The sequence below is a fragment of the Pseudothauera lacus genome (assembly GCF_003034845.1).
In the GTDB taxonomy this organism is placed as follows: Bacteria; Pseudomonadota; Gammaproteobacteria; order Burkholderiales; family Rhodocyclaceae; genus Pseudothauera; species Pseudothauera lacus.
The window spans coordinates 1-222,736 of sequence record NZ_PZKC01000005.1; the positions used below are offsets into that span (position 1 = coordinate 1).

The 222,736-nt window shown below is 67.9% G+C and carries 217 protein-coding genes, 1 tRNA gene, 2 pseudogenes and 1 riboswitch (1 of these 221 cut by a window edge); of the genes and pseudogenes, 139 read left to right on the forward strand and 81 right to left on the reverse strand.

The window, feature by feature from the left end; genetic code table 11:
* The 6 genes from C8261_RS07115 to C8261_RS07140 form a co-directional block, all read right to left on the reverse strand.
* The coding region (locus C8261_RS07115) for a hypothetical protein (RefSeq protein WP_146161657.1) at positions 1-281 on the reverse strand (281 nt) is incomplete at its 3' end.
* A 359-nt stretch (positions 282-640) separates the two neighbouring features.
* Complete coding sequence (locus tag C8261_RS07120; protein ID WP_107492985.1) at positions 641-895, reverse strand: YfhL family 4Fe-4S dicluster ferredoxin; 255 nt, start codon at positions 893-895, stop codon at positions 641-643.
* 14 nt (positions 896-909) lie between these two features.
* Entirely contained in the window at positions 910-1,401 is a 492-nt protein-coding gene (coaD, locus tag C8261_RS07125; protein ID WP_107492986.1) for a pantetheine-phosphate adenylyltransferase, read from the reverse strand.
* Complete coding sequence (gene rsmD / locus C8261_RS07130) at positions 1,398-1,937, reverse strand: 16S rRNA (guanine(966)-N(2))-methyltransferase RsmD (RefSeq protein WP_107492987.1); 540 nt, start codon at positions 1,935-1,937, stop codon at positions 1,398-1,400. Before rsmD ends, coaD begins: the two co-directional genes overlap by 4 nt.
* Positions 1,934-3,271, reverse strand: coding sequence for a M16 family metallopeptidase (locus C8261_RS07135; RefSeq protein WP_107492988.1), 1,338 nt, complete (start codon positions 3,269-3,271; stop codon positions 1,934-1,936). Before C8261_RS07135 ends, rsmD begins: the two co-directional genes overlap by 4 nt.
* A 15-nt stretch (positions 3,272-3,286) precedes the next feature.
* Entirely contained in the window at positions 3,287-4,648 is a 1,362-nt protein-coding gene (locus C8261_RS07140; RefSeq protein ID WP_107493252.1) for a M16 family metallopeptidase, read from the reverse strand.
* 141 nt (positions 4,649-4,789) lie between these two features.
* On the opposite strand from C8261_RS07140, the gene ftsY reads away from it, so the two are divergent.
* Genes ftsY through ftsX form a run of 3 tightly spaced genes read left to right on the forward strand, consistent with a single transcriptional unit; the run spans position 4,790 to position 7,373 of the window.
* On the forward strand, positions 4,790-5,812 hold the full coding sequence (gene ftsY, locus C8261_RS07145) for a signal recognition particle-docking protein FtsY (RefSeq protein ID WP_107492989.1): 1,023 nt from the start codon (positions 4,790-4,792) through the stop codon (positions 5,810-5,812).
* Positions 5,809-6,471, forward strand: coding sequence for a cell division ATP-binding protein FtsE (locus C8261_RS07150; protein ID WP_107492990.1), 663 nt, complete (start codon positions 5,809-5,811; stop codon positions 6,469-6,471). The genes ftsY and C8261_RS07150 overlap by 4 nt, the downstream gene beginning before the upstream one ends.
* Complete coding sequence (gene ftsX / locus C8261_RS07155) at positions 6,468-7,373, forward strand: permease-like cell division protein FtsX (RefSeq protein ID WP_107492991.1); 906 nt, start codon at positions 6,468-6,470, stop codon at positions 7,371-7,373. The genes C8261_RS07150 and ftsX overlap by 4 nt, the downstream gene beginning before the upstream one ends.
* On the opposite strand, the gene C8261_RS07160 is transcribed toward ftsX, so the two are convergent.
* Positions 7,374-8,180, reverse strand: coding sequence for an ion transporter (locus C8261_RS07160; RefSeq protein ID WP_107492992.1), 807 nt, complete (start codon positions 8,178-8,180; stop codon positions 7,374-7,376).
* Positions 8,181-8,376: 196 nt separating this feature from the next.
* On the opposite strand from C8261_RS07160, the gene ahpC reads away from it, so the two are divergent.
* From ahpC to C8261_RS07180, 4 genes are all read left to right on the forward strand, one after another.
* On the forward strand, positions 8,377-8,943 hold the full coding sequence (gene ahpC / locus C8261_RS07165; protein WP_107492993.1) for an alkyl hydroperoxide reductase subunit C: 567 nt from the start codon (positions 8,377-8,379) through the stop codon (positions 8,941-8,943).
* Between the two features lie 120 nt (positions 8,944-9,063).
* Positions 9,064-10,617 (forward strand): alkyl hydroperoxide reductase subunit F, encoded by a 1,554-nt coding sequence (ahpF, locus tag C8261_RS07170; protein WP_107492994.1) that lies wholly within the window; start codon positions 9,064-9,066, stop codon positions 10,615-10,617.
* A gap of 73 nt (positions 10,618-10,690) precedes the next feature.
* Entirely contained in the window at positions 10,691-11,044 is a 354-nt protein-coding gene (locus tag C8261_RS07175) for a hypothetical protein (RefSeq protein ID WP_107492995.1), read from the forward strand.
* 59 nt (positions 11,045-11,103) lie between these two features.
* The gene (locus C8261_RS07180) at positions 11,104-12,972 is read left to right on the forward strand and encodes an ABC transporter ATP-binding protein (RefSeq protein ID WP_181358877.1); all 1,869 of its coding nucleotides are present in this window, start codon (positions 11,104-11,106) and stop codon (positions 12,970-12,972) included.
* A gap of 13 nt (positions 12,973-12,985) precedes the next feature.
* Here C8261_RS07180 and C8261_RS07185 read toward each other — a convergent pair whose 3' ends face one another.
* The 3 genes from C8261_RS07185 to C8261_RS07195 all read right to left on the reverse strand — a co-directional run bounded on the left by C8261_RS07185 (position 12,986) and on the right by C8261_RS07195 (position 14,287).
* Positions 12,986-13,381, reverse strand: a complete 396-nt coding sequence (locus C8261_RS07185) for a ribbon-helix-helix domain-containing protein (protein ID WP_107492997.1) — start codon at positions 13,379-13,381, stop codon at positions 12,986-12,988.
* 93 nt (positions 13,382-13,474) lie between these two features.
* Entirely contained in the window at positions 13,475-14,053 is a 579-nt protein-coding gene (locus tag C8261_RS07190; RefSeq protein WP_107492998.1) for a DJ-1/PfpI family protein, read from the reverse strand.
* 157 nt (positions 14,054-14,210) lie between these two features.
* Positions 14,211-14,287, reverse strand: a tRNA-Met gene (locus C8261_RS07195).
* A gap of 54 nt (positions 14,288-14,341) precedes the next feature.
* On the opposite strand from C8261_RS07195, the gene miaB reads away from it, so the two are divergent.
* The 9 genes and pseudogenes from miaB to C8261_RS07240 all read left to right on the forward strand — a co-directional run bounded on the left by miaB (position 14,342) and on the right by C8261_RS07240 (position 24,290).
* Positions 14,342-15,694: a tRNA (N6-isopentenyl adenosine(37)-C2)-methylthiotransferase MiaB gene (gene miaB / locus C8261_RS07200; RefSeq protein WP_107492999.1), complete on the forward strand. Its 1,353-nt coding sequence runs from the start codon at positions 14,342-14,344 to the stop codon at positions 15,692-15,694.
* Positions 15,695-16,699, forward strand: coding sequence for a PhoH family protein (locus C8261_RS07205; RefSeq protein ID WP_107493000.1), 1,005 nt, complete (start codon positions 15,695-15,697; stop codon positions 16,697-16,699).
* Positions 16,683-17,417, forward strand: coding sequence for an rRNA maturation RNase YbeY (gene ybeY / locus C8261_RS07210; RefSeq protein WP_235864865.1), 735 nt, complete (start codon positions 16,683-16,685; stop codon positions 17,415-17,417). The genes C8261_RS07205 and ybeY overlap by 17 nt, the downstream gene beginning before the upstream one ends.
* Positions 17,418-17,511: 94 nt before the next feature.
* Complete coding sequence (locus C8261_RS07215) at positions 17,512-18,357, forward strand: HlyC/CorC family transporter (RefSeq protein WP_107493002.1); 846 nt, start codon at positions 17,512-17,514, stop codon at positions 18,355-18,357.
* Positions 18,357-19,664 (forward strand): annotated as a pseudogene (gene lnt / locus C8261_RS07220) (apolipoprotein N-acyltransferase); the annotation flags it as partial. The gene C8261_RS07215 and the pseudogene lnt, both read left to right, overlap by 1 nt.
* 240 nt (positions 19,665-19,904) lie before the next feature.
* The gene (glyQ, locus tag C8261_RS07225) at positions 19,905-20,816 is read left to right on the forward strand and encodes a glycine--tRNA ligase subunit alpha (protein ID WP_107493253.1); all 912 of its coding nucleotides are present in this window, start codon (positions 19,905-19,907) and stop codon (positions 20,814-20,816) included.
* Positions 20,816-22,915: a glycine--tRNA ligase subunit beta gene (glyS, locus tag C8261_RS07230; RefSeq protein WP_107493003.1), complete on the forward strand. Its 2,100-nt coding sequence runs from the start codon at positions 20,816-20,818 to the stop codon at positions 22,913-22,915. The genes glyQ and glyS overlap by 1 nt, the downstream gene beginning before the upstream one ends.
* Before the next feature lie 10 nt (positions 22,916-22,925).
* Positions 22,926-23,459, forward strand: a complete 534-nt coding sequence (gene gmhB, locus C8261_RS07235) for a D-glycero-beta-D-manno-heptose 1,7-bisphosphate 7-phosphatase (protein ID WP_107493004.1) — start codon at positions 22,926-22,928, stop codon at positions 23,457-23,459.
* 51 nt (positions 23,460-23,510) lie between these two features.
* Complete coding sequence (locus C8261_RS07240) at positions 23,511-24,290, forward strand: lysophospholipid acyltransferase family protein (RefSeq protein ID WP_107493005.1); 780 nt, start codon at positions 23,511-23,513, stop codon at positions 24,288-24,290.
* A gap of 101 nt (positions 24,291-24,391) precedes the next feature.
* On the opposite strand, the gene C8261_RS07245 is transcribed toward C8261_RS07240, so the two are convergent.
* From C8261_RS07245 to C8261_RS07255, 3 genes are all read right to left on the reverse strand, one after another.
* The gene (locus C8261_RS07245; protein ID WP_107493254.1) at positions 24,392-24,958 is read right to left on the reverse strand and encodes a phasin family protein; all 567 of its coding nucleotides are present in this window, start codon (positions 24,956-24,958) and stop codon (positions 24,392-24,394) included.
* 327 nt (positions 24,959-25,285) lie between these two features.
* Entirely contained in the window at positions 25,286-26,713 is a 1,428-nt protein-coding gene (locus tag C8261_RS07250) for a DEAD/DEAH box helicase (protein WP_107493006.1), read from the reverse strand.
* A gap of 206 nt (positions 26,714-26,919) precedes the next feature.
* On the reverse strand, positions 26,920-27,951 hold the full coding sequence (locus tag C8261_RS07255; protein ID WP_107493007.1) for an MBL fold metallo-hydrolase: 1,032 nt from the start codon (positions 27,949-27,951) through the stop codon (positions 26,920-26,922).
* Between the two features lie 136 nt (positions 27,952-28,087).
* On the opposite strand from C8261_RS07255, the gene ampD reads away from it, so the two are divergent.
* Together ampD and C8261_RS07265 are read left to right on the forward strand one after the other, a co-directional pair.
* On the forward strand, positions 28,088-28,669 hold the full coding sequence (gene ampD, locus C8261_RS07260) for a 1,6-anhydro-N-acetylmuramyl-L-alanine amidase AmpD (RefSeq protein ID WP_107493008.1): 582 nt from the start codon (positions 28,088-28,090) through the stop codon (positions 28,667-28,669).
* Between the two features lie 281 nt (positions 28,670-28,950).
* Positions 28,951-29,649 carry a transglycosylase SLT domain-containing protein gene (locus C8261_RS07265; protein ID WP_107493009.1) on the forward strand — a complete coding sequence of 233 codons (699 nt, stop codon included), beginning with the start codon at positions 28,951-28,953 and terminating at the stop codon, positions 29,647-29,649.
* 49 nt (positions 29,650-29,698) lie between these two features.
* On the opposite strand, the gene C8261_RS07270 is transcribed toward C8261_RS07265, so the two are convergent.
* Together C8261_RS07270 and C8261_RS07275 are read right to left on the reverse strand one after the other, a co-directional pair.
* The gene (locus tag C8261_RS07270) at positions 29,699-30,877 is read right to left on the reverse strand and encodes a pyridoxal phosphate-dependent aminotransferase (protein WP_268987176.1); all 1,179 of its coding nucleotides are present in this window, start codon (positions 30,875-30,877) and stop codon (positions 29,699-29,701) included.
* 91 nt (positions 30,878-30,968) lie between these two features.
* Complete coding sequence (locus C8261_RS07275) at positions 30,969-32,813, reverse strand: phosphoenolpyruvate carboxykinase (GTP) (RefSeq protein ID WP_107493010.1); 1,845 nt, start codon at positions 32,811-32,813, stop codon at positions 30,969-30,971.
* A gap of 237 nt (positions 32,814-33,050) precedes the next feature.
* On the opposite strand from C8261_RS07275, the gene C8261_RS07280 reads away from it, so the two are divergent.
* From C8261_RS07280 to C8261_RS07290, 3 genes are all read left to right on the forward strand, one after another.
* Positions 33,051-35,324 carry an NADP-dependent malic enzyme gene (locus tag C8261_RS07280; protein ID WP_107493011.1) on the forward strand — a complete coding sequence of 758 codons (2,274 nt, stop codon included), beginning with the start codon at positions 33,051-33,053 and terminating at the stop codon, positions 35,322-35,324.
* Between the two features lie 76 nt (positions 35,325-35,400).
* Positions 35,401-36,537: a patatin-like phospholipase family protein gene (locus C8261_RS07285; protein ID WP_107493012.1), complete on the forward strand. Its 1,137-nt coding sequence runs from the start codon at positions 35,401-35,403 to the stop codon at positions 36,535-36,537.
* A 159-nt stretch (positions 36,538-36,696) separates the two neighbouring features.
* Positions 36,697-37,605, forward strand: coding sequence for a serine hydrolase (locus tag C8261_RS07290; protein WP_107493013.1), 909 nt, complete (start codon positions 36,697-36,699; stop codon positions 37,603-37,605).
* Here C8261_RS07290 and C8261_RS07295 read toward each other — a convergent pair.
* Positions 37,602-38,324: an IclR family transcriptional regulator gene (locus C8261_RS07295; RefSeq protein ID WP_107493256.1), complete on the reverse strand. Its 723-nt coding sequence runs from the start codon at positions 38,322-38,324 to the stop codon at positions 37,602-37,604. The two genes, C8261_RS07290 and C8261_RS07295, sit on opposite strands and share 4 nt — an antisense overlap.
* A 357-nt stretch (positions 38,325-38,681) precedes the next feature.
* On the opposite strand from C8261_RS07295, the gene C8261_RS07300 reads away from it, so the two are divergent.
* The 8 genes and pseudogenes from C8261_RS07300 to C8261_RS17595 all read left to right on the forward strand — a co-directional run.
* A complete protein-coding gene (locus tag C8261_RS07300) occupies positions 38,682-41,546 on the forward strand; it encodes a monovalent cation/H+ antiporter subunit A (RefSeq protein ID WP_107493014.1) in 2,865 nt (954 codons plus the stop codon).
* A complete protein-coding gene (locus C8261_RS07305) occupies positions 41,546-41,962 on the forward strand; it encodes a Na+/H+ antiporter subunit C (protein ID WP_107493015.1) in 417 nt (138 codons plus the stop codon). The genes C8261_RS07300 and C8261_RS07305 overlap by 1 nt, the downstream gene beginning before the upstream one ends.
* Complete coding sequence (locus C8261_RS07310; RefSeq protein WP_107493016.1) at positions 41,959-43,482, forward strand: monovalent cation/H+ antiporter subunit D; 1,524 nt, start codon at positions 41,959-41,961, stop codon at positions 43,480-43,482. The genes C8261_RS07305 and C8261_RS07310 overlap by 4 nt, the downstream gene beginning before the upstream one ends.
* Positions 43,482-44,006 carry a Na+/H+ antiporter subunit E gene (locus tag C8261_RS07315; RefSeq protein WP_107493017.1) on the forward strand — a complete coding sequence of 175 codons (525 nt, stop codon included), beginning with the start codon at positions 43,482-43,484 and terminating at the stop codon, positions 44,004-44,006. The genes C8261_RS07310 and C8261_RS07315 overlap by 1 nt, the downstream gene beginning before the upstream one ends.
* Positions 44,003-44,272, forward strand: coding sequence for a K+/H+ antiporter subunit F (locus tag C8261_RS07320; protein ID WP_107493018.1), 270 nt, complete (start codon positions 44,003-44,005; stop codon positions 44,270-44,272). Before C8261_RS07315 ends, C8261_RS07320 begins: the two co-directional genes overlap by 4 nt.
* 7 nt (positions 44,273-44,279) lie before the next feature.
* Positions 44,280-44,681: a Na+/H+ antiporter subunit G gene (locus C8261_RS07325; RefSeq protein ID WP_107493019.1), complete on the forward strand. Its 402-nt coding sequence runs from the start codon at positions 44,280-44,282 to the stop codon at positions 44,679-44,681.
* An 86-nt stretch (positions 44,682-44,767) separates the two neighbouring features.
* Positions 44,768-45,961: a pseudouridine synthase gene (locus tag C8261_RS07330; protein WP_107493020.1), complete on the forward strand. Its 1,194-nt coding sequence runs from the start codon at positions 44,768-44,770 to the stop codon at positions 45,959-45,961.
* Positions 45,961-47,247 (forward strand): annotated as a pseudogene (locus tag C8261_RS17595) (AmpG family muropeptide MFS transporter); the annotation flags it as partial. The gene C8261_RS07330 and the pseudogene C8261_RS17595, both read left to right, overlap by 1 nt.
* A 147-nt stretch (positions 47,248-47,394) precedes the next feature.
* On the opposite strand, the gene C8261_RS07340 reads toward C8261_RS17595, so the two are convergent.
* The 3 genes from C8261_RS07340 to C8261_RS07350 form a co-directional block, all read right to left on the reverse strand.
* Positions 47,395-48,192: an undecaprenyl-diphosphate phosphatase gene (locus tag C8261_RS07340; protein ID WP_107493021.1), complete on the reverse strand. Its 798-nt coding sequence runs from the start codon at positions 48,190-48,192 to the stop codon at positions 47,395-47,397.
* Between the two features lie 129 nt (positions 48,193-48,321).
* A complete protein-coding gene (locus C8261_RS07345; RefSeq protein ID WP_107493022.1) occupies positions 48,322-48,531 on the reverse strand; it encodes a hypothetical protein in 210 nt (69 codons plus the stop codon).
* Positions 48,532-48,594: 63 nt separating this feature from the next.
* Positions 48,595-49,092 (reverse strand): hypothetical protein, encoded by a 498-nt coding sequence (locus tag C8261_RS07350; protein WP_107493023.1) that lies wholly within the window; start codon positions 49,090-49,092, stop codon positions 48,595-48,597.
* A 211-nt stretch (positions 49,093-49,303) separates the two neighbouring features.
* On the opposite strand from C8261_RS07350, the gene C8261_RS07355 reads away from it, so the two are divergent.
* The 6 genes from C8261_RS07355 to C8261_RS07380 all read left to right on the forward strand — a co-directional run bounded on the left by C8261_RS07355 (position 49,304) and on the right by C8261_RS07380 (position 55,748).
* The gene (locus C8261_RS07355; RefSeq protein ID WP_107493024.1) at positions 49,304-50,359 is read left to right on the forward strand and encodes an efflux RND transporter periplasmic adaptor subunit; all 1,056 of its coding nucleotides are present in this window, start codon (positions 49,304-49,306) and stop codon (positions 50,357-50,359) included.
* The gene (locus C8261_RS07360; protein WP_107493025.1) at positions 50,356-53,622 is read left to right on the forward strand and encodes an efflux RND transporter permease subunit; all 3,267 of its coding nucleotides are present in this window, start codon (positions 50,356-50,358) and stop codon (positions 53,620-53,622) included. Before C8261_RS07355 ends, C8261_RS07360 begins: the two co-directional genes overlap by 4 nt.
* On the forward strand, positions 53,619-53,843 hold the full coding sequence (locus tag C8261_RS07365) for a YgaP family membrane protein (protein WP_107493026.1): 225 nt from the start codon (positions 53,619-53,621) through the stop codon (positions 53,841-53,843). Before C8261_RS07360 ends, C8261_RS07365 begins: the two co-directional genes overlap by 4 nt.
* A gap of 50 nt (positions 53,844-53,893) precedes the next feature.
* Complete coding sequence (locus C8261_RS07370) at positions 53,894-54,424, forward strand: ATP-binding protein (protein ID WP_107493027.1); 531 nt, start codon at positions 53,894-53,896, stop codon at positions 54,422-54,424.
* An 11-nt stretch (positions 54,425-54,435) separates the two neighbouring features.
* On the forward strand, positions 54,436-55,287 hold the full coding sequence (gene queF, locus C8261_RS07375) for an NADPH-dependent 7-cyano-7-deazaguanine reductase QueF (RefSeq protein WP_107493028.1): 852 nt from the start codon (positions 54,436-54,438) through the stop codon (positions 55,285-55,287).
* A 149-nt stretch (positions 55,288-55,436) separates the two neighbouring features.
* Complete coding sequence (locus tag C8261_RS07380) at positions 55,437-55,748, forward strand: c-type cytochrome (RefSeq protein ID WP_107493257.1); 312 nt, start codon at positions 55,437-55,439, stop codon at positions 55,746-55,748.
* Between the two features lie 56 nt (positions 55,749-55,804).
* On the opposite strand, the gene C8261_RS07385 is transcribed toward C8261_RS07380, so the two are convergent.
* From C8261_RS07385 to C8261_RS07400, 4 genes are all read right to left on the reverse strand, one after another.
* Positions 55,805-57,988 (reverse strand): putative bifunctional diguanylate cyclase/phosphodiesterase, encoded by a 2,184-nt coding sequence (locus C8261_RS07385; RefSeq protein WP_107493029.1) that lies wholly within the window; start codon positions 57,986-57,988, stop codon positions 55,805-55,807.
* Positions 57,989-58,121: 133 nt separating this feature from the next.
* Entirely contained in the window at positions 58,122-60,071 is a 1,950-nt protein-coding gene (locus C8261_RS07390) for an ATP-binding protein (protein WP_107493030.1), read from the reverse strand.
* Between the two features lie 165 nt (positions 60,072-60,236).
* Entirely contained in the window at positions 60,237-61,373 is a 1,137-nt protein-coding gene (locus C8261_RS07395) for an EAL and HDOD domain-containing protein (RefSeq protein ID WP_107493031.1), read from the reverse strand.
* A 4-nt stretch (positions 61,374-61,377) separates the two neighbouring features.
* Positions 61,378-62,394: a CDP-6-deoxy-delta-3,4-glucoseen reductase gene (locus tag C8261_RS07400; protein WP_107493032.1), complete on the reverse strand. Its 1,017-nt coding sequence runs from the start codon at positions 62,392-62,394 to the stop codon at positions 61,378-61,380.
* 21 nt (positions 62,395-62,415) lie between these two features.
* Here C8261_RS07400 and C8261_RS07405 point away from each other — a divergent pair, with 21 nt between their 5' ends.
* The gene (locus tag C8261_RS07405; protein WP_107493033.1) at positions 62,416-63,309 is read left to right on the forward strand and encodes an NAD(P)H-binding protein; all 894 of its coding nucleotides are present in this window, start codon (positions 62,416-62,418) and stop codon (positions 63,307-63,309) included.
* Positions 63,300-63,710, forward strand: coding sequence for a CopD family protein (locus C8261_RS07410; RefSeq protein WP_107493034.1), 411 nt, complete (start codon positions 63,300-63,302; stop codon positions 63,708-63,710). The genes C8261_RS07405 and C8261_RS07410 overlap by 10 nt, the downstream gene beginning before the upstream one ends.
* On the opposite strand, the gene mobA is transcribed toward C8261_RS07410, so the two are convergent.
* A complete protein-coding gene (mobA, locus tag C8261_RS07415; RefSeq protein ID WP_107493035.1) occupies positions 63,646-64,284 on the reverse strand; it encodes a molybdenum cofactor guanylyltransferase MobA in 639 nt (212 codons plus the stop codon). The two genes, C8261_RS07410 and mobA, sit on opposite strands and share 65 nt — an antisense overlap.
* A gap of 106 nt (positions 64,285-64,390) precedes the next feature.
* Here mobA and C8261_RS07420 point away from each other — a divergent pair, with 106 nt between their 5' ends.
* Positions 64,391-65,548: a THUMP domain-containing class I SAM-dependent RNA methyltransferase gene (locus tag C8261_RS07420; RefSeq protein ID WP_107493036.1), complete on the forward strand. Its 1,158-nt coding sequence runs from the start codon at positions 64,391-64,393 to the stop codon at positions 65,546-65,548.
* Positions 65,549-65,577: 29 nt separating this feature from the next.
* Here the strand turns inward: C8261_RS07420 and C8261_RS07425 are convergent, their stop codons facing one another.
* Together C8261_RS07425 and C8261_RS07430 are read right to left on the reverse strand one after the other, a co-directional pair.
* Positions 65,578-66,711 carry a PilT/PilU family type 4a pilus ATPase gene (locus tag C8261_RS07425; RefSeq protein ID WP_107493037.1) on the reverse strand — a complete coding sequence of 378 codons (1,134 nt, stop codon included), beginning with the start codon at positions 66,709-66,711 and terminating at the stop codon, positions 65,578-65,580.
* 62 nt (positions 66,712-66,773) lie between these two features.
* Positions 66,774-67,814: a type IV pilus twitching motility protein PilT gene (locus tag C8261_RS07430; RefSeq protein WP_107493038.1), complete on the reverse strand. Its 1,041-nt coding sequence runs from the start codon at positions 67,812-67,814 to the stop codon at positions 66,774-66,776.
* Between the two features lie 100 nt (positions 67,815-67,914).
* Here C8261_RS07430 and C8261_RS07435 point away from each other — a divergent pair, with 100 nt between their 5' ends.
* The 4 genes from C8261_RS07435 to C8261_RS07450 are packed head-to-tail and all read left to right on the forward strand — an operon-like array spanning position 67,915 to position 70,365.
* Positions 67,915-68,604, forward strand: coding sequence for a YggS family pyridoxal phosphate-dependent enzyme (locus C8261_RS07435; protein ID WP_107493039.1), 690 nt, complete (start codon positions 67,915-67,917; stop codon positions 68,602-68,604).
* Positions 68,605-68,659: 55 nt separating this feature from the next.
* A complete protein-coding gene (gene proC / locus C8261_RS07440; RefSeq protein ID WP_107493040.1) occupies positions 68,660-69,487 on the forward strand; it encodes a pyrroline-5-carboxylate reductase in 828 nt (275 codons plus the stop codon).
* Positions 69,488-69,490: 3 nt separating this feature from the next.
* The gene (locus tag C8261_RS07445; RefSeq protein ID WP_107493041.1) at positions 69,491-70,072 is read left to right on the forward strand and encodes a YggT family protein; all 582 of its coding nucleotides are present in this window, start codon (positions 69,491-69,493) and stop codon (positions 70,070-70,072) included.
* A 2-nt stretch (positions 70,073-70,074) separates the two neighbouring features.
* Entirely contained in the window at positions 70,075-70,365 is a 291-nt protein-coding gene (locus C8261_RS07450; protein WP_107493042.1) for a DUF167 domain-containing protein, read from the forward strand.
* Positions 70,366-70,384: 19 nt separating this feature from the next.
* Here the strand turns inward: C8261_RS07450 and C8261_RS07455 are convergent, their stop codons facing one another.
* The 5 genes from C8261_RS07455 to C8261_RS07475 are packed head-to-tail and all read right to left on the reverse strand — an operon-like array spanning position 70,385 to position 74,132.
* A complete protein-coding gene (locus tag C8261_RS07455) occupies positions 70,385-71,662 on the reverse strand; it encodes a dihydroorotase (RefSeq protein ID WP_107493043.1) in 1,278 nt (425 codons plus the stop codon).
* 19 nt (positions 71,663-71,681) lie between these two features.
* Positions 71,682-72,641 (reverse strand): aspartate carbamoyltransferase catalytic subunit, encoded by a 960-nt coding sequence (locus C8261_RS07460; RefSeq protein WP_107493044.1) that lies wholly within the window; start codon positions 72,639-72,641, stop codon positions 71,682-71,684.
* Entirely contained in the window at positions 72,634-73,134 is a 501-nt protein-coding gene (pyrR, locus tag C8261_RS07465) for a bifunctional pyr operon transcriptional regulator/uracil phosphoribosyltransferase PyrR (RefSeq protein ID WP_107493045.1), read from the reverse strand. The genes C8261_RS07460 and pyrR overlap by 8 nt, the downstream gene beginning before the upstream one ends.
* Positions 73,121-73,573, reverse strand: a complete 453-nt coding sequence (ruvX, locus tag C8261_RS07470; RefSeq protein WP_107493046.1) for a Holliday junction resolvase RuvX — start codon at positions 73,571-73,573, stop codon at positions 73,121-73,123. The genes pyrR and ruvX overlap by 14 nt, the downstream gene beginning before the upstream one ends.
* Positions 73,566-74,132: a YqgE/AlgH family protein gene (locus C8261_RS07475; RefSeq protein WP_107493047.1), complete on the reverse strand. Its 567-nt coding sequence runs from the start codon at positions 74,130-74,132 to the stop codon at positions 73,566-73,568. Before C8261_RS07475 ends, ruvX begins: the two co-directional genes overlap by 8 nt.
* Before the next feature lie 60 nt (positions 74,133-74,192).
* Here C8261_RS07475 and C8261_RS07480 point away from each other — a divergent pair, with 60 nt between their 5' ends.
* Positions 74,193-75,653, forward strand: a complete 1,461-nt coding sequence (locus C8261_RS07480; RefSeq protein WP_107493048.1) for a cryptochrome/photolyase family protein — start codon at positions 74,193-74,195, stop codon at positions 75,651-75,653.
* A gap of 50 nt (positions 75,654-75,703) precedes the next feature.
* Here the strand turns inward: C8261_RS07480 and C8261_RS07485 are convergent, their stop codons facing one another.
* The 6 genes from C8261_RS07485 to C8261_RS07510 all read right to left on the reverse strand — a co-directional run bounded on the left by C8261_RS07485 (position 75,704) and on the right by C8261_RS07510 (position 85,388).
* Entirely contained in the window at positions 75,704-81,625 is a 5,922-nt protein-coding gene (locus C8261_RS07485; RefSeq protein ID WP_107493049.1) for an Hpt domain-containing protein, read from the reverse strand.
* A gap of 25 nt (positions 81,626-81,650) precedes the next feature.
* The gene (locus C8261_RS07490) at positions 81,651-83,786 is read right to left on the reverse strand and encodes a methyl-accepting chemotaxis protein (RefSeq protein ID WP_107493050.1); all 2,136 of its coding nucleotides are present in this window, start codon (positions 83,784-83,786) and stop codon (positions 81,651-81,653) included.
* Between the two features lie 57 nt (positions 83,787-83,843).
* Complete coding sequence (locus tag C8261_RS07495; RefSeq protein WP_107493051.1) at positions 83,844-84,356, reverse strand: chemotaxis protein CheW; 513 nt, start codon at positions 84,354-84,356, stop codon at positions 83,844-83,846.
* Positions 84,357-84,360: 4 nt separating this feature from the next.
* The gene (locus tag C8261_RS07500; protein ID WP_107493052.1) at positions 84,361-84,726 is read right to left on the reverse strand and encodes a response regulator; all 366 of its coding nucleotides are present in this window, start codon (positions 84,724-84,726) and stop codon (positions 84,361-84,363) included.
* Between the two features lie 31 nt (positions 84,727-84,757).
* Entirely contained in the window at positions 84,758-85,144 is a 387-nt protein-coding gene (pilG, locus tag C8261_RS07505) for a twitching motility response regulator PilG (protein ID WP_107493053.1), read from the reverse strand.
* Positions 85,145-85,235: 91 nt separating this feature from the next.
* Positions 85,236-85,388, reverse strand: coding sequence for a rubredoxin (locus C8261_RS07510; protein ID WP_219905165.1), 153 nt, complete (start codon positions 85,386-85,388; stop codon positions 85,236-85,238).
* A 125-nt stretch (positions 85,389-85,513) separates the two neighbouring features.
* Between C8261_RS07510 and thiD the strand changes: the two genes are divergently transcribed.
* From thiD to C8261_RS07535, 5 genes are read left to right on the forward strand one after another with little or no spacing between them, the layout of a single operon-like run.
* Complete coding sequence (gene thiD, locus C8261_RS07515; RefSeq protein WP_181358879.1) at positions 85,514-86,377, forward strand: bifunctional hydroxymethylpyrimidine kinase/phosphomethylpyrimidine kinase; 864 nt, start codon at positions 85,514-85,516, stop codon at positions 86,375-86,377.
* Positions 86,361-87,068 carry a thiamine phosphate synthase gene (gene thiE, locus C8261_RS07520; RefSeq protein WP_107493055.1) on the forward strand — a complete coding sequence of 236 codons (708 nt, stop codon included), beginning with the start codon at positions 86,361-86,363 and terminating at the stop codon, positions 87,066-87,068. Before thiD ends, thiE begins: the two co-directional genes overlap by 17 nt.
* On the forward strand, positions 87,065-88,351 hold the full coding sequence (gene hemL / locus C8261_RS07525; RefSeq protein ID WP_107493056.1) for a glutamate-1-semialdehyde 2,1-aminomutase: 1,287 nt from the start codon (positions 87,065-87,067) through the stop codon (positions 88,349-88,351). The genes thiE and hemL overlap by 4 nt, the downstream gene beginning before the upstream one ends.
* Positions 88,348-89,517 carry a UbiH/UbiF family hydroxylase gene (locus C8261_RS07530; RefSeq protein WP_107493057.1) on the forward strand — a complete coding sequence of 390 codons (1,170 nt, stop codon included), beginning with the start codon at positions 88,348-88,350 and terminating at the stop codon, positions 89,515-89,517. The genes hemL and C8261_RS07530 overlap by 4 nt, the downstream gene beginning before the upstream one ends.
* 16 nt (positions 89,518-89,533) lie before the next feature.
* Positions 89,534-90,250: a DsbC family protein gene (locus C8261_RS07535; RefSeq protein ID WP_107493058.1), complete on the forward strand. Its 717-nt coding sequence runs from the start codon at positions 89,534-89,536 to the stop codon at positions 90,248-90,250.
* 12 nt (positions 90,251-90,262) lie between these two features.
* Here C8261_RS07535 and mltA read toward each other — a convergent pair whose 3' ends face one another.
* Positions 90,263-91,537, reverse strand: a complete 1,275-nt coding sequence (gene mltA, locus C8261_RS07540; protein ID WP_235864866.1) for a murein transglycosylase A — start codon at positions 91,535-91,537, stop codon at positions 90,263-90,265.
* A gap of 190 nt (positions 91,538-91,727) precedes the next feature.
* Between mltA and C8261_RS07545 the strand changes: the two genes are divergently transcribed.
* Together C8261_RS07545 and C8261_RS07550 are read left to right on the forward strand one after the other, a co-directional pair.
* A complete protein-coding gene (locus C8261_RS07545) occupies positions 91,728-92,591 on the forward strand; it encodes an ATP-binding protein (RefSeq protein ID WP_181358892.1) in 864 nt (287 codons plus the stop codon).
* A 4-nt stretch (positions 92,592-92,595) separates the two neighbouring features.
* Entirely contained in the window at positions 92,596-93,579 is a 984-nt protein-coding gene (locus C8261_RS07550) for a Nudix family hydrolase (protein ID WP_107493060.1), read from the forward strand.
* On the opposite strand, the gene C8261_RS07555 is transcribed toward C8261_RS07550, so the two are convergent.
* The 18 genes from C8261_RS07555 to cobU form a co-directional block, all read right to left on the reverse strand.
* The gene (locus C8261_RS07555; RefSeq protein ID WP_107493061.1) at positions 93,530-95,749 is read right to left on the reverse strand and encodes a lipopolysaccharide kinase InaA family protein; all 2,220 of its coding nucleotides are present in this window, start codon (positions 95,747-95,749) and stop codon (positions 93,530-93,532) included. The genes C8261_RS07550 and C8261_RS07555 overlap by 50 nt on opposite strands.
* Complete coding sequence (locus C8261_RS07560; RefSeq protein ID WP_107493062.1) at positions 95,743-96,348, reverse strand: BUD32 family EKC/KEOPS complex subunit; 606 nt, start codon at positions 96,346-96,348, stop codon at positions 95,743-95,745. Before C8261_RS07560 ends, C8261_RS07555 begins: the two co-directional genes overlap by 7 nt.
* A 49-nt stretch (positions 96,349-96,397) precedes the next feature.
* Complete coding sequence (gene msbA, locus C8261_RS07565) at positions 96,398-98,209, reverse strand: lipid A export permease/ATP-binding protein MsbA (protein ID WP_107493063.1); 1,812 nt, start codon at positions 98,207-98,209, stop codon at positions 96,398-96,400.
* Positions 98,210-98,259: 50 nt separating this feature from the next.
* The gene (locus C8261_RS07570) at positions 98,260-99,687 is read right to left on the reverse strand and encodes a lipopolysaccharide kinase InaA family protein (RefSeq protein ID WP_107493064.1); all 1,428 of its coding nucleotides are present in this window, start codon (positions 99,685-99,687) and stop codon (positions 98,260-98,262) included.
* Positions 99,684-100,421: a lipopolysaccharide kinase InaA family protein gene (locus tag C8261_RS07575; RefSeq protein ID WP_107493065.1), complete on the reverse strand. Its 738-nt coding sequence runs from the start codon at positions 100,419-100,421 to the stop codon at positions 99,684-99,686. Before C8261_RS07575 ends, C8261_RS07570 begins: the two co-directional genes overlap by 4 nt.
* A complete protein-coding gene (gene rfaP, locus C8261_RS07580; protein WP_107493066.1) occupies positions 100,418-101,233 on the reverse strand; it encodes a lipopolysaccharide core heptose(I) kinase RfaP in 816 nt (271 codons plus the stop codon). The genes C8261_RS07575 and rfaP overlap by 4 nt, the downstream gene beginning before the upstream one ends.
* A complete protein-coding gene (locus tag C8261_RS07585; protein WP_107493067.1) occupies positions 101,230-102,354 on the reverse strand; it encodes a glycosyltransferase family 4 protein in 1,125 nt (374 codons plus the stop codon). Before C8261_RS07585 ends, rfaP begins: the two co-directional genes overlap by 4 nt.
* Positions 102,354-103,433 (reverse strand): lipopolysaccharide heptosyltransferase I, encoded by a 1,080-nt coding sequence (waaC, locus tag C8261_RS07590; protein ID WP_107493068.1) that lies wholly within the window; start codon positions 103,431-103,433, stop codon positions 102,354-102,356. Before waaC ends, C8261_RS07585 begins: the two co-directional genes overlap by 1 nt.
* Entirely contained in the window at positions 103,434-104,489 is a 1,056-nt protein-coding gene (gene waaF, locus C8261_RS07595; RefSeq protein ID WP_107493069.1) for a lipopolysaccharide heptosyltransferase II, read from the reverse strand. It lies immediately after the preceding gene.
* Positions 104,490-104,491: 2 nt separating this feature from the next.
* Complete coding sequence (gene rfaD, locus C8261_RS07600; RefSeq protein WP_107493070.1) at positions 104,492-105,466, reverse strand: ADP-glyceromanno-heptose 6-epimerase; 975 nt, start codon at positions 105,464-105,466, stop codon at positions 104,492-104,494.
* Positions 105,463-106,431 carry a D-glycero-beta-D-manno-heptose-7-phosphate kinase gene (gene rfaE1 / locus C8261_RS07605; RefSeq protein ID WP_107493071.1) on the reverse strand — a complete coding sequence of 323 codons (969 nt, stop codon included), beginning with the start codon at positions 106,429-106,431 and terminating at the stop codon, positions 105,463-105,465. The genes rfaD and rfaE1 overlap by 4 nt, the downstream gene beginning before the upstream one ends.
* Positions 106,432-106,510: 79 nt before the next feature.
* A complete protein-coding gene (locus C8261_RS07610) occupies positions 106,511-106,801 on the reverse strand; it encodes a type II toxin-antitoxin system RelE/ParE family toxin (protein ID WP_107493072.1) in 291 nt (96 codons plus the stop codon).
* Between the two features lie 9 nt (positions 106,802-106,810).
* The gene (locus C8261_RS07615) at positions 106,811-107,071 is read right to left on the reverse strand and encodes a CopG family ribbon-helix-helix protein (protein WP_107493073.1); all 261 of its coding nucleotides are present in this window, start codon (positions 107,069-107,071) and stop codon (positions 106,811-106,813) included.
* A gap of 70 nt (positions 107,072-107,141) precedes the next feature.
* Positions 107,142-107,693, reverse strand: a complete 552-nt coding sequence (gene cobC / locus C8261_RS07620; protein ID WP_107493074.1) for an alpha-ribazole phosphatase family protein — start codon at positions 107,691-107,693, stop codon at positions 107,142-107,144.
* Positions 107,678-108,448 carry an adenosylcobinamide-GDP ribazoletransferase gene (locus C8261_RS07625; protein ID WP_107493075.1) on the reverse strand — a complete coding sequence of 257 codons (771 nt, stop codon included), beginning with the start codon at positions 108,446-108,448 and terminating at the stop codon, positions 107,678-107,680. The genes cobC and C8261_RS07625 overlap by 16 nt, the downstream gene beginning before the upstream one ends.
* A 10-nt stretch (positions 108,449-108,458) precedes the next feature.
* Positions 108,459-109,496, reverse strand: a complete 1,038-nt coding sequence (gene cobT, locus C8261_RS07630) for a nicotinate-nucleotide--dimethylbenzimidazole phosphoribosyltransferase (RefSeq protein WP_107493076.1) — start codon at positions 109,494-109,496, stop codon at positions 108,459-108,461.
* A complete protein-coding gene (locus C8261_RS07635; RefSeq protein WP_107493077.1) occupies positions 109,493-110,077 on the reverse strand; it encodes a Uma2 family endonuclease in 585 nt (194 codons plus the stop codon). The genes cobT and C8261_RS07635 overlap by 4 nt, the downstream gene beginning before the upstream one ends.
* A gap of 31 nt (positions 110,078-110,108) precedes the next feature.
* A complete protein-coding gene (gene cobU / locus C8261_RS07640) occupies positions 110,109-110,657 on the reverse strand; it encodes a bifunctional adenosylcobinamide kinase/adenosylcobinamide-phosphate guanylyltransferase (protein WP_107493078.1) in 549 nt (182 codons plus the stop codon).
* A 75-nt stretch (positions 110,658-110,732) separates the two neighbouring features.
* A riboswitch (cobalamin riboswitch) is annotated at positions 110,733-110,974 on the forward strand.
* Positions 110,975-111,094: 120 nt separating this feature from the next.
* On the opposite strand from cobU, the gene C8261_RS07645 reads away from it, so the two are divergent.
* From C8261_RS07645 to C8261_RS07670, 6 genes are all read left to right on the forward strand, one after another.
* Entirely contained in the window at positions 111,095-112,900 is a 1,806-nt protein-coding gene (locus C8261_RS07645) for a TonB-dependent receptor domain-containing protein (protein WP_181358880.1), read from the forward strand.
* 72 nt (positions 112,901-112,972) lie between these two features.
* The gene (locus tag C8261_RS07650; protein WP_408003211.1) at positions 112,973-113,926 is read left to right on the forward strand and encodes a FecCD family ABC transporter permease; all 954 of its coding nucleotides are present in this window, start codon (positions 112,973-112,975) and stop codon (positions 113,924-113,926) included.
* A complete protein-coding gene (locus tag C8261_RS07655; RefSeq protein WP_107493079.1) occupies positions 113,923-114,696 on the forward strand; it encodes an ABC transporter ATP-binding protein in 774 nt (257 codons plus the stop codon). The genes C8261_RS07650 and C8261_RS07655 overlap by 4 nt, the downstream gene beginning before the upstream one ends.
* Entirely contained in the window at positions 114,693-115,499 is an 807-nt protein-coding gene (locus C8261_RS07660; RefSeq protein WP_181358881.1) for an ABC transporter substrate-binding protein, read from the forward strand. Before C8261_RS07655 ends, C8261_RS07660 begins: the two co-directional genes overlap by 4 nt.
* Before the next feature lie 55 nt (positions 115,500-115,554).
* A complete protein-coding gene (gene cobA, locus C8261_RS07665) occupies positions 115,555-116,403 on the forward strand; it encodes a uroporphyrinogen-III C-methyltransferase (RefSeq protein WP_107493081.1) in 849 nt (282 codons plus the stop codon).
* Entirely contained in the window at positions 116,400-117,692 is a 1,293-nt protein-coding gene (locus C8261_RS07670; protein WP_107493082.1) for a cobyrinate a,c-diamide synthase, read from the forward strand. Before cobA ends, C8261_RS07670 begins: the two co-directional genes overlap by 4 nt.
* A gap of 12 nt (positions 117,693-117,704) precedes the next feature.
* Here C8261_RS07670 and C8261_RS07675 read toward each other — a convergent pair whose 3' ends face one another.
* A complete protein-coding gene (locus tag C8261_RS07675) occupies positions 117,705-119,003 on the reverse strand; it encodes an acetyl-CoA hydrolase/transferase family protein (protein WP_107493262.1) in 1,299 nt (432 codons plus the stop codon).
* Between the two features lie 98 nt (positions 119,004-119,101).
* Between C8261_RS07675 and bluB the strand changes: the two genes are divergently transcribed.
* Positions 119,102-119,791, forward strand: coding sequence for a 5,6-dimethylbenzimidazole synthase (bluB, locus tag C8261_RS07680; protein ID WP_107493083.1), 690 nt, complete (start codon positions 119,102-119,104; stop codon positions 119,789-119,791).
* Between the two features lie 49 nt (positions 119,792-119,840).
* On the opposite strand, the gene C8261_RS07685 is transcribed toward bluB, so the two are convergent.
* Positions 119,841-120,128, reverse strand: coding sequence for a ComEA family DNA-binding protein (locus C8261_RS07685; RefSeq protein WP_219905161.1), 288 nt, complete (start codon positions 120,126-120,128; stop codon positions 119,841-119,843).
* Here C8261_RS07685 and C8261_RS17305 point away from each other — a divergent pair.
* Positions 120,127-120,267, forward strand: coding sequence for a hypothetical protein (locus tag C8261_RS17305; RefSeq protein ID WP_181358895.1), 141 nt, complete (start codon positions 120,127-120,129; stop codon positions 120,265-120,267). The two genes, C8261_RS07685 and C8261_RS17305, sit on opposite strands and share 2 nt — an antisense overlap.
* Positions 120,268-120,277: 10 nt before the next feature.
* Entirely contained in the window at positions 120,278-120,697 is a 420-nt protein-coding gene (locus C8261_RS07690; RefSeq protein ID WP_107493085.1) for a DUF4395 family protein, read from the forward strand.
* Between the two features lie 78 nt (positions 120,698-120,775).
* On the opposite strand, the gene C8261_RS07695 is transcribed toward C8261_RS07690, so the two are convergent.
* The 5 genes from C8261_RS07695 to C8261_RS07715 are packed head-to-tail and all read right to left on the reverse strand — an operon-like array spanning position 120,776 to position 124,236.
* Positions 120,776-121,552, reverse strand: a complete 777-nt coding sequence (locus C8261_RS07695; protein ID WP_107493086.1) for an enoyl-CoA hydratase — start codon at positions 121,550-121,552, stop codon at positions 120,776-120,778.
* Between the two features lie 30 nt (positions 121,553-121,582).
* Positions 121,583-122,131, reverse strand: coding sequence for a lipopolysaccharide transport periplasmic protein LptA (gene lptA, locus C8261_RS07700; RefSeq protein ID WP_107493087.1), 549 nt, complete (start codon positions 122,129-122,131; stop codon positions 121,583-121,585).
* Positions 122,132-122,148: 17 nt separating this feature from the next.
* Positions 122,149-122,712, reverse strand: a complete 564-nt coding sequence (gene lptC, locus C8261_RS07705; RefSeq protein WP_235864867.1) for an LPS export ABC transporter periplasmic protein LptC — start codon at positions 122,710-122,712, stop codon at positions 122,149-122,151.
* 7 nt (positions 122,713-122,719) lie between these two features.
* A complete protein-coding gene (locus tag C8261_RS07710; RefSeq protein ID WP_107493089.1) occupies positions 122,720-123,241 on the reverse strand; it encodes a KdsC family phosphatase in 522 nt (173 codons plus the stop codon).
* The gene (locus C8261_RS07715) at positions 123,241-124,236 is read right to left on the reverse strand and encodes a KpsF/GutQ family sugar-phosphate isomerase (RefSeq protein ID WP_107493090.1); all 996 of its coding nucleotides are present in this window, start codon (positions 124,234-124,236) and stop codon (positions 123,241-123,243) included. The genes C8261_RS07710 and C8261_RS07715 overlap by 1 nt, the downstream gene beginning before the upstream one ends.
* Before the next feature lie 208 nt (positions 124,237-124,444).
* Between C8261_RS07715 and C8261_RS07720 the strand changes: the two genes are divergently transcribed.
* Genes C8261_RS07720 through C8261_RS07770 form a run of 11 tightly spaced genes read left to right on the forward strand, consistent with a single transcriptional unit; the run spans position 124,445 to position 132,749 of the window.
* A complete protein-coding gene (locus tag C8261_RS07720) occupies positions 124,445-125,263 on the forward strand; it encodes an ABC transporter ATP-binding protein (RefSeq protein ID WP_107493091.1) in 819 nt (272 codons plus the stop codon).
* Entirely contained in the window at positions 125,260-126,054 is a 795-nt protein-coding gene (mlaE, locus tag C8261_RS07725) for a lipid asymmetry maintenance ABC transporter permease subunit MlaE (protein ID WP_107493092.1), read from the forward strand. The genes C8261_RS07720 and mlaE overlap by 4 nt, the downstream gene beginning before the upstream one ends.
* Positions 126,051-126,506: an outer membrane lipid asymmetry maintenance protein MlaD gene (gene mlaD / locus C8261_RS07730; RefSeq protein WP_107493093.1), complete on the forward strand. Its 456-nt coding sequence runs from the start codon at positions 126,051-126,053 to the stop codon at positions 126,504-126,506. The genes mlaE and mlaD overlap by 4 nt, the downstream gene beginning before the upstream one ends.
* 50 nt (positions 126,507-126,556) lie before the next feature.
* Complete coding sequence (locus C8261_RS07735; RefSeq protein WP_107493094.1) at positions 126,557-127,402, forward strand: MlaA family lipoprotein; 846 nt, start codon at positions 126,557-126,559, stop codon at positions 127,400-127,402.
* 4 nt (positions 127,403-127,406) lie between these two features.
* The gene (locus C8261_RS07740) at positions 127,407-128,021 is read left to right on the forward strand and encodes an MlaC/ttg2D family ABC transporter substrate-binding protein (protein ID WP_107493095.1); all 615 of its coding nucleotides are present in this window, start codon (positions 127,407-127,409) and stop codon (positions 128,019-128,021) included.
* On the forward strand, positions 128,021-128,296 hold the full coding sequence (locus C8261_RS07745; RefSeq protein ID WP_107493096.1) for an STAS domain-containing protein: 276 nt from the start codon (positions 128,021-128,023) through the stop codon (positions 128,294-128,296). Before C8261_RS07740 ends, C8261_RS07745 begins: the two co-directional genes overlap by 1 nt.
* 13 nt (positions 128,297-128,309) lie before the next feature.
* Complete coding sequence (locus C8261_RS07750) at positions 128,310-129,206, forward strand: ABC transporter ATP-binding protein (RefSeq protein WP_107493097.1); 897 nt, start codon at positions 128,310-128,312, stop codon at positions 129,204-129,206.
* Complete coding sequence (locus tag C8261_RS07755; RefSeq protein WP_107493098.1) at positions 129,199-129,969, forward strand: ABC transporter permease; 771 nt, start codon at positions 129,199-129,201, stop codon at positions 129,967-129,969. Before C8261_RS07750 ends, C8261_RS07755 begins: the two co-directional genes overlap by 8 nt.
* Positions 129,970-129,992: 23 nt before the next feature.
* Entirely contained in the window at positions 129,993-130,250 is a 258-nt protein-coding gene (locus tag C8261_RS07760; protein WP_107493099.1) for a BolA family protein, read from the forward strand.
* A complete protein-coding gene (gene murA, locus C8261_RS07765; protein ID WP_107493100.1) occupies positions 130,250-131,506 on the forward strand; it encodes a UDP-N-acetylglucosamine 1-carboxyvinyltransferase in 1,257 nt (418 codons plus the stop codon). The genes C8261_RS07760 and murA overlap by 1 nt, the downstream gene beginning before the upstream one ends.
* A gap of 1 nt (position 131,507) precedes the next feature.
* On the forward strand, positions 131,508-132,749 hold the full coding sequence (locus tag C8261_RS07770; RefSeq protein WP_268987177.1) for a TIGR03862 family flavoprotein: 1,242 nt from the start codon (positions 131,508-131,510) through the stop codon (positions 132,747-132,749).
* Here the strand turns inward: C8261_RS07770 and rnk are convergent, their stop codons facing one another.
* A complete protein-coding gene (gene rnk / locus C8261_RS07775) occupies positions 132,750-133,136 on the reverse strand; it encodes a nucleoside diphosphate kinase regulator (RefSeq protein ID WP_107493102.1) in 387 nt (128 codons plus the stop codon).
* A 155-nt stretch (positions 133,137-133,291) separates the two neighbouring features.
* Here rnk and hisG point away from each other — a divergent pair, with 155 nt between their 5' ends.
* Together hisG and hisD are read left to right on the forward strand one after the other, a co-directional pair.
* Positions 133,292-133,933 (forward strand): ATP phosphoribosyltransferase, encoded by a 642-nt coding sequence (gene hisG / locus C8261_RS07780; protein ID WP_107493103.1) that lies wholly within the window; start codon positions 133,292-133,294, stop codon positions 133,931-133,933.
* Positions 133,930-135,234: a histidinol dehydrogenase gene (gene hisD, locus C8261_RS07785; protein ID WP_107493104.1), complete on the forward strand. Its 1,305-nt coding sequence runs from the start codon at positions 133,930-133,932 to the stop codon at positions 135,232-135,234. The genes hisG and hisD overlap by 4 nt, the downstream gene beginning before the upstream one ends.
* Before the next feature lie 69 nt (positions 135,235-135,303).
* On the opposite strand, the gene hisC is transcribed toward hisD, so the two are convergent.
* Entirely contained in the window at positions 135,304-136,374 is a 1,071-nt protein-coding gene (hisC, locus tag C8261_RS07790) for a histidinol-phosphate transaminase (RefSeq protein WP_107493105.1), read from the reverse strand.
* Positions 136,375-136,478: 104 nt separating this feature from the next.
* On the opposite strand from hisC, the gene hisB reads away from it, so the two are divergent.
* From hisB to tatC, 10 genes are all read left to right on the forward strand, one after another.
* The gene (gene hisB, locus C8261_RS07795; RefSeq protein WP_107493106.1) at positions 136,479-137,066 is read left to right on the forward strand and encodes an imidazoleglycerol-phosphate dehydratase HisB; all 588 of its coding nucleotides are present in this window, start codon (positions 136,479-136,481) and stop codon (positions 137,064-137,066) included.
* A gap of 37 nt (positions 137,067-137,103) precedes the next feature.
* Positions 137,104-137,742, forward strand: coding sequence for an imidazole glycerol phosphate synthase subunit HisH (hisH, locus tag C8261_RS07800; RefSeq protein ID WP_107493107.1), 639 nt, complete (start codon positions 137,104-137,106; stop codon positions 137,740-137,742).
* 66 nt (positions 137,743-137,808) lie between these two features.
* Positions 137,809-138,558, forward strand: coding sequence for a 1-(5-phosphoribosyl)-5-[(5-phosphoribosylamino)methylideneamino]imidazole-4-carboxamide isomerase (hisA, locus tag C8261_RS07805; RefSeq protein WP_107493108.1), 750 nt, complete (start codon positions 137,809-137,811; stop codon positions 138,556-138,558).
* A complete protein-coding gene (gene hisF / locus C8261_RS07810; protein WP_107493109.1) occupies positions 138,558-139,316 on the forward strand; it encodes an imidazole glycerol phosphate synthase subunit HisF in 759 nt (252 codons plus the stop codon). Before hisA ends, hisF begins: the two co-directional genes overlap by 1 nt.
* The gene (gene hisI, locus C8261_RS07815) at positions 139,313-139,711 is read left to right on the forward strand and encodes a phosphoribosyl-AMP cyclohydrolase (protein WP_107493110.1); all 399 of its coding nucleotides are present in this window, start codon (positions 139,313-139,315) and stop codon (positions 139,709-139,711) included. Before hisF ends, hisI begins: the two co-directional genes overlap by 4 nt.
* A complete protein-coding gene (locus C8261_RS07820) occupies positions 139,708-140,034 on the forward strand; it encodes a phosphoribosyl-ATP diphosphatase (protein ID WP_107493111.1) in 327 nt (108 codons plus the stop codon). Before hisI ends, C8261_RS07820 begins: the two co-directional genes overlap by 4 nt.
* Positions 140,035-140,044: 10 nt before the next feature.
* Entirely contained in the window at positions 140,045-140,392 is a 348-nt protein-coding gene (locus C8261_RS07825; protein ID WP_107493112.1) for a histidine triad nucleotide-binding protein, read from the forward strand.
* Between the two features lie 12 nt (positions 140,393-140,404).
* Complete coding sequence (gene tatA, locus C8261_RS07830; RefSeq protein ID WP_107493113.1) at positions 140,405-140,641, forward strand: Sec-independent protein translocase subunit TatA; 237 nt, start codon at positions 140,405-140,407, stop codon at positions 140,639-140,641.
* A gap of 70 nt (positions 140,642-140,711) precedes the next feature.
* Positions 140,712-141,182, forward strand: a complete 471-nt coding sequence (tatB, locus tag C8261_RS07835) for a Sec-independent protein translocase protein TatB (RefSeq protein ID WP_107493114.1) — start codon at positions 140,712-140,714, stop codon at positions 141,180-141,182.
* Positions 141,179-141,988, forward strand: coding sequence for a twin-arginine translocase subunit TatC (tatC, locus tag C8261_RS07840; RefSeq protein WP_107493115.1), 810 nt, complete (start codon positions 141,179-141,181; stop codon positions 141,986-141,988). The genes tatB and tatC overlap by 4 nt, the downstream gene beginning before the upstream one ends.
* 105 nt (positions 141,989-142,093) lie before the next feature.
* On the opposite strand, the gene C8261_RS07845 is transcribed toward tatC, so the two are convergent.
* On the reverse strand, positions 142,094-143,278 hold the full coding sequence (locus tag C8261_RS07845) for a Do family serine endopeptidase (protein ID WP_107493116.1): 1,185 nt from the start codon (positions 143,276-143,278) through the stop codon (positions 142,094-142,096).
* Positions 143,279-143,441: 163 nt separating this feature from the next.
* Here C8261_RS07845 and C8261_RS07850 point away from each other — a divergent pair, with 163 nt between their 5' ends.
* A complete protein-coding gene (locus tag C8261_RS07850) occupies positions 143,442-144,188 on the forward strand; it encodes a Nif3-like dinuclear metal center hexameric protein (protein WP_107493117.1) in 747 nt (248 codons plus the stop codon).
* 112 nt (positions 144,189-144,300) lie between these two features.
* Here C8261_RS07850 and C8261_RS07855 read toward each other — a convergent pair whose 3' ends face one another.
* Positions 144,301-146,214, reverse strand: a complete 1,914-nt coding sequence (locus C8261_RS07855; RefSeq protein ID WP_107493118.1) for a type IV pilus assembly protein FimV — start codon at positions 146,212-146,214, stop codon at positions 144,301-144,303.
* A gap of 159 nt (positions 146,215-146,373) precedes the next feature.
* On the opposite strand from C8261_RS07855, the gene C8261_RS07860 reads away from it, so the two are divergent.
* The 18 genes from C8261_RS07860 (at position 146,374) to C8261_RS07945 (ending at position 165,951) form a co-directional block, all read left to right on the forward strand.
* Positions 146,374-146,925 carry a DUF2889 domain-containing protein gene (locus tag C8261_RS07860; RefSeq protein ID WP_107493119.1) on the forward strand — a complete coding sequence of 184 codons (552 nt, stop codon included), beginning with the start codon at positions 146,374-146,376 and terminating at the stop codon, positions 146,923-146,925.
* Between the two features lie 231 nt (positions 146,926-147,156).
* Positions 147,157-148,317 (forward strand): ADP-forming succinate--CoA ligase subunit beta, encoded by a 1,161-nt coding sequence (sucC, locus tag C8261_RS07865; RefSeq protein ID WP_107493120.1) that lies wholly within the window; start codon positions 147,157-147,159, stop codon positions 148,315-148,317.
* A 12-nt stretch (positions 148,318-148,329) separates the two neighbouring features.
* The gene (gene sucD, locus C8261_RS07870) at positions 148,330-149,223 is read left to right on the forward strand and encodes a succinate--CoA ligase subunit alpha (protein ID WP_107493121.1); all 894 of its coding nucleotides are present in this window, start codon (positions 148,330-148,332) and stop codon (positions 149,221-149,223) included.
* 198 nt (positions 149,224-149,421) lie between these two features.
* On the forward strand, positions 149,422-150,162 hold the full coding sequence (locus C8261_RS07875; protein WP_235864868.1) for a Stp1/IreP family PP2C-type Ser/Thr phosphatase: 741 nt from the start codon (positions 149,422-149,424) through the stop codon (positions 150,160-150,162).
* A gap of 61 nt (positions 150,163-150,223) precedes the next feature.
* Entirely contained in the window at positions 150,224-150,940 is a 717-nt protein-coding gene (locus C8261_RS07880) for an FHA domain-containing protein (RefSeq protein ID WP_107493123.1), read from the forward strand.
* Between the two features lie 165 nt (positions 150,941-151,105).
* Entirely contained in the window at positions 151,106-151,873 is a 768-nt protein-coding gene (locus C8261_RS07885) for a 3',5'-cyclic-nucleotide phosphodiesterase (RefSeq protein ID WP_107493124.1), read from the forward strand.
* Positions 151,874-151,969: 96 nt separating this feature from the next.
* Positions 151,970-152,665: a ribulose-phosphate 3-epimerase gene (gene rpe / locus C8261_RS07890; protein ID WP_107493125.1), complete on the forward strand. Its 696-nt coding sequence runs from the start codon at positions 151,970-151,972 to the stop codon at positions 152,663-152,665.
* Positions 152,662-153,339 (forward strand): phosphoglycolate phosphatase, encoded by a 678-nt coding sequence (locus C8261_RS07895; protein WP_107493126.1) that lies wholly within the window; start codon positions 152,662-152,664, stop codon positions 153,337-153,339. The genes rpe and C8261_RS07895 overlap by 4 nt, the downstream gene beginning before the upstream one ends.
* 240 nt (positions 153,340-153,579) lie before the next feature.
* Complete coding sequence (trpE, locus tag C8261_RS07900; RefSeq protein ID WP_107493127.1) at positions 153,580-155,055, forward strand: anthranilate synthase component I; 1,476 nt, start codon at positions 153,580-153,582, stop codon at positions 155,053-155,055.
* 47 nt (positions 155,056-155,102) lie between these two features.
* On the forward strand, positions 155,103-156,467 hold the full coding sequence (locus tag C8261_RS07905) for an aspartate aminotransferase family protein (protein WP_107493128.1): 1,365 nt from the start codon (positions 155,103-155,105) through the stop codon (positions 156,465-156,467).
* Positions 156,464-157,294 carry a BKACE family enzyme gene (locus tag C8261_RS07910; RefSeq protein ID WP_107493129.1) on the forward strand — a complete coding sequence of 277 codons (831 nt, stop codon included), beginning with the start codon at positions 156,464-156,466 and terminating at the stop codon, positions 157,292-157,294. Before C8261_RS07905 ends, C8261_RS07910 begins: the two co-directional genes overlap by 4 nt.
* 12 nt (positions 157,295-157,306) lie before the next feature.
* Entirely contained in the window at positions 157,307-158,128 is an 822-nt protein-coding gene (locus tag C8261_RS07915) for a hypothetical protein (protein ID WP_107493130.1), read from the forward strand.
* A gap of 171 nt (positions 158,129-158,299) precedes the next feature.
* Positions 158,300-158,881, forward strand: a complete 582-nt coding sequence (locus tag C8261_RS07920; RefSeq protein WP_107493131.1) for an aminodeoxychorismate/anthranilate synthase component II — start codon at positions 158,300-158,302, stop codon at positions 158,879-158,881.
* Positions 158,878-159,918, forward strand: a complete 1,041-nt coding sequence (gene trpD, locus C8261_RS07925) for an anthranilate phosphoribosyltransferase (RefSeq protein WP_107493132.1) — start codon at positions 158,878-158,880, stop codon at positions 159,916-159,918. The genes C8261_RS07920 and trpD overlap by 4 nt, the downstream gene beginning before the upstream one ends.
* Entirely contained in the window at positions 159,915-160,703 is a 789-nt protein-coding gene (gene trpC / locus C8261_RS07930; protein WP_107493133.1) for an indole-3-glycerol phosphate synthase TrpC, read from the forward strand. Before trpD ends, trpC begins: the two co-directional genes overlap by 4 nt.
* Positions 160,704-160,709: 6 nt before the next feature.
* Positions 160,710-164,615: a translocation/assembly module TamB domain-containing protein gene (locus C8261_RS07935; RefSeq protein WP_107493134.1), complete on the forward strand. Its 3,906-nt coding sequence runs from the start codon at positions 160,710-160,712 to the stop codon at positions 164,613-164,615.
* A gap of 206 nt (positions 164,616-164,821) precedes the next feature.
* On the forward strand, positions 164,822-165,382 hold the full coding sequence (gene msrA, locus C8261_RS07940; protein WP_107493135.1) for a peptide-methionine (S)-S-oxide reductase MsrA: 561 nt from the start codon (positions 164,822-164,824) through the stop codon (positions 165,380-165,382).
* 224 nt (positions 165,383-165,606) lie between these two features.
* Entirely contained in the window at positions 165,607-165,951 is a 345-nt protein-coding gene (locus C8261_RS07945; protein ID WP_107493136.1) for an FKBP-type peptidyl-prolyl cis-trans isomerase, read from the forward strand.
* Between the two features lie 172 nt (positions 165,952-166,123).
* Here the strand turns inward: C8261_RS07945 and recQ are convergent, their stop codons facing one another.
* The 3 genes from recQ to C8261_RS07960 form a co-directional block, all read right to left on the reverse strand.
* Entirely contained in the window at positions 166,124-167,947 is a 1,824-nt protein-coding gene (gene recQ / locus C8261_RS07950; RefSeq protein WP_107493137.1) for a DNA helicase RecQ, read from the reverse strand.
* A 35-nt stretch (positions 167,948-167,982) separates the two neighbouring features.
* The gene (gene rfaE2 / locus C8261_RS07955) at positions 167,983-168,471 is read right to left on the reverse strand and encodes a D-glycero-beta-D-manno-heptose 1-phosphate adenylyltransferase (protein ID WP_107493138.1); all 489 of its coding nucleotides are present in this window, start codon (positions 168,469-168,471) and stop codon (positions 167,983-167,985) included.
* 107 nt (positions 168,472-168,578) lie between these two features.
* The gene (locus C8261_RS07960) at positions 168,579-169,529 is read right to left on the reverse strand and encodes a MerR family transcriptional regulator (RefSeq protein WP_107493139.1); all 951 of its coding nucleotides are present in this window, start codon (positions 169,527-169,529) and stop codon (positions 168,579-168,581) included.
* Positions 169,530-169,871: 342 nt separating this feature from the next.
* On the opposite strand from C8261_RS07960, the gene C8261_RS07965 reads away from it, so the two are divergent.
* From C8261_RS07965 to C8261_RS08005, 9 genes are all read left to right on the forward strand, one after another.
* Positions 169,872-171,203: an NAD(P)/FAD-dependent oxidoreductase gene (locus C8261_RS07965; RefSeq protein WP_408003210.1), complete on the forward strand. Its 1,332-nt coding sequence runs from the start codon at positions 169,872-169,874 to the stop codon at positions 171,201-171,203.
* Complete coding sequence (locus C8261_RS07970; RefSeq protein WP_107493141.1) at positions 171,200-171,988, forward strand: DUF1365 domain-containing protein; 789 nt, start codon at positions 171,200-171,202, stop codon at positions 171,986-171,988. Before C8261_RS07965 ends, C8261_RS07970 begins: the two co-directional genes overlap by 4 nt.
* Complete coding sequence (locus C8261_RS07975) at positions 171,985-173,232, forward strand: SAM-dependent methyltransferase (protein WP_107493142.1); 1,248 nt, start codon at positions 171,985-171,987, stop codon at positions 173,230-173,232. Before C8261_RS07970 ends, C8261_RS07975 begins: the two co-directional genes overlap by 4 nt.
* Positions 173,229-173,774 (forward strand): chalcone isomerase family protein, encoded by a 546-nt coding sequence (locus tag C8261_RS07980; protein WP_107493143.1) that lies wholly within the window; start codon positions 173,229-173,231, stop codon positions 173,772-173,774. Before C8261_RS07975 ends, C8261_RS07980 begins: the two co-directional genes overlap by 4 nt.
* The gene (locus C8261_RS07985) at positions 173,771-175,051 is read left to right on the forward strand and encodes an MFS transporter (RefSeq protein WP_107493144.1); all 1,281 of its coding nucleotides are present in this window, start codon (positions 173,771-173,773) and stop codon (positions 175,049-175,051) included. The genes C8261_RS07980 and C8261_RS07985 overlap by 4 nt, the downstream gene beginning before the upstream one ends.
* On the forward strand, positions 175,048-175,587 hold the full coding sequence (locus C8261_RS07990; protein ID WP_107493145.1) for a DUF3833 domain-containing protein: 540 nt from the start codon (positions 175,048-175,050) through the stop codon (positions 175,585-175,587). Before C8261_RS07985 ends, C8261_RS07990 begins: the two co-directional genes overlap by 4 nt.
* Positions 175,584-176,384 (forward strand): SDR family NAD(P)-dependent oxidoreductase, encoded by an 801-nt coding sequence (locus tag C8261_RS07995; protein WP_107493146.1) that lies wholly within the window; start codon positions 175,584-175,586, stop codon positions 176,382-176,384. Before C8261_RS07990 ends, C8261_RS07995 begins: the two co-directional genes overlap by 4 nt.
* On the forward strand, positions 176,381-176,821 hold the full coding sequence (locus C8261_RS08000; RefSeq protein WP_107493147.1) for a nuclear transport factor 2 family protein: 441 nt from the start codon (positions 176,381-176,383) through the stop codon (positions 176,819-176,821). Before C8261_RS07995 ends, C8261_RS08000 begins: the two co-directional genes overlap by 4 nt.
* Before the next feature lie 74 nt (positions 176,822-176,895).
* Positions 176,896-177,903: an NAD-dependent epimerase gene (locus C8261_RS08005; RefSeq protein WP_107493148.1), complete on the forward strand. Its 1,008-nt coding sequence runs from the start codon at positions 176,896-176,898 to the stop codon at positions 177,901-177,903.
* Between the two features lie 23 nt (positions 177,904-177,926).
* Here the strand turns inward: C8261_RS08005 and C8261_RS08010 are convergent, their stop codons facing one another.
* Positions 177,927-178,697 carry an outer membrane lipoprotein-sorting protein gene (locus tag C8261_RS08010; protein WP_107493149.1) on the reverse strand — a complete coding sequence of 257 codons (771 nt, stop codon included), beginning with the start codon at positions 178,695-178,697 and terminating at the stop codon, positions 177,927-177,929.
* A 45-nt stretch (positions 178,698-178,742) separates the two neighbouring features.
* On the opposite strand from C8261_RS08010, the gene C8261_RS08015 reads away from it, so the two are divergent.
* Entirely contained in the window at positions 178,743-179,489 is a 747-nt protein-coding gene (locus tag C8261_RS08015) for an ABC transporter ATP-binding protein (protein ID WP_107493150.1), read from the forward strand.
* 16 nt (positions 179,490-179,505) lie between these two features.
* Positions 179,506-180,810: a DUF1302 family protein gene (locus C8261_RS08020; protein ID WP_107493151.1), complete on the forward strand. Its 1,305-nt coding sequence runs from the start codon at positions 179,506-179,508 to the stop codon at positions 180,808-180,810.
* 112 nt (positions 180,811-180,922) lie between these two features.
* Here C8261_RS08020 and C8261_RS08025 read toward each other — a convergent pair whose 3' ends face one another.
* Positions 180,923-181,657 (reverse strand): N-acyl amino acid synthase FeeM domain-containing protein, encoded by a 735-nt coding sequence (locus C8261_RS08025; protein ID WP_146161658.1) that lies wholly within the window; start codon positions 181,655-181,657, stop codon positions 180,923-180,925.
* A 187-nt stretch (positions 181,658-181,844) separates the two neighbouring features.
* Here C8261_RS08025 and C8261_RS08030 point away from each other — a divergent pair, with 187 nt between their 5' ends.
* The 20 genes from C8261_RS08030 (at position 181,845) to C8261_RS08125 (ending at position 206,820) form a co-directional block, all read left to right on the forward strand.
* Positions 181,845-182,471 carry an XrtA/PEP-CTERM system exopolysaccharide export protein gene (locus C8261_RS08030; protein WP_235864872.1) on the forward strand — a complete coding sequence of 209 codons (627 nt, stop codon included), beginning with the start codon at positions 181,845-181,847 and terminating at the stop codon, positions 182,469-182,471.
* 56 nt (positions 182,472-182,527) lie between these two features.
* On the forward strand, positions 182,528-184,072 hold the full coding sequence (locus C8261_RS08035; RefSeq protein ID WP_107493154.1) for an XrtA system polysaccharide chain length determinant: 1,545 nt from the start codon (positions 182,528-182,530) through the stop codon (positions 184,070-184,072).
* A gap of 49 nt (positions 184,073-184,121) precedes the next feature.
* Complete coding sequence (locus C8261_RS08040; protein ID WP_107493155.1) at positions 184,122-185,087, forward strand: XrtA-associated tyrosine autokinase; 966 nt, start codon at positions 184,122-184,124, stop codon at positions 185,085-185,087.
* The gene (locus tag C8261_RS08045; protein ID WP_181358882.1) at positions 185,077-186,597 is read left to right on the forward strand and encodes a TIGR03016 family PEP-CTERM system-associated outer membrane protein; all 1,521 of its coding nucleotides are present in this window, start codon (positions 185,077-185,079) and stop codon (positions 186,595-186,597) included. The genes C8261_RS08040 and C8261_RS08045 overlap by 11 nt, the downstream gene beginning before the upstream one ends.
* A 46-nt stretch (positions 186,598-186,643) precedes the next feature.
* Entirely contained in the window at positions 186,644-187,723 is a 1,080-nt protein-coding gene (locus tag C8261_RS08050) for an XrtA/PEP-CTERM system-associated ATPase (protein ID WP_107493157.1), read from the forward strand.
* Positions 187,713-188,870 (forward strand): non-hydrolyzing UDP-N-acetylglucosamine 2-epimerase, encoded by a 1,158-nt coding sequence (gene wecB, locus C8261_RS08055; protein WP_107493158.1) that lies wholly within the window; start codon positions 187,713-187,715, stop codon positions 188,868-188,870. Before C8261_RS08050 ends, wecB begins: the two co-directional genes overlap by 11 nt.
* Positions 188,867-189,712, forward strand: a complete 846-nt coding sequence (locus C8261_RS08060; protein ID WP_107493159.1) for an XrtA system polysaccharide deacetylase — start codon at positions 188,867-188,869, stop codon at positions 189,710-189,712. Before wecB ends, C8261_RS08060 begins: the two co-directional genes overlap by 4 nt.
* Positions 189,712-190,761: a FemAB family XrtA/PEP-CTERM system-associated protein gene (locus tag C8261_RS08065; RefSeq protein WP_107493160.1), complete on the forward strand. Its 1,050-nt coding sequence runs from the start codon at positions 189,712-189,714 to the stop codon at positions 190,759-190,761. Before C8261_RS08060 ends, C8261_RS08065 begins: the two co-directional genes overlap by 1 nt.
* Positions 190,762-190,763: 2 nt before the next feature.
* On the forward strand, positions 190,764-191,975 hold the full coding sequence (locus tag C8261_RS08070) for a TIGR03087 family PEP-CTERM/XrtA system glycosyltransferase (RefSeq protein ID WP_107493161.1): 1,212 nt from the start codon (positions 190,764-190,766) through the stop codon (positions 191,973-191,975).
* The gene (xrtA, locus tag C8261_RS08075) at positions 191,969-193,531 is read left to right on the forward strand and encodes an exosortase A (protein WP_107493162.1); all 1,563 of its coding nucleotides are present in this window, start codon (positions 191,969-191,971) and stop codon (positions 193,529-193,531) included. The genes C8261_RS08070 and xrtA overlap by 7 nt, the downstream gene beginning before the upstream one ends.
* Entirely contained in the window at positions 193,524-194,690 is a 1,167-nt protein-coding gene (locus tag C8261_RS08080) for a TIGR03088 family PEP-CTERM/XrtA system glycosyltransferase (protein ID WP_107493163.1), read from the forward strand. The genes xrtA and C8261_RS08080 overlap by 8 nt, the downstream gene beginning before the upstream one ends.
* 4 nt (positions 194,691-194,694) lie before the next feature.
* Positions 194,695-196,629, forward strand: coding sequence for an XrtA/PEP-CTERM system amidotransferase (locus C8261_RS08085; protein ID WP_107493164.1), 1,935 nt, complete (start codon positions 194,695-194,697; stop codon positions 196,627-196,629).
* A gap of 2 nt (positions 196,630-196,631) precedes the next feature.
* Positions 196,632-197,837 carry a TIGR04063 family PEP-CTERM/XrtA system glycosyltransferase gene (locus C8261_RS08090; RefSeq protein WP_107493165.1) on the forward strand — a complete coding sequence of 402 codons (1,206 nt, stop codon included), beginning with the start codon at positions 196,632-196,634 and terminating at the stop codon, positions 197,835-197,837.
* Complete coding sequence (locus tag C8261_RS08095) at positions 197,834-198,883, forward strand: acyltransferase family protein (protein ID WP_107493166.1); 1,050 nt, start codon at positions 197,834-197,836, stop codon at positions 198,881-198,883. The genes C8261_RS08090 and C8261_RS08095 overlap by 4 nt, the downstream gene beginning before the upstream one ends.
* Positions 198,884-198,989: 106 nt before the next feature.
* On the forward strand, positions 198,990-200,216 hold the full coding sequence (locus C8261_RS08100; RefSeq protein WP_235864869.1) for a glycosyltransferase: 1,227 nt from the start codon (positions 198,990-198,992) through the stop codon (positions 200,214-200,216).
* 5 nt (positions 200,217-200,221) lie between these two features.
* Positions 200,222-201,580, forward strand: a complete 1,359-nt coding sequence (locus tag C8261_RS08105) for a phenylacetate--CoA ligase family protein (RefSeq protein WP_107493263.1) — start codon at positions 200,222-200,224, stop codon at positions 201,578-201,580.
* 12 nt (positions 201,581-201,592) lie between these two features.
* On the forward strand, positions 201,593-202,909 hold the full coding sequence (locus tag C8261_RS08110) for a putative O-glycosylation ligase, exosortase A system-associated (RefSeq protein WP_107493168.1): 1,317 nt from the start codon (positions 201,593-201,595) through the stop codon (positions 202,907-202,909).
* A 2-nt stretch (positions 202,910-202,911) separates the two neighbouring features.
* Positions 202,912-203,877: a polysaccharide deacetylase family protein gene (locus C8261_RS08115; protein ID WP_107493169.1), complete on the forward strand. Its 966-nt coding sequence runs from the start codon at positions 202,912-202,914 to the stop codon at positions 203,875-203,877.
* The gene (locus C8261_RS08120; protein ID WP_107493170.1) at positions 203,874-204,836 is read left to right on the forward strand and encodes a glycosyltransferase family 2 protein; all 963 of its coding nucleotides are present in this window, start codon (positions 203,874-203,876) and stop codon (positions 204,834-204,836) included. Before C8261_RS08115 ends, C8261_RS08120 begins: the two co-directional genes overlap by 4 nt.
* A 73-nt stretch (positions 204,837-204,909) precedes the next feature.
* Entirely contained in the window at positions 204,910-206,820 is a 1,911-nt protein-coding gene (locus tag C8261_RS08125; RefSeq protein ID WP_181358883.1) for a CDP-glycerol glycerophosphotransferase family protein, read from the forward strand.
* Here C8261_RS08125 and C8261_RS08130 read toward each other — a convergent pair.
* The 5 genes from C8261_RS08130 to C8261_RS08150 all read right to left on the reverse strand — a co-directional run bounded on the left by C8261_RS08130 (position 206,751) and on the right by C8261_RS08150 (position 212,669).
* Positions 206,751-207,722: a polysaccharide pyruvyl transferase gene (locus C8261_RS08130; RefSeq protein ID WP_107493172.1), complete on the reverse strand. Its 972-nt coding sequence runs from the start codon at positions 207,720-207,722 to the stop codon at positions 206,751-206,753. The two genes, C8261_RS08125 and C8261_RS08130, sit on opposite strands and share 70 nt — an antisense overlap.
* 141 nt (positions 207,723-207,863) lie before the next feature.
* Positions 207,864-209,042, reverse strand: coding sequence for a glycosyltransferase family 4 protein (locus tag C8261_RS08135; RefSeq protein WP_107493173.1), 1,179 nt, complete (start codon positions 209,040-209,042; stop codon positions 207,864-207,866).
* Between the two features lie 7 nt (positions 209,043-209,049).
* Positions 209,050-210,567, reverse strand: coding sequence for a lipopolysaccharide biosynthesis protein (locus C8261_RS08140; protein ID WP_107493174.1), 1,518 nt, complete (start codon positions 210,565-210,567; stop codon positions 209,050-209,052).
* A gap of 105 nt (positions 210,568-210,672) precedes the next feature.
* The gene (locus tag C8261_RS08145; RefSeq protein WP_219905162.1) at positions 210,673-211,920 is read right to left on the reverse strand and encodes a pyridoxal-dependent decarboxylase, exosortase A system-associated; all 1,248 of its coding nucleotides are present in this window, start codon (positions 211,918-211,920) and stop codon (positions 210,673-210,675) included.
* Between the two features lie 2 nt (positions 211,921-211,922).
* Entirely contained in the window at positions 211,923-212,669 is a 747-nt protein-coding gene (locus tag C8261_RS08150; RefSeq protein WP_107493175.1) for a GNAT family N-acetyltransferase, read from the reverse strand.
* A gap of 155 nt (positions 212,670-212,824) precedes the next feature.
* On the opposite strand from C8261_RS08150, the gene C8261_RS08155 reads away from it, so the two are divergent.
* The 7 genes from C8261_RS08155 to C8261_RS08185 all read left to right on the forward strand — a co-directional run bounded on the left by C8261_RS08155 (position 212,825) and on the right by C8261_RS08185 (position 218,334).
* The gene (locus tag C8261_RS08155; protein ID WP_181358884.1) at positions 212,825-213,073 is read left to right on the forward strand and encodes an acyl carrier protein; all 249 of its coding nucleotides are present in this window, start codon (positions 212,825-212,827) and stop codon (positions 213,071-213,073) included.
* A 1-nt stretch (position 213,074) separates the two neighbouring features.
* A complete protein-coding gene (locus C8261_RS08160; RefSeq protein ID WP_107493176.1) occupies positions 213,075-213,890 on the forward strand; it encodes a hydrolase 2, exosortase A system-associated in 816 nt (271 codons plus the stop codon).
* A 3-nt stretch (positions 213,891-213,893) separates the two neighbouring features.
* Positions 213,894-214,748 carry a hydrolase 1, exosortase A system-associated gene (locus C8261_RS08165; RefSeq protein WP_107493177.1) on the forward strand — a complete coding sequence of 285 codons (855 nt, stop codon included), beginning with the start codon at positions 213,894-213,896 and terminating at the stop codon, positions 214,746-214,748.
* Complete coding sequence (locus tag C8261_RS08170; protein WP_107493178.1) at positions 214,745-215,413, forward strand: tetratricopeptide repeat protein; 669 nt, start codon at positions 214,745-214,747, stop codon at positions 215,411-215,413. The genes C8261_RS08165 and C8261_RS08170 overlap by 4 nt, the downstream gene beginning before the upstream one ends.
* Positions 215,413-216,009 (forward strand): GNAT family N-acetyltransferase, encoded by a 597-nt coding sequence (locus C8261_RS08175; RefSeq protein WP_107493179.1) that lies wholly within the window; start codon positions 215,413-215,415, stop codon positions 216,007-216,009. Before C8261_RS08170 ends, C8261_RS08175 begins: the two co-directional genes overlap by 1 nt.
* A gap of 113 nt (positions 216,010-216,122) precedes the next feature.
* The gene (locus C8261_RS08180; RefSeq protein ID WP_107493180.1) at positions 216,123-217,292 is read left to right on the forward strand and encodes a DegT/DnrJ/EryC1/StrS family aminotransferase; all 1,170 of its coding nucleotides are present in this window, start codon (positions 216,123-216,125) and stop codon (positions 217,290-217,292) included.
* 118 nt (positions 217,293-217,410) lie between these two features.
* Entirely contained in the window at positions 217,411-218,334 is a 924-nt protein-coding gene (locus C8261_RS08185; protein ID WP_181358885.1) for a GNAT family N-acetyltransferase, read from the forward strand.
* A 98-nt stretch (positions 218,335-218,432) separates the two neighbouring features.
* Here C8261_RS08185 and C8261_RS08190 read toward each other — a convergent pair whose 3' ends face one another.
* The 4 genes in view from C8261_RS08190 to C8261_RS08205 are tightly spaced (at most 52 nt apart) and all read right to left on the reverse strand, a layout consistent with a single transcriptional unit that may run on beyond the window.
* A complete protein-coding gene (locus C8261_RS08190) occupies positions 218,433-219,368 on the reverse strand; it encodes a GNAT family N-acetyltransferase (RefSeq protein WP_107493182.1) in 936 nt (311 codons plus the stop codon).
* Positions 219,365-220,327: a polysaccharide deacetylase family protein gene (locus C8261_RS08195; protein WP_107493183.1), complete on the reverse strand. Its 963-nt coding sequence runs from the start codon at positions 220,325-220,327 to the stop codon at positions 219,365-219,367. The genes C8261_RS08190 and C8261_RS08195 overlap by 4 nt, the downstream gene beginning before the upstream one ends.
* Complete coding sequence (locus C8261_RS08200) at positions 220,299-221,696, reverse strand: UDP-glucose dehydrogenase family protein (RefSeq protein WP_107493184.1); 1,398 nt, start codon at positions 221,694-221,696, stop codon at positions 220,299-220,301. The genes C8261_RS08195 and C8261_RS08200 overlap by 29 nt, the downstream gene beginning before the upstream one ends.
* Before the next feature lie 52 nt (positions 221,697-221,748).
* Positions 221,749-222,736: the 3' portion of an asparagine synthetase B family protein gene (locus C8261_RS08205; protein ID WP_328588064.1), read on the reverse strand. 821 nt of this gene lie beyond the right edge of the window; 988 of the gene's 1,809 nt are visible here — the last part of the coding sequence; its start codon lies beyond the right edge, outside the window; the stop codon is at positions 221,749-221,751.

The following is a 222,736-nucleotide window of genomic DNA, read 5'->3' on the forward strand; positions in this document are numbered from 1 at the left end:
TAGCGCGCGAAGCCGCCGTCGGCGTCCAGGCGCCAGGCTTCGCGCACCAGGGCGCTGCGCCGGCTGCGCTGGCCGTCGGCCTGCGCGGTCCACAGCACGGCGCGGGCGCCGAGAAAGGACTTGAGGGGAATGAAGGCGTCCGGCGAGAGGACGTCGACGACCAGCTCCATGCCCTCGTCGAGGGCTTCCACCCCCCACCACGCTTCGACCAGCACGGTGGCCTGCGGCGCCGACAGTTCCAGTTCGTAGAGGCGGCTGGAAGCGGTAAACAGGGAATGCATGGGCGGCGGGAGGGGCAGGATAATGTCAAGTGAGTGAAATCATAATGCAGGATATGAAGATGTCAAAGTGCGCGGGCAATAACGGCACTGCCTCCTGTTGCGAACACGTCGCGGCGCAAAGCCTGAGGGCACCTTGCTGAGCTGAGCGTTTCCCTCGGGCGCTCTCAAGAAGCAGCGTTCGATTGTCATGGCCCGGAAGGTCCCACTTCCGTTCAAGCCTGTCGAAGGGCGATTTGGCAGTGCTGACAATCGGGCTTCGACTGGGCTCAGCCCGAACGGTGGGGAGTGAATCAGTGCTTCCCCAGGAATGCAGAAGGGCGAGCCCACGGGCTCGCCCTTCTGCATCTGGCGGGACTGGATCAGCCTTCGCCGCCGGTGAGGCGGACGAACTTCTCCATCAGCTGTTCGCGGGTTTCCTGGTGATCGGGATTCAGCGGGATACAGTCAACCGGGCAGACCTGCTGGCACTGGGGTTCGTCGAAGTGACCGACGCACTCGGTGCACTTGTCGGGGTCGATCTCGTAGATTTCGTCCCCCTGATAGATTGCGCCGTTGGGGCACTCAGGTTCGCAGACATCACAGTTGATGCACTCGTCGGTGATCATCAAGGCCATTTCGTACTACCTCTCTATTGCAGTGGGTTTACCTTCTGGCGCAGCCGTGCGTTGACCGCGGGCTGCACAAACTTGCTGACATCGCCCCCCAACCTGGCGATCTCGCGCACCATGGTGGCGGAGATGAACATGTACTCGTCCGCAGGCGTGAGGAAGACCGTCTCCACGTCCGGGAAGAGCTTGCGGTTCATGCCCGCCATCTGGAACTCATACTCGAAGTCCGACACCGCGCGCAGACCGCGCAGGATCAGCCGGGCCTTCTGCGCACGCAGGAAGTCCATCAGCAGACCGTCGAACCCCACGACCGTGACGTTGGGAAACTGCGCCAGTACCTCGCTGGCCAGTTCCACCCGTTCTTCAAGGGTGAAGATCGGCGCCTTGCCGGCGCTCTGAGCCACCGCCACGATCACCTGGTCGAACAGCAAGGCCGCTCGCCGGACCAGGTCTTCGTGTCCGCGCGTGAGCGGATCGAAGGTGCCCGGATAGACCACCTTGCCGTCCCTCATTCCTGCCTCCCTTGCAAGAGATGAAAATGCACCTGTCCGGCCTTGCCGTGCTTGACCACGGACCAGCCGCCGAGCTTGGTCACCGGTGCTTCGGACTCGGCGTAGAGCCATCCGCCCGGCTTCAGCACCCCGGCCAGCAGGGGTGCAATGCGCTCCAGCCAGCCCTGGTTGTAGGGCGGGTCGAGGAACACGATGTCGAACTTGCGTGAAGCAGACTGGAGGAATTTTACCGCATCGCCGCGAACCAACTCCACCTGTGTGGCAGCAAGGTCTTTCGCCGCCTGCTGGAGGGTGGCGAAGGCGCGCGGGTCGCGCTCGACCAGGGTGACGTGGCGGGCGCCGCGCGAGGCCGCCTCGAAGCCGAGGATGCCGCTGCCGGCAAAGAGATCGAGGCAGTCGAGACCGTCGAGTTCCTGGCCCAGCCAGTTGAACAGGGTTTCGCGCACGCGGTCGGGGGTCGGACGGAGGCCGCTTGCTGCGGTGACCGTCAGCAGGCGCGAGCGCCACTGCCCGCCGACGATGCGCACACGGCTCAAGGGCGTGCCTCGTCGCCGTCGCCGCCGGCCACCACGGTGATCAGGTGTTCGCTGCGCACGCGGCGGGCGAAGGCGTCGCGCACCGCCTCGGCGCTGACCGCGGCGACATGGCCGGGGTAGGTGTCGAGCCAGTCGAGGGGCAGGCCGTAGAAGCCGATCATCGCCACGTGGTCGAGGATCTTGCGGTTGGAGTCGAGGCGCAGGCCGAAGCCGTTGATGATGTTGGCGCGGGCGGCCTCCATCTCCTCCTCGCTGGGGCCGTCTGCAATGAAGGCGGCGAGGGTGTCGTTGACCACCGCCAGGGCGTCTTCCACCTGGCCGCCGCGCGTCTGCAGGCCGATCTGGAAGGGGCCGGCGACCGCGCGCGGGGCAAAGTAGCTGAACACGCTGTAGGCAAAGCCGCGTTTCTCGCGCACCTCGCGGGTCAGGCGGGAGACGAAGCCGCCGCCGCCGAGGACGTAGTTGCCCACCAGCAGCGGGTAGTAGTCGGGGTCTTCGCGGCTCATCCCAGGCAGGCCGATGGCGACGTGGGCCTGCGCCGAGGGGTGGGCGATGCGCAGCGTCTGCCGCGCCGGCTGGACGGGCTGGGGCAGGGCGCTGGCAGGTTCGCCGGCGGGCAGCGCGGCAAGCAGGCGGGTGGCGATGTCCGCGGCCTGCGCACGGTCGACGTCGCCGACGATGGTTACTGTGGCGCGTGCGGCGGTGTAGTGGCGGCGGTGAAAGTCCGCCAGCTCGTCGCGGGTGATCGCCGCGAGGCTCTCCGGCGTGCCCTGCAGGCCATAGGGGTGGTCGCCGAACACCGCCGCGGTGAAGGCGCGTGCGGCGAGCACGTCGGGGCGGGTGAGGGCTTCGCGCAGGCCGGCGATGGCGCGTTCGCGCTCGCGTTCGAGCACTGCCGCGGGGAAGGCCGGACGGGCCAGCAGGGTGGCGGCCAGACCGACCGCGGCGTCGAGCTCCGCTGCCGATGACAGGCTGCGCAGCGCCAGGCTGGCGCGGTCGTCGTCGGTGCCGCCGCCGAACTGCGCGCCGAGGTCGGCGATGCGGTCGGCCACGGCCTGCTCGTCGAGCTCGGCGGTACCGGCGTCGAGCAGGCTGCGGGTGAAGCCGGCGAGGCCGGCGCGCGCGGGTGGGTCATAGGCGCCGCCGGCAGCGAAGTCGATCTGGATGTCGACCATCGGCAGGGCGCGGCTTTCGACGAAGAACACGCGCGCGCCACTGCCGTTCTGCCAGTGCTGGATGTCGATGCCGGCGTGCGCGGGGGCGCTGGCGACGGCCATGGCGGCCGCGGCGCACAGCAGCGGGCGGGTGAGGGTGTGGATCAGGTTCGTGGTCATGGCGGGGCGGCAGCTTCAGTGGCGAAGGCCCGGCAGCGCGCGCTGCGGGCGTTGTTCCATGGGCAGGGGGCGCAGGCGCGCGGTGCTCTGCGTGCGTGCGCTGAAGACGCGCCGGGCAACCTCCTGCACTTCCTCGGCGGTGACGCTGCGCAGGCCTTCGAGCAGGGTCTCGTCGTCGCGCCAGGACAGTCCTGCGGCTTCGAGGAAACCGATTTCCATGGCCTGGCCCATCAGCGAATCGCGCTTGTATACCTGCGCGGCCACCGCCTGCGCCTTGACGCGGCGCAATTCGTCGGCGCTGACCCCGTGTTCGGCGATGCGGGCGATCTCCTCGAGCAGGGCCGCTTCCAGTTCGGCCTTCTGGTGGCCGGGGGCGGGCGCGCCGTCGAGGTAGAACAGCGCCGGGCCGCGTCCGCTGCCGCCGTAACCGGCCGAGGCGCTCACCGCCAGGCGGCGTTCGCGCACCAGCGTGCGCGGCAGGCGGGCGCCGTCGTAGCCGGCGAGGATGGCGGCGAGGACATCGAGGGCGTAGGCCTCGCGGTCGGCGGCGGGGTCGCGCAGCGCCGGGGCGTGCCAGGCCATCGCCACATAGGGCAGTTCCGCCGGCGCTTCCACCATGGTGTGGCGGGGGCCGCGTTGCGCCGGTTCGCTGGCGATGCGCCGCGCCGGCAGTTCGCGCGCGGGGATGGGGCCGTAGTGCTGGCGCGCGAGCTCGAACACCGCCTGGTGGTCGACGTCGCCCACCACCACCAGCCAGGCATTGTTGGGGGCGTACCAGTCACGGTACCAGGCGCGCGCATCGTCTGCCTGCATGGTCTTGAGGTCGGGCATCCAGCCGATTACCGGGCGGCGGTAAGGGTGGGACTGGAAGGCGGTGGCCATCAGCTGTTCGAATACCAGTGCGCGCGGGCGGTCGTCGGTGCGCAGGCGACGCTCCTCCTTGACCACCTCGATCTCGCGGGCGAACTCGTCGTCGGTGATCACCAGGTTCACCATGCGGTCGGCCTCCAGCGCCATCATGGTGCCCAGCTGGCTTGGCGGCACCTGCTGGAAGTAGGCGGTGTAGTCGCGGCTGGTGAAGGCGTTGTCGCGCCCGCCGACGGCGGCGACGCGTTTGTTGAACTCTCCGGGGCCGACCTCGCGGGTGCCCTTGAACATCATGTGCTCGAGGACGTGGGCAACGCCGGAGACGCCGTCGGGTTCGTCCATCGAGCCGGCGCGGTACCACAGCATGTGCACCACCGAGGGCGCGCGCCGGTCCTCCTTGACGATCACCTTGAGGCCGTTGTCGAGCACGGTTTCAAACGGGTTGGCGCTGGCCGCGGCGCTCACCAGGGTGAGCAGCGCACACAGCGAGAGAAGGCGTGGTCGAAACATGGGGATGTCCTGCATCTGATAGAATTCGCGCGGTTGCGCCTGCCCGTGAGGCAGGGCGCTGCGGTCCGGCGACGCATGATAGCCTCATTGACGCACAGGCGCGCGCCGGCCCCCGAAACGCCCCATCTGACCCGAGTGCCCATGTTTGGTTTCCTGAAGAAGTCCGCCCCCTCCGAAAGCGCCACGCCGCAGGCCGATGCCGTTGCGCCCGACGGCGCGGCGCGCCCGTCCTGGGGAGAGCGTCTGAAGGCGGGGCTGTCGCGCACCCGCCAGCAGCTCGGCGGCGGGCTGGCCAGCCTGTTCGGCCGCCGCAGGATCGATGAGGAGCTGCTCGAAGAGCTCGAATCCACCCTGCTGATGGCCGATTGTGGTGTCGATGCCACCACCCACCTGATCGACGAACTGCGCCGGCGCTGGAAGCGCGACAAGCTGGAGACCGCCGACCAGCTCCAGGGCGCGCTCGCCGATGCCCTGCACGAGATCGTCGCGCCGCTGGAGGCGCCGCTGCAGGTCGATGGCCACCATCCCTTCATCATCATGATCGCGGGGGTCAACGGCGCCGGCAAGACTACCTCCATCGGCAAGCTGGCGAAGTATTTCCAGGCTCAGGGCAAGAGCGTGCTGCTCGCTGCCGGCGACACCTTCCGCGCCGCGGCGCGCGAGCAGCTGATGACCTGGGGCGAGCGCAACAACGTCACTGTCATCGCCCAGGATGGCGGCGATGCGGCTGCGGTGATCTTCGATGCCATCAATGCCGCGCGTGCGCGCGGCATTGATGTGGTGCTCGCCGATACCGCCGGACGGCTGCCGACGCAGCTGCACCTGATGGAAGAGATCGCCAAGGTGCGCCGGGTGATCGCCAAGGCGGAACCCAGCGGCCCGCATGAAGCGATCCTCGTGCTCGATGCCAACATCGGCCAGAACGCGCTCGCCCAGGTAAAGGCCTTCGACGCCGCCATCGGTGTCACCGGGCTGGTGCTGACCAAGCTCGACGGCACCGCCAAGGGCGGCGTGGTGGCGGCCATCGCCCGCCAGTGCCCGAAGCCGCTGCGCTTCATCGGCGTCGGCGAAGGCATCGACGACCTGCAGCCCTTCCGCGCCCGCGAGTTCGTCGATGCGCTGTTCGCCACGCCGTCCGGCAGCGCAGGCGACGACAACGCATGATCACTTTCGAGGCCGTCGCCAAGCGCTATGCCGGTGGCTACACCGCCCTGGCCGGCGTCAGCTTCGAGATCCGCCACGGCGAGCTGGTGGTGCTGTCGGGCCACTCCGGGGCCGGCAAGAGCACCTTGCTGAAGCTCATCCCGGTGATCGAGCGGCCCACTGCCGGGCGCGTGCTGATCAACGGCCAGGAAGTTTCGGCGATGGCCCGCCGGGCGATTCCCTACCTGCGCCGCAACATCGGCCTGGTGCTGCAGGAGTCGCGCCTGCTCTACGACCGCAGCGTCTTCGACAACGTCATGCTGCCGCTGGTGATCACCGGCCATCCGCCGCGCGATGCGGCCAAGCGTGTTGCCGCTGCACTCGAACGCGTCGGCCTGGGCGGGCGCGAGCGCGAGATGCCCGCCGGGCTGTCGGGGGGGGAGCAGCAGCGCGTGGCGATCGCCAGGGCGATCGTCAACCGCCCCTCGATCCTCATCGCCGACGAACCGACCGCCCATCTCGATCCGGCCTACGCCCACGACATCGCCGATCTATTCCGCTCCTTCAACAGCGCCGGGGTCACCGTGGTGATCTCCACCCACGACGCCTCGCTGTTCGCCGCCAGCCAGCCGCGCCGGCTGGTGCTGCACAAGGGCCTGCTGGTGGAGGGCGGCGAATGACCAACTGGTTCTACCTGCACTGGCGCGCCTTTGCCCAGGCGTGCTCGCGCCTGCTTGCGCAACCCCTGAGCACGGCACTGTCGGCGCTGGTGGTGGGCATTGCGCTGTCGCTGCCGGCCGGCGGCTACCTGGTCCTCGACAACATCGCCGGGCTTGCCCGCGGGGTTTCCGGGGCGCCCGAGATCAGCGTCTTCATGGCCCCCGAAGCCGCCGCCGCGCAGGTGCGCGCGGTGCGCCAGAAACTCGACGCCGATGTGCGCGTCGCCCGCCACCGTTTCGTGCCCCGCGACGAGGCCCTCGCCCAGCTCGAGCGCGCCGGCCTTGGCGACGTCCTCGGCGGGCTGGCGAGCAACCCGCTGCCCGATGCCTTCATCGTCGTCCCGCTCGGCGAGGATCCCGAACTCTTCGATGCCCTTGCCGGTGAGCTGCGCGCACTGTCCGGGGTGGCGCACGTGCAGCTCGACTCCGAGTGGGTGAAGCGCCTGCACGCCCTGCTCGGGCTGGGCAAGACCGCCGTGCTGGTGCTCGCCGCCCTGCTCGGCGTGGCGCTGGTGATCGTCACCTTCAACACCATCCGCCTGCAGATCCTCACTCAGCGCGCGGAGATCGAAGTCTCCCGCCTGCTTGGCGCCACCGATCTCTTCATCTGCCGCCCGTTCTACTGGTTCGGCTGTCTGCAGGGCCTGCTCGGCGGGCTGGTGGCGCTGGGCACGGTGTGGGCCGTGGTGCAGGCGCTGCGCGCGCCGGTGCAGGGGCTGGCGGAGACCTACGGCACGGTGTTCGTGCTCAGCGGCCCGCAGGCCCCCGAAGCAGCCGCCATCCTCGGCTTTGCCGCGGTGCTGGGCTGGATGGGCAGCGCCATCTCGGTGCGCCGCCACCTCGCCGGCGACCGCCCGGGCTGATCAGCGCGCGCGTCCCCGATCCTCGCCCGGGCCGCCGCGCAGCGCGGCGATCTCGCTGCGCAGGGCGCGCAGCTCGTGCATCAGTTCGTCGTGATCGTCGCTCACCAGGGCGCGGGTCTGATCCTGCTCCTTGTGCTCGACCACGGTCATCGCATCGACGACGATGGCGATGAAGAGGTTGAGCACGGCAAAGGTGGTGAGCAGGATGAAGACGATGAAGAACAGCCAGGCCAGCGGATAGACCTCCATCACCGGGCGCACGATGCCCATCGACCACGATTCCAGGGTCATTACCTGGAAGAGCGTGTAGAAGGACGCGCCGATGCTGCCGAACCACTCCGGGAAGGCTTCGCCGAACAGCTTGGTGCTCATCACCGCGGCGACGTAGAACACCAGCATCAGCAGGGTCAGCACCGAGGTCATGCCGGGGATGGCCTTCAGCAGGGCATTGACCACCTTGCGCATCGACGGCACCACCGACACCAGACGCAAGGCGCGCAGGATGCGCAGCGCGCGCAGCACCGCGACGCCTTCGCCGGTGGGGGCGAGGGTGACGCCGACGACGAGGAAGTCGAAGACGTTCCAGCCGTCGCGGAAGAAGTTCTGCCGGTACACCAGTAGCTTGAGGACGATCTCGATCACGAAGATGCTCAGCGCGATGCGGTCGAGCAGGTAAAGCACGCCGCCGGCTGTGGCCATCGCCGAAGTGGAGGTCTCCAGCCCCAGGGTGACCGCGTTGATGATGATCACGGCGATGATGAAGCGCTGGAATGTGTTTGATTCGACGAGTGATTTGAGTGCTTGCATGATCCTGGCAAAAGCGTGGTGTATATTGAACTGCGACTTCGAGCGGCATACCGTGGGCACGGTTCCGTAGCCGCGGCGAAGTTGTCGCGATTGGAATTGTTAATCGATAGTATCTCTACAATCAATTAGAGCAATATTTTGCCTTGTCGTAAGATTCATCCCATCGAGTTTCCATCAACCCACTGAGGACCAGCAAATGGCGTCTATCATCAATACCGAAGTCAAGCCTTTCAACGCTACCGCTTTCCACAACGGCAAGTTCGTTCCGGTTTCCAGCGAAGACCTCAAGGGCAAGTGGTCCGTGGTGTTCTTCTATCCGGCCGACTTCACCTTCGTGTGCCCGACCGAACTGGGCGACCTGGCCGACAACTACGCTGAATTCCAGAAGCTGGGCGTGGAGATCTACGCCGTGTCCACCGACACCCACTTCACCCACAAGGCCTGGCACGACACCTCCGAGACCATCAAGAAGATCCAGTTCCCGATGATCGGCGACCCCACCGGCGTCATCACCCGCAACTTCGACGTCATGATCGAGGCTGCCGGTCTGGCCGAGCGTGGCACCTTCGTGATCGATCCGGAAGGCAAGATCCAGATCGTCGAGATCAACGCTGGCGGTATCGGCCGCGATGCCCTGGAACTGCTGCGCAAGGTCAAGGCTGCCCAGTACGTCGCCACCCACCCGGGTGAAGTGTGCCCGGCGAAGTGGAAGGAAGGCGACGCCACCCTGGCCCCGTCGCTGGACCTGGTCGGCAAGATCTGATCTATTTGGCATCAGCCGCACTGACATCGCAGCGGGCGCCTGGCGTCCGCCGCGATGTGCAGACCCAGCCGGCACTGCCGGCTGTTTTTTTGCCTGAATAACCACGACGGGACCCATGTCATGCTCGACGCCAACATCAAGACCCAACTGAAAGCCTATCTGGAGAAAGTCACTCAGCCGCTCGAGATCACGGCCTCGCTGGATGACAGTGACAAGTCTCGGGAAATGCTGGCGATGCTCGAAGACATCGCCGAGCAGTCCAGCAAGATCACCCTCATCGAGCGCCGCGATGACGACGAGCGCAAGCCCTCCTTCCGCATCAACCGCAAGGGCGCCGACGTCGGCGTGCATTTTGCCGGCCTGCCGATGGGGCACGAATTCACCTCGCTGATCCTCGCCCTGCTGCAGGTCGGCGGCCACCCGCCGAAGGTCGATGCCGAGACCATCGAGCAGATCCGCAACCTCGACGGCGAGTTCGTCTTCGAGACCTATGTCTCGCTGTCCTGCCACAACTGCCCGGACGTGGTGCAGGCCCTCAACCTGATGGCGGCGCTCAATCCGCGCGTGCGGCACACCATGGTGGACGGCGCGCTCTTTCAGGGCGAAGTCGAGGCGCGCAAGATCATGGCCGTGCCGACGGTCTTCCTCAACGGCGAAGAGTTCGGCCAGGGGCGCATGGAACTGGCGGAAATTCTCGCCAAGGTCGACACCGGCGCGGTCAGGCGCGCGGCCGAGAAGATCGCCGCCAAGGATAGCTTCGACGTGCTCGTCGTCGGCGGCGGGCCGGCCGGCGCCGCGGCGGCGATTTACGCTGCGCGCAAGGGCATCCGCACCGGCGTGCTTGCCGAACGCTTCGGTGGCCAGGTGATGGACACGCTGGCGATCGAGAACTTCATCTCGGTGAAGGAGACCGAAGGGCCCAAGCTCGCCATGGCGCTCGAAGAACACGTCAAGCAGTACGAGGTGGATGTGATGAACCTGCAGCGCGCGGTGAAGCTGGTGCCGGGCGAACTGCATGAAGTGCAGCTGGAGAACGGCGCCGCGCTGCGCGCCAAGACCGTCATCCTGGCCACCGGCGCACGCTGGCGCGAGATGAACGTGCCGGGCGAGAAGGAATTCCGCGGCAAGGGCGTGGCCTACTGCCCGCACTGCGACGGCCCGCTGTTCAAGGGCAAGCGCGTTGCGGTGATCGGCGGTGGCAACTCCGGCATCGAGGCGGCCATCGATCTGGCCGGCATCGTCGCCCACGTCACCGTGCTGGAATTTGCCGATACCCTGCGCGCCGACGCCGTGCTGCAGAAGAAGCTCGCCAGCCTGCCCAATGTGACGCTGATCAAGAACGCCCAGACCACCGAGGTGACCGGCGGCGAGAAGGTCAACGGCCTGCTCTACAAGGACCGCGTCAGCGGCGAGGAAAAGCGCATCGAGCTCGAAGGCATCTTCGTGCAGATCGGCCTGCTGCCCAACACCGATTTCCTCAAGGGTACGGTGGAGCTGTCGCGCTTCGGCGAGATCATCGTCGATGCCAAGGGTCAGACCAACGTCCCCGGCGTGTTTGCTGCCGGTGACTGCACCACGGTGCCCTACAAGCAGATCATCATTGCCATGGGCGAAGGGGCCAAGGCCTCGCTGTCGGCCTTCGATCACCTGATCCGCAGCAGCGCGCCCGCCTGAGTGGCGCCTGCCCGCACGCAACACGGCCCGCGGCGTCATCGCCTGCGGGCCGTGCTGTTTTATACTGCGCCAGATGATCCACGTCGCCGTGCGTCCGTTTGCCTTGCTGGCAGCCCTCGTCCTTGCCCTGGGCGGATGTGCCATCGGTGAGGCGCCGGAAGACGTCGCCCTCGCCGAACTGGCCGCCCAGCCCGCCCTCTACGACGGCCGTGTGCTGCGTCTGCGCGGACTCGTGCGCAGTTTCGATGCCCCGCGCCACTACTGGCTGGAGGACGAGTACGTGAACCGGGTGGGCCTGCACCCGGCCGAACTCATTGCCCCCCACCTCGACCGCCGCATTGCGGTCGTCGGGCGCTACAGCTTTTCCCGCGAGCGCGGCCGTCAGCTGCAGATCATCCGCATCGAAGCCTACGATCCGCCGCGCTGAGCGCGCGGCGCTCAATGTTCCTGCCGCCCTGGCGGCACTCATCGCACTGGAGTTGCACCGTGTTCCGCTGGTTCGAAGACCGCGTCGATCCGTATCCCGAGGGGGCGCCGCAAGCGCCCCCGCGTGGTTTCTTCGCCTTCCTGTGGGCGGGTACCGAGGGCATGCGCCCCTTCATCGCCGGCATGACCCTGCTCACCGCCACCATCGGCGTCTTCGAGGCGCTGCTGTTCGCCATGCTCGGGCGGGTGGTGGACTGGCTCGGTGCGGCCGACCCGGCGACGCTGTGGAGCGCGCACGGTGGCAAGCTGCTGCTGCTGTCGGCCATCATCCTCGGCAGCATCGCGCTGGTGGCGCTGCAGACCATGCTCAAGCACCAGGCGCTGGCGGGCAACTTCCCGATGCGCCTGCGCTGGAACTACCACCGCCTGCTGCTCAGCCAGAGCATGAGCTTCTTCCAGGACGAGTTCGCCGGGCGGGTCTCCGCCAAGGTCATGCAGACCGCGCTGGCAGTGCGCGACACCTGCCTGATCATGACCGACATCCTGGTGTTCGTGATCATCTACTTCATCACCATGGTGGTGGTGGTTGGCGGCTTCGACCTCTGGCTGCTGCTGCCCTTCCTCGGCTGGCTGGCGCTCTACGTTGCCGCGCTGCGCTGGTTCGTGCCGCGCCTGTCGAAGATCTCGCGTGCCCAGGCCGATGCGCGCGCGCTGATGGTCGGGCGCATCACCGATGCCTATACCAATATCGCCACGGTGAAGCTGTTCTCCCACGCCGGTCGCGAGGCCGGCTACGCGCGCTCGGCGATGAAGGAGTTCATGCACACCGTACACGGGCAGATGCGCCTGGTTAGCGGCATCGAGATCGTCAACCACACCCTCTCCATGCTGCTCATCCTGTCCACCGCCGGCGTCACCCTGTGGCTGTGGACGCGCGGCGAGGTGGGGGTGGGCGCGATGGCCGCCGCCACCGCGATGGCGCTGCGCCTCAACGGCATGTCGCACTGGGTGATGTGGGAGATGGCCTCGCTGTTCGAGAATGTCGGTACCGTGCAGGACGGCATCAACACCCTGTCGCGTCCGCACGCGGTGGTCGACCGGCCGGATGCCCGGCCGCTGCAGGTGAGCCGCGGCGAAGTGAGCTTCGAAGGGGTCGATTTTGCCTATGGCGCCACCGGCGAAGAGGCGCGGCGGGTGATCAAGGACTTCTCGCTGGTCATCCGCCCGGGCGAGAAGATCGGCCTGGTCGGGCGTTCAGGTGCCGGCAAGTCCACCTTGGTGAACCTGCTGCTGCGCTTTCACGACCTGGAGGGTGGGCGCATCCTGGTGGATGGCCAGGACATCGCCGGCGTCACCCAGGAAAGTCTGCGCGCGGCCATCGGCATGGTCACCCAGGACACCTCGCTGCTGCACCGCTCGGTGCGCGACAACATCCTCTACGGCCGCCCGGATGCCCGCGACGAAGAGATGATCGCCGCCGCACACCGCGCCGAGGCCCACGACTTCATCCAGACCCTCACCGACCCCAAGGGTCGCCAGGGCTACGATGCGCATGTCGGCGAGCGCGGCGTGAAGCTCTCCGGCGGCCAGCGTCAGCGCATCGCCATCGCCCGGGTGATGCTCAAGGACGCGCCCATCCTGCTGCTCGACGAAGCCACCAGTGCGCTCGATTCGGAAGTCGAGGCCGCCATCCAGGCCAGCCTGTACCGCCTGATGGAAGGCAAGACGGTGGTGGCCATTGCCCACCGTCTGTCCACCATCGCGGCGATGGACCGTCTGATCGTCATGGATGGCGGGCGCATCGTCGAAGAGGGCGACCACCGCAGCCTGCTCGCGCGCGGCGGCCTCTACGCCCGGCTGTGGGCGCACCAGAGCGGCGGCTTCCTCGGTGACGAACTGGACGAGGACGAGGCTGCCGCGCTCGCCTGAGGATGTGCGGGGTTTACGCGCTCGCCCGGCGCCGTTCGCCGGCGCGCAGCACGGCCGGGCGCCAGCCGCGTTCACCGGCCAGCACCGCGTGCGCATTCAGCGAGCGGATCGGCACCCCGGCATCGGCGGGGATCAGCCCGGCGAGCTGCAGCTGCAGGTAGCGGGTGCAGGTTACCCGCAGGAAGGAAGTGAAGTTGGCGCGGTTACCCAGCGCGCCCGCTGCGTCGAGCTCGTCGTGCAGGCGGGCGACCAGTTGCGGCACGCTGAGACCGTCGCGCTGGCCGATCTCCTCCAGTGCCTGCCAATACACGTTTTCCAGGCGCAGGCTGGTGGCCACGCCATGCAGGCGGATCGAGCGCGCACGCGAGGTGTAGAGCTCCGGGTCGGCGGAGGTGAAGATCTGGCACATGGCGGGGTCCGGCAGGTGGCGACCATTCGATTGTAGACAGCCCGCCGCCGGCCTGCCGCGTTCAATGCACGGCAAGCCGGCGGGGTGCGGCGCTCAGTGGCTGATGCGTGTGCCCAGCACCGCGAGGAACTGCGCGATCCACGCCGGATGCGCCGGCCAGGCCGGCGCGGTGACCAGCTTGCCGTCGGTGACCGCCTGGTCGATGGGGATGTCGGCGTAGGTGCCGCCGGCCAGCTCCACCTCGGCGCGGCAGGCCGGATAGGCCGAGCAGCGCTTGCCTTCCAGTAAGCGCGCACCGGCCAGCAGCTGCGCGCCATGGCAGATCGCCGCCACCGGTTTGTCGGCGCTGAAGAAGTGACGCACCATGTTCACCACCGCGTCGTTCATGCGCAGGTACTCCGGCCCGCGTCCGCCCGGAATCACCAGGGCGTCGTAGGTGGCCGGGTCGATCTCGGCAAAACTCGCATTGAGGCTGAAGTTGTGCCCACGCTTCTCGCTGTAGGTCTGGTCGCCCTCGAAATCGTGGATCGCCGTGGCGATCGTTTCGCCGGCCTTCTTGCCCGGGCACACCGCATGCACCGCATGGCCCACCGCCAGCAGTGCCTGGAAAGGCACCATGGTTTCGTAGTCTTCGCAGAAATCACCGCAGATCATCAGGATCTTCTTGCCCATCGTCGTCTCCTCGTTGTGTGCGGGCGACGCAATGGACGCGCGCCGCCGCTGCAGGGCAGTGTGCGCGTGTGACCGCGGTGGCGGGTGGTAAAGGAGTACCGCGGCGGGAGAAAATGAAAACGCCGCTGTCGGAAGACAGCGGCGTCTGGGTGTTCGATGGTGGTGATGGGCGGAATCGAACCGCCGACCTATGGGTTATGAATCCATCGCTCTAACCGTCTGAGCTACATCACCAACAAGCCTGCTAATATAACGGCTCATGATTTACCGCGTCAACAGCGAGCGCAGATGAAGAAGCTTTACATCCGCACCTTCGGGTGCCAGATGAACGAGTACGACTCCGACAAGATGGCGGATGTGCTCGGTGTGGCCGAAGGGCTGGAGAAGACCGACAACCCGGAAGAGGCGGATGTGATCCTCTTCAACACCTGTTCGGTGCGCGAGAAGGCGCAGGAAAAGGTGTTCCACGACCTCGGGCGCGTGAAGCACCTGAAGCAGTCCAGGCCGGGACTGATCATCGGCGTGGGCGGCTGCGTTGCGAGCCAGGAGGGCGAGGCCATCGTCGCGCGCGCGCCCTATGTGGACGTGGTGTTCGGCCCGCAGACCCTGCACCGCCTGCCCAAGCTGATCGAGGCGCGGCGTGCTTCCGGGCGCTCGCAGGTGGATATCTCCTTCCCGGAGATCGAGAAGTTCGACGCCATGCCGCCGGCGCGGGTGGAAGGGGCGAGCGCCTTCGTGTCGATCATGGAAGGCTGTTCCAAGTACTGCACCTTCTGCGTGGTGCCCTATACCCGCGGCGAGGAAGTCTCGCGCCCGCTGGACGACATCCTCGCCGAGGTGGCCGGGCTGGCGGCACAGGGGGTCAGGGAAGTGACCCTGCTGGGGCAGAACGTCAATGCCTGGCGCGGCGTGTTGTCGCGCGAAGCGGGCGAGGAAACCGGCGACTTCGGCTTCCTGCTCGAATGCGTGGCGGAGATCCCCGGCATCGAGCGCCTGCGTTACACCACCTCGCATCCGCGCGAGATGACGCCACGGGTGTTCGAGGCCTACGAGAAGATCCCCAAGCTGGTTTCCCACCTGCACCTGCCGGTGCAGTCGGGCTCCGACCGCGTGCTGGCGGCGATGAAGCGCGGCTACTCGGTGCTGGAGTTCAAGTCGGTGGTGCGCAAGCTGCGCGCGGCACGCCCCGATCTGTCCTTGTCCTCGGACTTCATCGTCGGCTTTCCGGGCGAAACCGAGGAGGACTTCGAGAAGACCCTGAAGCTGGTGGAGGAGCTCAACTTCGACACCTCGTTCAGCTTCGTCTATAGCGCGCGACCCGGCACCCCGGCGGCCGATCTGGAAGACCCGGTGCCGCAGGAGACCAAGCTGCGCTGGCTGGCACGTCTGCAGAAGCAGCTCGACAGCCAGGCGCAGGCGATCAGCGCGGCGATGGTCGGCAGCGTGCAGCGCATCCTGGTCGAGGGGCCGTCGAAGAAAGACCCCGACGAATTTGCCGGGCGCACGGAGAACAACCGCGTGGTGAACTTTCCTGCGCTCTCGCCGAATCGCGACCGCCTGATCGGCCAGTTCGTCGATGTCACCATCACCGCCGCGCTGCCGCACAGCCTGCGCGGCGAGATCCTGGTACGGGAATCCTGAATGACGCAGACCACCGAAGTGGTGCTGGAGCCGGTCGATAACGAGCGCCTGGCCAACCTGTGCGGCGCGCTCGACGAGAACCTGCGCCAGATCGAACGGGCGCTGGACGTGGGCATCGCCCGTCGTGGCGAGTGTTTCACGGTGAGTGGCGAGGATGCTGCGCGGCTGCGTGCGGTGGAGGCGCTGGAGCATTTCTATGCCCGCGCCGACGATCACCTGTCGGTGGATGACCTGCAGCTGGCGCTGATCGAGATCGTCGCCCGCGGCCAGGCGCCGGAGGCCGGCTGCAGCGCCGCGCCGGTGCTGCTCACCCGCAAGCACGAGCTGCACGGGCGCACGCCGCGCCAGGTGGAGTACCTGTGCAACATCCAGGACCACGACATCACCTTCGGCATCGGCCCGGCAGGTACCGGCAAGACCTATCTGGCGGTGGCCAGCGCAGTGGATGCCTTCGAGCGCGAGAAGGTCGAGCGCATCATCCTCACCCGTCCCGCGGTCGAGGCCGGCGAGCGCCTGGGTTTCCTGCCCGGCGATCTGGCGCAGAAGGTCGACCCCTATCTGCGCCCGCTGTATGACGCCTTGTACGACCTGATGGGCTTCGATCGCGCAGGCAAGCTCTTCGAACGCGGCGCCATCGAGGTGGCGCCGCTGGCCTTCATGCGCGGGCGTACCCTCAATCACGCCTTCATCATCCTCGACGAGGCGCAGAACACCACGCCCGAGCAGATGAAGATGTTCCTCACCCGCATCGGTTTCGGCGCCAAGGCGGTGGTCACCGGCGATCCCTCGCAGGTCGATCTGCCCCGCGGCGCGAAGAGTGGCCTGCTGGAGGCGCGTGAGGTGCTGGCAAAGGTGCGCGGCATCGCCTTTACTGAATTCCACAAGGAAGACGTCGTGCGTCACCCGCTGGTGATGCGCATCGTCGAGGCCTATGACAACCAGGCCGCGCGCGAGGCGCGCGCGCGCCGCAAGGAAGAGGACGCCGGCGATGGCCGCGAAGCCTGAATACCCCAGGGTCGTCGCTCTCGGCGCCGACGGCAAGCGCACCCGCATCGCTGCCGAGCGCATCGAGATCGATTTCGGCCGCGGCCGCCGCATGGTGCTCGACTTTCCCCACATGGCCTGGGGTGATGTCGATGTCGAGGCCATCTCCGACGAGGGCACGCCCGTCATCAGCGTGCAACCGAGCGCGTGCAATCTGCTCACCCTGCGCGTCGACGTGCACCACGACATGCAGCCGCTGGCGCTTGGCGAACTTCCCGCGGCACCGCTCGAACCCCATCTGGCACTGACCGTGCAGAAGGCCCTCGACGATGCCGACAAGGCGCAGGCGCCCAAGAAGCACCGCTTCCGGCGCTGGGCGCAGGCGGCGCTGCGCCGTGATGCGGAGGTCACCATCCGGCTGGTGGGCGAGGCCGAGGGGCGGGCGCTGAACCGCGACTACCGCGGCAAGGACTACGCCACCAACGTCCTCACCTTCGTCTATGGCGAGGACGGCGGCGATGCCCCGCTGGCGGGCGATCTGGTGCTTTGCGTCCCCGTGGTGGTGCGCGAAGCTGCTGCGCAGGGCAAGGACCTGGAGGCGCACTACGCCCACCTGGTGGTGCATGGTATGCTGCATCTGCAGGGTTTTGATCATGAAGACGAGGCCGAAGCGGCCATCATGGAAGCGCTGGAAACGGAGATCCTGGCCGCTCTCGGCCATGCCGACCCCTATGCCTGAGGGGGCGGTGCCCGCGTGAGGCGTCAGGGGTGAACAGGGCAGCACGATTCGTGCTTGACGCTGTGCACCCCTGACTCCTTACCAACCACCCGACATGGACAGTTCCCCTAGCAAGCCCTCATTACTTGAGCGACTTTCGGCACTTCTGATGCGCGAGCCGGAAGATCGCGAACAACTCCTCGCGCTGCTTCACTCGGCCTTCGAGCGCAATCTGCTCGATGCCGATGCCCTGTCCATCATCGAGGGCGCCCTGCAGGTCTCCGACATGCAGGTGCGCGACGTGATGATTCCCCGTGCGCAGATGGACCTCATCCATCTCGACGATCCCATCGACAAGATCGCCGGTTTCGTCATCGATACCGCGCACTCGCGCTTCCCCGCCGTCGGCGATGGCAAGGACGACGTCGCCGGCATCCTGCTCGCCAAGGACCTGCTGCGCTACTTCGCCGGGCGCGAATTCGACCTGCGCGACATGCTCCGCCCCGCGGTCTTCGTGCCCGAATCGAAGCGCCTCAACGTGCTGTTGCGCGAGTTCCGCGTCAGCCGCAACCACATGGCCATCGTCGTCGACGAATACGGCGGTGTGGCCGGGCTGGTGACCATCGAGGACGTGCTCGAACAGATCGTCGGCGACATCGAGGACGAATACGACTTCGACGAGGCCGGCGACAGCATCCGCCTGGATGCGCAGGGGCGCTACCGCGTCAAGGCCACCACCGAGATCGTCGATTTCAACACCGCCTTCGACACCCATCTGTCCGACGAAGAGTACGACACCGTTGGCGGACTGGTCATCCGTCAGCTCGGGCGCCTGCCCAAGCGCGGCGAGAGCATCGTCGTCGAAGGGCTGAAGATCCAGGTGCTGCGCGCCGACAGCCGCCGTGTGCACACCCTGCTGGTGGAGCGCTGCGCGCCGCCGCCCGAGGCCGTCGGCGACTGATGCCGCTCGCCGCCCTGGCCAGCTTCCTTGCCGGCGCCCTCGCGGTGCTGGCCTATGCGCCGTTCGGGCTGTTCGTGCTCATCTTCCCGGCGCTGGCGGTGCTCGCCGCGGCGCTCGGGCGTGCGCAGCGCGTGCGCGGCGGTTTCCTGCTCGGTTTCCTCTGGGGGCTGGGTGCCTTTCTTGCCGGGGTGTCCTGGCTGTACGTCGCCCTCAACCGCTACGGCGGCATGCCGGCGCCGCTGGCGGGCTTCGCCATCGTGCTCTTCTGCGCCCTGCTGGCGCTCTTCCCGGCGCTCGTCGGGGCGCTCTTCGTGCGCCTGCGGCCGGCCGCCGGCACCCTTGCCCCCGCAGTCCTGTTTGCCGCCCTGTGGCTGCTCGGCGAGTGGCTGCGCAGCTGGGTGCTGACCGGCTTTCCGTGGCTGGCGGTGGGCTACACCCAGACTCCGCCCAGCCCGCTGGCCGGTTTCGTGCCGCTGCTCGGCGTCCTCGGTACCGGCGGCGTGGTCGCGCTGGTCGCCGCCCTGCTGGCCTTTACGCCCTGGCGCACGCTGCGGCGGGCGGGGCGCTCCGTGGCCGTGCTGGGCGCTGTGCTGGTGCTCGGCGGCGGGCTGGCGCGGGTGGCATGGAGCACACCGCACGGCGAGGCGCTGCGCGTCGCGCTGCTGCAGACCAACATCGAACAGGGGCTGAAGTGGCAGCCCGAACTCCTGCAGGACTGGCTGGAGGTCAATCTGCGCCTCGTCGCGGAGAATCCGGCCGAACTCGTGGTGTTACCCGAAACCACCTTGCCGCTGCTTGCCGAGCATCTCCCCGAAGGCTATCTGGAGCACCTGCAGGCACGCATGCGCGCCGCCGGCGGTGACCTCGTGCTGGGGGTGTTCACCCGCGATGGCGACGGGCGCATCCACAACGCTGCGATCAGCATCGGGGTCTCGCCCGCGCAGTGGTACGCCAAGCGCCATCTGGTGCCCTTCGGCGAGTACAGCCCGCCGCTGTTCGGCTGGTTCTACCGCCTTGCCGACATTCCGATGTCGAACCAGAGCCGCGGGCCGGCGAATCAGCCGCCGATGCAGCTCGGCGGGCAGCGGGTGGCGGTGAACATCTGCTACGAAGACCTCTTCGGTGCCGAGCTGCGGCACGCGCTGCCGGCGGCCACACTGATGCTCAATCTCTCCAATCTGGCCTGGTACGGCGATTCCTTCGCCCAGCCGCAGCATCTGCAGATTGCCCGCATGCGCGCGCTGGAGAGCGGGCGGCCAATGCTGCGCGCCACCAACACCGGGATGACCGCGGTGATCCTCCCCGACGGCGAGGTGCAGGCCGTACTGCCACCGTTTACTGCTGGCGCCCTGCATGCCGAAGTGCGTGGCTACCAGGGACTCACGCCCTATGCGCGCTGGGGTGACTGGGCTGCCGTGCTGCTCGCCGTGCTCGGTGCCGCGCTGGCGCTGCGCTGGCGCTGCGCTACGGGCGAACCCCGCGCGCTGCCAAATGCCAGTAAAATCGACGTCTTTGCGTTCGCAGCGCGGCAGGCGCCGCCCGAGACCATGTCCCTTCAGAAACCGACCTTCCAGCAAGTCATCCTGACGCTCCAGCAATTCTGGGGCGAGCGCGGCTGCGTGCTGCTCCAGCCCTACGACCTCGAAGTGGGGGCGGGCACCTCGCACACCGCCACCTTCCTGCGCGCCATCGGCCCCGAGCCGTGGAATGCCGCCTACGTGCAGCCTTCGCGCCGCCCCAAGGACGGCCGCTATGGCGAGAATCCCAACCGCCTGCAGCACTACTACCAGTATCAGGTGGTGCTCAAGCCCTCGCCGCTCAACATCCAGGAGCTCTACCTCGACAGCCTGCGCGCGCTGGGTATCGACCCCAATGTGCACGACATCCGCTTCGTCGAGGACGACTGGGAGAACCCCACCCTGGGAGCCTGGGGACTGGGCTGGGAAGTGTGGCTGGACGGCATGGAGGTGACCCAGTTCACCTACTTCCAGCAGGTCGGCGGGCTGGATTGCAAACCGGTGCTCGGTGAGATCACCTACGGCCTGGAGCGCCTGGCGATGTACCTGCAGGGCGTGGAAAACGTCTATGACCTGACCTGGGCGGTGTATCCGGACGGCTCGAAGGTCACCTACGGCGACGTCTATCACCAGAACGAGGTCGAGCAGTCGAAGTACAACTTCGAGCACTCGAATGTCGATTTCCTCTTCTCGCTGTTCGGCAACTACGAGTCCGAGGCCAGGCGCCTGATGGAAGCGGGTCTCGCCCTGCCGGCCTACGAGATGGTGCTCAAGGGTGCGCACACCTTCAACATGCTCGACGCCCGCGGTGCCATTTCGGTGACCGAGCGCGCCGCCTATATCGGCCGCATCCGCAACCTGTCGCGCGCGGTGGCGCAGGCCTATTTCGAATCCCGCGAAGCGCTCGGCTTCCCGATGCTGAACAACAAGGAGACCGTGTGATGAGCGCCACCACCCATCGCGCGACCCTGCTGGTCGAACTGCTCACCGAGGAACTGCCGCCCAAGGCCCTGCCGCGCCTGGGCGAGACCTTCGCCGCGAAGATCGTCGAAGGCCTCAAGGCCAAGGGCTTGGCCGCCGATGCGGCGGTCAGCCGCTGCTACGCCAGCCCGCGCCGCCTGGCGGTAACGGTTGCCGACGTCGCCGCCGAAGGCGCGGCGAAGGAAGTCACCGAAAAGCTGATGCCGGTATCGGTGGCGCTGGACGCCGACGGCAGGCCCACCCCCGCGCTGCTCAAGAAGATGGAGGCGAAGGGTATTGCGGCCGACGCTGTGGCGGGTTTCGAGCGCCGCATGGACGGCAAGGCCGAAGCGCTGTTCCACACTGCGCTGGTTCCCGGCGCAAAACTCGCCGAAGTGCTCGCCGGCATCGTCCAGGATGCGGTGAAGGCCCTGCCCATTCCCAAGGTGATGCGCTGGGGCGATGGCGATGCGACCTTCGTGCGTCCGGTGCACAAGCTCACCCTGCTGCATGGCGCCGAGGTGGTGCCGGGTCGCGTCCTCGATCTCGACGCCGGGCGGACGACGCGCGGGCATCGCTTCATGAGCCGCGGCGACATCGACATCGCCAGCGCCGAGGCCTACGAGCCTACCCTGCTCGCCGAGGGCAAGGTCATTCCGTGCTTCGCCGAGCGCCGCGCCGACATCGACCGCCAGTTGCGCGGTGAAGCCGCCCGCCAGGGTGCGCAGCTCGGCGAGTACGCCGACCTGCTCGACGAGGTCAGCGCGCTGGTGGAGCTGCCGACGGTCTTCGTCGGCGAGTTCGAAGCCGAGTTCCTTGCCGTGCCGCAGGAATGCCTGATCCTGACGATGCGCGCCAACCAGAAGTATTTCCCCCTCTTCGACACCGACGGCAAGCTGCTCAACCGCTTCCTCATCGTCTCCAACATGCGCCCGGCGGACCCCACCAACATCATCACCGGCAACCAGCGCGTGGTGCGTCCGCGCCTGTCCGACGCGCGCTTCTTCTTCGAGCAGGACAAGAAGCAGAAGCTCGCTGCCCGCCTGCCGCGCCTGGCGCCGGTGGTCTATCACAACAAGCTCGGCAGCCAGCTCGAACGCGTTGAGCGTCTGGAAGCGCTCGCCGGCACCATCGCCACCCGCCTGCACGCCGATGCGGCGGCGGCCAGCCGCGCCGCGCGTCTGGCGAAGGCCGACCTGGTCAGCGACATGGTGGGCGAGTTCCCCGAGCTGCAGGGCATCATGGGGCGCTACTACGCGCTCGCCGACGGCGAGGGCGAAGTGGTCGCCGACGCCATCCAGGCTCACTACCAGCCGCGCTTTGCCGGCGATGCCCTGCCCGCGGGCAATGTTGCCGCCGCCGTGGCGCTGGCCGACAAGCTCGATGCGCTGGTCGGCTTCTTCGGCATCGGCATGGTGCCCACCGGCGACAAGGATCCCTTTGCGCTGCGCCGCGCGGCGCTGGGGGTGTTGCGCATCCTGATGGAGACGCCGCTGCCGCTCGAGCTGCCGGCGCTGATCGCCGCCGCCGCAGCCGGCTTCAAGCCCGGCCTGCTCACTGCCGAGGGTTTCGCCGCGCAGCTCGAGGAGTTCATGCTCGAACGCCTCCGCCATCTCCTGCGTGAGAGCGGCCGCGACGTTGCGGTGATCGACGCGGTGCTGGCGCTCAAGCCCGCGCGCATCGACCTGGTGCCGGCCAAGCTCGCCGCCGTGGAAGCCTTCCGTGCGCTGCCCGAGGCCGAGGCCCTGGCCGCAGCCAACAAGCGCATCGTCAACATTCTCAGGAAGGCCGCGGTCAGTCCCGGCGAGCCCGACATCGCGCTGCTGCAGGAGGAGGCCGAGAAGGCGCTCTTCCATCAGGTGGTGGAGGTCGCCCCGCTGCTGCGCTCTCATGTCGACAACGAGAATTACACCGAGGCGCTGTGCGTGCTCGCCGGTTTGCGCGAGGCCGTCGACCGCTTCTTCGACGGTGTCATGGTGATGGCCGAGGAGCCGCTCACCCGCGCCAACCGGCTGGCGCTGCTCAACCAGCTCGCCGGGCTGATGAACCGCGTCGCCGACATCTCCCGCCTGTCCGCCTGAGGGCCCTGCCGTGAAGCTGATCATCCTCGACCGCGATGGCGTCATCAACTACGACTCCGACCAGTTCATCAAGTCGCCCGAGGAGTGGAAGCCCATCCCCGGCTCGCTGGAAGCCATCGCCCGCCTCAATCAGTGGGGCTGGCGGGTGGTGGTGGCTTCCAATCAGTCCGGTGTCGGGCGTGGCCTGTTCGGCATGGATACCCTCAACGCCATCCACGAGAAGATGGTCAAGAGTCTGGCCCAGGTCGGCGGCCGTCTCGATGCGATCTTCTTCTGCCCCCACGCGGCGGACTCCACCTGCGATTGCCGCAAACCGCGGCCGGGCATGCTGGTGCAGATCTCTGAGCGCTTCAACATTCCGCTGGCCGGCGTGCCGGTGGTCGGCGACAGCCTGCGCGACCTGCAGGCTGGCGTGGCGGTGGGCTGCAAGCCCTATCTGGTGCTCACCGGCAAGGGCCAGAAGACCCATGAGGATCCTGAACTGCCGGCGGGTACGCTGATCTACCCGGATCTGGCCACGGTGGTCGCCGACCTCATCGCCTGAACGGGGTCTCGCGGCCCGTTCCCTCCTGACCTAGCGCGGAATACCGACAACGTGTTCGTCCTTCGCTCCATTCTCTTTGCCATCGTCCTGGTGGTGGTGACGCCGCCCTACGCCCTGTTCGGCTTCCTCACCTTTCCGCTGCCTGCGCGCATGCGCCACCGCATCATCACCTCGTGGGCGCCGCTGGTGAATTGGTTCATCTGGCATCTGCTGGGCATCCGCTACCGCGTCATCGGCGCCGAGAACATCCCCGCCGGCCCGGCGGTGATCCTTGCCAAGCACCAGTCGGCGTGGGAGACCATCGCCCTGCAGGTGATCTTTCCGCCGCTGTGCTACGTGCTCAAGCGCGAGCTGCTGCGGGTTCCCTTTTTCGGCTGGGGGCTGGCGCAGATCCCCGGCATCGCCATCGACCGCAAGGCCGGCAAGGATGCGCTTGCGCAGGTGGTCGAACAGGGGCGGGCGCGCCTCGGCGAGGGCTACTGGGTGGCGGTGTTCCCCGAAGGTACCCGGGTGGCGCCGGGAACGACGCGGCGCTACAAGATTGGTGGCGCCTTCCTTGCCCGCCGCGCCGGCGTGCCGGTGGTGCCGGTGGCCCACAACGCCGGCGAGTTCTGGCGGCGCAATGCCTTCTTCAAGCGCCCGGGCGAGATTGTCGTCAGCATCGGCCCGCTGATCGAGGTCAAGGGACGCAAGGTCGAGGCCATCAACCGTGAGGCGGAGGAATGGATCGAGGGCGAGATGCTGCGCCTCTTTCCTCATCATTACGCCGCCAACGGTGGCGTCGCGAAGGTGCTCAGCGGCGCCGGTGAGGAAGCCGCACCGCGCTCCTGAAGGCTGATGGCATCATGCGCCGCCCGGCGCAGGCGCAGCGCGCACAAAAAAAGACCCCGCCATCAGGCGGGGTCTTTTACCGTCAGGGGACTCGCCTTTGATCAGGCGGCCTTCTTGGCGGTGGTCTTGGTGCCGGTGCTGACGGCCTTCACGGTGGCGTTGGTCGCGGCGGCCACGTTGGCTTCGGCGATCTCGGCGACCTGCTTGGCGGCCTTGCTCATGCTGTCGTAGGCGCTGTTGGCGGCGGCGATGGCGGACTTGACGGCAGCCACGGCGACGTCGGAACCGGCGGGAGCGGACTTGGCAGCCTTGTCCAGCGCGGAGGCGACACCCTTGTTCAGCTCGGCAACCTGGCCTTCCAGCAGCTTGGAGACTTCTTCCTGGCTCTGGGAGGTGATTTCATACACGTTGCGGGCGTAGGCCACGGCCTTCTCGACCAGCGGCTGGGCCAGGGAGGTCTGCAGGTTGATGAATTCCTGCGCGTCCTTCACGGTCAGCAGCGCCTTGGTGTTGGCAACGCTGTCTTCCAGGATGGAGCGGGCGGTGTTCAGGTTCAGGGCGGCGAGGCGCTCGGCGCTGGCGAAGGCGGTGTTGGCCAGGGTCAGCAGGGTTTCGATGTTGGCCTTGTTGCTGGCGGCGAACTGTTCGGGGGTAGCAAACATGTGGATCTCCTCGGTTGAATGCGGACTTGCTTCAATGCAGCAAGCCCGGGTTTTCGTGCTGCGCTGCATCATGGTCTCGATTATAGGCAGTCAGGTCTTGATGTCAAGTCCTTTATGGTGCACTGCACAATAGAGTTTGGGTGTTCTGATTCAGTCTCTTACGGAATTCTTGCGGGCTGTTCTGGAGCGCTTGCAGCAAGGGCTTCAGAAGTGTCAATGTATGACATGGGGTTTTTCTGTGATGCCGATTCTGCTGCAGCATGGCGTGGATGTGTTGCAACAAAATGAAAAGGCCGGCGTGGTCGCCGGCCGTACTTTTGGGGCGGGGCGTGCTCAGCGGCCGCCGCCACCCTTGGCGCCGAGCAGGGCGGCGCGCTGGGCCTGGCGTGGCGCGGCATGGTCGGGCCTGCGCGCAGGGACAGGTTGCTGGCGGCCGTGACCGCCTTCGCTGCTTGCTGCCGGTGTCCGCGGCTTGTTGCGCGACGGGGTGCCGTGAGCTTCGGCGCGCGGCGCCGGGCGGGCGTGCTTGCCCTGGGCTGCGGGGCGCTTGCCGTCCTGACGTGCGCGCGGGGCATTGCGCGGCGGACGCTCATCGCCATTGTCGGGCTCGCCGGTAGGCACGAAGCCGGTGGCTACGGCACGCTCGATCCTGCGTTTGATGAGGCGCTCGATGGCGGCCAGCAATTTCATCTCTTCGCCGTCCACCAGCGATACCGCGGCGCCGCTGGCGCCCGCGCGCCCGGTGCGGCCGATGCGGTGCACATAGTCCTCCGGCACGTTGGGCAGTTCGAAGTTCACCACCTGCGGCAACTGGTCGATGTCCAGACCGCGTGCGGCGATGTCGGTGGCGACCAGTACCGGCAGGCTGCCGTCCTTGAACTCCGCCAGCGCGCGGGTGCGTGCCGACTGACTCTTGTTGCCGTGGATGGCGGCGGCCGGGATGCCGTGCTTGCCGAGGTACTCGGCGAGCTTGTTGGCGCCGTGCTTGGTGCGCGTGAACACCAGTACCTGCTCCCAGGCATTCTGCTTGATCAACCAGGCGAGGAGCTCGCGCTTCTGCTTCTGGCCGATGGCGTAGACCGACTGGTCGACCAGTTCGGAGGCGGTGTTGCGGCGCGCGACCTCGACGCAGCCCGGGTTGTGCAGCAGGCCGTTGGCGAGCTCGCGGATTTCGTCGGAGAAGGTGGCGGAGAACAGCAGGTTCTGGCGCTTCTTCGGCAGTAGCGCGAGGATCTTGCGGATGTCGCGGATGAAGCCCATGTCGAGCATGCGGTCGGCCTCGTCGAGGACGAGGATGTCGACGCCCGAGAGATCGAGGGTCTTCTGGCCGACATGGTCGAGCAGGCGCCCCGGGGTGGCGACGAGGATGTCGACGCGCTTCTTCAGTGCGGCGATCTGCGGGTTGATGCCGACCCCGCCGAACATCACCATCGAGGTCAGCGGCAGATGCTTGCCGTAGGTCTGCACCGACTCTTCGACCTGCGCAGCGAGTTCGCGCGTCGGGGTGAGGATGAGGCAGCGCGGCCGTCCGGCGGTACGCGGATGGACGTGCTCGGCGGCCAGGCGGTGGAGCACCGGCAGGGTGAAGCCGGCGGTCTTGCCGGTACCGGTCTGCGCGGCGGCGAGGAGGTCGCCGCCGCCGAGGACCTGCGGGATGGCCTGGGCCTGGATGGGCGTGGGCGTGGTGTAGCCGGCTTCCGAAATGGCGCGCAGCAGGGGTTCGGCCAGCCCGAGGCTGGCGAAATCGTTTTGGTTCGACATGTAAGGATGTGCTCCAGCGACGGCCTGTCGCGCGCAATGGGCGACACCAATCGGGGCTGGCGGGACGAGGGCCGGCAAAGGATGGCGCCGGCCGGGGTGAAGAGGATTGATGCCGGTGCAGCGATTGGTGGCTGCGGGCAAGCGGCGGATTGTACGGGAATCGCTGCGCAGGTGGGGAAAAAGCGTCGGTGGCTGGCGCCGCGCTCTCAGAAGGCTTCCTTCTCCGCTTCCAGGTAGGCGAGGCTGATGTACTTGCCGATGTTGGCCTCGAAGCCCAGGGTCTCCGCGGCCTTGCCGGCCACGCGCGGGTCGGCGAGCACCGCTGCGCGCGCCGCCTCCATGCTGTCGCCGTTCTCCACCGCTTCCACGCAGCGCTCCCAGATTCCTTCGAACAGGCTGCGGTTCCAGTCCAGAACGCCGGCCCCGGCGTGTCCGTGGCCGGGCACCCAGATGCGCGATGCAGCGTTGGCCTCGAGGGCATCGTAGTAACGGAACGTGCCGGGGTAGGAGCCGTCGTCCATGTTGGCGATGCGGCGGTCCATGGCGACGTCGCCGGCATAGGTGAGGCGGTCCTCGACCGCTTCCAGGCAGATGTCGCCGGGAGTGTGGGCGGTGCCGTAGTGATGCACGCGCAGGGTGAGGTCGCCGAAATCGAACTCGGCGCCGTGGGCGACCTCGTGCGTGGGGGCGACGATGCGGGTGCCGGCGGTGGCCTGGTTGGTCCACCGCTCGAGCAGGCTGCGCCACAGATTGCCCTGCACGCCGAGGATCTCGGTGCGCGTGTGGGGGTGGGCGTAGATCGGCAGCTCGGTTCCGTAGGCCTCCGCGAAGGCGTGGTTGGCCAGCCAGTGGTCGCCGTGGTAGTGGGAGTTGAACACCGCCACCACGGGGCGCTCGGTGAGCCTGCGGATCTGCCGGATGACCATTTCGCCGATCTGCACCGAGCCGCCGGGGTCGAGCATCACCACCCCCTTGCGGGTGATGGCGAAGGTGACGTTGCACATCATCCCCTGGTTCTCCGGGGTGGGGAAGCCGTCCTCAGCATAGATCATCCAGACGTGCTCGGAGAGTTGTCGGGGAGCAATGTCGGGGACTGGCGGACCCTTGATGAAGTCATCGAGGTCATCGGCGAAGGCACTCACCGCCGGCCACAGCGCGGCTGTCGCGGAGGCGCCCGCGGCGGCGACGCCGAATTGCAGGAAGCGGCGGCGGTCGAGGCGGGCGGACGAAGTGGGCATGGTCTGTCTCCTTGGCATCTGTGGCTCTGAGAGCATATTACCGAATTGCGATTGAGCCGGGCGGACTCGGCAGGAAGGGCGCGGCGCAGGATAATGGCGACTGCCGGAGGGTGGCGGCGATCAGCGGAGGGGCGGGATGAAGAAGGTCGAAGTGGGGGACATCGTCGATGGCTGGGTCACTGGCGCGCGCCGGGTGCCGTCGCCGAACTGCGACGCCCGTCCGGCCGGTGGTGCGATCGATCTGGTGGTGATCCATGCCATCAGCCTGCCGCCCGACGAGTTCGGCGGCAGCGCGGTGGAAGAGTTGTTCACCAACAGTCTCGACTGCACCGTCCATCCCTACTACGAGAGGCTGCGCGATCTGCGGGTGTCGGCACACTTCTTCATCCGCCGTGACGGGGAACTGCTGCAGTTCGTGCCGGTCCATGCGCGGGCGTGGCATGCTGGGGCGTCGTGCTGGCAGGGGCGCGAGCGCTGCAACGACTTTTCCCTCGGCATCGAGCTCGAAGGCTGTGACAGCCGGCCTTTCGAGGATTGCCAGTACGACCGCCTTGCGGGCCTGCTGGCACTGTTGCGCAAGGCCTGCGGTGTTGCGGCGATGGCCGGTCATGCCGACATCGCGCCGGGGCGGAAGACCGATCCCGGCCCCCATTTCGACTGGGAGCGCCTGCAGGCTGCGCTTGCTGCCAGAACGGTGTGTTTGACAAAGGCGATATAAATCAATATCATCCGAAATTGCTGCATTGCAGCAAGTCAAATCACTGGTTTCCGGTACGGTTGCACCGCGGCACAAGCCCGCGGTGGGCGGGCAGACAAGTCGCCGCCCGTACCGCGGTGGTCCGCCCGCCTCCTGTGCGCGCGGATCAGTCACGACTGACGACCATCGCCCTGTCGCCGCTGAGCATCCGCGGCGGGCTTCGCACCCATTGTGTCGATCCGGCCCCTCCGGGGCGGGTCTGCGGGTGCCTTGCGGGGGCGTGGCCACAGCACGGAGGACGCATGAAACAGGCAACAACCCGCTTTACCCGCTTCGCCCATGGCGCCGGGGCGTTCGCCGCCCGTCTGGTGCACGGTGCGCTGCTCAGCGCCGGCATGCTGGCACTGGCCATCTTTGCCGCCAGCCATCTCGATGGCGACGCCCACAATCCCCTCGATGCGGCACTGTCCGAAGCGCATGCGGTGCCACTTGATGCCGCCCCCTACTTTGACGATGCCGCTCCGGCCCTTGAACTGTCGGCCGAGATGCTGCGGGTGCGCGACTACGTCGCACGCCGCTATCGCGTCTCCGCGGTGGCGCTGGAGCCGGTGCTCGCTGCAGCGGAGGAGAGTGCGCGCGAGATCGGTGTCGACCCGCTGCTGGTGGTGGCGGTGATTGCCGTCGAGTCGAGCTTCAACCCCTTCGCCGAAAGCCACGTGGGCGCACAGGGGCTGATGCAGGTGATTCCCCGCTTCCACATGGACAAGATCGGCGACGAAGCGGGCGAGGATGCGCTCTTCGATCCGATGCTCAACGTGCGTGTCGGTACCCTGGTGATTGATGAAGGCCTGCGCCGCTATGGCAGCCTGCAGGCGGCGCTGCAATACTACGGCGGCGCCCGCAGCGATCCCACCGCGGCCTACTACCGCAAGGTGATGGCGATGAAGCAGCGCCTGCAGACTGCAGCGGGGCGCAGTGCGACGGCGAGCGCCGACGCCTGAGAACGCGGACGCAGGGCGCGCCTGCTGACTCTGCGCGCGCTGCCGACGTTTACCCCGCCAGCACCGTGCGCATGCGTGCGCAGGCTTCGAGCAGGCGTTCGCTGCGGGTGGTGTAGGCCAGGCGCAGGTGGCGGCGTGGCAGGTGCTCACCGAAGTCGAGGCCGGGGGTGGTGGCTACGCCTGCCTCTTCGATCAGGCGGCGGGCGAGGGTGGCACTGTCCGCTGCCAGTGTGCCGATGTCCGCATAGATGTAGAAGGCGCCCTGCGGTTCGCTGGCAATGCCGAAGCCGAGTTCGTGCAGGGCCGGCAGGAGGACGTCGCGGCGCGCGGCGAACTCTGCCCGCCGCGATTCGAGGATGTCCACCGTGGCAGGTTCGAAGGCTGCCAGGGCAGCGTGCTGGGCGGGGGTGGAGGCGGCGATGAAGAAGTGCTGGGCGAGTTTCTCGATCTCGCGGGTCCAGCGCTGTGGCACCACCAGCCAGCCGAGGCGCCATCCGGTCATGCCGAAGTACTTGGAGAAGCTGTTGACCACGAACAGGTCGTCGGCTTCGGCGAGTGCGGGCTGCGCCAGCACGGTGGTGGCCGGCAGGCCGTAAGTGAGACCCTGGTAGATCTCGTCGACGAGCAGGATGCCGCCGCGGGCGTGGCTCACCGCATGCAGCGCGGCGAGTTCGCCGGCGTCGAGCACGGTGCCGGTGGGATTGCCCGGGGTGGCGACCATGAGTCCGCGGGTGGCGGGCTGCCAGGCGGCGGCGACCTGCTCGGGAGTGGGCTGGTAGCGTTGTGCCACATTGACCGGCAGGGCGCGTGCACGGCCTTCGACGCTGCGTACCAGATGGCGGTTGGAAGGGTAGCCGGGGTCGGGCAGCAGCCACTCGTCGCCGGGATCGGTGGCTGCGGCGAGGGCCAGCATCAGCGCGCCGGAAGCGCCCGGGGTGACGATGATGCGCTCGGCGGCGACGGCGGCACCGAAGCGCTCATGGTAGAAGCGCGCGATGGCTTCGCGCAGCGCCGGCAGGCCGAGAGCCGGGGTGTAATGCACGGCGCCGCTGGCGACGAAACGGCAGGCAGCATCGACGATGGGCTGCGGTGTGGGGAAGTCGGGCTCGCCGACTTCCATGTGGATGATGTCGCGGCCCTGGGCTTCCAGTTCGCGCGCGCGGCGCAGCAACTCCATGACGTGAAAGGGCTGGATGTCGGCCATGCGGCGGGCGGGGCGGAAGGCCACGTTGCGCTCCTCGAAGATGGGGCGGAAAACAAAAAGCGCCGGCCGTGGCCGACGCTTCCGGGGCGTGCCGGCGTTGTGCCGGCAGGCGGGGTCAGACCGACATCGTCAGTTCGAGCAGTTCGCGCTTCAGCACCAGTTGGCGCGGCAGGCGGTCCTGCAGCCTGTCGAACCACTCCTTGTGCGAGGCGAACTCGGTCTTCCACGCATCGGCGTCGATCTGGGTGAGGGCCTCGAACTCTTCGCGGCTGAGGTCGCAACCGCTCCAGTCGAGATCCTCGAAGCGCGGCATCCAGCCCAGCGCGGTTTCCTTGGCGGCGACCTTGCCCTTGACGCGGTCGACGATCCACTTCAGTACGCGCATGTTGTCGCTGAAGCCGGGCCACATGAATTCGCCCTTCTCGTTCATGCGGAACCAGTTCACGCAGAAGATCTTCGGGGTGTTCTCGATCACATGACCCATGCGCAGCCAGTGGTTGAAGTAGTCACCCATGTGGTAGCCGCAGAAGGGCAGCATGGCGAAGGGGTCGCGACGCACCACGCCTTGCGCGCCGAAGGCGGCGGCGGTGGTTTCCGAGCCCAGGGTGGCGGCCATGTAGACGCCGAAGTTCCAGTTGAAGGCCTGGTACACCAGCGGCACCGTGGTGGCGCGGCGGCCGCCGAAGATGAAGGCCGAGATCGGCACGCCGGCGGGGTCTTCCCAGGCCGGGTCGATCGACGGGCACTGGCTTGCCGGGGCGGTGAAGCGGGCGTTGGGGTGGGCGGCCTTGCGGCCGGTTTCCCTGGCGATCTCGGGCGTCCAGTCCTTGCCCTGCCAGTCGACGAGGTGGGCCGGGGCTTCCTTGCTCATCCCTTCCCACCACACGTCGCCGTCGTCGGTCAGTGCGACGTTGGTGAAGATGATGTTCTCCTTCAGCGTCGCCATGGCGTTGTAGTTGGTCTTTTCGGAGGTGCCGGGGGCGACGCCGAAGTAGCCGAACTCGGGGTTGATGGCGCGGAAGGTGCCGTCCGGGCCGGGCTTGATCCAGGCGATGTCGTCGCCGACGGTGGTGATCTTCCAGCCGTCGAAGGTCTTCGGCGGGATCAGCATGGCGAAGTTGGTCTTGCCGCAGGCCGACGGGAAGGCGGCGGCGACGTAGCTCTTCTCGCCCTCGGGAGATTCGACGCCGAGGATCAGCATGTGCTCGGCCAGCCAGCCTTCGTCACGCGCCATGGTGGAGGCGATGCGCAGCGCGAAGCACTTCTTGCCGAGCAGGGCGTTGCCGCCGTAGCCCGAGCCGTAGGACCAGATCTCGCGCGTTTCGGGATAGTGCACGATGTACTTGGTGTCGGGGTTGCACGGCCAGCGGCTGTCCTTCTCGCCCTGGGCGAGCGGGGCGCCGACGGTGTGCACGCAGGGCACGAACTCGCCATCGGTGCCGAGCACTTCGATGGCGCCCTTGCCCATGCGGGTCATGATGCGCATGTTGGTGACGACGTAGGGGCTGTCGGAGATTTCCACGCCGATGTGGGCGATCGGGCTGCCCAGCGGACCCATGGAGAACGGGATCACGTACATGGTGCGGCCGTGCATGCAGCCCTTGAAGAGGCCGTTGAGCGTCTCGCGCATCACCGCCGGGTCTTCCCAGTTGTTGGTGGGGCCGGCGTCTTCCTTGCTCTGCGAGCAGATGAAGGTGCGGTCTTCGACGCGGGCGACGTCGGAGGGGTCGGACCAGGCGAGGAAGGAGTTCTTGCGCTTTTCCGGGTTGAGCTTGATCAGCATGCCGGACTCGACCATCTCGGCGCACAGGCGGTCGTATTCCTCCTGCGAGCCGTCGCACCACACAACCTGATCGGGCTCGGTGAGCGCGGCGATCTCGGCGACCCACTGCTTCAGGCCTTGGTGGCGGACGTAGTCGGGGGCGGCGGCCAGGGCGGCCTCGGCAAAGCGTTGGGTCATGGCGAAGTGCTCTCCAGGTTGCGGGTACTGAAACCTTCCCCGTCGGTCGGGCGGCACAGCGTGCGGCCGGCGGGCTGCAGGCCGTGCTGTAATGCGCCTGCAGTGCCAGTTGCGGAAATTACTAGGGTAAACCGCAGTCGGCGAAAGCCTAATATTATGCCACGGAGCAGAAGCGGACGAAAAGGGTAGCAATCGACCGCCTCCGTAACCACAGAACAGACAAAGGACGGAGCACACATGGATGAGCTGATACGCGCTGCTGCACTGGATTACCACCGCCACCCGCGGCCGGGGAAGATTTCGGTGACCCCCACCAAGCTGCTGACCAACCAGCGCGACCTCTCGCTGGCTTACTCGCCGGGTGTGGCGGCGGCCTGCGACGCCATCGTCGAGGATCCCGGCCAGGCTGCGGAGTTGACTGCGCGTTCCAACCTCATCGGCGTGGTCACCAACGGTACCGCTGTGCTCGGTCTGGGCAACATCGGCCCGCTGGCGGCCAAACCGGTGATGGAAGGCAAGGGCGTGCTGTTCAAGAAGTTCGCCGGCATCGACGTCTTCGACCTGGAGATCAACGAGCCCGACGCCGACAAGCTGATCGACATGATCGCCGCACTGGAGCCGACCTTCGGCGGCATCAACCTTGAGGACATCAAGGCGCCGGAGTGCTTCTACATCGAGTCGAAGCTGCGCGAGCGGATGAAGATCCCGGTTTTTCACGACGACCAGCACGGCACCGCCATCGTCGTCGGTGCGGCCATCCTCAACGGCCTGCAGATGCAGGGCAAGGCCCTCGACAAGGTCAAGGTGGTGACCTCCGGGGCCGGTGCCGCGGCGCTGGCCTGCCTGGGGCTGCTGGTCAAGCTCGGTGTACCGGTGGACAACATCTGGGTGAGCGACATCGAGGGTGTGGTCTATGAGGGCCGCACCGTCCTGATGGACCCGATCAAGGCGCGTTACGCCAAGAAGACCGAGGCGCGCAAGCTGGCCGAGATCATCGAGGGGGCCGATGTGTTCCTCGGGCTCTCCGCCGGCGGCGTGCTGAAGGGCGAGATGGTGGCGAAGATGGCTGCCAATCCCTTGATCCTGGCGCTTGCCAACCCGACTCCGGAAATCCTCCCGGAGGAGGTCAAGGCGGTGCGCGACGACGCCATCATCGCCACCGGGCGCTCGGACTACCCCAACCAGGTCAACAACGTATTGTGCTTCCCGTTCATCTTCCGCGGTGCGCTGGACGTGGGGGCAACCACCATCACCGACGAGATGCAGCTTGCCGCGGTGCGCGCGATTGCCGAGCTGGCGCGCGTCGAGCAGAGCGACATCGTTGCCGCGGCCTACGGCGAGAAGGTCAGCGGTTTCGGGCGCGACTACATCATCCCGCGGCCCTTCGATCCGCGCCTGATCGTCAAGATCGCCCCGGCGGTGGCCGAGGCGGCGATGGCCTCCGGGGTAGCGACGCGGCCGATCAGCGACTGGGATGCCTACCGCAGTCAGCTCAACAACTTCGTCTGGCATTCGGGCCTGATCATGAAGCCGGTGTTCGCTGCCGCACGGCGCAACCCGAAGCGGGTGATCTTCTCCGAGGGCGAATCCGAGAAGGTGCTGCGCGCGGTGCAGCAGGTGGTCGACGAGGGGCTGGCGCGCCCCATCCTCATCGGCCGTCCCGAGGTGATCCGCCACAACATCGAACGTTTCGGCCTGCGCATGACGGTGGAGCGCGACTTCGAACTCGTCAATCCGGATGCCGATGCGCGCTTCAACGAACTCTGGCAGCACTACCACGGCCTCATGGAGCGCCGCGGGGTGTCGGTGGAGTACGCCAAGAAGGAAGTGCGCCGTCGTACGACCTTGATCGGCACCCTGTTGCTCAAGTTCGGCTACGGCGACGGGCTGATCTGCGGCACCTACGGCATGCACCGCCTGCACCGCGAGTTCGTCGAGACCGTGCTGGGCCGCCGCGAGGGGGTCAACAACCTGTACACGGTGAATCTGCTCAGCCTGCCGGGGCGCACGCTGTTCCTCGCCGATACCTACGTGAACTACGACCCCACGCCCGAGCAGGTGGTGGAGATGACCCTCCTCGCTGCCGAGGAGATGCAGCGCTTCGGCGTCGCGCCGCGGGTGGCGCTGCTGTCGCATTCGTCCTTCGGCTCGGCCGATTCGCCGACCGCCGAGAAGATGCGCCTGGCGCGCCAGATGCTGCACGAGCGCCATCCGGAGCTGCCGGTGGAAGGCGAGATGCACGGGGATTCGGCCCTCGACGCCAAGCACCGCCTGCAGATCTTCCCCAATGCGAAGATGCGCGAGGATGCCAACCTGCTCATCTTCCCGACCCTGGATGCTGCCAACATCGCCTTCAACCTGCTCAAGAACGCCGCAGGCGAGGGCATGACCGTCGGCCCCATCCTCCTCGGTGCCTCCAAGCCGGTGCATATCCTCACCCCTTCGGCGACGGTGCGGCGGATCATCAACATGACTGCGCTGACCGTGGTCGAGGCCGCCCACCAGGAGTGATCCGCCCCTGCCACGCTGGCGGCACCTATCCCGGCGGGTTAGGATGTGCCGGCGGCGTGGCGGGGAGGCGAGGACGATGACGGCAGGGGGGGGCAGGACGGCGCTGGTGCTCACCGGCGGTGGAGCCCGTGCGGCCTATCAGGTCGGCGTGCTGAGTGCCATCCGCGAACTGCGCGGGCAGGCCGTGGGCAATCCCTTTCCCATTCTGTGCGGCACCTCCGCCGGTGGCATCAATGCCGCTGCGCTGGCGGTGTTTTCCGCTGATTTCAACGCTGCGGTGCGTAAACTGGCGTGGATCTGGCGCAACTTTCACGTCGAGCGCATCTACCGTACCGACGCCGCGGCGCTCTTTGGCACCGGCCTGCGCTGGGGGGCGGCGCTGACCCTGGGCTGGGCAGTGCGCCAGACCCCGCGTTCGCTGCTCGACAACAGTCCGCTGCGCGCCCTGCTGGAGCGCGTGCTCGATTTCTCCGCCATCGGGCGGGCGATCTCCGCCGGGCATCTGCACGCGCTCAGCGTGGCAGCCTCCGGCTACACCTCGGGTGAGAGTCTGGCCTTCTTCGAAGCCGCCGCCGGGGTGCAGCCGTGGCGGCGGGCGCAGCGCGTGGGGATGCGCACGCAACTGGGCGTCGATCACCTGATGGCGTCGAGTGCCATCCCCTTCCTGTTTCCAGCGGTGCACATCCACCGCGAGTACTTCGGTGACGGCTCCATGCGCCAGCTGGCGCCGATCAGCCCGGCGATCCATCTGGGCGCCGAACGCATCCTGGTGATCGGCGCCGGCCGCCTCGCCGAGGAAGGGCGTCAGCGCACCGAGAGCTATCCGTCGCCGGCACAGATCGCCGGTCACGCGCTGTCGAGCATCTTCCTCGACAGTCTGGCGATGGATCTCGAGCGCCTGGAGCGCATCAACACCACCGTCAGTGCGCTTACGCCGGCGCAGCGCGAGGCTGCGGGCATCGGCCTGCGACCGATCGAGACGCTGGTGATCGCCCCGTCGCAGCGTCTGGATGCCATGGCCGGACACCACCGCCGCACTCTGCCGCCCCTGCTGCGCACCCTGCTTGGCGGTGTCGGGGCGATGCGGCGCGAGGGATCGGTGCTGCTTTCGTACCTCCTCTTCGAACCCGGCTTCACCCGTGCGCTTATGGAGCTGGGCTATTGCGACACGCTCGCACGCCGGCAGGAGGTTGTTGATTTTTTGCGCTTATGAGCGCGGGGGAGTTCATCCCAATGGGGTGGCGGATGTTTTCCGTAAGGGAAGGAAAGACGGTCTTTCGTGATTCATTTCTGCGAATCAACTTCAAAAAGACTTGATATCTTCCTATTTTTATTAAGAATAACGGAAAGCGCATCTTCCCCAGGTCTGGTCATGAAGCTCCGTTCCCTGCTCTCCACACTGCTCAGTCTGGGCTGCTTCCATGCCGCCCAGCCTGTCGCGGCCGACCCCGCCGCGGCAGTGGTCAGGACCACCGCGGCGATTCCCGGGATCGATGCACGCTCGCTGCCCGCGCTGGGATCGACGGCCTTTGCCATTGCCCACCAGAACAGTGGCGAACTGATCATCGAGCGCGGTGCCGACCGCGTGCTGCCGATTGCCTCGATCACCAAGCTGATGACGGCGATGGTGGTGCTCGACGCCGGTCTCGGTCTCTCCGAGGGGCTCACCGTCACCCGTGCCGACATCGATACCCTCAAGGGCACCGGCTCGCGCCTGCCCATCGGCGCCCGCCTGAGCCGCGAGCAGATGCTGCTGCTCGCCCTGATGTCGTCGGAAAACCGCGCCGCTTCTGCGCTGGCGCGCCACTACCCGGGTGGGGAGGTTGCCTTCATTCGCGCGATGAACGTCAAGGCGCGCCTGATCGGCCTTGACGACACGCGCTTCTTCGACAGCACCGGCCTCGATCCGCGCAATGTCTCCAGCCCGCGTGACCTCGTCCGCCTGGTGGCCGCCGCCGCGGCCTATCCCCTGATCCGCGAGTTCTCTACCGCCGATGAGCGCGACGTCCGCGTCGGCAAGGGCAGCCTGCGCTACGGCAACAGCAACAGCCTGGTGCGCAGCCCGGAATGGCAGATCGGCCTGTCGAAGACCGGTTTCATCCGCGAGGCCGGCCGTTGCCTGGTGATGCAGGCGTGGATGGAGGGCGAGCCGGTGATCATCGTGCTGATGAACGCCGACAGCCGCTGGGTGCGCAATACCGACGCCAACAAGCTGCGTGAGTGGCTGCAGGGCGTGGGCGTGCAGCGCATCGCCCTGGCTGGCGTGGCGGGCGGCGGTTAACGCCTGACGTAACCGAGCGCGCGCGAGATCTCGTCGGCGGTTTCGCGGATCAGCGGCGCCCAGTCCGGATTGAAGCGCTCCGACGGGGTTGACAGCGACAGGCCGGCGACCAGCTCGCCACCGTCGTCGCGGATGCCGGCAGCAATGCAGCGCACCCCCGTCTCCACTTCGTCGAGGTCGAAGGCGACACCATGACGGCGCACCTTGTCGAGTTCCTTTTCGAGGGCCGGCAGGGTGGCAATGGACGTCGGCGTGGACGCCGGCAGCCCGGTGCGGCGGGCATAGTCGCGCACCTTCTCGGCGCCGTCCTCGACCAGGAAGAGCTTGCCGGTGGCGGTGGTGTGCAGCGGCGCGCGTGCGCCGACGATGTGCACCACGCGCACCGCAGAGCGCCCGCTGGATGTGCGCTCGACGTAGACGATCTGGTCGCCGTCGCGGATGCCGAGGTTCACGCTCTCACCGGTGGCGGCATGCAGCTTGAGCATCGACGGCATCGCCGTTTCACGCAGCGAGATGCGCGACTTGACCAGGCTGCCCAGTTCCAGCAGGCGGATGCCGAGCCGATAGACGCCGGGTTCGGTGCGCTCGACGAAGCCGCTCTGGGTCATCGCGCCGAGGATGCGGTGGGCGGTCGACGGGTGCAGACCGGTGTCCAGCGCAAGCTGCTTGAGAGCGGCGGGATCGGGATGGCGGGCGAGGGCGTCAAGCAGCTTCATCATGCGCTCGATGACCTGGATTGGGTTCTTGGCTTCGCTGGCGCCTGTCGCGGGCGCTCTGGTCTTGCTGGCTGGCACTTTGATCCTGCGGGTCGGAGTAACGTGCGAATGTTAGCCGCCCGGCCTGATTTCGCCTAGTGAAATGCGTGATGGGTGGAGAAATGCCCCGTCACAGGATCAATAACCACTGTGATATTGTGGATTTACATGGCTCGGATGTGAGGGCTGCCGATTTCGGTGGTCTCCATCAGGGGTCGCCGATATACTTTTGCGCCATAGTGCCCGGTCAAGCCGGGCCTTGTCTTGTGCGGCCGCGCCAGCGCAGCCGTGCGCTCCGAATACCGACGGGATTCTCTGCCCATGAGTCTTGCCCTCATCGTCATCCTGCCCTTCCTCGGCGCGATGCTGCCGGCGTTGATGATCCGCGCCGGGCGCAACGCCTGCGCGCTCGCCACCGGCACCGCGACCCTGTTGGCCTTTGCCCTGCTGCTTGTGCATGCCCCGGCGGTGGTGCTGCGCGGCGAGGTCGTGCAGGCCGGCTGGCAGTGGTTGCCGGGGCTGGGGCTGAACGTCAATTTCTTCCTCGACGGTCTCGGTTTCCTGTTCGCCACGCTGATCCTCGGCATCGGCCTGCTGATCATCATCTACGCCCGCTTCTATCTGGCCAAGGAAGACCCGATGGGCAGCTTTTACAGCTACCTGCTGCTCTTCCAGGGCGCCATGGTGGGCATCGTGCTGTCCGACAACATCCTGCTGCTGCTGGTGTTCTGGGAGCTCACCAGCCTGTCGTCCTTCCTCCTCATCGGCTACTGGAAGCACCTGCCGGAAGGCCGCCAGGGCGCGCGCATGGCGCTCACCGTGACCGGCGCCGGCGGGCTGGCGATGATCGCCGGGATGCTGCTCCTCGGTCATATCGCCGGCTCCTACGACCTCTCGGTGATCCTCCAGCACGGCGAGGCGATCCGCGAATCGGAACTCTACCTGCCGGCGCTGGTGCTGATCCTTGCCGGCTGCTTCACCAAGAGCGCGCAGTTTCCCTTCCATTTCTGGCTGCCGCACGCGATGGCCGCGCCCACCCCGGTGTCGGCCTATCTGCACTCGGCCACCATGGTGAAGGCTGGCCTCTTCCTGATGGCGCGCATGTGGCCGGTGCTGGCCGGCACCGAGGCGTGGTTCTACCTGGTGGCCACGGCCGGCCTGCTGACCATGGTGATCGGTGCCTTCATCGCGCTCTTCAAGGACGACCTCAAGGGCCTGCTGGCCTACTCCACGGTCAGCCATCTCGGCCTGGTGACCATGCTGTTCGGCTTCGGCACGCCGATGGCGGCGGTGGCCGGGGTGTTCCACATCATCAACCACGCCACCTTCAAGGCCGCGCTGTTCATGAACGCCGGCATCGTGGACCACGAGGCCGGCACGCGCGACATCAGGCGTCTCGGCGGGCTGGTGTTCCTGATGCCGATCTCGGCCACCCTGGCCACCCTGGCCGCGGCCTCGATGGCCGGCCTGCCGCTGCTCAACGGCTTTCTCTCCAAGGAGATGATGCTGCACGAGGCCGCGCATACCGCCTGGGCCGGGCAGGGCTGGCTGGTGCCGCTGCTGGCCACGGTCGGCGCGCTGTTCTCGGTGGCGTATTCCTTCCGCTACATCCTGCACGTATATTTCGGCCGCCGCCGCGACGACTATCCGCATCCGCCGCACGATCCGCCGGCCGGCATGTGGCTGCCGCCCGCGCTGCTGGTGGTGCTGGTGGTGCTGATCGGCCTGTTCCCGGAGACCATGGCCGGCACCCTGGTGCGCGCTACCGCCGCTGCGGTGATCGGCGGGCCGGTGCCGGACTTCCATCTGTCGATCTGGCACGGCTTCACCCCGGCGCTGGGCATGTCGGCGGTGGCGGTGGCGGTCGGCCTGCTGCTCATCCTGTCCTACCCGCGGGTGCGCGCCTTGTGGCAGGCCGGACCGCACCCGGAAGCCAAGGCGATGTTCGATGCCACGCTGGGCGGCGCGCTGGCGCTCGCCCAGCGCTTCACCCACGGCCTGCACAACGGTTCGTTGCAGCGCTACCTGGCCTTTGCCGTCGCGGCCATGGTACTGGCCGGTTTCGTCGCCTTCTCCGGTGCGCCGCATGAGGCCGGCACGCGCGCCTTGCTGCCGATGCAGCCGGTTGCGGTGGTAGCCTGGGTGTTGCTGCTCGGCGGCTGCATGCTCACCGTGGTGTTCTTCCGCAAGCGCCTGCTGTCGGTGCTGGTGGTGGGCACCGTGGGCCTGATCGTGTGTGTGGCCTTCATCTACCTCTCCGCACCGGACCTCGCGCTGACGCAGATATCGGTGGAGGTCACTACGGTGATCCTGATCCTGCTCGCCCTCTACTTCCTGCCCAAGGAAAGTCCGGTGAGCAGCACGGTGCGCGCCCAGCCGCTGCGCCACCTGCGCGACGCGCTACTGGCGCTGGCGGCCGGCGGCGGCATGGCAGCGGTGAGTTGGGCGATGATGACCCGCGACGGTGTGTCGCTGTCCGACTACTACCTGGAGAACTCGGTGAGCGGCGGTGGCGGCACCAACGTGGTCAACGTGATCCTGGTGGATTTCCGCGGCTTCGACACCTTTGGCGAGATCATCGTGCTGGGCATCGCCGCGTTGGCCATCTTCGCGCTCCTCGACGGAGCGCTGCACGGCCGCGTCGGCCGCCGTCTGAGCGCGTGGACGCCGGACCTGCCGGTGTCGGTCGACCGCCACCCGATCATCATGGTGGTGGCCACCCGGGTGATGCTGCCGCTGGCACTGCTGGTCGGCGCCTACATCTTCCTGCGCGGCCACAACCAGCCCGGCGGCGGCTTCATCGCTGCGCTGGTGGTGTCGATCGCGCTGATCATGCAGTACATGGCGAGCGGCTTCGCGTGGGCGGCGCAGCGCGTGCGGGTGAAGTACCACGCCATGATCGGCGGCGGGGTGCTGGTGGCGGTGGCCACCGGCGTCGGCGCCATGGTGCTCGACCGTCCTTTCCTCACCTCGGCCTTCACCCACGTGCACCTGCCGGTAGTGGGCGAGTTTGAGCTTGCCAGCGCAATGGCCTTCGACGCCGGCGTATTCCTCACCGTGGTCGGTGCGGTGATGCTGGCGCTGGCCAATCTGTCGCGCATGGGGCGGTGGACCGCGCACCGTCCGGTCAACAAGATGGCGATGGACGTCGATCCTAGCGCCGCGCCATACAGGGAGCATCACTGATGGAATTCCTCATTGCCACCGCGATCGGCGCGATGACCGCCGCCGGCATCTACCTGGTACTGCGCGCCCGCACCTTCCCGGTGATCATCGGCCTCTCGCTGCTCACCTACGCCACCAACCTGTTCCTCTTTGCCACCGGCCGCCTGGCGGTCAATCTGCCGCCGGTGATCAGCGGTGAGGCTGTGGCCTATACCGATCCATTGCCGCAGGCGCTGGTGCTGACCGCCATCGTGATCTCCTTCGGCATGACCGCGGTGATCGTGGTGATGGCGCTGCGCGCCTACTTCGAGACCGGCAATGACCACGTCGACCTGCCCGGCGAGGCCTCGCCCGAGGCCCGCGAGGACGACTGGAAGCTGCTCGGCCGCAAGCAGGGCGATGGCCCGCGCCAGTCCGTTGTCGAGGAGCGCGCATGAACCACTGGCTGATTCTGCCCATCCTGCTGCCGGCGGTGCTCGGTGCGCTGCTGGTCGTTGCCGCGCGCCACGACGCGCTGCTGTCGCGGGTGTTCTCGGTGGCCTCCTGCGTGCTGCTGCTGATCGTCGGCCTGGTGTTGCTGGGAATGGCGAGCGACGGCAGCATCCGCGTGTATGCGCTGGGCGACTGGGTGGCGCCCTTCGGCATCGTACTGGTGCTCGACCGCCTCTCGGCGCTGATGCTGGTGCTCACCGCGCTGCTCGGCCTGGGTGTGCTGCTCTACGCCGTGGGCGGCTGGGACGAGCGCGGCAAGCACTTCCATCCGCTCTTCCAGTTCCAGTTGATGGGGCTCAATGGTGCCTTCCTCACCGGCGACTTCTTCAATCTCTTCGTCTTCTTCGAGATCCTGCTGATCGCCTCCTACGGCCTCATGGTGCATGGCGGCGGCGGGCTGCGGGTGAAGGCCGGCGTGCAGTACGTGGTCACCAATCTGGTCGGTTCCTCGCTGTTCCTCATCGCCGTGGGGCTGATCTACAGCGTCACCGGCACGCTCAACATGGCCGACCTGGCGCTCAAGGTGCCGCAGGTGCCGCCCGCCGACCAGGCCTTGCTGCAGACCGGCGCGGTGCTCCTGTTGCTGGTGTTCGGCGTCAAGGCGGCGCTGGTGCCGCTGCACTTCTGGCTGCCCGGTACCTATGCCAACGCCCCCGGGCCGGTGGCGGCGCTGTTTGCCATCATGACCAAGGTCGGGGCCTATTCCATCATCCGCCTCTACGTGCTGGCCTTCGGCGAGCAGGCCGGCGAGGCCGCCTGGCTGGCCGCGCCCTGGCTGCTGCCGGCCGGCCTGCTGACCCTGGTGATGGGCATGACCGGCGTGTACGCCGCGCGCAGCCTGGGCCAGATGGCCAGCTTTGCGGTGATCGGCTCGATGGGCATGCTGCTCGCCACGGTGTCGGTGTTCACCCCGCAGTCGCTCAGTGCCGCGCTGTACTACCTGCTGCATTCCACGCTGGCGGCGGCGGCGCTGTTCCTCGTCGTCGATCTGGTCGCCGAGCGCCGCGGGATGCTGCGCGACCGCCTCGCGCTGGCGCCGCGCTTTGCCCAGGGCACACTGATCGCCGGGTTGTTCTTTGCCGCCGCCATCGCCATGGCCGGCATGCCGCCGCTGTCCGGCTTCCTCGGCAAGCTGCTGGTGCTCGACGCGGTGCGCAGCCATTCGCAGGCGGTGTGGTTCTGGGCGCTGATCCTGTCCACCTCGCTGATCGCCATCGTCGGCTTCGCGCGCGGCGGCAGCCTGGTGTTCTGGAAAAGCCATGCGCTGGAAACGTCTGCGGCGGCCAGCCGCCGTCCGGCGGCGGTGCTGCCCTTCGTTGCAGTGGGCGGCCTGCTTGCTGCCCTGGTGGTGCTGACGGTGGCCGCTGGCCCCGTGCATGCCTGGCTGGAACTCGCCGCGGCGCAGATCTTTGCGCCCAGCGGCTACATCGAAGCGGTGCTGGGCACCGCCAAGGGAGGGCAGTGATGGCCGACAAAGCCGAAATCGACAAGCGCAGCTTCCTGCAGCGCTGGCTGCCGCACCCCTTGCTGACCGTCGTGCTGATCGCGCTGTGGATGCTGCTGCTCAACAGTTTCAGTGCCGGCGGCCTGGTGATGGGCGCGTTGCTCGGGGTGGTGATTCCCATCATCACCAGCAATTTCTGGCCCGAGCGGCCACCGGTGAAGGCCTATGGCAAGGCGGTGTCCTATATGGCACTGGTGGCCTGGGACGTGGTGGTGGCGAACATCGAGGTCGCGCGCCTGATCCTCTTCCGCCCTGTCGACCAGTTGAACGTGCGCTGGGTTACCGTGCCGCTGGAACTGCGCTCGCCAGAAGCCATCACCGTACTCGCCGGCACCATCACCATGACACCGGGCACGGTGTCCTGCGACCTCTCGGCCGACGGCCGCAGCCTGCTGGTGCATTGCCTCGACGCGCCCGACGCCGAGGAGGCGGTGCGGCAGATGAAGGAACGCTACGAGTCCCGTCTGAAGGAGATCTTTCCGTGATCGAACATGCCCTCACCTTCGGTTATGTCGCGGTGTCGATCGCCGTGCTGCTCAACCTGTGGCGCCTGCTGCGCGGACCGTCGCTGATGGACCGCGTGCTGGCGGTGGACACCATGGTGATCAACGTCATCGCGCTGATCATCCTGTTCGGCATCCAGCAGCGCACCACGGTGTTCTTCGAGGCCGCGCTGCTCTTCGCCATGTTCGGTTTCATCTCCACCGTTGCCTACTGCCGCTTCATCCTGCGCGGCGACGTCATCGAGTGAGGCAGTCATGACTTTTGTGCTCGAAGTACTGATTTCCGCGCTCATCGTGCTCGGTGGCATCTTCGCCCTGGTGGGCTCGGTCGGCCTGGTCAAGCTGCCCGACCTGCTCACCCGCCTGCACGGGCCGACCAAGGCCACCACGCTGGGCGTCGGCGGTGCGCTGGCCGGTTCGATGCTGTTCTTCTTCGGCATCGAGGGCACGCTGTCGATCCACGAGGTGCTGATCAGCGTCTTCCTCTTCCTCACCGCGCCGATCTCCGCCCACTTCATCGCCAAGGCTCACCTGCACGAGCACGTCGCACTGCGCGCCGACCTGCCGCCCACCGGGCGCGAGCATGGCTGGAGCACCTTCGACGGTGTGCCGGAAAGCAGTGATGGCGAACAGGCGGAGCACGCGCCACGCGGCTGAGAGCAGCGGCTTTGACCCTGTGCGGTTGAGGATCGGGGATAATGGGCGTTTGCTCCGGCGTTTGTCCGGTCAGCCCGAGGTTGCCCTTGAACACCACCCGCAGAACCCCGCCCGTACCCGCACCGTCGCGCATCGCCGGCACGCTCAAGGTCCGCCCCCGCGAACCTGAGGCGCCGGCCGAGGCCGCGCCGGAGGCCGCAAGCCCCCCACCCGTAGAGAAGCGCTCCCGCCGGCCAACTCCAGCGCGCGGCGCTCAGGGGGCGTCCGCGGCCTCCGTTGGCGAGCGGCAGCCCAAGGCGGTACGTGCGCCGGCCACCGCTCCGTGCAAGCCTGCCAGCGCTGCGCGCAAGGCTCCTGCCGAGCAGGGCGCCGGGCCGAAACGCCGCAGTGCGGCGGAAGGAGAGAGCCGGGGCGACGAGGCCGCACGTCCTGCGGGCGAACGCCAAGCACGCACCCAGGTGGTCCGTCGCACCACCGACCGTCCGCCCCGCGCCACCACGCCACGTCCGCAGCCCGTCCCGCGCAGCCCTGCCGCCACTGCGGAGGGCGCGCCCGAGGGCGTGCGTCTGTCCAAGGTAATGGCCGAGCGCGGGCTGTGTTCGCGGCGCGAGGCCGACGGTCTGATCGAGCGCGGCTGGGTGTTCGTCGATGGCCGACGGATCACCGAACTCGGTACCCGCATCGACCCGGGCGCCAACATCACCCTGGCGCCCGAGGCGCGCAACCAGCAGGCGGCGCGCGTCACCATCCTGCTGCACAAGCCGGTGGGCTATGTCTCCGGCCAGCCCGAGCCAGGCTACGAGCCGGCGGTGGTGTTGATCAAGGCTGAGAACCAGTTCGACGTCGGCGAGGCGCAGAACTTCCACTACAGCCATCTCAAGGGCCTGGCGCCGGCCGGGCGGCTGGACATCGATTCCACCGGCCTGCTGGTGCTGACCCAGGACGGGCGCATCGCCCGCCAGCTGATCGGCGACGACTCCAAGGTCGACAAGGAGTACCTGGTGCGGGTGGAGGGCGAGCTCTCCGACGAAGGCCTGGCCCTGCTCAACCACGGCCTCGAACTGGATGGCCGCAAGCTGCGTCCGGCGCAGGTCGAATGGGCCAATCCGGATCAGCTGCGCTTCGTGCTGCGCGAAGGGCGCAAGCGCCAGATCCGCCGCATGTGCGAGCTGGTCGGGCTGAAGGTGGTGGGCCTGAAGCGGGTGCGCATCGGCAAGGTGCGTCTGGCCGACTTGCCCCTTGGGCAGTGGCGTTTCCTGCGCGAGGACGAGCGCTTCTGATGCGTGACCGGCTGGCTGCGGCCTTTGCGACCTATCTCAACCGTCGCATGCTGACCCTGCTGGCGCTGGGCTTTTCCAGCGGCCTGCCGGCGCCACTGGTGTTCTCCAACCTGTCGATCTGGCTGCGCGACGAAGGCGTGAGCCGCACCGACATCGGCCTCTTCGCGCTCGCCGCCACACCCTACGCGATCAACTTCCTGTGGGCGCCGCTGATCGACCGCTTGCGCCTGCCCGGCCTCACCGACCGCTTCGGGCGCCGGCGCGGCTGGGCGCTGGCGACGCAGATCGTGTTGATGTTTGCCATCCTGTGGATGTCCTTTTCCGCGCCGGCGCAGCACCTGTGGATGATGGCGGTGGCGACGCTGATGGTCACGACTGCCAGCGCCACCCAGGACATCGTGATCGACGCCTACCGCATCGATTCGCTGGAGCCCGAGCAGTACGGCGCCGGCTCGGCGGTGGCGATCTGGGGCTGGCATCTGGGCGGCACGCTGATCGGCGGCGCAGGCGGCCTGCTGCTGGCGCAGCAGTTCGGCTGGCAGGCGGCCTATCAGGTGCTGGCGCTGGCGGTGCTGGTGGGCATCCTGGCGATCCTGCTGAGCCCCGAGCCGGCGCGTGTGGTGCCGCGTGCGGTGGCCGCCGCGGAGGAGGCGGTGCGGGTGCACTTCGCCGGCAGCATGCCTGCCATTCGGGCGATGGTCGCGGCCTGGTTGTACAACGCAGTGGTGGCGCCCTTTGCCGAGTTCATGCGGCGCGATGGCTGGCTGCTGGTGCTGGTCTTCGTTTTCGTGTTCAAGTTCGGCGACGCCATGCTCGGACGCATGTCCGGTGTGTTCTACCGCGAGCTGGGCTTCTCGCTCGGCGACATCGCCGAGGTTTCCAAGGTGTATGGCTTTGCCGCCAACATGGTGGGGGTGTTCCTCGGCGGCGTGTTGGCCGCGCGCATCGGTGTGCTGCGTGCGCTGTTCATCGCCGGCTTTCTCACCGCGGCGACCAACCTGACCTATACCGCGCTGGCCATGGTTGGCCAGCAGAAATGGATGCTGGCGGTGGCGGTGGTCTCCGACAGCTTCACCACCGGGCTGGTCACGGTGGCCTTTGTCGCCTATCTGTCCGGGCTGTGCAATGTCGCCTACACCGCCACCCAGTACGCGCTGCTGGCTTCGCTGGGCAATCTGTCGCGCATCTGGCTGTCGGCCTCGGCGGGTTATGCGGTGGACCGGCTCGATGGCGACTGGGCCACCTTCTTCGCCCTGTGCGCCGGTCTGGCGCTGCTTGGCCTGCCGCTGCTGCTGTGGCTGATGCGCCGCTTCCCCGCGCACGTCAGCGACGCGCAGCGCGCCAACGGGGGTGATGATGGGGGTAGTGAGACCGCGTCGGGGGGAGAGGCGGGGGGGCGGCCGGTCCAGTCTCACGTCGAGGCGCTTCGGCCTTTACAGGTAGATCCACAGCAGCACCACGCCGAGCACCAGGCGGTAGGCGACGAAGGGCTGCATGCCGATGCGCTTGATGAAGGCGAGGAAGTAGTGAATGCACAGGTAGGCGCTGATGCCGGAGAGGATCGCCCCCAGGCCGAGTACCCCCCAGGCCACCGGCTCGCCAAGGCTGAGCAGCTCGAGGGTCTTCAGTCCGCCGGCCAGTACGATGACCGGAATCGACAGTAGGAAGGAGAAGCGCGAAGCGCCCTCGCGGCTCATGCCGGTCATCAGCGCGGCGGTGATGGTGATGCCCGAGCGCGAGGTGCCGGGAAACAGCGCCAGCGCCTGTGCGCAGCCCACCACCACGATATCCCGCCAAGTGAGCTGGTGCTCGCTGCGGCTGCCGCGATGGCGCCAGTCCGCCCAGCCCAGCAGCAGGCCGAAGGCGATCAGGCCGACGGCGAGCAGCACCGGCGAGCGCAGATAGGTCTCGACGATGTCCTTGGTGGCCAGTCCGGCCAGCCCCACCGGAATGGTACCCAGCAGCACTGCCCAGGCCAGGCGCGCGTCGGCGTCGAGCTGGCGGGTGGCGAGCGAGCGCGTCCAGCTCGCTGTCATTGCGGCGAGGTCGCGGCGGAAATAGATCACCACTGCGGCGAGGCTGCCGATGTGCAGCGCGACGTCGAAAGCCAGGCCCTGGTCCGGCCAGTCGGTGAGCACCGGGACGAGGATCAGGTGGGCGGAGCTGGAGATGGGGAGAAACTCGGTGAGGCCTTGTACCACCGACAGTACGACGACTTGCAGCCAATCCATGGGGCGCGTGCATATCCACTTCGGTTTGCGGCCGCCGGATGGCCTTGCCGCGGGCATGGTGCACTGCACTCATCCCCGCGGCATTCTCGCATAAAGCAGTGAGTGCGGTGCTGCGGCCGGCGCTGCTCCTCAGTCGCCGAGGCGGCGCCGGCGTTGCTGGTCGACCACCTCAGCGTGTTCGGGGTCGAGTCCGCTGACCGTGGTGAAGCACTGATCGAGCGGGCAGACCTGTCCCGGGGGGCATAGGTGCTCGCGGGCACACTCGGCCTGGGTTTCGTCGAGCAGGACCATTTCGTGCACCCGCTCGCAGCGGGCGATGGGGGAGTCGAAGAAGCTCATGGCGGTCTCCTGGGGCAGGCGGGAAGTCCGCCTGCCTGATTCCAGCATAGGCCACAAAAGGACTCAGAGCTTGCGTGAAGGGGTCAGCCCCGATCCCCACAGTGCCGGCGCGAGCGCCACGGCCTGACGTTCGGCTTCGATGATCTTGGTGGTTTCGCGCGCGATGAAGCGGTCTTCGGGGCTGCCGTTGGTGGCTGCCGGGAGCTTGCCTTCCCAGAGCAACTGGCGGGCCGCTTCGAGGAAGTTGCGCTCGTCGCCGACGTCAAGCGCGTGCTGCTCAAGGTAGTTGAGGGTCTGGAAACCGCCAACGACGACGAATACGAGCAGCATCAGGATGAAGGAGGGCAGGGTGTTGCTCAGCGTCACACTGCCGGCGAAGGCGGTCTGGGTGAGTCCCCCGCCGGCGAGGGCGATGAGACTGGCGCTGCTTGCCAGTCCGGTGGCAAGCTTGCGGCGGCGGCGCTGTTCCTTGGCGAGCAGGGTACGTGCCAGCACACGCAGCTCGTCAAGGGAGGTGGAAGTTCGCGTCGATGAGCGGGTCGGGCTGTTGTAGGTGTTCATTTTCAAAGCCTCCGGCGTTTCTTTGCGGAATGGCCAGTACGGATACTGCGCCATGACTTCATGATGGTCGACGCTATGGCTTGCGCATAGTGGTGCTGCGCTGCAATGAAGGGTCAGGGTTTCCTGACAGGGGATTAGGAGATGGTGATAATGCGGGGGGTGACGGTTGCCGCGGCTTGACGCGACTATTCATAAGAATATACTTATATACATGAAAACCTTCCTTCCCTTGCCGGCGCTGCTGCGCCTGATCGCGCTGATTGCGGTGTTCGGTGCGAGCGTGCCGCTGCGTGCCGAGATTCCGCTGCACCGCGTGGAGGCAAACGCTGCGGCCGACACGGTGCCCGCCGAGGCCACCGTCGAGGCGGTACGCCAGGTCGTTGTTGCCGCCCAGGTTGCCGGGCGCGTGCTGGCGCTGGGTGCCGATGGCGGTGATGTCGTGCGCAGCGGCGCCCTGCTGGTCAGCATCGACGCCGGAGAGGCGGCCGCCGCCGAAGCGGCCGCCGCTGCCGCGGTGGTGCAGGCCGACGCTGCGCTGGCTGATGCGCGCGCCGCCTTGGCGCGCAGCCGCCAACTCCATGAGCGTCGATTTGTCAGCCAGGCGGCGCTCGATCAGGCCGTGGCCGCCCATGACAGCGCCGCCGCAGCGACTGCAGTGGCTCGGGCCAATCTCGTCCGTGCCCGGGAAGCGCACCGCCACGCGCACCTGCATGCGCCCTTCGACGGACGGGTGGCCGAGCGCCGCATCGAGGTCGGCGAGATGGTGCAGCCCGGCATGGCGCTGATGACCGTCTACGACCCGGCGCAGATGCGTGCGCTGGTGGACCTGCCGCAGCAGCGCCTGGCTGCCCTGGAGCGTGCGGGCCCCCTGCGGGCGCGGGTGGAGTTGCCGGACAGCGGACGCTGGATCGACGCCGCGGCGGTTACCGTGCTGCCGGCGGCAGATCAGCGCACCCATACGCTGCGCGTACGCGTCGAGCTGCCGGTGCACAGCGACGGAGTGCTGCCGGGGATGTTTGCCCGCGTGCACTTCCTCGCTGCCGAAGCGGCACGTCTGCGTGTGCCGGAGCAAGCGGTGCTGCGTCGTGGCGAGCTCAGTGCGGTGTATGTGGCTGCAGCGGATGGCGTATTCACCCTGCGTCAGGTGCGCCTCGGCCAGCGCCGCGGCGATGGCAGTATCGAAGTGCTCGCCGGTCTGCACGACGGTGAGCATGTCGCCCTCGACCCGGTGGCGGCCGGCATCCTTGCCGCGACGCAGCGCCGATGAGTGCGCCGCAATCGCAGGGCGATGTGCCGCTGGGCGTGTCCGGGCGCATCGCCGCCGCCTTCCAGCGCAATGCGCTGACGCCGCTGATCGCGCTGGTATTGCTGCTGCTCGGCATCTTTGCCACCCTGATCACGCCAAAGGAGGAAGAGCCGCAGATCGATGTCACCATGGCCAATGTGCTGGTGCCATTCCCGGGGGCCTCGGCACGCGACGTCGAGGCGCTCGTCGCGCGCCCGGCCGAGCAGGTGCTGGCGCGCATTGCCGGTGTCGAGCATGTGTACTCGGTGTCGCGCCCCGGCATGGCGGTGATCACGGTGCAGTTCGAGGTCGGCGTGCCCAACCAGGATGCGCTGGTCAAGCTCTACGACACCATCCATTCGCACCGCGACTGGATCAGCCCGCAGCTCGGGGTCGGCGAGCCGGTCATCAAGCCGAAGGGCATCGACGACGTACCCATCCTCAGCCTGACGCTGTGGACCGCCGACACGCAGCGCAGCGCCTTCGAGCTGCAGCAGGTCGCCCGCGCCCTGGAGCTGGAGCTCAAGCGCATTCCCGGTACCCGTGACGTGGTCACCATCGGCGGCCCCGACCATGTCCTGCGCGTGGATATGGACAGCGCACGGATGAACGCCCATGGTGTCACTGCGCAGGACATCCGGGCGGCCCTGCAGCTCGCCAATGCCTCCCAGCCGGCCGGTACGCTGGTGCGCGACAATCGCGAGGTGCTGGTGCGCACCGGCACCTACCTGGAGTCTGCCGAGGACGTGCGTGCTCTGGTGGTCGGTGTCAGTGCCGGACGCGCAGTGTTTCTGCGCGATGTCGCCGAGGTCGTCGATGGCCCCGACCAGCCTGTGCGCCACGTCTGGTACGGCAGCGGTGCGGCCTCCGCAGGCCCGCAGGGGATCTTCCCGGCGGTGACCCTGGCGGTGTCCAAGAAGCCCGGCGCCAACGCCGCCGACGTCGCCGCGGACCTCGTTGCCCGCGCGCAGTCGCTGCGCGGCGCGCTGATCCCCGAGGGGGTCGAGTTCACCGTCACGCGCAACTACGGCAAGACGGCCAGCGACAAGGCCAGTCAGCTGATCGGCAAGCTGGTGTTCGCTACCGCCGCGGTGGTGCTGCTGGTGCTGCTGACCCTCGGGCGGCGTGAGGCGCTGATCGTTGGCGTGGCGGTCACCCTCACCCTCGCAGCCACCCTGTTTGCCTCCTGGGCGTGGGGTTTCACGCTCAACCGGGTGAGCCTTTTCGCCCTCATCTTCTCCATCGGCATCCTCGTCGATGACGCCATCGTGGTGGTCGAGAACATCCACCGCTGGAAGACGCTGGAGCCCGCCACGCCGTTGTGGCGGCTGATCCCGAAGGCGGTGGACGAGGTCGGTGGGCCGACCATCCTGGCGACCTTCACGGTGATCGCGGCATTGCTGCCGATGGCCTTCGTCACCGGACTGATGGGGCCTTACATGAGCCCGATTCCGATCAACGCCTCGATGGGCATGTTCATCTCGCTCGCGGTGGCCTTCGTGGTCACCCCCTGGCTTGCCCTGCGCCTGCTCAAGGGCAGTGCCGGCGATCATGCGCACGCCACCGAGGACCGCATCACCCGTCGCCTCGACGCCTTCTTCCGCCGCCTCATGGGGCCGCTGCTCGACGCCGGACGGGGCGCGCGCGCGCGCGCGCTGCTGTGGCTGGGCGTGCTGGCGCTGATCCTCGCTTCGGTGGCCCTGCCGGCCGTGCAGTGGGTGGTGCTGAAGATGCTGCCCTTCGACAACAAGTCGGAGTTCCAGGTGGTTCTCGACATGCCCGTCGGCACGCCGCTGGAGGAGACCGTACGGGTCCTCCACGAGATCGGCGCCGAGCTCGCCGGGGTCGCGGAGGTGACCGACTGGCAGGCCTATGCGGGTACCGCAGCGCCGATCAACTTCAACGGCCTGGTGCGCCAGTACTACCTGCGCGCGGGAGCGGAGATGGGTGACATCCAGGTCAACCTCAGTGACAAGGCGGCGCGCAGCCGCCAGAGCCACGAGATTGCCGTATCGGTGCGCGAGCGGGTGATGGAGATCGCCCGGCGCAACGGCGGCAACGCCAAGGTGGTGGAGGTGCCGCCGGGGCCGCCGGTGATGTCGCCCATCGTCGCCGAGATCTACGGACCGGATTACGCCGGCCAGCTGGAGGTGGCGCGCCGGGTGCGTGCCGCCTTCGAGGCCACGCCGGACATCGTCGGGGTGGACGACGGCGTGGATGAGAGTGCTCCCAAACTGGTATTGCGCGTTGATCAGGCCAAGGCCGCGCGCATGGGGGTGGCGCAGGCCGACATCGTCGAGGTGGTGCGCCTGGCCCTGGCGGGCGAGAACGTCACCCCCATCCACGGCGGTGACAACAAGTACGAGATCCCGGTGCGCATCCAGCTCCCCCCCAGCCACAAGTCCGACGTCGGCGAGTTGCTGCGCCTCAAGGTGCGCGCGCGCGACGGTGCGCTGGTGTCCGTTTCCGAAGTCGTCGAGGTGCACGCCAGCGAACGCGAACAGGTCATCTACCGCAAGGACCTGCTGCCGGTGGTGTACGTCACCGGTGACATGGGAGGGCGGCTGGATTCTCCGCTGTATGGCATGTTCGACATCCGCAGCCGCCTGCGGGATCTGCAGCTCGATGGTCCGGGGCTCGCCGGGACGCTGCAGGAGTGGTTCATCCGCGCCCCCGTCGATCCCTATGCCGCCTACAGCATCAAGTGGGACGGCGAATGGCAGGTCACCTATGAAACCTTCCGCGACATGGGGGCGGCCTATGCCGTCGGGCTGGTGCTGATCTACCTGCTGGTGGTGGCGCAGTTCCGTTCCTATCTGGTACCGCTGATCATCATGGCGCCCATTCCGCTCACCATCATCGGGGTGATGCCCGGGCACGCCCTGTTCGGGGCGCAGTTCACCGCCACCTCGATGATCGGCATGATTGCGCTGGCCGGGATCATCGTGCGCAACTCCATCCTGCTGGTGGATTTCATCAACCAGCAGCTTGGCGAAGGGGTGGCATTCACCGAGGCCGTCATCCGGGCTGCGGCGGTGCGTGCCAAGCCCATCGGCCTGACTGCGCTGGCGGCGATGATCGGTGCCTTCTTCATCCTCGACGATCCCATCTTCAACGGCCTGGCGATCAGTCTGATCTTCGGCATTCTGGTGTCCACCGTGCTTACCCTGGTGGTCATCCCGGTGCTCTATTACGCCGCCATGCACAAGCGTGCCGGCTTCCTGCAGGAAGGAGAATCCGCATGACGCTCACCACCAACCAGTACGTACGCATCGTCGCCGGCGCCTTCGTGATGATCTCGCTGGCGCTTGGCGCCGAGGCCTCGCCGCTGTTCGTCAGCAAGCATTTCCTCTGGTTCACCGCCTTCGTCGGCCTCAACCTGTTCCAGAGTGGTTTCACCGGCCTCTGCCCGCTGGAGAACATCCTGCGCAAGCTGGGGGTCAGGGACAGCGCTGGCGGCTGCTGAAACCATTTGCGGGCGTTGCGGCGGGGCGCGGTGCAGGCCACAATCGGCGCATGACGCCGATACCCGTGTTGCCAACCGCGCTGCCCCTTGCGCAGCCGCCTTTGCTCAGCCTGAATGTTCGCACCCTTGCCGATGCGGCCGCCGCGGCCCATCGCGCCGCGGCCTTGTGTGCGGAGCCGGCGCGGGCGCAGGCCGGATTGCATGAGTTGCTGGTGAATGGCATCGAGCACGGCAATCTCGGCATCGATCATGCACTGAAGGCCGAACTGCTGGGCAAGGGCGAGTGGGAGGCCGAGGTGGCGCGCCGTCTCGCCCTGCCGGCATTGGCGGGACGGCGGGTACGGGTGTCGGTGTGGCGCCTGCCCGAGGGCTGGTGCTTCGAGGTCGGCGACGACGGCGAGGGCTTCGACTGGCAGCCCTGGCTGGGGGTTGCCCCGCAGCGTGCCGCAGCACCCAATGGGCGCGGTATAGCGCTGGCGGGCGGGCTGTACTTCGATGAGCTGAGTTTTGTTGCTCCCGGCAACCGGGTGCGCGCTTTGTTGCGGGAAGCGGCAATGGGCGCGCCTGCAACCGGCGGGTAGAATCGCGCGCCATGAATCCGACCTCTCCCATCCTTCACGGTGCCGAGCGCTCGCCGCTGGGTCAGCCGGTGGCCTACCGTGACACCTACGCGCCGGAGTTGCTGTTTCCCATCGATCGCCAGCTCAAGCGCGACGAACTTGGCATCGACGGCAGCCGTCTGCCCTTTGTGGGCGCCGATCTGTGGAATGCCTATGAGCTGTCGTGGCTCAACCCGCGCGGCAAACCGGTGGTTGCGCTGGCGCGCTTCGAGGTGCCGGCCACGTCGCCCCGACTGATCGAATCGAAGTCGCTGAAGCTCTACCTGAACGCCTTCAACCAGAGCCGCTTTGCCAGCGCCGGGGAGATTGCCACCCTTATCCGCACCGACCTCTCCGCCGCAGCCGGTGCGCCGGTGGAGCTTGTCCTGACTCCGCTGTCGGCGCAGCCCCAGCGTGCTGCCGCCTACCCTGCCGGGGTCTGCATCGACGAGCTCGACATCGACATCGACACCTATCAGCCTGCCCCCGAACTGCTGGCGACCGTGGCTGGGGGCGGCGAGGTCGAGGAAACCCTCTATTCCCACCTGCTGAAGTCCAACTGCCTGGTTACCGGGCAACCTGACTGGGGCATGGTGGGGGTGCGCTATCGTGGCGCGCTGATCGATCGCGCCGGACTGCTGCGCTACATCGTCTCCTTCCGCCAGCACAACGAGTTCCACGAACAGTGCGTGGAGCGCATCTACTGCGACCTGCTCTCGCGCTGCCGTCCCGCAGCGCTGCTGGTGTGGGCACGCTACACGCGCCGCGGTGGACTGGACATCAACCCCTGGCGTGCGAGCACGGCGCAGATGCACCCGGGGGACGCCATGGAAATACGCCAATAGTGCAAGGTCGTGTCAACCTTGCGCGCACCCCTTGCGTTGAGTGAGCAGATGTACGCTTTCACAACAAGTTCTTGAGCGGGTAGGCAAAACAGGCTGCAGTAGTTTAGTATCCGCCGATGTTTCAAAACCACCATCACGAGGAAGAAACCATGAAAGTTTTCGTCGCTGCCGCGGTTGCCGCCGGCCTGCTGTCCGCCGCCCCGGCCTTCGCTTCCGCCGATCTGGCCAAGGCCAAGAACTGCATGGCCTGTCACGCGACTGACAAGAAGCTGGTGGGCCCGTCCTACCAGGACGTGGCTGCCAAGTACGCTGGCCAGGCCGACGCCGTCGCCATGCTGGCTGGCAAGATCCAGAAGGGTGGTGCCGGTGTGTGGGGGCCCGTGCCCATGCCCCCCAACCCGCAGGTGAACGACGCCGACGCCAAGGCGCTCGCCGAGTGGGTGATGAGCCTGAAGAAGTAAGTCGGCGGTTGCCGAAAACGAAAAACCGGCCTGTTGGCCGGTTTTTATTTGCACTTTCATCCGGGGGCCGCAGGCAGTGGCTGGGTGTTCAGCCAGCGCTCTATTTCCGCGGCAGGGGCGGGGCGGGCGAAGAGGTAGCCCTGCATGATGTCGCAGCCCAGCGAGCGCAGCACGCTGACCTGACCTTCCTGTTCGACGCCCTCTGCGACCAGGTGCAGGCCGAAGCCGCGGGCGATGCCGGTGATCGCCGAGATGATGGGGTTGACCGCCGAGGCGGAGAGCTCGCGCACGAAACTGCGGTCGATCTTCAGGCAGCTTACCGGGAACTTCTGCAGGTAGGACAGCGAGGAATAGCCGGTGCCGAAGTCGTCGATCGCCACCCCGAGGCCCGCGCTGCGCAGCTCGCGGACCTTGGTGGCGGTGGCGTCGGCGTCCTGCATCATCATGCTCTCGGTGATCTCGACTTCAAGCAGCGCGGGGGGGATGTGGTGACGGGTGACTGCGGCCATGACCTTGTCGACCAGGTCATGGTGGTCGAAGTCGTGCGGCGAGAGGTTGAGCGACATGCGCAGGGTGTCGTGTCCGGCGCTGCGCCATTCCCCCAGTTGTGCGCAGGCACGCTCCAGCACCCACTGGCTGATGTCGCCAATGATGCCCATCTCCTCGGCGACCGGGACGAAGGTGGCCGGCGGGACCATGCCGCGCGTGGGGTGATTCCAGCGCAGCAGGGCTTCCATGCCGACCGCACGGCGGTGGTTGAGGCTGATCTGGGGCTGGTAGTGGAGCTCGAACTCCTGGCGTTCGAGCGCCTTGTGAAGGTCGTTCTCGAGGGAGACGCGCTGGCGGTGGTGGGCGTTGAGGCCGGCATCGAAGAAGCGGAAACCGTTCTTGCCTGAGCGCTTGACCTTGTACATGGCGACGTCGGCGTGGCGACTGAGGTCTTCGGCGCTGTGGCCGTCGCGCGGATGGATGGCGATGCCGATGCTCACCGTGGCGCGGAATTCGCCGTTGCCAAGGGCAAAGGGCGCCGCCAGCACGTCGAGGATCTTGCGGGCGATGGTCTCGGCATCCTGCGGCTGGGAGATGTCGGGCAGCAGGATGGTGAACTCGTCGCCACCGAGGCGAGCCAGGGTGTCGCCGCGCCGCAGTACCCCGGAGACCCGCTCGGCAAGGGTGCGCAGCAGGGTGTCTCCGGCGGCATGCCCCCAGGTGTCGTTGACCAGCTTGAAACGGTCGATATCGACGAACATCACCGCCAGTGGGCTGTTCTGGCGCTGCGCATGGGTGACCGCGAGCTCGAGGCGGTCACGGAACAGCAGGCGGTTGGGCAAGCCGGTGAGCTGGTCGTGATAGGCCTGGTGGGTGATGATCTCCTCGGCGCGCTTGCGGTCGGAGATGTCGCGGGCCACGCCGTAGAGACCCGGCGAACGGGCGCCTTCGTCGCCGCGACCGGGCATCGGCAGGCCGTCGAGAGCGACGGTGACGGTTTCCGGCAGGCCCTGGTCGAGTGAGAGGCGGTTGCGGCGCAGGCGCAGCTCGACCTCGAAACGCTCGCTGTGGCCATTGCGCACATCCTGCAGCAGGCTGTGCATGCGGTCCTGGTCCTCGGGCATCACCAGCAGCAGGAAGGGGCGTTTGAGCAGCTGGTTGCCACGGAAGCCGAGCAGGCTCTCGATGCGCGGGTTGATGTAGGTGAAGCAGCCTTCGCCGTCGAGGGTGAAGATGAGGTCTGGCGAACTTTCCACCAGGTAGCGATGCAGGCGCTCGGAGGCGCGCAGGCGTTCGCTCATGGTGCGGTTGGCGCGCTCCAGGGCGGTCTTGTGCAGGGCGCCGTGGACGGTGCGCTGCAGTTGCGCGAGATGATAGGGCTTGCGGACGAAGTCGTCGGCGCCGGCGCGCAGTGCGCCGATGGCGGCATCGATGGCGTCCTCGCCGCTGATCATCACCACGGCCTCCTGGCGCTGGCTGGCGGCGAGCCAGGAGAGGACGTCGAGACCGGTGCCGTCGGGCAGGCGGTAGTCGAGCAGGATCAGGTCGTAACTGTTGTGCTCGAGCTGGCGCAGTGTTTCGGCGATGCTGGCGCAGCAGTCGAAGTGGCGCCCGGGCTGGGCGAGCGCGATCGGCAGGGAACGGCGCAGGGCGGTATCGTCATCGACCACCAGAATCCGGCACTGCAGATCGGGGGCTGTGCCGGATTCCGCGGCCTGATGAGCGAACGGCTGTTCCGACGAGATGACCATATTACCCGGGGCCGCTCACAAGGAGGCGAAGAAAACGCTGACGCGGCACCGTCCGGGGCGGGCGGGGCGGAAGCGTTGCGGGCACTCTCTGGGTGATACTAAATGCATATTTCCAGAGTATTAGCAATGACATTTAACGCAATGTAGCACTCTTGGGTGTATTTTCCAACGGAATGAGAATCTGATAGCTTGTACCCAAGGTGGGTTGGCTGCGGCACACCAGGGTGGCGTGCCATTGCGCAAGCAGTTCCCCGACGATGGACAGGCCGATGCCGGCGTGGGCCCGCCCCTTGTCGCTGGGGTGTTTGCCGAAGAGGTCGTCGATACGGGCGGGCGGCAGGCCCGGGCCATTGTCGACCAGGCGCAGTTCGAGACACTGGCGGCCGTCGACGAGCAGCGGACCGGCAGCGGCGACGGCGAAGCGCCCACCGGGAGGCAGGGCTTCGGCGGCATTGCGGTAGAGGTTGAGGAGGATCTGCCGGAGCACGCCGCCGGGCATCGCCAGGCGGGGCAGGGTGGCGGGCTTGCGGACATCGAAACGGATGTCGCGGCAGCCGAACAGGGCGCTGGCGCAGAGGCGGTCGAGCTCGTCGAGGATGGCGCCGGGGTCGCAGGTTTCGCCGTGTTCGCCGCCGGTGCCCGGTGGCGAGGCAAAGCGTTGCACCAACTCGGCAACGCGGTCGAGTTCGTCGCCGATGATCGCCAGTTCGGCGAGCAGCGCCGTGTCTGCGGCGTTGCGTTGTTCGACCAGGCCAAGATAGCTGCGGATCACCGTCAGCGGGTTGCTGGCCTCGTGGATGAGCGCGCGCGCGCGCGCGCGCTGGCTGCTTTCCAGTTCGTTGCGTACCGCCTCCAGTGCTGCCCGCCGCGAGGTTTCCTGCTCAAGGACCGAGAGTGCCTGGGCGGCAAAGGCGGCAAAGGCGGCCTGCACGCCAGGCGTCGGCAGGGCCGAGTCGCCGTACTGGGGCAGCACGGCAACGCAGGGGCCGCTGCCCAGGCGGGGGAGCGGCAGGCAGGCAATTCCCGGGGCCTGCAGCCAGCGTGCGAGTTGCCAGTCCTGCGGGCAGCGCGGCGCTTCGTCGCCGATGCGCATCCGCGTTGCCGTGCCACTGCGCGCAGCGAGGGCAATGATGCTGCGCTCGTCGTCGCCACGCAGGCCGAGTTCGGTGATCCAGCGTGAAGCCGGATGGTCGTCGAGCGCCGGTGGCAGCAGGTGGCCGTCGGTGCCGGTGGTGAGCAGCAGGGGCGCCGGCAGGCCGAACACCAGGGCACTGCCGTAGCGCAGGCGGCGCAGGGCGGCGGCGCCGTTGCAGTCGCCAAGAGCGCCGCGCAGCAGTCCGCGCAGGGCGGCGTACTGCAGCGCAGCAGGCATCTGGACACTGGCTGGCGGGGCTTCCGCAGGTGCCGTCGGCAGGTTGCCGGCGAGGAAGGCGACGTCCGTGCGCAGGGCCAGCAGTGTTCCGGCTGGCAAGGCAGTCAGTGCGCCGAGGCGTGGATCTTCCGCTGCCTCGGCACTGGCTCCGAGGCGTACCGCGCTCCACAGCAGGGCAGTGAGCGGGTGGGCGTTGCTGATGTGCTCGTCGAGGGCGGCTTCGAGCTCCAGGGCGTCGATCAGCGGTTGAGCTGCACCGCAGGCGCGCGCCAGTCCCGCCGCATTCATCGCGCCGTCGCGCAGGGTGGAGCTGCCGGAGTGGCCGAGTTCGCGCAGCAGGCCGCACAGGAAGGCGTCGTCAGGGCGCGGATAGGCGGATTCGATGGCGAGGTGGCGGGCGCATTCGGCGGTCATCAGGGCCTGGCGCTGGCAAGCCTGGGACAGCGTGGGGCTGTCCACGGAGAGCAGCTGCCAGGCCCGCAGGACGTCGGCACCGGCGTCCTGCAGGCGACGGGCGAGCGCTGCACGCAGATCGGCTTCGTCGCCCTGCAGTGGTGCTGCGCGCAGCAGGGCGACGCACAGCTGCGGGTGGCGCATGGCCTCCTCGGCCGCCGCCTGCGACTGCGGCGGCGCGCTGTCGAGGTGGTGCAGCAGGAGGCTCAGGTCTCCGGGGAGAAGGGCGGCTGCGGCGGGAGGTGGTGTGCTCGACACCGGGGCGTCCTTCCGTAGTGGGTCAGGGCGGTCACATGCTGTTGCAATTGTAACGCCGCCCGCCGGAGGGGGCGAGTGCGGCGATGAAGGTTCACCGTGACCGGTTTCACTTTCCGGTGCGAATGGCGCCGAAGCGGGCCATTCCGTTCCATGGCTGCGCCGCACTCAGCCCTGCAGACTGTCGGCGAAGCTCAGCGCCTGGACGTGCGAGCGGTTGAGCTGTTCCGGACTCAGGTGCAACTCCTCGGCGGCTTTAAGCAGTGCGGCGCCGTCGAAGCTCTCGCACAGCCGCGAGAGCTTCAGGAAGGGGGCGAACTCGCCCTGTTCGTAGAGCAGGGCTTCGGTGACCGTGGCAGGCAGGTTCATCTCGTCGAGTACCGCCTGCATGGAGGTGCCGAGCAGCACGTTGAGCAGCGAGAAGGCGCCGGTGATGAAGAGGTTGTCGCGTTCGGACTTGTCGAAGAAGCCGCCGCCGACTTCCTCCATGAAGCGCCCGCGCGCGATCGCGGTCTGCATCATCGCCGGGGCGCCGGGATCGCGGCTGGCGGTGACCAGCAGCAGCGACAGCCACTTGTTGAGGTTGTCGTAGCCGAGGATGCTGACCGCGTGGCGGAAGGACTGGATTTCGCACATCAGCCCGAAACCGGCGGAGTTGATGTAGCGCAGCAGCTTGTAGGACAGCGCCACGTCCTGTTTGAGGACGGCCTCGATGTCCTTGATGTCGGCGTTGTTGCGCACCAGGTTGAGCAGGCGGACGATCTGGGCGTGCGCCGGCGAGAGCTCCTTGGGCGGGGGGTTGCCATGCAGGAAAAACCAGCCCGAGGCGCCGTCGTAGCCGGCACTGACCGCGGCGCGGAAAGCCGGTACGTCGGCCAGGCCCCAGGCCAGGCTGAGCCCCGGGGCATCGCCCGGCGCGGCAGCCTTGCGCGCGTCCATCAGCACGAAGCGCCAGTCAGCGCTGGCCGGCAGTGCCGTGCCAGGGGTGTACCAGGTCAGGCAGGTGCTGATGCCTGCCTCCTGCAGTTGCGGCAGCAGGGCCTGGGTCTGCGGATGGGCAAGGGCCTGGACGGGGATTTCCACCATCGCGTTGGGCGGGGCCTGCCAGTTCATCAACTCCGGCGTCGGTACCAGGCGGCCGAGGCACAGGAACACAGGATGATGGCTGGGCCAGACGTCGGCGAGACTGTTGAGCGTGTCGACCACCGCGGCGACGTTGGGGCCATGGGCGATGAGCCGGTTGGCGGTGATTGCGCGGCTCTTGTTGACCACAGGCTCGCGGGTGAGGATGGTGGTCTGGCTCATGGGTTCAGGTGGTCGAGAAGGTAAAGGAGTCTGCGAAGAAAGCCTCTGCAGGCAGGGCGCAGCGGCCACTGAGGTCGGCGCGCGCGGCCTCGATCATCGCCGGCGCACCGCAGGCATAGACCTGGTGCGCGGAGAGGTCGGGGAAGTCGGCCATCAATGCCTCATGAACGAGACCGCGGCGTCCCTGCCATCCGTCATTATCACTCAGGCCGGAGAGTACCGGAATATAGCGAAAGTCGGGGATGCTCGCCGCCCATTCGCGGGCCAGAGCGTCGAGGTACAGGCCGTCGGCCTGGCGTGCGCCCCAGTACAGCGCCATCGGCCGCCGGATGCCGAGGTGGCGGGCGTGTTCGACGATGCTCTTGATGGGGGCGAAACCGGTCCCGCCGCAGAGCAGCACGATGGGGGTGTCAGCGTGCTCGTCGAGGGTGAAGCTGCCCAGCGGCCCCTCGAAGCGCAGGATATCGCGCTCCTTCATGCCATCGAAGACGTGCGGCGTGAATTGGCCACCGGGAACCAGACGGATGTGCAGTTCCAGGAGTTCGGCGTCATGGGGGGCGTTGGCGATGGAGAAGCTGCGGCGGCGGCCATCGGCGAGCAGCAGGTCGATGTACTGTCCGGCACGGAAGGCAAAGCGCTCGCTCGCCGGCAGGCGCAGTTCGAGGATCATGACGTCGTCGGCGACACGCTTGAGGCTGTGCACGCGACAGGGCAGCTTCTTCACCGGGATGTCGTCGGCGCGGCGCACGTTGCGCGCCTCCAGCACCAGGTCCGAGCGCGCCTGGGCGCGGCAGAAGAGCGCCATGCCGGCGGCGCGGTCGGCGTCGCTGAGGGCGCCGGCACAGATTGCGCCATGCTCGAAGCTGCCGCTCAGCACCTTGCCCTTGCAGGCGCCACAGGCGCCGTCGCGGCAGCCATAGGGCAGCAGCAGGCCGGCGGCAAGGGCGGCATCGAGCAGGCTCTGGTCGGCGGTGGCGGGGAACTGCTGGCCGTCGGGCTGGAGGGAAATCTGGAAGGACATCTGGCGTGTGATAATCGGCTGATGAAAAGGATACTGATCGTCGGTTGTGGCGATGTTGCCCGGCGCGCCCTGCCCTGGCTGCTGCGGCGCTTTCGCGTCTTTGCACTGGCGCGCAGCGCGGAGTCGGCGCGCGCGCTGCGTGCGCTGGGCGTGGTGCCGGTGCGTGGCGACCTCGACGAGCGGCGCTCGCTGAGGCGGCTGGGCGGGCTTGCCGACGTCGTGCTGCATTTTGCGCCGCCGCCGCAGCACGGCGACGAGGATCCACGTACCGCCCATCTGCTCGCCGCGCTCGGGCGCCGGGGGAGTCTAGCACAGCGTCTTGTGTACATAAGCACCACCGGGGTGTATGGCGACTGCGGCGGTGCTTTCATCGACGAGTGCCGTGCGCTGCGGCCGCTGAGTGCGCGTGCGCGCCGCCGCGTCGATGCCGAACGCCGTCTGCGCCGCTTTGCCCGCCGTCATGGCACGGCGCTTGCCATCCTGCGCGCGCCGGGCATCTATGCCGCCGACCGGCTGCCGCTGGCGCGCCTGCAGCGCGGCGATCCGGTGCTGGCGGCGGAAGACGACGTGCTTACCAACCACATCCATGCCGACGATCTTGCCAGGCTGGCCTGTGCGGCGCTCTTCCGTGCCCGTGGCGGGCGGGTTTTCAATGTCGTGGACGACAGCCGCCTGCGCATGGGCGAGTATTACGACCTGCTCGCCGACCGCTTCGCGCTGCCGCGTCCGCCCCGCCTGCCGCGGGCGCAGATCGCCGCCGTGCTGTCGCCGCTGACGCTTTCCTTCATGGCCGAATCGCGCCTCATCGACAATACGCGCATGCGCCGGGAACTGCGCGTGGCGCTGCGCCATCCCACCGTCGGCGACGGAATCGCCGCCGCCCTCAACAAGGAGCAAGCCCCCTCATGCTGGTGATCAAGTCCCTGCACATCATCTTCGTCGTGTCCTGGTTCGCCGGGTTGTTCTACCTGCCGCGCCTGTTCGTCAATCACGCCATGGTCAGCGACGCGGCGACCATCGAGCGCCTGAAGCTGATGGAGCTCAAGCTCTACCGCTTCATGACTCCGCTCGGCATCCTCGCCGTCGCCCTCGGGCTGTGGCTGTGGTTCGGCTACGGCTTCGGCGGCGGCTGGCTGCATGCCAAGACCACCCTGGTGCTGTTCCTGATCGCCTACCACCTCTACTGCGGCAAGCTCCTGCGCGACTTCGCCGCCGACCGCAACACCCGCAGCCACGTGTGGTTCCGTGTCTTCAACGAGGTGCCGGTGGTGGTGCTGTTCGTGGTGGTGTTCCTGGCGGTTCTGAAGCCGTTCTGAGCGCCTCGGCGCTGTTGAGGTTGGCAAAGGCGGCGGCGACGTCGTCGAATGCCACCTCGACGCGACGGCGGCTGCGCTGCCAGCCGTCGACCCGCCGCCCGTCGGCCAGCAGATAGGCCTGCAGGTCGGCAGCGAGAGCGCGTCGGCACAGGCAGAATACCGGATGGCTGCGCCCGTCGGTGGTGGCTACGGCGATCTCCGCGGTGGCGGCTTGCAACGCGCGATACAGGCGGACGACGAGGTCCGTGGGCAGCAGCGGCGAATCGCAGGGTACGACGGCGACGAGTTCGTGGCGGGCATGGCAGAGGCCGGCGTGGATGCCGGCGAGCGGGCCGGCGAAACCGCCGATCTGGTCGGCAAATACCGCAGTGCCGAAGCTGGCGTAGGTGTCGAGGTTGCGGTTGGCGCTGATCTGCACCTCGGCGACCTGCGGGCGCAGGCGCTCCAGCACCGTGGCAACCAGCGGCGCACCGCGGTAGTCGGCCAGCCCCTTGTCGATGCTGCCCATGCGCTGGCCGCGACCGCCGGCGAGGATGAGGCCGCTGATCGGCGGCAGCTTGAAGGTGTCGTGCATGGCAGGGATTCTACTCTCCGTGGCGTGGCGGCGGCCGTTATACAATGGCCGACTGTCCTCTCCTGTGCCCGCCCTGTGCGGCGGGCCTGTCCAGTGTGGTACGCGCATGTCCGAGCAGTTCTTCTGTCCCTGTCCCCGTGGTCTTGAAACCCTGCTCGTCGATGAGCTCAACGCGCTTGGCGCCCGCGACGCCGCTGCGGTGCCCGGCGGGGTGTCCTTTGCCGGCGACTGGGCGTGCTGTTACCGGGTCAACCTCGAAAGCCGTCTTGCCACCCGCGTGCTGTGGCGGATCGTCAGTGGGCGTTATCGCAGCGAGGAGGACATCTACCGCCTCGCCTACGGGCCGACCTGGGCGAAGTGGTTCACCCCGGACGACACCCTGCGGGTCTATGTGACGGCCAAGCAGTCGCCACTGAAAAGCCTGGAGTTCGTCACCCTGCGCGTCAAGGACGCGGTGTGCGACCACTTCCGTACCGTCGCCGGACGACGCCCGAGCATCGACACTGCGGCGCCGGACGTGCGCGTGCACGCCTTCCTGACCCGCGACACCGTCACCCTCTATCTCGATACTTCGGGCGATCCCCTCTATCGCCGCGGCTTCAAGCAGGCCGCCGTGGAGGCGCCGCTGAAGGAGAACCTGGCCGCCGGCATCCTGCGCCTTTCGGGCTGGCAGCCCGGGGAGAGCTTCATCGATCCGATGTGCGGCAGTGGTACTTTCCTCATCGAGGCGGCGCAGATCGCTCTCGACATCGCCCCCGGCCTCGGGCGCGGCTTTGCCTTCGAGGGGCTGCGCAACTTCGACCGCAGCACCTGGGCGGCGCTGCGCAAGGCTGCCGAAGGGCGCCGCCAGGCGCCGCGGCGCCTTGCACTGTACGGTTCCGACATCGTCGGCGAGCAGGTCCGCCGCAGCCGCGTGAATCTGGAGGCGGCGGGGCTGGCCGAGTGCGTCTACCTTGATCGCGCAGACGTTCTCGACCGCGTGCCGCCGGCAGCAGAAGGGGTGATGGTGTGCAATCCGCCCTACGGCGTGCGCATCGGCGAGGCCGAGGAGCTGGCCGCCTTCTATCCACGCCTTGGCGATGCCCTCAAGCAGCGCTGGAGCGGCTGGCGCTGCTACCTGTTCTCGGGCGATCCGGCCCTGCCCAAGCTGATCGGGTTGAAGGCTGCCAAACGCACACCGCTGTTCAACGGCGCCCTCGAGTGCCGCCTGTTCGAATACCGCATGGTGGCCGGCTACATGCGCCGCAAGGCCCCGGAGGCCTGAAGGGCGGCGGCTCGCGCCGCCGGGGCACCTCAGACGATGTCGAGGTGCTGGATGCCGGCGGAAAGGTCCTTTTCGCCGAGGCGGCTGTTGAGCTTGATCTGCAGGCGCAGGTCATTCACCGAGTCGGCGTTGCGCAACGCATCCTCGTAGGTGATCAGTTCCTGCTCATAGAGATCGAACAGGCTCTGGTCGAAGGTCTGCATGCCCAGTTCGCGCGAGCGCTTCATCACTTCCTTGATCCCTGGCACCTCGCCCTTGAAGATGAGGTCGGCGATCAGCGGCGAGTTGAGCATCACCTCCACTGCCGGCACGCGACCCTTGCGGTCCTTCATCGGCAGCAGGCGCTGCGAGATCAGTGCGCGCAGGTTCAGCGAGAGGTCCATCAGCAGTTGCTGGCGGCGATCCTCGGGGAAGAAGTTGATGATGCGGTCGAGGGCCTGGTTGGCGCTGTTGGCGTGCAGGGTGGCCAGGCAGAGGTGGCCGGTCTCGGCAAAGGCGATGGCGTAGTCCATGGTCTCGCGATCGCGGATCTCGCCCATCAGGATGACGTCCGGGGCCTGGCGCAGGGTGTTCTTCAGCGCATCCTCCCAGGACTCGGTGTCGATGCCGATCTCACGCTGCGAGACGATGCAGTTCTTGTGCTGATGGACGTACTCGATGGGGTCTTCGACGGTGATGATGTGGCCGTAGGAGTGCTCGTTGCGGAAGTCCACCATCGCTGCCAGCGAGGTGGTCTTGCCGGTGCCGGTGCCGCCGACGAAGATCACCAGCCCGCGTTTGGACATCGCGATGTCGCGCAGCACCACCGGCATGCCCAGCTCCTCGAAGGTCGGGATGCTCATCGCGATGGTGCGCAGCACGAGGCCGACGCGACCCTGCTGGATGTAGGCGTTGGCGCGGAAGCGGCCGATCCCCGCCGGCGAGATGGCGAAGTTGCATTCCTTGGTGGATTCGAACTCCGCGGCCTGGCGGTCGTTCATGATCGCGCGCGCCAGTTCCGCGGTGTGCTGCGGCGTCAGCGCCTGGTTGGATTGCGGCACGATCTTGCCGTCGATCTTGATCGCCGGCGGGAAGCCCGCGGTGATGAAAAGGTCGGAGCCCTTCTTCTGCACCATCAGGCGCAGCAGATCGTGCATGAACTTGAGTGCCTGGTCGCGTTCCATGTTGGCTTCCTCGGTAGCGGTCGACCGTTACGGTGCAGGGTGCGGGGCGCGGGGCCCGGAGATCAGTTGAAGTTGTCCTTGTTCGCGGCACGCAGCTTCGCTTCGGCGGCGGACACGACGTTGCGGCGGACGAGGTCGGCAAGGCACTGGTCGAGCGTCTGCATGCCGACGTTCTGGCCGGTCTGGATCGCAGAGTACATCTGTGCGATCTTGTTCTCGCGGATCAGGTTGCGGATCGCCGGGGTGCCGATGAGTATCTCGTGAGCGGCGACGCGGCCGCTGCCGTCCTTGGTCTTCAGCAGGGTCTGGGCGATCACCGCGCGCAGCGATTCGGAAAGCATCGCGCGCACCATGTCCTTTTCCGCTGCGGGGAAGACGTCGACGATACGGTCGATGGTCTTCGCTGCCGACGAGGTGTGCAGGGTGCCGAACACCAGGTGACCGGTTTCCGCCGCGGTGAGCGCCAGGCGGATGGTTTCCAGGTCGCGCATCTCACCCACCAGGATGACGTCCGGATCCTCGCGGAGGGCGGCGCGCAGGGCGTTGGAGAAGGACATCGTGTCGCGATGCACTTCACGCTGGTTGACCAGGCAGCGCTTCGACTCGTGGACGAATTCGATCGGATCCTCGACGGTGAGGATGTGGCCGTATTCGTTTTCATTGACGTAGTCCACCATCGCTGCCAGCGTGGTCGACTTGCCCGAGCCGGTGGGGCCGGTGACCAGCACGATGCCGCGCGGCTGATGGGCGATTTCCTTGAAGATCTTCGGCGCGTTGAGCTGCTCGAGGGTCAGCACCTTCGACGGAATGGTCCGGAATACTGCGCCGGCGCCGCGGTTCTGGTTGAAGGCGTTGACGCGGAAGCGCGCCAGGTTGGGCACCGCGAAGGAGAAGTCGCACTCCAGCGTTTCCTCGAACTGCTTGCGCTGGGAGTCGTTCATGATGTCGTACACCATCGCGTGTACGTCCTTGTGCTCCATCGGCGGCAGGTTGATGCGGCGCACGTCGCCATGCACGCGGATCATCGGTGGCAGCCCGGCGGAGAGGTGCAGGTCGGAGGCCGAGTTCTTGACCGAGAAGGCGAGCAGTTCGGTAATGTCCATGGCGGAGGCGGGTGGTGTCGGGAAGAGGAGTGAAAGGGGGCGATAAGCCCCCGGTGATATACTGCCCGGGCCTTCAGAGCCGGGCCGGATCAAGCGCTATATGACATCAATCTCCGCCAACTTGCAAGCCGTGCACGCACGCATCGCCGCCGCCGCGCGGGCCTGCGGACGCGATCCGCAGACGGTGCGGCTGCTCGCGGTGAGCAAGACCTGGGGTGCCGGAGCCGTGCGCGAGGCGGCCGCTGCGGGACAGCATGCGTTTGGTGAGAATTACGTTCAGGAAGGCTGCGAGAAGATCACCGCACTTGCCGATGCGACCCTCGAATGGCATTTCATCGGCCCCCTGCAGAGCAACAAGACCCGTGCGGTGGCGGCGCACTTCCACTGGGTGCACAGCATCGACCGGCTCAGGATTGCCGAGCGTCTGTCTGCCCAGCGCGACGTCCACCTGCCGCCGCTGCAGGTCTGCGTGCAGGTCAATGTCAGCGGCGAGCTCAGCAAGAGCGGCGTCGACCCCGCCGCCGCGGTCGCCCTGGCGCGTGCGGTGGCGGCGCTGCCGCGCCTGCGCCTGCGCGGGCTGATGTGCATCCCCGAGCCCACTGCCGATGCTGCCGTGCTGGCGGCGCGCTTTGGCGTGCTGCGCAGTCTGCAGGGCGAACTGGCCGCGGCCGGAATCGTTACCGATACCCTGTCGATGGGCATGTCGCATGATCTTGAGGCCGCGGTGGCCGCCGGTGCCACCCTCGTCAGGGTGGGTACGGCCATTTTCGGTGAGCGGGGTGCGCAGTGAGCGCAGCGGTTGCGGCGAGGCCTGTCCCTCTTTCACGCTTTTGCGGAGTCAGTGCATGAAGATCGGTTTTCTCGGTGGCGGCAACATGGCCGCCGCACTCATCGGTGGTCTGGTCGACAAGGGGTTTTCCGGCGAAGCAATCGAGGTCGTCGACCTCCTCGCCGAGAACCGCGAGCGGCTCGCGGCCCGCTTCGGCGTGCGCACCGCGGCCACGGTTGGTGATGGCCTGCTGGCCTGCGAGGTCATCGTGCTGGCGGTCAAGCCGCAGCAGATGCGCGCGGCGCTGGCACCACTGGCCGGATGCCTGCAGCAGCAACTGGTGGTGAGCATTGCCGCTGGCCTGCGCGTTGCCGACCTCGAACGTTGGCTGGGCGGCTACCGCCGTGTGGTGCGCTGCATGCCCAATACCCCGGCCCTGATTGGCGCCGGCGTGACCGGGCTGTATGCCGGCGCCGCGGTCGATGAGGCGGGCCGCGCGGCTGCCGACAGGGTGCTGGCGGCGGTGGGCAGCACGCTGTGGATCAGCGACGAGGCGCAGATGGATGCGGTGACCGCGCTGTCGGGCAGCGGGCCGGCCTACGTCTTCCACTTCATCGAGGCCCTGCAGGCTGCCGGGCGCGATTTCGGCTTCGACGAGGCCAGTGCACGCCAGCTCGCCGTCGATACCGTCCTCGGCGCCGCGCGCCTTGCCGCCGCCTCCCCCGAACCGGCCTCAGTGCTGCGCGAACGCGTGACCTCCAGGGGCGGCACCACTGCGGCCGCGCTCGACAGCCTGGCTGCTGCCGGCTGGCACGATGCGCTGGTCGCCGCCGTCCATGCCGCCGCCGCGCGCGGGCGCGAGCTGGGCGAGCAGCTTGGCGGCAGCGCCGCGCCGGAGGCCTGAGTCATGCTCGGCAACATCGTCCTGCTGATCGTCAACGTCGTGCTCGGCTTCATCACCGTGATGCTGCTGGCGCGCTTCTTCCTGCAGTGGCTGCGGCTGCCCTTCCGCAACCAGGTCGGGCAGTTCGTCCTCAGCACTACCGACTGGCTGGTGCGTCCGCTGCGGCGGGTGGTGCCCGGTCTCTTCGGACTCGACCTGGCCAGCCTGCTGCCCGCCTGGGTGGCGCAGACCCTCTACGTGTTCATCGAACTGAGCCTGCGCGGGGTGCCCTTCGACGGTGGCGCGGCGGGGGTGCTGCTCGGTCTGTGGGGGCTCGGCGTGGTCGAACTGCTGCGCATGGCGATCTACCTGGTGTTCGCGGTGGTGCTGATCTCCGCGGTGCTTTCGTGGGTCAGTCCGCATGCCCCCGCGGCGCCGCTCTTCCATGGTTTTGCGGCGCCCTTCCTGCGGCCCTTCCGGCGCATCGTGCCGATGATCGCCAACGTCGATCTGTCGCCGCTGGTGCTCTTGCTGGTGCTGCAGATCGTCCTGATGGTGGTCTCCAGCCTGCGCGCAAACTTCATTCCGCTGCTGGTGGCGGGCTGAGCATGGGCTGGTTGCGGCTCGTCGGCGACGCCGTCGTGCTGGCCCTGCACGTGCAGCCCAATGCGCGCCATACCGAGTTCGCCGGCCCGCACGGCGAGGCGATGAAGCTGCGCCTGGCCGCGCCACCGGTGGATGGCAAGGCCAACGCCGCCCTGTGCGCCTTTCTGGCAACGTACTGCGAGGTGCCGCGCGCCGCCGTACAGCTGATCAGCGGCGAGAGCGCGCGCGCCAAGCGCGTGCGCATCGAAGGCGTGGATGGCGAAGCGCTGACGCGGCTGCGGCGGCTGGGGTGAACCCGCCGCAGCCCATCTTTCAGCTGTCGAACATCACCTGGCCTTCGACCAGGGTGTAGCGCACCCGTCCGGGCAGCTCCTGGCCGAGGAAGGGGGTGTTCTTGCCCTGGCTCCTGAGCGTCTGGCGGTTGATTGCGCTGCTCGCCGCAGGGTCGAACACGCAGACGTCGGCACGCGCGCCGGGGGCCAGGTGGCCCGCCTTGGTGATGCCGACGATGCGTGCGGCGTCGGTGGTGATGCGCGCCAGCGCGGTGGGTAGTGCAACGCCGGCTTCCCGCGCCCACTTCAGGGTCAGCGGCAGCAGCAGTTCCAGGCCGGTGGCGCCCGCCTCGGATTCGGAGAAGGGGGTGAGCTTGCCGTCGTCGTCCACCGGGGTATGGTCCGAGCACAGCGCGTTGATGCGCCCGTCGGCGAGCGCGGCGCGCAGCGCGTCGCGGTCGGTATCGCTGCGCAGCGGCGGCACCAGGTGGCAGTTGGCGTCGAAGTGGCCGATGTCGCGGTCGCACAGGTGGAGGTGGTTGATCGACACGTCGCAGCTCACGTCGATGCCGTCGGCGCGCGCCTGCTCGATCAGGCGCAGGCCCGCGGCCGAGGACAGGCGGGTGATGTGCAGGCGTGCGCCGGTGGCCTGTGCCAGCTGCAGGTAGGTGTACAGGGCCACGGTTTCGGCGGCTACCGGGATGCCCGGCAGGCCCAGGCGGCTGGCGTACTCGCCGTCGTGCGCAAAACCGCCGCGCGACAGGAAGGGGGCGATGGGCTGCAGCCAGACGCGGAAGTCGAAGGTGGCGGCGTACTGCAGGGCGCGCATCAGCACGGCGTTGTCCACGATGGGCACGTTGGCCTGGCTGAAGGCCACGCAGCCGGCCTCGACCAGTTCGGCCATCTCCGACAGGCGCTCGCCCTTGAGGCCGATGGTGAGCGCACCGACCGGGTAGATGTGCGCGCGGTTGAGCTTCTTGGCACGGTAGCACAGCATCTCGACCAGGCCGGGTTCGTCCAGCGCGGGGTCGGTGTCGGGCGGAATCGCCAGGCTGGTGACGCCGCCGGCCATCGCCGCTTCCATTTCGGATTCCAGCGTGGCGCGGTACTCGAAGCCGGGTTCGCGCAGGCGCGCGGCGAGGTCGATCAGGCCGGGGCACACCACCAGACCACTGGCGTCGATCACGCGCGCGGCGGTGAAGCCGTCCGGTGCGCGGCCGTGGGCGAGGATGCGGCCGTCGGCGATGAACAGGTCGGTGACGCTGTCGAGCTGGTTTGCCGGGTCGATCACCCGGCCGTTGGCAATCTGGATTCTCATTGGCGTTCTGCGTCCTTGCTTATTGTCCGGCCAGCATGCTCATCACCGCCATGCGCACCGCGATGCCGAAGGTGACCTGCGGCAGGATCACCGCCTGGGCGCCGTCGGCCACGGCGGAGTCGATCTCCACGCCGCGGTTCATCGGTCCCGGGTGCATGACAATGGCGTCCGGTCTGGCAAGCGCGAGCTTCTCCGCGGTGAGCCCCCAGACCTTGTAGAACTCCTGCGGGGTGGGGAGCAGGGCGCCGTTCATGCGTTCGTTCTGCAGGCGCAGCATCATCACCACGTCCACGTCCTTCAGGCCCTCGCGCATGTCGTGGAAGACGCGCACGCCCAACTGTTCGAGTGCGGTGGGCAGCAGGGTCTTGGGGCCGATGACGCGGATCTCCGGCACGCCCAGGGTGCGCAGCGCACCGATCTGGCTGCGCGCCACGCGCGAGTGCAGCACGTCGCCGACAATGGCCACGGTGAGATTGGTGAACTCGCGCTTGTAGTGACGGATGGTGTACATGTCCAGCAGCCCCTGGGTGGGGTGGGCATGACGGCCGTCGCCGGCGTTGATGACGTGGATGTGGTCGCGCCCGGTGTTCTGCAGGTGCTGGGCGATCAGCACCGGGGCGCCGCTGGCGGCGTGGCGGACGACGAACATGTCGGCCTGCATCGCGCACAGGTTGTCCACGGTGTCGAGCAGGCTCTCGCCCTTGGCGGTGGAGCTGGTCGACACGTTGAGATTCACGACGTCGGCGGAGAGGCGCTTGGCGGCGATCTCGAAGGTGGTGCGGGTACGCGTCGAGTTTTCGAAGAACAGGTTGAAGATGCTCTTGCCGCGCAACAGCGGCAGCTTCTTGACCTCGCGTTCGGCGACCTCGGTGAAGGGCGCGGCGGTGTCGAGGATGGCGTTGAGGATCTCGCGCGGCAGGCCGTCCAGGGTCAGCAGGTGCTGCAGTTCGCCGTGCTTGTTCAGTTGGGGGTCACGCATCGATCAACCTCAGGGCGAAGGTACCGTCCTCGGCGCGTTCCAGTTGCAGGCTCTGCGAGGCGGGCAGGGGTTGGGGCAGGGTGTGGGCGCAGTAGCGTGCGCCGATCGGCAGCTCGCGTCCGCCGCGGTCGACCAGCACGGCGAGCTCGACGCAGGCCGGGCGGCCGAAGTCGAACAGTTCGTTGAGCGCAGCGCGGGTGGTGCGGCCGGTGTACAGCACGTCGTCGACGATGATCACGTGCGCGCCCTCGACGTTGAAGGGAATCTCGGTGCGCTGGGGTTGCGGGTGCAGGCCCTTGGAGCCGTAGTCGTCGCGGTAGAAGGAGACGTCGATGGCACCCAGCGGCTGCTTCAGGCCGAGCGCCAGGTGCAGGCGTTCGGCAAGCCACACGCCGCCGGTATGGATGCCGACCAGGGCGGTGTCGGCACTGACCTGCGGGCGCATCTGTTCGATGAGCTGCGCGCAGAGGGCTTCTGCATCAAGGTTTGACATGTCGGTGTGCGTCCAGGAAGTGTTGCAGGATGATCTGTGCGGCGGCGGCGTCGAGCACAGGCTTGCGTGCCTGCCAGCGACCGATGCCGACTTCGCGCAGGCGCTCTTCGGCTTCTGCCGAGCTCAGGCGTTCGTCGATCGCACTGACCGGCAGGCCGAAGCGGCCGTGCAGCTGGTTGGCAAAACGCCGGCAACGCGCGCTCATGTCGTGAGCGCTGCCGTCCAGCGCAGTGGGCAGGCCGACCACCAGCGCCACCGGTCGCCATTCGTCGATCAGGCGGCCGATGGCGGCGAAACGCGCGGCGTTGGCCTCTTCGGCGATGGTGGTGAGGGGAGCGGCATGGCCGGTTTCGATCTCGCCCACGGCGACGCCGATGCGCGCCGTGCCGAAATCGAAACCCAGCAGGGTGCCGCGGGCTGGCAACGTGCCTTCAGGCATGCCCGGCAACGTCGCTGAGGTTGGCAAAGTCGATGCCCAGGCGCTGCATTGCCGCAGCCAGACGTTCTTCTGGCGGCAACTCGAAGATCACCGCCATGTCTGCCGATACGGTCAGCCAGGCGTTGTCGGCGAGCTCCTGTTCGAGCTGCCCGGCGGCCCAGCCGGCGTAGCCCAGGCTGATCAGCACCTCTGCGGGTTCACCGGTGGTGCCGATGGACTGCAGGATGTCACGGCTGCTGGTGAGGGCGAGCTCATCGCTGATGCGCAGTGTCGAATGCCATTCGCCGGCAGGCCGGTGCAGCACGAAGCCGCGGTCGGTCTGCACCGGACCGCCGAAGTACACCGGCTGCTCGGCAAAGCCGTCGGCGAGCAGCGGCAGTTCGACGCGCTCGAAGAGGGCACCGAGGGTCATGTCGATGGGGCGGTTGACGATGATGCCGAGCGCGCCCTGATCGTTGTGCTCGGCGATGTAGGTCAGGGTGCGGGCGAAATTGGGGTCGACCATGTTGGGCATGGCGATCAGGAAGTGATGCGTGAGGTTCGCTGTGATCTCGCTCATGGCATCATTTTACGCCCTTGTTGATGACGGTGGCGGTGGAAGCTTGCCCCGTACTGCGCGATGTCGAAGACAATCGAGAAAACTGCCCTGGTCTGGTTCCGGCGCGATCTGCGCGCCCACGATCATGCCGCCCTGGCCCATGCGCTGGCGGCCTTCGGGCGCGTGTACTGCGCCTTCATCTTCGACCGCGAGATTCTCGATGGTCTGGAGACGCGTGCCGACCGGCGGGTGGAGTTCATCCTGCGCAGTGTCGAGGCGCTCGATGCCGCCTTGCGGTCCCTTGGCGAGGGCGCCGGGGTGGCGCATGCCGGCCTGCTGGTGCGCCATGGTTTCGCCACCGAGGAGATTCCGCGCCTGGCCGTGGATCTCGGTGCGCAGGCGGTGCTGTGCAACCGCGACTACGAGCCTGCGGCACTTGAGCGCGACGGCCGTGTGGCCGCGGCACTGCTGCGGCAGGGCATCGCCTTTGGCGACTTCAAGGATCAGGTGATCTTCGAGCGCGATGAGGTGCTCAGTGGCAGTGGCCAGGCCTACAGCGTCTTCACGCCCTATGCGAAGGCCTGGCTGAAGCGCCTCGGCGACGACGACCTGCGCCCCCACGCGGTCGCCGCGCGGGCCGCGCGGCTGGCGCCGCTGCCGGCGGGGGAGCGTCTGCCGGCGCTGGACGAGCTCGGCTTCACCGCCACCAACCTCGGTGCGCTCGACCTGCCTGCGGGCGTGGAGGGGGGACGCCGGCTGCTTGGCGATTTTCTCGCTCGCATCGGCGCCTACCAGGAGGCGCGCGACTTTCCGGCGCGCAGGGGGGTGTCCTATCTGTCGGTGCACCTGCGCTTCGGGACGGTATCGATCCGCGAACTGGTTGCCGCGGCGCGCGCCCATGACAGCGCGGGGGCGCGCTGCTGGTTGAACGAACTGATCTGGCGCGAGTTCTACCAGATGATCCTGTGGCACCACCCTCATGTGCTGACGCGCAGTTTCCGCCCCCAGTACGATGCCGTGCGCTGGGACGAGGCCCCCGCACTGCTGGAGGCGTGGCAGGAAGGGCGCACCGGCTACCCGCTGGTTGATGCGGGGATGCGCCAGCTCGCCCAGAGCGGCTACATGCACAACCGCCTGCGCATGGTCACGGCCTCCTTCCTGTGCAAGGATCTGGGGCTGGACTGGCGCCTTGGCGAGCGCCATTTCGCCCGCCTGCTCAACGACTACGACCTTGCCGCCAACAATGGCGGATGGCAGTGGGCGGCGTCCACCGGCTGTGACGCGCAGCCGTGGTTCCGCATCTTCAATCCGCTTACCCAGTCGCAACGCTTCGATCCCGAGGGGCGCTTCATCCGCCGTTACCTGCCCGAACTGGCCGCTGTGCCGGCCCGCCACATCCACGCCCCCTGGCTGATGGATGCCGGCGCCCAGGCCGCCGCCGGGGTGCGCATCGGGCGCGACTATCCGGCCCCGGTGGTCGATCATGCACAGGCGCGTCAGCGCACCCTGGCGCGCTACGGGGTGGTCAAGGGCGCAGACTGAAGGAAGCGGGGCGCCGTTGCCGGCGCCCCGCCGCGCTGCTGTGCCGCCGTTCAGCTGCGTCCGGTATAGCCGGCCAGCAGGGCGAGCAGCTCCTCTTCCTGATACGGCTTGCCGAGATAGTGGTTGGCCCCTACTTCCTCGGCGTAGCGGCGGTGCTTCTCTGCCAGCCGCGAGGTGATCATGATCACCGGCACCTTGCGCGTGCGTTCGTCGGCGCGGATGTTGCGTACCAGGTCGAAGCCGTCCATGCGTGGCATCTCGATGTCCGACAGGATGACGTCGGGCACGGTGTCGAGCAGCTTCTCCAGCGCATCGACGCCGTCCTTGGCGGTGAGCACCTGGTAGCCCTCGCGTTCGAGGAGGCGGCTGGCGATCTTGCGCACGGTGAGCGAGTCATCGACCACCAGGATGGTGGGGATGCGCGCCGCTGCAGGTGCCGGGCTGCCGCCGATGAGGCTGCCGTCCTCGGCGGGGCTGCCGCCCAGGCTGCGGCTGGCCAGGGCCACCGGGTTGAGGATGAGGACGATCTCGCCGTCGCCGAGTACCGTGGCTCCGGAAACGCCGACCAGGCGGGCGATCTGCGGACCGGCATTCTTGACCACGATTTCCTGGTTGCCGCGCAGCGCATCGACGTGCAGCGCCAGGGTCTGGGCGCCGGCGCGCAGCAGCAGCACCCAGTTGAAGCGTTGCACCTCCGGTTCCGCGTGGCTGTCGCCGAGCAGGCGGGTGAGGTAGCGGTAGCTGTAGTGCTCGCCCTGCCAGTCGGTGCCGCCTGCTTCGACCAGCGCCGCGAGCGGGGCGGCCTTGAGCTCCAGCACCTGGGCAATCATGCTCGACGGGATGGCGTAGGTGCGCTGTCCGGCACGCACCAGCAGGGCCTGGGTGACGGCGAGGGTGAGCGGCAGGTAGATGCGGAAGCGGGTGCCGCTGCCGGGAACGCTGGAGACGTCGATGCGTCCGCCGGCAGCAGCGGTTTCCGATTTCACCACGTCCATGCCGACGCCGCGTCCGGAGATCGTCGACAGTGATCCCGCGGTGGAGAATCCGGGGACGAAGATGAGGTTGGTGAGGCGCTTCTCGTCGGCCTGTTCGTCGGCACCGAGCAGGCCGTTGGCGCGTGCGCGCTCGGCGATGCGCTCGAAGTCGAGACCGGCGCCGTCGTCGGCGAGCTCGATGGCGATTTCGTTGCCTTCCTGCTTCACCGTCAGGGTGATCTCGCCGATCTCGTCCTTGCCGGCGCTGCGCCTTCTGTCGGCGTCCTCGATGCCGTGGGCCACCGAGTTGCGCAGCAGGTGCTCGAGCGGGGCGACCATGTGCTCCAGCACGCCGCGGTCAAGCTCGATACGGCCGCCGCGCAGGTCGAGGTTGGCGCGTTTGCCGAGTTCCTTGGCGCTCTGGCGGACGATGCGGTAGAGGCGGTCGGCGAGGCTGTCGAAAGGCACCATGCGCACCTGCATCAGCGCCTGCTGCAGCTCGCGCGACATGCGTGCCTGGCTGTGCAGGGCGACGTCGGCGCCGTCGAGGTTCTTCAGCAGGTTCTGCTGCACCGTGGTGACGTCGTTGACGCTCTCGGCCATCATCCGGGTGAGTTCCTGCAGACGGGTGTAGCGGTCCATCTCCAGGGGGTCGAACTCGGCATGGTGGCTTTCGGCCTGGGCAATGCGCGACTGCATCTGCACTTCGGCCTGGATCTCCACTTCGCGCAGCTGGTTGCGCAGGCGGATGACGTTCTCGGTGAGGTCGAGCAGCGAGCGGCGCAGCGTGCGCAGTTCGCCTTCGATGCGGGTACGCGCAATGCCGATCTCGCCGGCCTGGTTGACGAAGCTGTCGACCGCGTCGGCACGCACGCGCAGCATGGCGCTGCCGGCGGCGGCCTCCTGCTCGGCAGCGACTTCGATGGCGGTTGCCGGTGCGGCGGCGGTTGTGTCCTCGGCGGGTCCTTGCGCGGCTTCCGCTGCAGCGGGGATGCCGCCGCCAGCGAGGATGTCGATGCTCTGTTCGACGATGTCGAGACCGGCGACCAGTTCGTCGATCAGGGCGCCGGGGTCGGCGGCGCCCTTGCGCAGGCTCTCGAAGCGCGACTCCATCTGGTGCACGTGTTCGCCGAGGTTCATGGCCCCGGTCATGCGCGCACTGCCCTTCAGCGTGTGGAGCTGGCGGGCGACGCTGTGCGGGTGCTCGGCGCTGCCGGGTTCGGCGCGCCAGGCGCGCAGCGCGGCGTGCAGGCCGGTGAGCAGCTCACCGCCTTCCTCCAGGAAGATGGGCAGGAGCTGGGCGTCGATCTCGTCGTGCACCGGTGCCGCAGGTTCGCTTTCGACCACCGGCGCCGCCGCCGCGGAGGTCACGGTGTCGACCACCGACGCTTCGGCGGCGGGCGTTGCTGCGGGTGCGGGGACTTCGGCGCTGAGCGCGGGCTCCTCGCTCAGCGGGTAGCGGCCAATGGCTTCCAGCTGCTCGGCGAGTTCAGGCACCGGCAGCGGCAGGCTGCGCGTTGCGACCTCGGCGACCATCGCCTCCAGGGTGTCGAGGGCGCTGCGCAGAAGGGCGGTCTGCTCGCCACTGGGGGCATGTTGCTGGTCGCGGCAGCGCGCCAGGGCGTGCTCCATTGCGCGGCCGAGCAGATGCGGCGGCTCAAGGCGCGCAGTGCCGGAAATGCCGGCCAGGGTGTGGGCGGCGCGTACCGCCGGCTCGGGCGGCGGCAAGGTCGGATTGGCCTGCAGGCGGTCGAATTCCTGGTGCAGGACGGAAATGTGGTGGGCGGCTTCGGCAAGGTAGAGATCGAACAGCGGCCGGGAGATCTCGCTGTCGCCGATGCGCACGTAGTCGCCCTCGGACGGCGGCATGTCGACCGCTTCATCGGCTGCAATCCCGACTGCAGAGGAGGTTTCGGGCTGCTCGGGGTGCTCATCGGTGCCGCCGTCTTCGGCCTCAGCTTCGCGTGCAGCGGAGGTCTCCGCTGCCGTGGGCGCTGCGGCAGCGCTCGCGGGCAGCTCGGGCAGTTCGTTGGGGTGTTCGGCGACTCCGGGGTCTGCGGGCGGTGCGATGGGGGACTCGTCGACTTCCGCCAGGGCGGGCAGTTCGTCGGCCGGCGCGGCGCTTTCGGCCAGCGCGATATCCACACCGAGGTCGTCCGCAACGCTTGCCGGCTGCTCGGAAGGTTCCGCCGTTTCGATCCCGGCTGCGGGCAGGTTGGCGTCGAGTTCAGGGAAGTCGAGCTCGAAGTCGACCGTCGCCGTCGGCAATGCAGCCAGTTCGTCGCTCTCCGCAGCCGTTGCCGGCGCTGCCTCGGCCACAGGTGCCTGCTCGGTGGCAGGGGGTTCAGTGGCGGGGGCGACATCAGGTCCGGAGAGGTCGAAATCGATGCTCTCCGGCACGGGCTCGGGTGCGGAGGGGGGGGGCTCGTCCTCGTCGAGGAACTCCTCGATCTCCAGCGAGGTTTCGGCCGGCAGGAAGCCGCTGTCGGGCTGCTCGTGGGCGACCGGCAGGACTTCGCCGTCCTCGGAGAGGTCGAGGTCGAAGGCCAGTGTGGTGGCGACCAGCGCCGGGTCTTCCTCCGGCGGCACGGCGGCGGAGCTCGCAGCCGGGCTTTCGGGCGGCGCTGCGGAAGGCAGGGTGCCGGGTTCGCTGAGCGGTTCCTCGGTGCTGCGCAGGCGCTCGGCTTCGCCCAGCACGGCACTGGCATCGTAACCGTGCGCGCCACCGCCTTCGAGTTGCGCGACCCATTCGGAGAAGGTCTGATGGGCGGCGTCGACGAGGTGGTGAAGGGCGGGAGTGGGTGCCCACTCGAACTGCAGCCAGCGGTTGAGGGTCTGCTCGAGTCCCCACGCGGCTTCGCCGAACTCGCGCAGTCCGACCATGCGGCCGCTGCCCTTGAGGGTGTGGAAGCCGCGGCGGATGGCGGTGAGGTATTCGGTGTTGGAGGGTTCGGTGCGCGACAGCTCGAGGTGCTCGTCGATGGAGGCGAGCACGTCGTGGGCCTCCTCGATGAAGATCTCCAGCAGTTCGGCGTCGATCTCTTCTTCGCTGGCCTCGATCAGGCGCTGCGTGTCGGGCGCCCGGGCGGGCAGGTCGAGCGGCGCGGGGGCCGGCTCGGCCTCGAAGTCGTCGCGGTCGAGGCCGACCAGGGCGGGACCTTCGCCGTCGTCCTCGTCATCCTCGCCGTCGTCGGCGAAGGCGTCGGCAGGTGCCTGGGCAGGGGCGACGGCAGCCTCCGCCGCGGGGGTGTCGGCGGCGGTGTGGCCGGTCGCAGCGGGTACGGCGAGGTCGAGGAAATCCTCTTCTTCCTCGGGAGCTTCCTCGATGACCTCCTCGGCGTCAGGGTCGAGGAAGCGCGCCAGGCGCGCCGGCCCATGCTGCAGGGCCTCGATATAGAAGCCGAGGGCGGAGAGGCGGTGGGCAAGGTCTTCGGCGGCACCGGCAGGCGGGGCTTCGCTGTCGGCGGCGAAGCCGGCAATGGTATCCGCGGCGTCGTGGAGGAGGGCGATGGCTTCGTCGTCGCCGAGCAGGGTCAGTGCCCCTTCGATCTGGTGCAGGGGGCCGGCGAGGGTGGCGAGCGGGGCGCGCTTGTCGTTGTTGCGGAAGAAGTCGTCGAGGGTCTGTTCGACGTGGGCGAGGCTGGAGAGGATCTCGCGCGACAACTGGGCGAGTGCGTCACGCTCCTGGTTGCGCCGCGCACCGAGGGTGGTTGCCGAGGTTTCTGCGGCCTCCAGTGCTTCGCCGCGGATGAAGGCGGCAAGGCGCTTGATGGTGTCGGCAACCTGGCCGGAGAAGGCCGCGTCGGGACCGCCGCGCTCCAGGGCCGATTCGCCCAGCAGGAGGGCGGTGGCGACCTCCATGGAAAGCGTTTCGTTGAGCTGCAGGGGATCCTTGCGCAGCCATTGCACGCAGCTGTCGAGGCCGTCGAGCAGGCGCACGAAGGCCGGGCGGCCGAGTTGCGGCGCTTCCTGGAGGGCGTCGTGCAGTTGCTGTTCAAAGCGCGGCAGCGCACTGGCGCTGCCGGTGGTGAATTCGTCCCAGGTCTCCTTGGCCTGTCCGAGCCGGGTGCGCAGGCTCTGCAGCAGGGGCGCGAGCGGCGCATCGCTGACCGTGGCGCCGGGCTCGGGCATCAGGGCGTCGAGGTACCAGGTGCGCCGCACGGCCTGCTGGTGGGGCGTGCTCGCGGGTATGCAGGCGACGTGGTAGAGCAGTTCGCGCATCAGGCGGTCGGGCACCGCGGCGGAGCCGCCCAGGGTGCGGCGCTGCTGGGCGTCGAGTTGGGCGCAGAGCTTGCGGATGGGCGGTTCCGAGGCCAGCGTGCCGGCGGCGAGGCCGTCGAGCAGGGCCAGCGAGGCCCACCACAGCGCGCGCGCGGGGGCGCCCGGGAGAACCTGTTCGATGCCGGTTACCGCTTCGCGCATGGCGGTGATCGCGGCCTTGTCCTGAGGGTTGCGCAGCCAGCCCAGCAGGCCTTGCTCGTAGTGCGTGCGCAGGCGGCGCAGGCGGCGGCGCAAGCGGCGTTCGTCGAGGTCGAGCGGCGGCGGGCGGCGCTTCGGGCGCAGTGACAGGTCGGGGAAGAAGAGGTCCGCGGCGCTGCCCTCGCTGCCACGGGCAGCGAGCAACTCGGCATACAGGCCGGCCAGGCGCAAAGGCTGGTCGGCGGCGCCGTGGACGAGTTCTTCGAGATAGTTGCCGATGGCGGCAAGTGCGCGCCTGCCGAGGCTGAGCAGGGCACCGTCGACAGTGATTTCGGCGCGTGCGGCGCTGCCGAGGAGCTGGTCGAGGGTATCGGCGAAGTGGGTCAGGCCGTCGAGGCCGACTATGGACAGCGCCCCGCGCGCCTGGTGGAGATGGTTCTGGGCGAACTGGATGCGGCTGCCCGCATCTTCCGCCTGTGCAGCCTCGTCCAGCGCTTCCGCTGCACGACCCAGGGAGAGGTCGATCTCGCCTTTGACCCAGGTGAGCGGGCCGAGATCCAGTTCGGTGGGGTGCGTCATGTGCGGGTCTCTTGCCTTGGTTCGGTCAGACCTTGAAGCCCGATACCGAGCCCTTCAGTTCCACTGCGAGGTCGGCCAGTTCGCCGATCGACACGGCGGTCTGCTGGGTGCTGCGGGTGGTCTGTTCGGTGACCCCCAGAATGCCTTTCATGGCTTCCGCAACGGTGGTTGCGGTGGCAGCCTGGCGCTGGGTGTCGGTGGAGATCTGTTCGATGAGGCGGGCGGCTTCCATCGACACCTGGCCGATCTCGGCGAGCGCCTGGCCGGCGGCGTCGGAGAGCTGGGCGCCCTCGACCACGTCGCGGGTGGCGGTTTCCATTGCGCCCACGGCGTCCTGGGTGTCGGTCTGAATGGTCTTCACGATCGCCGCGATCTGCTTGGTGGCCTCTGCGGAGCGTTCCGCGAGGCGCTGCACTTCTTCCGCAACCACGGTGAAGCCGCGACCCGCTTCACCGGCCGAGGCGGCCTGGATGGCGGCGTTGAGCGCCAGCACGTTGGTCTGCTCGGTAATGTCGGAAATCAGTTCGACGATCTCGCCGATCTCCTGCGAGGATTCGCCGAGGCGCTTGATGCGCTTGGAGGTTTCCTGGATCTGCTCGCGGATGTCGTTCATGCCACGGATGGTGTTCTCCACCGCGTCGGCGCCCTTGCGCGCCGATTCCAGCGAGCGCCGTGCCACCTGGGCAGACTGCAGCGCGCGCTCGGAGGACTGGCTCATCGACTCGGCCATCTGCTCGACGGTGCTGCCGGCCTCCTTCAGCTCCTGGGCCTGTTTCTCGGTGGCGGCAAGCAGCTCGGTGGAGGTGCGCTGGGCGGATTCGGTGGCCGCGGTCACGCGGGTGGCGGCGTCGTTGATGCGGCCTACCAGCACGCCGAGTTCCTCAATGGTGTAGTTCACCGAGTCGGCAATGGCGCCGGTGATGTCTTCGGAGACCGTGGCGCGGATGGTGAGGTCGCCGTCGGCGAGGTCGCCCATCTCGTTCATCAGGCGCAGGATGGCCTGCTGGGTCTGGTTGCGCTCGCCCTCGGCGGCCAGACGCTGGCGTTCGGATTCGGCGCGGCGGCCGGCGAGGTCGTCGCTGTAGGCCTTGGCCATCATCAGCAGCACGGCGATGCCGGCAAGGGCGGTGAGCACGGCGAGCAGGGTGGCCGGGTTGAGACCGCGGAAGGTCTGCGCATAGGCGTCGCCGAGGCCGTTGGTGCGGTCGAGCAGGGTGGTGGAGTCGCGGAAGATGCGCGAACCGGCCTGCTTGGCCTGCACCAGCAGCTGGATGTTGCCGAGGATGCCGGAAACCGCCTCGAGGGTCTCGCGCGAGGTCTGCTCGAGCTCGGCGAGACGGGCGCGGGTCTCGCCGTCGCCGCCGGCCTGCACGAGCTGGGCGAGGTGTTCGCGGAAGGTGTTGGTGTCCTTGCCGAGCAGGAAGGCCACTTCCGGGTCGATGGCGTCGGCGACCAGCAGGGCGTTGGCGTTCTTGGCCATGCGCTGGGTGAGCATCACCGCGCGGTTGGCGGTGGCGATGTCGCGGGAGCCCGCGCCGGCGAGCAGCTTCAGCGCCGCGACCTGCTCGGAAAGGTCGAGGAGCAGGGCGTTCTGGGCGTTGATGGTGTCAACCGACTGGTTGAGGGTGATGAGGTTCTGCTGTTCGCTGAGGAGCTGGCCGGTGTCCTGCTCGGTCTTGCGCCAGACTTCGGTAAGGGCCTGGATGGCATCCTGGGTGCCGGCCGGGCTGGCAGGAACGGCGGTGCCGTCGATCTCGCCGCCCTGGGTGAGGGCGCGCAGCAGGGTGCTGAAGCGCGTGCTGGCCTGGCGCAGTTCGCCGAAGGCCTCGGCGTTGCCCTGCAGCGAGAGCTGGGCGGCCTTGGCGATCTGCTGCGAGAGCATGCGCATTTCACCGGCTGCGGCCACGTAGGTGGTGGCATGGGTGGTCTGCCGGCCCTGGTAGATCAGCAGGGCCGCGGTGACCACGACGAGCAGCGCGAAGATCACCCCGAGGTTGCGGATGCGCTCGGTGACCGGGCGCTCGCCCTGGGCTGCACTGCCGGCGGCGGCGCTGCGCGGCGGTGGCGCGCTGGACTCGAGGATGGTGGTATCGCTCGGAATGTCGGCCGGGGCCGCCTTTTTCTTCTTGCCGAAGGAAAGCTCGGGAAGCTTCAATGCCATGTCGCGTGCTCCGCCACAAAGGGGTGTATGCCTGTCGGGCCCGTTGCGGCCCGTGCGTTAATCAATGCCAGCGTCGAGAAATACGGGTTGTGCAAGCAGTTTCGGTACGTCGAGTTTGAGCCACAGCCGGTCCTGGGTGTCGCGCAGGCGCTGCGCTACCCAGGGCCGGGGATCGGCCTCGCCGCGGTCGGCCTCGAAGTCTTCCGGGGTGCGCAGGCCGACCGCGCGCGATACCAGGATGGCGCTGTTGACGCCGAGCTTGGCGCCGATCAGCAGCAGGCGGGCATGGCCCGCCGGGGGAATGGGAGCGCCGCCGTGGAAGGCGGAGAAGTCCACCACGCCGTAGAGGCTGCCGCGAACGTTGACCACGCCGTTGAACCAGGGGCGGGTCAGGGGAACGCTGGCCAGCGCCGGCACCGGGAGGATCTCGCCGGTGGCGGCGAGGTCGACCAGCCAGTTCTCGTCGCCGGCCTGCACGCCCAGCAGGGCACGGCGCTGCCCGCTCTGGGCCGCGGCGAGCCGCCGCGACAGGTTTTCCTGAAACTCGCGCAGACTGATCCGCTTGGCCATTGCGTCAGCCCAGGGCCTTGATGCGGCCGAGGAGTTCGGCTTGGTCGACCGGCTTCACCAGGTAGTCGTAGGCGCCCTGGCGCATGCCCCAGATGCGGTCGGTTTCCAGCCCCTTGCTGGTGCACATGATGATGGGGATGGCGCGGGTGGCTTCGTCGCGGGAGATCGTGCGGGTGGCCTGGTAGCCGTTCATGCCCGGCATCACCACATCCATCAGGATGAGGTCGGGCGTCTCGCTCTTGCTCTTGACGATGGCGTCTTCGCCGCTGTCCGCGGTGGCGACCTCGTAGCCGTTCTTGACCAGCAGTTCGGTCATCGCCAGGCGTTCGGTGGGAGAGTCGTCAACGACGAGGATTTTCTTGATCGGCATCGTGCGGATTCCTGTCTCCGGTTGCGGTGGGTCAGCTTGCCTGGCGCGGGGCGTGGGTGGCCACCGCCTTGAGCAGGCTGTCCTTGGTGAAGGGTTTGGTGAGGTATTCGTCGGAGCCCACCATGCGTCCGCGGGCGCGGTCGAAGAGGCCGTCCTTGGAGGACAGCATGATCACCGGGGTGGCGGCGAGGCGGGTGTTCTTCTTGATCAGCGCACAGGTCTGATAGCCGTCCAGGCGCGGCATCATGATGTCGACGAAGATCACGTCGGGGTGGTGGTCGGTGATCTTCGACAGGGCGTCGAAACCGTCTTCGGCGAGCAGCACCTGGCAGCCGGCCTGGCCGAGAAAGATCTCGGCGCTGCGCCGGATGGTGTTGCTGTCGTCAATCACCATCACCTTTAGTCCGGTCAGGTCCATGGTGTCATTCCTCACGGTTTATTTCGCCGCGCCACGATTCCGGCGCGACGCAAAGCATACATCATTCGGGCAGTCAGCGGCTGCGCCGGCGTCATATTCTGACCAGCTCGAAGTCTTCCTTGCGGGCTTCGCACTCGGGGCAGGTCCAGTTCGGCGGGATGTCTTCCCAGCGCGTGCCGGGAAGGATGCCGTCGGCGGGCAGTCCTGCAGCTTCGTCATAGATGAAGCCGCAGATCAGGCACATCCAGGTCTTGTATTCGGTGTCGGCCATCGGGCGGCGTAGTGCGGTAATGGATTGGCTGTAAAATGCGCCAAATCTAAACCCATTTCGCCCGCTGCGCCAGTGTTGGCGCGGTTTGCGTCGCCATCATGCCGACCTCCCCGCCCGATTTCCCGCCCGTGGTCCTGTGTTTTGCTGCCGGCGATGCCACCGGCGGCGGCGGGCTGCAGTCGGACATTCTCACCCTCGGCAGCATGGGATGCCATCCGCTGGGGGTGATGACCGCGGTGAGCGTGCGCGACACCCGCGCCATCGAGGAGCTCGTCGCGCTCGATGCCGACGCCTTCATGCTGCAGGCTCGCGTGGTCCTCGAGGACATCCCGGTGCAGGCCTTCAAGCTGGGCATGTGCGGTAGCGTCGAGAACGTCGCTGCGGTGGCGGAGATACTCTCCGACTATCCCGATGTGCCGCTGGTGCTGGAGCCGGCGCTGGCTGGCGGCCCGGTCGACGAGGGCGAGGCCGAGGACATGGTGGCGGCGCTGGTCGAGTTGGTGTTGCCGCAGGTCAAGCTGCTGGTGGCCAGTGGCGACGAGCTGCTGCGCCTGGCTGCCGGCGACTGGGACGATGGGGACGATCCCGGCGGGGATGACGCCGAGTTTCCGCTTTCTGCGCAGGAGGCTGCGTCGCGGCTGCTGGCGTTGGGTACCGAGTATGTGCTGATCACCGGCGCCGGGCAGCCGGGGCCGCAGGTGGTCAACCAGTTGCTGGGCAGTGCAGGGGTGGTGCGCACCGATGCCTGGGAGCGTCTGCCCGGTCCTTTTCTCGGCGCCGGGGCGACGCTCTCCGCGGCGGCGGCGGCGGCTCTGGCACACGGCATGAGCGTGCCCGAGGCTGTGCGCGAGGCGCAGGAGTTCACCTGGCAGGCGCTGGCGGCGGCCTTCCGCCCGGGCATGGGGCCGGCCGTTCCGGACCGCTTCTTCTGGGCCCGTGCGCAGGATGACGATGCGCACTGAGCCGCGCTTGCGCGGTCTCTATCTGATTACTCCCGACGATGCCGACGACAGCCGGCTGCATGCTCGCGTGCGTGCCGCGCTGGCGGGCGGCGCGGCGCTCCTGCAGTACCGCAACAAGGCCCTCGCCGGTGCGCGGCAGCAAGCTCAGGCGGCGGCGGTGCTGGCGTTGTGCCGTGCTGCCGGGGTGCCGATGGTGGTCAACGACAGCGTCGAACTGGCCCACGCCATCGGCGCCGACGGCGTCCATCTTGGTCGTGACGACGGTGATGTGGCTGGCGCGCGCGAGCGCCTCGGCGCCGCGGCGATCATTGGCGTGTCGTGCTATGACGAGTGGTGGCGGGCGGAGGCCGGTGCACGCGCGGGGGCCGATTACGTCGCTTTCGGGGCGATGTTCGATTCGCCCACCAAGCCTGCCGCGGTACGCGCGCCGCTGGCCCTGCTGCAGCGTGCGCGCGACGAACTGGGCGTGGCGGTGGCGGCGATCGGCGGCATTACCGTCGCCAATGCCGCGACGCTGCTCGATGCGGGCGCCGATCTGCTGGCGGTGATCAGCGACGTCTTCGGCGCCGCCGATGCGAGCGCGCGCGCAGCGGCCTATGGAGTGCTCTTCTCCGCCGTGGCAGGTGTGGACCCCCGCACGCCGCGGGGCGACAATGACGGACTTTTACCGCAAGCAGAGCAGGAACCATGAACAGCCGAAACGAAGCCCTTTTCCAGCGCGCCCAGAAAACCATTCCGGGGGGTGTCAATTCGCCGGTACGGGCCTTCCGCTCGGTGGGCGGCACGCCGCGCTTCATCGCCCGTGCCGAGGGTGCGCGGGTGTGGGACGCCGACGGCAAGGCCTATATCGACTACGTCGGCTCGTGGGGGCCGGCGATCACCGGTCATGCGCACCCGGCCATCGTCGAGGCGGTGCGCGAGGCGGCGCTGAAGGGGCTGTCCTTCGGTGCGCCGACCGCATCCGAGGTCGACATGGCCGAACTGCTGTGCGAGCTGCTGCCGTCGATGGAGATGGTGCGTCTGGTCAGCTCCGGCACCGAGGCGACGATGAGCGCGATCCGCCTGGCGCGCGGCTTCACCGGGCGCGATGCGATCGTCAAGTTCGAGGGCTGCTACCACGGCCACGCCGACAGCCTGCTGGTGAAGGCTGGCTCCGGCCTGCTGACTTTCGGCAACCCGTCCTCCGGCGGCGTGCCGGCGGACTTCGCCAGGCACACCGTCGTGCTCGACTACAACGACCTCGACGGTGTCGAGCAGCGGTTCAAGGCGCGCGGCGACGAGATCGCCGCGATCATCGTCGAGCCGGTAGCCGGCAACATGAACCTGGTGAAACCCGCGCCCGGATTCCTCGAAGGGCTGCGCCGGCTGTGCACCGAGTACGGCGCGGTGCTGATCTTCGACGAGGTGATGACCGGTTTCCGCGTCGGCCCGCAGGGCGTGCAGGGCCTCTACGGCATCACCCCGGACCTCACCACGCTGGGCAAGGTGATCGGCGGCGGCATGCCGGTGGGCGCCTTCGGCGGGCGCCGCGACATCATGGAGAAGGTCGCGCCGCTGGGGCCGGTGTATCAGGCCGGCACCCTGTCGGGCAGTCCGGTGGCGGTGGCTGCCGGGCTGGCTTCGCTGCAGCTGACCCGCGCGCCCGGCTTCTACGAGCAACTGGCGGCCAGTACCCGTGCGCTCGTCGACGGTCTGGCGGATGCGGCACGCGAGGCCGGCATCACATTCAGCGCCGATGCGCTGGGTGGCATGTTCGGGGTGTATTTCAGCGCCGCGGTGCCGGCGTCGTTTGCCGACGTGATGGCTTCCGACCGTGAGCGTTTCAACCGCTTCTTCCATGCCATGCTCGACGCCGGGCATTACTTCGCGCCCTCGGCCTTCGAGGCCGGCTTCGTTTCCGCTGCGCATGGCGAGGCCGAGATCGCCGCTACCGTCGCGGCGGCGCGCAAGGTCTTTGACGGGTTCGCCGCATGAATGACAGTTTCGACCTCGTCATCGTCGGCGGCGGCCTGGCCGGCGCCAGCCTGGCAGTCGCGCTGCGCGCCAGCCGGCTGTCGGTGGCGGTTGTCGAGTCGCGTCCGCCGCAGCGCAGTGACGGCTGGGATGCGCGGGTGTATGCGGTCAGCCCGACCAACGTGGACTTCCTGCGCACGCTGGGAGTCTGGCAGCATCTGGACGCTGCGCGCATCTGCGCGGTGCACGACATGGCGGTGTTCGGCGACGGCGGCGGGCGCCTGGATTTCTCCGCCTACGACAGCGGGCTGGGCGAGCTGGCGTGGATTCTCGAAGCCGGGCTCATGCAGCGTGAGCTGTGGGAGTCGTTGAAGCGCCAGCACAACGTCACCCTGCTGTGTCCGGCGGTGCCGCAGGCGCTTTCCTGCGACGACGGCGGTGCCACCCTGACCCTGGAGGACGGGCGCAGGTTGCGCGCGCGCCTGGTGGTGGGCGCTGACGGCGCCAACTCCTGGGTGCGCCGCCAGGCGGGGATCGAGGCCCGGTTTACGCCCTATCAGGAGATGGGCGTGGTGGCCAATTTCCGCTGCGGGCAGGCGCACCGCAATACCGCCTTCCAGTGGTTTCGTGACGACGGCATCCTGGCCTGGTTGCCGCTGCCCGGCAATCTCGTCTCGATGGTGTGGTCCACCCCCGACGCGCATGCTCAGGAGCTGCTGGCGCTTGATGCGGCAGCCTTGTGCGAGCGCGTCGCCCAGGCTGGCGACCATGCCCTCGGCGCCTTCGAGCTGCTGACCCCGGCGCAAGGCTTTGCGCTGCGCCTGATGCGCGTGGCCCGCACGGTGGCGCCGCGCATGGCGCTCATTGGCGATGCCGCGCACGCCATTCATCCGCTCTCCGGTCATGGCATCAATCTCGGCTTTCAGGACGCCCGCGCACTTGCCGGCGTGCTGGGCGGGCTGCCACAGTGGCGCGATCCAGGGGAACTTGCCGTCCTCCGCGCCTATGCCCGCGAGCGTGCCGAAGAACCCCTGCTGATGCAGTACACCACCCACGCCCTGAACCGCCTCTTCAACACCCGCAACCCCCTGCTGGCAGCGGCGCGCAACACCGGACTGAACCTCACCAACGCCCTGCCTGTCGTACGCAATGCCCTGATCCGCTACGCGGTCAACGGGCGCTTCTGAACTCCGGAGATCCTTCATGCCCCGCAAGCTGTTCCGCCCTGCCATCATCGCCGCCGCCGTGCTCGGCGCCAGTGCCGCCCAGGCGTCCGAAGACGCCGTCAAGAGGGCCATGGAGGCCTTCATTGGCCAGCCGGTTGTCGAGTCGGTGAAACGCACCAGTTACGGCGGTCTCTACGAAGTGGTGCTCGACAACGGTGAGCTGATCTATACCGATGCGCGGGTGAGTTTCATCATCGACGGCCACGTCATCGATACCCGCAGCCGCCAGAACGTCACCCAGGCGCGTCTCAACGAGCTTGCCGCAATCGATTTCAGCATCCTCCCGCTCGATCAGGCGATCAAGCAGGTCCGCGGCGACGGCAAGCGCGTGCTGGTGACTTTCGAGGATCCCAACTGCGGATACTGCCGCCGCCTCGCCAAGGACCTGGTGCAGATGGACAACGTCACCATCTACACCTTCCTGTACCCCATCCTGAGTGCCGACTCCACCGAGAAGTCGCGCAACATCTGGTGCGCGGGCGACCGTGCGAAGGCCTGGAACGACTGGACCATCGACGGCAAGGCGCCGGCCGCGGCCAGTTGCGACAGCAGCGTGGTGGATCGCAACGTTGCGCTCGGGCAGAGCCTGCGCATCAGCGGCACACCAACGATGTTCCTTGCCGACGGCACCCGCATCGGCGGCTACCTGCCGCCCGCCCAGCTCGAAGCAGCCGTTTCAGGCGCCGCGCGCTGAGCGCGCGGCGGCTTACTGCACAGCCGGCGGCGCCATGCCGCGCGGCAGCAGTACCCACATGCTGCCCTGCTGACGCATGCGCCCGGCGCGTGCGCCGGCTTCAGGGCCGAAACCCCAGAAAAAGTCGGCGCGCACGGCGCCCTTGATGGCACCACCGGTATCCTGGGCCAGCATCAGGCGGCGCAGCGGACGGTCGGACAGCGGGTAGGTGGTGGCCAGGAACACCGGCGCACCGAGCGGCACGTAGCGGGGATCGATGGCGATGCTGCGCTCGTCGCTGAGCGGGACGCCGAGTGCGCCGATGGGGCCGCCGTCGGCCTGGGTCAGTTCGCGGAAGAAGACGTAGCTGGGGTTGGCGTTGAGCAGCTCCGAAAGGCGCTGCGGGTTGCGCCGCGCCCAGGCCTTGATGCCATCCATGGAGGCCTGTGACAGGGTGAGTTCGCCCTGCGAGACCAGCCAGCGTCCGATCGAAACGTAGGGGTGGCCGTTCTGGTCGGCGTAGCCGATGCGCACCCGGCTGCCGTCGGGCAGTTCGACGCGGCCGGAGCCCTGTACCTGCAGGAAGAACAGGTCGATGGGGTCCTCCGCCCACAGCAGCACCGGCGCGGGCAGGTCGCTGCCGCGCGCCTCGACCTCGCCGCGGGTCAGGTAGGGCACGACGCGATTGCCCTCGATGCGGCCGCGCAGGCGCATGTTGCGCAGCTCCGGGTAAACGTCGCCGAGGTCGATGGTGAGCATGTCCGCCGGCACCCCATGTACCGGCCAGCGGTGCCGCGGCGATGGGTTGCGGCTGCCGCGGATCAGCGGTTCGTAGTAGCCGGTGACCATGCCTTCGCGGCTGCCGTCGGCGTTGACCACCCGCCAGGGCTGGAAGCGGTCTTCGAAGAACTGCCGGGCAATCGCTGCCGAGGGCTGTTCGCCGAGGCTGGCGGCTGCTCCGCAGAGGGTGGCCCATTCCGTACGCCGGGCGAGCACGGTGCACGACTGGCGCAGTGCAGGCCAGGCGGCGGCATGGTTGTCGTCGCTCCAGCCCTCGATGTCCGCCCAGCTGGCCGCTTGCAGTGGCGCCGCGGGGGTCAGTGTGGCTGCCGGTGGCGCTGGCGGGGGTGCCGGGCACAGCGGGCAGGCCGGACAGGGCTGTGGCGCCGGGCAGGCCGGTGGGGGCGCGGGCGGCGGCGGCGTGCTGGCGCAGGCGCTGAGCAGCAGCAGCGCGGCGCCCAGCGCAGCGGCGGAGCCCAGGCGCATGGCGCTGGCGGAAAGGGTGGAGAGGGTGGGGGAGGCGGTCATCGAGCGAAGGCTTCGGGTTACACTCGGAGCGAGCCCCCCGAGTATACCGGCGTGGGCGCACGGCGATCAGGGACAGTGGCCTGGATGTGGGTGATATTTCTCGAACTCGGCGTAGCCCTGCTCCTCCTCGGCGTGCTGGCCTGGGCGCGGCGCACCCCGCCGCGTGACGACGATGGACACAAGCATGACGATGAATGAACTGAACCGCCTGCTGGCGCGCGCGGAGTGCGTGCTGGAACGCTTCGAGGCGACCCTGCCGGGCCTGCCCGCGGCCCCCGACTGGGGTGTCGCCACCGCCTTCCGCTGGCGTCGTCGCCACGGCCGGGCGTGGCTGCAGGCCGTGGCCCGGCCGCACGACATCCGCCTTGCCGATCTGCAGGACATAGACGAGCAGAAGCGCCGCATCGACGACAATACCCGGCAGTTTCTCGCCGGCCGGCGCGCCAACAACGTCCTTCTCACCGGTGCGCGCGGCACCGGCAAGTCCTCACTGGTGAAGGCGCTGCTCAGCGAGTACGGTGAGCGCGGGCTGCGCCTGATCGAAGTGGACAAGAGCGACCTGGTCGATCTGCCGGACATCGTCGAACTGCTCGACGGCCGTCCGGAGCGCTTCATCCTGTTCTGCGACGACCTCTCCTTCGAGGAGGGCGAGGCGGCCTACAAGGCGCTGAAGAGCGTGCTCGACGGCTCGGTGTCGGCGGTGCCCGACAACGTGCTGGTGTACGCCACCTCGAATCGTCGTCACCTGATGCCCGAGTACCACGACGAGAACCTCAAGGCCCGCCACGTGGATGGAGAGATCCACCCCGGCGAGGCCACCGAAGAGAAGATCTCGTTGTCCGAACGTTTCGGCCTCTGGGTGTCCTTCTACCCCTTCAGCCAGGACGAATACCTCGCCATCGTCGCCTACTGGCTGGGGCAATTCGGGCTCAAGCCGAAGGCCATCGAGCGTGCACGCCAGGAGGCCCTGCAATGGGCGCTGATGCGTGGTTCGCGCTCAGGACGGGTGGCCTGGCAGTTCGCCCGCGATTACGCCGGACGGCTCGGGGAGTAGGGCGATGAAAAAGATCGTCGATGTCGCCGCGGGGGTGATTACCCGCGCCGATGGCAGCTTCCTGCTTGGCCAGCGCGCCCCCGGCACCTTCTACCCGGGCTACTGGGAGTTTCCGGGCGGCAAGGTCGAGCCCGGCGAGACCCCGGCCGCAGCCCTGGTGCGTGAGCTCGACGAGGAACTCGGTATCCGCGCGCATACCCTCTACCCCTGGCTGATGCGCGAACACCACTATGAGCACGCCCATGTGCGCCTGCACTTCTTCGAGGTCGCGGCGTGGTCGGGAGAGGTCAACGATCACGTCCATAGCGCGCTCGCCTGGCAGTGTGCCGATGCGCTCGCCGTCGGCCCCATGCTGCCGGCCAACGGACCCATCCTGAAGGCCTTGTGTCTGCCGCGGCGGATGGGCATCACCCATGCCGGCGAGATTGGCGTCGAAGCCCAGCTCGCTGCCCTCGATGCCGCGCTGGCTGCCGGCCTGCGCCTCGTCCAGGTACGCGAACCGGTGCTCTCTGCGCCGGCCCGCGAGTCTTTTGCCGCTGCCGTGGTGCGTCGCGCCCACGCTGCCGGGGCGCTGGTGGTGGTCAATGGCGATGTGGCGCTGGCGCAGTGCTGCGGTGCCGATGGCGTGCATCTGCCGGCGCACCAGCTGACGGCGCTGACGCAGCGCCCCGCGCTACCCTGGGTGGGGGCTTCCTGCCACGGCCGCGACGAACTCCTGCGTGCCGCCGAACTCGGTCTCGACTATGCGCTGCTCGGCGCGGTACGCCCCACCCCCACTCATCCCGGGCGCAGCGGACTGGGCTGGGAGGGCTTCGCCCGGCTCGCCGCGGCGCTGCCCATGCCGGTGCTCGCGCTCGGCGGCCTCGGCGATGCCGACATGGCGGCGGCGCGCGCCGCCGGTGCCCATGGCATCGCCGGCATCCGCGGGATGTGGCAGCTCAGCGCTTCAGCGCCTTGTAGAACGCCGTCTTGCGCAGACGGCGCTTGAGCGCTGCCTTGAGGTCATAGAGCGCAAAGGCCATCCGGCGGCGGGCGGTGAAGCGCTGGCCGAGTTCGTCGAGGTAGAGCGCCATGAAGGCCTCGCGCCCGGGCGGGTGCAGTTTGTGGCAGGCGCGTGCGAGGTCGGCCATGCGCTGGCGCAGCGGCACGCCGCGTGGATAGAGGCGGATGCGTGCGGTGTCGATGAGCTGGAAAGCCAGTCCGCCGTCGGCCTGTGGGCAAACCAGGATGTTGCCGCCGGAGAGGTCGCGGAAGAAGATGCCGCGGCCGTGCATATGCAGCAGGAAAGCAGCCAGCGCGGCATAAGCCTGCCCGGCGGCGATGCCGGCGTGGGTGGATTCGCCACGGGCGTAGGCGGAGAACAGGGTGCCGATCGACAGCTGTCCGCCGACGTGGGCGCAGACGTACCAGTTGCGGGTCAGGTCGTCGCCGCTGCGCTGCTCGAACCATGCCACCGGTGCCGCGGTGCCCAGCCCGCGGCGCTCCAGTTCGCAGGCGCCGTTCCAGCTGCGGCGCGCCTTGGAGGGCTTGAGGCGGTCGAGGAGCTTCTTGTGGAGGTGGTGCTTGACCGGTTGCTTGACCACCAGCCGGCCACCGCTGTGGCATGGATCGGCGACCGTCCAGATGGCATTGCGGGCGTGGCGCAGGGTGGCCTCGCGCTGCGGCGCGCCGATGGCTTCGGGGTGCAGCGCGGTGATGAGGGCGTCGGCGGCGGCGCCGTCGGCGGCGCGCACCATGCCGTGCCAGTCGCCCGCGCGGTGGTAGTAGAGGTGGCCGGGGCCGTGGGCGTTGACGCTGACCCCGGGCAGGGGGGCGGCGCAGGCCGAGACGGCGGGGCGGAGGTCGCCTGTCCACAGCAGGTAGAGCGGTTTTTCGGTCACCGCCAGGGTGGCGAGACGGCTGACGGTCACTGGGCGGCCGCTGAGCGCAGTACCGTCGCGATCGAAGATCTGCGCGCCGGCGAGGTCGTTGGCGGCGTAGAGGTCGGGCAGTGCGGCGCAGCGCGCGTTTGGCGTCCACACCACATGAAGGCAGCGCCCGGGGGCACTGAAGGCGTGCACTTCGATGTCCGCGTTACGGCTCAGGCGGCCCTCGTAGCGGGTCCCGGGAATGAAGCGGTTGAAGGCGGCGAGGGCGTCGAAGGCCGGGCGCGGACGGTACTCGGGGCCGCTTACGCTGGCGTAGTGGGTGATCCGCTCCAGCTTCGGGTAGGGCTGGGGGCCGTCGTCGACGAGACCTTCGCGATGGCAGGCGAGCGGGCCCCAGCCGGCGTGCTCGAGGGCACCCGAGGCGGCGCAGAGGACGAAGTAGCGGGTCAGGTAGTCGGCCTGTTTCTGTTCGCTGTCGGGCAGGCGGCGTTCGATGCGCGGCAGGGTCCAGAATGCTGCGGGTGATACCAGCCGCGGCACTCCGGCCTGGGCGCCGATGCGCGCCAGCAGGCGTGCCTTCTTCACCAGGTTGAAGCGGATCAGTGGGGCGAGGCGCTCGCCGAGGATCTTGTGGTCCCAGCGTTCCGGGCGCAGGGCGCGTTCGGCGAAGAGGTTGTCGGTGTGGAGGTCGGGCAGTTGCCCGCGCTCGCGCAGCAAGGCGAGCAGGCCGACGTTATAGACCGGTTCGAAGTCGGTGATGCTGGGGCCGGCGAGGACCAGCCCGCGACGGCGCACCTCCTCGTGGGCGATGCCCCAGGCAGCAAGCAGGCCTTCCAGCGTGTAACCTGCCCAGCGCTTGCGGTTGACGGTGGAGGTGACCTCGATGTGGTCGGCCAGCTCGCCGAAGCGCTCGAGGGTGTCGGCGAGGAAGCTGCGCCAGCGCTCCGCGGCCATGGCGTCGGGCATCCGGCGCGCTTCCTCGAAGGGTTGCAAGAGGTGCAGGCTGACGCGGTAGCCGGCGCTGGCAAGCTTGCCGAGCAGGCGTGCGGGTGGGCCGTCGGCATCGCCATAGGTGAAGTCGAGGCGCACCCGGCGCACGCCCAGGCGGGCGAGATGGTCGAGCTGCCGGGCGTCGTGCGCGGGATCGGCAGCGGGGGCGACGCCGACGCTGGTAAAGGCCTCGGGGATATCGTGAGCGGCAGGGGGCAGATGGCCGTCGCGCAGCGCGAAGCCGCCGCGCAACAGGGCACGGGCTACTGCGAGGGCAAAGCGTGCAGCGGCGCTCAGCACCGTGTGGCCCCGCTGTCGGTGCCGAGGATGATGGACTCGTCGAGCCACTCGCGCTCGTCGTCGATGCCCTGCAGGCGGCGCAGGTTGCGGACGCGCCAGAAACGGCTCAGCGGGCGGCGGTGGACGCGGATGTCGGAAATGTCGATGAGACCGAGGGAGCCTGCGGGTGTCAGCACGACGTTGCCCAGATGCAGGGAGCGGAAGTAGATGCCGAGATCGTGGAGGCGGCGTACGAAGTGGTTGAAGGCGCTGCGCAGGCGCCCGCGCTCGTCGGCATCGAGGCCGTCACGGACGAGCTGGCGCAGGGTGGTGCCGGGAAGCGGGTGGTAATGCACCGCATCGCGGCCGATGGCGGGGATGCGGTATACACAGATCACCTGCGGGCAGGGAATGGCCCGCGCCTGCAAGGCGGCGGCGGCGTCGGCGAAGCGCTGCGCATAGGGCGACCATGCCGCCGAGGAGATCAGGCGCTTGCGGCGAAAGAGCTTGAGGAAGCTGCCGTCGGTCAGACGCAGCACCTTGTCGCCGTAGCCGTCGCGCTCCAGCACGGTGGCACCCGCACGCAGGGCGAGGTAATGCTGTTCGTCAATCAGTTCCAAGGTGTCGCTGCGCCGCGTTCAAAGCGCAACATTGTACTTGAAGCCTTGGTCAGGGGTTTGGCGTGGGGCTGTCTTCGCGGAACTGCATGGCGTGCAGGCGGGCGTAATGGCCGCCGGCGGCGAGCAGTTCGGCGTGGGTGCCGCGTTCGACGATGCGCCCGTGGTCCATGACCATGATCAGGTCGGCCTTCTCGATGGTGGACAGGCGGTGGGCGATGACCAGGGTGGTGCGCCCTTCCATCACATGATCCAGTGCGGCCTGGATGTGGCGTTCGGACTCGGTGTCGAGCGCCGAGGTGGCTTCGTCGAGGATCAGCACCGGGGCGTCCTTGAGGATGGCGCGGGCGATCGCCAGGCGCTGGCGCTGGCCACCGGAGAGCAGCACGCCGTTCTCGCCCACCAGGGTGTCGAAGCCCTGCGGCAGGCGGTCGATGAACTCGCTCGCGTAGGCGGCTTCGGCCGCGCGTTCGATGTCGGCACGTGGTGCGCCGGCGAGGTCGCCATAGGCGATGTTGTTGGCAATGGTGTCGTTGAACAGGGTGACCTGCTGGGTGACCAGGGCGATGTGGCGGCGCAGGTTGCGCAGGGTGTAGTCCTCGACGTCCACGCCGTCGACGAGGATCTGCCCTTCGTCGTGATGGTAGAAGCGCGGGATCAGGCTGGCGAGAGTGGACTTGCCGCTGCCCGAGCGGCCGACCACGGCGACCATCTGCCCGGGAGCGATGCTGAAGTCGAGCCCGTCGAGCACCGCCTTGTCGCTGCCGGGATAGGCGAAGCGCAGCCCGCGCACCTCGATGCGCCCGTCCACACGGGGCCTTTCGACGGTGCCGCGGTCGGTTTCCGGGGTTTCGTCGAGTTGGGCGAAGATGCTCTCGGCGCCGGCGAGACCCTTCTGGATGTTGGCGCTGACTTCGGAGAGCTGGCGAATGGGTTTGGGTAACAGCCCTGCGGCGGTGATGTAGGCCACCAGGTCGCCGGCGGACGCATCGCCGCGCAGCAGCAGGACGAGGAACAGCAAGGTGGCCATCGCCGTGTAGGTCACCAGCTGCAGCGAGGGGGTGAAGGTGGCGCCGGTCTTCACCATGCGCAACTGCTTGCGCATGTTGTCCGCGCTGGCCTCGCGGAAGCGCGCCGATTCGTAGTCTTCGCCGCCGAAGCTGCGCACCACGCGGTAGCCCTGGATGGTCTCTGCGGCAACGTGGGTGAGATCGCCCATGGCGACCTGGATCTTGCGGCTCTGCTTGCGGAACTTGCGGTTGGCGCTGCCCACCATGACGCCGATCACCGGCAGGATGGCGAGCATCACCAGGGTCAGCTTCCAGTTCATCCACAACAGGAAGGCGAGCAGGAAGATCACCGTCAGCCCCTCGCGCACGACGGTCTTGATGGCGTCGGTGGCGGCGCTGGTGACCATGGTGACGTTGTAGGTGATGCGCGAGATCAGGTGGCCGGAGCTGTGCTGGTCGAAGTAGCGGTTGGGGAGGTGGAGCAGGCTGTCGAAGAGTGCGCGGCGCAGGTCATGAACCAGCCCCAGGGAGACGCGCGAAAGGTAGTAGTTGCCAAGGAAGGAGCCGAGGCCCTGCCAGGCAGCGATCACTACCAGCATCACCGGCACGCCATAAATCAGCTGCACGCCGTCGAGGAGTGGGATGTCGCGCAGCACGGCGTCCGCGGGATCGGCGAGGCCGTCCACGAAGTACTTCATGATCCCCGCCAGCATCGGCTGTGCGGAGGCGAAGATCATGTAGCCGAGCAGGCTGATGGCGAAATGGCCGATGTAGGGACGGACGTAGCCGAGCAGGCGCAGGTAGATGCGCAGCGAATTGGGCAGAGTGTCGGGTGCCTGGGGGGCGGCTTGCATCGGCGGGGAAGTCTGGTAAGTCGACGGCGGATGTTACCACGTGGCCTGTTTCAGGCCGGCGGCAGGTTTGCCTCCAGCCATCGCCACAGCGCGCTGCCGGCCGGCCAGTTGCGCAGCAGGCGGGCGCGGTCCCTGGCCCAGGCGCGGGCGTGGCTGGCCGCGCTGTCGTGCTGCTGCATGGCGTCGAGGTCGATGACCACCACCTCGCCGTCGTGCCACAGCAGATTGGTGGCCTTGAGGTCGCCGTGGCTGATGCGCGCACGGTGCAGCGCGGCGAACAGTTCGCGCAGCGCGCGGGCTTCCGCCGGAGGGGGTTCGCGCTGCGGGTCGAGATGGGTGAGCAGGTCGACACCGGGGCAGTGTTCGGTGACCAGCCAGGCGCGTCCGCGCAGCGGACCGAGGCGCGCTTCCAGCAGCGCCAGCGGCACCGGCGTGGCAATGCCGAGAAAGCGCAGACGGTGCCCTTCGCGCCAGGACTGCCAGGCGCGGGTGTGGCGCCAGCAGCGCGACAGGGCGTGGCCCAGATGTTTGAGGTTGTAGCGCTTGACGACCCGCGCGCGGCCGGCGATCTCGACCTGCGCCACGGTGCAGGTGCGTCCGTCCTTGAGCAGGCGGCCGCCGGCGATGGCCGCATCCGGATCGGCGAGCAGGGGGGCGAGGGCGTCGGCTTGGTCGCGCAGCACCGCGCTGAAACGGGTGGCGCTGCGGCGCACCTGGAACAGCGTGCACTCGCGCCCGCTCTTGGCGAGGAAGTCGGCGAGGCGGGCGGCGCGCTGGCGCTCGATCTCGTGCAGCAGTTGCGGCAGCGCGACGGCCGGGCCGTCGCCTGCGGCGAGGTAGGTGTGCAGGCAGCGCGCCGCCTGTTCATCCCATTGCGGGGTGAACTGCGCCAGCAGCAGGGCCAGGTTGGCGGTGGCGGCGGCGCCGGAGAGCGGCGCGCCGGGGGCTTGCGGGCGCTCCACCGCGTCGCCGTCGATCATCCACAACTGCCCGTCGCTGGCGAGGAAGTTGCCCAGGTGCAGGTCACTCTGCACCAGCCCGGCGGCGTGTGCGCGGCGCAGCAGGGCCAGCGCGGGGGCGAGCAGGGCGAGGCGGGCGTCGTCGGCCGGGCTGCGTTGCCACAGCGCGGAGAGGGGGTCGGCAGCGGCCAGAAAGGCGGTGAGCACGGCGTGGCCCTCGCCGGCCAGCGGGGCGGCGGTCAGCACGGCGGGGGTGGGCAGCGCGGCATCCTGCAGGGCGGCGAGGCCGTCCACCTCGCGCTGCCAGTGGCGCGCGCTGCCGGGGGCGATGAAAAGCTTGATCAGGGCGGCTTCGCCCTCCAGCGTGCCGGCGCCGACGATGCGCTTGCCGGGGAGCACGCGCAGCAGGCGCTCGATCTGCACGAGGCGGTCGTCAGCCAGTCGTATCCGGAAGGGCGTGGCCGGCGCGCGTCCGGCGGCGCGCAGGGCGGCGGTGTCGAGCAGCGGCGCGGCACTCATTCGCGCCCCGCGAAGAAACGCAGGATGTGGCGGATGCGGCGCTTGTCGGCGGCGTCCAGGTGCGGCTGCTGCGCGTAGTCGAGGTAGAAGCGCAGACGCTGGGTGCGCGAAAGCTGGTACTTGGCCACCTTGTCGAGGCAGGCCAGGTCCTTGACGATGCGGTAGCGCAGGAAGGGGCCGGACCAGTACTCGCCGCTCGGGCAGTCGATCAGGTAGAGGCGGGCGTCGGCATCGACCAGCAGGTTGCGCCACTTGAGGTCGTTGTGGGCGAAGCGCTGGGCGTGCATGCGGCGCGCCGCGTCGGCCACCTGTGCGGACACCGTGGCCACCCAGCGGCGGTCGCGCAAGCGGGCGTCCTGGCTGCGGGCGAGATGGCCGAGGTCGGCGGTGCCGCGCAGTTCCGCGGTGATCAGCGCGCCGCGCGCGAAGGCGCCGCAACGGCGCTCCAGGCCGTAACCGACCACCTGCGCGGTGGGAATGCCCCAGGCCTGGAAGGCGAGCAGGTTCTCCCATTCGGCCTGCACGCGCGGGCGGCCGAACCACAGGCGCAGCGGATTCTTGCCGGCGCCGTGGTAGCGCTTGACGTAGTAACGCAGGCCATCGACCTCGACGCGGATGACCTCGCTCAGCGGATCGCGGGCGATGCGTTCGCCGGCCAGCGCGAACACCGCGTCGAGCGAGGCAAAGGCCTGCGCCGCGGACGGCGGGCAGGCGGCGGTGAGGGTCCAGCTCATGCGCCGGCCCCGCCGAACTTGCGCTCGAAACGCGCCGACAGGCGTTCGCCTTCCTGCCGCAGCCAGGCCAGCAGTTTGGCCTCGCGCACCAGCGTGGCGCGCAGCGGGCCGGGGAAGTAGCTGCGCAGGAAGCGCAGCCAGTCGCGCCGGGTGAGGCCGATGCGCAGCGCGGAAAAGTACAGCCCGGCCAGGTCCTTGTCGCGCCAGCGCCGCGGCGTGCGGGCGCGCACCTGGGCGCGGTGCAGGTCGATCAGCGACAGGCGCAGGCGCTCGGGGGCGGGCGGCGGGTCGAGGTGGAGCAGGAAGTGGCAGAGGTAGAAGTCGCGGTGGTTCACCCCGCCTTCGTGCATGCGGCGCGCCATCTCGGCGACGCGGGTGAGCAGCGCGCGCTTGAGCGCCACCGTCGGCGGCTGCGTGGGCCAGTCGCGGCAGTAGTCTTCCAGGCTGATCGTCGGCGCGAGTTCCTCGGTGACGATGAAGGAGTGGCGGCGCGCCGGGTTGGCGCCGCGCGCGCCGTAGGCCACCGCGCGCATGGTGCCCACGCCCAGCGCTTCCAGGCGGGCGATGGCGCGCCATTCGTTGGCCGCGCCCAGCACCGGAGCACGCAGCGAGCCCAGATTCTTGAGGATCTCGCCCCAGCCCACGCCGCGATGGATCTTGACGAAATAGCCGCGGCCCTCGACCTCAGTGCGCAGCGTACGGCGGCCTTCCAGTTCGCGGAAGAGTTCGCCCTGCAGGGCTTCGACCGCGACGAAGGGGTCGCGCCCGGCCCACAGACGGTCGAAGGGCGGGGCGAGGTAGAGCTCGCTCACGCGCCGCGCCCCTTGAGGATCACGTCGGCGGCGCGCTCGGGCAGGCTGTAGAGGTCGGCGCTGTCGGCGAAGGCCAGGCCGTTGGCGCTCCAGCGCCGGCGCGCAGCGCCGTCGGCGAGCATCTGCGCAAGCAGGCGGTCCAGGGCGGCCTGCTCGAAGGGGTTGGGCACCACCGCGCCGGCGTCCGCATCGCTGATGTAATGGGCGTAGCCGCAGACCGCGGTGGTCAGCACCGGCAGGCCGGCGACCAGCGCCTCCAGCAGCACGGTGCCGGTGTTTTCGTTGTAGGCCGGATGGATCAGCAGGTCGGCGCCGAGCAGGAAGCGCGGGATGTCGCTGCGCCCCTTGAGGATCTGCACCCGCTCGCCGAGGCCGAGTGCGGCGGTCTGCATGCGGAAGGGCTTGGGGTCGTCCTGGCCGATGGCGATCAGCCGGGTGCGGCGCGCGAGTTCCGGCGGCAGCGCGGCCAGCGCGCGCAGGCTGCGGTCCAGGCCCTTGGTCTTGAAGCCGGAGCCGATCTGCACCAGCAGCAGGTCGTCGTCATGCAGGCCGAACTCGCGGCGGAAGGCCGCGCGGATCTCGGCGGCGTCGGGCGGCGCGCGGCGGTCGGCGGCGATGCCTGGCGGCAGCAGGTGGAAGCGCCGTGCGGGGGTGCCGTAGTGCTTGACGAAGAGGGGTTGCTGCACGGTGGAGATCATCAGGATCTCGGTGTGCGCCTCGGGTGCGAACACCGCGCGCTCGTATGCGGCAAAGTGGCGGTAGCGCCCGCTGAGGCGGTAGAGCGGGTTGCGCAGGGTCTGCGCCTTGTCCTCGTAGCACGGGTCGGCGGCGTAATACACGTCCAGGCCGGGCATCTTGTTGAAACCGATCACCCGGTCGGCCGGGCGACGGGCGAGGTCGTCCTGCATCCAGGCGGTGAACTTGCGGTAGCGCCCGGGGTTGGTCATGGCGCTCACCGGCACCTTGACCAGCTCGAAGCCGGGCGGCACCTCGCCCTGCCATTCGAGCACGTAGACGCGGACGTCGTGGCCGCGCGCCTGGCAGGCCAGGGCGATGCGCAGGAAGTCGCGTTGCAGGCCGCCGAAGGGGAAGTACTTGTAAAGGCAGAAGGCAAGCTGCATCAGGCGTGGGCCTCGTCGAGCAGGGTTTGCAGGCGCTGCCAGACCTGTGCGGCGTCCACGCGGGTGAAGCACAGTGGCCAGTCGCGTTCCAGGTCGAAGCGCTCGCGCTCGGCGGCGCTGGGCTGGTAGGCGCAGGTCTTGGCGAGGCAGGGCGCGCAGGCAAAGTCGCTGGCCAGGTGGACCTGGCGCGCGCCCCAGGCCCCGGTGAAGCCGGGGTTGGTGGGGCCGAACAGCGAGATCGTCGGCACGTCCAGCGCGGCGGCGAGGTGGCCGAGGCCGGTGTCCACCGCCACGCAGGCGCGTGCGCCGGCCAGTTGGGCGGCGATGCCGGCCAGATTGAGGCGCGGCAGCACGGTGACCTCGGCCAGGCCGGCCGCCAGACGCTCGGCGCGGGCGCGCTCGGCCTCGTTGCCCCAGGGCAGGCGTACCGGCCAGCCGGCGGCAATGGCGGTTTCGATCAGGCGTCGCCAGTAGGCCTCGGGCCAGTGCTTGGTGGTCCAGGTCGTGCCGTGCAGGAACAGCAGGTAGGGGCGCGGATCGGCGCCAGCGACCTGATCCGGCGCGCCGGCCAGTACGCGGCTGCGTTCCAGACCGTAGCTGCCGGGGTCGGTGGGAATGGGGTAACCGAGCGCGCGGGCGAACAGTTCGCGGGTGCGTTCCACCGCGTGGCGTCCGCCCGGCACGTGGTGGCAATGGGTGTAGAAGCGCGCCGCCAGCGGTTCGCGTGCCGAGGCGCGGTCCAGACCGTGCACCGGGGTGGCGGCATAGCGGGTCAGCAGGGCGCTCTTCAGCAGGCCCTGGGCGTCAATGGTGAGGTCGTGGCGGGTCGCCAGCAGCTCGCGGGTGAAGCGCCGCCATTCGCCGCTGGTCCACGCGCGGAACGGCGCCTTGCGCCAGCGCCGGATGGCCACCGGGATGACGCGGTCCACCGCCGGATGCCAGGCCGGGATCTCGGTGACGGCTTCTTCCACCACCCAGTCGAAGCGGATGCCGGGCAGCGCCCGCGCGGCGTCGGTGAGCGCCGGCAAGGTGTGGATGATGTCGCCCAGGGAGGAGGTCTTGACCAGCAGCACCCGCATTCAGCGCGTCCTTGTCACCAGCGGCTGCGCCACCACGCCGAGCTGGGCGAGCGCGCCCATGACGCTGGCCGGGGTGATCTCGTGCAGGCAGCGGGTGTGGCCGAGCGGACAGCTGCGCTCGAAGCAGGGCGAACACTCCAGGCGCAGGTAGCGGATGGCGACGCGCTCGGCCAGTGGCGGGGTGTGGTCCGGCGTGGACGAGCCGTAGATCGCCACCAGCGGGCGGTCGAGCGCGGCGGCGACGTGCATCAGCCCGGAGTCGTTGGTCACCGCGGCCTGCGCCATGGCGAGCAGATCCACCGCGTCGCCCAGCTGGGTGCGCCCGCACAGGTTGATGACCCACTCTTCCATGCCGGCGGCGATGATGTCGCCGAACTCGCGGTCCTTGGCCGAGCCCAGCACCCAGACCTGGAAACCCTGCTGGGCGAGGTCTTCGGCGAGGGCGGCGAAGTGCGCAAGCGGCCACTGCTTGGCGGGGCCGTATTCGGCGCCGGGCATGAAGGCCACCGCGGGGCGCTCGGCGGCGAGGCCGAGTTCGGCGCGCAGGCGTTCCTGGTTGGCCACGTCCGGGGCCAGCTTGGGGCGCGGGAAGGGCTCGGGCAGCGGCGCGCCGGCCACCCGGCCGAGCGCCACGAAGCGTTGCACGGTCATCGGCAGCGCGGCCTTGTCGAGCGGGCGGATGTCGTTGAGCAGGCCGTAGCGCATCTCGCCGCGGAAACCGGTGCGGCGCGGGATGCCGGCGAAGAAGGGCACCAGCGCGGACTTCAGCGAACCCGGCAGGACGATGGCCTGCTGGTAGCCTTCCGAGGCCAGTTCCTTGCCCAGCGCGCGGCGTTTGCCGAGGCCGAACTCGCCGTGCCCCAGCGGCATGACGACGCCGCGGCGCACCTCGGGCATGCGCTCCAGGATGGGCAGCGACCAGCCCGGGGCGAGCACGTCGATCTCGCATGGCGTGCCGGCCTTGAGGGTCTTGAACAGGCTCTGCGCCATCACCATGTCACCGACCCAGGACGGGCCGACCACCAGGATGCGGCGCGGCGCCTTGTCTGCCGCCATGGTCACAGCCCGCGCTCGGCCAGCCAGTCGAGGTAGCGCGGCACGCCTTCTTCCACGCTGAGGAAGGGGCGGTCGTAGCCGGCGGCGCGCAGCGCGCTCATGTCGGCTTCGGTGAAGCTCTGGTAGCGCCCCTTGAGGTGGTCGGGGAAGGCGATGTAGTCGATGCCGCCGCGCTCCTTTGTTTCGCTGCCCTGTGCGCGGAACCACTTGATGGCCGCGTGCGCCACGTCGTTGAAGCTCTGCGCGCGGCCGGTGCCGACGTTGAAGATGCCCGAGACCTGCGGGTTGTCGAGCAGCCACAGGTTCACCGCCACCACGTCGTCCACATGGATGAAGTCGCGCCGCTGCTCGCCCGGGCCGTAGCCGTCGGAGCCTTCGAACAGGCGCACCCGGCCGGCGTCGCGCAGCTGGCCGTTGAAGTGCCAGGCCACGCTGGCCATGCTGCCCTTGTGCTGTTCGCGCGGGCCGTAGACGTTGAAGTAGCGCAGCCCGGCGACCTGGACCGGCAACTTGCCCAGCTGCGGGCGCAGGTGGCAGTCGAAGAGGAACTTGGAGTAGGCGTACATGTTGAGCGGGTGCTCGTGCTCGCGCGCTTCGCGGAACACCGGGCCCATGCCATACACCGAGGCGGAGGAGGCGTAGATAAGCCGCACGTCCTGCGCCACGCACCAGGCCAGCAGGGCCTTGGTGTATTCGTAGTTCACGCTCATGACGAAGCGGCCGTCCCACTCGGTGGTGGAGGAGCAGGCGCCTTCGTGGAACACCGCCTCGACCTTGCCGAAGGATTCGCCGGCCTTGATGCGGGCGAGGAAGTCGTCCTTGTCCAGGTAGTCGGCGATGTCGGCGTCCGACAGGTTCAGGCACTTGCGCCCGTCGGAGAGGTCGTCCACCACCAGGATGTCGCGGATGCCGCGCGCGTTGAGCGCCTGAACGATGTTGCTGCCGATGAAGCCGGCGCCGCCGGTGACGATGATCATGCCTGTTCTCCGTTCGATTCGATGGCGCGCGCCGCCGCGCGCAGTTCTTCCATGCTCACCGTGGCGGTGCCCAGCTTGCCCACCACCACCCCGGCGGCGAGGTTGGCCAGCGCAGTGGCGTCGGCCAGCGACAGGCCGCAGGCCAGGCCGGCGCCCAGCACCGCGACCACGGTGTCGCCCGCGCCGGTGACGTCGAACACGTCGCGCGCGCGGGTGGGCAGGTCGAGCGGCGGCTGATTGCGCTGCAGCAGCGTCATGCCGCGCTCGGAGCGGGTCACCAGCAGCGCTTCCAGGTCCAGCGCTTCGCGCAGCGCCTCGCCGCGCTCGCGCAGGAGGGCCTCGGAGGCGCAGTGGCCGACCACCGCCTCGAACTCGCTCATGTTCGGAGTGATCACCGTGGCGCCGCAGTAGCGGCCGAAATCCGTGCCTTTCGGGTCGACCACTACCGCCACGTCCTGTTCGCGCGCCACCCGGATCAGGCTGCCGACCTGGGCCAGCGTGCCCTTGCCGTAGTCCGAGAGCACCACCGCGCCGCCACCCGGCAGTGCGGCCTCGAAAGCCTGCTCGATGCCGGCCGATTCGAGCACCGCAAAGTTGTCCTCGAAATCCAGGCGGATCAGCTGCTGGTGGCGGCTGATGATGCGCAGCTTGGTGATGGTGGGGTGCTGCGGCGCTTCCAGCAGGCGGCAGGCGACGCCGCCGGCTTCCAGCTTCTCGCGCAGCAGGCGGCCGGCCTCGTCGCGCCCGACCAGGCCGACCAGTTCGGCGCGCCCGCCCAGCGAGGCGGCGTTGAGCGCCACGTTGCCGGCGCCGCCGGCACGGAATTCGTCGTTCTCGACCTTCACCACCGGCACCGGGGCCTCGGGCGAGATGCGGTTGGTGGAGCCGTGCCAGTAGCGGTCCAGCATCACGTCGCCGACCACGACGACGCGGCCGGTGGAAAAATCGGGCAGGGGAGGCAGCATGAGGCGTGCGGCAGCCTGTGGATGGAAAGTCGGTAATTATCCCATGAAGGCGGGCCGGCGCATCGGTCAGCGTTTGTGCTCAGATGCCGCCAGGCAGGTTTTCGCGCTGATGCCAGAGGCGAAGGATGTGAAGCGTGTCGTCATGCAGCAGGTAGCGGATGACGTGATGGGGGGTGATCAGGTCGCGCAACACGTCCGGGGCAGGGGCCTGTTCGACCGGGCGGCCAAGGCGGGGATGGGCTGCCAGTGCTTCGATCCGGCGCACCAGATCGGTGGCTGCGCGGGCCGCCGCTTGCGGGTCGTGTTGGGCGATGAAGGCGCGCAGGCGCTGGAGATCCTGAATCGCCTCGCGGGTATAGCGGATGCGCATGGAGCCCGGTCAGGGGGCAGGCTTTTCGTTCGTGCAGCCCCAGCTGCGCAGCCAGGCGTGGATCTCTTCGCCCGCCACCGTTTGCCCGCTGCGCACGGATTCGAGCGCCGGCAGGGTGTCCAGCCAGCGGGCCTGGGCTTCCGTTTCGCGAACGATGAAGTCCTCAACCGCCTTGTTGATCAGCCAGTTGCGGCTGCGTTGCAGGCGGGAGGAGAGCTCGTCCAGAGGGGCTTCGAGCTCTTCCTTCAGGCGGATGCTGGTCACGGACATGGCGAAGGCTCTGTCTGGCTACGTTGTAATACAGTGTAGCTCGGTCACGGTGGGATTCAAGCGCTTGCGCCTACCGGTTGAACCACTTCAGCACTGCGCCCCAGCTTTCCACGTCCAGCCGGGTGACCTGGCCGCAGGCGAAGTCCAGTCCCAGCCAGCGCTCGGCCGGCAGGCCGAGGAGATGGCCGGCGATGACGCGCAGCGGGCCACCGTGGGCGACCACCACCACGGGCTGCGGCGGGGCGGCGGCGAGGAGGGCGTCGAGCCAGTGCAGCACGCGGGCGCTCATCTCGCGCGCGGATTCGCCGCCGGGGGCGCGGAAGCCCAGCGGGTCGCGCGACCATCCGTCGAGCGCGCTGCCCAGGCTGTCGAAGGGCTGGCCTTCCCAGTCGCCGAAGTGGATTTCCTTCAGCCGCTCGTCGAGTTGCGCGGCGCCCAGTTCGTCTGCCAGCAGGCGGGCGCGCATCAGCGGGCTGGCGTGCAGCGCGTAGTCGGCAGGCAGCAAGGGGCGCAGGCGTTCGGCGACTGCGGCGGCGGGTTCGGCCAGGCCGATGTCGCGCTGGCCGTAGCACACGCCGGGTGGAATGTCCGGTTTGGGGTGGCGGATCAGGTGTAGTTCCATGCTGCGAGAATTCCGAGATAGCAGGCGAGCTCGGTGCCCTGCTGGGCGGCGCCGAGCAGGTCGCCGGTATAGCCGCCGAGGCGGCGCAGGAAGATGCGTGCTGTCCACACGGTGAGCGCGGCTACGGCGAGCAGTGCGCCGAGTGCCTCGAGCGGCGCCAGCAGCGCGAGCGGGGCGAGACCGAACAGCGCGGCGGCGGCCAGTTCGCCCGGGCGCAGGGCGCGCGCCAGGGGTTTCGATTTCGAGCTTTCGTCCTCGCGCACATAGGGCAGCCAGTGGATCAGGCTGGTTGAGGCCAGGCGCGACAGCGGATGCGCGGCGAGCAGCGCGGCGGCCACAGCGAGCTGGCCGTGCGCGGCCAGCTCCACCAGCGCGGCGGCCTTGGCGAGCAGCATCAGCACCATGCCCACGGTACCGTAGCTGCCGATGCGCGAGTCCTTCATGATGGTGAGCACCTGCGCCTTGTCCCAGCCGCCACCGAGGCCGTCGCAGGTATCCGCCCAGCCGTCCTCGTGGAAGGCGCCGGTGAGCCGGATGGTGACCGCCATCGACAGGATCACCGCCAGCGACACCGGCAGCACCAGCGCCAATGCCAGGAAGGCGCCCGCACCCACCCCGCCCACCACCCAGCCGACCAGCGGGAAGTAGCGCGCCGCGTGGTTGAGGCGCTCTGGTGACCACGGCACCCAGGCGGGCACCGGGATGCGGGTGAAAAAGCCGAGGGCGGTGAGGAACAGTTCGAGCTGGTAGCGCATGGCCGCCGGATCAGGTTTCGCGGTCGCTGACGCCGGCGGATTCGAAGCTCGCCATCTCGGCGAGGAAGTTCACCGCCGCCTGCACCAGCGGGAAGGCCAGTGCCGCGCCGGTCCCTTCGCCCAGGCGCAGGTCGAGGTCCATCAGCGGCTCGGCCTTGAGGTGGGCGAGCTGCACGCGGTGGCCGGTTTCCTGCGAGCGGTGGGCGAACACGCAGTAGGGCAGCAGCGCCGGGTTGAGTGCATGGGCAGCGAGCAGCGCGGCGGTGACGATGAAGCCGTCGATCAGCAGCACCATGCCGCGCTCGGCCGCGCCCAGCATGGCGCCGGCCATCATGGCGATCTCGAAGCCGCCGTATTCGGCCAGCACCTGCAGCGGGTCGGTCGGGCGGTCGCCGCGCGCGAGCGCCTGTTCGAGCAGGGCGCGCTTGCGCGCCAGGCCGGCGTCGTCCAGGCCGGTGCCGCGCCCGGTGACGGTGGCCAGATCCTGCCCGGTGAGGCAGTGGGTGAGCAGCGAGGCGGAGGCGGTGTTGCCGATCCCCATCTCGCCGAAGCCCACGCAGTTGCAGCCGTTGGCGGCCAGCGCGTGGGCCAGTTCGCGGCCGCGGGCGAGGGCGGCGCGCACCGTTTCGACGTCCATCGCCGGCGCTTCCAGGTAGTTGGCGGTGCCGGGGCCGAGCTTGGCGTCGATCAGGCCCGGACGGCGGCCGAAGTCGTGGTTCACCCCGGCGTCGATCACCGTCAGGCCCAGCCCCATCTGGCGGCAGAAGACGTTGATCGCCGCACCGCCGGCGAGGAAGTTCTCCACCATCTGCCAGGTGACATCCTGCGGAAAGGCGGATACCCCGGCGCGCGCCGCGCCGTGGTCGCCGGCGAACACCATGATGTGCGGCTGGCGCAGTTCGGGGGTTTCACTGCCTTGCAGCAGGCCGATCTGCAGGGCGAGGGCCTCCAGGCGGCCGAGCGCGCCGGGCGGTTTGGTCTTGTGATCGATCTTGTGCTGCAGGCGGGGGGTGAGGGCGGTATCAGGGGTGGGGATGGCGAAGTTCATGCAGCAGGGGGTTCCTGGTCGGGCAGGTCGCGGTAGAGGTCGGCGAGTTGCAGGTGGATGGCGAGTGCCGGCAGGGCGATGGCGGCGTCCGTGCCCTCGGCTTCGGTGAGCAGCCAGTGGCCCTCCGGAGTGCGCGTGTAGCACTCCACATGGGGGCGCTCCTGGGAGAGGAAGAGCACCGTCCCCAGACTGGCGGCGTGGCGGTAGGCGGCGAACTTGTCGCCGCGGTCACAGGCTTCGGTGGACGGCGACAGCACCTCGGCGATCAGCGCCGGTTCGCCCTTGTCCTGGCGGCGGGCGCGGTCGGCTTCCGCGCAGGTGACGAAGACGTCGGGGTAGAAGATGTTGCCGTCGGCGGCGATGCGCAGTTTCACGTCGCCCATGAACACGCTGCAGCGTGTGCCGCTCAGGGCGTTGCGCAGGGCGAAGGCGGTGTTCAGGCAGATGGTGTTGTGCACGTCCGAGCCGCCGGCCATGGCGTAGGCTTCGCCGTGGACGAATTCCCAGCGTTCGGGCTGTTCGGCTTCCCAGGCAAGGAATTCCTCGGTGCTCATGCGGGGTGTTTCGGCAGGCAGGGCCATGGATGTCTCCCGGATGCGATATCCGCCAAGTCTAACCCTGCTTGAGGACCAGCGGCAGGCCGGCGGCGACGAAGGTGACGGTGTCGGCCAGCTGCGCGACCTGCTGGTTGAGCCGTCCGGCCTCGTCGCGGAACAGGCGCCCGAGCGGGGTCTCCGGCACCAGACCGAGGCCGACCTCGTTGGCCACCAGGATGATCTGGCCGGGCAGTTGCGGCAGGGTGGCGAGCAGGGCCTCGCGTTCGGCGCGCAAGGCCGGCAGTGCGCCGGCGTCGGCGCCCGGCGGCAGCTGTTCGGCGCCTTCGAGCAGGTTGGTCAGCCACAGGGTGAGGCAATCGACGATCAGGCAGCGCCCGGCGGCGGCTTCGCGCTGCAGCGTGGCGGCCAATGCGCGCGGTGCTTCCACGGTGCGCCAGGCGGCCGGGCGGTCGGCCTGGTGGCGGCGGATGCGCGCGGCCATCTCCTCGTCCAGCGCTTCGGCGGTGGCGATCACGGTGACGGCGGCGCCGGATTCCTGCGCGCGCCTTTCGGCATGGCGGCTCTTGCCCGAGCGGGCGCCGCCGAGGATCAGCTCGATGGTCATGAAGGGGGTTGCGGCCGGCGCTGTGGCGCTGCACAAGTGGTTGCGAACGCGCTATTATCCGCCCCGCACCCGTTCAGGGTGCAACGCGTTTCAGGTGCCCCGCGGCGGTCCACGCCAAGGGGTTGAACGGGAAACAGGTGCGCGGCGACCTCCGCCGCAATGCCTGTGCTGCCCCCGCAACGGTAAGTGAGCACAAGGTGCATCAAGCAGCCACTGGGCCTTCGCGCCCGGGAAGGCGATGCGCCGGTCCGCCTCGGTCTTCGGCCGCAGCGGCACGGTTCACGAGCCCGGATACCGGCCTCGAACGCACTGGCGGATGTGCCGCGGGGTGGCGGTGTCGGGCGCGGTGTACCTGCTCATTCTTCATCCTTGCGCACATCCTTTCGTAGATGGCCGCGGCGTGCGGGGACGCTTGCCGTGGCGCAAGGAGTATTTCCATGACCATCCGTATCCGTGCGGCTGCCCTCGCTGTGGCTGCCGCCTTCCCGTGTTCTGCCGCCCTGGCGTCTACCGACGCCGTCGGCGAGACCATCGTGGTGACCGCCACCCGCCAGCAGCAGCGCGCCGACGAGGTGCTCGCCAGTGTCGAGGTCATCGACCGCGAGCAGATCGAGCGTGCCGGGCATTCGACCCTGATCGATGTGCTGCGCACCGTCCCGGGGCTGCGCGTGGCGAGCAATGGCGGCGCCGGCTCCAACGCCAGCCTGTTCATCCGCGGTACCGAGTCCCGCCATGTGTTGTTGCTCGTCGATGGCATGCGCCTTGGTTCGGCGACCAGCGGCCAGGCGACCATGGAGGCCATTCCGCTGGCGATGATCGAACGCATCGAGATCCTCCGTGGGCCGGCCAGTGCGCTGTATGGCTCCGAGGCCATCGGTGGCGTGGTGCAGGTGTTCACCCGCAAGGGCAGCGCAGGATTCAAGCCCGAACTGTTTGCCGGCTATGGCAGCGAGGACACGCGTCAGCTCAATGCTTCGTTCAGCGGTGGCGTCGACCGCCTGCGCTACAACCTCAGCCTTGGCGAGGACCGCACCCGTGGTTATGACGCACGTTCGCGTGGCGTCCATGACCCCGATCGCGACGGTTTCCGCAACCGCTTCGTCAGTGCCGGGGCGGCGCTCGGCCTCCGTCAGCGCGACGAAGTGGGCTTCAATCTCTATCGTTCCGAAGGGCGCAACTGGTACGACACCAACCTGACCTACAATTCCTACCTCGACAAGCGTCTGGATTCATTCGGCGTGTACGCCATCAACGAGCTTGCCGAGGGCTGGCGCAGCACCGTGCGCGCCGGACGCAGCCGCGACCGTCTGGACAACCGTGCCACCGCCGCTGCGCCGTCGGAGTTCTACACCACCCAGACGCAGTTCTCCTGGCAGCACGACATCGATCTGCCCGTGGGCAGGCTGATGGCCGCCTATGACTACAACAAGGCGGAGGTCGACGGTACCACTGCCTACGTGGTCGATCGGCGCACCGTGAAGGCCTGGTTGCTGGGCTGGTCGGCGCGTCTCGGTGCCCATGACCTGCAGATCAACGTGCGCCGTGACGACAACTCCCAGTTCGGTGCGAAGACCACCGGCCTGCTGGCCTGGGGCTACAGCTTCAGTCCCGAGTGGAGCGTGCGCGCCAGCGTGGCGAGCGCCTTCAACGCGCCCACCTTCAACCAGCTTTACTTCCCGAACACCGGCTTCGGCGGCGGCAATGCCGCGCTCAAGCCTGAAGAGGCCCTCAACCGCGAAGTCGGTGTGCGCTGGGATAGTGGCGTTCATGCCGTGGAGGCGACCTACTACGACAACAAGGTGCGCGACCTGATCAGTGGCTGGCCGCCGGTCAACGTCGATGAGGCGCGTCTGCGTGGCGTGGAACTGGGATACCGGGTCAGTCTTGGCAGGCTCGCCGTGCATCTGGGGGCTGACTGGCTCGATGCACGCAACGAAGCCACCGACAGGCGTCTCGTCCGTCGCGCCGGGAAGGCCGGTTTCCTGCGGCTCGATTACAGCGCCGGTGCCTGGGCCTATGGCGTCGACATCAACGGACAGGGACATCGTTACGAGAACGCCGCCAATACCCAGCGCATGGGAGGCTTTGGTCTGGTCGATGCCTATGTACACTACCGTATCGATCCTGACTGGCGGGTTGAACTGCGTGCCAACAACATCTTCGACAAGCACTACGAGCTTGCCCGCGGCTATGCCACGCCTGGCGCCAGCTACTTCGTCGGCGTGCGTTATGCGCCGCGCTGAGGGCTCGTGAGCGGCCTGCCGCGCGCGCTCACCGGCGGCGTCCTGCATGCGGGGCGCCGCCGCGCCTGGCTGGTGATCGGCGGCCTGCTGGCCCTCGGCGCGCTGGCGCAGGTGTGGGCGCTGTCCGCCGGCGAGCTGGCGATCTCGGCGGCCGAGGTGGTCGCGGCGCTGTTCGGTGGCGAGCAGGGCATGGCCGCCGAAGTGGTGCGCCAGTTGCGCCTGCCGCGCGCGGTGGCGGTGTTTGTGTGCGGCGGCATGCTGGCGATGGCCGGCGCGCTGATGCAGGTGTTGCTGCGCAATCCGCTTGCCGACCCTTATGTGCTGGGGATCTCCGGCGGTGCGGCAGTGGGCGCGCTGGGGGCGATGCTGCTTGGCCTGGCTCCGCTGGTGGTCGATGCGGCGGCCTTTGCCGGTGCGCTGGGGGCGATGCTGCTGGTATTCAGCCTTGCTCATGGCGACGGCTCATGGACGCAGACGCGCCTGCTGCTCACCGGGGTCATCGTGGCCGCCGGCTGCGGTGCGGTGGTCAAGCTGATGCTTGCCATCGCCCCCGATACCCGCGTGCATTCGATGCTGTTCTGGCTCATGGGCGACGCCTCTGGGGCGCGCAATCCATGGCCGGCGCTGGGGGTGATGGCCTTCGGGCTGGCCGTGGCGCTGCCCTTTGCGCGCGATCTCAACATGCTCGCACGCGGCGAACTGGCCGCACGGGCGCTGGGGGTGGCGGTGGGGCGTTTGCGCTATCTGCTCTACGTGCTGGCTTCGCTGCTTACCGCGGTGTCGGTCACGCTGATCGGTTCGGTTGGCTTCGTCGGCCTGGTGGTGCCGCACCTGGTGCGTTTCGCGATCGGCAACGATCAGCGTCTGCTGCTGCCCGCCTCGATGCTCGCCGGCGGCGCGTTGCTCACCTTTGCCGACACCGCGGCGCGCACGGTGGTGTCACCGATGCAGTTGCCGGTCGGTGTGCTGACCGCGCTGATCGGCGTGCCGGTGTTCCTCTTCCTGCTCGCCCGGCATCCGCGATGAGTGCCGCACCCTTGCTCGAAGCACGCGCGCTCGCCCTGCAGGTCGGCGAACGCTGGCTGTGCTGCGAATTCAGTCTGCAACTGTTGCCCGGGCAATGCCTGGTGCTGCTGGGGCCCAACGGGGCGGGCAAGACCACCTTGCTGCACACCCTCGCCGGACTGCGCGAACCCACGGTCGGCAGCGTGCTGCTCGGTGGGCTGCCGTATGCGGGGTGGTCGCCGGCCGCGGCGGCGCGCTTTCGCGGGCTGCTCGCCCAGCAGCAGCCGGACCACTTCTCCTCCACGGTGCTGGAAACCGTGCTGGTCGGCCGCCATCCGCATCTCGGACGCTGGGGCTGGGAAGGCCCCGAGGACGAGCGCATCGCCCGCGAGGCGCTGGAACGCGTTGGTCTGGGGGCGATGGCGACGCGCGATGTCCTTACCCTGTCCGGGGGAGAGCGCCAGCGCGTGGCGGTGGCTGCCCTGCTGGCGCAGGCGCCACAGCTGCTGCTGCTCGACGAGCCGACCAATCACCTCGACCTGCATTACCAGATCGCCATCCTCGATCTCATCCGCGGCCTCGCTGCGGCCGGGCGCGGGGTGGTGATGGTGCTGCACGACATCAATCTTGCCGCCCGTTACGCCGATCAGGTGATCTTGCTCGACGGCCGCGGTGGCGTGTGCGCCGGCAGTCGCGAAGAAGTGCTGCAGGCCGGCCTGCTTGGCGAAGCCTTCGGCCATCCGTTGCGGCGTTTCGACGTCGACGGGCGCACCACCTTCATTCCGGAGTGAAACCCTTGATACCTGTCCTGTCACGCTTTCTTGCCGGTGCCCTGCTGGCCGCGCTGAGTGGCCTTGCCACCGCCGACTGTCCGCGTATCGTCAGCCAGTCACCCTACATCTCCGCTGCGCTCGACTGGCTTGCGCGCGGTCACTGCATCGTTGGCGTCTCGCGCTACGACACGCGCGATCTGCCGCGTACCGGTGGGGTGATGGACCCCGATGCGGAGGCGCTTGCCGTGCTCGATCCGCAACTGGTGCTGACCTCCAACTGGGCGGCCGCCGAAGCCATGCAGAAGGTGGTGCCTGCGGGCGCGCGCCTGCTGCAGGTGGATGGTTTTGCTTCACTGGCCGATGCCGAAGCGATGCTGCGGCGGATCGGCGAGGCCAGCGCTGTCGCTGACCTCGATGCCCGCCTGGCAGTCTGGCGTCGTGACTGGCAGGCCGCGGCGGCGGCTGTCGGCGGCCAGGGGCGACGTGCCCTGGTGCTGTCGGCGTGCAGCGCGATGCCTTACTCCTTCGGGCGCGGCCATTACGTCGGCGATGCCTTCGCAGCGGCAGGCTTCGTGGTGGTGGAAAGCGCTCCGCGCCTGCGCCACATCCGTCCCGGTGAGGAAATCGAGGATCTGCTCAGCGCCGTTGACGTACTCGACCCGGAAGTGGTCTTCTCCCTCGATCGCAAGGATGCCGAGCAGTGCAATGCCCTGCTCGGCTTGCTGCCGGTGCCGGTGATCCACCTCGACGGGGCGAATTTCTTCCACCCTGGAACGGGGCTGGTGGCCGGTTTTGCCGAACTGGCGGATAAGCTCCGGTGATCTGCCGCCGTCCCGCAACGGTCCGCTCGCCGGTCGTGGAAAGAGAGAAGTCGTGATGCCCCTGCCCGAACTTGCCAAGGTCCGTCCCGGTCCCCAGTGCGGTCATGTCTACCTCGTCGGTGCCGGCCCCGGGGACCCCGAACTGCTCACCCTGCGCGGCGCGCGCCTGGTGGCAGGAGCTGATGCCGTGGTCTATGACAACCTCGTCAGCCCGCTCGTCGTCGATCTCGCGCCGCCGGAGGCCGAGCGCATCTACGTCGGCAAGAAGGCTGCCGACCACACCCTGCCGCAGGACGAAATCAATGCCCTGCTGATCCGCCTCGCCCAGGGCGGGCGCCGCGTGGTCCGCCTGAAGGGCGGCGACCCGTTCATCTTCGGCCGCGGCGGCGAAGAGATGGAGGCGCTGGTGACGGCGGGCATCACCGTCGAGGTCGTGCCGGGTGTCACCGCGGCGGCGGGCATTGCCGCCTACGCCGGCATCCCCCTGACTCACCGCGACCATGCCCAGTCGGTGGTCTTTGCCACCGGCTTCCTCAAGGATGGCGCACTGGAGCTGGACTGGCCGATGCTGGCGCGCCCGGCGCAGACCCTGGTGATCTACATGGGCATCTCGCGGCTGGCGGAGATATGCGCCCGTCTGATCGAGCATGGCCTGCCTGCGGGCACCCCGGCGGCGGTCATCGAACGCGGCACCACCGCCCGCCAGCGCATCGCCGTCGGCGATCTCGAATCGCTCGCCGCGCGTGTTGCCGCCGCCGGCATCCGGCCACCGGCGCTCACCGTGGTCGGCGGCGTGGTGGGACTCTATCCGCGTCTGGCGTGGTTTGCCCCTGGGGCGCCGGATGAGGCCCAGGGGGCGCCGCACGCCGGCTGCACGGTGGTGCATGACGGGAGGCGCCGATGAGCGCGCTGCGGCGTTGCCCGGCGCTCTTCGTCGCCGCGCCGGCCTCGGGGCAGGGCAAGACCACGGTGACCGCCGCCCTGGCGCGCCTGCATGCGCGCCAGGGGCGGCGCGTAAGGGTGTTCAAGTGCGGGCCGGATTTTCTCGATCCGCAGATCCATGCGGTGGCCAGCGGTGCGCCGGTGTACAACCTCGACCTCGGCATGTGCGGGACCGAAGATGCTGCCTGGCGCCTCTTCGCTGCCGCCGGCGAGGCCGACCTGATCCTCGTCGAGGGCGTCATGGGGCTTTTCGACGGCGAACCCTCGGGGGCCGACATCGCCGCCCGTTTCGGCATCCCGGTGATGGCGGTGATCGACGCGCGGGCGATGGCGCAGACCTTTGGCGCGCTAGCCTACGGGCTGGCGCATTTTCGCCCCGGGCTGCCGTTTTCCGGCGTGCTCGCCAACCAGACCGGCAGCACACGTCACGCCGACATGCTGCGTGCGGCCCTGCCCGCAGGCATGCGCTGGTATGGCGCGCTGCCGCGCGAAGCAGGGGCGGCGTTGCCGGAACGCCATCTCGGCCTGCTGCAGGCCGCCGAGATAGCGGATCTGCTCGAACGCCTCGATCGCATGGCCGACGCGCTCGCTGCCACCGGTGCCGGCGAACTGCCAGAGCCGGTGGGTTTCCCCGCCCAGGCGCAGGCAGCGCTTCCCGCGCTGCTGGCCGGGCGCACCGTCGCGGTGGCGCGCGATGCGGCGTATGGCTTCATCTACCCGGCCAATGTCGACACCCTCGTGGCGCTGGGCGCACGCCTTGCCTTCTTCTCGCCGCTGGCCGGAGAAGGCCTGCCGGCCTGTGACGCGGTGTGGTTGCCCGGCGGCTATCCGGAGTTGCATGGTGAGGCGCTGGCCGCCAACCGGGCCTTGTGGGCTGCCCTGCGTGCGCATGTGGAGGCCGGCAAGCCCCTGCTGGCCGAGTGTGGCGGGATGATGAGCCTGTTCGACGAGGTGGTGGACAAGAGCGGCAGGCACCATGCCTTCGGCGGCCTGTTGCCGGGGCGCGCGATCATGCAGGCGCGCCTGTGCGCGCTCGGCATGCAGAGCGTGGCCTTCCCCGAAGGGCGCATCAATGGCCATACCTTCCACTACTCGCGCACGGAAACCGCACTGGCGCCGTTTGTCCGCGCGCTGCGTGCGGACGGCGGCGAGGGCGAGGCGGTATACCGCCTGCGCCGTCTCACCGCCTCCTACGTGCATCTCTACTTCCCGTCCGCCCCGCAGGCCGTTGCCCGGCTGTTTTCCGCCTGAGCGGCCGTGCGCTCAGCCCAGCTTGAGGTGGCGCGCGGCTTCGCGCAGTTCGCCACGGAAATCCGGATGGGCGATGGCGATCAGCGCCTCGGCGCGCTGCTTGGCGGTCTTGCCGCGCAGTTGGGCGACGCCGAACTCGGTGACGACGTAGTTGATGTCGTTCTTGCTGGTGGTCACATGGGTGCCCGGCGACAGCGTCGGCACGATGCGCGAGATGCTGTCGCCCTTGGCGGTGGAGGGCAGCACGATGAAGGCCTTGCCGTCGCGGGAGCGGTTTGCCGCGCGGACGAAATCGACCTGTCCGCCGGTGCCCGAGTAGGGCAGGTGGCCGAGGCTTTCCGAGCCGCACTGGCCGAGCAGGTCGATCTGCAGGGTGGCGTTGATCGCGCACAGCCTGTCGTTGCGCGCGGCGATCCATGGGTCGTTGGTGAAATCCACCGGGTGCATCTCGAGCATCGGATTGCGGTGCAGGAAGCGGTACAGGCGCCGCGAGCCGAGGGCGAAGGTGGCCACCATCTTGCCGGGCATGAAGGTCTTGCGGCGGTTGGTGACCGCGCCGGCCTCGACCAGCGAGAGGATGCCGTCGCCGATCATCTCGGTGTGGATGCCGAGGTCGTGCTTGTGCTTGAGCTGCTGGACCACCGCGTCGGGGATGCCGCCGTAGCCGATCTGCAGCGTCGAGCCGTCGTCGATCAGGTCGGCGACGTACTGGCCGATGGCTTCCTGCACCGGGCCGATGGCCGGCAGGCCGACCTCGAAGAGCTCCTCCTCGCTTTCCACCACGGCGCTGACCTGGGAGATGTGTACGTGGCAGTTGCCGTTGGCGAAGGGGACGTGCGGATTGACCTCAAGCAGTACCACGCGCGCCTTGGCGACCGCTGCCATGGTGTAGTCGGGAGCGAGGGAGAGGGAGAAGTAGCCGTGTTCGTCCATCGGCGAGGCCATGCTGACCACTACGTCCGCAGGGGTGAGGCCGCGCTCGATGAGCATTGGCAGCTCGGAGAAATAGGCGGGGACGAAGTCCACCCAGCCCTCGTGTCCGCCCGGGCGGGTGGCGCCGCCGAAGAAATAGGCGTCGTGGCGGACGCGGGCGCGGGTGCTGGCATCGATGTAGGCATACTTGCGCAGCGGCAGGATCTGGCTCACCGAGACGTCGTGGAGGTGGTGGCGGCGCTCGGAGAGGGCGTGGAGCAGGGTCGGTGCCTCGCCCACGCCGGTGGGGACGACGACAGCGTCACCGTCCTTGATAAGTGCCACGGCATCGGCCGGCGTCATGCGCCGGGCGGAGTAGAGTGCCTGAGGATCCTGCATGCTGTGCTCCCGTACCATTATTGTAAGGTGGGCATTATCTCCGTACGGCAGCGTATGGGGAAGGGTGTCGGGCAGATGACGACGATGGAGGAGCAGTCTTGAAGCAAGAACAGGGTGTAGCACCGGAACCATTTTCCGCGCTCGAGCGCGCGGCGGTTTACCGGGCCATTGCCGAACGGCGCGACATGCGCCATTTCATTTCCACTCCGGTGGCGCCGGAAGTCCTGCAGCGTCTGTTGTGGGCCGCACACCATGCGCCCAGCGTCGGCTACATGCAGCCATGGCGCTTCATCCGCATTACCGACAAGGCCTTGCGCACGCGCATGCATGCACTGGTCGAGGAGGAGCGCCTGGCCACCGCACGTGCGCTCGGCGAGCGCGAGGAGGCTTTCATGCGCCTGAAGGTCGAAGGGGTGATGGATGCCGCCGAGGTGCTCGTCGTCGCCCTTGCCGAGGGGCGCGAGGCGCACGTCTTCGGGCGCCGCACGATGCCCGAGATGGATCTTGCCTCGGTGGCCTGCGCGATCGAGAACATGTGGCTGGCGGCGCGTGCCGAAGGGCTGGGGTTGGGCTGGGTGTCGGTGTTCGATCCGCTGCGGCTTGCCGAGCTGCTGGCCATGCCGGAGGGGGCGAGGGCGGTGGCGATACTGTGCATCGGCCACGTCGAGGCCTACTACCCGCGCCCGATGCTGGAGATCGAGGAGTGGGCGCAGCGCATGCCGATGAGTGCGGTGCTGGCGGAGAACGCCTGGCCGGGAGCCTCTCCCGCAGCGCAAGAAGGGCTCTGATGAGGGGCCGGGCGCGGGGTCTGACCCGCTCCCGGCTGTCTCCCCGCCCTTATTGTCGGTTTGCGGTGGGGCGCTGTGCGCCGACTGTGACCTGAGGCTCGATGCGTTCGACGGTGCGCTCGCCGATGCCGGGAACGCGGGCCAGTTCGGCCGCGCTCTTGAACGGACCGTGCTGGTTGCGGTAGTCGACGATGGCCTGGGCCTTGGTTGGGCCGATGCCGTTGATCTGCGCCAGGGTGGTGGCATCCGCGGTATTGATGTCGATCGGGGTGCTGGCGCCGGCGGCCAGTGGCAGTAAGGCAGCGGAAAGCAGCAGAGCGGAGAGGAAACGCTTCATGACGACCTCCTTTGTTGATGACATAGAAATAATAGGAGGTGTCCGCACAAATGCAAATGGTATTTATGCGGCTGCGGCGGGGGTGCTGCTTGCAGAATATAAGTTGATGATTATATACTTGTGCGAAATTCACTCTTGAGGATCCCGCCATGCTGCGTTTCGATATTGCTCCGGTGTGCTCCAACGCCTACCGCTTTCAGGCTGCGGTGACCTTCGCGGTCAGTGCCGCCTACCTGTTCACCCCCTGGCAATGGCTGGCCGTGGTGCTCGCTGTCGGTGGCGCCCTGCGCGGCTTCGTGTCGCCGCACAAGTGCCCCTCCTACCTGCTGTTCTCGGCCGCTACCGGCAAGATGGGAATGACCAAGAAGGTCAATGCCGGTGCCAAGATGTTCGCCGACAAGCTGGTGGCGATCGCTGGTGCGGTGATGCTCGGGACCTGGCTGGCCGGTTCCACGATCGGCATGATCCCGGCGGCAGCGCTGCTGGTGTTCTCCTTCATCGACCTGACCATCGGCTTCTGCGCGGCGTGCTGGGCTTACACGCTGTGGTTCCGCCTGCGCGCGCAGTGAGCTGAGGAACAGTCCAGACAGTCCAAACACAACGGGCGCCCCGCGGGGCGCCCGTTGTGTTTTCAGCAGGCGCTGCGTTCAGCGGTGCTTGAAGGCGGGCTTGCGCTTGGCGACGAAGGCGGCCATGCCTTCCTTCTGGTCGTCGAGGGCGAAGGCGGAGTGGAAGACCCGGCGCTCGAACAGCAGCCCTTCGCTGAGGCTGCTCTCGAAGGCGCGGTTGACCGACTCCTTGATCATCATCACCACCGGCAGCGAATAGCCGGCGATGGTTTCGGCGGCTGCGAGCGCTTCATCGAGGACTTTCTCGGCCGGCACCACGCGCGATACCAGGCCGGCGCGTTCGGCTTCCTCGGCGTCCATGAAGCGAGCGGTGAGGCACAGGTCCATGGCCTTGGCCTTGCCCACGGCGCGCGGCAGACGCTGGGTGCCGCCGGCGCCCGGCAGGATGCCGAGCTTGACCTCGGGCTGGCCGAACTTGGCGGTGTCGGCGGCGATGATCATGTCGCACATCATCGCCAGTTCGCAGCCACCGCCGAGCGCGAAGCCGGCCACCGCAGCGATCACCGGCTTGCGGCAGCTGCGCACGCGCTCCCAGTTGCGGGTGATGTAATCGCCCTTGTAGGCGTCCATGTAGGAAAAGCTGGCCATCGCGCCGATGTCGGCGCCGGCGGCAAAGGCCTTCTCGGAGCCGGTGATGACCACTGCGCCGATGTCCTCGCTGGCTTCGAAGCCGTCAAGGGCGTGGCCGATCTCATCGACCAGGGTGTCGTTGAGGGCGTTCAGCGCCTTCGGCCGGTTGAGCGTGATGAGGCCCACGCGGCCACGTGTTTCGACGACGATGTTTTCGTAGTTCATGCTTTCTCCGTCTGTTGCTGGAAAAGGGGCTTACTGGGGGGCGGGGGCGTCGCCGCCCTTGGGCTGGATCACCGCGCGCACACGCCCGCTGGCGCTGGCGGGATCGCCCGCACTGCTGCCGGAGACGACGTAGTTCTCGGTGAGGGTGTTGTATTCGATGAAGGGGCCACGCACTTCGTCGCCGCCACTCTTCACGTAGGCACGCACGAACAGGCGGACGCGTTCGTTACGGCTGTCGTATTCGACGCGCTCGGCTTCGCCCTCGACATATTCATTGGTGGTGCCCTCGCGGCGCTGGCGGAAGGTTGCCAGGCGGCCGCCGGAGGCGGTGGCGACGCCGGTCTGAAAGCCGTCCGCCCCCTGGGTGACGACGAGGCGGTCGCCGCGGATCTGCAGGCTGCCCTGGGTGAGGATGACTTCACCTTCAAAGACGTGGGTTTTGCTGCGATCGTCTACTGTGACGTGATTGGCTTCGATGTCGACCGGCTGCGTGCGGTCGCTGCGGTCTGCCCAGGCGGGGGTGGCGGCGATCAGCAGGCAGGCGAGCAGGCTCGCACGGCGGCACAGTTGGGAGGTCATGGGCGGGGGTTCCGGGGTTATCTGGGCATGGTGGCGTAGACCCTGCCATCCAGCTCAAGGGTTCCGAAGATGTTGTCGGCGGTCATGCCCCTGGCGCGCACAACGCTGCCGCCGCGGGTGATCACCACCGGCGTGGCGGTGTGGGCGCGGTGTTCGTCGGGCCACAGGGTGAGGGTCTCGGACACCAGGGTCATCGGCCGCGGGTCGTCGTGGTTGATGCGGCGCACGCGTACGTCGCCGCTGAGCCAGACCTCGTCGCCGCGCTGGCGCAGTTCGCCATGCTTCGACTGCAGGTAGAGGACGCCGTCGTCGGCGCGCTGTTCCAGGCGTGGCTGCAGCAGGGTGGTGACGTCGGTCTGCGGGTAGTGGGTGATGCGTTCGGCGAGCAGCTCGTAGCGCATCCTGCCGTCGACGTCGAAGCTGGTCAGGCGGGTCTGTTCGGCAATGAAGTCGGCCTTCTCGCGGCTGCCGGCGCGCTCGCGGGGATCCTCCGGTGCGCTGACCCGCGCCAGCCACAGGGTCAGTGCAGCAAGCAGGGTGAGGGCGAGGATGGGGTACAGGCGATGGGCGGGGATGGCCACTGCGGCGCTACTCCAGATAGCGCGCCAGCATGGCGTCGAGATGACCCTGGGTGGCGAGGATGTAGTCGCACACCTCGCGCACGGCGCCGCGCCCGCCGGTACGGCGGGCGACGTAATCGACATGGCGGCGGACGAAGCTGTGGCCGTCCTGCGGCGTGGCGGCAAAGCCACAGGCGCGCAGGATGGGCAGGTCGACGACGTCGTCGCCCATGTAGCCGGCGGCACTGCGCGACAGCCCGCGGGCGTCGAGGAGGGCGTCGAGGCAGGCGCGCTTGTCGTCCACGCCCATGAACAGTGCGCTGATGCCGAGGTTGGCGGCGCGCAGTTCGAGCGCGCGCGAACTGCGCCCGCTGATGATGGCGACTTCGATGCCGGCAGCCTGCAGCATCTTCAGGCCATGGCCGTCGAGACTGTTGAAGACCTTGATCTCTTCTCCGGCGGCGGTGAAGTGAAGGCTGCCGTCGGTCATCACGCCGTCGACGTCAAAGCCCATCAAGCGGACCTGAGCAGGGCTGCGCGGGGCGTTCATCAGATCACCTTGGCCTGCATCAGATCGTGAGTGGTGAGGGCGCCGGCGAGGCAGCCCTGGGCATCGACGGCGAGCAACTGGCTGATGCGCAGGCGCTCCATCATTTCAGCGGCTTCGGCGGCCAGCGCATCGGGGGAGATGGTGCGCGGGGCTGCGCTCATCACCTCGGCGAGGCGGGCGCTGCGCACGTCGCAGCCTTTCTCCAGGCTGCGGCGCAGGTCGCCATCGGTGAAGATGCCCAGCGGACGGCGCTCGGCATCGATCACCGCGACCATGCCCATGCCGCCGCGGCTCATCTGCAGCAGCGCGTCGGTGAGGCTGGCATCGGTGCCGACCGCGGGAACGCGCGTGGCGTCGCGCATGACGTCGCGCACATGGGTAAGCAGGCGGCGGCCGAGTGCGCCGCCGGGGTGGGAGCGCGCAAAGTCCTCGGCGCCGAAGCCGCGGGCGTCGAGCAGGGCGACGGCGAGTGCGTCGCCGAGCGCCAGCGCAGCAGTGGTGCTGGCCGTGGGGGCGAGGTTGAGCGGGCAGGCTTCCTCGCTCACCGCGGCGTCGAGGTGGATGTCGGCCTCTCGAGCCAGCGGCGAATCTGCGCGCCCGGTGATGCTGATCAGGCGCGCGCCCTGGCGCTTGACCAGTGGCACGATGGTGAGCACTTCCTCGCTGGTGCCGGAGTACGACAGTGCGATCACCACGTCATCGGCGGTGATCATGCCGAGGTCGCCGTGCGCGGCTTCGGCGGCGTGAACGAAGTAGGCCGGCGTGCCGGTGCTTGCCAGGGTGGCGGCGAGCTTGCGGGCGACATGGCCGGACTTGCCGATGCCGGTGACGATGACCCGACCGCGGCGCTGCAGGATGAGGGCCACGGCACGCTCGAAGTCCTCGCCGACGCGCTCGGCGAGCGCGGCCACCGCAGCGGCCTCGATGCGCAGCACACGGCGGGCGAGCGTGGCGGCGCCGGCATGGGGGGCGGGAGTTGGGGAGGGAGGGGTCATCGGCCGGTCGGTTGCAAAAAATTACCCTCGCGGGCGGCGCCGTGAGGTGCCGTGTGCTGGGCTGAAAAGTATAGCAGAGGCCCTCGCGCCGCCGCCGTCGCCGCTCCATGCGGAGGGCCGAGCGTGCGTCCGTACAACAGCTGTTGCAGGTTGGCTACAACTGCTCTGCTAAACTGGCGCCCTTTGATTTTTCCCCAGGTTCTGCTCCGTGACCGTTGCCCGGCAAGACTTCCTCGTCGATCTGCGCGCCGTGCGCTTCGCCTATGGCGAGCGCGAGATCCTGCGCGGCATCGACCTGTCGGTGCGGCGCGGCCAGGTGGTGGCGATCATGGGCGGCAGCGGTTGCGGCAAGACCACCCTGCTGCGGCTGATCGGCGGCCAGTTGCGTGCCTCCGCCGGCCAGGTGGTGGTCGATGGCGCGGATCTGGCCGGGCTCTCGCGCGCGGCGCTGTACGGGTTGCGGCGGCGCATGGGCATGCTGTTCCAGTTCGGCGCCCTGTTTACCGACATGTCGGTGTTCGACAATGTCGCCTTCCCGCTGCGCGAGCACACCGACCTGCCGCCCGAGCTGGTGCGTGCGCTGGTGCTGATGAAGCTCAACGCCGTCGGCCTGCGGGGCGCCGAGGCGCTCAGCCCGGCCGAGCTCTCCGGCGGTATGGCGCGGCGGGTGGCGCTGGCGCGCGCGATTGCGCTCGATCCGATGCTGATCATGTACGACGAACCCTTTGCCGGCCTTGATCCGATCTCGCTGGGCGTCATCGGTCAGCTCATCCGCCGCCTCAACGATGCCCTCGGGGCCAGTTCGATCATGGTCACCCACGACATCCACGAATCGCTGGAGATCGTCGACTACGTCTATTTCGTCTCCGACGGGCGCATCGTCGCGCGCGGCACGCCCGACGAGATTCGCGCCTCGGACGACCCCTTCGTGCATCAGTTCGTCCATGCCGAGGCCGATGGGCCGGTGCCCTTCCATTACCCGGCGCCGTCGCTTGCGGCCAGCCTGCTGGGCGAGGTCGGCGCATGAGCGGGGTGATCGGGTTCTTGCGCCGCGTCGGCTCGCGCACGGTGGACATGGTTTGGCGGCTGGGCTTTGCGACGCGGTTCTTCGGGCTTGTGCTGCTGTATTCCGGCCAGTCCTTCCGGCGCTTGCACCTCACCATCCGCGAGATCTATTTCGCCGGGGTGCTGTCCTTGCTGATCATCCTGGTGTCCGGTCTTTTCGTCGGCATGGTGCTGGGTCTGCAAGGCTATGAAACCCTGCAGCGCTTTGGCTCCAGCGATGCGCTGGGGGTGCTGGTGGCGCTGTCGCTGACCCGCGAACTGGGCCCGGTGGTGGCCGGCCTGTTGTTTGCCAGTCGCGCGGGTTCGGCGATTACCGCCGAGATCGGCCTGATGAAGGTCACCGAGCAGCTCAAGGCAATGGACATGATGGCCGTCAGTCCGATCGCACGCGTGGTGGCGCCGCGCTTCTGGGGTGGGGTGGTTTCGATGCCCCTGCTGGCTGCGCTCTTCACCGCGATGGGGATTCTGGGTGGCTGGCTGATCGGCGTGGTGTTCATCGGTGTCGATGACGGCGCCTTCTGGTCGCAGATGCAGGCCGCGGTGGATTTTCGCTATGACGTCATGAATGGCGTCATCAAGAGCATCGTCTTCGGCGTCGCGGTGTCGCTGATCGCGGTGTTCGAGGGCTATGACTGCACGCCCACCGCCGAGGGCGTCTCGCGCGCCATCACCCGCACCGTGGTGAGCTCCGCACTCGCAATCCTGGCGCTGGACTTCGTCCTCACTTCCTTCATGTTCCGGGGGCAATCATGAGCCGTACCGTGCTCGACCTGTGGGTCGGCTTCTTCGTCGTCATCGGCGCCGCGGCGCTGCTATTCCTGTCCCTCAAGGTGGGCAGTTTCTCCGGCTTCAACAGCAGCAACACCTATGTGCTGCAGGCGCCCTTCGACAACATCGGCGGACTCAAGGTGCGGGCACCGGTGAAGAGTGCCGGAGTGGTGGTCGGGCGGGTTGCCGAGATCCGCTTCGATCCGGCAACCTACCGCGCCGTGGTGAGCTTCAGCGTCGATGCGCGCTATGCGTTCCCGCGCGATACTATTGCCACCATCCTCACTTCCGGGCTGCTCGGCGAGCAGTACGTCGGTCTGGAACCGGGGGGCGACGTGGACATGCTGGGCGAGGGCGATACGGTGATGATCACCCAGTCGGCGGTGGTGCTGGAGAAGCTCATCGGCCAGTTCATGTTCGACCGTGCCGCCGAATGACGGCTGCAGGCGTTTGCTCAACGCTCAAACTCTGTCTGGAAAACAATAAGATGAACGAAAAACCGGTCATTCAGTTGCGTCAGTTGGCGGTGGCCGCCTGTGCCGCGCTGCTGCTCGGCGGTTGTGCGTCCACCCCACGCAACCCCGACGATCCCCTCGAAGGCTACAACCGCGCCATGTTCAGCTTCAATGAGGGCCTGGACAAAGCCGTCGTGCGTCCGGCTGCCCAGGTCTATGAGCACGTCGCGCCGAAGCCGGTGAAGATTGGCGTGGGCAATTTCTTCAGTAACCTCGCCGACCCCTGGATCGGGCTCAACAACATGTTGCAGGGCAAGCCCGGGGCGGCCTTCTCGGACTGGATGCGTTTCCTGTTCAACTCCACCTGGGGTTTCCTCGGGTTGCTCGACATCGCCAGCGAGGCCGGTCTGCCCAAGCACGACGAGGACTTCGGCCAGACCCTGGCGGTGTGGGGTGTCGGTGAAGGCGCCTACGTAGTGCTGCCCTTCTTCGGTCCACGCACCGTGCGCGACGCCGCGGCCACTCCGGTCGACATGGCCGGCGACAGCGCCTGGCGCGCCGACCACGTGCGGACCCGCAACAGCTTCACCGCGCTGCGCCTCACTCACGTGCGTGCCGGCCTGCTCGGTGCCGACCGCACGCTGGAGGAGAGCACTTTCGACAAGTACGCCTACGTGCGCGACTTCTACCTCCAGCAGCGCCGCTTCAAGGTGCATGACGGCAATCCGCCGCTCGAATACGAGGATTTCGATGCCGCCGCACCGCGCCTTGGTGGCGTTGCCGCCGCAGCCGCGGACGCTGCCGTGGAACGCCTGGAATTGATCGACCCCACCGCTGCCGGACCCATGGCGGCCGCTCCGGTCTCCCCGCAGAGATAAACCCATGAAGAAGATCCTCTCCCTGTTCGGCCTGTTGTTCATCTTCGGCGGTGCTCAGGCCGCGATGCCTGCACCCGACGAACTGGTGCGCGCGGTAACCGGTGAGGTGCTGGAGATCGTCCGTGCCGATGATGCCATCCGCAACGGCGACCCGGCGCGTATCGCTGCGCTGGTGGATGAAAAGGTACTTCCGCACTTCAATTTCCGTCGCATGACCATGCTGGCGGTGGGGCGCGACTGGCGCCAGGCCAGCCCTGCGCAGCAGGATCGTCTGGTGGAGGCCTTCCGTACCCTGCTGGTGCGTACCTACTCCAATGCCCTCACCCAGTACCGCGACCAGACCATCGCCTTCCGCCCGCTGCGCGCGGCGGCCACCGACACCACCGTGCAGGTGCGCACCGAGGTGCAGCAACCCGGGGCCCAGCCGATCGGCATCGATTACATGCTGGAGCGTAGCGACAATGGCTGGAAGGTGTTCGACGTCGTGGTTGCCGGTGTCAGCCTGGTCACCAACTACCGCGGCACCTTTGCCCAGGAGATCCGCAGTGGTGGCATCGACGGGCTGATCCGCTCCCTCGAGGCGCGCAACGCCGAGCTCGCCAGCGGCGCCGCAAGCTGATGGTCGAGGTGCGCGATGGCGTGCTGCATGTGCGCGCCGCACTGACCATGCGCAGCGCCGCGGACATTCTCGAGCAAGGCCGCCGCGCGCTGGATGAGGGCGCACGGGTAGTGGATCTCGGTGCCGTGGACGAGGCCGACTCGGCCGCCCTCGCGGTGCTGTTCGCGTGGCAGCGCGCGGCCGGAGGGGCGCTGAGGGTGCGTGGCCTGCCCGCCGGGCTGGAGAGCCTCGCTGCCCTGTATGGGGTCGATGCCCTTTTGCAGCGCGAGCCGTGAAGCTGATCCTGCCGTGAGCATTCCCGCCATCCGCATTGCCGCGCTGACCAAGCGCTACGGCGCCCTGCAGGCGCTTGCCGGGGTCGACCTGGAAATCCACCAGGGCGAGTTCTTCGGCCTGCTCGGCCCCAATGGTGCCGGCAAGACCACGCTGATCTCGGCGCTCGCCGGCCTGGTGCGGCCGGACGGCGGCACCCTCGAAGTGATGGGGTACGACGTCGTCAGCGCTTACCGCAAGGCGCGCCGCGCGCTCGGCGTGGTACCGCAGGAGCTGGTCTTCGATCCCTTCTTCAGTGTGCGCGAGTTGCTGCGCATCCAGTCCGGCTATTTCGGCATTCGCGGCAACGACGACTGGATCGACGAGATTCTCGCCAGCCTGGATCTCACCGCCAAGGCCGGCGTCAACATGCGCGCGCTTTCCGGTGGCATGAAGCGTCGCGTGCTGGTTGCCCAGGCGCTGGTGCACCGGCCGCCGGTGATCGTCCTCGATGAACCCACCGCCGGCGTGGACGTGGAACTGCGCCAGGGGCTGTGGGCTTTCGTACGCAAGCTCAACCGCGATGGCCACACCATTGTCCTTACCACCCACTATCTCGAAGAGGCGGAAACCCTGTGCGGGCGCATTGCCATGCTCAAGGCCGGTCGCGTGGTGGCGCTCGATAGCACTGCCAACCTGCTGCAGCGCTTCGCCACCCATTCGCTGCGGGTGCGCCTGGAGAGGCCGCAGGCTGGCGTCGAACTCGGCGGGGTGGCCGATGGCGAGGGCTGGGTGGCCTTCGGCTTCGATGCCTATGCGGAGGTTGAAGCCTTGCTTGCGCGCCTGCGCGAGGCGGCGGCCGGCGTGCACGAGATCCGCCTCGGCGAGCCGGATCTGGAGCGGGTATTCGTGGAGGTGATGCAACGTGCATGAGTCTCCCTTCACCGGGTTCCGCACCCTGCTCTACAAGGAAGTGCTGCGCTTCTGGAAGGTGAGCTTCCAGACCGTGATGGCGCCGGTGCTCAACGCCCTGCTGTTCCTGCTCATCTTCTCCCACGTCCTCGACCGTCACGTCACCGTGTATGGCGACATCGCCTACACCAGCTTCCTGGTTCCCGGCCTGGTGATGATGTCGCTGCTGCAGAACGCCTTTGCCAACAGCTCGTCGTCGCTGATCCAGAGCAAGATCACCGGCAACATCATCTTCGTGCTGCTGCCGCCGCTGTCCTACCACCAGTTCTACGCCGCCTACGTGCTCGCCGCGGTGGCGCGCGGGCTGTTCGTCGGCTGCGGGGTGCTGCTGGTGGCGCTGCCCTTCGTCGAGCTGAGCTTCGCCCAGCCGCTGTGGATTCTCACCTTCGCCGTCCTCGGCGGTGCCATCCTCGGCTCGCTGGGGGTGATTGCCGGCATCTGGGCGGACAAGTTCGACCAGCTCGCCGGTTTCCAGAACTTCCTCATCCTGCCGCTGACCATGCTCTCCGGCGTGTTCTACTCCATCCACTCCCTGCCGCAGTTGTGGCAGGACGTCTCCCACGCCAACCCCTTCTTCTTCATGATCGACGGCTTCCGCTACGGCTTCTTCGGCCAGTCCGACGTGTCGCCGTGGTTGAGTCTGGCGGTGGTGGGCGTATCCTTCGTGCTGCTCGCGGCACTCACCCTGGCGATGCTCGCCCGGGGCTACAAGCTGCGGGCGTGATCCCGCAAAGTGAAAGAATCGCAATGTTCCCAGCAGAAGAAATCAAGCGTCTGATCGAGGCCGGCCTGGCCTGCGACTACGTCAATATCCAGGGCGACGACGGTGTGCACTTCACCGGCATCGTCGTCAGTGCAGCCTTCGACGGCCTGCCGCGCGTGCGCCAGCATCGGGCGGTGTACGCCACCCTCGGCCGGCTGATGGGCAACGAGATCCATGCCCTGCAGCTGCAGACCTTCACGCCGGCAAAGTGGGCCGATGTACGCGGGGAGCTCGGACTCTGATGGACAAGCTGCTCATCGAAGGCGGCGTGCGCCTGTCCGGCGAGGTTGCCGTCTCCGGCGCCAAGAACGCCGCCCTGCCGCTGTTGTGCGCGGCGCTGCTGACCCGCGAGGCGGTCACCTTCACCAACGTGCCGCAGCTGAACGACATCGGCACGCTGCTGAAGATCCTTGCCGGCATGGGGGTGAAGGTCGACCGTGATGCCGCCGCCGGCACCGTCACCCTGGACGCCTCGACGCTGGGCGAGCCGGTCGCACCCTACGAGCTGGTGAAGACCATGCGCGCCTCGATTCTCGTCCTCGGCCCGCTGGTGGCGCGCTGTGGCGAGGCGCGGGTGAGCCTGCCTGGCGGCTGCGCCATCGGTGCACGTCCGGTGGATCAGCACATCAAGGGTCTGCAGGCGATGGGCGCCGAGGTACGGGTCGAGCATGGTTACGTCCATGCCCAGGTGCCACGCCTGAAGGGCGCGCGGCTGTTTACCGACATGGTCACCGTCACCGGCACCGAGAACCTCATGATGGCCGCCTGCCTTGCCGATGGCGAGACGGTGATCGAGAACGCCGCGCGCGAACCCGAAGTCGTGGATCTGGCCAACTGCCTCGTCGCCATGGGCGCGCGCATCACCGGCGCCGGTACCGACGTGATCCGCATCCGCGGTGTCGAGCGCCTGTCCGGCACCACCCACCGCATCATGCCCGACCGCATCGAGACCGGCACCTACCTGTGTGCGGCGGCGGCCAGCGGCGGGGAGATCCGTCTCACCAACACTTCGTCGTGCTACCTCGATGCGGTGATCGACAAGCTGATGGACGCCGGCTGCGAGATTGTCGCCGAGCGCGACACCATCCGCCTCAAGGCGCCAGCGCGCCTCACCGCGGTCAGTGTGCGCACCTCGCCGTATCCAGCCTTTCCCACCGACATGCAGGCCCAGTTCATGGCCATCAACTGCGTGGCAGAGGGCACTGCGGTGATCCGCGAGACCATCTTCGAGAACCGCTTCATGCACGCGGTGGAACTGCAGCGCCTGGGCGCCGACATCCGCATCGACGGCAACACCGCGGTGGTGCAGGGCGTTGCCGGCCTGCAGGGGGCGACGGTGATGGCCACCGATCTGCGCGCCTCCGCCAGCCTGGTGATCGCCGGCCTGGTGGCCGAGGGCGAGACCGTCATCGAGCGCATCTATCACCTCGACCGCGGCTACGAGCGCCTGGAAGACAAGCTCGCCGCGCTCGGCGCGCGGGTGCGCCGGCTGGCATAGCGTGGCGCAGCCGCGCGCGCTCATCGTCGGCGGCGGCCCGGCCGGGCTGATGGCCGCCGAGGTGCTGGCCGCGGGCGGGGTGGCGGTCGACCTGTACGACGCCATGCCCTCGGTGGGGCGCAAGTTCCTGCTCGCCGGGCGCGGCGGGCTCAACATCACCCATTCCGAAGCGCTGGCCGATTTCCTCGCCCGCTACGGCGCGCGGCGCGCCTTCATCGAGCCGCTGTTGCAGGCCTTCGGGCCGCAGGCCTTGCGCGACTGGGTGCATGGGCTGGGCGTGGAGACCTTCGTCGGCTCCAGCGGCCGGGTGTTTCCGCTCGGCATGAAGGCCGCGCCGCTGCTGCGCGCCTGGCTGGCGCGTCTGCGCGCGGGCGGCGTGCGTATCCACGTGCGCGAACGCTGGCAGGGGTGGACGGCGGACGGCGCGCTGCACTTTGACGGCGCAGCCGGCGCCCACGACGAGCGTGCCGATGCGGTGGTCTTTGCGTTGGGCGGTGGCAGCTGGGCGCGCTTTGGCGCCGACGCGCGCTGGATGGTGCCGTTTGCCGAGCGCGGCATTGCGCTGGCGCCGCTGCGCCCGGCCAACTGCGGTTTCGAGCGCGCCGGCGGCTGGTCCGAATACCTGTGCGCACGTCATGCCGGGCAGCCGCTGAAGAATGTCGCCCTGTCCTTCGTCGATGCGCAGGGGGCGCGTCACACGCGCACCGGCGAATGCCTGCTGACCCGCAGCGGGCTGGAAGGCAGCCTGATCTATGCGCTCTCCGCGCCCATGCGCGACGCCCTGGAGGCTGCGGGCAGTCTGCGCATCGAACTCGACCTGCTGCCCGCGCGCGAGCTGGCCTGGGTGGAAGCGCAGCTCGCCCGTCCGCGTGGCAGCCGCTCGCTGGCCAGCCACCTGCAGGGCAAGCTGGGATTGACCGGACTGAAGAGTGCGTTGCTGCACGAAGTGCTGGGCCGCCAGCTGCCTGCTGCGCCGGCGGCGCTGGCGGCTGCCGTCAAGGCATTGCCGTTGACGCTGTCGGCCACGCGGCCGCTCGACGAGGCAATCAGCACTGCCGGCGGGGTGCTTTGCGAAACGCTCGATGCGCAGCTGATGCTGCGCGAGTTGCCCGGGGTCTTCTGTGCCGGCGAGATGCTGGACTGGGAGGCGCCCACCGGCGGCTATCTGCTTACCGCCTGTCTGGCCAGCGGCCGGGTGGCGGGGCAGGGCGCGCTGGCCTGGCTGGCACGGCGTCCGGGCTGATCAGGCGGCAGGTTGCTCCACCGCCATCACGCGGATGCGGATGGCCTTGCCCTCGGGGCCCATCCAGTCGATGCTCTGGCCGGTGGACAGGCCGAGCAGGGCACTGCCGGCAGGGGAGAACACCGAGACCTTGCCGCCGTCCTGGCTCGCTTCGTGCGGGTACACCAGGGTCAGCGCGTACTCGCGCCCGCTCAGCTCCTCGCAGAAGCGCACCGCACTGCCCATGGTGATGACGTCGGCGGGCATGTCCTCCGCTTCGCGCACGTCGGCGCGGGCGAGTTCGTCGCGCAGGCCGTCGAGATCGCTGCGGCTGCGCGCGTTGGGTGCGTGCAGCATGCCTTCCAGGCGTTCGAGGTCGGTGGAGGAGATGATGATTTCGGGCTTCATGGCTGGGTCTCTCGCAGGAGGGCTCCGGGAGTCGGTACGAGTCGGGAAAAGTAAAAACGGCTGAACCGCCGCACGCGGTTCAGCCGAGCGCACAAGGCTAACAGAAGCCGCGCCGGGTTACAATGAGCGCCACTTCGCAATCCCGAGGCGCCTTCGTGTCCAGCATCACCCTCGCCCTCTCCAAGGGCCGCATCTTCGAGGAAACCCTGCCGCTGCTTGCCGCGGCAGGCATCGAACCGACCGACAATCCCGAGAGTTCGCGCAAGCTCATCATCGGCACCAACCGCCCGGACGTGCGGCTGGTGATCGTGCGTGCCACCGACGTGCCGACCTACGTGCAGTACGGCGCCGCGGACCTCGGCATCGCCGGCAAGGACGTGCTCCTCGAACATGGCGGCGCCGGGCTGTACCAGCCGCTGGACCTCAACATTGCGCGCTGCCGGCTGTGCGTGGCGGTGCCCAGGGGCTTCGACTACGCCGCTGCCAGCAAGCCGGGCGGGCGCATCCGCGTGGCCACCAAGTACATCAACAGCGCCAAGGCCCACTTCGCCGCCAAGGGCATGCACGTGGACCTGATCAAGCTCTACGGCTCCATGGAGCTGGCGCCGCTGGTCGGTCTGGCCGACGCCATCGTGGATCTGGTGTCCACCGGCGGCACGCTGCGCGCCAACAACCTGGAGGAGGTCGAGGACATCATGCCGATCAGCTCGCGTCTGGTCGTCAACCAGGCCTCGCTGAAGCTGAAGCGCGAACTCATCCAGCCGGTGCTGGATGCCATTGCCGGAGCGGTGAAATGAGCCCGACCATGCGCAGGCTGGATGCCCGCGAAGCCGAATTCCTGTCCACGCTGGACGCCCTGCTGGCCTTCGAGGCTGAGGCCGACGAGCGCATCGACGCTGCGGTGAGCGAGATCCTGCGCGCGGTGCGTACAACCGGTGATGCGGCGGTGATCGAGTACACCCGCCGTTTCGACCACCTCGAGGTGTCGTCGATGGCGGCGCTGGAACTGCCACATGCCGAACTGAAGGCGGCGCTCGACAGTCTCTCCGTGGAGCAGCGTGAGGCCCTGCGCATCGCCGCCGACCGCGTGCGCCAGTACCACGAGCGCCAGAAGATCGCCTCGTGGTCCTACCAGGAGGCCGACGGCAGCGTGCTCGGCCAGCAGGTCACCGCACTCGACCGCGTCGGCCTCTACGTGCCGGGCGGGCGCGCCTCCTACCCCAGTTCGGTGCTGATGAACGCCGTTCCCGCCAAGGTGGCCGGGGTGGGCGAACTGATCATGGTGGTGCCCACCCCGCGTGGCGAGAAGAACCCGCTGGTGCTGGCCGCGGCGGCGATCGCCGGCGTGGACCGGGTGTTCACCATCGGCGGCGCGCAGGCGGTGGCGGCACTGGCCTACGGCACGCAGACCATTCCGCAGGTGGACAAGATCGTCGGTCCGGGCAACGCCTATGTGGCCGAAGCCAAGCGCCGGGTGTTCGGCACGGTGGGCATCGACATGGTGGCCGGCCCCTCCGAGGTGCTGATCATCTCCGACGGCAGCGGCAATCCGGACTGGGTGGCGATGGATCTGTTCGCTCAGGCCGAGCACGACGAACTGGCGCAGTCCATCCTGCTGTGCACCGACGCGGCCTTCATCGACGCGGTGGCGGCCGCTGTCGAACGCCTGCTGCCGACCATGCCGCGGCGCGAGATCATCGCCAGGTCGCTCGCCAACCGCGGTGCGCTGATCCATGTGGACAGCCTCGAGCAAGCCTGCGCGATCGCCAACCGCATTGCGCCGGAGCACCTCGAACTGTCGCTGGAAACCCCCGAGCCGTGGGTGGAGAAGATCCGCCACGCCGGCGCGATCTTCGTCGGCCACCACTCGGTGGAGGCGCTGGGCGACTACTGCGCCGGCCCCAACCATGTGCTGCCGACCATGCGCAGCGCGCGTTTTTCCTCGCCGCTGGGGGTGTACGACTTCCAGAAGCGCACCAGCATCGTCAATATTTCGGACGCGGGCGCGCAGACGCTGGGCCGGGTGGCCTCCATCCTTGCCCACGGCGAAGGCCTGCAGGCCCATGCGCGTTCGGCTGAGATGCGTCTCAAGAGCTGACGGCCACCGTGTCCGCGTCAACGCAAACGGCCCGCGTGAAGCGGGCCGTTTGCGTTGACGCGGGGATGTTCAGCCCAGCAGTTCGCCGAGTACGCGCACCAGCTGGCCGCACTGGCTGTCGGTGCCGACGGTGATGCGCAGGAACTGGTCGATGCGCGGGGCCTTGAAGTGGCGCACGAGGATGGCGCGGTTGCGCAAGGCCAGGGCCAGTTCGCCGGCGTCGTGGCGGGGGTGGCGGGCGAAAACGAAGTTGGCCGCCGAGGGCAGGACTTCGAAGCCGAGTGCGGCGAGATCCGTGCTGAGCTGCTCGCGGGTGGCGATGACGCGGCGACAGCTCTCCCGGAAGTGCGGCTCGTCTTCTACCGAGGCCACCGCGCCGGCGATCGCCATGCGGTCGAGGGGATAGGAATTGAAGGAATTCTTGAGCCGCTCCAGCCCTTCGATGAGGTCGGCATGGCCGACCGCGTAGCCGACGCGCAGACCAGCCAGCGAGCGGCTCTTGGAGAAGGTCTGCACCACCAGCAGGTTGGGGTGGCGGTTGACCAGGCCGATGGCGCTCTCGCCGCCGAAGTCGATATAGGCTTCGTCGATCACCACCACGGCCTCCGGGTTGCCGGCGACGATGCGTTCGATGTCGTCCAGTGCCAGCAGGCGGCCGGTGGGGGCGTTGGGGTTGGCGATGATGATCGCCCCGGCGCGTTCCCCGCCCTGGGGCAGGTAGTCGTCGGCGCGGATGCTGTAGTCGTCGGCCAGCGCGATCTGGCGCCGGGCGATGCCGTAAAGGTCGCAATACACCGGATAGAAGCTGTAGGTGATGTCCGGGAACCACAGCGGGCGTTCATGCCTGAGGAGGGCGTGGAAGATGTGGGCGAGCACCTCGTCGGAACCGTTGCCGACGAAGACCTGCTGCGGCTGCACGGCGAAGCGTGCCGCGAGGGCGCCTTTCAGGCGTTCGGCGTTGGGATCCGGGTACAGGCGCAGGGAATCCGCCACTTCCATGCGGATGGCCTGCAGTGCCTTCGGCGACGGACCATAGGGGTGCTCGTTGGTGTTGAGCTTGACCAGGTTGTCGATCCGCGGCTGTTCGCCAGGTACATAAGGGGTCAGGCCGTGGACCACGGCGCTCCAGAAACGGCTCATTGCTCGGCTACGCTAGTTGGGGGGAAGGGCTGCCTGTTGCGGCAGTATTCTGCGGCGATGGTATCATGGCCGTTGTTCATTTCCTTTGCGTCACGCACTGCGCCATGCGGCAAGCCGAAGTCACCCGTAATACCCTGGAAACGCGCATCACCGTCAGCATCGATGTGGACGGCTGCGGCAAGGCCGAACTCGCCACCGGGGTGCCCTTTCTCGATCACATGCTCGACCAGATCGCCCGCCACGGCGCCATCGACCTGGTGGTGAAGGCCGAGGGTGACACCCACATCGACGATCACCACACCGTCGAGGATGTAGGCATCACGCTCGGGCAGGCCTTTGCCAAGGCGCTCGGCGACAAGAAGGGCATCCGTCGCTATGGTCATGCCTACGTACCGCTCGACGAGGCGCTGTCGCGGGTGGTGGTGGATTTCTCCGGTCGCCCGGGGCTGCATTACTTCGTCAGCTACACGCGGGCGCGGATCGGCAGTTTCGATGTCGATCTGGCGCGCGAGTTCTTCCAGGGCTTCGTCAACCATGCCGGCCTCACCGTGCATGTCGACAACCTGCGCGGCGACAACGCCCACCATCAGTGCGAGACCATCTTCAAGGCCTTCGGCCGTGCGCTGCGCATGGCCGCCGAGCGCGACGAGCGCGCCGCCGGCGTGGTTCCTTCCACCAAGGGCGCGCTCTGACGCATCTCCGAATTTCCACCGACAAGAGAATTCCGTGATGACCACAGTGGCCATCATCGACTACGGCATGGGCAACCTGCGCTCGGTTGCCAAGGCCGTCGAGCACGTTGCCGACGGCCAGCAGGTGGTCGTGACTTCCGATCCCGCAGTGGTGCGTGCCGCCGCGCGGGTCGTCTTCCCCGGTCAGGGCGCGATGCCCGACTGCATGCGCGAACTCGACGCCCGCGGCCTGCGCGAGGCGGTCATCGAGGCCGCGCACAGCAAACCCTTTCTCGGCATCTGCATCGGTCAGCAGATGCTCTTCGCGCACAGCGCCGAAGGCGACGTGGCCGGTCTCGGCATTCTCCCCGGTGAGGTCGTGCGCTTCGACGATGCGCGCATGCGCGGCGCCGACGGCCTGCGCCTGAAGGTGCCGCACATGGGCTGGAACGAGGTCTGGCAAAGCGCTGCCCATCCCCTGTGGGCGGGCATTCCCGACGGCGAGCGCTTCTATTTCGTGCACAGCTATCACGTCGTGCCCGCCGATGCCGGGCTCGCTGCGGCGCATACCGACTACGGACTGCGCTTTACCAGTGCGGTGGCACGGGCTAATATCTTTGCGGTCCAGTTCCACCCCGAGAAGAGCGCAGCGGCAGGCCTGCGCCTGCTGGCAAACTTTGTCCGCTGGGCGCCCTGAGCCATCCCTGCGGCGCACTTGGCGCGCTGCGCTGATTCCCTCCACTCCTCGTATCCGATACCCGTCATGCTGCTGATTCCCGCCATCGACCTCAAGGACGGTCACTGTGTTCGCCTCAAGCAGGGTGAAATGGACGACGCCACGGTGTTTTCCGAAGAGCCCGCGGCGATGGCCCGGCACTGGATCGATCAGGGCGCGCGCCGCCTGCATCTGGTCGATCTGAACGGCGCCTTTGCCGGCAAGCCCAAGAATGAGGCGGCCATCCGTGCGATCTGCGAGGAGGTCGGCGACGACATTCCGGTGCAGCTCGGCGGCGGCATCCGTGATCTCGACACCATCGAGCGCTACCTCGACAACGGCATCTCCTACGTCATCATCGGCACCGCCGCGGTGAAGAATCCGGGCTTTCTGCACGATGCCTGCGGCGCCTTTCCGGGCCACATCATCGTCGGCCTCGATGCCAAGGACGGCAAGGTAGCCGTCGATGGCTGGTCGAAGATGACCGGACACGACGTCGTCGACCTGGCGCGCAAGTACGAGGATTACGGCGTCGAAGGGGTCATCTACACCGACATCGGCCGCGACGGCATGCTCTCCGGGGTCAACGTCGAGGCCACCGTGCGCCTCGCCCAGGCCCTGCGCATTCCCGTCATCGCCAGCGGCGGCATTGCCAGCCTGCTCGACATCGACGCCCTCTGCGCGGTCGAGCCGGAAGGCGTTGTGGGGGCCATCACCGGCCGTGCGATCTACGAGGGCACGCTCGACTTCGCCGCCGCCCAGGCGCGCGCCGACGCCCTCAACGGCGGTCCCGCCTGATGCTCGCGAAACGCATCATTCCCTGTCTGGACGTCAATGCCGGGCGCGTCGTCAAGGGCGTTAACTTCGTCGAGCTGCGCGATGCCGGCGATCCCGTGGAAATCGCCCGGCGCTACGACGAGCAGGGTGCCGACGAGATCACCTTTCTCGACATCACCGCCAGTTCGGACGCACGCGACATCATCCTGCATGTCGTCGAGCAGGTCGCCGAACAGGTCTTCATTCCGCTCACCGTCGGTGGCGGAGTGCGTACCGTGGAAGACGTACGGCGTCTGCTCAATGCCGGTGCCGACAAGGTCAGCATCAATACCGCGGCGGTGAATAATCCGCAGATCGTCGCCGATGCCTCTGCCAAGGTCGGCAGCCAGTGCATCGTGGTGGCAATCGACGCCAAACAGACCGCGCCCGGCAAGTGGGAGGTGTTCACCCATGGCGGGCGCAACAACACCGGGCTGGACGCCATCGAGTGGGCAAAGAAGGTCGAGTCCCTCGGCGCCGGGGAGATTCTGCTCACCAGCATGGATCGCGATGGCACCAAAATCGGCTTCGATCTCGGACTGACCCGCGCGGTGTCCGATGCCGTGGGCATCCCGGTGATCGCCAGCGGCGGTGTCGGCACCCTCGAACATCTTGCCGAGGGGGTCAGCGCCGGCCGTGCCGACGCGGTACTGGCGGCCAGCATCTTCCATTTCGGACAGCATACGGTGCGTGAAGCCAAGGAGCTGATGCGCAGCCGGGGGATCGAGGTGCGCCTGTGACAACCAATGCTTCGCGCTGGCTCAACGAGGTGAAGTGGGATGAACACGGCCTGGTGCCGGTGATCGCCCAGGAGGCGTCGAGCGGCGACGTGCTGATGTTTGCGTGGATGAACCGCGAAGCGCTGCAACTGACTGCCGAGAAGGGCGAGGCCATCTACTGGTCACGTTCGCGGCGCAAACTGTGGCACAAGGGCGAGGAGTCCGGGCACGTCCAGAAGGTCGTCGAGATCCGCATCGACTGCGACAACGACGTGGTCCTGCTGCGTGTCGAGCAAGAGGGCGGCATCGCCTGCCACACCGGGCGGCACAGCTGCTTCTTCCAGAAATATTTCGCCGATGGCCGCTGGGAGGCCGTCGATCCCGTAGTGAAGGATCCGAAGGAGATCTACCGATGATCGACATCGAAGTGCTGCATCGCGTCGCCAATACCCTTGCCGAGCGCAAGAAGGCCGACCCTGATGCGTCCTACGTCTCCAGTCTGTACACCAAGGGCACCGACGCAATCTGCAAGAAGGTCGCCGAGGAGGCCGCCGAGACCATCATGGCGGCCAAGGACAAGGACATGCTCCACCTGGTCTGGGAGGTGACCGACCTGTGGTTCCACTCCATGGTCCTGCTCGCCCATCATGGTCTGTCTGTGGACGACGTGCTTGCCGAGTTCCGCCGCCGTGAAGGCGTGTCGGGCATCGACGAGAAGAAGTCGCGCAGCGCGGTCTGAGGACGGGTCGATGAGCGACTGCATCTTCTGCCGCATCGTTGCCGGCGAGATCCCGGCGAAGAAGATCTATGAGGACGAGCTGGTGCTCGCCTTCCACGACATCAATCCGATCGCCCCGGTGCACTTTCTGGTGATTCCCAAGATCCACGTTGCCTCGATGGCCGAGCTCGGCCCCGAGCACGAGGCGGTGATGGGGCGGGTAATGAGCGTGGCCGGCAAACTTGCGCATGAGCAAGGCGCCACCGACGGCTTCCGGACTATCATCAACACCGGCAGGGTGGGCAGGCAGGAGGTGTATCATCTGCACGTTCACGTCGTCGGTGGGCCGGAAGTGCTTCCGGCCATGTTGAAGCGTTAAGGAGACAATCTGATGGGTTCTTTCAGCATTTGGCACTGGCTGATCGTGCTGGTGATCGTGCTGCTGGTTTTCGGCACCAAGAAGCTGCGCAACATTGGCCAGGATCTGGGCGGCGCGGTGAAGGGGTTCAAGGACGGCATGAAGGAAGGGGATGCCGCCGCAGGCGATGCAGGCGCGCAGCAGAAGCTCGCCGATGATGGCAAGACCATCGATGCCGAGGCCCGCGAGAAGGCCGACAAGTCGGCCTGAGGCATGCAGGCCTCTGATGAGGGGGCACCTTGAGGTGCCCCTTCTCACTTTGTGCTGGATAGAGAGCTAAATGTTCGATTTCGGTTTTTCCGAACTCATGCTGATCGCCGTCGTTGCACTGGTGGTGGTCGGCCCCGAGCGCCTGCCCAAGGTGGCGCGTGCGGCAGGCCACATGCTCGGCCGCCTGCAGCGTTACGTCGGTGACGTGAAGTCCGACATCCAGCGCGAGATGCAGCTGGAGGACCTCAAGAAGCTGCAGCAGCAGGTCGAGCACCAGGCCCGTGAGCTGGAAGGTTCGCTGCGCGGGCAGATGAACAGCGTCGAAAGCGAGATCGACCGCAGCGTTGCCGAGGTCCGCGAGGTCGTCGCCCCCGCCAGTGCGGGCGCCGACGGCAGCCCTGCCAGTGGCAGTGCCCTGCTCGGCGAGGCGCCAGCGACGGTGACGGCGGTGGAAGAGGCGGTGGATGCACAGCCCTCGCCGCAGCTCGAACTCGGCCTCGATCCCGCAGTCACGGACAAGCGTACGGCGGACAAGGCATGAGCAGCGCCATGCAGGACACCTTCATTTCCCATCTGATCGAGCTGCGCGATCGTCTGCTGCGCGCCCTCGTCGCCGTGCTGGTGGTCTTCGTCTGTCTGATGCCGTGGGCGGGCGACATCTACGATCTGCTCGCGCTGCCGATGATGAACACCCTCCCGGAAGGCACCAACATGATTGCCACCGGGGTGGTCACGCCCTTCTTCGTGCCGGTGAAGGTCACCCTCATGGTGTCCTTCGTCCTCGCCCTGCCGGTGGTGCTCTACCAGGCGTGGTCCTTCATCGCTCCTGGCCTGTACAGCCATGAGCGCCGCATGGCGATCCCGCTCGTCCTCGGCACCACCCTGCTGTTCCTCGCCGGCATGGCGTTCTGCTACTTCTTCGTGTTCGGCATGGTGTTCCAGTTCATTGCCGAGTTTGCCCCCAAGAGCATCGTGCCGGCGCCGGACATCGAGCAGTACCTGTCCTTCGTGATGACCCTGTTCCTGGCCTTCGGCCTCACCTTTGAGGTGCCGGTGGTGGTCATCGTGCTGGTCAAGGCCGGCATCGTCACCGTCGAGAAGCTCAGGGAGGCCCGTCCCTATGTGATCGTCGGTGCCTTCGTGATTGCGGCCATCGTAACCCCGCCCGATGTCATCTCGCAGTTCATGCTCGCCGTGCCGATGTGCCTGCTGTTCGAACTCGGCATTGTGCTCGCCCGCTTTGTGCGCAAACCCGTGGCAGCGAGCGATTACGTCGCCCCGGATGGTGCCGAGATGGATCGCGAACTCGACCGTATCGAGGCCGCCGAGCGCAGCGACAAGCCCTGAGCGTGCATTGTGCGCGGGGGGCGGGGCGCCTGAGGGCAGTCCCGCCTGCCAGGGCTGAACGGCAGGGCGGGCAGCCGGCCGTGACAACTGCCCGCCGCGCCCCTCTTACTTGCGACGCGTGTTGGCGGCGCCCGGGGTGGGGCGCCGACCCACTTCCACCTTCAGGTCGATCTCCGCGGCGGCGCGGCGGATGCGGAACTCGGCGATCTGTCCCGGGGGCAGGGCGGCCACCAGTTCCAGCATGCTCTTGGTGTCGCGCACCTGACGACCGGCCACGCCGACCAGCACGTCGCCCGGGCGGATGCCCGCACGTTCGGCCGGGCTGCCGCGCAGCACGCCGGCGATGAGCGCACCGGAGGTGTCGCCGAGACCGAAGGATTCGGCCAGTTCAGGGGTGATTTCCTGGATTTCCACGCCCACCCAGCCGCGGGTGACCTCGCCGCTGACAACGATCTGTTCGAGGACGTTGCGTGCCAGCGAGACCGGGATGGCAAAGCCGATGCCCAGCGAGCCACCGGAGCGCGAATAGATCGCCGTGTTGATGCCGACCAGGTTGCCGGCGCTGTCGACCAGGGCGCCACCGGAATTGCCCGGATTGATCGCCGCATCGGTCTGGATGTAGTTTTCGAAGGTATTGATGCCAAGCTGGTTGCGGCCAAGCGCGGAGATGATCCCCATGGTCACCGTCTGGCCGACGCCGAAGGGGTTGCCAATGGCCAGCACCACGTCGCCTACGCGCAGGGTGTCGCCAGCGGCGAAGGTGATTACCGGCAGCTGTTCGGCGGTCACCACGCGCAGCACGGCGAGGTCGGTTTCGGGGTCGCGGCCGACGAGCTGTGCGGGGAACTTGCGGCCGTCGTTGAGGGCGACCTCGATCTCGTCGGCGCCGTCGATGACGTGGTTGTTGGTGAGGATGAAGCCGTCAGGGCTGACGATGACCCCGGAGCCGAGGCCGGAGGCGCGCTGGCGCGGCGCATTGTCCTTGCCGTTGCCGTCGCCAAAGAAGTGGCGGAAGAGCGGGTCGTCGAGCAGGGGGTGGCGCTGGGTCGTCGTCGCCTTGCTGGTGAACACATGGACGACGGCCGGCATGGAGCGGTCGGCGGCGGCAGCATAAGTACCCGGTTCACCGCTGCTGGCTGGCGGCGGGGCGTTTCCGGGTGCCTCGAAGATGGCCACCACCGAGCCCGGGGTGCCGTTCTGCAGCCATTCGGGCTTGAGCGTGGTGATGACGAAGAGTACGGCGACGCTGATCGTCACCGCCTGGGCGAAGACCAGCCACAGGCGGCGCATCAGGCGTGCTCCTGGCGGCTGGGCGTGAGCAGGCGCGGAAGGCGGTGAAGCAAGGTCAGGGTTCCTGGAACGGGCGCAAGGGCACCACTTTTGGGGATAATGCAGTTTTCAAAACCGCTGGCGCGGCCCTCCGGCTGCGCCAGTTCACCGGGGCGACGGGCACATGCAACTGGAAGCACTGCACAGCTACCTCAACGATCTGCTGGAGGTCTCGCGTTTCCGCGATTATTGCCCAAACGGTTTGCAAGTGGAAGGACGCGCCGAGGTGCGCCGCGTGCTGTGCGGCGTCAGCGCCAGCCAGGCGCTGGTCGATCTGGCCTGCCGTGAGGCCTACGACGCCGTGCTGGTCCACCACGGCTACTTCTGGAAGGGCGAGGACGGGCGCATCACCGGCATCCGCCGCCGCCGGCTGGCAGCCCTGCTCGGTCACGACGTCAGCCTGCTGGCCTATCACCTGCCGCTCGATGCCCATGAACTGCTCGGCAACAACGCGCAGTTGGGCCGGCTGATGGGCTGGCGGCCGTGCGGACGTTTTGCTGATCAGGAACTCGGCTGGGTGGGGGAGCCGGCTCAGGTGGAAAGCGCTGCCCAGGTCGCACGCTCGGTCGCCGCGCGTCTGGGGCGGGAGCCGCTGCTGGTCGGCGAAGGCAGCCGTCCGGTGCGCAAGGTGGCGTGGTGCAGCGGTGGCGCCCAGGGCTACTTCGAGCAGGCCATTGCCGCCGGCGCCGATCTCTACCTCTCGGGAGAGATCTCCGAGCAGACCGTTCATCTGGCCCGCGAATCAGGCGTGCCCTACATTGCTGCCGGCCATCACGCCACCGAGCGCTATGGCCCGCGCGCGCTCGCCCACCACCTGCAGGCGGAACTCGGGGTGGAGGCGGCTTTCGTCGACCTTGACAACCCGGTCTGAAGCGCCCCCGGCCCGCATTTCTCACACCCTCACGTCGCGTGGGAGTACGGCCTGCCACGGCGAGTGCATCGGCACCCACCCGCAGCAGGGATGGTGTGAGAAATGCAGCTAGCTAGCGCGGGGCGAGGTCGAAAGACGGGTTGAGCTGGGTCGCCGCAAGATCGCCGCCCGGCAGTTCGGGGCGGTAACGTCCAAGCTCCTGCTCGAGCACGGCCGCGAGCATCAGCAGGTCGTCGACCACGCGCAGCGGAAAGCCGGTGCGGGTGCCGTCGCGGTTGTCGCGCAGCAGATGCTCGATATAGGCCTGGCAGGCCTCGGTGCCCCACAGGCGCTGCAGTTCGTCGGCGATGTGGGGCAGGGCTTCGAGGCAGTCCGGCGCCGTGTGGGCAACCTCCCAGGTCTCCCAGCTCACCACGTGGACATTGAAGGTCTTGTTGAGCTGGCGGGCGAGGCCGTCGAACTCCGGGCGCATGCCGGCGGCACGGTACACCTCAAGCAGTTTCAGCCAGGGCTTGACGGCCTGCTTGGGGTTGCCGCGGATGAAGTCGGCGAGGGTCTCCGCAGCACCCTGCACGCGCCCGAAGCTCATCATTATCTCGGCCAGTTCGACGGCCGAGTCGTGTTCGTCGATGGCCTCGCTCTCGGTGACGATGGGCGCGAGCGAAGTGTGTGCGGGCATCAGCGAGGGCGCCGACCACTTGTAGTCGGGGTTCTGCGACTCGGCTACCTGGGTGCTGATGCCGTAATCCTCGCGGTTGCCGTCGAGCGCGCTTGCCGCGTGGGCCTCCTCCGGCCAGCTGCGTGTTTCCGGGGTCTCCGGAAGGGCGGCAGCGAGCGCGGCATCCACCCGCGCGCGGCGTGCGGCCTGCCAGCGCTTGAGGGCAAGGATGAGGGTGACGATGGCGGCGAACAGCAGCAGGAATACCAGCCAGTCGTTGCTGCTTGCGGCTGCCGGGCGTTGCGCGGCCCTCAGCGCATCTTCATCGGCAACAGGAGGGGGCGGGGCGATGGCTGCCGTGCCTGTCGGCGCCGGTACCGCCGCAGGTGCTGCGGATCCATCGGCGGGGACGATGCCGAGACGGTTGGCGCGTTCGATGAGCTCGGCCTGGATGCGCTCGAGTTCGCGGATGCGCTCGACGAGGTCGAGCTGGGCCTGGATGCTGCGGTCGATGGCAGTAACCAGGTACTGCTCGCGTGCGGCAAAGTCGTCAACCGCAGCGCGCACCTGCGGCGGAGCCGCGGCGGCGGGCTCGGCCGCGCTCTCCGCTTCCAGGCGCAGACGGTCGGCCGTCGGCGCGGGCTGCGCGGCGGCTCGGGTGGCCGGCGGCGCCGGGCGTTCGGTCGGAGCTGCGACAGGTGGGGCGGGGCGCGGGGCGCTTGGCGGGGCGCTGGCGGAGAGGCGCGCAAGGTCCGGCACCAGCAGTTCGGTGCCGGGCGGCAGCGCCCGGTCGGGGGCGTCGGCAGCGGCGAACAGGTCTGGGTTGGCTCGCACGGTCTCGGCGATGAAGCGCTGGCGAACCGCCGCCTCGCGTGGGTAGAGCATCTGCGCCAGTTCGCTGAGCGACTCGCCCGGTGCTGTTGTCCAGCGCTGCATGCCACGCACCGGCGGTGCAGGGGGGGGCGCTGCGGCAGTGGTCGACGGAGGGGGGCTGGCTACGGCCTGGCGAACCTCGGCAAAGGGCAGCAGCAGCGTGTACTCGCGCCGCAGGCGGGTGGTGCAGGTGTCCGCCACGGCCAGCCGCAGGATGGGTTCGAAGGCCGGCTGGCTGGTGCTGACGACGATGCCGCGGGGGCCGGCGGCAATCCGGGCGTGCTCGACCCAGGGGCCTTCGCTGGCTGCGCCGGGGGCAAGTTGCAGGCAGCCGGCGAGACTGGCGGCTTGTCCTTCGTTGACCGCGATCTCGATGCGCAGGGGCTGGCCGATGGGCGAGAGCGCGATGACGTCGCCGAGGACGGCCGCGGCCGCACAGGCGGGCATCAGGCTGACGGCGAGGGCAAGGGCGAGGCGCTGGCGGGTTGCGGGCATTGTCCGTGAGCAGGCGCTATGTGGCGGTATTGTGCGTCAATTTCACCAGTATGGGGTACTCCCCGCTGGTGGGTGGGTAAACATGCGAATGCCCCCGATGGTGAAGCTCGGGGGCATTCGCGCTAAGATGTGGCGCCCATACGCCAGCGTACGTAAATAATGCCTTTATCCGACCCTTCCCGTCCGCGCCAGCGGGTCCATGTCCGGCGCATAGAAATAGAAGGCTTCCGCCGCGATGATGGCCTGTTGGAGATGGAGGCCGTGTTGACCGATGTCAAGGATATCGATTATCCCATCGCATCCGGCGTGCGCGCGGCAGGTGATCCGGTGCACGCGATGCGCGTGCGCATCGTCATCGACGCGAGCTTTACCATCGTCGAGGCGGAGGCCTGTTCCGACTGGGTGCCCTATCCCGGCCAGTGCGACACCATCGGCCCGGCCTACGGACGCCTGGTGGGGCTCAACCTGGTGCGCGGATTCCGCCGCACGGTGGGCGAGATGTTTGCCGATGTGCGGGGCTGCTCGCACATCACCGAACTCCTCCTCAGTCTGCCGACCGCGGCCATCCAGACATTTGCGACCTTTCGCCGCGACAACGAGGACAACGGCGAGAAGCCCTTTCAGCTTGACCGCTGTCACGCCCTGGAGACTTCGGCGGAGGCCGTGCGGCGCTATTACCCGCGCTGGTACCGCAAGCCGGCAGGCCGTTGAGCGCGTTGCGGGCGCTTGGTAGTTCATAATTACGGGTATAATCCCGCGGTCCGGTTGTGCGTAGCGCAGCTCAGTGCGTCATCCGGGTAGCAGGGCGGTCCGCCAGGGCGCCCTGGGCGGTGCCGGTGCCGGGCGAGGGAGGCTGGCAGGCAGCGCGGAACACCTTTCCGAAACGACCCATCAACCTGTTCGCGGGCGGTCTCGCGCCGCGACTTCGATCGAAGGGCAACCATGAAGATTCATGAGTATCAGGCAAAAGAACTGCTGAGGAAGTACGGCGTCGTGACGCCGCGCGGCAAGGCGTGTTTCAGCGTCGATGAAGCAGTCGCGGCAGCCGAAGAGCTGGGCGGCAAGATCTGGGTGGTGAAGGCCCAGATTCACGCCGGTGGGCGTGGCAAGGGCGGCGGCGTGAAGCTCGCCCGCTCCATGGACGAAGTGCGTCAGCTGGCCGGCGAGATCCTCGGCATGCAGCTGGTGACCCACCAGACCGGCCCCGAGGGCCAGAAGGTGCGTCGTCTGCTGATCGAGGAAGGCGCCGACATCAAGAAGGAATACTACGTTGCGGCGCTGACCGACCGTGCGACCCAGAAGGTGGCGATGATGGCCTCCTCCGAGGGCGGCATGGATATCGAGGAAGTCGCGCACAACACCCCCGAGAAGATCATCAAGGTGTTCGTCGATCCGCTGGTCGGCCTCACCGACGCGCAGGCCACCGAGCTGGCCCAGGGCATCGGCGTTCCCGAAGGCTCCATGGCCCAGGCGGTCGACACGCTGAAGAAGCTGTACACCTGCTACATGGAAACCGATGCCTCGCTGGCCGAGATCAACCCGCTGATCCTCGAAGGCAACGGCAACATCAAGGCGCTGGACGCCAAGTTCAACTTCGACTCCAACGCCCTCTACCGTCACCCGGAGATCGTCGAGTACCGCGACCTGGACGAAGAGGACGCCGACGAGATCGAAGCCTCCAAGTTCGACCTGGCCTACATCAGCCTGGACGGCAACATCGGCTGCCTGGTGAACGGTGCCGGCCTGGCCATGGCCACCATGGACACCATCAAGCTGTTCGGCGCCGAGCCGGCCAACTTCCTGGACGTGGGCGGCGGTGCGACCACCGAGAAGGTCACCGAAGCCTTCAAGATCATGCTCAAGAACCCCAAGGTCAAGGGCATCCTGGTGAACATCTTCGGCGGCATCATGCGCTGCGACACCATCGCCACCGGCGTGGTCGCGGCCGCGCGCGAAGTGCATCTCTCCGTCCCGCTCGTGGTGCGCATGAAGGGCACCAACGAAGACCTCGGCAAGAAGATCCTCGCCGAGTCGGGCCTGCCGATCATCTCCGCCGACACCATGGCGGAAGCCGCGACCAAGATCGTCGCCGCTGTTCAGTAAGGAGAGTTGCGAATGTCCATCCTGATCAACAAAGACACCAAGGTCATCACCCAGGGCATCACCGGGAAGACCGGCCAGTTCCACACCGAGAAGTGCCAGGAGTACGCCAACGGCAAGAACTGCTTCGTCGCCGGCGTGAACCCCAAGAAGGCCGGTGAGAGCATCTTCAACATCCCCATCTACGCCTCCGTCAAGGAAGCGGCTGCGGAAACCGGCGCCACCGTGTCGGTGATCTACGTGCCGCCCGCCGGCGCCGCTGCGGCGATCTGGGAAGCCTGCGAGGCCGACCTCGACCTGGCGATCTGCATCACCGAAGGCATTCCGGTGCGCGACATGCTGGAAGTGCGCAACAAGATGAAGCAGAAGGTTGCCAAGGGCGGCAAGGAAACCCTGCTGCTGGGCCCCAACTGCCCCGGCCTGATCACGCCCGACGAGATCAAGATCGGCATCATGCCCGGTCACATCCACCGCAAGGGCCGCATCGGTGTGGTGTCGCGTTCCGGCACCCTGACCTATGAAGCCGTGGCGCAGCTGACCGAGATCGGCCTGGGCCAGTCTTCCGCGGTCGGTATCGGCGGCGACCCGATCAACGGTCTGAAGCACATCGACGTGATGCGCATGTTCAACGACGATCCGGACACCGACGCGGTGATCATGATCGGCGAGATCGGCGGTCCGGACGAAGCCGAAGCCGCGTTGTGGTGCAAGGACAACATGAAGAAGCCGGTGGTCGGCTTCATCGCCGGCGTCACCGCTCCGGCCGGCAAGCGCATGGGCCACGCCGGTGCGCTGATCTCCGGTGGTGCGGACACCGCCGATGCCAAGCTCGCCATCATGGAAGAGTGCGGCTTCAAGGTGACCCGCAATCCGTCCGAGATGGCCAAGCTGCTGAAGGCCATGCTGTAAGCGCGGCGGTTTCGCGATCACGAAAGGGCGCCGGAGGTTTCGGCGCCCTTTTTCCGTCAACCGCGCCGCTGGTGAGCGTAAAAATGCCATTGGGCAGCCCGCATCTCCGTGTACGGCGGCATTCACGCTAGAATGCCGCCAAAGGGCAGTTGCCGCGGCACAGGCCGTAGGCGATCTGCCAGGCAGGAGGTGCATCTGGTGTCAGCCTGTGCTCTTACCGTTCGTTGGGCCGCCGCGAGTGACGTCGGGCGCTTGCGTGCGCGCAACGAGGATGCCCTGCGCATTGTCTTTGCTCCGCCCTGCGCGGTGCTTGCGGACGGCATGGGCGGGCATCGCGGCGGCGATGTCGCCGCGCGCCTGGCGGTGGATGTGGTTGCCGAGCACCTCGCCGTCGCTGCGGGGAGCACCGACGAGGAAGTCTGCGCCCTCCTCGGGGAGGCCGTCGCGGCGGCCAACAAGGTCATCTTCGAGCACGCCCAGATCGATCCCGGACTGGCCGGCATGGGAGCTACCGTGGTTGCCGTGAGGCTGTTCGGCGAGCGCATGTGCTGCGCCCATGTCGGTGATTCGCGCCTCTACCTGTTCCGTGGCGGCGAGCTGGAACTGCTCACGCGCGATCATACGATGTTGCAGGAGTTGGTCGACGCCGGCATGATTACCGCCGAACAGGCCCGCGCGGCGCCGTTCCGTGGCATGCTCACGCGTGCCCTGGGGGCGCTGCCGGAGCTCGATGCCGATGTCTTCTGCCGGCCGCTGCATGCGGGCGACGTGCTGCTGCTGTGCTCCGACGGACTCACCGACATGCTCGGCGACGATGAGATCGCCGCAGTGCTGAGTGGTGGCGGGGATGTGGACGAATGGGCGGCCGAACTCGTGGCATTTGCCAATGCGCGTGGCGGGCGAGACAATATTACCGTGGTGCTGGCGCAGGCCAGTTGAGCGGGCGGACGATGCACCTTCCCGGTGCGCGATCAAGAAGACTACAGACGGGTGAAGGGCGATGCCGAAGTTGATCCTCAGCATGGATGGTCTGGTTCTAAAGGAAGTCATCCTGAAGAAGGAGCGGACCACCATCGGGCGCAAGGCCGACAATGACATCCAGATCGACAACCTGGCGATCAGCGGCCACCATGCGGTCATCGTGTGCATCCTCAACGACGCCTTCCTGGAAGATCTCAACAGCACCAACGGCACCTACGTGAATGGCCAGTCGGTCAAGAAGCACGTGCTGAAGAATCATGACGTCATCGAGCTGGGGAAGTACCGGCTGAAGTTCATCATCGACTCGGCACCTTCCGGGCTGGGTTCCTTCGACCTCATCGACACCGGCACCATGAATACCCTCGGCAAGCCCGAGGTCGATGCCATCGCTCCGCCCGAAGAGCGTGCCGCGTCGCGTACCCAGGTGTTCCCGCCGGAGGCCCTCGACCAGGGGGTTGGCGCTGCCGGCGAGATGCCCTCGGGGGTCATCCAGGTGCTCAGTGGCGCCAATGCCGGGCGCGAACTGCCGCTCAGCAAGTCGCTGACCACCCTCGGCAAGCCCGGTACCCAGGTCGCGGTGATCACCCGCCGACCGCACGGCTTCTACATCACCCACGTCGAAGGGGCATCCTTCCCGGTGGTCAACGGCAACACCCTTGATGCCCAGGCCCATCGCCTGGAGGATCACGACATCATCGAGATCGCCGGCATCAAGATGGAGTTCTTCCTGCGCTGAAGTGCGCGCCAGTGTGATTTTTTGCAAGGCCTGCGCGTTGCCGGCGGTGTTACCGTCGGTGCATGCGCTGCATGTTTTTCCTGACTTTCAGGATGGTGGCGCCGGGGCGGCTGTGCCGCATGCCCGCATGTATACCGGCCCCGGGCCGGCAGGTGGAATTCCCCGATGAAGCTAGAAGTGCTGGGCTGCAGTGGTGGCATTGGCGGCAGGACGGCCAGGACCACGAGCTTTCTGGTCGATGACGACATCCTGCTCGATTGCGGCACGGGGGTCGGTGACCTTGAGCTCGATGCGCTCGCCGCGGTCGATCATGTCTTCCTCTCCCATGCGCACATGGACCATATCGCCGCGATTCCCCTGCTGGTGGACTCGGTCGGCGAGATGCGGCGCTTTCCGGTGACCGTGTATGGCACGCCGGAGACCATCCGCATTCTGCGCTCGCACATCTTCAACTGGCTGATCTGGCCGGATTTCACCGCCATTCCCAACCGCCACCGCCCCTTCCTGCGCTTTCAGCCCATCCGCGTCGGCGAGACCCTCGATCTCGGCGGTCGCGCCGTCACCGCGCTGCCTGCCCACCATACCGTGCCGGCGGTGGCCTTCCTGCTCGACAGCGGCAGCGGACAACTGGTCTATTCGGGCGACACCGCCTACCATCCTCCCCTCATCGAGGCCATCAACGCCTGCGCGCAGTTGCGCCACCTCATCGTCGAAACGGCCTTCTCCGACGAGCAGCACGGCCTCGCCCTGGCCTCGCGCCATCTCTGTCCCAGCCTGCTGGCAGCGATGCTGGACGACATCGAGGTCAGCCCGCAGGTGCACATCAGCCACCTCAAGCCCGGGGTAGGCGAGCGCATCATGGCGCAGATCGCCACCTATCGCGGTCGTCTGCGACCCCGTGCGCTGGTGCACGGCGAGGTTCTGCAGTTCTAGCCCGCACTGCTCACACTGCCCCAGCAGCGGGCAGTGCTGTGAAGGCGCAAGGGGCGCGTTAGAATCGTCCTTCAGCCCCCCTACGGAGTTCCACCCATGTTCCGTATCGCCCCCAGCATCCTCTCCGCCGATTTCGCCCGCCTCGGCGAGGAGGTGCGCAACGTCACCGCCGCCGGCGCGGACTGGATCCACTTCGACGTGATGGACAACCACTACGTCCCCAACCTCACCATCGGCCCGCTGGTCTGCGAGGCCATCCGCCCGCACGTCAGCGCACCGATCGACGTGCACCTGATGGTCAAGCCGGTCGACCGCATCATCCCTGACTTCGCCAAGGCCGGCGCCAACATAATCACCTTCCATCCGGAAGCCTCCGAGCACGTGGACCGCACGCTCGGCCTGATCCGCGACGCCGGCTGCCAGGCCGGGCTGGTGTTCAACCCGGCCACCCCGCTGAACTGGATGGACCACGTCATGGACAAGCTCGACGTGGTGCTGCTGATGAGCGTGAACCCGGGCTTCGGCGGACAGAAATTCATTCCCGAGACGCTCGTCAAACTGCGCGCGGCACGCGAGAAGCTGGATGCCTATGAGGCGAGGAGCGGGCGGCGCATCCTGCTGGAGATCGACGGTGGGGTGAAGGTGGACAACATCGCCGAGATCGCCGCCGCCGGCGCGGACACCTTCGTCGCCGGTTCGGCAGTGTTCGGTGCCGCGCGCGTCGAAGACGCCAACCGCTACGACTCGGTGATCGCCGCGCTGCGCGCCGAACTGGGCGGCCAGCCGCGATGAACGGGACGCGCTACCCGGCCGAGGCGGTGCTGTTCGATCTCGACGGCACCCTGCTCGACACCATCGCCGATCTCGCCGAAGGCGCCAACCGCATGCTTGCCGAGATCGGTCGTCCGCTGCGCACGCTGGAAGAGATCCACAGCTTCGTCGGCAAGGGCATTCCCAACCTGGTGCGGCGCTGCCTGACCGAGAACGCCCACGCCAGCGAGGACGAGATCGATGTCGCGGTCGGCGTGTTCCGCCGCCACTATGCGGTGGTCAATGGCCACAGCACGCGCATCTATCCCGGCGTGCCGGAGACCCTGGCGGCCCTGCGCGCGCAGGGGCGGCGGCTGGCGGTGGTCACCAACAAGGCCGGCGACTTCACCCTGCCGCTGCTCGAACGCATGGGCCTGACCGGTCATTTCGACGCCGTGGTGGCCGGTGACACCCTGGCGGTGAAGAAGCCCGACCCCGCGGTGCTGTTCCACACATGTTCCTTGCTGGGGGTGGAACCGGCACGCGCGCTGATGATCGGTGACTCGGCCAACGACGCGCTGGCCGCCCGCGGCGCCGGCATGCCGGTGCTGCTGGTGAGCTACGGATACAGCGAGGGTATGCCGGTGGACACCATCGATTGCGATGGGCTACTATCGAACGCACTCGAGGCGCTCGACCGCCTGCAGCCCTTGTAGCGTCAGGCTTGCGGTCCGCCGCGGGCCATCCACCTCACTCTTCAGATCGAATCGTGACTCACACAGACCGGGCTTCGGACAGCAAACAGGGTTCCCGCCACGCTGCCTTCCAGGGCGAGCCGTGCTGGCGCTGGTGGCCTGCGGGCCAATAAAGACCTCTCTCGCCCGCGGGAGCCGGGCCTGCCCGGCAACGCCCCCGCAACCGCCTGTCCGTACCGCACTGCCATTCGTGGAGTCACCATGCAAGAGCAAGAATTCAATGCCCTGGCCGCCCAGGGCTACAACCGCATTCCGGTCACCCTCGAGACCTTTGCCGATCTCGACACCCCGCTGTCGATCTACCTGAAGCTGGCCAACGAGCCGTGGACCTACCTGCTCGAATCGGTGCAGGGCGGCGAACGTTTCGGGCGCTATTCCTTCATCGGCCTCTCCTCGCCCACCCGCATCGAGGTGTACGGCCGCTCCGCGCTGCTGCTCACCGGCAACCGCCTGGTCGAGCGGCGCGACTACGGCGACCCGCTCAACTACGTCGCCGAGTTCATGGAGCGCATCAAGGTGCCGCCGCGCGAGCACCTGCCGCGCTTCGCCGGCGGCCTGGTGGGCTGCTTCGGCTATGACACGGTGCGCTACATCGAGCCGCGCCTGGCGAAAACCGAGAAGGAAGATGCGCTGGGCACGCCGGACATTGTGCTGCTGCTCTCCGAAGAAATCGCCATCGTCGACAACCTCTCCGGCAAGCTCACCCTGGTGGTGTACGCCGAGCCGGAAGTGCCGGGGGCCTACAAGCGCGCGCAGAAGCGTCTCAAGGAGTTGCTCGCGCGCCTGCGCGCGCCGGTGCAGATTCCCGCCGAGACGCGCTGCGAATCGCAGCCGGCGGTGTCCAGCTTCGGCGAGCAGGCTTTCAAGGATGCGGTGAGTCGTGCCAAGCAGTACATCGTCGATGGCGACATCATGCAGGTGGTGCTAGCCCAGCGCATGAGCAAGCCCTTCGCTGCCGACCCGCTGGCGCTGTATCGCGCCATTCGCACGCTGAATCCTTCGCCCTACATGTTCTACTTCAACTTCGAGGACTTCCAGGTGGTGGGCGCTTCGCCCGAGATCCTGGTCCGCCTGGAGGACAAGAACGTCACCGTGCGGCCGATCGCCGGCACCCGCAAGCGCGGCGCCACCGCGGCCGAGGATCTGGCGCTGGAAGCCGACCTGCTGGCCGACGAGAAGGAGCGCGCCGAACACCTGCAGCTGCTCGATCTTGGCCGCAACGACGCCGGGCGGGTCGCCGAAACCGGCACGGTGCGGGTCACCGACCAGTTCGTGGTGGAACGCTATTCGCATGTGATGCACATCGTCTCCAACGTCGAGGCCCGCCTCAAGGACGGCCTCAACGCGCTCGAGGTGCTGCGCGCCAGCTTCCCCGCCGGCACCGTGTCGGGGGCGCCCAAGGTGCGCGCGATGGAGATCATCGACGAGCTTGAGCCGGTCAAGCGCGGCATCTACGCCGGCGCGGCCGGCTACCTCGGCTTCCATGGCGACATGGACCTCGCCATCGCCATCCGCACCGCGGTGGTGAAGGACGGCCAGATCCACGTCCAGGCCGGCGCCGGCATCGTTGCCGACTCCGACCCCGAGTCCGAATGGCAGGAAACCCAGAACAAGGCGCGCGCCATGCTGCGCGCGGCCGAAATGGCTGAAGGCGGGCTCGACACCCGCATCGACTGAACGGGCTGCGGCCCACGGCGCCACAAGCGCCCCCACAGGAGACCGGCATGAACGAGGACACCCACGTCTTTTACCGCAACCCCTTCACCACCTACCCGGTGATCGCGCGTGGCGAAGGCGCCTATCTGTTCGACACCAAGGGCAAGCGTTACCTCGATGCCTGTGGCGGTGCAGTGGTCTCTGCGCTGGGCCACAACGTGCCGGAGGTGGTCGAGGCGCTCAAGGCGCAGCTCGACAGCGTGGAGTTCGCCCACACCAGCCAGTTCACCAACCCGCCGCAGGAGCAGCTCGCCGAACTGCTCGCCGAGCTCTCGCCGGGGGGGCTCAACCATGCCTACTTCGTTTCCGGCGGCTCGGAGGCGGTCGAGTCCGCCATCAAGATGGCGCGCGCCTACTGGGTGCAGATGGGGCGGCCGGAAAAGTGGATGGTGATCGGCCGCGAACAGAGCTACCACGGCAACACCCTGGGGGCGCTGGCCGCCGGCGGCAACCGCTGGCGCCGTGCGCTGTACGAGCCCATGCTCTACCAGCGCCCGCGCGTGTCGCCCTGTTACTGCTATCGCTGCCCCTTCGACAAGGATCCGGCGCACTGTGCGCTGGAGTGCGCCGACGACCTCGAGCGCGCCATCCTCGAAGTCGGCCCCGAGAAGGTCTCCGCCTTCATCGCCGAGCCCATCGTCGGCGCCACTGCCGGCGCCCTGGTGCCGCACGAGAACTACTTCCGCCGCATCCGCGAGATCTGCGACCGCTACGACGTGCTGCTGATCGCCGACGAGGTGATGACCGGGCTGGGGCGCTGCGGCACCTGGTTCGCGATCAAGCAGTTCGGCGTGGTGCCGGACATGATCTGCATGGCCAAGGGCCTGGCCGCCGGCTATGTGCCGATCGGTGCCACCCTGGTGCACAACCACATCGTCGACACCTTCCACAACCGCCGCAACGTCTTCCAGCACGGCCACACCTACATGGGCCACCCGCTGGCCGCGGCCGCCGGTGTGGCGGTGATCAAGTACATGCAGCAGCACAAGCTGGTCGAGCGCAGCAAGAAGATGGGCGAGGAGCTCATCACCCGCCTGCGCGAGGCCCTGCACGACCACCCGCACGTGGGCGACATCCGCGGCCGCGGGCTGTTCTGCGGCATCGAGTTCGTCCTCGACCGTGCCACCAAGCACCCCTTCGAGCCGGAGCTGGCCTTCCACCGCATCCTCGGCGAAACCGCCTTTGCCAACGGCCTCATCATCTACCCGATGGGGGGCACGCTGGACGGCCGGCGCGGCGACCATGTGCTGATCGCGCCGCCCTTCATCATCACCAAGGCGCAGATCGGCCGCCTGGTCGAGCTGCTGGTGAAGTCGATCGACGCCACGGTGGCGAAGTTGCGCGAGCGCATCGCCGCGGCCGCCCTGCCATGAGCGCCGCGGTCGCCATCACCGTCGCGCCCAACGGCGCGCGCCGCGGCAAGGGCGACCACGCTGCGATCCCGCTCAGCGTTGACGAGATCGTCGCCGCAGCGCGCGCCTGCCGCACCGCCGGTGCGGCCATCCTGCACCTGCACGTGCGCGAAGCCGACGGCGGCCACAGCCTGGACGCCGGGCGCTACCGCGAGGCCATGGCCGCGGTGCGCGCGGCCTGCGACATCGTGCTGCAGCCGACCACCGAGCGCGTCGGCGTCTTCGCCCCGGCCGACATGATGCGGGTGCAGCGCGAACTGGCGCCGGAGATGATCACCTTCAACCTGCAGGAACTGCTCGACCCGGACACCCCGCAGCAGACTGCGGCGGTGCGCGACTTCCTCGCCGAGACCGCGGCCGCCGGCACGGTGCCGCAGTACATCGTTTACAGCCCCGAGCAACTGGCCGTGCTGCGGCGCTGGTGGGAAGACGGCTGGCTGCCGCAGCGCGAACCCTATGTGCTGGTGGTGCTCGGGCGCTATGCGGGCAGCGTCAGCCGCCCGGGCGATATCCTCAACTACCTGCCCTTCATGCCGGCGGGCTGGCGCTGGGGCGTGTGCGCCTTCGGGCGCGAGGAACTGGCCTGCGTGGTGCAGGCCGCGCTGGCCGGCGGGCACTGCCGGGTCGGCTTCGAGAACAACCTCAGCGCCGCCGACGGCGCGCCGCTGGCGGACAATGCCGAGCAGGTCGGCCGCCTGGCCGGCATCCTCGGGCAACTGGGTTTCACCGTGGCCGACCCGGCCGCGGTCCGGCGGACGTTCGGTCTGTCCGGCGGGGGCTCTTCTTGAGAGAGTGAAAGCATGGATGACGTGGGCGCGTTCTTTTCTGTTCTCGGTGATCTCTTCGACTTCATCGGTTTGCTGGCGCTGGCAGGGAGCGGAGCGCTGCTCGGAGGTGTCGTGGGTGTCGTCGCGATACTCATCCTTCACCGGGTGGGCCTTCTGCGTCGCCGCGTGCGCTGGCACCATTTCCTGCTGAAGACGTATTTCGTCCTTATCCCCGTGTTCGGGGGCCTGCTGGGTGCGCAGCTAGCGACGGTGTATGGCATGCAGGCTCAGATGCACAGGACGGTCGAAACCTTCCGTCCCGATGTCAGGGCGTGGGCCGAGCAGAGCTGGAACGATTATGTGCGCGGCATGAGTGACGAGGATGTCAACGTCCTGCTGGGGCGCGTGGAGAGCGTTGGCGCCTTGGGTACGGCCGAACTGCTTGTAGATGCCTTTCTCGACCGCCAGGGGCTGACTGCCGGGGGATTCACGGCCCCCGACGGCGTCTCCGGGCGTGCCCTGTCGGTCGCAGTCGAGTTCTTCCACAGCAAGCCATTGAGGGGCCAGTTGGTGAAGGCGCTGACTGCGGAAGTGGCCAAGCTGTCGGGCGTCAGTGAAGAGACCGCGCATTTCGTCCTCACCTCCCCGATGCGTGAGGTCCTCAGCGGAGATGTGCTGGTTGATCTGCTGCAGAAGAAATTCGCCGAGCAATTCCGGATCCTCTACTGGATGGTCCTTTTCCAACTGCTACTCGTGGTCGTGCTGCTGGCGCTTGAAGTAGTGATTTCCCGTTATTTCGGCTTTTCGGTGAGGGCTGCTGGCGGGCATGGTACGGCTGCTGCCCGTGTTGCCTGAACGGCGCGAGCGACGGCTGATGGCGCGCTCAGGCGCCCGGGGCGCAGAAGGGCGGGCGCTATAATTCTTCGCCCCGGAGTGGTGCCCGGAACCCGCCGTTGAGTCCTTGTGGGGCGGGTTTCGAATAGCGGCTGGATTCAGTCCAAACATATTGATGAGGCGAGACCGTACATGCTGCTGATGATCGATAACTACGACAGCTTCACCTACAACCTGGTGCAGTACTTCGGCGAACTGGGGCAGAAGGTGAAGGTGTATCGCAACGACGAGATCACCCTGGAACAGATCGGCCTGATGAAGCCCGACCACCTGGTGATCTCCCCCGGGCCGTGCTCGCCGGCCGAGGCCGGCATCTCGGTGGCGGCGATCCGCGAGTTCGCCGGCAAGCTGCCCATCCTTGGCGTCTGCCTGGGCCACCAGAGCATCGGCGCGGCCTTCGGCGGGAAGATCGTCCATGCCCAGCGCCTGATGCATGGCAAGACTTCGCCGGTGCATCACAAGGACATCGGGGTGTTCCGCGGCCTGCCCAATCCGCTCACCTGCACGCGCTACCATTCGCTCGCCATCGAGCGTGCCAGCCTGCCGGAGTGCCTGGAGATCACCGCGTGGACCGAGGACGGCGAGATCATGGGCGTGCGCCACAAGACGCTGGCGGTGGAGGGCGTGCAGTTCCATCCCGAATCCATCCTCACCGAGCACGGCCACGACCTGCTCCGCAACTTCCTCGACCAGACCCGGGAGACCGTGCAATGACGATCACCGCCCAGCAGGCCCTGCAGCGCACCATCGACCACCGCGAGATCTTCTACGACGAGATGCTCTCGCTGATGCGCCAGATCATGGCCGGCGAGGTTTCTCCGCTGATGACGGCCGCCATTCTCACCGGCCTGCGGGTGAAGAAGGAGACCATCGGCGAGATCACCGCGGCGGCCACGGTGATGCGCGAGCTGTCCACCAAGGTGCGCGTGGCCCCGCCGCACGACCACTTCCTCGACGTGGTCGGCACCGGCGGTGACGGCTCCTCCACCTTCAACATCTCCACCGCCACCATCTTCGTCGCCGCCGCCGCCGGTGCGCGGGTGGCCAAGCACGGCGGGCGCAGCGTGTCCTCCAAGTCCGGCGCGGCCGACGTGCTGGAAGCGCTGGGGGTCAATCTCAACCTCGCACCCGAGCAGATCGCCGCCTGCGTGGAAGAGACCGGGGTGGGCTTCATGTTCGCCCCCAACCACCACAGCGCGATGAAGAACGTCGCCCCGGTGCGGCGCGAGATGGGCGTGCGCACCCTCTTCAACATCCTGGGGCCCCTGACCAATCCGGCCGGTGCGCCCAACACCCTGATGGGCGTCTTCCACCCCGACCTGGTCGGCATCCAGGCGCGCGTGATGCAGCGCCTGGGCGCCAACCACGTGCTGGTGGTGCATGGCCTGGACGGCATGGATGAGGTCAGCCTGGGTGCGGCCACGCAGGTGGGCGAACTGAAGGACGGCGAGGTGCGCGAGTACCAGATCCACCCTGAGGACTACGACCTGGCGATGGCCGGCACCCGCAACCTGCGCGTGGAAGATGCCGACGAGTCGCGCCAGGTGCTGCTCGGCGCCCTGGAAAACAAGCCCGGCCCGGCGCGCGAGATCGTCATCTTCAACGCCGGGGTGGCGCTGTACACCGCCAACCTCGCCGACTCCATCGGCAGCGGCATCCTGCGTGCGCGCGAAGCGGTGGCCAGCGGTGCGGCGCGCGCCAAGCTGGACGAGTTCGTGCGCTTCACCCAGCAGTTCGGGAGCACTTCGTGAGCGACATCCTCAATCGCATCAACGCGGTCAAGCGCGAGGAAGTCGCGGCCGGCAAGGCCGCCACCCCGCTGGCCGACATCGAGCGCGCCGCCGCTGCCCAGCCCGCGGCGCGCGACTTCGTCGGTGCGCTGCGCGCCAAGATCGCCCTCGGGCGCCCGGCGGTGATCGCCGAGATCAAGAAGGCCAGCCCCTCCAAGGGCGTGCTGCGCGAGGATTTCCGCCCGGCGGAGATCGCCGCCTCGTATGAGGCCGCCGGCGCGGCCTGCCTGTCGGTGCTCACCGACCGGCAGTTCTTCCAGGGTGCGCCGGAATACCTCCAGGCCGCGCGCGCCGCCTGCGCGCTGCCGGTGCTGCGCAAGGACTTCCTGGTGGACCCCTGGCAGGTGTTCGAGGCCCGCGCGATGGGGGCGGACGCCATCCTGCTGATCGCCGCCTCGCTGGCGCTCGAAGAGATGCGCGAGATGGAGCGCATCGCCCATCAGCTCGGCATGGGCGTGCTGGTCGAGGTGCATGACGGCGCCGAACTTGACCTTGCGTTGCAGCTTGCCACCCCGCTGGTCGGCATCAACAACCGCAACCTGCGCACCTTTGAGGTCTCGCTGCAGACCACCCTGGATCTCCTCGCCCGCATTCCGCCGGGGCGCATCGTGGTGACCGAGTCCGGCATCCTGCGCGCCGATGATGTGGCGCTGATGCGCGCCCGTGCGGTGAATGCCTTCCTGGTTGGCGAAGCCTTCATGCGCGCCGATGATCCGGGTGAGGGCTTGCGCGCGCTCTTTGGCTGAGCGCCCATGAGTGCCGCCGCGCCACCGTCCGCCGCGCCGCCGCGTCGCCGCGGGCGCCGGTTCGCTGGTCTGGCCGCGGTCTTGCTGTGTGTGCTGGCGCTCACCCTGGGGTGGTTGCTTGCCAGCGAGGGGGGGCTGCGCGCCGCCGTGCGCCTGGCGACATGGGCGAGTGGCGGGCAGTTGCAGTTCGTCGACGTCCGCGGCCGCGTGCTCGGGCCGCTGAGCATCGCCGAGCTGCGTTTCGAAAGTGCCGCCCAGCGCTTCATCGTGCGCGAGCTGGCCACCGACTGGCAGCCTGTGGCGCTGCTGCAGCGGCGCCTCCATGTCGATCGCCTGCAGATGGCGGAACTGCGTCTGGCGACGGCCCCCGACCCCGACGCCGGCCCCCTTGAACTGCCGCGCACCCTGCGCCTGCCGCTGGCCCTGGAGGTCGGGCGTTTGCAGGTCGGGCGCGTGGTGGTGGAAGCCTGGCCGGTGGCCGCGGACGCTGCGCCGCAGTTCCTCGTCGAGGCGTTGAGCGGCGCCTTGCGCAGCGATGCGCACAGCCACGTGGTGACGGACCTGGAGCTGCAGCTGCCGGCGGTGACGGTGACGGTCGATGCCTTGTCGCTGGCGGCTGACCCGCCCTATACGCTGGCCGCCACGGGGGGGCTGCAGGGCAGCCACGAAGAGCGTGAGTTCGCGGCCCGCTTCTCCCTTGCCGGCGATCTGGCAGAGCCGCAGCTCGCTCTGCAGGCCAGCGGTGCAGGCCTCAGCGGCGAGCTGCAGCTGCATGCCACACCCTTTGCCGCGGTGCCCTTGCGCAGTCTGCAGCTCGCGCTGAGCGGAGTCGATCCGGCCGCCTTCCACGCGGCCGCACCACACGCCCTGCTGCGCCTCGAAGCCCGCCTTGCCGGTGTGGCGGGGGAGCATGGGGGCGACTGGGCGCTGGCCGGCACGCTCGCGGGGGATAACGCCGTGCCCGGGGCGATTGATGGCGGACAGTTGCCGCTGGAGCGCTTCAGCAGCGCACTGCGCTGGGAGGCGGGGCATGTCGGCGTGCATGACATGGCGCTCGTCCTGGCGGGCGGCGGCCGCGTTGCCGGCTCCGTGCAGTGGATCGGCGACGCCGAGGCGGCCCCCGTTGCCGCACACCGCGAGGATGCACTGCGCGGGCGGGTGGATGCCGCACTGACCCTGCAGGGGGTCGATCCGGCCCGTGTGCGCGGGGACTGGCCGGCGCTGCCCATCGATGGTGTGATCGAGGCCCGTGCCGAAGGCGTGCAGCAGTCCGCGCAGCTCCGTCTGCAGACCGCCGGTGCGCGCCTGGAGGCCGAGCTGACGGTGGATGGCGGCGCCGCGGTGACGCGTTTCGAAGCCAGCGCGCGGTTGCGCGAGGTGGTGCCGCAGCGCTTCCTCGCCGCTGCCCCGGCCGGCAAGCTGGGGCTGGATGTCGAGGCCAGCGGCAAGTTCGGTGAGGCCGTCGAGGTGGCCCTCGACTGGCGCCTGGTCGATGCCCGCATCGAGGGGCGTGCGTTCAGCGCTGACGGCCGTCTCGCGCTCGCCGGTGAGCGCATTGTTGATGCCGCGCTGCACTTCGCCCTCGGCGACAACCGCCTGCGGGTCGACGGTGCCTGGGGGGCGCCTGCCGACCGTCTGCGGTTCAATCTCGATGCGCCGCGCCTGGACAGTCTGGGATTCGGCATAGCCGGACGTGCCGGTCTGGTTGGCGAACTTGGCGGCACTGCGGCGGAGCCCGCAGGTCATTTCATCCTCCACGCCGATCACCTCAGTCTGCCGGGCGATGTGCGCGTAGACGGGCTCAACGCACAGGGGCGCATGGACGCCGGGCTGGACGGGCCGTTGCAGTTGGCGCTGGGCCTGAGCGGTATTGGTGACACTGCCCGGCGTTGGCTCGACAGTGTGGCGCTGGCGGTGGACGGGCGGCGCAGCGCGCACCGCATCACTGTTCACGCGAGCACGGCCGAAGACAGCCTGAGCGCTGCCCTTGACGGCGGCCTGGGTGGCGAGGACGGCCTGCAGTGGTCCGGGCGGATCGACGAACTCGCCGTCGGCGGACGCTTTCCCGCCCGTCTGCAGGCCCCGGTCGGCTTGCGCGCCGGCAGTCAGCACGTTGAGCTGGATGCCGCCCACATCGAAGCCGGTGAGCAGGGCAGCATCCGTTTCCTGCAGACGCTGTGGACGCCGCAGCGCACCGTCCTGCGCGGTACTCTGAGCGGTCTCGCGCTGGGGCTGCAGACCCGTGCCGATGGTCGCCCGCGGCGCGGACCGGGGCCCCTGGTGCTGGGCGCGGAGTGGGACCTGCGCCTGGCGGCGAGCGCCGAAGGCGAGCTGCGCATCTTCCGCGAGGCCGGTGATCTCGAGATCAGCGGCGAGATCAGCACGCGGCTGGGCCTCGAACATCTGGAAGCCTGGCTGACGGCGCGTGACAACCGCCTGGCGCTGGCGGTCGATGCCCGCGGCAGCGAGTTCGGCAGCCTCAACGCGGCGCTCACCGCGCTCGCCGAGCGCGGCCCCGGCGGGACCTGGGGGCTGGCGCCAGAGGGCGCGCTGCTCGGCTCGGCGCGTCTGCAGATGCCGTCGATCGCGTGGATGGGGCGTCTGCTGCAGGAGAACGTCGACACCGCCGGCAGCCTGGAGGCCGAGTTCTCGTTTTCCGGCACGCCAGCTGCGCCGCTTGCTGCCGGCCGCATCCGCGGGCGGGATCTTGCCGTCGCCCTGGTCGACCAGGGGCTGCAGCTCAGCGGCGGCGAACTGCTCGCCGAGTTCGACCGCGACCGCCTGCGCCTGACCCGCCTCAGCTTCGTGTCACCAAACCGCGTGCGCCCGCGCGACAACCGCCCGCCGGTGGCGGCGCTCACCGCGACTGCGGGCACCCTCGAGGCTGGCGGAGAGATCGCCCTCGACAGTGGTGAAGGTCACTTCAGCTTCACTGCGGACCGTCTGCCGATGCTGCAGCGCGTCGACCGCTGGCTGATCGTGTCCGGACGTGGCGAGGGGCGGTCGACGTGGACCTCGCTGGCCCTGAACGCCGATCTGAGTGCCGATGCCGGCTACGTGGAGTTTGCCGAAACGCCGGCGCCCAGCCTCTCCGACGACGTCGTCGTCCTTGGCCGCGAGGCGCCGGGTGGCAGCGCGCTGGCGATCGATGCCGATATCCGCGTGGCGATGGGTGATCATCTCTACTTCAGCGCCCTCGGTGTCGATACCCGTCTTACCGGCGCCCTGCGCGTGCGCATGAGCGAGGGCCGTCCACTCACCGCGGTGGGCACCATCGCCACCGCCGGCGGCGTGTTCCGTGGCTACGGGCAGAATCTCAGCATCGAGCGCGGGCTGATCAACTTCCAGGGCGCGGTGGACAACCCCGGGCTCAACATCGTCGCGCTGCGCAAGGGACTCGCGGTGGAGGCCGGGGTGGCGATTGGCGGCAGTGTGCGCCGGCCGCAGGTGCGGCTGGTCTCCGAGCCGACCGTGCCGGACCCCGAGAAGCTGTCGTGGATCGTCCTTGGGCGCCCGCCGGCGGCAGGTTCCGGCGCCGATCTGGGGCTGCTGCTGCCGGCTGCGCAGGCCTTGCTGGGCGGCCCTGGCGGCGGCATGACCGAGCAGCTGTCGCGCAGCCTGGGCTTCGACGAGTTCGCCATCGGCCAGGGTGAGGTCGGCGGCATCTCGCGGCGTGCCACCAGCCGGGTGGTGGGCAGCGGCACGGCAGTCGATGACGGCGGCGTCGGCGGTCAGGTGCTTACCGTCGGCAAGCGCCTGTCGGCCGATCTGCTGCTGTCCTTCGAGCAGAGCCTCGGCGGGGCCGAGAGCCTGGTCAAGCTGACCTACCAGCTCAGCCGCCAGGTCTCGCTGGTCGCCCGCGGAGGCAGTGACAATGCCGTCGATCTGTACTACACGATATCCTTCCGCTAGCCTGCATTTCTCACACCCTCACGTCGCGAGGGGGTCGAGGCGCCGCCGTGGTGCGCCGCACGGACTGAGCGGCGCCGACGGCGTAGCTGACACTACGTCGAGGCGGCGTGAGGGAGTACGGCGTGCCACGGCGAGCGTATCGGCACCCGCAGCAGGGATGGTGTGAGAAATGCGGGCTAAGTGGCGGAGATGAAGGAGGCGCGTACATGAACCAAACTGCAACGGCGCCTGCGGGCGAGGTGGCGATACTCGGCGGAGGGTGCTTCTGGTGCCTGGAGGCGGTTTTCGCGGAAGTCGACGGGGTGCTCGAGGTGTGCTCCGGTTACGCCGGCGGTCATACCGATGCGCCTGCCTACGACGAGGTCTGCCGTGGCGACAGCGGCCATGCCGAGGTCGTGCGGGTGGTCTTCGATCCCCTGCGGATCAGCTACCGCGAAGTGCTGGAGATCTTCTTCGCCATCCATGATCCGACCACCCTCAACCGCCAGGGCAACGATGTCGGCACCCAGTACCGTTCGGTGATCTTCACCACCTCGGCAACGCAGGATGCCAGCGCACGCGCGTTGATCGAGGAGATCGCCGACGACCGCCTGTTCCACGCCGCCATCGTCACCGCCGTCGAACCCGCGCCGCGCTTCTGGGCGGCGGAAGCGGAACACCACCAGTACTACGCGCGCAATCCCGGGCAGGCGTATTGCCAGTACGTCGTTGCGCCCAAACTGGCGAAGTTCCGCGAACGCTTCGCCGCCCGCCGGCGGCGTGGCTGAGGCGCCGTCAGCCCGGCAGTGAAATGCTCACCACCGTCCGCCCTGAATCCTGCGGCAGCGCTCGGGAGAACCTTGTCGAGGGGCAGTCCGAGCGGCATTGGTCTGCCCGCAAATGAACGCCGTGTGACCCTCCCGCGACGCGCCAGGGTGAGAAATGCGGGCTAGAATGGCCCGCGCAGTATTTCTGCCTGCCCCTGCGCAGGCCCAATTACCGAGGAGATTCCATGTCCCAGACCACCACCGCCAGCGGCCTCGTCATCGAAGAACTGGAAGTCGGCAGCGGAGCTGCCGCCGCCAAGGGCAATACCGTCACCGTGCATTACACCGGCTGGCTGACCGACGGCAAGAAGTTCGATTCCAGCAAGGATCGCAACGACCCCTTCGAATTTCCGCTCGGCGCCGGCTACGTCATCCGTGGCTGGGATGAAGGCGTGCAGGGCATGCTGGTGGGCGGCAAGCGCAAGCTCACCATCCCGCCCGAGCTCGGTTATGGCGCGCGCGGCGCCGGCGGGGTGATCCCGCCGAATGCCACGCTGGTGTTCGAGGTCGAACTGCTCGGCGTGCGCTGAGACAGCCGAGGGGCGTTGTCGCCCCTCATTGCAGGCGTTGGCGGCGCCCACGTTTCACCTTCGTGACTAGCCCGCATTCTCACACCATCCCTGCTACGGGTGCCGATGCACTCGCCGTGGCACGCCGTACTCCCTCGCGACGTGAGGGTGCGAGAAATGCGGGCCAGGTGGCTCAGGTGGTGCCCGCCACCACTTCCAGAATGGCTTCACCGTAGGCCTCCAGCTTGCGGTCGCCGATGCCGCTGACGCCGGCCAGTTCGCTCAGGCTGGTGGGGCGGGCGAGGGCGATTTCGCGCAGCGTGGCGTCGTGGAAGATGACGTAGGCCGGCACGTTGCGTTCGCGGGCCAGATCGGTGCGCCAGGCGCGCAGGCGGTCGAACAGCGTGGTGGGGATGCCGGCGGGGATCTCCAGCGTGGTGCTGCGGCGCTTGGTGCGTTGGCGCTTCTCCGCGCTCAGGCGCAGCGTGAACCCGGCCTCGCCGCGCAGCAGCGGGCGGGCCTCGTCGGTGAGTGCGAGGGCGCCGTAGCGTTCGTGGTCCACCGTCAGCAGGCCGCGCGCCACGAGCTGACGGAAGAGGGTGCGCCAGGTCTTGTCGTCCACGTCGGCGCCGATGCCGAAGGTACTCACCGCCTCATGGCCGCGCTCGACCACCTTTTCGCTGCGCTCGCCGCGCAGCACGTCGATGAGGTGGCCGGCGCCGTAGCGCTGGCCGGTGCGGAAGACGCAGGACAGCGCCTTGCGCGCGGCATCGGTGGCATCCCAGGTGCGCGGCGGTTCCAGGCAGTTGTCGCAATTGCCGCACGGGCCGCTGGCCTCGCCGAAGTACTCGAGCAGGTGCTGGCGGCGGCAGCCGGTGCTCTCCACAAGACCGACGAGGGCATCGAGGCGCGCCCGGGCCATGCGCTTGAAATCCTCGCTGCCTTCCGATTCGTCGATCATGCGGCGCTGCTGTACGACGTCGGCTGCTCCCCAGGCCATCCATGCCTGCGCTGGCAGGCCGTCGCGCCCGGCGCGGCCAGTTTCCTGGTAATAGCCTTCCACCGAACGCGGCAGGTCGAGGTGGGCGACGAAGCGTACGTCGGGCTTGTCGATGCCCATCCCGAAGGCGATGGTGGCGACCATGACGATGCCGTCCTCGCGCAGGAAGCGGGTCTGGTTGGCGGCGCGCTCCTCGGTGGGCATGCCGGCATGGTAGGGCAGGGCGTCGACGCCCTGCTCGACCAGCCAGGCGGCGGTCTCCTCGACCTTGCGGCGCGACAGGCAATAGACGATGCCGGCGTCGCCCTGGTGGTCCTCGCGGATGAAGGCGAGCAACTGGCGGCGCGGGTCGGCCTTGTCGACCATGCGGTAGCGGATGTTGGGGCGGTCGAAACTCGAGACGAAGCGGCGTGCCTCCTGCAGGCGCAGGTTGCGGGCGATCTCCTCGCGGGTGTGGCGGTCGGCGGTGGCGGTCAGCGCGATGCGCGGAATGCCCGGGTAGCGTTCGGGGAGGATGGAGAGCTGGAGGTACTCGGGGCGGAAGTCGTGCCCCCATTGCGACACGCAGTGCGCTTCATCGATGGCGAACAGCGCCAGCCGGCGGGTGTCGCGCAGCTCGTCCAGGGTGTCGAGGAAGCGCGGCGTGAGCAGACGCTCGGGGGCGACATAGAGCAGGTCGAGGCGGCCGCCGAAGAGTTCGCGCTCCACCGCGCGGGCCTCGTCGAGCGACAGGCTGGAGTTGAGGAAGGCGGCCGCCACCCCCGCTTCGACCAGCGCGCTGACCTGGTCGTGCATCAGCGCGATCAGCGGCGAGACGACGATCGCGGTGCCTTCGCGCAGCAGCGCCGGGATCTGGTAGCACAGCGACTTGCCGCCACCGGTGGGCATCAGCACCAGCGCATCGCCGCCTGTGGCAAGGTGCTCGACGATGGCCTGCTGTTCGCCGCGGAAGGCGGTGTAGCCGAAGACGTGTTCGAGGACGTGGTGGGCGCTGGGGGCGTAGCGGGGCGCGTTCATCCGCGCATTTTACCCGTGCCGTGGCGGCATGCCGCTCAGACGCCGCGAATGCGCCCGAGGAGGGCGGTGGTGGAGCGCTCGTGGAGGAAGGGGATGGCGTGTACGCTGCCGCCCCAGCCGCGCACCTCGGCGCTGCCGACGATGTTGGCAGGCGCCCAGTCGCCGCCCTTGACGAGGATTTCCGGGCGGCATTCGAGAATGCGCGCGAGCGGGGTGTCCTCATCGAACCAGGTCACCAGATCGACACAGGCCAGCGCCGCCATCACCGCCAGACGGTCTGCGAGCACGTTCACCGGGCGGTCGTCGCCCTTGCCGAGGCGCTTCACCGAGGCGTCGGTGTTGAGCGCCACCACCATTGCCGCCCCCAGCGCGCGGGCTTGGGCGAGGTAGGTGACGTGGCCGCGGTGAAGGATGTCGAAACAGCCGTTGGTGAATACCAGCGGGCGCGGCAGCGCGCCGACGCGGCTGGCCAGTTCGGCGGGGGGGCAGATCTTGGCTTCGAAGGCCGGGGCGGGGAAGTCCATGAGCGGTGGCAGCGGTGGGCAAGGGCGGATTGTAGCGCCGTTGCCACTCTGCCGACCAATGCCAGCATGACGTTCACCGGCTGCCCGACAGGGATCCGCTTGCCGGACTATGCCCGAGGGCGACTGATTGCCGCGCGCTGCGCACTGCGCCATTCGGCCAGCGCCACGAGGGCGTCGGGGAGGTCGGCGATCACCCGCACACCGGGCAGGCGTGCAGCCTTGCCCTGCACTGCCTGGCCGCCTGCCCACAATTCGATCGCCGCCGGCAGGGCCGCGCGCAGCGTATTGAGGCCGTCGATTGCGCTGCGCGCGGGAAAGGCGGCGCTGCAGCTCAGTGCGACGATGTCGAAGTCGCCGCTGCTGGCGGCGTTGCAGATGTCGGTGATTGGCGTCTGGGTGCCGAGCGAGACGCACACCGCGCCTTCGGGCACCAGGGTGGCCTCGGCCATCAGCAGGCCGAGGGCGTGCAGTTCGTCGGGCAGGGTGGTCAGCAGGATGCGCGGGCGGCCGTCGGTGGCGGCCTGTGCGCCGATGGCACTGCGCAGGACGTTCTGCACCTGCTCGGTATACAGATGCTCCTCGGCGACGTCGATGTCGCCGCGCATCCAGGCCTGTCCGACGCGGATGTTCAGTGGTGCGACGGTGTCGCAGACGAAGCGCTGCAGGCCGTGCTTGAGGAGCAGCTGATGGAGGGCGATGCGCAGTTCGGCACTGCGCTGCAGGCGCAGCAATTCGATGAGACGGTCGTGGGTGGCGCTGTCGGGATCGCCCTCCGGGGCCAGCGCGGTGGCCGCGCTGTCGAGCATTGCCGCGAGGGTGCCGGCGTCGAGCGTGACGACGCTTGAGGGACGGCGGCCGAGGTCGAGCAGGCGGCGGATCAGGCGCAGCTTGTCGACCTGTTCGGGGGGGTAGAGGCGGTCGCCGTTGTGGTCGCGTGCCGGCAGAGGAAAGCCGTAGCGGCGCTCCCAGACGCGCAGGATGTCCTTGGAGAGGCCGGTGTCGCGTTCGACCGCGGTGATGCCCAGGCCTTCGGCCGGTTTGTCGAGTTTGTTTTGCATTTTGTCCTGGACAAATGTTGACTTCGTGTTCGCTTGATCCTATCTTAGGTTCATCGATCACTTTTGTCCAGGACATGCCATGAACGCCACGCCATTCCCTCTTTCCCGCGGCGTCCTTCTCCCGCTCCTTGCCAGTGCTGCCGCGCTCACTCCCCTGACAGCTGCCGGCGTGCCGGCAGTGGTTGCTGCGGGCGTTGGCGGTGTGCAGCTTACGACTGGAGTTGTACAGGACAAAGTGGCGACGCCTTTGCCACTGTTGCTGTTTCTCCATCGCGCCGACCTTCGGCCTGCCATACCCGCTGCAACGGGTCTGCAGCAGGGCGGCGGCGAAGGAGGTGCATCGTGAAAATGGGTGAAGTGCCGATGCAGCGCTCGCGCCCCGGCCAGCGTATCGCCGTGATCGGTTCCGGCATCGCCGGCCTTTCCACTGCGTGGCTGCTGGCGCGGCGTCATCGCGTGGTTCTGTTCGAGTCGGCGGAACGCCTCGGTGGCCATACCAACACGGTTGACGTGGAGGTGGATGGCCAGGCGCTGGCGGTGGATACCGGCTTCCTGGTCTTCAATCGCCGCACCTATCCCAACCTGTGCGCGATGTTCGCCACCCTCGGCGTGGAGGCGGTGGAGAGCGAGATGAGCTTTGCGGTCAGCCTCGCCGAGCCGGAGCTGGAGTGGGCGGGGTCGGATCTCGGTACGGTCTTCGGCCAGCCGCGCAACCTGCTGCGCCCGGCTTTCATCGGCATGTTGCGCGACATCATGCGCTTCAACCGGGTTGCCACGCACATGGCCGCGGGTGCCGCGGAGGTGCCGGCCCTCAGCCTGGGCGACTATCTCGACCGCGAGCGCTACGGGCAGGCCTTCCGCGATTGGTACCTGCTGCCCATGGCGGCGGCGATCTGGTCCTGTCCGACACGCACCATGCTGCACTACCCGCTCGCCACCTTCGTGCGCTTCTGCCACAACCATGGTCTGCTGCAGGTCTTCGATCGCCCGCAATGGCTTACCGTGCGCGGTGGCGCACGCGAGTACGTGCGTCGCATCGCCGCACAGCTCGACGAGGTGCGCACCGGCTGCGCGGTGCATGCGGTGGCACGTGACGCCGACGGTGTCTGGGTGCATCTGCGCGACGGCGTGGAGCGCTTCGACCAGGTCGTGCTGGCCTGTCACAGCGACCAGGCCCTGAGCCTGCTCGGCAGCGATGCCAGCACCGAGGAACGGCACATCCTCGGTGCCGTGCGCTATCAGGATAACGTTGCAGTGCTGCACACCGACGCTGCCCTGTTGCCGCGCCGGCGCCGGCTGTGGTCGGCGTGGAACTATCTTGCCGGGAGCGGCGGCATCGACTCGCGCCCGGTCTCGGTGAGCTATCTGCTCAACCGCCTGCAGCCCCTGCCGGTCGCCCGCCCGCTGGTGGTGTCGCTGAACCCCTTCCGCCTGCCCGCGGCGGAATCGGTGTTGAAGACCATCCACTATGCCCATCCCGTCTTCGACCACGCGGCCATCGCTGCCCAGGGCGCCCTGGGCGACATCCAGGGGGTGCGCAATACGTGGTTTGCCGGGGCGTGGACAGGCTATGGCTTTCACGAGGACGGTCTCAGCTCGGCGCTGGCTGTGGTCGAGCGCCTTGGCGCCACGGTGCCGTGGCGCGAGCCCGCTGCCTGCATGGTGGGCGCATGAACAGCCCGGCGAGGACGCCGCGCTGGCGCGCCGAGGTGTGTTTCGGCACGGTGATGCACGAGCGCCGCGCCGAGGCCCACAACCGCTTCGTCTATCCCATCGCCTTCCTGCGCCTGCCGCTCTCCGGCCTCCATGCGCTGCGCGTGCCGCTGCTCGGCATCGACCGCGCCGCGCCCTTCGCCGTGCATAGTGCGGACCACGGGGCGCGTGACGGCAGCGCGCTGCTGCCGTGGATCCGTGGGCTGCTGGCCGACAACGGGCTGGCGTCGGCGTGCGACGGCGAGGTGGTGCTGCAGACCATGCCGCGGCTTTTCGGCTACGTCTTCAATCCGGTCAGCTTCTGGCTCTGCCACGACCGCGAGGGCGCATTGCGTGCCGTGCTGGCGGAGGTCAGCAACACCTTTGGCGAACGCCACAACTACCTCGTTCATCACCACGACCTGCGCCCCATTCTCGGCGGCGATGAGCTCCGTGCGCGCAAGGTCTTTCACGTCTCGCCGTTCTTTCCGGTCAGCGGCGAATACCGCTTCCGTTTCGCCAGCCATGGCGACGTACACGCCGTACATATCGACTACTGGAACGATGGCCAGTGCAGCCTGGCCACCCACCTGGGCGGGCGTGCGCGTGCCCTCGACGGCCGCGCCATGCTGGCCTGGCTGCTGCGCTTTCCGCTCATGACCATCGGCGTCATGGCCCGTATCCACTGGCAGGCGCTGCGCCTGTGGCGCAAGCGCGTCAGCTTCTTCCGCAAGCCCCTGCCGCCTCTTGAGGAAACCACACGATGAACGCCCTCGATCACGTCCTCGGCCGCGACTGGCCGCAGCCCGACCGCGATTCCCTCGCCCGCCAGCCGCGCGCCACCCGCCTCGCGCTGGAACTGTTGCAGAGTCTGGAGGGCGGTGCGCTGGGCGTCGAGCTGCCCGACGGCAGCCAGTTCCGCGTCGGTCATGGCGCACTGGTGGCGCATTGGCGGGTCCGCGATGCAGCCGTTTTCGAGCGTGTGCTGGCGCGCGGCGACATCGGTCTCGCCGAGGCATGGATGGACGGGCAGTGGGACTGCGACGAGCTTGCCGCCCTGCTGACCCTGCTGGCCGACAACCGCGGACGCCTCGGCCGTGCGGTGCACGGCCGCCGCTGGGCGCTGCTCGGCCATCGCCTGACCCACCTCCTGCGCGCCAACACACGTGCCGGGGCGCGGCGCAACATCGAGTCGCACTACGACCTCGGCAACGATTTCTACGCTCTCTGGCTGGATCCGACGATGAGCTACTCGGCAGCCCTCTTCGCGACTGCCGAGGAGTCCCTCGAAGCGGCCCAGCGCCGCAAGTACCGCAGCATCCTGCAGCAGCTGGGGGCGCAGCCGGGCCAGCGCATCCTTGAGGTCGGCTGCGGCTGGGGCGGGTTCGCCGAGGTTGCGGCTACCGAGTTCGGCTGCACCGTGCTCGGCATCACCCTCTCGCCCGCCCAGCTCGAATTCGCCCGTGCCCGTGCGGCGGCGGGGGGCTGGAGTGCGCAGGCGGAGTTCGCCCTGTGCGACTATCGCGATGTGCGCGGGCAGTACGACCACATCGTCTCCATCGAGATGATCGAGGCCGTCGGCGAACGTTTCTGGCCAACCTATTTTGCCCGCCTCGCCGCGGCGCTGAAACCCGGCGGGCGTTGCGTGATCCAGGCCATCACCATCGCCGACGCGCTTTTCGACGACTACCGCCGGGGTACCGACTTCATCCAGCAGTACGTCTTCCCCGGCGGCATGCTGCCGTCGCCACGCGCGCTGCAGGCGCAGGCCGGCGCTGCCGGACTGGTGCTTGCCGGCGATGTCGCCTTCGGCGCCGACTACGCGCGCACCCTGCGGCACTGGCACGAGGCCTTCCTGGGGGCGCTCGGCGAGGTGCGCCGGCAGGGCTTCACGGAACGCTTCATCGCCCTCTGGCGTTTCTACCTGGCCTACTGCGAGGCCGGCTTCCGCTCCGGCAGCATCGATGTTCATCATTATCTGCTGCGCCATGACGGCGCCGTGAGCGCATGAACGCCGCTGTCCGCACGCTCGTTGCGGCGCTGCTGGGCGCACTGGCGCTGGCCGCCGCGGCGCTTCCTGCTACCTTGCCGGCGGCTGCGCTGGATGCGGCGCCGGCGCTGCGTCCGCTAGGCAGCGGCGAGATGCGCTGGCTCGGCTTCCGCCTCTATGACGCCCAGCTCTGGGTCAGCGGCACTGCCTACCAGCCCGACCAGCCTCACGCACTGGCGCTGCGCTACCACCGCGGGATCTCCGCAGCCCGCCTGGTCGATACCAGCGTGGACGAGATGCGCCGTCTCGGCGCTGCCGACGAGGCGCAGCTGCTGCGCTGGCGCGCTGCCCTGCAGCAGGCTTTCCCCGACGTTGCCGCAGAGGAGGTCATCGTTGGCCTTCACCTGCCTGGCGGCGGTGCGGCGTTCTGGCACCAGGGGCGGCTCACCGCGCGCATCGACGATGCCGAGTTCGCCCGCCTGTTCTTCGCCATCTGGCTCGACCCGCGTACCCGCGAACCGGGCCTGCGTGCGCGCCTGCTGGGTGCCGGGGCGGCGCGATGAACGCCTCCGCCGCCACGCCGCCGGCCTCCGCCGGTTTGCTTGCCTACGGTGCGCTGGGCCTGCCGCTGGCTTTTGCGGCCTTGCCGATCTACGTCCATGTTCCCAAGCTCTATGCCGACAGTCTCGGTCTGCCGCTTGCCGCGGTCGGTGCCACCCTGCTTGCCGTGCGCCTCTTCGACGGCCTCAGCGATCCGCTGCTGGGCTGGGCCGGGGATCGCTGGGGAAACCGCGCGCGCTGGGTTGGCGCCGGCCTGCCGGTGCTCGCCCTCGGCATGCTGGCGCTGCTCGCACCCCCGCCAGCGGCCGGCCTCGGCTGGCTGGCGGCGACCCTGCTGGTGGTCACCCTGGCATGGTCGATGAGTTCGATCGCCTACCACGCCTGGGGGGCAGAGCTTGCCGTCGATGCGCACGGGCGCACGCGGGTGACGGCCAGCCGCGAAGGCTTCGCGCTGCTCGGCGTGATGCTGGCGGCGGCGGCCCCGGGCGTGCTTGCCGACGCCGAGGCCGAGGGCCTGCGCCGCCTGGCCTGGTTGTTCGTGCCGCTGCTGGCGCTCGCCGCAGCGTGGACCCTGCTGTGCGCCCCCCGCGCTGCCCGCGTGCACAGGCATGCGGGCAGTCCGCGCGGATTGTTCGCAGCGCTCGCCGAGCGTCCTTTCCGCCGCCTGCTGATGGTCTTCGCCGCCAACGGCATCGCCGCCGCAGTGCCGTCGGTGACGGTACTGTTCTTCGTCGCCGACGTGCTCGACGCGGCACCGCGCAGCGGCCTCTTCCTGCTTGCCTATTTCGCCGCTGCGGCGGTCAGTTTGCCGCTATGGGTGGCGCTGGCGCGCCGTTTCGGCAAGCTGCAGAGCTGGGCGCTGGCGATGGTCGCGGCGATGGCGGCCTTCGTCTGGGCGGCCACCCTGGGGGCTGGCGATGTCGCCGCCTTCCTGCTCATCTGCGTGTTCGCCGGGGCCGCGCTGGGCGGCGACCTCGCCCTGCCGCCGGCGCTGCTCGCCGACCTGCTGGCGCGCCGCGGCGGCAGCGGCGGCCTTGCCGCAGGGGCTTGTTTCGGCTGGTGGAACCTGGTCAACAAGGCCAATCTCGCCCTTGCCGCCGGGCTCGCCCTGCCGTTGCTGGCCTGGCTGGGCTATGCCCCGGGGGCGCGCGCGGATGAGGCCCTGCGCGCGCTGGCGCTGGTCTATGCGCTCCTGCCGGTGGTGCTGAAGGCGTTCGCGCTGGCTCTGCTGCTCCACTGGCGCGGAGACCTGCACAATGAAGGAGGAAGTGGATCATGAAGAAGGCACTGCTATGGGTCGCCGCCGTCCTCGGGCTGGGGGGCTGTGCGAGCGTGGATGTCGGTCACTACGCCGCCGAACAGCCAGTGCTTGACCTGCGCCAGTACTTCGATGGCCGTCTCGATGCCTACGGCCTGTTCCAGGACCGTGCGGGGAAGGTGGTGAAGCGCTTCCACGTCCGCATCGACGCCCACTGGGAAGGCGATACCGGCATCCTCGACGAGCACTTCACCTATGCCGACGGCAGCACGCAGCGGCGCGTATGGACCTTGCAGCGGCAGCCCGACGGCAGTTACCGCGGCCGTGCCGACGACGTTGTCGGCGAGGCCCGCGGCGAGCTTGCCGGCAACGCCCTGCGCTGGCGCTACGTGCTCGCGCTGCCGGTCGATGGCAAGGTGTATCACGTCGATTTCGACGACTGGATGTACCTCATCGACGAGCAGGTGATGCTCAACCGCTCGGTGATGAGCAAGTGGGGTTTCCGACTCGGCGAGGTCATCCTGTCCTTCACCCGCAGTCCGGCGGAGCGGCCATGAGCGTCAATACGCCGATCCGCGACTGGCGCGGGCGCCGGGTGTGGCTGGTGGGCGGCTCGGCGGGCATCGGCGCCGCGCTGGCCACCGAGCTTGCTGCTCGCGGTGCCCGCCTGGCCCTTTCGGCACGCGGCGAGGCGGGGCTGCGCAGCGCCGTGGCGGCCTGCGTCGCGGCAGGCGCCGACGAGGTGCGGGCGTGGCCGCTGGACGTCACCCGCAGCGCGGATTTCGTCCGCGTCCGCGACGAGTTGCTGCAGTGCTGGGGCGCCATCGACCTGGTGGTGTTCAATGCCGGCACCTATCGCGCCCTGCGTGCCTGGGATCTCGATCCACAGAGCGTGCGTGAGACCCTGGGGGTGAATCTGCTCGGCGTGATGGACGGTGTCGCCGCGGTGCTGCCGGCGCTGCTCGCCCAGGGCGGACGCGGCGAGCCCGCGGCCCTGGCGCTGGTCGGCAGTGTCGCCGGCTACGGCGGTCTGCCGCGGGCGGCGGTGTATGGGCCGTCGAAGGCGGCGTTGATCAATTTTGCCGAGGCCCTCCATCTTGACCTGGCGGCGCGCGGGGTGTCGGTGTTCCTGATCAGCCCGGGCTTCGTCGCCACGGCGCTGACCGCGGCCAACGAGTTCCGCATGCCTGCCCTGCAGACCCCCCAGCAGGCCGCCGCTGCGATCGTCCGTGGCTTTGCCCGCGGCGCTTTCGAGATTCACTTCCCGAGGCGTTTCTCGCTCTTCCTGAAGGCCCTGCGCCTGCTGCCCTACAGCCTCTACTTCGCCATCGTCCGCAAGGCCACCGGGGCATGAGTACGGCCGCCGCGATCGCCCGCGTGGCGAGCTTCTACGAGAATCTGGACCAACGCGCGCTGCAGCGCATCGGCGAGATCTACGCGCCGGCGGCGCAGTTCAAGGATCCGTTCAACGAGGTCTGCGGCGTGGACGCCATTGCCCACGTCTTCCAGCACATGTTCGCCACCGTCGACGATCCACGTTTCCGTGTCGAGCGCAGCTTCGGCGATGGCGACGAGGCCATGCTGGTGTGGGTGTTCAGCTTCGGCGCCGCGGCGCGGCGGCGCAGCGTGCGCGGTGTCAGTCACTTGCGCTTCGACGACCGCGGGCGGGTGGTCGCGCACCGCGACTACTGGGATCCGGCGGAGGAGCTGTATACCGGCGTGCCGCTGCTGGGGGGGCTGATGCGCTGGCTGCGCCGGCGTCTTTCCGCGGGGACGATGCCGTCGCCGTGAACTGGGCGACATCCTGCGGTCTTGCGCGCATGCCATAATCGTGGCCTTTCCAGACGCACGGCCCTCCATCCAGCATGAAAGTACTCGTTACCGGCGCTGCCGGCTTCATCGGCATGCACACCACCGAGCGCCTGCTCGCCCGCGGCGACGAGGTGCTTGGCCTCGACAATCTCAACGACTACTACGATCCGCGCCTGAAGACCGACCGACTGGCGCGGCTCAGCCCGCATCCGGCGTTCCGCTTCGTCAGGATGGACGTTGCCGACCGCGCCGGCATGGAGGCCCTGTTCGCCGCCGAAGGCTTCGATCGCGTCATCCATCTCGCCGCCCAGGCCGGGGTGCGCTACTCGCTGCAGAACCCGCACGCCTATGTCGACAGCAACCTGACCGGGTTCATGAACATCCTCGAGGGTTGCCGCCACGCCCGCGTCGCCCATCTGGTGTACGCGAGCAGCTCCAGTGTGTATGGCGGCAACACCCTGATGCCGTTCTCCGAACATCACAGCGTCGATCACCCGGTCAGCCTGTATGCCGCCACCAAGAAGGCCAACGAGCTGATGGCACACACCTACAGCCATCTCTACGGCCTGCCCACGACCGGGCTGCGCTTCTTTACCGTGTATGGACCGTGGGGGCGCCCCGACATGGCGCTGTTCCTGTTCACCCGGGCGATCCTCGAAGGGCGTCCGATCGATGTCTTCAACCACGGCCGCATGCGCCGCGACTTCACCTACATCGACGACATCGTCGAAGGCGTGCTGCGCACCCTCGATCGCGTCGCCGAAGCGGATGGCGGTTTCGATGCCGACCATCCCGATCCTGCGCGCAGCAAGGCGCCGTACCGCGTCTTCAATATCGGCAACAACGATCCGGTGGAACTGATGGCCTTCATCGAGGCCATCGAAGCGGCGGTCGGGCGGCCGGCGGAAAAGAACTTCCTGCCCCTGCAGGATGGCGATGTGCCGGCCACCTTCGCCGATACCAGCGAGCTCAATGCATGGACCGGCTTCGCCCCGGCCACCCCGGTGGCCGACGGGGTGGCGCGTTTCGTGCGCTGGTATCGCGACTACTACCGCGTCTGAGCCGCCGCGGGGCCGGCGCCGTCTTACAGGCGGCGCAGGTACTCGCGGGTGAACATGCGCTCGGGGAGGTCGCGCAGGGTCATGGCCTCGTAGGTCAGCTCAGAGGTCTCGCCGGCCTTGAGGGCGTCTTCCATGATCAGGCGGGTGGGGCGCACGCGCCCGGCCATGGTGCGGAAGTCGGTGTACCGGCAGGTCTTCAGCAGGCGTCCGGAGAGGGCGTAAAACTCTGCCTTGAGCGGCCAGCCGTTGTCCTCTCGCACCCAGTAGCGCACCCTGGCGTAGGTCACCGTGCGGCTCACCGCAGTGAGTTCGAGCACGTCGCAGGGTTGGTCGTCGACGACGTCGCGGCCGCCCAGCACGGGATCGTAATCGCCAGCGAAGTTGGCGCGCGCAAGATCGCCGTTGGCGACCTGGCCGGTGAGGCGCTGGGCGAGCGACAGGCGTACCGGTTGTGACACCGAGGGCATGAAGATCCACAGGTCGCGGCCGCGCATGAGCAGCGCCTGCCCACGCTCCGAGGCCGGCTCCATGGTCAGCACGATGGTGTTCTCGTTGCCGCGCGAGAGCACGCGGTACTTGCGCGCCTCGCCGGCGACACCGTCGCTGAAGTTGCGGATGGTGATGTCGGTCTGGAAGCTTTCCTGCGGGAAACGCGTTTCGTCGGCGCGCCGGACGATGCGCCGTGCGGCCTCGTCGCCACCGTCCGCGGCGCTGGCGCGCACCCACAGCGGCGTGCCGAGGGCGAGCAGGGAGGCCGACAGAAAAAGCCTGCGGGATCGTATGCAATGTGTCATGGATGCTATCCTTATGGCAGTCTCATCTTCAGTGTGGCTCGCGAAATGGCCATCGTACAGGTCGACAACGTCAGCAAGCGCTACCTCCTCGGCGAGCAGGAGGTGAGTGCGCTTTCCGACGTCTCCCTGGCGGTCGAGCCGGGCGTCTTTCTCGCCATCGCCGGGCCTTCCGGTAGCGGCAAGTCTACCCTGCTCAACATCATCGGGTGCATCGACACGCCTTCGAGCGGGCGGGTGCTCATCGATGGCCGCGATGTGTCCGGGCAGACCCCGGACCAGCTCGCCGACCTGCGCGCGCGCACCATCGGCTTCATCTTCCAGTCCTTCAACCTGCTGCCGGTGCTGTCGGCCGAAGAGAACGTCGAATACCCGCTGCTGCAGCTGCGCGAGCTCGACCGCGCCGAGCGTCGCGAGCGTGTGCGCCACTACCTCGGCATGGTCGGGTTGGCCAAGTACGCCCGCCATCGCCCCAACCAGCTCTCCGGTGGCCAGCGCCAGCGCGTCGCCATCGCCCGTGCGCTGGCCACCCATTCCAAGGTGGTGCTGGCCGATGAGCCCACCGCCAATCTCGACCGCAAGACCGGCGAGAGCATCCTCAAGCTGATGAAGGACATCAACCGCAAGTCCGGCACCACCTTCATCTTCTCCACCCACGACCGCCGCGTCATGAACATGGCCGACCGCCTGGTGCGCATCGAGGACGGTCAGATCACCGCGCTGGGCATGCGCGCAGGCGACAAGTGGGTGTTCGTGCAGGACCGCCGGCCGGCCGGTGAAGACCCCGAAATCTGACGACAGGCAACAGACCATGAACATCAAACGTGTCCTGCTGGCAATGCTCACCGCCGGCTTCGCGAGCGGCGCCGTGCAGGCGGCCGACGATGACCTCGACGCGCTTTTCGATCTGGGGGGCGATGGTGAGGCCGCGCAGGGCGCCCAGCTTTCCGGCTATGCGGAGTTCGGCGGCGCCTACACCTGGCCGCGTGACGGACATTGGTCGAAGCTGCGCGCGCGGGTCGAACTCGGTCTCAGCGGCCGCCTTGGCGAGCGCAGCCGCTACAAGCTGTCGGCGCGTGCCGATGTCGATGGCGCCCAGGACATGGAAGGCCACCACTATCCCCGCGCGGTGCAGCGCAACCAGCGCCGCGATCTGTCGATCCGCGAGGCCTACGTCGATTTCGGCGCCGGCGAGTGGGAGTTCCGCCTCGGCCGCCAGCATGTGGTGTGGGGCGAGATGGTCGGCCTGTTCTTCGCCGACGTGGTTTCCGCGCGTGACCTGCGCGAGTTCTACCTGCCCGAGTTCGAGGCCTTGCGCATTCCGCAGTGGGCGGCGCGCGCGGAGTACTTTGCCGGCGAGACCCATTTCGAGCTGTTGTGGATTCCGGCCCCGAGCTACGACGAGATCGGCAAGCCCGGGGCGGACTTCTATCCCTATCCGCTGCCTGCGGGGATGCGCGTCCGGGAAGAGCGCCCGTCGGCGAGCCTGCGCAACAGCAACTGGGGCCTGCGCGCCTCGCGTCTGATCGATGGCTGGGATCTGTCGGCTTTCCACTACCAGAGCTACGACGTCTCGCCGACCCTCTACCGGCTTGCTCCGCAGGCCTTCGAGTTGCGCCATGACCGCATCCGTCAGAGCGGCCTCACGCTCTCCAAGGATCTTGGCAGCATGGTGCTGAAAGGTGAGGCGGTGTACACCCACGGGCGCAGCTTCGCCACTGCCCGGCCGGGGGCGTCCTTTGGCCTGACGCGCTCGGACACGCTGGACTATGTCGTCGGTGTCGACATTCCGGTGCGCGATGTCTGGCGGATCAATCTGCAGTACTACGCCCGCGTGTTCTACGATCACGAACGCGGGATGCCCAACGACAGGCACGAGAGTGGCGTCACGCTGCTGGTCAACCGGCGCTTCGGCGACGACTTCGAGGCCGAGATCCTCTACGTCAGCAGCCTCAACCGCAGCGATTACATGCTGCGTCCGAAGCTGATCTGGAAGATCACTCCGGAGTGGCGCGGCCAGGTCGGCGTGGATGTCTTTGGCGGTCGTCGCGACGGCATCTTCGGGCGCTACGACGACAGCGACCGCGTCTATGTGGAACTGCGGCGCTGGTTCTAGCCCGCATTTCTCACACCGTCCCTACTGCGGGTGCCGATACGCTCGCCGTGGCACGAGGGACGGCGGCGTGCTACGTTGAACGCATCGGCACCCGCAGCAGGGGCGGTGCCATTCAGGAGAGCAGGGCGGTGGGGCAGAGCAGGCGCTCGGCAAGCGCGCGCTGCTCGTCCTCGGACATGAACAGGCGGTACAGGCTGCGGTCGCTGCCGCGCGCGCGGATGCGCTGTTCGGCATCATGCAGGGGGAGGTGGAGCAGCACCGCGGGGGCGCCGACGCGGGGGCAGATGCACTCCGGGCCGGCTTCGCGGTAACCCAGCATGCGGCGGTAGAAGGCGCTGTGACGGGGGTGGACCTCAATGAAGAGATCGGTCATGCCGTGCACCAGGCGGGCGAGGATGAAAGTGAGGTGAAATAGGCGGGCGATGGCCTCGTTGGAGCTGCGCGCCGGGTCCATGGCCAGGCGGGTGACCTCGCAGACGCGTCCGCCGGCCCGTCGCACGGCGTCGATCTGGGGGCCATAGAGGCTTTCGGCAAGCAGGCCGGTGGCGCCGTCAAGGCCCAGGGTGAGGGTGCCGAAGACCTCGCCGCCGCTGTCGCAGGCCGCCAGCGTGGTCTGCCCGGTCTGTGCCGTGGCGTGCGCATGGCTGGCATACAGGCCGCGGTGGGCATACAGTCTTTCGACCAGTTCGCTGGTACGCGTGCGCAGCAGCTCGCAGTGGTCGGCAAAGCGGATGCTGTAGTCCTTGCCGAGGAGCCTGAAACTGCCTTGGGCGGTGGATGGCGGGGCGGCGTGTGCCGGCCGGAAGGCGCGGACGCGGTCGTGTGGTGAGGCAGTGTCGAGCTGCATGCCGGGCATTCAGTTTGCCGCCATCATGATGGTACGAATGCTTGAAACTTTAGCCTTGGGTTTCATCGGGTGCTGTAACGGGTTGTGTAATTGTTCCTGTGAAGGCTCGTAACAGTCCGATAGCATGTTCATAATATACGACTCGCAGGATGTCGTCCTGAGCGAAAAGGGGAATCTGACCATGGTGATGATTGCAAGTGGCTGGGGCGCGCGTCTGCGCAAGGTCTTTCTGGTTGCGCTGGGGGCTGCGCTGCTCGGCGGCTGCGCATCGAGCTATCCGCCGGCGCCCGTGCAGGCGGCCGATGCGGAGTACAACTACGTGATCGGACCGGGCGACACGGTGAATATCGTCGTCTGGCGCAATCCGGAGCTGTCGATGTCGGTGCCGGTGCGCCCCGACGGCAAGATCACCACGCCGCTGGTCGAGGACCTCCCCGCCATCGGCAAGGACGCCACCACGCTGGCGCGCGACATTGAACAAGCGCTTGCCAAGTACATCCGCGAGCCGGTGGTGACGGTGATCGTCACCAGCTTCGTCGGCCCCTACAGCGAACAGATCCGTGTCGTCGGCGAGGCGGCGCGCCCGCAGATCCTGCCTTATGTGCAGAAGATGACCCTGCTTGACGTAATGATCGCGGTAGGCGGCATGACCGAGTTTGCCGATGGCAACCGTGCCTCCATCCTGCGCGCCGGCGAGGGTGGCAGCACGCAGTACAGCGTGCGTATCCGTGACCTCATCAAGCGCGGCGACGTTTCCGCCAACGTCGAGATGCAGCCCGGCGATGTGCTGATCATTCCGCAAAGCTGGTTCTGAGCGTGAGCTGCGGGCATTTCTGGCAACGCCGCGCGCGGCACACGACGGATTGAACGATGGAAGATCTACTCCGGCAGGGTATCGGCCTGCTGCGTGGCATGTGGCGTTTCCGCTGGTGGGGGCTGGCGCTGACCTGGGTGGTCGGTGCCGCCGCCGCGGTGGTGATCTACCTGATGCCCGACCGCTACGAGTCCACCGCGCGGGTGTACGTCGATACGCAATCGGTACTGCGTCCGCTGATGTCGGGGCTGGCCGTGCAGCCCAACCTCGATCAGCAGATCGCCATCCTCAGTCGCACCCTGATCACCCGCCCGAACGTCGAAAAGCTGATCACCATGGCCGATCTCGACCTTGAGGTGAGTAATCCGGTGCAGCGCGAGAAGCTCATTGCCGACCTCACCAAGGGCCTTCAGGTACGGGCGGCCGGGCGCGACAACCTGTTCACCCTGGCCTTCCAGGATGGTGATGCCCAGCGCGCCCAGCGCGTGGTGCAGTCGCTGGTGTCGCTGTTCGTCGAATCCGGCCTCATCAGCAAGCGTCAGGACACCGATGCCGCACGGCGCTTCATCGAGGAGCAGATCCGCAACTACGAGGAGAAGCTCACCAGCGCCGAGAACCGTCTCAAGGAGTTCCGTCTGCGCAACATGGGGCTGCTCGGCGATGGTGGCCGCGACTACGTCACGCAGCTTGCCGGTGTCCGTACCCAGCTCGACCAGGCCCGTCTGGAGCTGCGCGAGGCGATCAACTCGCGCGATTCCCTGCAGCGCCAGCTGCACGGCGAGGAGCCGGTGCTGCTGCCGCAGACACCGAACACCTCGGCCGTTTCCATTCCGGAGATCGACGGGCGCATCGACGCCATGCGCAAGAACCTCGATGCGCTGTTGCAGCGCTATACCGAATCCCATCCCGACGTGATCGGCACGCGCCGTGTCATCGAGGACCTCGAAGCCCAGAAGCAGCAGGAGATCGAGCTGCGTCGTCAGGCCGGGCCCGGCCAGTTCGGTTCGCTCAACGCCAATCCGGTGTTCCAGCAGATGCGCCTGGCGCTGTCGGAGACCGAGGCCCGCATCGCTTCGCTGCAGGCCCGTGTCAGTGAGTTCGAGGGCCGCCAGGCCGATCTGCGCGCCTCCGCCGAGTTGCTGCCCAAGATCGAGGCCGAGCTGGCCCAGCTCAACCGTGACTACGACATCCACAAGCGCAACTACGAAGGCCTGGTGCAGCGCCGCGAGTCGGCCAACATCTCGGTGGAGATGGATGCCCAGTCGGGGATCGCCGAGTTCCGCGTGATCGATCCGCCCAGCCTGCCGTTGCGCCCTGCGGCCCCCAATCGCGTACTGCTGATGCTCGCCGCCGGGGTTGCCGCGCTCGGTGCCGGTGGTGCGCTGACCTTCCTGATCAGCCAGCTGCGCCCGACCTTTGCCGATGGCCGCAGCCTGCGCGAGATTACCGGGCTGCCGGTGCTCGGCAGTGTCTCGAAGGTGCCCGACCCGCAGCGCAATGTCGCCCGCCGCCGTGATCTGCTGGCTTTCGGCGGCGGGCTGGCGACCTACGGGTTGGCGGTGGCTGCGGTCAGCGTGGCCTTGCAGATGATGCAGGGGTGACGCCAATGATTGCCCTGCCCAACCACCGCAACAGCCACGGAGTATGCCGATGAGCCTGATCGAAAAAGCCGCCGAGCGGCTGGAAAAGCTCAAGCAGGCCGGCGCGGTGCCGTCTGCCGAGCCTGCCGTTGCCGCACCGGCTCCTGCACCCGTGGCCGCAGCCCCGGCGGCGCAGGCCACTGCGCCTCAGAGTGCCGCCCCGACCCCTTCCTCTGCGCCTGCCGCCGAGGCCGCGCCACGCCCGGTCGCGCGCAGCGTACGCATCGACCTGCTGCGTCTGGCCGAGTCCGGGATGGTCACCCCCGACCAGCCGCGCTCGCCGATCGCCGAGGAATACCGCGTCATCAAGCGGCCGCTGCTGCGCAATGCGCAGGGCAAGGGCGCCGCGGCGGTGGAAAACGGCAACCTGATCATGGTGTCGAGCGCCCTGCCGGGCGAAGGGAAGTCCTTTACCGCCATCAATCTGGCGATCAGCATTGCCATGGAGCTCGATCACACCGTGCTGCTGGTCGATGCCGACGTCTCCAAGCCCTCGGTGCTGCAGCGCCTCGGCCTGCAGCCCGAGCGCGGGCTGATGGACGTGCTCACCGGCCAGGCCGGGGTCGCCGACGTGCTGCTGCGCACCAACATCGAGAAGCTCTCCATCCTTCCTGCGGGCATGCCGCAGCAGCGCGCCACCGAGTTGCTGGCCTCGGAAGCGATGAACAACCTGCTCGAAGAAATGGCCCAGCGCTACGCCGAGCGTGTGATCATCTTCGATTCCCCGCCCTTGCTGGTTACCACCGAAGCGCGCGAGCTGGCCACCCACATGGGCCAGGTCGTGCTGGTGGTGGAAGCAGGGCGCACCACCCATGCCACCGTCCGTCAGGCGCTGGCCAACATCGAGAACTGCCCGATCAAGCTGCTGGTGCTCAACAAGGCCGGCGAGCGCGGTAGCGGCGGTTACTACGGATACGGGTACGGCTATGGCTATGGTCACAGTGGCAGCGACAACGAGCGTGCGAATGCAGCCTGAACGCCACCGCCCGGGTGGCCATCTGCGCCTGCTGGCAGCGGCGGTGATGGCATTCAGTGCGGCCGCGGCAGCGGCCCAGCAGGTGCGCATCGATCCCCATGTGCAGACTCGCCTGACCTGGACCGACAATGCCGCGGCGGCGTCGCGCGACATCGGCAGTGGCTGGATTGCCGAGGTTTCCCCGGGGGTGTCGATAGCCCGTGACGGCGGGCGGGTGAGCGGCCGCATGGACCTCAGCCTGCGCAATCTCGTCGACAGCGCCGACAGCGACCGCAACGCCTCCTACCTGGCCATGCGCGGCCGCGGCCAGATCGAGGCCGTCGAGGATCTCCTCTTCGTCGATGTCGATGCCTCCATCAGCCGTGACAACCCCTCGCTGTTCGGTGGACGCAGCCGCGACGACTATCTCAGTGCCTCGCGCAGCAACCAGGTACGCAGCCTCGGCATTGCCCCGCGCCTGCAACTGCGCTTCGGCGACACCGCCGGCGTGCTGAGCTATCAGGCGCGCTGGCTGGACAGCGAGCGCGCCACCAACGACCAGCGCCTTGGCCAGTGGTCGGCCAGTCTGGGCAATGCCACCGCCTTCGGGGTCTTCGGCTGGGGGGTGAACTACCAGCGCAGCGACACCGCCTATGGTGGCAGCGGCAGTCCCGACGTCACTCAGGAAGTGGCCCGAGCCACCCTTTTCATCAACGTCACCCCGCAGTTCCGCCTGCGTGCCATCGGCGGACGCGAGGAGAACGACTACGCCGTGCGCCGCGGTGAGCGTGGCACCATCGTCGGGGGCGGGTTCGACTGGAACCCCAGCCCGCGCACCCAGGTCGCCGGCTCCACCGAGAAGCGCATCTTCGGACGCGGGCACGACCTGCGCATCAACCATCGTCGCGCGCGCTCGGCCTGGGAGCTGGGCTGGTCGCGCGACATCTCGTCGTCGCTGCAGAACCTCGCGTCGATCTACGACGATCCGGTGTTCCGCCTCTTCTACGAGGCGCTGGCAGCCTCCGAGCCCGATCCCGTCGAGCGCGAACGCCTGACCCGCGAGCTGTTGCAGACCCTCGGCTACGGTTCCGGGGGGCTGCGCGACAGTGTGGTATCGACCAGTTATTTCGTCGATCGCCGCCTGCGTGCGGGCTTTTCCCTCATCGGTGCGCGCAACGTGCTCAGTTTCAGCTTTACGCGTTCCGACCGCGAGCGCCTTGGCACGGTGAGCTTCATCAACGCCCTCGACGACTTCTCGCAGTACGAGCGCGTGCGCGAGCGCAGTGCGGCGGTCACCTTCAACCATCGCCTCAGCCCGAACAGTTCGCTCAATGTCTCGGCAAGCCGTTCGCATGCCAGCGGGCGGGGCGGGGGCGATGCGGAAACCCGGCGCACGCTGTACAGCCTCGGCCTTACCACCAGCCTGGGGCCGCAGACCAGCGCCGGGCTGAGCTACCGCCGCCAGATCTCCCGCGGCAGCAGCGAGTTCACCGAGAACGCCCTCAGCGCCACGTTCGGGATGCGCTTCTGAGCCCCCGGCAAAGACCTGCAGGGGCGCCATCAACAGCGGACCATTGATGTACGAATCCTACTACCGACTCAGCGGCAAGCCTTTCCAGCTCAACCCCGATCCTGCCTTCTTCTACGGCAGTCGCGGCCATCGGCGGGCGATGGCCTATCTCGAATACGGCCTGCACCAGAGTGAGGGCTTCATCGTCATCACCGGCGAGATCGGTGCGGGCAAGACCACCCTGGTGCGCAGCCTGCTCGAACGCCTGGATGCCGCGCAGGTGGTGGCGGCCAATCTGGTCAGCACCCAAATCGATGCAGGCGACATGCTGCGCATGGTCGCGGCGGCCTTCGGGGTGCCGACGCGCAACCTGCAGAAGGCCGACCTCCTGCTCGCCCTGGAGACCTTCCTGGTGTCGGTCACCGCTGCCGGCAAGCGCGCGCTGCTGATCGTCGACGAGGCGCAGAACCTCACCGCCGATGCGGTGGAGGAGCTGCGCATGCTGTCCAACTTCCAGCTCGAGGACCATGCCCTGCTGCAGAGCTTCCTCGTCGGTCAGCCGGAGTTCCGCGACATCATGCAGGGCCCGGACATGCAGCAGCTGCGCCAGCGCGTCATCGCCTCCTACCACCTCGGCCCGATGGACGCCGGTGAGACCCAGGCCTACATCGAACACCGCCTTCACCACGTCGGTTGGGAGGACGATCCGCTTTTCTCCGCCGCTGCGATGCGCGCCGTGTATGCCGCCAGCGGAGGCATTCCGCGCCGCATCAACACCCTCTGCGACCGCCTCATGCTGGCCGCCTTCATCGCCGAGCGCCACAGCATCGACGAAGCCGACGTGCGCGAGGTGGTCGACGAGATGCATCAGGAGATGCAGGGCGGCAGCGCCGCCACCGGGCGCCCGGCGAATGGCGCCGCGCGCCCGGTGGGCGGGGTGGACGGACTGACGCTGGGCCACCTCGACATCGCTCCTGAACTCGCGCAGACCATCGAGGCGCTCGCCGCCGGTACCGACCTGCAGCGCATCGAGGCGCGCCTGACCCGTCTCGAACAGTCGGTTTCCGCCACCCTCTCCGCCCTCGACCAGCTCGTGCGCGCCGCGCGCCGCGAGCCCGCCAGCCAGGAAGGTCCGCATGAGCAGTGAATCCGGCCAGCCCGCGCCCATCCTCTGCGTTGTCGGCGCGCGCCCCAACTACATGAAGATGGCGCCCATCATCCGTGCCTTTGCCGCCCATCAGCCGCCCTTGCCGACGGTGCTGGTGCATACCGGGCAGCACTACGACACGGCGATGAACGACCGCCTCTTCGCCGATCTCGACCTGCCCGCACCGGATGTCAATCTCGGCGTCGGTTCGGCTTCCCATGCCGTGCAGACCGCCGAAGTGATGAAGCGCTTCGAGCCCCTCATCGACGCCCACGGCGCGCGCGCCGTGCTGGTGGTCGGCGACGTCAACTCGACCCTCGCCTGCGCGCTGGTGGCCAGCAAGCGCCAGGTGCCGGTGATCCACGTCGAATCCGGGCTGCGCAGCTACGACCGCGCGATGCCCGAGGAGATCAACCGCATCCTCACCGACCAGATCTCCGACCTGCTGTACACCACCGAGCGCAGCGCCCACGACAACCTCGCCCGCGAAGGCATTGCCGGGCAGCGCGCGGTATTCGTCGGCAATGTCATGATCGACAGTCTCTTCGCCAGCCTGCCGCGCGCGGTACCGCCGCAGACCCTGCTCGCAGCCGCCGGCGTCGATCCTGCGCGCATCGCCTCGGGCTATGGTGTGGTGACCCTGCACCGCCCCTCCAACGTAGACCATGCCGAAGTGCTGGGGCCGCTGATCGACGCGCTGCGCGAGATCTCCCTGCGCCTGCCGCTGGTGTTTGCGCTCCACCCGCGGACACGCGGCAATCTCGAACGCTTCGGCCTGCTCGACCGCCTCGATGCGCCGGGCATCATCATCCTGCCGCCACAGGGTTATCTGGAGATGCTCGGCCTGATGTCGCGTGCCGTGATGGTTCTCACAGACTCCGGCGGCATACAGGAAGAAACTACTGCTCTGGGCGTGCCCTGCCTGACCATCCGCAACAACACCGAGCGGCCGATCACCGTGGAGCAGGGTACCAACACCCTCATCGGCACCGATCCGCAGGCCCTCCTCGCCGGGGTTGACGACATCCTCGCCAACGGCGGCAAGCGCGGACGGGCGCCGGAATACTGGGACGGCAAGGCCGCCGAGCGCATTGCCGCCCATCTTGCCGACTGGCTGGCCACGCACGAGCGAGCGCCCCGAACATGAGCACTGCCGCCGCCATCACCAACGCCCTTACCATCGACGTCGAGGACTACTTCCAGGTCTCCGCGCTGGCCCCGCACTTTCCCCGCGAGCGCTGGGACAGCGTGCCCTGCAGGGTGGAAGCCAATGTCGAGCGCATTCTCGGCCTGCTCGCCGGGCGCGGCGTGAAGGCGACCTTCTTCACCCTCGGCTGGGTGGCCGAGCGCTACCCGCAACTGGTGCGCCGCATCGCTGCCGAAGGTCATGAAGTGGCCAGCCACGGCTACGGCCATGAACGGGCCAGCGCGTTGCCCCGCGAGGCTTTTCTGGCCGACATCCGGCTTGCCAAGGCAGTGCTCGAGGACATCACCGGCGAGGCCGTGAGCGGCTATCGCGCACCCAGCTTTTCCATCGGCCGCGCCAACCTGTGGGCCCACGATTGCCTGGCCGAGGCCGGCTACCGCTACAGCTCCAGCGTCTACCCGGTGCAGCACGATCACTACGGCATGCCGGAGGCGCCGCGTTTCCCGTGGCGGCTGGAGAACGGCCTGGTGGAGATCCCGGTCACCACCATGCGCTGGCTGGGGCGCAACTGGCCGGCCGGCGGCGGCGGCTATTTCCGCCTGCTGCCCTATGCGCTGTCGCGCTGGCAGATCGCCCGCGTCAATCACAACGACCGGCGTCCGGCGATCTTCTACTTCCACCCCTGGGAGATCGACCCCGGGCAGCCGCGGGTGCGCGAGGCGGGGGCGAAGACGCGCTTCCGTCACTACGTCAATCTGCAGCACACCGAAGGCCGTCTGCGGCGCCTGTTGCAGGACTTCTCGTGGGGGCGGGCCGACACGGTGTTCCGCGACGCCGCCTGATGTCTGCCGCGCATCCCGCTTCCGTACAGGTCTGCCGCCTGGACGCGGCCAGCCGGGCGCGCTGGGATGCCTTCGTGCATGCCTGCCCGCAGGCCACCTTCTTCCATCTCGCGGCCTGGCAAGGCATCGTCGAAGACGTCTTCCGCCACCGCTGTCATTTCCTCTACGCCGAGCGCAATGGCGAGATCCTTGCCGTGCTGCCGCTGGCCGAGGTCAGCAGCCGCCTCTTCGGTCATGCCCTGACCTCGCTGCCGTTCTGCGTCTACGGCGGCATCGCCGGCGACGACCCTGCCGCGGTCGCCGCGCTGGAAGCCGAGGCCGATGCGCTGGCGCGTACCCTCGGTGTGCAGCATCTCGAATACCGCAACCTCAGCGCGCGCCATCCCGAGTGGCCACGCCAGGAGGTCTACGTCACCTTCCGCAAGGCCATCCTCCCCGAGGTCGATGCCAACATGGCGGCCATCCCGCGCAAGCAGCGCGCAATGGTGCGCAAGGGGATCAAGAACGGTCTGGTGAGCGAGATCGATGCCGGCGTCGAACGTTTCTTCGCGCTGTATGCCGACAATGTCCGCCGCCATGGCACGCCGGCATTGCCGAAGCGCTTCTTTGCCCGTCTGCGCGAGGTGTTCGGCGAGGCCTGCGAGGTACTCATCGTTACCGACGGCGCCGGCAAGGCGCTGTCCGGCGTGCTGAGCTTCTATTTCCGTGACGAGGTGCTGCCCTACTATGCCGGCGACGACCTTGCCGCGCGCGACCTTGCCGCCAATGACTTCAAGTACTGGGAGCTGATGCGCCGCGCCTGCGAGCGCGGCTGCCGACTGTTCGACTACGGTCGCAGCAAGATCGGCACCGGACCATGGAGTTTCAAGAAGAACTGGGGGTTCGAGGCCCAGCCGCTGTCCTATGAATACGTGCTCTACAAGCGCGACAGCGTGCCGCAGAACAATCCCATGAATCCCAAGTACCGACTCTTCATCGCCCTCTGGAAGCGTCTGCCGCTGGGGGTGGCGAATGCGCTGGGGCCGCACATCGTGCGCAATCTGGGTTAGGCATGGACGCGCGCCCCGCAGTCCTCTTCCTTGCCCACCGCATTCCCTGGCCGCCCAACAAGGGCGACAAGGTGCGCTCCTTCAACATCCTGCGCCACCTTGCGCAGCGCTACCGGGTATACCTGGGCACCTTTGTCGACCATCCCGACGACCTCGCCCACGTCGACCGCCTCAGCGAGTGGTGCGCCGACGTGCACGTCGAGCGTCTGCACCCCTTGCCGGCGCGCCTCGCCAGCCTGCGCGGCCTGCTCAGCGGCGAGGCGCTGTCGTTGCCGTACTACCGCAACGCCACGCTGCAGCGCTGGGTGCGCGATACCCTGGCGAACCGCGCCATCGAGCGTGCGGTGGTGTTCTCCGGGCCAATGGCTCAGTACCTCGACGCCGCCGCGCTGCAGCGCGTGGTGGTGGATTTCTGCGATGTCGATTCCGCCAAGTGGACGCAGTACGCCGCCAGCCGCAGTGGGCCGCTGGCCTGGCTGTACCGTCGCGAGGGGCGACGCCTGCTGGCCTTCGAGGCGGCCGCGGCGCAGCGTGCCGACGCGGCCCTGTTCGTCACCGCGGCCGAGGCGCAACTCTTCCGCACCGCCGCGCCGCAGGCTGCCGCCAGGGTGGGGGTGATGCAGAACGGTGTCGATGCGGCGTACTTCAGCCCTGCGCACGACTTCACGCGGCCGTGGCCGGAGGGCGGACCGGTGCTGGCGTTCACCGGGGCGATGGACTACTGGCCGAACATCGATGCGGTGTGCTGGTTCGCCGCCGAGGTGCTCCCCGCCTTGCGTGCGCGCCACCCGGGCATCCGCCTCGCCATCGTCGGCATGAATCCCGCCCCCGCCGTGCGCGCGCTCGCCGCTGAGGACGTGCTGGTGACCGGCAGCGTGCCCGACGTGCGCCCCTATCTGGCCCATGCAGAAGTGGTGGTGGCGCCGCTGCGGGTGGCCCGCGGCATCCAGAACAAGGTCCTCGAAGCGATGGCGATGGCGCGCGCGGTGGTGGTGTCGGCCGATTCGGCCACCGGGCTTGCCGGGCAGGCCGGCGAGGCCTACGTCAGCGCACTCAGCGCCGTCGACTTTACCGCGGCGGTCAGTGCTCTGCTGCACGCACCGGAGCGTGCGCGTGCCATCGGCAGCGCGGCGCGGCGTACGGTGGAGCGCTGCTACAGCTGGGATGCCCATCTCGGCCGTCTCGACGAACTGCTTGAAGGTGCATCATGCTGAGCGCAGCCACCGTGTCGACCCCGCCCCTCGGCGGCCGCGGCCTGGCGTACGCCGCCGTGCTCGTTGGCGTGCTGCTCTGGCTGGTGGGCTGGTACTGGCCGACGGCGGCCGGCATGGCGTCGATCTGGTGGCATTCCGAAACCTATGCCCACGGCCTCGTGGTGCTGCCCCTGTGCGCCTGGCTGGTGTGGCGCAGCCGCGTGCGCCTGGTCGGGCTGGCGCCGCAGCCGGTGCCCTGGCTGGCGCTGCCCTTGGCGCTGGGCGGCGGTGCGTGGCTGCTCGGCCACATGGTGGCGGTGAATGCGCTCATGCATGCCGCACTGGTGACCATGGTGGTGGTGGCCAGCGTCGCCCTGCTGGGCTGGCGGCTCGCCCGCGTGCTGGCCTTTCCGCTGCTGTTCCTGTTCTTCGCGGTGCCGGTGGGTGACTTCCTGCTGCCCACGCTGATGCACTACACCGCAGAGTTCACCGTCGCCGCCCTGCGCATGTCCGGGGTGCCGGTGTATCAGGAGGGCCTGCATTTCGTCATCCCCAACGGGCGCTGGTCGGTGGTGGAAGCATGCAGCGGCGTGCGCTACCTGATCGCCTCGCTGATGGTCGGCACCCTCTACGCCTACCTCAACTACCGCAGCCTGCATCGCCGCCTGCTGTTCGTGCTCGTTGCCGCGATCGTCCCCATCTTCGCCAACTGGCTGCGCGCCTACCTGATCGTGATGCTCGGTTACCTGTCCGACAACCGCATCGCCGCCGGGGTCGATCACCTCATCTATGGCTGGGTGTTCTTCGGCGTAGTGATCCTGCTGATGTTCTTCATCGGCGCACGCTGGCGCGAGGATCTCGACGAGCCTGCCGCCCTTCCCGGAGGGGCGCCCGCAGAACCCCTCGACCTGCGCCGCCTGTGGGCCACGGCGGCTCTGCTGGGGGCAGTGAGTGCGGCCTTTCCGCTCCTCGCCGGTCGCCTCGATGCCGACGTGGCACCGTTTGCGGTCGATGTCCCGGCGCTGCCGGCAGTTGCCGGCTGGGAGAGCGACGCCACTGCGCTGAGCGACTTCCACCCGCATTACCGTGGCCAGCGCGGCGAACTGCGCCAGGGCTGGCGCCGCGGCGACGACAGCCTCACCCTGCAGGTCAGTTTCTACGCCCGTCAGCGCCCCGGCCATGAGCTGGCGATGTGGGGCAACCAGCTCGTCGGCTACGACGACAAGGCCTGGATGCAGCTCACCAGCAATGCCGACCGCCTGCCGCTGGGGGCCGACGGCAGCGCGCGGCCGGTGCGCCGCACGGTGGTGGCGAGCGCCGACGACCGCCGCCGCATCCACGTCTGGGAGTGGTACTGGGTGGATGGCGAGGTGGTCACCAGCATGACCCGCGTCAAGCTGCTGAAAGCCGTCCAGCGTCTGCGCGGGCGCGACAGCAATGCCGCCTACGTCGCCATCGTCATCGAAGAAGCGGGCGACGGGCAGGCGGCGCGCTTGCGTGCGGAGGATTTCGCCGCGGCTGTTGGTGGTGCATTGCAGGACAGACTGCAGACCCTGGCGGAGCGGTCCGATGAGTGATCAGCGCGCACTGATCGTCCATGTCGTCTATGGCTTCCGTGTCGGCGGGCTGGAGAACGGCGTGGTCAATCTGATCAATCGCCTGCCGCATGCGCACTATCGTCACGTCGTCGTGGCGCTGACCGACTGCTGCCCGACCTTCTGCGAGCGCGTCAGCCGCGCCGATGTCGAATTCATCTCCCTGCACAAGCCGCCAGGGCATGGTTACCGCCAGTTCGGCGCCCTGTATCGCCTGTTCCGCCGGTTGCGCCCACAGGTGGTGCATACGCGCAACCTCGCTGCGCTGGAGTCGCAACTGCCGGCGACGCTGGCGCGGGTGCCGGTGCGCGTGCATGGCGAACACGGCTGGGATGTCAGCGACCCCGGCGGGCGCAAGCGCCGCTATCGTCTCGCCCGCCGCCTGTATCGCCCCTTCGTATCGCGTTACGTCGCGCTTTCCGGCGATCTGGCGCGCTATCTCGAAGAGGGCGTGGGCGTGCCCGGCGGACGGGTGGAGCGCATCTGCAACGGCGTCGACACCGCGCGTTTCCACCCTGCCGCGCACGGCCGCGAACTGCTCGCCGGTTCGCCCTTCAACGACTCGCGTCTGTTCGTCATCGGCACCGTTGGCCGTCTGCAGACGGTCAAGGACCAGCTCCTGCTGGCGCGCGCCTTCGTCCGCCTGCGCCGCGAGCAGCCGGCGCTCAGCGCCCGCGCGCGCCTGTTGATCGTCGGCGAAGGGCCTTTGCGCAGCGGCATCGAGACCATTCTCGCCGAGGCTGGCCTGGGCGCGGAGGCCTGGCTCGCCGGCGAACGCGCCGACACCCCGGAGGTGATGCGCGCGCTCGACCTCTTCGTGCTGCCGTCGCAGGCGGAAGGCATCTCGAATACCATACTGGAGGCCATGGCCAGCGGGCTGCCGGTGCTCGCCACCGCTGTCGGCGGCAACGCCGAGCTGGTCGACGCCGGCGTCACCGGTACCCTGGTGCCGGCAGGCGACGAGTCGGCGATGAGCGCCGCCCTGGCTGCAGCCCTCGGCGATCTGCCGCGCCTGCAGGAACAGGGGCGCGCCGGGCGTGCGCGCGCCGAGGCGCAATTCAGTCTGGATGGCATGGTGGGGCGTTACCACCGCATGTATCAACACCTGCTCGCCGCGGCAGGGCATCGACAGCGAGGCTAGCAACATGTGCGGCATTGCCGGACTCTTCGACACCCGGGGGCGCCGGGACTTCCCGCGCGAACTCGTCGAGCGCATGAACGCGGTGCAGTTTCACCGCGGTCCCGACGAGGGTGGTACCCACTTCGAGCCCGGGGTCGCGCTGGCCCATCGCCGGCTCTCCATCATCGACCTGTCCACCGGCCAGCAACCGCTGTTCAACGAGGATGGCAGTGTCGCCGTGGTGTTCAACGGCGAAATCTACAACTACCAGGAGCTGGTCCCCGAGCTTGAGGCCCTTGGCCACGTCTTCCATACCCGCAGCGATACCGAGGTCATCGTCCATGCCTGGGAGGCCTGGGGGGAGGACTGCGTACGGCGCTTCCGCGGCATGTTTGCCTTCGCCCTGCACGACCGTGCGCGCCAGACCCTGTTCATGGCGCGCGACCGCCTCGGCGTCAAGCCGCTGTTCTATGCCGAGCTCGACGACGGTACGGTGACCTTCGGTTCCGAGCTGAAGGTGCTCATGCAGCACCCGCGGCTCGACCGCAGCATCGATCCGCTGGCGGTGGAGGAGTACTTCGCCCTCGGCTACGTCGCCGAGCCGCGCTGCATCTTCCGTGGCGCCCGCAAGCTGGGGCCGGGTGAGTCCCTGTGCATCCGCCGTGGCGAGGCTGCGGCGCCGCCGCGGCAGTACTGGGACGTGCGCTTCACCCTGGATAACCCGCTGAGTGCCGACGAGGCCATGGGCGAGCTCACCGCGCGCCTGCGTGAATCGGTGCGTCTGCGCATGATTGCCGAGGTGCCGCTGGGCGCCTTCCTCTCCGGCGGGGTCGATTCCAGCGCCGTGGTGGCGACCATGGCCGGTCTCAGCGGCGAAGCGGTCAACACCTGCTCGATCGCCTTTGACGATCCACGCTTCAACGAGTCCGAATTCGCCGCCATGGTGGCGCAGCGCTACCACACCCGGCACTTCGTCGAGACCGTGAAGTCCGACGACTTCGATCTCATCGACACCCTCGCCGCGCTGTACGACGAACCCTATGCCGACAGCTCGGCGATTCCCACCTACCGGGTCTGCCAGCTCGCCCGCAAGCATGTCACCGTGGCATTGTCGGGCGACGGCGGTGACGAGAGCTTCGGCGGCTACCGCCGCTACCGCATGCATCTGATGGAGGAGCGCATGCGTGCCGCGCTGCCGATGGCCGTGCGCCGGCCGCTCTTCGGCATGCTCGGCCGTCTCTACCCCAAGGCCGACTGGGCGCCGCGCTTCCTGCGTGCCAAGACCACCTTTCAGGCCATGGCCCGCGACGCCACCGAGGCCTACTTCCACAGCGTTTCCATCCTGCGCGGCGAGATGCGTGGGCGCCTGTTCAGCGCGCAGTTCCGCAAGCAGCTCGGGGGCTACGATGCCGTCGAGGTGTTCCGCCGCCATGCCGCTGCGGGCGCCACTGATGATCCGCTGGCGCTGATCCAGTACCTCGACCTGAAGACCTACCTCGTCGGCGACATCAACACCAAGGTGGACCGTGCCAGCATGGCGCATTCGCTGGAGGTGCGCGAACCGTTGATGGACCACGAACTGGTCGAATGGCTCGCCACCCTGCCATCTTCATTGAAGATCCAGGGTCAGGAAGGCAAGTACCTGTTCAAGAAGGCGATGGAGCCGATGCTCCCCGACGACGTCCTCTACCGCCCCAAGATGGGCTTCTCGGTACCGCTCGCGCGCTGGTTCCGCGGCCCGCTGAAGGCACGTGTGCGCGAGGCCGTGCTGGGCGAGACCCTGGCGGCGACAGGCATGTTCAACCGCGACTACCTGCGCCATCTCGTCGATGCCCACCAGAGCGGGGTGCGCGACTACAGCGCTGCGCTGTGGACGGTGCTGATGTTCGAGGCTTTCCTGCGCAACGTACAGGGCAGCGGAGGTATCACTGGCGCCATTCGTCAAGCGGAGGTGGCGTAGTCATGCGCATCCTCCACATCCTCGACCATTCCATTCCCCTGCACAGCGGCTACACCTTCCGTACCGCAGCCATCCTGCGGGAGCAGGGAGCGCGGGGCTGGGAGACCTTTCACCTCACTTCCCCCAAGCAGGGCAGCACCGCCGCCAGTGTCGAGGATGTCGATGGCCTGCGCTTTCATCGCACGCCGGTACCGCCGCCCGGCCCCGCGGGGATCAACGAATGGCGGCAGATACGCGCCACCGAGCGCCGTCTCGAGGAACTCGCCCGGACGCTAGGCCCCGACGTGCTGCACGCCCACTCGCCGGTGCTCAACGCCATTCCCGCGATCCGCGTCGGCCGGCGCCTGGGTATCCCGGTGGTGTATGAGATCCGCGCCTTCTGGGAGGACGCCGCCGTCGATCACGGCACCACCCGCGAGGGCAGCCTGCGCTACCGCGCCACCCGGGCGCTGGAGACCTGGGCCCTGAAGCGGGTGGACCACGCCTTCACCATCTGCGAAGGGCTGCGCGCCGACATCGTTGCGCGCGGCATTCCCGCCGCCAGGGTGACGGTGATCCCCAACGCGGTGGACGTCGCCGGCTTCCAGCTCTCCGGCGAAGCCGACCCCTTGCTGCGCCGCCAGCTCGGCCTGGAAGGCTGCACCACGATCGGTTTCGTCGGCTCGTTCTACGCCTACGAAGGCCTCGATCTGCTGCTTGAAGCCTTTCCCGCGCTGCTGCGCCGGCGCCCCGGGCTGCGCCTGCTGCTGGTCGGCGGCGGTCCCCAGGAGGCCAGTCTGAAAGCCCAGGCCGAGCGCCTGGGGGTGGCCGGCGAGGTCATCTTCACCGGCCGCGTGCCGCATGCCGAGGTCAGCCGCTATTACGACCAGATCGACCTGCTCGCCTATCCGCGTCACTCGATGCGCCTCACCGAGCTCGTCACTCCCCTCAAGCCGCTCGAGGCGATGGCGCAGGGGCGCCTGTTCGTGGCTTCCGACGTTGGCGGTCACAAGGAACTGATCCGTGACGGCGAGACCGGCAGGCTGTTTGCGGCCGGCAGCGCCGTGGCGCTCGCGGCGGCGATCGATGGCATGCTCGACGACCGTGCGCAGTGGCCGGCAATGCGTACCGCGGGGCGCCGCTTCGTCGAGGAGGTGCGCAACTGGCGCAACAGCGTGGCCAGCTATGCGCCGGTGTACAACCGGCTTGCACGGCCAGTGGCGGCATGACTGACGCAGTCGTGAAGGCGCCTGCAGTCGCGTCCGGGGTGGACGCCCGGGCGCGCCCCTATCTTGGGTATCTGCACAACTTCCGGGGTTTTGCGATAACGCTGATCATCGCCACCCACTGCGTCAGCATTTTTGACTGGTCGGCTTCGCCACTGCTCGAGACAGTGCTGAAGCGCCTGGTGGCCAACGGCACGATACTCTTTCTGTTCATCGCCGGTTTCTTGTTTCAGCACTTGTCTGCAAAGTACGAGTTTCGTGACTACCTGTGGAAGAAAACCCGTTTCGTGGTATTCCCGTACTTGTTTACCTCGCTCCCCGCGATCGTGCTGTTTACTGCGGTGATGGTCCGACCAGAAGTGCCGCAGGGGCTCTACGATGCCCCGGTGTGGCAGCAGGTCGGGATCTTTCTGCTGACCGGCAGCCATCTGGCACCGTTCTGGTTCATCCCCACCGTGGTGCTCTTCTACTTGGCGTCTCCGCTGCTTCACTGGCTGGATCGCAAGCCCTGGTTCTATGCCCTGCTGCCGGCAGCTCTGCTGATTCCAGTGTTTGTGCCGCGAGGGAGCTTCGACCCGCTGCAGTCCTTCATTCATTTCTTTCCTGTGTGGATGCTGGGCATGGCCTGCAGTCACTACCGGGCCACGGCAACGAACTGGCTTGAGAAGGGATTCTGGCCGCTGGGCCTGGCCTTTATGGTGTTTCTGATGCTCGAAATGACATATGCCCAGGGTACGCACAGCTGGTACAGCACTGTTGGCAAGATCGTCCTCACCCTGTATCTGTTCGAGCTGTTCAGGCGATGGGGAAGCGGCTCCCGGCGATTTTTTGAGCTTGCCGGGACACTCAGTTTTGGCTTGTTTTTCGTACACTCCTACGTGATCTCAGTATCGAAGCTCGCTGTCGATCGCTTCGCCGGAGGCCCTCCCGCCGGGTCCCTTGTGGGCTATCTGCTGTCACTGGTCCTCGCTGTGCTGGTGAGTGTCGCTGTGGTCAGGATGGGCAAGTGGATGCTGGGCAGATACAGTCGTATGGCACTTGGAGTTTGAAGCATGGTGCGTCGCTCTGATTGCGGGTGTTTTGTGGCAGTGCCTTCGCTTGTGGTGATTTGCGCGCATGCTTGATGAAAAAGTGACAGCGGGCTCTCCTGCGGTAGTGGTTCTGAGCAGCCTGTTCCCCAGCAAGGTCCAGCCCGGCGCGGGACCTTTCGTGCGCGAGCGCATGTTCCGTGTCGGTCGCCGTCTGCCGTTGTGCGTGGTCGCTCCCGTGCCGTGGTTTCCGCTCCAGAGCCTGCTGCGGCGCTGGCGGCCGCACTTCCGCCCTGGGGCGCCAGTGCATGAGGTTCAGCAGGGCTTCGAGGTCTGGTATCCACGCTTTCTCTGCGTTCCGGGCGTGCTCAAGCGTGTCGACGGTCTGGCCATGGCGCTCGGCGCCTATCCGCGCATGCGCCGCCTCAGACGCGCCGGGCGTCTGGATCTGATCGACGCCCATTTCGGCTATCCGGACGGCTATGCGGCGGTGTTGCTGGGGCGCTGGCTGGGCGTGCCGGTGACCATCACCCTGCGGGGCACGGAGAGCCGCCACGCGGCCGACCCGGTGCTGCGTCCGCTGCTGCTGAAGGCGCTGCTCGGTGCCGAACGGGTCTTTGCGGTGGCCGATGCGCTCAAGCAGGTGGCGGTGTCGATCGGCGTGCCGGCGGAGCGCATCACCGTGGTCGGCAATGGCGTCGATACCGAGCGCTTTGCGCCGGTCGACCGCGCCCGGGCGCGTGAGGTGCTGGGGCTGGCGGAAAATGCGCCAGTGCTGGTTTCGGTAGGCGGGCTGGTCGAGCGCAAGGGCTTTCACCGCGTCATCGAACTGCTGCCACGACTGCGCGAACGCTGGCCGGGGCTGACCTACCTGATCGTCGGCGGTGCCAGCGCCGAAGGCAACAACCGGCCGCAACTGGAGCAGCAGGTGGCTGCACTGGGGCTGCAGGATACCGTCCGTTTTCTCGGCAGCATGCCGCCCGATGAACTCAGGCAACCACTTTCCGCCGCCGACGTGTTCGTCCTCGCGACGCGCAACGAGGGCTGGGCAAACGTCTTCCTGGAGGCCATGGCCTGCGGCCTGCCGGTGGTCACCACCGACGTCGGCGGCAACCGTGAAGTGGTCGACCGCGATGAACTTGGCATCGTTGTACCCTTCGGGGATGCTGCGGCGCTGGAGGCAGCGCTCGACGCGGCCCTGGCGAAGTCCTGGGATCGCGCACGGATTCGTCGCCATGCCGAGGACAACGCCTGGGATGGCCGTGTCGACCGTCTGTGCGCGGCCTTCGCCGAGCTGGCCGGGCGGCACGACGCTGCCGGGGCAGCAGCGGGCACATTGACTGGCAAGGTTTGATCGACGTGAGCGAGCTCTACACCCGTTTCGTTTCCGCAGCGCTGTTCCCACTGCAGGAGCGCCTCAAGCGCCACGATACCGTGCGCGTGCGCCGTGCCATGGAGGCCTCGCAATGGTGGCCGCGTGAGCGCATCGCGGCATTGCAGCTGCAGCGGCTGCAAACCTTGCTGCAGGATGCGGCGCTGCATGTGCCCTACTACCGCGAGCTCTTCGCCCGCGCCGCCTTCGACCCCGCTGCCGTGCGCAGCACGGCGGACCTGCAGGCCCTGCCTTTTCTCACCAAGGCCGACATCCGTGCCCACAGCGATGCCTTGCGCGCCGACGATGCAGTGGGGCTGGCACGTTTCAATACCGGCGGCTCCAGTGGCGAGCCGCTGATCTTCTTCATCGGCAGCGAGCGCGTCACCCATGACGTTGCCGCCAAGTGGCGGGCGACGCGGTGGTGGGACGTGGATATAGGCGACCGCGAGATCGTCGTCTGGGGCTCGCCGATCGAGCTCGGCACCCAGGACCGCGTTCGCCTGCTGCGCGACGCGCTGATGCGCACCGAACTGCTGCCGGCCTTCGAAATGTCCGACGCCAGGGTCGACGGCTTCATCGCCCGCATCCGCGCGCGCCGCCCGCGGATGCTCTTCGGCTATCCGTCGGCGATCAGCCATATCGCGCTGCGCGCCGAGGCGCGCGGCGTGCGCCTCGACGACCTCGGCGTCCGGGTGGTGTTCTGCACCTCGGAGCGTCTTTACGACCACCAGCGCGAGCTCATCTCCAGGCTCTTCGGCTGCCCGGTGGCGAATGGCTACGGCGGCCGCGACGCCGGCTTCATCGCCCATCAGTGCCCGCACGGCAGCATGCACATCACTGCCGAGGACATCGTCGTCGAGATTATCGACGGCGAGGGCAGGGTGCTGCCGCCCGGCGAGGCCGGCGAGATCGTCGTCACCCATCTCGCCACCCGAGATTACCCCTTCATCCGCTACCGCACCGGCGACATCGGCACGCTGTCGGAGGAGACCTGCACCTGCGGGCGCGGTCTGCCCGTCCTCAAGGACATCCAGGGGCGCAGTACCGATTTCGTCGTCGCTGCCGATGGCACGGTGCTGCACGGCCTGGCGCTGATCTACATCCTCCGTGACCTGCCCCAGGTACGTGCCTTCAAGATCGTCCAGGAAAGCCGCAGCCTCACCCGCGTGCTGGCGGTACCCGAAGCCGGCACCGCGACCGCGGCGCTGACGGCCCTGATTGTCGACGGCTTCCGCCGCCGCCTCGGTGCCACCGTGGAGGTCGAGGTGGATTGGGTCGATGCCATTCCCGCCGAGAAGTCGGGCAAGTTCCGCTACGTGGTCAGCCACGTCGCGGTGCGCTGAGGGCGAGCTCGCATGCGTGATCTGCTGATCGTCTCGATTGTCGCCGTGATGGCGGTAATGGCCCTGCGGCGACCCTGGATCGGCGTCATGCTGTGGACCTGGCTGAGCATCATGAATCCCCACCGTTATGCCTGGGGTTTCGCCTACTCGGCCCCGCTCGCGGCGACCGCCGCGTTGGCTACTCTGGCGGGGCTGATGATGACGCGGGAGCGCCAGCACCCTTTCAAGGGCGCTCCGGTGACCTGGTTCTTCCTGCTCTCGCTGTGGATCACCCTGTCCTGGCTGTTCGGCTATGACCCCAGCGGGGATTACGCGCAGTGGAACAAGGTGATGAAGATCTACTTCATGACCTTCGTCGCCCTGATGCTGCTAGACAACAGGCATCACATCATGGCCTTTGCCTGGGTCAGCGCGTTCTCGCTGGCCTTGCTGGGCGCCAAGGGCGGCCTGTTCACCATTGCCCACGGGGGCAACTACCGCGTTTGGGGGCCAATGGGGACCTTCATCGGCGACAACAATCACTTTGCCCTCGCGCTGATCATGACCGTGCCGCTGCTGCATTTCCTGCAGTTGCAACTCACGCGCCCGTGGATGCGCCACGGCATGAGCGTGATCATGCTGCTGTGCGTGGCCTCCGCGCTGGGCAGCCACTCGCGTGGAGCGCTGCTCGCGGTCAGCGCCATGGGTGCCGTGCTGTGGTGGCGCAGTCGGCGCAAGGGGGTCATGACCTTGGCCCTGCTGGTGGTGATCCTGATGCTGCTGCCGATGATGCCCGAAGAGTGGTGGGAGCGCATGGGGACCATCAAGAGCTACGAGGAAGACGCCTCGGCGATGGGACGCATCAACGGCTGGCTGGTCGCCATCGAGGTGGCCAAGCACCACTTCTTCGGTGGCGGCATGTCCTACCAGCACGATGTCTTCTTCCTGATGTGGGGGGTGCACAATACCGACGTCATTGCCGCGCACAGCATCTACTTCCAGATCCTCGGCAACCACGGTTTCGTCGGCCTCGCGCTGTACCTCGGCTTCTGGTTCGTGACCTACGCCTGGGCGGGCTGGCTGCGGCGTAACGCGCGTGACATCCCGCAGGCGCGCTGGGCTGCCGACCTCGGCGGCATGGTGCAGGTCTCTCTGGTGGGCTTTGCTGTCGGTGGCGCGTTCCTGTCCATGCCCTACTTCGATCTGCCATACAACCTGATGGTGATGGTCGTCCTTGCCCGGCGCTGGGTCGAGACGCGCGGCTGGGAGCGTGATCCCCCGGGCTCCCTGCTGGAATATGCAGGTCTTGGCCGTTTCCTGCGCCGCTCGCCGGCCCGTGCAGGAGCCTGAAGATGCTTGCCAGGACAGCCTTCAGTCTGTTGTCGCCGGGCGGACGCGGTGCCCGTCTGTCGATCCTGATCTTCCATCGCGTGCTCGCGCAGCGTGATCCGCTTTTCCCCGCCGAGCCCGATGCACGCCGCTTCGATGAGCTCATGGGCTGGGTCGCCCGGTGGTTCAATGTCCTCCCCCTCGACGAGGCCGTGGCCAGGCTGCGCAGTGGGGAGCTGCCGCCGCGCGCGGCGGTGATCACCTTTGACGACGGTTATGCCGACAACTGCACCGTGGCCATGCCCATTCTTCAGCGCCATGGGCTGTCGGCGACCTTCTTCATCGCCGCCGGGTTTCTCGACGGGGGGCGGATGTGGAACGACACGCTCATCGAGGCCGTGCGCAATGCCCGGGTCGAGTGGCTGGAGACCGGGCTGCAGGGTATTGGCGGATTGCGGCTCTGCGGCATCGGCGAGCAGCGTGCAGCGATCGACAGGCTGATCAAGGCGGTCAAGCACCTCCCGCCTGCAGCCAGGTCGGACGCCGTGGCGCGCATCGCCGAGGCCAGTGCGGCCGATCTCCCCGACGACCTCATGCTCAGCACTTCACAGTTGCGGGCGCTCAGGGCAGGGGGCATGCTCATCGGCGGCCATACGCTGACCCACCCCATCCTCGCGGCCAGTACCGACACCGAGGCCGAACGCGAGATCGGCGACGGCAAGGCGCGCCTCGAGGCGCTGCTCGGCGAGCCGGTCAGACTCTTCGCTTACCCCAATGGGAAGCCCGGGGCGGACTATGAGCGCCGTCACGTAGACATGGTGCGGGCCCTTGGTTTCGACGCCGCGGTGTCAACCTGCTGGGGTGTCAATGATGGCGCTACCGACATCTTCCAGTTGCGCCGCTTCACTCCCTGGGACCGTCAGCGCTGGCGTTTTGCCTTGCGCCTGCTGGACAACCTGCGGCGCACGCCGGGAGCGCTGTGCAGATGAGCAAGGCGCCGCCGGCTGTGCCGCCATGGCGCCCCAGCGTGTCGGTGATCGTGCCGGCCTACAACGCCGCGCGCTATGTTGCCGAAGCCCTGCAGAGCATCACGGAGCAGGGCCATGCGCCGCTCGAAGTGCTGCTTGTTGACGATGGCTCCACCGATGACACCGTTACCCTGGTGCGCCGGCAGTTCCCCGCAGTGCGCGTCATCAGCCAGCCCAATGCCGGCGTTGCCGAAGCACGCAATACGGGGCTGCGTCATGCCCGCGGTGACCTCATCTGTCTGCTCGATGCCGATGACGGCTGGTATCCGGGCAAGCTCCGTGCCCAGATCGAGCACCTGCGTACCCACCCTGAAACCGGTGCTGTCTACCACGCCTGGCGGGTGTGGGCTGCGGCGGCCGATGGCAGTTACCCGGCCCTGCCGGCGCCGCCGCAAGGGCAGGGTGGGGAGATCGTCGCCGAATTGTCGGGGTGGATCTATCCGCAGCTGCTGCTCGACTGCGTCGTTCACACCTCCAGCATCATGATCCGTCGTGAATTCGTCGAGCAGCTTGGCGGCTTTCGCGCCGACCTGGTGAATGGCGAGGATTACGATTACTGGCTGCGCCTGTCGCGGCTCACCCGCATCGACAAGCTTGCCGGGGTGTATTCCTTCTATCGCGCGGCGCCGGGCAGTCTGACCAGCTCCGTGAAGACGGTGAACTACGAATATGAGGTGGTGTGCGCGGCCCTTCACCGCTGGGGGCGGCAGGGGCCAGACGGCCGCAGCCTGCCGCCCATGGCAGTGCGGCGCCGCCTCGGCAAGCTGGCCTTCGATTTCGCCTATGCCCACCTGCGCGGCGGCTCCCCCACTCTGGCGCGCCGCGCTGCGTTACGTTGCGTGCGCCACGATCCGCGGCGTCTGAAAGCGCTGCTGTTCGTCCTCGCCTCCTTCCTGCCAGCTCTGCGCCGGTGGCGCTGAGCGCGGCGCGGTTCATCCCCTGATATCAGCCATGCCGGACACCTCCCCGCGTTACCGAGAGCCTTCAACCGCCATGTGGCGCGACCCCGCGACCTACCGCGAGGTGCTGCGGCGCGACTTCCTGGAGCCGCTCCGGCAACTCGCCCGCGAACACGGCGCGGTGCCCGCAGCGCAGCAGCATGACCTCCTCTGCCGCCTGCACTGGTACTTCACCGCCGACATGCGCGAACGCGCACCCACCGTAACCCTTACGGAAAGCGAGGCCGACGGTTTTCATGCACTGCTCGAGCAGATCATGGCTCATGTCGATGACGCTGCGCTGGCCTCCTTCGCTGCCGCCGGGGCCGCCGTCGAGGTCCGTCATGCGCTGTACTCCTACCGCCGCCTGCGGGCCTGGTCGCCTGCCGTGGCCGATGCCTGTGACCACCGCCAACGGCTGTTGCGGCTGAGCTACTACGTCCATGGCGAACCCCCGGTGGAGCAGTGGCTGGTGGACGGGCGCCCCTGCCAGCCGGTGTTCGAGAAATACCGCGGCTGCCGGTTCTTTCATCGCCTGCGTTTCCGTCAGCGCATCGTCTGGCTGCCGCTCGACGCTGGCAGCAGGCTGGAGCTTCGCCTCGATGGCGTTCTCCAGGCGCTTTGCATTGACGACTGCGGGTTTGCCCTGGTGCGGCAAGACGGCCAGCCTCGCGCCCTCAATCTGGCCGAGGCGCAGGCTTGTTTCCTGCCCGGCAAGGGCGGCCGCCGGCGCGCCGCAGAGCGCGGACTGCGCAGCCTCAAGGCACGGGTGCTGCGCACTCTGGCGCGACTGCCGTGGATACGGCAGCGTTATCGCGATGCCTGGGTGTTCATCGACCGCAACGAGAATGCAGACGATAACGCCGAGCACCTCTACCGCTGGGTGCGTGCTCAGCGCCCGCAGGTCAACGCCTGGTTCCTCCTGAACCGCGACTCGGCCGACTGGCAGCGCCTGCAGCGCGACGGCTTTCGCCTCGTGCCGCCGGGTCTGACCCGCAAGCTGCTGCTCCTCAACAGCCGCCACATCGTCTCTTCGCACACCGATCTTGTCTTTGGCGGTTTCGACCGTGCGCTGTACGCGCCGTCGATGGACTGGCATTTCACCTTCCTGCAGCACGGGGTAACCAAGGACGACATGTCGCGCTGGCTGGGGCCGCGCCAGTTCGACGGAGTTGTCACCAGCGGCCCTGCCGAGCAGGAAGCCTTCGCCGGGGCCGACAGCGGCTACCCCTACACCGCGCGCGAGGTGTGGATGACCGGCATGCCGCGTTACGATCGCCTGCTCCGTCTGCAGCGCGACCGCACGGTCCCGGCGCGCACCCTGCTGGTGATGCCGACCTGGCGGGGCGGGGCGTTCGAGGAGCGTACGCGGGGTATGGACGAGGCCGAACGCAAGCGCATCTTCGCCACTACCGAGTACGCCCGGGCGTGGTCGGCGCTGCTGCGCAGCACGGTCCTGCATGAGGCTCTGGCGCAGCATGGCTGGCGTCTCGCCTTCATGCCGCACTTGAACTCGCTGCCCTACGCGGACGTCTTCGATGTGCCACCCGGCGTTGAGGTGATCTCTGTCCTGCGTACCCGTATTCAGGATCAACTGGTCGCTGCCGGCGCCTTTCTCACCGATTACACCTCTGTCGCTTTCGACATGGCCTTGCTGCGCAAGGCGGTGTTCTACTACCAGTTCGATCGCGAGTACTTCTTTCGCGGCGGGCACAACTGGCGGCCGGGTTATTTCGATTACGTGCGCGACGGCTTCGGGCCGGTGGCGGAGAGCGAGGACGAGTGTGTCAGCCAGGTCGCCGCCTTTCTCGCCAGCGGCGCACGGGTGGCGCCGGTCTACCGTCAGCGCATGGAGCGCGCCATGCCTCTGGATGACGAGAGGGCCTGCCAGCGAACCTATGAGGCCATCGCCGCGCTCGACCGCCCGCGCAGCAGGGCGGTGGACGCTACGCCCCCTGCATCCTGAATGGAGGCGCTGCGGTGTGCGAAAGCGCGCCCGAAGAGTGCGAGGTAGCGCTCCACATGCTCGTCGAGCAGGCGCTCGGGGCTCAGCATGCCGGATGAGGACGCCAGCTTGTGCAACTGGCTGAGGGTCTGCTCCAGTTCGCGTGCGCCCGTCGGGCGCGCCCGCGGTGGGCTCCAGGCGCTGGCATAGAGGCCGATGCGGTGCAGCGAGCGTTTGCATGCCTGCTTCACGCGGGACAGCGGATCCTCGGCGGGCGCGGCGTGCAATGCAGTGAGGTGTTCGGGGCGGTAGCTCATCTGCAGCGAGGCAAGCCAGTCCTGCCACTTGAACTCCAGCAAGCGCCCGTAAAGCGAGACGGGAAGCCAGGGAATGCGCAGAGCGTCGGCGACGATGGCGCCGTGCATGGCTTCGCACAGCAGCAGTTCGCATTCGCCCATGGCCTGCAACACGCGGTCGACATCCCAGTGGCAACTGATGAAGCGTATCCCGGCCAATTCGCAGACAGCCTGCCAGTCGTAGCGCGCAAGGCTGTCGCCGGTGACCACCAGCCCGCAGCGGCTGCGCCGTGCCGGCAAGTGCAGCCCGAGCAGGCGGATCAGCACCGCCGCATCGGTGATCGCGCGCCCGGCCTCCAGCCCGAGGGCGGCGGCGCTGAGCGGCCCACGCACGGCATGTACGACCCAGCTGGCGTCGGGCACAGGTGTGCGCCCGTAACCGACGCCGCTGCCGACGATGTGCTTGAGGGGTGTCGCAGGCAGGCGGTGGTTGATCAGCGTGCCGATGCCAACGAACAGTTCGCGCTCGTCGTCGTCGTGCACGCCGGGCAGGATGCGCGGCCACAACCAGGCGTTGAGGTCGTCGCCGAAATTGCCGCGCGGGTCCTTGTAGTAATGCAGCCGCATGGTGGCGCTCTAGCGGCTGTCGATAGCGGCGGTTGGTGGCGCAAGCGCCGTCAGCACAGGGAACACGCAAGGCTCTCCCGCTCCCGGAAGGGGAAGCGCGCCGCCATTTTCGCGCGCGTGCGTTGCAGCCGCGTTACAGCCTCAGGTGCGGCGCAGCACCTTGCGGGCAAGATTGCGCAGGTTGTTGCGCAGGCTGCTGCCCAGCGAGTGGGAGGGCAGCCTCACCGGGCTGGCGGCGATGCGCGCGTAATGCTCGAGGTAGGCGGCCTTGAGGCTGTCGAGGCTGTAGCTTGCGGCGACGATCTCCGGGCCGCGTCGGCGCAGGAGAGCCATCTGCGCCGCGTCGCGGTGGAGCAGCGCATCGCGCAACACGCCGGGGCGGCGCAGGTCGAGAAAGACGCCTTCGCGCACGATGGAGCGTTGGTTGGGATGTTCGGTGCAGAACACAGGCAGGCCCATCGCCATCGCTTCGATATAAACGATGCCAAAGGTTTCGAACAGTGATCCGAGCGCAAAGACATCCGCAGCGGCGTAGGCCTGCGGGAGTTCGTCGTGGGCCATGCGCGTGAAGACGATGCGCTCGCCCATCAGTGAGCGCCCGAGGGCGACGATCTCCGCGGTGTCGGCGCATTCCTGGCCGACCACCACCAGGTAGGCGCCGGGGACCTCGGCCACTTCACGGATGACATAGTCCATGCGTTTGTGGAAGTAGCACACCGTACCGACGCTGATCACGACGAAGGCGTCCGGCGGGATGCCGTGACGGCTGCGGAAGTCGCTCTCGACCCCGGGATGGAAACGCGTGCAGTCGACGCCGTGGGGGATCACGAAGGCCTTCTCGCGTGCGCTGCTGCGCAGGTTGTAGGCAGTGTGTTCCTGCACGAAGTCGCACGCCGGCAGACGGGCGGCAGGAATCGCGCCGCCATTGGAGAAGAGCAGACGCGGCGGGCGGGCAAAGAGGTGGCGGAAGCCGTACAGGCGCGTGCATACCTCCTGCTCCAGGCAGTGGATGATGTCATAGTCGCCTTCGAGCAGGGGGAGCAGGGCGGCGTGAGCGAAGGTCTCGGTTTCCACCCGGATGCGCTCCTGTTCCTGCATCGCCACCTGCCAGCGTGGTGACACTGGCAGGTGGATGTCCTGCAGACAGCCAGCGTTGCGCGGCACGTTGGCGACCACCCGTTCCTGCGGTGCCGCTTCGCCACCGCCCTTGAACAGGGTGATGTCGATGCTGCCGGAGAGAAGGTCGAACAGATCGCGGGCAAAGACCTCGTGACCACGATTGACGTTGCCGAGACCGGAACACAGCAGGGCCACCTTCATCTTCTTTTCATCCTTTCTTCAGGAGCTTGCCGGCAAGCTCGGTAAAGTCCTTCAGGTAGCGGCGCGACAGCGCGTGCAGGGTCAGGGTGTACAGCAGCGCCCCGCACATCACCAGCAGGCCCAGTCGCGCGGCAAGGTGCAGCGCACTGCCGGCGAGCACTTCGCGCAGCAGCACGATGCCGCCCCACATCACCAGTGCGGCAACGACCGGGCGTGCCAGCACATGCGCCACATCGCGGCTGCCAAGGCCGATCAGGCCAAAGGCGATGCGGAAGGTAAGGACCGAGAACAGGGCGTTGGCGGCGATCACCGTGGCGACCACATTCAGGCCGTGCGGCAGTGCGAGGGCCGCGGAAACAACCAGCAATGCGGTGCCGAGGACGTTGTAACGGAAGGACAGCGACACCCGGTTCTGCGAATTGAACAGCGGTGAGGCAATGGCGGTGGAACCCCGCAGCGCGGCGCTGATGCCGAGCATGGTGAGGATGGGGGTCATCGCCAGCCATTGCCCGCCATACAGCACCGGGACGATCTCCGGTGCCACCGCCGAGAGCCCGAAGCCTACCGGGCAGATCAGCGCGGCGAGCAGGCGGGCGCTGCGCAGCACCGATTGCTGCAGTCGCGCGGTATCGCTCTGGATCGCCGAGAAGGCGGGAAAGAGCACGCGCTGCAGAGGCATGGCAATGCGCCCGCGGACCTCGTCGGTCAATGAGCGGGCGTTCTGGTAGTAGCCCAGGGCGCTGGCGCCGAACTGACGACCGATCAGCAGCAGATCCACGTTCATGCTGATGTAGTAGAGCACGGTGTTGCCCATGTAGCTGCTGCTGGTCTTCCAACTCGACAGCAGGTAACGGGCGTTGAAGCGCAGACGTGGGCGGTAGGGAACGGCAATGGCCAGCAGCAGCACTGTCACCAGCGAACCGGTGAGCGCGCCGGCGACCAGGCTCCAGACGCCGAAGCCGGCCCAGGCCAGCGCAATCGCGGCCGCAGCGCGGATGGCGATGGCGGAGATCTGGATGAAGAACTCGGTGCGAAAGCGCATCAGCCGCGCGAGCAGGGCTTCCGGCACGGTGGTCATGCTGCCGAACACGAAGCTCAGGCAGAGTACGCGCAGCAACTCGCCGGTGCGGGTGTCGCCGAACAGCCAGCCGGTCGCGAAGGAGAGCGCGAACACTACAGCGGCGATGACGCAGCCGATCGCCAGCGCAGCCCAGAACACGGTGTCCAGTTGCAGGCGGGTGGCGACCTTGCGCTGGATGAGGATGTTGGCGAGCCCGAAACTGCCGAGCAGGCCGGCGAACTCGGTCACCACCGTTGCCATGGCAATGTAGCCGAAATCTGCCGGGGTCAGCAGGCGGGCCAGAATCGCCATCGAGCCGATGGTCAACAGCGTACGCAGGGCAATGCCGAGAAAGGTGAAGCCTGCTCCGCGCACGACGCGCTTGCCAAGGCTGCTGCTGTCGAGGACCAGCGCGCTGCGTACCATGGCATGGCGGGGGTCATGGCGCCCCTTGGCCTTTCCCATGCCGGGGCTCAATGCTTCACCGGCGCAGGCGGGCGGGGCACGCAGGCGGTCAAGCGGGTGCTACGCGCAGCGCTGCCCGGGCGATTACATCCGCGGGTGGCCATCTCAGACCAGGATCTCGGTGACCGCCGGATGACCAAGGAAGGCCTGCGGGCTGGCGCTGGCGCCGTAGGCGCCGGACTGGAAGACCACCACCAGATCGCCTGGCATGGCATCGGCGAGCGCCATGCGGTCGGCCAGCAGGTCGAGCGGAGTGCACAAGGGGCCGACCACCGAGCACGGCTCGCCGGGCTCCGCACCCATGCGGTTGCCTATCGCCGCGGGATAGTTCTTGCGGATCACCTGGCCGAAGTTGCCGCTGGCCGAGAGGTGGTGGTGCAGGCCGCCATCGGTGACCAGATAGGTATGTCCGCGTGAAACCTTGCGGTCAATGACCCGCGCCACATAGACGCCCGCCTCGCCGACCAGATAGCGTCCCAGCTCGATGACCAGCTCGGCCGCGGGCAGGGCGTGGGCAGCGCGTGCCAGGATGTCGGCGAGGTTGTCGCCGATCGGGGCGAGGTCGAGGCGCTGCTCGCCGGGGAAGTAGGGGATGCCGAAGCCGCCGCCGAGGTTGAGGAAGCGCACCGCTGCGGGGGCGTGTTCGGCCAGTCGCAGGGCGAGCTGATAGCTTTTCTGTTGAGCCTCGACGATGGCCTCCGCCTTGAGGTTCTGCGAGCCGGCGAAGAGATGAAAGCCCTCGAAGCACAGGCCCGCCGCAGCGACTGCGCGCAGCAGCGCCGGAACCTCTTCGGCGTCTACGCCGAATTGCTTGGGGCCGCCGCCCATCTTCATCCCCGAAGACTTCAGCTCGAAGTCGGGATTCACCCGCACGGCTACCCGCGCAGGCAGACCGAGCGCCTGCGAGGCCGCGGCCAGCGGGCCGATCTCGCGGGCCGACTCCAGATTCACCAGAATGCCGGCGGCGACCGCCTGCCACAACTCGCCGTCCTGCTTGCCGGGGCCGGCAAAGCTGATCTCCCTGGGGTCTGCGCCGACGTCGAGGGCGATCTTGAGTTCTCCTGCGGAGGCGACGTCGATGCCGTCGACCAGCTTGGTCATGTGACAGACCAGCGCCGGCATCGGGTTGGCCTTCATGGCGTAGTGCAGCTTCAGCGCGGGTGGCAGGGCGCGGCGCAGGGTGGCGGCGCGCTGCGTCAGCAGTTCGCGGTCGTAGGCGTAGAACGGCGTGCGTCCCACGCGCGTCGCCAGGCGCGTCAGCGGCAGCCCGCCGACCTGCAGTTCGCCATCGGTGACGGGGAACTGGTCCATGGGGGCGTGCGAGGGGGGCTGAGGGCGGTTGGGCTCGGTCATCTTCAGTGGGGATCCGTGCTGATGTCTTGTCGGGAGGCCGGATGCGAACCGGCCAGCGCTGGTGGTGCAGTGAGGCGCAGGCTTGGACAGGAGCGTTTGTCGGCGCTCAGGCTGACGTAAGGCCAGCGCCCCAGGAAGCTCAGTTGGTGCTGTCCGGCAAGGAGGAAGGTCGCGCTGCCCAGCCGCTGCATGCCAAGCCGGCGATGCGCCGCATGCGAAGCGGGGTTGAAGGCCGATATGCGCGATAGGGTCCAGTTAACCCCTTCGCTTGCGAGGTGTGCGTTGACGGCTTGCCAGAGGCGCGCAAAGGTACGCCCCAGCCTGAAGGAGGGTTCGATGTAGACGTCGAAATCCCAGACGCTCCGCTGAGGATCGGCAAGCTCGCAGCGCAGGCGGACTTCATCTTCATCATATGCTCCTCTGGCCAGCCACAGATAGCCGGCAAAAACGCCTTTCTGCTCGGCGACGAAACACTCGTGGCCCTTCGCAAAGCGTTCCCGAATCACGTCGGCGGGGCGAGGAAACGCTGCACACACCGGGTCGACTGCGCTGACCTGCCGTATGACACATTGCCCGGACGTGCGCAAGACTGGCAGGAGCGCTGCGTTGATGGCCTGGGCAACCAGGTGATAGCGTACGAGCTGCACGCGCCCACCGCTGAGGTGCGCAAGGCCCCTGGCGAGGGCGTAAAACACCGCATCCTTGAAGCCAAGATCACGAATGCTGCGCTGCAGGCGGATGAGGGGCATCGAGCGGCGGGTTTGTTGGTGACTCGGTAAATGAGCGTGGAGGAATGCCATGCAAGGACATTGTGCCTGGGGCATATAATAGCCGCCTGCACCCGACTGCGTTGCAACCTGCATCACGTTTGGTTGCAAGTCCGTGGAAACAACAGGAGATCGTGTTGGACATCAAGAAGGAAGTGCTCGCCATCATCGACGAGGTTCTCAGCCTGAATGGGCGGGCGGCTGCTTTCGGCCTCGATACCCCCTTGCTTGGCGCCTTGCCGGAGCTCGATTCGATGGCGGTGGTCGGGCTCATCAACATGCTTGAGGAGCGTTTCGGCTTCATGGTCGAGGACGATGAAATCGACGGGGCGACGTTTGCCGATGTCGGCACCCTGGTGAGCTTCGTGGAAGGCAAGCTGGCCTGACATGACGGGCGTGCGGCGTCGGGCGTTCTTCCTCGATGCACAGGGTGGCGGGCGTTTTTGCACGCTGCTGGAGCCCGCGACGGCGGCATGTGGCAATCTGCTGCTGGTGCCGCCGTTTGCCGAAGAACTCAACAAGTCGCGACGCATGCTGGCGCTTGCCGCTGCGGCCTTTGCCCGCAGTGGCTGGCGGGTGCTGCACATCGACCTGTTGGGGACCGGCGACAGTGCCGGCGAATTCCGCGATGCAAGCTGGACCACGTGGCTCGACGACCTCTCCTGCGGGCGCGATTTCCTGCAGCACGGCGCTGACCTGCCGCTGGTGCTGTGGAGCCTGCGTGCCGGCAGCCTGCTGTGCGCGCAGTGGCAGGCGCGTGAGGGTACCGCGCTGCCCTGGCTGGCGTGGCAGGCAGTGGCACAAGGGCGTCAGCATGTGCAACAGTTCCTGCGCCTGAAAGGGGTCAGCGAAATGCTCAACGATGCCGATGCGAAGGCGGTGATGAGCAACTTGCGGGCGGAGATCGCCGCTGGCGCCGTGGTCGAGGTGGCTGGTTACGAACTGGCGCCGCAACTGCTCGGCGGGCTCGATTGCGCGGTGCTGGAGCAGCCACCTGCGGCCACCCTGCTGCTGGAGGTGGGCAGCGGCGATGGCGGGCTGTCTCCGGGTTTGCAGCGCCTGCTGGAACGCTGGCGCGACGGTGGTGCCGCAGTCGATGCCGGGAGCGTTCCCGGAAGCGCCTTCTGGCAGACGCAGGAGATCGAGACGGTTCCGGCACTGATCGATGCCAGCCTGCCCTGGCTCGCGGCGAGAGGAGCCTGAGTAATGGAAGAGGCGCTGGTGTTCGCATGCGAGGGCGAGGAGTTGGTCGGCGTGCTGGCGCGCCCGGCGGGCGAGGCCGGCGAGATCGGGGTGGTGATCGTTGTCGGTGGCCCCCAGTACCGGATTGGCAGCCACCGACAGTTTGTCCTTCTCGCCCGTCATCTCGCCGCCCACGGCTACCCCTGCCTGCGCTTCGACTACCGCGGCATGGGTGATGCCAGCGGGAGCACCCGCAGTTTCGAGGAAGTCGGCGACGATATCCGCGCGGCGGTCGATGCCCTGTGTGTGGCGTTGCCGCAACTGCGCACGGTGGTGCTCTGGGGGCTCTGTGACGGCGCCAGCGCCGCTGCCCTCTACGCTCCGCAGGATGAGCGTGTCGGCGGACTGGTGCTGGCCAATCCGTGGGTGCGCACGGCAACCGGTGAGGCCCGTACCTATCTGCGCCACTACTACCTTCAGCGCCTGCTGTCGCGGGACTTCTGGCGCAAGCTGCTGGGGGGCGGGCTGGCCGTGGGGCGTTCGCTGCGCGGCTTTGGCGGTGCCTTGCGGCAGGCGCGTGCGGGTGCGCCTGCCGAGGATGCCGGTGCGGCCCTGCCGGCACGCATGGCCGCCGCGCTGGGGCGTGCCGGACGGCCGTTCCTGGTCGTGCTCAGCGGCCGCGACTACGTTGCCCGCGAGTTCGAGCAGGCGGCCGCGGCGAGTGAATGGATGGCGCTGCAGACGCTGGGACACAGGGTTGCGGCGGCAGAAGCGGACCACACCTTTTCCTCCCGCAGGGACGTTGATACGGTGAATCGGCTCACCGAGGAGTGGTTGAACGGATTGCCCCGCGTGCGGGGCCTGGGGGAGATGCCATGAGGCTGAAGAAACTGCTGCTGGCCGTGTTGCTGCTGTGGTCGGGCACGCAGGTGGTGCATGCTCAGGGTGTGGTGCTGGGGGAGGCGGTGTGCGGCAGTTTGACGAATCACTTTGGTCCTTACGACTACCGCACGGTCTCACCGCAGAACTTGAATATGGTTGAGCGCGCTCACTTCACTCCGCCGGTTGAGCGCCTGGAGCGCGGCAACACTACCATGGGGCCGGGTGGTGACCTCAGCTATACCCTCAACGTCTTTCCCAACCACCACCGCGCCCTGATGTCGATGATGCGTTTTGCACTCAGGGAAGGGCGTGCGATGCCCAAGGGGTCGTCGCGCACCATCGAGTGCTGGTTCGACCGCGCGCAGCGCTATGCCCCCAACGACCCGATGCCCAAGGTGATCGAGGGCCTGTATCTGGCGGCCCGCGGACAGAACGCCCAGGCTGAGGCGAAGCTCGACGAGGCGCTTGCGCTGGAGCCCGCGGATCCCAACGTGCATTACAACCTTGGCCTCGCCTGGATGGATCTGCGGCGCTACGACCGCGCTCTGGAAAGTGCCCACAAGGCCTATGCTGCGGGGCATCCGCTGCCCGGCCTGCGCCTGCGTCTGGAGCGCGCCGGGCACTGGCGCGAACTGCCCGCGGCGGGCGCGCCGGTGCAGTGATGGGCCGGCTTGCCGGCATTGCCGCGCGCATCCTGCGGATGCGCAGCCACCTGCTCTACGAGTGTGCCTGTGCCGGTGCCGCGATGCCGGCGCTACAGGAAGGCGAGCATTTCCACGTGCTCAGCGCCGGGAGTCTGCCCGGGCAGGAGGCGCTGGCCAAGATGCTGCTTGCCGCCGCTGCCGACAATGCGGCCTACCTTGAGGATGTCAGGCGTGGGCGGGTGATTGCCTTGCTGATCAGCCGCGATGGCGAACTGGCGCATTACAGCTATCTCTTCCTGCGCAACAAGACGGCATGCCTGCTTGGCCTCGGGAGTGGGACGGCGCTGGTCGGCAATGCGTGGACCGCACCGCGTTTCCGTGGCCAGGGCCTGCAGGCGCGCGCGGTGCAGGCCCGCGCCGCGCTGGCCGGTGAGCACGGATTCGAGCGCATTGCCGCGGAAACGTCGCCGGACAATCTGGCTTCGCAGCGTGGCATGAGCAAGGGTGGGATGCGTCTGCTCGGGCGCATGGACCTGATCGTCGTGCTCAGTGTGCTGGTGTTACGTTTGAGAAAACCTGCGGGATTCAGGCTGGTAGCATTCTGTTTGAGATAGCTTGCCGGTCAGCAACCGTTGGGAGAGCGGCGTTGCATTCAGGGCAGATGCCCGATGTTCTGTCTCTTGATGCTGTGTGAGGTATAACCGTTGGCAAGCTTGGGTGTGGGCTCATGGATTCGAGAATTCCGAAGCGGCCGGTGCTTGACTGGGGTGGGCGTGTCAAACGTGGGAGGGCGCATCTTCCTTCCGTCGCGACCCTCCCTAACAGAGTCAATACGACAAGCGGCCGTGCTGCCATATATCATGCGCTCAGAATGGCCGGGCTGAGCGCTGGCGATGAAGTTCTGGTGCCGACATACCACTGCCCGACAATGGTAGCGCCGTTGGTCATGCTGGGTTTGCAGCCATTGTTCTATGCGGTTGGCGAACATGGTCTACCCGAACTTGGAGGCCTTGAATGTGATCGCGTCCGAGCAGCTAGGTGCATGATCGTGCCCCATTACTTTGGCCTGCCGAGATCCTTGGCGGATGTCCGGGAGTGGTGTAGTGAACATGGCGTAGTGCTTATAGAAGATTGTGCTCATGCGTTTTACGGGATGGCCGGTGATCGTCAGGTGGGGGCATGGGGGGACTACGCAATTGCGAGCATGACGAAGTTCTTTCCTGTGACTGAAGGAGGTTTGCTGGCCTCAATCACCCGACCGCTGGAGATTTCCCCCTTGCCGAATCAGGGTATCAGGGCCGAGCTGAAAGGGGTGTTTGACATGCTCCACATGGCAACTCGTTGCGGCCGCATGCGGGGAATGGGCGTCGTGCTCGAGGGGCTGCGGGGAGGCTGGTGGCGGAGGGAGGCGGGTGCTGTTCAGCGTGAGCCCAAGTTCTCCGCCCCTGAACCTCAGGGTGTGGCGATTTCATGCGATATGGGGAGGGTTGAATCTGCTCCATTGCTCTCGACAAGAGTGCTCTTCAATCTTTCTTCGGGTGATGATGCGTGCAATACAAGGCGCCAGCACTTTGAGAGATACCTGAATGAGCTGTCGAACCTGGAAGGTGGAAGATTTCTTTACCCCTCTCCAATTTCAGGGGGGGCGCCTTACGCTTTCCCGCTCTGGGTTGATGATGTGGAAAGGGTGTACCGGCGCTTGAGGATGCGTGGGGTACCGGTCAATCGCTGGGACAGGCTGTGGCCGGATACTCCAGTGCTGGAAGGCGACGTTGGACTGCGGTGGAGCAGGCACGTTCTGCAGGTTCTTTGTCATCAGAGTCTGCGTGATTCGGAGGTTTCTTTTGTGATCAAAGAGATACGTGAAGCCATTGCATGTCAATGCGAAGAAGGTTGACGGTGTGAGTTCAACGGCGATGCGATGGGAGATGCATCCCGCCAGTGCTCTGGTGGAGGACCGGGGGGCCATGGCGAGTTGGGATCGGTTGAACGGTCAAGCAACTCGGCAGGTCTTCATGGATACCAATGCAATTTCTCTTGCCCTGAAGCATTTTGGCTGCGGGCGTGAGCGTCTGCTGATCGGCAAGTGTCATGAAGAGATCTTCTGCATGGCGGTACTGGTCAAATCCGGGCTGATGCGCTGGGCGACCTTTCAACCGTCCCAGTTGCCCCTTGGGGCCTTCCTCCTGTGCCCGGAGTCCTCGTTCGAGCATGTCATCGCCTCTTTGATGCGGTATCTGTCTCCAGGTGTCATTACTCTTTCGTTCACGCAGATCGATCCGTTTTTTGTTGCTCGCCCACCCGATCGAGAAACGGTGAGGGTGAGTGACCATGTGGAGACGGGTTGGATCGAGATCCCCGACGATTTTGAGGATTATTGGCGTTCGCGGAGCAAGAATCTGAAGAAGAGTTTGCGAAGTCAGGAGAACAAGCTGGCTGCTGCCAATGTGGTGTCAAGAATGTGCAGTGTCCAGGCCCCGGAGGATATGCCATCTGCCGTGGCGCGCTTCGGAGACCTGGAGAGTGCTGGCTGGAAGGGAAAGGCGGGTACGGCAGTTCATGCTGGCAACGCTCAAGGACGGTTTTATACGGACCTCATGGTTGCCGAGGCGCTGAACGGCAATGCGGTTGTGCATGAGTACTGGTTTGATGACCGTTTGGCGGCTTCGAATATTTGCCTCGTTCGGGATAAGTCTCTGGTTGTATTGAAGACTGCTTACAACGAGAGTCTTGATCATTTTTCTCCTGCATTCCTGCTCAGGCGCGATCAGATCAGGCTTGCCTGTGATTCCGGTGAATTTAATCGCATTGAGTTCTATGGCCGCAAGCGAGATTGGCATACGCGGTGGACCGAGAAATTCCGCACTCTGTACCACGTTACGGCATATAGAAATGCCGCTCTTCGTCGAGCTGCCGGGTTGGTCAGAATGCTCGGCTGATCTGTCAGGGCGTATGGTTCAGGCATTCACCTCACGTCGTCCCGGGCGAGGTGCTTTTTTTACCTCCGCTCCTTGCTGTCAGTGACCGTGCCAGCGCATCAGGCGCTGCGGCGCAACCAGCGCTTGATGCGCTGCTTGAGGCCGAGACGGTCGAGCGTGGCCACCACGCGGCGAGACAACTTCTCCAGGCTGCCGTGGGTGGCGAGCAGCAGGCGGTTGTGCAGGGTCGGGCGCAGCAGCAGCAACTGCAGGCAGGGGATCTGGTGGGTGCCGAACAGGCGCTTGTGCTCGGAGTCGCCCTCGGTGAAATCGAAGGCGCTGAAGCGCTGTTCGGCGAACAGGCGCTCCATGGCCAGCCATTGCAGCACCGTGCCTGGCGACAGGTGGGCGTGATCGGGAGCGTAGCCGAGGTAGGCGTACTCCAGGGTGCCGGCCGCCACCGGGCAGTAGAGATAGGACACCGGCCGTGCGCCGGCGAACAGCAGGAAGGCGCGCACCTCGCCGCGTGCCGCGGCGGCCAGTGCGCGGGCGGTGAAGCCGTCATCGCCGGGCAGACCGCAGTCGAGCAGGCGGGCCTGGTAGGTGGCGGCGGAGAGCGGGCGGGCGAGGTCGAGGAAGGTCGCGATCTCCTCTGCGCTGGCGTAGCCGCGCAGGTCGATGCCGTCGCTGGCTTCGGCAAACTTGCGGATCTTGCGCTGGATGCCCGAGCGGGTCTTGCTGGAGAACTTGCCCTTGTAGGCCTCGAAATCCATGCCCATGTCGATGTAGCTGCGCTGGTAGGACTTCAGGCAGTAATGCAGCCAGTGCCCGGTGCCGTCCAGGGTGCCGGCGCTGGCTGCGGGGATGTTGGCGAGCAGGTAACCGTCGGCTCCGGCGTCGAGTGCGGGCAGTACCGGTGCGGCGGCACTGGCACGGATTTCGTCGAGGTTGTAGACCCGTCGCAGCAGCGGCAGGGCGACGCTGCCCAGGGCATGTTCACCGAGGCGCATGACGAGGCGGAAGGAGAAGCGGTGCCAGGGGCTGGGAGCGGTCATGGGAGATGGCGTAGGGCCTGTTCGAAGAGGCGGGTGGTGGTGGCGTGCATGGAGACCGCAGGCAGCGGCCGGGGGCGCGCGGCAAGCTGCAGTGTGTTGTCGGCGAAATGGCCGGTGGGCAGGATGCTGCGCTGGTGGGCGAGGTGTGCGCAGAGCTGCTCGAAGCGGCGCACCACGGTGGTGTCGGGAGCGCTGCTGGCGGGTTTCATGAGCTCGAAGCTGTGTGACAGCAGGACGAAGCAGGGCCAGCCGTGGAGCGCGGTCTGGTCGAGGGCCTGGACCAGTTCGGCGGTGCTGCAGGCGCCGATCTGTGCGTGACGGGGGCGGCCAAAGCCGTCGCGGAAGCTGCTCAGCGGAATGCAGCCGAGGCCGTCGGCTGCGAAGGGGCCGCAGTAGCCTGCGGCGGCGGGGACGAAATCACCTGGGGTGGACTCGGGCATCGCCGGGTTGATGCTGCAGTCGTAACGCAGGCCGTTTGCGCGCACGGCGGCGAAGGTGTCGGGATTGCAGGCAAAACTGCCGGCGCGGAAGGCCATCGGGGGTTTGCAGCCCGCTTCGCGGAGCAGGCGCAGGCCGTGGGCGATGAGGGTCTGCTGTTCGGCGAGGGAGTAGGCTGTCAGGTGCTGGCGCTTGCCGGCCATGCCTGGCAGCAGGGGCGGACGGGCTTCGTCGGCCCATTCGGGATGCAGATGCAGCTGGACTTCCTGCCCGGCGTCCTCGATGAAGCGCACGATGGTGGCCAGATATTCGACCCCGAAGCGTGCGGCAAACAGCGGCTCGACGAAGAAGATGCCCTTCAGCCCGTGCCTGGCGAGGGTGTCGAGGGTGCGGGGCAGGGCGTAGCCGTCGCGGCGCGAGTGGCCGAAGACATAGCGTTCGAAGCTGTCGGGGAAGTCCGTCTCGATGCTCTCCCAGCCGTTGCACCACACTTCAACATCGAAGGTGAGCAGTACCTCCATGCGCTGTCGTCTCCTCGTCCGTGTCGCCGCGCGGCTGACCCCGGGGGCGCCCGATGCCGTAGTAATCCCAGCCGTCGCGTTGCATGCGGACCGGCGAGTATAGGTTGCGTCCGTCGACGATGACCGCGGTCGACATCATGTGTTTCATTTCCTCGAAGTCAGGGGCGCGGAACTGCTGCCATTCGGTGCAGATGGCGAGTGCATCGGCGCCTTGCAGGGCGGCATACTTGCTGTCGTAGAGCTGCAGGTCGGGGCGCTCGCCGTAGAGGCGCCGGGCCTCCGCGCTGGCCACCGGGTCGAAGGCCTGGACGCGCGCGCCGGCTGCCCACAGGGCCTCCATGAGGGTGCGGCTGGGGGCTTCGCGCATGTCGTCGGTGTTGGGCTTGAAGGACAGGCCCCACACCGCCACGGTCTTGCCGCGCAGGTTGGCGCTGCCGCCGAAGTGGCTGGCGAGCTTGTCGAAGAGGACCGTCTTCTGGCGCGTGTTGACCGCTTCGACGGCCTTCAGCAGGGGGGCGTGGTAGCCGATCTGGTCGGCGGTGCGGCCCAGAGCCTGGACATCCTTGGGGAAGCAACTGCCGCCGTAGCCGCAGCCGGGGTAGATGAAGTGGTAGCCGATGCGGGGGTCTGCACCGATGCCCTTGCGGACCTCCTCGATGTCGGCGCCGAGGATCTCGGCCATGTTGGCCATCTCGTTCATGAAGCTGATCTTGGTCGCCAGCATGGCGTTGGCGGCGTACTTGGTGAGCTCAGCGCTCTTCACGTCCATGAACAGGGTGCGTTCGTGGTTGCGGTTGAAGGGCTCGTAGAGTTCGCGCATGCGCTCCTGGGCGGCCGCCGAGCGGGTGCCGATGATGATGCGGTCGGGCTTGAGGAAGTCGCCCACCGCGGCACCCTCCTTGAGGAATTCGGGGTTGGAGACGACGTCGAAGGGGATCGGGGCGCCGCGTTCGGCGAGCACGGCGTCTACCCGTGCGGCAACCTTGTCGGCGGTGCCCACGGGAACGGTGGACTTGTTGATGATGACGCGGTAGGCCGGCATGTGGCGGGCGATGCTCTCGGCCACGGCGAGGACGTACTGGAGGTCGGCGGAGCCGTCTTCGTCGGGGGGGGTGCCGACGGCGATGAATTGCACTTCGGCGTGGCGGACGGCCTCGGCAACGTCGGTGGTGAAGCGCAGGCGCTGCTCGGCGACGTTGCGCTTGACGATGGCTTCCAGGCCCGGCTCCCAGATCGGGATGATGCCGGCCTTGAGGGCGTCGATCTTGCGCTGGTCGACGTCGATGCAGACGACGTTGTGGCCGACCTCTGCGAGGCAGGCGCCGGTGACGAGGCCGACGTAGCCGGTACCGAAGATGGTGAGTTTCATGGTGTGGGCAGGTACGTGAAGGACGGAGAGAGCGTGGCAGGCACCATGGTGCTCAGCATGCCACGACGGTGTTACCGGATTGATGCTCGCGCAGCCAGAACTCCAGCATCGTCAGGATCCATACCATCTCGCCGTAGTAGCCGGGGTGGGCGGGGAGGTGGATGGCAAGGAGGTCGTCGATGAAGGCCGGGCGGACGATGCCGCGTCCGCGCAGGCTGCCCAGGGCATCGGCGGCAAGCTTGCCGAGGCCGTCGTGCTGGCAGGCCCAGACGCCGAACGGCAGACCGAAGCCGTGCTTCTTCTTGGTGATGATGGCGTCGGGCAGGAAGCCGCGCAGGGCCTCCTTGAAGAACCAGCGCAGGGTCAGACCCTTCAGCTTCCACTGCGGCGGCAGGCTGGTCGAGAAGTCCACCAGTTCGTCGGAGAGGAGCGGGAAACCGACGTCGATCCCGGCGAGCTGGGTGCTGCCGATGACCTTCGGCAGGTCGTTGTCGGCGAGGGTGTATTTCCAGTCGTAGGCCAGCATGCGGTTGATCAGGGTTTCGGCCTCGGCCGCCTGCCACACTGCGCGCTGGTCGCGCAGCGGGGCGTCGCGATCGACGGTGGCGAGGAAAGCGGCCTCGAAGACGGTGTCCATGCCCAGGCGCAGCAGCATGTTGTACATCTGCAGGCGGTCGGGCATCGGCACGCGGGCCTGTTCAATGTAGCTGGCGCCCTTCTTCAGCAGCGGGGCGCGGCCGACCCCCGGCAGGGCGAAGAGGGGTTCCAGCACGCCGCGGCGCAGTGCCGCGGGGATGCCGTCATAGACCCCGAAGACGCGCTGCTTGGCATAGCGTGTGTTGCCGCCGAAGAGTTCGTCGCCGCCATCGCCGGCGAGCAGCTTGTCGATGCCGTCTTCGCGCGCACGGCTGGCACAGATCCATGCCGGCACCGCGGAGGAGTTGCCGAAGGGCTGGTCGTAATGAGTGGCGACGCGCGGGATGCCGTCGAGCAGATCGTCCGGGGTGACGTAGTACTCGCGGTGATCGACACCGAAATGG

Bases quoted from the DNA above. Each gene is read 5' to 3' on its own strand.
- C8261_RS07425 (WP_107493037.1), bottom strand. From the start codon at position 66,711: ATGGAACGCGACCAGGCACTCAAGTTCATGCACGATCTGCTGCGCCTG.
- C8261_RS08200 (WP_107493184.1), bottom strand. From the start codon at position 221,696: ATGAAACTCACCATCTTCGGTACCGGCTACGTCGGCCTCGTCACCGGC.
- C8261_RS17305 (WP_181358895.1), top strand. From the start codon at position 120,127: ATGACGACCTCCTTTGTTGATGACATAGAAATAATAGGAGGTGTCCGC.
- hisH (WP_107493107.1), top strand. From the start codon at position 137,104: ATGACCACAGTGGCCATCATCGACTACGGCATGGGCAACCTGCGCTCG.
- C8261_RS08085 (WP_107493164.1), top strand. From the start codon at position 194,695: ATGTGCGGCATTGCCGGACTCTTCGACACCCGGGGGCGCCGGGACTTC.
- C8261_RS07265 (WP_107493009.1), top strand. From the start codon at position 28,951: ATGAAACAGGCAACAACCCGCTTTACCCGCTTCGCCCATGGCGCCGGG.
- queF (WP_107493028.1), top strand. From the start codon at position 54,436: ATGAATCCGACCTCTCCCATCCTTCACGGTGCCGAGCGCTCGCCGCTG.
- C8261_RS08065 (WP_107493160.1), top strand. From the start codon at position 189,712: ATGTCTGCCGCGCATCCCGCTTCCGTACAGGTCTGCCGCCTGGACGCG.
- C8261_RS07450 (WP_107493042.1), top strand. From the start codon at position 70,075: ATGGGCTGGTTGCGGCTCGTCGGCGACGCCGTCGTGCTGGCCCTGCAC.
- C8261_RS07905 (WP_107493128.1), top strand. From the start codon at position 155,103: ATGAACGAGGACACCCACGTCTTTTACCGCAACCCCTTCACCACCTAC.
- C8261_RS07285 (WP_107493012.1), top strand. From the start codon at position 35,401: ATGACGGCAGGGGGGGGCAGGACGGCGCTGGTGCTCACCGGCGGTGGA.
- ftsY (WP_107492989.1), top strand. From the start codon at position 4,790: ATGTTTGGTTTCCTGAAGAAGTCCGCCCCCTCCGAAAGCGCCACGCCG.
- C8261_RS08010 (WP_107493149.1), bottom strand. From the start codon at position 178,697: ATGACACATTGCATACGATCCCGCAGGCTTTTTCTGTCGGCCTCCCTG.
- C8261_RS07310 (WP_107493016.1), top strand. From the start codon at position 41,959: ATGAACCACTGGCTGATTCTGCCCATCCTGCTGCCGGCGGTGCTCGGT.
- C8261_RS07185 (WP_107492997.1), bottom strand. From the start codon at position 13,381: ATGTGCCAGATCTTCACCTCCGCCGACCCGGAGCTCTACACCTCGCGT.
- pyrR (WP_107493045.1), bottom strand. From the start codon at position 73,134: ATGTCAAACCTTGATGCAGAAGCCCTCTGCGCGCAGCTCATCGAACAG.
- C8261_RS07690 (WP_107493085.1), top strand. From the start codon at position 120,278: ATGCTGCGTTTCGATATTGCTCCGGTGTGCTCCAACGCCTACCGCTTT.
- C8261_RS07400 (WP_107493032.1), bottom strand. From the start codon at position 62,394: ATGTCCTTCCAGATTTCCCTCCAGCCCGACGGCCAGCAGTTCCCCGCC.
- C8261_RS07350 (WP_107493023.1), bottom strand. From the start codon at position 49,092: ATGAACACCTACAACAGCCCGACCCGCTCATCGACGCGAACTTCCACC.
- C8261_RS07710 (WP_107493089.1), bottom strand. From the start codon at position 123,241: ATGAACGCCCCGCGCAGCCCTGCTCAGGTCCGCTTGATGGGCTTTGAC.
- miaB (WP_107492999.1), top strand. From the start codon at position 14,342: ATGAAGAAGCTTTACATCCGCACCTTCGGGTGCCAGATGAACGAGTAC.
- C8261_RS07445 (WP_107493041.1), top strand. From the start codon at position 69,491: ATGCTCGGCAACATCGTCCTGCTGATCGTCAACGTCGTGCTCGGCTTC.
- C8261_RS07460 (WP_107493044.1), bottom strand. From the start codon at position 72,641: ATGCGTGACCCCCAACTGAACAAGCACGGCGAACTGCAGCACCTGCTG.
- C8261_RS08180 (WP_107493180.1), top strand. From the start codon at position 216,123: ATGGATTCGAGAATTCCGAAGCGGCCGGTGCTTGACTGGGGTGGGCGT.
- C8261_RS07880 (WP_107493123.1), top strand. From the start codon at position 150,224: ATGCCGAAGTTGATCCTCAGCATGGATGGTCTGGTTCTAAAGGAAGTC.
- C8261_RS08165 (WP_107493177.1), top strand. From the start codon at position 213,894: ATGGAAGAGGCGCTGGTGTTCGCATGCGAGGGCGAGGAGTTGGTCGGC.
- C8261_RS08080 (WP_107493163.1), top strand. From the start codon at position 193,524: ATGAGTGATCAGCGCGCACTGATCGTCCATGTCGTCTATGGCTTCCGT.
- wecB (WP_107493158.1), top strand. From the start codon at position 187,713: ATGAGCAGTGAATCCGGCCAGCCCGCGCCCATCCTCTGCGTTGTCGGC.
- C8261_RS07895 (WP_107493126.1), top strand. From the start codon at position 152,662: ATGAACGGGACGCGCTACCCGGCCGAGGCGGTGCTGTTCGATCTCGAC.
- hisF (WP_107493109.1), top strand. From the start codon at position 138,558: ATGCTCGCGAAACGCATCATTCCCTGTCTGGACGTCAATGCCGGGCGC.
- C8261_RS07530 (WP_107493057.1), top strand. From the start codon at position 88,348: ATGAATGACAGTTTCGACCTCGTCATCGTCGGCGGCGGCCTGGCCGGC.
- C8261_RS07295 (WP_107493256.1), bottom strand. From the start codon at position 38,324: ATGATGAAGCTGCTTGACGCCCTCGCCCGCCATCCCGATCCCGCCGCT.
- C8261_RS07625 (WP_107493075.1), bottom strand. From the start codon at position 108,448: ATGCGCTACCAGCTCGAACTGTTCCTCACCGCCCTCGGCTTTTTCACC.
- C8261_RS07910 (WP_107493129.1), top strand. From the start codon at position 156,464: ATGAGCGCCGCGGTCGCCATCACCGTCGCGCCCAACGGCGCGCGCCGC.
- C8261_RS08045 (WP_181358882.1), top strand. From the start codon at position 185,077: ATGCAGCCTGAACGCCACCGCCCGGGTGGCCATCTGCGCCTGCTGGCA.
- ahpC (WP_107492993.1), top strand. From the start codon at position 8,377: ATGGCGTCTATCATCAATACCGAAGTCAAGCCTTTCAACGCTACCGCT.
- C8261_RS07510 (WP_219905165.1), bottom strand. From the start codon at position 85,388: ATGTGCCTGATCTGCGGCTTCATCTATGACGAAGCTGCAGGACTGCCC.
- glyS (WP_107493003.1), top strand. From the start codon at position 20,816: ATGAGCGCCACCACCCATCGCGCGACCCTGCTGGTCGAACTGCTCACC.
- C8261_RS07610 (WP_107493072.1), bottom strand. From the start codon at position 106,801: ATGCGCATCCGCTATACCCGCGAGGCGATTCAGGATCTCCAGCGCCTG.
- rnk (WP_107493102.1), bottom strand. From the start codon at position 133,136: ATGAAGCCCGAAATCATCATCTCCTCCACCGACCTCGAACGCCTGGAA.
- C8261_RS07315 (WP_107493017.1), top strand. From the start codon at position 43,482: ATGGCCGACAAAGCCGAAATCGACAAGCGCAGCTTCCTGCAGCGCTGG.
- tatA (WP_107493113.1), top strand. From the start codon at position 140,405: ATGGGTTCTTTCAGCATTTGGCACTGGCTGATCGTGCTGGTGATCGTG.
- C8261_RS07980 (WP_107493143.1), top strand. From the start codon at position 173,229: ATGAACGCCGCTGTCCGCACGCTCGTTGCGGCGCTGCTGGGCGCACTG.
- mltA (WP_235864866.1), bottom strand. From the start codon at position 91,537: ATGACCGCCTCCCCCACCCTCTCCACCCTTTCCGCCAGCGCCATGCGC.
- C8261_RS07985 (WP_107493144.1), top strand. From the start codon at position 173,771: ATGAACGCCTCCGCCGCCACGCCGCCGGCCTCCGCCGGTTTGCTTGCC.
- tatC (WP_107493115.1), top strand. From the start codon at position 141,179: ATGAGCAGCGCCATGCAGGACACCTTCATTTCCCATCTGATCGAGCTG.
- C8261_RS08185 (WP_181358885.1), top strand. From the start codon at position 217,411: ATGGATACCAATGCAATTTCTCTTGCCCTGAAGCATTTTGGCTGCGGG.
- C8261_RS07120 (WP_107492985.1), bottom strand. From the start codon at position 895: ATGGCCTTGATGATCACCGACGAGTGCATCAACTGTGATGTCTGCGAA.
- C8261_RS07275 (WP_107493010.1), bottom strand. From the start codon at position 32,813: ATGACCCAACGCTTTGCCGAGGCCGCCCTGGCCGCCGCCCCCGACTAC.
- C8261_RS08110 (WP_107493168.1), top strand. From the start codon at position 201,593: ATGCGTGATCTGCTGATCGTCTCGATTGTCGCCGTGATGGCGGTAATG.
- mlaD (WP_107493093.1), top strand. From the start codon at position 126,051: ATGAGCCGTACCGTGCTCGACCTGTGGGTCGGCTTCTTCGTCGTCATC.
- rfaE1 (WP_107493071.1), bottom strand. From the start codon at position 106,431: ATGCTGCCTCCCCTGCCCGATTTTTCCACCGGCCGCGTCGTCGTGGTC.
- C8261_RS08190 (WP_107493182.1), bottom strand. From the start codon at position 219,368: ATGACCGCTCCCAGCCCCTGGCACCGCTTCTCCTTCCGCCTCGTCATG.
- C8261_RS07740 (WP_107493095.1), top strand. From the start codon at position 127,407: ATGAAGAAGATCCTCTCCCTGTTCGGCCTGTTGTTCATCTTCGGCGGT.
- hisA (WP_107493108.1), top strand. From the start codon at position 137,809: ATGCTGCTGATTCCCGCCATCGACCTCAAGGACGGTCACTGTGTTCGC.
- rfaD (WP_107493070.1), bottom strand. From the start codon at position 105,466: ATGATCATCGTCACCGGCGGCGCCGGCTTCATCGGCAGCAACATCGTT.
- C8261_RS07215 (WP_107493002.1), top strand. From the start codon at position 17,512: ATGGACAGTTCCCCTAGCAAGCCCTCATTACTTGAGCGACTTTCGGCA.
- C8261_RS07280 (WP_107493011.1), top strand. From the start codon at position 33,051: ATGGATGAGCTGATACGCGCTGCTGCACTGGATTACCACCGCCACCCG.
- C8261_RS07325 (WP_107493019.1), top strand. From the start codon at position 44,280: ATGACTTTTGTGCTCGAAGTACTGATTTCCGCGCTCATCGTGCTCGGT.
- cobA (WP_107493081.1), top strand. From the start codon at position 115,555: ATGCCCCTGCCCGAACTTGCCAAGGTCCGTCCCGGTCCCCAGTGCGGT.
- C8261_RS07655 (WP_107493079.1), top strand. From the start codon at position 113,923: ATGAGTGCCGCACCCTTGCTCGAAGCACGCGCGCTCGCCCTGCAGGTC.
- C8261_RS08050 (WP_107493157.1), top strand. From the start codon at position 186,644: ATGTACGAATCCTACTACCGACTCAGCGGCAAGCCTTTCCAGCTCAAC.
- C8261_RS07975 (WP_107493142.1), top strand. From the start codon at position 171,985: ATGAACGCCCTCGATCACGTCCTCGGCCGCGACTGGCCGCAGCCCGAC.
- sucC (WP_107493120.1), top strand. From the start codon at position 147,157: ATGAAGATTCATGAGTATCAGGCAAAAGAACTGCTGAGGAAGTACGGC.
- C8261_RS07420 (WP_107493036.1), top strand. From the start codon at position 64,391: ATGTCCGAGCAGTTCTTCTGTCCCTGTCCCCGTGGTCTTGAAACCCTG.
- C8261_RS07370 (WP_107493027.1), top strand. From the start codon at position 53,894: ATGACGCCGATACCCGTGTTGCCAACCGCGCTGCCCCTTGCGCAGCCG.
- C8261_RS08145 (WP_219905162.1), bottom strand. From the start codon at position 211,920: ATGACCGAGCCCAACCGCCCTCAGCCCCCCTCGCACGCCCCCATGGAC.
- C8261_RS07960 (WP_107493139.1), bottom strand. From the start codon at position 169,529: ATGCAAAACAAACTCGACAAACCGGCCGAAGGCCTGGGCATCACCGCG.
- C8261_RS07355 (WP_107493024.1), top strand. From the start codon at position 49,304: ATGAAAACCTTCCTTCCCTTGCCGGCGCTGCTGCGCCTGATCGCGCTG.
- C8261_RS07150 (WP_107492990.1), top strand. From the start codon at position 5,809: ATGATCACTTTCGAGGCCGTCGCCAAGCGCTATGCCGGTGGCTACACC.
- C8261_RS07255 (WP_107493007.1), bottom strand. From the start codon at position 27,951: ATGCCCACTTCGTCCGCCCGCCTCGACCGCCGCCGCTTCCTGCAATTC.
- C8261_RS07160 (WP_107492992.1), bottom strand. From the start codon at position 8,180: ATGCAAGCACTCAAATCACTCGTCGAATCAAACACATTCCAGCGCTTC.
- C8261_RS08000 (WP_107493147.1), top strand. From the start codon at position 176,381: ATGAGTACGGCCGCCGCGATCGCCCGCGTGGCGAGCTTCTACGAGAAT.
- C8261_RS07500 (WP_107493052.1), bottom strand. From the start codon at position 84,726: ATGCCGATCAAGAAAATCCTCGTCGTTGACGACTCTCCCACCGAACGC.
- C8261_RS07485 (WP_107493049.1), bottom strand. From the start codon at position 81,625: ATGACGCACCCCACCGAACTGGATCTCGGCCCGCTCACCTGGGTCAAA.
- C8261_RS07735 (WP_107493094.1), top strand. From the start codon at position 126,557: ATGAACGAAAAACCGGTCATTCAGTTGCGTCAGTTGGCGGTGGCCGCC.
- C8261_RS07585 (WP_107493067.1), bottom strand. From the start codon at position 102,354: ATGCAGCTTGCCTTCTGCCTTTACAAGTACTTCCCCTTCGGCGGCCTG.
- C8261_RS08150 (WP_107493175.1), bottom strand. From the start codon at position 212,669: ATGCCCCTCATCCGCCTGCAGCGCAGCATTCGTGATCTTGGCTTCAAG.
- C8261_RS07825 (WP_107493112.1), top strand. From the start codon at position 140,045: ATGAGCGACTGCATCTTCTGCCGCATCGTTGCCGGCGAGATCCCGGCG.
- C8261_RS07490 (WP_107493050.1), bottom strand. From the start codon at position 83,786: ATGGCATTGAAGCTTCCCGAGCTTTCCTTCGGCAAGAAGAAAAAGGCG.
- C8261_RS07175 (WP_107492995.1), top strand. From the start codon at position 10,691: ATGATCCACGTCGCCGTGCGTCCGTTTGCCTTGCTGGCAGCCCTCGTC.
- C8261_RS07855 (WP_107493118.1), bottom strand. From the start codon at position 146,214: ATGCCCGCAACCCGCCAGCGCCTCGCCCTTGCCCTCGCCGTCAGCCTG.
- rfaE2 (WP_107493138.1), bottom strand. From the start codon at position 168,471: ATGGACTTCCCCGCCCCGGCCTTCGAAGCCAAGATCTGCCCCCCCGCC.
- C8261_RS07570 (WP_107493064.1), bottom strand. From the start codon at position 99,687: ATGAGTGCCGCGCCGCTGCTCGACACCGCCGCCCTGCGCGCCGCCGGA.
- C8261_RS07695 (WP_107493086.1), bottom strand. From the start codon at position 121,552: ATGAACTACGAAAACATCGTCGTCGAAACACGTGGCCGCGTGGGCCTC.
- rpe (WP_107493125.1), top strand. From the start codon at position 151,970: ATGTTCCGTATCGCCCCCAGCATCCTCTCCGCCGATTTCGCCCGCCTC.
- sucD (WP_107493121.1), top strand. From the start codon at position 148,330: ATGTCCATCCTGATCAACAAAGACACCAAGGTCATCACCCAGGGCATC.
- msbA (WP_107493063.1), bottom strand. From the start codon at position 98,209: ATGCAAGCCGCCCCCCAGGCACCCGACACTCTGCCCAATTCGCTGCGC.
- xrtA (WP_107493162.1), top strand. From the start codon at position 191,969: ATGCTGAGCGCAGCCACCGTGTCGACCCCGCCCCTCGGCGGCCGCGGC.
- C8261_RS07845 (WP_107493116.1), bottom strand. From the start codon at position 143,278: ATGCGCCGCCTGTGGCTGGTCTTCGCCCAGGCGGTGACGATCAGCGTC.
- C8261_RS07205 (WP_107493000.1), top strand. From the start codon at position 15,695: ATGACGCAGACCACCGAAGTGGTGCTGGAGCCGGTCGATAACGAGCGC.
- C8261_RS08030 (WP_235864872.1), top strand. From the start codon at position 181,845: ATGATTGCAAGTGGCTGGGGCGCGCGTCTGCGCAAGGTCTTTCTGGTT.
- C8261_RS07645 (WP_181358880.1), top strand. From the start codon at position 111,095: ATGACCATCCGTATCCGTGCGGCTGCCCTCGCTGTGGCTGCCGCCTTC.
- hisD (WP_107493104.1), top strand. From the start codon at position 133,930: ATGAGCCCGACCATGCGCAGGCTGGATGCCCGCGAAGCCGAATTCCTG.
- C8261_RS07300 (WP_107493014.1), top strand. From the start codon at position 38,682: ATGAGTCTTGCCCTCATCGTCATCCTGCCCTTCCTCGGCGCGATGCTG.
- C8261_RS07990 (WP_107493145.1), top strand. From the start codon at position 175,048: ATGAAGAAGGCACTGCTATGGGTCGCCGCCGTCCTCGGGCTGGGGGGC.
- trpE (WP_107493127.1), top strand. From the start codon at position 153,580: ATGCAAGAGCAAGAATTCAATGCCCTGGCCGCCCAGGGCTACAACCGC.
- C8261_RS08115 (WP_107493169.1), top strand. From the start codon at position 202,912: ATGCTTGCCAGGACAGCCTTCAGTCTGTTGTCGCCGGGCGGACGCGGT.
- C8261_RS07670 (WP_107493082.1), top strand. From the start codon at position 116,400: ATGAGCGCGCTGCGGCGTTGCCCGGCGCTCTTCGTCGCCGCGCCGGCC.
- proC (WP_107493040.1), top strand. From the start codon at position 68,660: ATGAAGATCGGTTTTCTCGGTGGCGGCAACATGGCCGCCGCACTCATC.
- C8261_RS07760 (WP_107493099.1), top strand. From the start codon at position 129,993: ATGTTCCCAGCAGAAGAAATCAAGCGTCTGATCGAGGCCGGCCTGGCC.
- C8261_RS08195 (WP_107493183.1), bottom strand. From the start codon at position 220,327: ATGGAGGTACTGCTCACCTTCGATGTTGAAGTGTGGTGCAACGGCTGG.
- lptA (WP_107493087.1), bottom strand. From the start codon at position 122,131: ATGACCTCCCAACTGTGCCGCCGTGCGAGCCTGCTCGCCTGCCTGCTG.
- C8261_RS08090 (WP_107493165.1), top strand. From the start codon at position 196,632: ATGCGCATCCTCCACATCCTCGACCATTCCATTCCCCTGCACAGCGGC.
- C8261_RS07745 (WP_107493096.1), top strand. From the start codon at position 128,021: ATGGTCGAGGTGCGCGATGGCGTGCTGCATGTGCGCGCCGCACTGACC.
- C8261_RS07250 (WP_107493006.1), bottom strand. From the start codon at position 26,713: ATGTCGAACCAAAACGATTTCGCCAGCCTCGGGCTGGCCGAACCCCTG.
- C8261_RS07935 (WP_107493134.1), top strand. From the start codon at position 160,710: ATGAGTGCCGCCGCGCCACCGTCCGCCGCGCCGCCGCGTCGCCGCGGG.
- C8261_RS07395 (WP_107493031.1), bottom strand. From the start codon at position 61,373: ATGAGCCAGACCACCATCCTCACCCGCGAGCCTGTGGTCAACAAGAGC.
- C8261_RS07715 (WP_107493090.1), bottom strand. From the start codon at position 124,236: ATGACCCCTCCCTCCCCAACTCCCGCCCCCCATGCCGGCGCCGCCACG.
- C8261_RS07430 (WP_107493038.1), bottom strand. From the start codon at position 67,814: ATGGACATTACCGAACTGCTCGCCTTCTCGGTCAAGAACTCGGCCTCC.
- C8261_RS07410 (WP_107493034.1), top strand. From the start codon at position 63,300: ATGCTGGTGATCAAGTCCCTGCACATCATCTTCGTCGTGTCCTGGTTC.
- mobA (WP_107493035.1), bottom strand. From the start codon at position 64,284: ATGCACGACACCTTCAAGCTGCCGCCGATCAGCGGCCTCATCCTCGCC.
- C8261_RS07480 (WP_107493048.1), top strand. From the start codon at position 74,193: ATGTCGAAGACAATCGAGAAAACTGCCCTGGTCTGGTTCCGGCGCGAT.
- C8261_RS07885 (WP_107493124.1), top strand. From the start codon at position 151,106: ATGAAGCTAGAAGTGCTGGGCTGCAGTGGTGGCATTGGCGGCAGGACG.
- C8261_RS08005 (WP_107493148.1), top strand. From the start codon at position 176,896: ATGAAAGTACTCGTTACCGGCGCTGCCGGCTTCATCGGCATGCACACC.
- C8261_RS07675 (WP_107493262.1), bottom strand. From the start codon at position 119,003: ATGCAGGATCCTCAGGCACTCTACTCCGCCCGGCGCATGACGCCGGCC.
- C8261_RS07385 (WP_107493029.1), bottom strand. From the start codon at position 57,988: ATGGTCATCTCGTCGGAACAGCCGTTCGCTCATCAGGCCGCGGAATCC.
- C8261_RS07635 (WP_107493077.1), bottom strand. From the start codon at position 110,077: ATGGCCCTGCCTGCCGAAACACCCCGCATGAGCACCGAGGAATTCCTT.
- C8261_RS07190 (WP_107492998.1), bottom strand. From the start codon at position 14,053: ATGGGCAAGAAGATCCTGATGATCTGCGGTGATTTCTGCGAAGACTAC.
- C8261_RS07550 (WP_107493060.1), top strand. From the start codon at position 92,596: ATGAAAAAGATCGTCGATGTCGCCGCGGGGGTGATTACCCGCGCCGAT.
- thiE (WP_107493055.1), top strand. From the start codon at position 86,361: ATGACGATGCGCACTGAGCCGCGCTTGCGCGGTCTCTATCTGATTACT.
- C8261_RS08160 (WP_107493176.1), top strand. From the start codon at position 213,075: ATGACGGGCGTGCGGCGTCGGGCGTTCTTCCTCGATGCACAGGGTGGC.
- ruvX (WP_107493046.1), bottom strand. From the start codon at position 73,573: ATGCCTGAAGGCACGTTGCCAGCCCGCGGCACCCTGCTGGGTTTCGAT.
- C8261_RS07380 (WP_107493257.1), top strand. From the start codon at position 55,437: ATGAAAGTTTTCGTCGCTGCCGCGGTTGCCGCCGGCCTGCTGTCCGCC.
- C8261_RS07405 (WP_107493033.1), top strand. From the start codon at position 62,416: ATGAAAAGGATACTGATCGTCGGTTGTGGCGATGTTGCCCGGCGCGCC.
- murA (WP_107493100.1), top strand. From the start codon at position 130,250: ATGGACAAGCTGCTCATCGAAGGCGGCGTGCGCCTGTCCGGCGAGGTT.
- C8261_RS08175 (WP_107493179.1), top strand. From the start codon at position 215,413: ATGGGCCGGCTTGCCGGCATTGCCGCGCGCATCCTGCGGATGCGCAGC.
- cobT (WP_107493076.1), bottom strand. From the start codon at position 109,496: ATGAACTTCGCCATCCCCACCCCTGATACCGCCCTCACCCCCCGCCTG.
- C8261_RS08035 (WP_107493154.1), top strand. From the start codon at position 182,528: ATGGAAGATCTACTCCGGCAGGGTATCGGCCTGCTGCGTGGCATGTGG.
- trpD (WP_107493132.1), top strand. From the start codon at position 158,878: ATGACGATCACCGCCCAGCAGGCCCTGCAGCGCACCATCGACCACCGC.
- C8261_RS07340 (WP_107493021.1), bottom strand. From the start codon at position 48,192: ATGGATTGGCTGCAAGTCGTCGTACTGTCGGTGGTACAAGGCCTCACC.
- C8261_RS07820 (WP_107493111.1), top strand. From the start codon at position 139,708: ATGATCGACATCGAAGTGCTGCATCGCGTCGCCAATACCCTTGCCGAG.
- C8261_RS08120 (WP_107493170.1), top strand. From the start codon at position 203,874: ATGAGCAAGGCGCCGCCGGCTGTGCCGCCATGGCGCCCCAGCGTGTCG.
- C8261_RS07615 (WP_107493073.1), bottom strand. From the start codon at position 107,071: ATGTCCGTGACCAGCATCCGCCTGAAGGAAGAGCTCGAAGCCCCTCTG.
- C8261_RS07850 (WP_107493117.1), top strand. From the start codon at position 143,442: ATGCAACTGGAAGCACTGCACAGCTACCTCAACGATCTGCTGGAGGTC.
- hisB (WP_107493106.1), top strand. From the start codon at position 136,479: ATGCGGCAAGCCGAAGTCACCCGTAATACCCTGGAAACGCGCATCACC.
- C8261_RS08095 (WP_107493166.1), top strand. From the start codon at position 197,834: ATGACTGACGCAGTCGTGAAGGCGCCTGCAGTCGCGTCCGGGGTGGAC.
- C8261_RS08125 (WP_181358883.1), top strand. From the start codon at position 204,910: ATGTGGCGCGACCCCGCGACCTACCGCGAGGTGCTGCGGCGCGACTTC.
- msrA (WP_107493135.1), top strand. From the start codon at position 164,822: ATGAACCAAACTGCAACGGCGCCTGCGGGCGAGGTGGCGATACTCGGC.
- C8261_RS07495 (WP_107493051.1), bottom strand. From the start codon at position 84,356: ATGGCCAAGCGGATCAGTCTGCGCGAGTTTCAGGAAAACCTGTCGCGG.
- C8261_RS07545 (WP_181358892.1), top strand. From the start codon at position 91,728: ATGAATGAACTGAACCGCCTGCTGGCGCGCGCGGAGTGCGTGCTGGAA.
- C8261_RS07290 (WP_107493013.1), top strand. From the start codon at position 36,697: ATGAAGCTCCGTTCCCTGCTCTCCACACTGCTCAGTCTGGGCTGCTTC.
- pilG (WP_107493053.1), bottom strand. From the start codon at position 85,144: ATGGACCTGACCGGACTAAAGGTGATGGTGATTGACGACAGCAACACC.
- C8261_RS08040 (WP_107493155.1), top strand. From the start codon at position 184,122: ATGAGCCTGATCGAAAAAGCCGCCGAGCGGCTGGAAAAGCTCAAGCAG.
- thiD (WP_181358879.1), top strand. From the start codon at position 85,514: ATGCCGACCTCCCCGCCCGATTTCCCGCCCGTGGTCCTGTGTTTTGCT.
- ahpF (WP_107492994.1), top strand. From the start codon at position 9,064: ATGCTCGACGCCAACATCAAGACCCAACTGAAAGCCTATCTGGAGAAA.
- hemL (WP_107493056.1), top strand. From the start codon at position 87,065: ATGAACAGCCGAAACGAAGCCCTTTTCCAGCGCGCCCAGAAAACCATT.
- C8261_RS07575 (WP_107493065.1), bottom strand. From the start codon at position 100,421: ATGAGCTGGACCCTCACCGCCGCCTGCCCGCCGTCCGCGGCGCAGGCC.
- C8261_RS08170 (WP_107493178.1), top strand. From the start codon at position 214,745: ATGAGGCTGAAGAAACTGCTGCTGGCCGTGTTGCTGCTGTGGTCGGGC.
- C8261_RS08060 (WP_107493159.1), top strand. From the start codon at position 188,867: ATGAGCACTGCCGCCGCCATCACCAACGCCCTTACCATCGACGTCGAG.
- hisC (WP_107493105.1), bottom strand. From the start codon at position 136,374: ATGAGCCGTTTCTGGAGCGCCGTGGTCCACGGCCTGACCCCTTATGTA.
- C8261_RS07135 (WP_107492988.1), bottom strand. From the start codon at position 3,271: ATGACCACGAACCTGATCCACACCCTCACCCGCCCGCTGCTGTGCGCC.
- C8261_RS08025 (WP_146161658.1), bottom strand. From the start codon at position 181,657: ATGCAGCTCGACACTGCCTCACCACACGACCGCGTCCGCGCCTTCCGG.
- mlaE (WP_107493092.1), top strand. From the start codon at position 125,260: ATGAGCGGGGTGATCGGGTTCTTGCGCCGCGTCGGCTCGCGCACGGTG.
- tatB (WP_107493114.1), top strand. From the start codon at position 140,712: ATGTTCGATTTCGGTTTTTCCGAACTCATGCTGATCGCCGTCGTTGCA.
- ampD (WP_107493008.1), top strand. From the start codon at position 28,088: ATGAAGAAGGTCGAAGTGGGGGACATCGTCGATGGCTGGGTCACTGGC.
- C8261_RS07915 (WP_107493130.1), top strand. From the start codon at position 157,307: ATGGATGACGTGGGCGCGTTCTTTTCTGTTCTCGGTGATCTCTTCGAC.
- C8261_RS07365 (WP_107493026.1), top strand. From the start codon at position 53,619: ATGACGCTCACCACCAACCAGTACGTACGCATCGTCGCCGGCGCCTTC.
- glyQ (WP_107493253.1), top strand. From the start codon at position 19,905: ATGTCCCTTCAGAAACCGACCTTCCAGCAAGTCATCCTGACGCTCCAG.
- C8261_RS07435 (WP_107493039.1), top strand. From the start codon at position 67,915: ATGACATCAATCTCCGCCAACTTGCAAGCCGTGCACGCACGCATCGCC.
- C8261_RS07475 (WP_107493047.1), bottom strand. From the start codon at position 74,132: ATGAGCGAGATCACAGCGAACCTCACGCATCACTTCCTGATCGCCATG.
- cobC (WP_107493074.1), bottom strand. From the start codon at position 107,693: ATGGAACTACACCTGATCCGCCACCCCAAACCGGACATTCCACCCGGC.
- C8261_RS07140 (WP_107493252.1), bottom strand. From the start codon at position 4,648: ATGTTTCGACCACGCCTTCTCTCGCTGTGTGCGCTGCTCACCCTGGTG.
- C8261_RS08015 (WP_107493150.1), top strand. From the start codon at position 178,743: ATGGCCATCGTACAGGTCGACAACGTCAGCAAGCGCTACCTCCTCGGC.
- C8261_RS07920 (WP_107493131.1), top strand. From the start codon at position 158,300: ATGCTGCTGATGATCGATAACTACGACAGCTTCACCTACAACCTGGTG.
- C8261_RS07970 (WP_107493141.1), top strand. From the start codon at position 171,200: ATGAACAGCCCGGCGAGGACGCCGCGCTGGCGCGCCGAGGTGTGTTTC.
- C8261_RS08020 (WP_107493151.1), top strand. From the start codon at position 179,506: ATGAACATCAAACGTGTCCTGCTGGCAATGCTCACCGCCGGCTTCGCG.
- C8261_RS07860 (WP_107493119.1), top strand. From the start codon at position 146,374: ATGCCTTTATCCGACCCTTCCCGTCCGCGCCAGCGGGTCCATGTCCGG.
- ftsX (WP_107492991.1), top strand. From the start codon at position 6,468: ATGACCAACTGGTTCTACCTGCACTGGCGCGCCTTTGCCCAGGCGTGC.
- C8261_RS07945 (WP_107493136.1), top strand. From the start codon at position 165,607: ATGTCCCAGACCACCACCGCCAGCGGCCTCGTCATCGAAGAACTGGAA.
- C8261_RS07360 (WP_107493025.1), top strand. From the start codon at position 50,356: ATGAGTGCGCCGCAATCGCAGGGCGATGTGCCGCTGGGCGTGTCCGGG.
- ybeY (WP_235864865.1), top strand. From the start codon at position 16,683: ATGGCCGCGAAGCCTGAATACCCCAGGGTCGTCGCTCTCGGCGCCGAC.
- C8261_RS07345 (WP_107493022.1), bottom strand. From the start codon at position 48,531: ATGAGCTTCTTCGACTCCCCCATCGCCCGCTGCGAGCGGGTGCACGAA.
- C8261_RS08140 (WP_107493174.1), bottom strand. From the start codon at position 210,567: ATGGGAAAGGCCAAGGGGCGCCATGACCCCCGCCATGCCATGGTACGC.
- waaF (WP_107493069.1), bottom strand. From the start codon at position 104,489: ATGGCGGCAGACAAGGCGCCGCGCCGCATCCTGGTGGTCGGCCCGTCC.
- C8261_RS07305 (WP_107493015.1), top strand. From the start codon at position 41,546: ATGGAATTCCTCATTGCCACCGCGATCGGCGCGATGACCGCCGCCGGC.
- C8261_RS08135 (WP_107493173.1), bottom strand. From the start codon at position 209,042: ATGAAGGTGGCCCTGCTGTGTTCCGGTCTCGGCAACGTCAATCGTGGT.
- C8261_RS07995 (WP_107493146.1), top strand. From the start codon at position 175,584: ATGAGCGTCAATACGCCGATCCGCGACTGGCGCGGGCGCCGGGTGTGG.
- waaC (WP_107493068.1), bottom strand. From the start codon at position 103,433: ATGCGGGTGCTGCTGGTCAAGACCTCCTCCCTGGGCGACATCATCCAC.
- C8261_RS07455 (WP_107493043.1), bottom strand. From the start codon at position 71,662: ATGAGAATCCAGATTGCCAACGGCCGGGTGATCGACCCGGCAAACCAG.
- recQ (WP_107493137.1), bottom strand. From the start codon at position 167,947: ATGAACGCGCCCCGCTACGCCCCCAGCGCCCACCACGTCCTCGAACAC.
- C8261_RS07535 (WP_107493058.1), top strand. From the start codon at position 89,534: ATGCCCCGCAAGCTGTTCCGCCCTGCCATCATCGCCGCCGCCGTGCTC.
- cobU (WP_107493078.1), bottom strand. From the start codon at position 110,657: ATGACCATCGAGCTGATCCTCGGCGGCGCCCGCTCGGGCAAGAGCCGC.
- coaD (WP_107492986.1), bottom strand. From the start codon at position 1,401: ATGAGGGACGGCAAGGTGGTCTATCCGGGCACCTTCGATCCGCTCACG.
- C8261_RS07685 (WP_219905161.1), bottom strand. From the start codon at position 120,128: ATGAAGCGTTTCCTCTCCGCTCTGCTGCTTTCCGCTGCCTTACTGCCA.
- C8261_RS08130 (WP_107493172.1), bottom strand. From the start codon at position 207,722: ATGCGGCTGCATTACTACAAGGACCCGCGCGGCAATTTCGGCGACGAC.
- C8261_RS08070 (WP_107493161.1), top strand. From the start codon at position 190,764: ATGGACGCGCGCCCCGCAGTCCTCTTCCTTGCCCACCGCATTCCCTGG.